Raw genomic sequence first — 177,807 nt, 5'->3', positions numbered from 1 at the left:
CCTCGTGCTGGGCTTCGCCCGGTCAGCCCTCGGCGGCGTCCTTGATGTCGGCGAGCACGGCGCCGGAGGTGACGGTCTCGCCGACGGCGGCCTTGAGCCCGGAGACGACGCCGGCCTTGTGGGCGGTGATCGGCTGCTCCATCTTCATCGCCTCCAGCACGATCACGAGATCGCCGGCCGCCACCGTGCCACCCTCCTCGACGGCGATCTTGACGATGGTGCCCTGCATCGGGGCCGTCAGCGAGTCACCGGAGGCCGCGCCGCCGGACTTGCCGCCACCCGAGCGCTTCGGGGCCTTCTTCTTCGCGGCTGAGTTGCCACCACCACCGAGCGAGAGGCCGCCGGGGAGCGACACCTCCAGGCGCTTACCACCCACCTCGACGACGACGGTCTGGCGCTCCTCGGCCTCGGCCCCGTCGGCCGCCCCTCCGGCATACGGCTCCACGGTGTTGTCCCACTCGGTCTCGATCCAGCGGGTGTGGATCGTGAACGGGGTGCCGTCGGCCGGCGCGAACGCCGGGTCGGAGACGACCGCGCGGTGGAACGGCACGACCGTGGGCATGCCGTCGATGACCAGCTCGGACAGCGCACGGCGGGAGCGTTCGATGGCCTGCTCGCGGGTGCGGCCGGTGACGATGAGCTTGGCGATCATCGAGTCGAACGCGCCGGCAACGGTGTCGCCCTCGACGATGCCGGCGTCCCAGCGCACGCCCGGGCCGTGCGGCACGACCATGCGGGTGACGGTGCCCGGCGCCGGCAGGAAGCCGCGGCCGGCGTCCTCGCCGTTGATGCGGAACTCGATGGAGTGGGCGTGCGGCTCCGGGTCGTCGTAGTCGAGCGACTCGCCGTTGGCGATGCGGAACTGCTCGCGGACGAGGTCGATGCCGGTCACCTCCTCGGAGACCGGGTGCTCCACCTGCAGGCGGGTGTTGACCTCGAGGAAGCTGATGTCGCCCTGGGGCCCGACGAGGAACTCGCAGGTGCCGGCGCCGACGTAGCCGGCCTCCTTGAGGATCGCCTTGCTCGCACGCAGCAGCTCGGTGTGCTGCTCCTCCGTGAGGAACGGGGCCGGCGCCTCCTCGACGAGCTTCTGGTTGCGGCGCTGGAGCGAGCAGTCGCGGGTCGAGACGACGACGACGTTGCCGTGCTGGTCGGCCAGGCACTGGGTCTCGACGTGGCGCGGGTGGTCGAGGAAGCGCTCGACGAAGCACTCGCCGCGGCCGAAGGCCGTCACGGCCTCGCGGACGGCCGACTCGTAGAGGTGCGGGATCTCCTCGATGTCGCGGGCGACCTTCAGCCCCCGGCCGCCGCCGCCGTATGCCGCCTTGATCGCCACCGGGAGGCCGTGCTCCTCGGCGAAGGCGACCACCTCGTCGGCGCCGGACACGGGGTCCTTGGTGCCCGGCACGAGCGGGGCCCCGGCCTTGGTGGCGATGTGTCGCGCCTTGACCTTGTCGCCGAGGGAGTCGATGGCCTCGGGGCCGGGGCCGATCCAGATCAGGCCCGCGTCGATGACGGCCTGGGCGAAGGAGGCGTTCTCGGCGAGGAAGCCGTAGCCGGGGTGGACCGCGTCGGCGCCGGCCTGCCGGGCGACCTCGAGGAGCTTCTCCTGCACGAGGTAGCTCTCACCCGGGGTGGACCCGCCGAGCGCGTACGCCTCGTCGGCGACCTTGACGTGCAGGGCATCGCGGTCCGGGTCGGCGTAGACCGCCACCGAGGCGATCCCGCTGTCCGTGCACGCCCGCGCGATGCGGACGGCGATCTCACCACGGTTTGCGATCAGGACCTTGCTGATGGATGCCATGGCTCGGACTCTATCGGGCTGACACGGCGTCGATTCCGCGTGATTCGTTGTATTCCCGCGCGTCTCGCAGTGAGGTCCGGCACATCGTGTCCGGGGCGGTCGATCTAGCGTGGTCGGCATGACGACACACGAGCCAGCCCCTGTCCTCGCCCTCGGTCACGCCTCCACCCCCGCCCTGGCCATCCCGCAGATCGGCTTCGGTGTGTGGGAGGTGCCGGACAACGAGGTCGACGGCGCGGTCGGTCGCGCCCTCGAGGTCGGCTACCGCCACGTCGACACGGCACGGATCTACGGCAACGAGGAGGGTGTCGGCCGCGTCCTCGCACGCGACACCGTCGACCGCGACGACGTATTCGTGACGACCAAGGTGTGGAACGACGACCACGAGAACGTGCCGGCTGCGTTCGAGGCCTCGATGAAGCGGCTCGGCCTCGACGTGCTGGACCTCTACCTCATCCACTGGCCGGCCCCCTCCCAGGACTCGTACGTCGAGGCGTGGAAGGCGATGCTCGAGCTGCAGCGCGAGGGCCGGGTCCGGTCGGTCGGCGTCTGCAACTTCCAGGTGCCGCACCTGCAGCGCCTCCTCGACGAGACCGGGGTGCTGCCCTCCATCAACCAGGTCGAGCTGAGCCCCTACCTGCAGCAGCAGGAGCTGCGCGCCTTCCACGCCGAGCACGACATCGTGACGGAGGCGTGGAGCCCGCTCGCGGTGCGAGCCGGGCTGCTGCAGGACCCGGTCGTCGTGGAGCTCGCCGGCAAGCACGACGTGACGCCCGCACAGCTGGTGCTGCGGTGGCACGTCGAGTTGGGCAACGTCGTCCTCACCCGATCGGTGACGCCGGCCCGCATCGCCGAGAACTTCGAGATCTTCGGCTTCTCGTTGGGCGACGACGAGCTGCAGTCGCTCGCCGGGCTGGACCGTGGAACCCGGACCGGGCCCGACCCGGACACCTTCGGCTGACCTGTCGGGGGTCGGGCGCAACCACTAGGTTGGCCGGCATGGGACTGTTCTCGCGCAAGGGCAGGGGCGGGGCCGGCCCCTCCGCCGAGGAGTACGAGGCCGACCACGCGCCCGAGCTGTCCGACACCGCGGAGGCGGACGGCCCCGCCGGAGACTTCACGGGACGACCGGTGGCCCAGCCGCTCGGGTCCGAGGAGCGCGACCGCCTCGCCCGTGCGCTGGAGCAGGCGGCCGCCGAGGGCGTGGACGTCGACGACCTCGAGTCGATCGGCACCCACTACGACGACGCCTACCGCCGCTGGTCTGCCGGGGGCGGCGCAGGCCGGGGGCCCGACGTCATCGTCGAGACGTATGCCGTGGCGATCGGGGAGCACCTCGCGCGTCACAGTGCCCGGGAGTGGGCGGTCGTCACCGACGTGTTCGGCACCGACCTCGGGCTCGTGGCGGCGCGCGCCGACACGGTCGTGGTGCCGCACAACCTCGTCGGCGCCCGGTGGATGCGCGGCGAGACCGGGTGGATCCCCGGGGTGGTCTCGCACCTGGTGCGGATCCGTCCGCGCGCCGGCTGACGGGCCGCCTAGGATCGCCGTCATGGACAGTGCCGCCCAGGGTGGGGTCGACCAGCGGAGCAAGCGCGACCTGGAGGAGGGAATCGCGCGCGACTTCGTGCGGAAGATGTCGTACGGCGACTACCTGCGCCTCGAGACGCTGCTCAGCGCGCAGCAGCCGCTGAGCGAGCCGCCCCAGCACGACGAGCTGCTGTTCATCATCCAGCACCAGACGTCCGAGCTGTGGCTGAAACTGATGATCCACGAACTGCGTTCTGCCAGAAACCTGCTGAGAGAGGACGAGCTGGCGCCCGCGCTCAAGCGCCTGGCCCGCGTCAAGCACATCCAGCACACCCTGACGGACCAGTGGTCGGTGCTGGCGACGCTGACGCCCAGCGAGTACGCGCAGATCCGGCCCTTCCTGGCGTCGAGCTCGGGCTTCCAGTCGGCGCAGTACCGGGAGGTCGAGTTCCTCCTCGGCAACAAGAACGCCGACATGGTTGCCGTGTTCTCCCATGACGAGGCGGCCCGCGCAGCGCTGGACGAGCTGCTGCACGAGCCGAGCCTCTACGACGAGTTCCTCGCCTACCTCTCCAGGCGGGGCTATGCCGTCCCGCCGGCGCTGCTCGACCGCGACTGGACCCAGCCATACTCTCTGAACGACGGCCTCGTCGACGTGTTCGCCGGGGTGTACGCCGAGCCACACGAGCACTGGGGTGTGTACGAGACCTGCGAGGAGCTCGTCGACCTCGAGGACAACTTCCAGCAGTGGCGCTTCCGGCACCTGCAGGTGGTCCAGCGCACCATCGGGCAGAAGACCGGCACCGGTGGCTCGACCGGCGTGAACTTCCTGCGGCGCGCGCTCGACCTCACCTTCTTCCCCGAGCTCTACGAGGTGCGCACCCGCATCGGAGGCTGACCATCAAGTCTCCGGGCTTTTCTGAGCTGGTCAGGGCTGGTCAGGGCTGGTCAGGGGTGGTCAGGGCTGGACAGAGTCGTCGCGTTCGAGCGTCCGGTTCAGAAGTCGGTGGCGCAGGCTGCCGACGCTGGCGGGTGGCTCGCACTGGCACGGGCAGTCCGGGACGCACAGCTCCTCGAAGCAGGCATCCAGGCACTCGCAGACGACCTCGGGGCGCGGGGGTGTGTCGACGCGTGGCTGGCGTCCACGCATGAGGCGGCGACGTGTGCTCAGCTCCGTGTCCGTCGGATGGTCCGTGGGCCGGGTGCGTCCCGCCGCCGCGTCAGCCAGCTCGTCCCGCGCAGGTCGCAGGTGGTACCAGCCCTGCGCGTCCAGCCGGTCGTAGCGCGGACGGCTCCACCGGTCGTAGGGCACCTCGTCCGGGGGCGCCACGTCGAGATGCGCCGGGAACCGGCGCCCCTGGTTGTCACGCACCGCGTCAGCCGGCACCGGCGGTACCTCCCGTCCTTCCGCGTCGACGACGGCGAGCCTCAGCCCTGCCAGGTGGAGGATGCGCTGGAACTGTGTGACCCCGGGGTCGAGGGCACCGGACTCCAGGCGACAGACGCGGCTGGCTGAGGTGCCGGTCTCGGCGGCGAGATCACGTTGACTGAGGTCGGCAAGGCGCCGGACGCGGACGACATACCGGCCCACCCAGTCATCGTCGCCGTGGGTTGTCGAGGTCATGCGCCCAGGCTGCCGAAGCCCGCCGACACTCCTGGCTCGGAAAGTCGACTTGTCCACAGCCGAGCGAGCGCCGATAACGCCAAGCGGCGCATGCCTGCGTCACTGGTGCACAGGACGAAACAGTGACGTAGCCGGCAGGCGCAGTCACCTCGGGCGCGGTGGGGGTTGCCCGGCTGCGTCACTGTTGCGGGAGGCGAAACAGTGACGCAGGGAGCGGTGGGTGCTGGCGTCAGCTCGCGGTCCTGACGCGGACCTGGCGCTTGATGCGGGCGAGCATGGCGACCATTCCTCGCATGCGTAGGGGCGACACCGCTTCCGCGAGGCCGAAGCGCATCGGGGCGTCGTCCGGCACGGCGAGGACCTCGGATGCGGAGAGGCCGTCGAGTCCCTCGTGCAGGATCCCGGCGAAGCCGCGAGTGGTCGGCGCCTCCGCCGGGGCATCGAAGAACAGGCTCACCGGGCGCTCGTCCATGGACGCGCCCTCGCCGACCTCGACGGTCAGGAACAACGGTGACTGGCACTCGTCGACGCGTTCGAGCTGTTCCAGGCGGCCGGCATACCGCTCGGGGAGGTCCGGCAGCTCATCGCTGAACTCAAGCAGCAGCTGAAGCTTCAGCTCGTTGTTGGCCGACCGGAAGTCCTCGGCGATCTCGGCGAGGGGCGCCGGCAGGGGAGTGTCGCTCACGTCAGGCTCCTCGATCGTCTCCGCGTCACTTCTCGATGGGGACGCGCACCGCGTTGCCCCACTCGGTCCACGAGCCGTCGTAGTTGCGCACCGACTCGAAGCCGAGCAGGTGCGTCAGCACGAACCAGGTGTGCGACGAGCGCTCGCCGATGCGGCAGTACGCGACGACGTCGTCGGAGGGCGCGAGCCCCTGCTCCTCGAGGTAGATCGCCTCGAGCTCCTCACGGGACTTGAACGACCCGTCCTCGTTGGCCGCGCGCGCCCACGGCACCGACTTCGCTCCGGGGATGTGGCCGCCGCGCATGGCGCCCTCCTGCGGGTAGTCCGGCATGTGGAGCAGCTCACCGGAGTACTCACCGGGGGAGCGGACGTCCACGAGCGGCTTGCCGAGGTGCGCGAGCACGTCGTCCTTGAAGGCACGGATGGGCGCGTCGTCCCGCTCGGCCACGGGGTAGTCCACCGTCTTGGCGACGGGCACCTCTCGAGTCAGCTCACGGCCCTCGGCGACCCACTTGGCGCGGCCGCCGTCGAGCAGGCGAACGTCCCGGTGGCCGAACAGGCTGAAGACCCACAGCGCATAGGCCGCCCACCAGTTGCTCTTGTCCCCGTAGATCACCACGGTCGTGTCGCGGCCGATGCCGCGTGCGCCCATCACCTCGGCGAAGCGGGAGCCGTCGACGTAGTCCCGCGTGACCGGGTCGTTGAGGTCGACGTGCCAGTCGACTTTGAGCGCTCCCGGGATGTGGCCGGTCTCGTAGAGCAGCACGTCCTCGTCGGACTCGAGCAGCGCGATGCCGTCCGGGCCGCCGACGTTGCCGGCAGCGACCTGCTCGGCCAGCCACTCGGTCGTCACGAGCCGCTCGGGGTGGGTGTACGCGGAGATCTTCGTGTCTTCAGCGCTCATGGCCCCATCGTGTCACGCGAGCCCTCTACGCTCACACGTGGTCGAGGCGCCCGAGGTCCTCGCGGCAGCGCCGCTCGAACTCGCCGAGCTCCGAGATGGCGTCCTGCACGTCCCGCAGGCGCTGCTCGAGATCCGTGCGCCGCTGGTCGATCTGTCCCAGCACGTACTCGAGCTGCGCGCGCCGCCCCCGCGGAGCATCGAAGAGGTCGATGATCGTGCGGATCTCATCCAGGGGGAAGCCCAGGCGCTTGCCCCTGAGGATGAGCGCCAGCCGGGTGCGGTCGCGGCGGTGGTAGACGCGTTGCGTGCCACGACGCTCGGGCGAGATGAGCCCGAGGTCCTCGTAGTGACGCACCGTCCGATGCGTGACGCCGAACTCCTCGGCGATCTGCGCGATGGTCCACGTCGGCGCGCTTGTCATGCCCTCGATCGTGCTTTACGTTTACGTAAGCGTCAAGCCATCCCACGAGGAGAACACCGATGTTCGAGCTCAGCCAGGACCACGAGGACTTCCGCATGGTCGTCCGCGACTTCGCCGAGAAGGAGGTCGCCCCGAACATCGCGAAGTGGGATGCCGCCGCGTACTTCCCGACCGACCTCGTGCCCAAGATGGGCGACCTGGGCCTCTTCGGGCTCGTCGTCCCCGAGGAGTACGGCGGCGCCGGCGACAGCGGGGACTTCACCAGCCTCTGCGTCGCCATCGAGGAGCTCGGCCGCGTCGACCAGTCCATCGGCATCACGCTCTCGGCCGGCGTCGGCCTCGGCATCAACCCGATCCTGACCTACGGCACGAACGAGCAGAAGCAGCGCTTCCTGCCCGACCTCGTCTCCGGGTGTGCGCTGGCCGGCTTCGGGCTCACCGAGCCCGAGGCCGGCTCCGACGCCGGGGCCACCCGCACCCGCGCCGTCCGGGACGGGGACGAGTGGGTCGTCAACGGCGCCAAGGCCTTCATCACCAACTCCGGCACCGACATCACCTCCGTCGTCACGGTCACCGCCCGCACCGGCACCAACGAGGACGGCTCCCCGCAGATCTCGGCGATCATGGTCCCCGCCGGCACGCCCCGGTTCGTCGTCGAGCCGGCGTACCACAAGCTCGGCTGGCACGTGTCCGACACCCACGGCCTCACCTTCGAGGACTGCCGGGTCCCGGCCGACCACCTCCTCGGTGCGGAGGGCGAGGGCTTCAAGCAGTTCCTCAAGACCCTCGACGACGGCCGCATCGCCATCTCGGCGCTCGCCGTCGGCTGCGCCCAGGCGTGCCTCGAGCTGGCCACGGACTACGCCAAGACGCGCACCGCGTTCGGCCGACCGATCGGGGTCAACCAGGGCGTGTCGTTCCAGCTCGCGGATCTGGCCGTCATGGTCGAGGGCGCCCGCCTGCTGACCTACAAGGCGGCCTGGCTCAAGGACGAGCTGCACGCCGGCAGGCGCTCGGTCAAGCAGGTGAAGCACGCGGCGGCCATCGCCAAGCTCTACTCCACCGAGGCCGCCGTCACGGCCACCCGCATCGCGACGCAGGTCTTCGGCGGCAACGGCTTCATGGAGGAGTACCCCGTGGCGCGCTTCTACCGCGACGCCAAGATCCTCGAGATCGGCGAGGGCACCTCCGAGGTGCAGCGGATGCTCATCGCCCGCGGGCTGGGACTGCCGGCATGAGCGGAGCCGCTGCCGGCCCGAGCTCCCAGGCCGACCCCCGCGTCGCCGACGTCCGCACCCGGCTCGCCGCGGCCCACGCGGCCTCGGCGACCGCGCCCGAGAAGGCCAAGGCCAAGCTCGACGCCCAGGGCAAGATCTACGTCCGCGACCGCATCGCCCTGCTCTTCGACGAGGGCAGCTTCGTCGAGGACGGCCGATACGCCAACGCCCTGCAGCCCGGCCTGCCCGCCGACGGCGTCGTCACCGGGCGCGGCACCGTCGACGGTCGAGCCGCGGTCGTCATCGCGAACGACCCGACCGTCAAGGCCGGCTCCTGGGGCTCGCGCACCGTCGAGAAGATCGTCAGGGCCACGGAGATGGCCTTGCGGGAGGAGCTGCCCATCTTCTGGTTCGTCGACTCGGCAGGCGCCCGCATCACCGACCAGGTCGAGATGTTCCCCGGTCGTCGCGGGGCCGGGCGGATCTTCCACAACCAGGTCGCCCTCTCGGGCAAGGTCCCGCAGATCTGCTGCCTCTTCGGGCCCAGCGCGGCCGGCGGGGCCTACATCCCGAGCTTCTGCGACCTCATCATCATGGTGGAGGGCAACGCCTCGATGTACCTCGGCAGCCCCCGCATGGCCGAGATGGTCGTGGGCGAGAAGGTCTCCCTGGAGGAGATGGGCGGGGCCCGGATGCACTGCACCGTCTCGGGCGTCGGTGACCTGCTCGCCCACGACGACGCCGAGGCGATCGAGCTGGCCAAGCTCTACTTCTCCTACGTCCCCGGCAGCTGGCGCGACCACCCGCCGACGTATGCCGCCGAGTCCCCGGCTGCCCCCCTGACCCGCGAGACGGTCCCCGAGCGCGAGTCCGTCCCCTTCGACATCCACGACGTCATCGAGGGCCTCGTCGACGACGACTCCTTCTTCGAGCTCAAGCCGCTGTGGGCTGCCGAGCTCGTCATCGGCTTCGGCCGCCTCGAGGGGCAGACCGTCGGCATCGTCGCCAACAACTCGATCGTCAAGGGAGGCGTGCTCTTCACCGACAGCGCCGACAAGGCCGCCCGCTTCATCTGGCTGTGCGACGCCTTCAACATCCCGCTCGTCTACCTCGCTGACGTGCCCGGCTTCATGATCGGCTCCGAGGTGGAGCGCGGCGGCATCATCCGGCACGGCGCCAAGATGGTCAGCGCCGTCTCCTCGGCGACGGTCCCGCAGTTCTGCGTCATCGTCCGCAAGGCGTACGGCGCGGGCCTCTACGCGATGGGAGGCCCCGGCTTCGGCCCCGACGCCACCATCGCGCTGCCGACGGCCCGGATCGCCGTGATGGGCCCCGAGGCCGCGGTCAACGCGGTCTACGCCAACAAGATCGCCGAGATCGAGCAGCAGCAGGGGCCCGAGGCGCGCGACCGGTTCGTGGCGGAGCGACGGCGCGAGTACGAGGAGGACGTCGACATCGAGCGGCTCGCCGCCGACCTGGTGCTCGACTCGGTCATCGAGGCCGACGAACTGCGGTCGGACCTCCTCCGGCGACTGGCCTATGCTTCCCGGCGTGACCGCCACTTCAGCGAGCGCCGACGCGCCGTCCCGCCCGTCTGAGGAAGGTCTGGGTCACCGGCTCGAGCACCCCGACCGGGGACTCGAGGCCAGGCAGCCCGTCTGGCGGCGCTTCCCGGTGTGGTTCCCGTTCGCCGTCTTCGCGGTGTCGCGCCTGTTCGTCTGGGTCTCGGCGACGTACCTGTCCCGCTACCAGATCCCGCTGCCCATCGGCACGGCCAACATCCGCATCTTCTACCCCTCCCCGGCGGACCCCGGCTACCTCGCGGTCATGACCGGCTGGGACGGGCAGTGGTACCGCGTCATCGCCGAGCACGGCTACCCCGCGGTGCTGCCCCGCACCGGCTGGGGCGGCATCGACATGAACCCGTGGGCCTTCTTCCCGGTCTTCCCGCTGACCGCGGGACTGATCATGAAGGTCACCGGACTGCCGTTCACCCTGGTCGCCCCGCTGCTCTCGACGGCGATCGGCTTCCTGGCCATGCACCTGCTCTTCAAGCTCGTCGACCAGGCGGTCGGGCGCTGGGAGGCGATGGTCACGGTTGTGGCCACCTGCTTCTTCATCGCCTCGCCGGCCTTCTCCGCCTCCTACACCGAGTCGACGGCGCTGCTCGGCGTGGTGGGTGTCCTGTTGCTGCTGCGCAAGCGGCAGTACTGGTGGGTGGCGCTCGTGCTGCTCGTGCTGTCCCTGAGCCGCAACGTCGTCATCGCGATGGTGCCGGTGATCATCGCGCACGGGTTCGTGCGCTGGCGCCAGGGCGACGAGGGCGACCACCCCTGGAGGTTGCGCGTGGGTCTGGGGGTGCTCGCGGCCTACGCAGGGGCACTCACGTTCCTGTGGCCGACCATCGTCACCATCGCGACGGACACGCCCAACGCCTACAACGACACGATGCTCGCCTGGAACATCGAGACCAAGATCAAGCTCTACCTCTGGTGGGACCTGCTCTACAACTACTGGGGCGTCCTGGGCCAGGTGGCAGGCGTGCTCGGCATCGCGGCCTTCGCGTGGTTCATGCTGAGCCGCAACTCGTGGCGCTGGGGGCCCGAGATCTGGGGCTGGGCCGGCGCCTACCCGGCCTACATCGTCCTCGTCACGAGCACCACGCCGAGCCGCGTGCGCTACGCCCTGCTGGCGTTCCCGATGGCGCTCATCATCGCCTGGTTCCTCCAGCTGCGCTGGTGGCGGCGCTACCGCTACTGGCTGCTCGGGCTCGTCGTCCTCGCGGGGGCGGGCCAGATGTGGTGGTGGACGGAGCACTACCTCGTCGTCGAGAACCTCACCGACGACCTCTACCCCTGACCTGCAGCATCACCCCGCCTCGGGACGCGAGCCGAGGCTGCCGACGACGTCGAACCAGCCGATGCCGGCGTCGGCGAGCAGCTCGCGCAGCAGGGGCAGGCTGAGGCCGACGACGTTGTGGTGGTCGCCCTCGACGGCGGTGACGAACGCGCCGCCGAGGCCGTCGATGGTGAACGCACCCGCGACGGTCAGCGGCTCGCCGGTCGCGACGTAGGCCTCGATCTCCTCGTCGGACAGGGCGGCGAAGTGCACCGTGGTGGAGGCGGTGGCGCCGAGGGTCGCGCCGCCGGGCGCGTGGTCGTCGATCAGCCAGTGGCCGGTGTGCAGCACGCCGGAGCGCCCGCGCATCCGGCGCCAGCGCGTCACGGCCTCGGCCGCGTCGCCGGGCTTGCCGTGCATCTCGCCGTCGAGCTCGAGCACCGAGTCGCAGCCGAGCACGACCATGCCGGCGTCCAGGCGGGCGGCGACGTCCTCGGACTTCGCGCGCGCCAGCAGCAGCGCGATGTCGGCCGGCTCGAGGGGCCCGTAGCGCTCGGTGGCCTCCGCCACGGCCAGGTCCTCGTCGACGTCGCTCACCACGACCAGCGGCTCGATCCCGGCCGCGCGCAGGGTGGCGCGCCGCGCGGGCGACGCCGAGGCGAGGACGAGCTGGACGGTCGGCACGTCGGGGAGGGGGCTCGGCGGCATGACGCCCATCGTAGGGGCGCGAAACGGACGGACGGCGCCGCTCCCCGGGGGAGGCGGCGCCGTCGCGTCGTGGTGACCCTGTCCTCAGAGCTCCTGCAGCACCGCGGCCCGCAGCGTGTCGAGCCCGACACCGCCGACGTCGAGCGCGTTGCGGTGGAAGGTCTTGAGGTCGAAGGCGTCCCCCTCACGCTGTTTGACCTCCTCGCGCAACTGGAGCCAGAGCCGCTCGCCGATCTTGTAGCTGGGCGCCTGGCCCGGCCACCCGAGGTAGCGGTTGAGCTCGAAGCGCAGGATCTTCTCGTCCATGAAGCCGTAGCGCGTGAGGTAGGTCCAGGCCTTGTCGTAGTCCCAGGCCCCGCCGCCGACCTCCTCCGGCGCGTCGAAACCGCAGTGCACGCCGATGTCGATGACGACACGTGCGGCTCGCAGGGACTGCCCCGCGAGCCAACCCATCCGGTTGCCGGGGTCGTCCATGTAGCCGAGCTCGGCCATCAACCGCTCGGCGTAGAGCGCCCAGCCCTCGCCGTGGCCCGACGTCCACGCCTCGAGGCGGCGCCAGCGGTTGAGCAGCTGCGAGCGGTATACGGTCTGCGCCACCTGGAGGTGGTGCCCGGGCACACCCTCGTGGTAGACGGTCGACAGCTCGTTCCAGGTGCGGAACTCGGTGTTGCCCTTGGGCACCGACCACCACATCCGGCCCGGCCGGCTGAAGTCGTCGGAGGGCCCGGTGTAGTAGATGCCGCCGGTCTGGGTCGGGGCGATCATGCACTCGATGCGCTGGACCGGCTCGGGGATGTCGAAGTGGACGTCCTTGAGGTTGTCGATGACCTCGTCGGCGCGCTCCTGCATCCACTCCTTGAGGGCGCCGGTCCCGTGCAGGTGGTACCTCTCGTCCGCGTCGAGGATCTCGACCCCCCGCTGCACCGACGCCCCCGGCTCGAGGCCCTCGGCGATCTCGGCCATCTGCGCGTGCAGGTCGGCGACCTCCTGCTGGCCCCAGCGGTAGGTCTCCTCGAGGTCCACCGTCGCGCCGAGGAAGTAGCGCGACTCCAGCCGGTAGCGCTCGATCCCGCAGGCGTCCCCCTCGGGGGCGTGCGGCAGCAGCTCGCGCTCGAGCCAGTCGGCCATCTGCGAGTATGCCGTCGCCGCAGCCTGCGCGCCCGCGGAGAGGGCGTCGCGCAGGTCGCCCTCGAGCGGCGCACCGTCGACGGTGGCGTCGGCGACGACCTTGGCGAAGTAGCCGTCGTCGGCGACGAGGTCGCGGATCTGCTCGGCGCAGGCGACGACCTGGCGCCTCGGGGAGACCTGGCCACGCTCACGGGCCAGCAGCAGCGACTCCTTGTACCCCTCCAGTGCAGCCGGGATCTTGCCGAGGCGCACCGCGAAGGTGCGCCAGTGCTCGGCCGAGGCCTGCGGCATGAGGTCGAACACGTCACGGACGCTCTGCAGCGGCGACGCGAGGACGTTGAGCGACATCTCGTCGAGCCCGGCGGCATACCGGTCCTCGGCGAGCTGCAGGCGCTCGGTCATCGCGGCGACCGTGACGGCGTCGACGTCGTCGGCGGGGGTCGCCGCCGCCAGCTCGGCGAGGGTGCGGCGGCGCAGGTCGGAGTGGGCGGCGTTGCCCGCGGGGGAGAGGTCGTCGAGGTCCTCCTCGCGGCCGGGCACACCGAGGTAGGTGGCGTTGATCGGGCTGAGGTCGACGGCGGCGTCGAAGTACGCCTCCGCGATGCGGTCGACGTCGGTCTGCGGCCGCGTGCTGTGGGTGTTGGTCGTCACGCGGCGAACGTAGCCGAGGGCCCGGTCGCATGCCAGCGCATTGCCCCGGGGCGAGGCCCGTGCTGAGTGGCCCGTGCTCAGTCGCCCTTCTTGCCCTTGTCGCCGGGCTTGCCGGGTTTCTTCGAATCGCTCGACGGGTTGGCGCCGGTGCTGCTCGTGTCGCCGGCAGCCACCACGAGCACCACGACGCCGTCGGTGGTCGGCTGCCCGGAGGCGGGCCACGTGGCGACCACCTGGCCGGCGCCGGCGGCAGCGGGGATCGTGACCTGCGTGACGCGTACGTCCTTGGCGTCGATGCGCGACATCGCGTCGTCCGCGTTCGTGCCGACGAGCCCGTCCGGGACGACGAAGCTCGAGTTGACCTGCGCGGGCGCGTTGGCGCGGCTGACGACGAGGGCGACGGTCTGCCCCTTCGTCAGCGGCTGCCCCGGCGCCGGGTAGCTGCCGAGGACGGCGTCGTTCGGCTGGGAGGAGCGCACGAGCACCCACCGCACGTTGACGCCGCGCGAGATGAGCGCGGACACGGCTGCCTCCCGGGACTGTCCGACGAGGTCGGCCGGGACCGTGTTCCCGTCGGCCGGCGGCGCGGTCGTCGTGGGGGCTGCCGAGGAAGGGCTGGGAGCGGTGGTGGCGGAGGCTGACGGGCGGGTGCCGGGAGACGCCGCCGACCGCGTCTGCGGCTGGCGCAGCAGCACGACGACGAGGGCCGCCACGAGCAGGACCACCAGTCCGGCGAGGCCCCACACGAGCGGGCTCGGCCCTCGTCCCCGTTGCGGCCGACCGGCAGAGCGTGACGTGGCCGTCGCCTCCGGGGCGTCGACCGACGGGTGGGCGGCGGCGTCGGCTGAGGGGTATCCGGGTGCGGCGCCGGCGGAGGCGGCGCCCGCCCCCGCGCCGAGGCCCACACCGGCACCCGCCAGCCCGGCGCCGAGCGCGGGCATCACGGCGGTGCCGCCGGCCGCACCGCCGGCGGCAGCATCGACGACCGTGCGGTCGTCGTCGCCTGCGGGGGTCGGGCGTCCGGCCGCGGCGGTCGCGGGCACTGCCTGGGTGGCCGCGGCTGGAGCGGGGCCGCGAGGGTCTCGTCGCAGGTCCTCGGCCACGTCGAAGGCCGCCGTGGCGTCGTCCACGGGCATCGCGCGGGTGGCGGCCTCGGCGCGCTGCTCGTGCGCGCGTAGGGCAGCGGCCATGGCGTCGGCGTCCGGGTAACGGTCGCGGGGCGACTTCGCGGTCGCCCGGGTGACGACCTCGTCGAGGTTCGCAGGCAGGCCGGCCACGCGGGAGCTGGGCAACGGCATCGGCTCGTCGAGGTGGCGCATCGCGATCGCGACGGGGGTGTCGCCGTCGAAGGGGACGGCGCCGGTCAGCATCTGGAACAGCAGGATGCCGAGCGAGTAGAGGTCGGTGGCCGAGCTCGTCGCGTGGCCGCGGGCCTGCTCCGGTGCGACGTAGGCAGCCGTCCCCATGACGGTGCCGGTCTCGGTGAGCGAGGCCTGCCCGAGGGCTTGGGCGATGCCGAAGTCGGTGACCTTGACGGTGCCGTCGGGGCGAACCATGACGTTGCCGGGCTTGATGTCCCGGTGGACGACGCCGGCCCGGTGGGCGGCGGCGAGCGCCGCACACACCTGCTCGGCCACGTGCACCGCGTCGGCGGGCGTCATCCGGCCGCCCTCGCGCAGCAGGCGCGAGAGGTCCGACCCCTCGACGTGCTCCATGACGATGAAGTGGGCCGACCCGTCGACGCCGTAGTCGTAGACCTGCGCGATGTTCGGGTGGGAGAGGGCCGCGGCCGTCAGGGCCTCGCGACGGAAGCGCTCGACGAAGTCCGGGGAGTCCGCGTACACGGGGGCGAGGACCTTGACGGCGACCCGGCGACCGAGCCGCTCGTCGGTCGCGAGGTGCACCTCACCCATGCCCCCGACGGCGATGCGCTCGAGCAGCTGGTAGCGCTGGGCGAGGCGGACGGAGGGGGAGGAGTCGACGGACATGGGCAACGAGCCTAAGGGACCCACCTGCGACTGGGCGAACCGAGCGGGCCCGCGCGGACCCGTGGCCGGGCCTCCGGCAAGGGCGACCACGGGCCTGTCGTCACGAGACGAGCGCGTACATGAAGTAGCGGTCGGCGGTGGACTTGATGGGGGCGGTGACCGTCGAGCGGTAGACGACGGTGGTGCTGCACGTGGGGGTCACGCGCTTCTTGGTGACGACGAACCGCTTGGAGGCCTTGTACTGCTGCAGGCGCTTGGTCTGGCCACTCGGGACGTTGAGCGTGCAGGTGAAGGACTGGGTGCCGCTGTAGCCCGCTCCGACCGTGATGCCGAGCGACGTGCTGGCCTTGGCGAAGACGACGCCCGCCTCGGCGGAGACCGTCGCCGTCATGGAGGCCTGGACGTTCCAGGTGCGGCCCTTGGTCAGCGACACGGAGCCGGCGCACCGGGCGCTCACCGCGGAAGGCCGGTGCTCCTCCAGCCGCCGTGCCGTGCCGACGGGCCGACCAGCTGCCAGGAGGGGTCGGCCCACGGGGAGCGGGTGGGCTCGGCGGCCGCCTCGTCGTCGCCGAGGGCCGAGAGCACCACGACGAGCGCGGCGAGCTCCTCCGGGGTCGGGCTCCCGGACACGTGGATGGCGGCCGTCGTGGCGCTCGCCGTGGGTGCCTGGGTCGGGTCGGCGCTCACAGCGGGATGTTCCCGTGCTTCTTGGGCGGCAGCGTCTCGCGCTTGTTCTGCAGCGCCCGCAGTGCGCGGGTCACGTTCATCCGGGTGTTCGAGGGGCTGATGACCGTGTCGATGTAGCCGCGCTCCGCCGCGATGTAGGGGTTGGCGAGCGTCTCCTCGTAGTGCGTCACGAGCTCCTGGCGCTGGGCCTCGACGTCGCCGCCGTCAGCAGCGGTCGCGGCCAGCTCCTTGCGGTAGAGGATGTTGACGGCGCCCTGGGCGCCCATGACGGCGATCTGCCCGGTCGGCCAGGCGAGGTTGATGTCGGCGCCGAGGTGCTTTGAGCCCATGACGTCGTAGGCGCCGCCGTAGGCCTTGCGGGTGATCACGGTGATCTTGGGGACGGTGGCCTCGGCGTACGCGTAGATGAGCTTGGCGCCGCGGCGGATGATGCCGTCCCACTCCTGGCTCGTGCCGGGCAGGAAGCCGGGCACGTCGACGAAGGTCAGCACCGGCACGTTGAAGCAGTCGCACGTGCGCACGAAGCGGGCCGCCTTCTCCGAGGCGTCGATGTCGAGACAGCCGGCGAACTGCAGCGGCTGGTTGGCCACGACCCCGACCGACATGCCGTCGATCCGGGCGAAGCCGGTGACGATGTTGGGCGCGAAGAGCGGCTGCACCTCGAGGAAGTCACCGTCGTCGACGACGTGCTCGATGACCTGCTTCATGTCGTACGGGACGTTGGGCGAGTCGGGGATGCACGTGTCGAGCCAGCGGTCCTCGTCGGTGACGGTGAGGTCGGCCTCGCCGACGCCGTAGGCCGGCGGGGTCTCCAGGTTGTTGCTCGGCAGGTAGGACAGCAGTGCCTTGACGTAGTCGATCGCGTCCTGCTCGTCGGTGCCCATGTAGTGCGCGACCCCGGACTTCGTGTTGTGGGTCTGGGCGCCACCGAGGTCCTCGAAGCCGACGTCCTCTCCGGTGACCGTCTTGATGACGTCAGGTCCGGTGATGAACATGTGCGAGGTCTGGTCGACCATGACGGTGAAGTCGGTGATGGCGGGCGAGTAGACGGCGCCGCCCGCGCACGGACCCATGACGAGGGAGATCTGCGGGATGACGCCGGACGCCCGGACGTTGCGGAAGAAGATGTCGCCGTAGAGGCCGAGGGAGACGACGCCCTCCTGGATGCGGGCCCCACCGGAGTCGTTGAGCCCGATGACCGGGCAGCCGATCTTCATGGCGAAGTCCATGACCTTGACGATCTTCTCGCCGAACACCTCGCCGAGGGAGCCGCCGAAGACGGTGAAGTCCTGCGCGAAGACGGCCACCTGCCGCCCGTCGACGGTGCCGTAGCCGGTGACGACGCCGTCGCCGTACGGCCGGTTCCTCTCCTGCCCGAACTGGGTGCTGCGGTGCCGGGCGTACTTGTCCATCTCGATGAACGTGCCCTCGTCGAGGAGCATCTCGATGCGCTCGCGGGCCGTCTTCTTCCCGCGCGCGTGCTGCTTCTCGACGGCCCGCTCGGACCCAGCGTTGGCGACCTCCTGGACGCGGCGCTTGAGGTCCGCGAGCTTGCCCGCAGTGGTGGTGAGGTCGGGACCGGTCGCCCCTGCCGGGTCGGAGGTGCTGCTCTGCTCGGGAGTGGTGGTCGGCTGCTCTGCCACGGCGTGCTCGAATGCCATGCTCGGCACTCTAGCCTTGTGCGCGTGCGCAACCCGCTCGACTCGGACTCTGTCAGTGCGGCCTTGGTCACGTCCGGGCGACCGTGGCGCGAGGTCGAGCTGCACCCCGCCCTCGGCTCCACCAACACGCGGCTCCGCGAGCTGCTCACCACGCCCTCCGGGCCGCCGAGGACGTATGCCGTCGGGCCGGCCGACGACGTGCCGGGGCTCTGGTGGGTCGTCCTCACCGACCACCAGACCGGGGGCCGCGGGCGGCTGGGCCGCGCCTGGACCGTCCCCGACCGTGCGTCCCTCGCCGTCAGCGTCGCGGTGCCGGTGCCGGACCCGTCGCAGGCCGGCTGGATGCCGCTGCTGGCCGGGCTGGCGCTGTCCCGTGCCGTGCGCGAGGTGACCGAGGCGGCCGGGCACCCGCTCATCCCGCGGCTGAAGTGGCCCAACGACGTGCTGCTCGCCGACGACGGCGACCGGAAGGTCAGCGGCATCCTCTGCGAGCTCGTCGCACACGGCTCGGGACGGGCGCACGCCGCAGGACAGGCGGTCGTAGTGGGGACCGGCGTCAACGTCGACCAGACCCGCGAGGAGCTGCCCGTCGACACGGCCACCTCCCTCGCGCTCGCGGGAGCGACGGTACGCCGTGAGGACCTGCTGGTCGCCTACCTCGACCACCTCGTCACGGTCCTGCCGGGTGCCGGTGGCTCCACGGGTCCGCAGGCGCCCACGGTGGCGGAGGCAGCCGCGGCGCGGACGGCATACCGGCAGGCCTGCTCGACCGTCGGCCTGCACGTGCGAGTGCACCTGCCGACCGGCGACGCGGTGGAGGGCACGGCCGTCGGCGTGGACGACGACGGGGGGCTGCTCGTGCGCACCGAGCAGGGCACCCGCGCCTTCGCCGCCGGGGACGTCGTGCACGTCCGGAAGGCCTCCGGAGGGCTGGCATGATCGGGGCATGACCGAGCCCGGCAGCCTTGGCGCAGAGCCGGCGAGGCGGCCGAGCGACGACTACACCGAGCAGCTGCTCGGGCGTCCGCTGGAGCTGCGCCGCCGCGACGTGAGCCGTGCCGCCGAGGTGTCGCTGCTCTCGGCGCGCAAGTTCTGGCACGCCCTCGGCTTCCCGGTGGTCGACACCGACGACGAGCTGTTCACCGAGGCCGACCAGAAGGCCCTGACCGCGGTCGCCGGCATCGTGCGCGACGGCCTCCTCGACGAGCAGACCGCCCTGGCCATGACGCGCGCCTTCGCCCGCTCGGCCGACCGCCTCGCCGGGTGGCAGTCGCAGCTGATCGCCGAGGCCGTCGAGGCACACATGACGGCCGCGCTCGGCGACGAGGGGGAGGCCGCCGAGGGGGAGACCCGGTCGGTGCCGAGCATCGAGACGGCGACCGAGACGGCCAAGCGCCTCTCGGTGCTGACCGACCGGCTCGAGCCGCTCCTCGTCTACGCCTGGCGCCGTCACCTGTCCGCGACCGTCTCGCGCATGCTCGCCGACGCCGACCCCGAGTCCTACGGCATGACGAAGATGCGCTCGGTCGGGTTCGCCGACCTCGTCAACTTCACGGCCCTGGTGCGGCGCATGTCCGAGCGCGACCTCGCCCGGCTCGTGTCCCGCTTCGAGGCGCTGTCGGCCGACGTCATCACCGCCCACGGCGGCCGGCTCATCAAGACCGTGGGCGACGAGGTGCTCTTCACGACCATGGGGGCCGCTCCCGCCGCCGCCATCGCGCTCGACCTCGTCGAGGCGATGGCGCAGGACGACGTGCTCCCCGACGTGCGCTGCGGCATGGCGCGCGGCCCGATCATCTCCCGCCTCGGCGACGTCTTCGGCACCACCGTCAACCGCGCCTCCCGGCTGACCGCCGTCGCGCAGGCCGGCACCGTGCTCGTCGACGCGACGATGGCGCGCGAGCTCGCGAGCCTCTCGGGCTTCGAGCTGACCGGCCAGCGCCGGCGGATCCTGCGCGGCGTCGGGCCGGTGACCCCCTCGCTGTTGCGACGCGCGACGTCCCCGGCGAGACGCTCCACCTCGCCCGTGGCGGCTCCCGAGGTCGCCGGCTCCTCACCCTCGACACCGTGGGCACCCTGGGCGCCCCAGCCGTCCCGTCCCGCGCGCTCCCACCCCGACTCGCGCACCGACACCTGACCCAGAAGGAGACCCGCCGTATGCCGTCAACGCCGACCGCGCCGGACGCCGCCGCGAGCGAAGGGGCCCAGCAGCCCGCCCTCGTGCGCCTCGAGCGCTTCGAGACGCCCGAGCTCGCGCACGTGGCCGAGATCGTGCTCGACCGCCCGGAGGCGATGAACGCCGTCTCGACGGCCATGGCCCGGGCCATCACGGCCGTGACGGCCGAGGTGGCCGCCGACGAGTCCGTGCGCTGCGTGGTGCTGACGTCGAGTCACGAGAAGGCCTTCTGCGTCGGCGCCGACCTCAAGGAGCGCAACTCCTTCACCGACGCGGACCTCATGGCGCAGCGCCCCGTGGCCCGCGCGGCATACGGCGGGGTGCTCGGCCTGCCGGTCCCGGCGATCGCCGCGGTGGACGGCTTCGCCCTGGGCGGCGGCTTCGAGCTGGCGCTCTCGTGCGACGTCGTCGTCGCGGGGGAGGGCGCGACCGTCGGGCTGCCCGAGGTGGGCGTCGGCGTGATCCCCGGCGGCGGCGGCACCCAGCTGCTCGTGCGCCGCATCGGCTGGTCGCGGGCCGCCAGGGCGATCTTCAGCGCCGCCCGGCTGCCGGCGCGTGAGGCGCTCGAGCTCGGAGCCGTCGACGAGGTCGTGCCGGCCGGGGCCGCTAGGGACCGGGCGCTCGAGCTGGCTGCCACCATCGCCGCCAACTCGCCGGTCGGGCTGCGCAGCGCCAAGCGCGCCATGCGCCTGGGCGCCGACGTCGACCTCGCCGCCGGGCTCGAGATCGAGGACGCGTGCTGGCGGGCCACCGCCTTCTCCGGCGACCGGCGCGAGGGTGTGGCCGCCTTCGCCGAGAAGCGTCGACCGGTGTGGCCGGGACGCTGAGCGCGACCGGCACCGTCGACCCGTCGGCTGCACGACGCGGGCGCACGATGTCGTGAGGCCGCCGAGGTGCAAATCGGGCCTTTGTCGATAGGCTCACGACGGTCGGCGCGCCCCTGAGCCGGCAGACCTTTTGAGGACGGTGACATGACCCGAGTGCTCCTGGCGGAGGACGACACAGCCATCTCCGAGCCGCTGGCGCGCGCGCTGCGGCGCGAGGGCTACGACGTCGACGTGCGCGAGGACGGCCTCGCGGCGCTGGACGGCGCCAAGGAGAACCCCGACCTCGTGCTGCTCGACCTCGGCCTGCCCAAGATCGACGGCCTGGAGGTGTGCCGCCGCATCCGCGCCGAGGGCCGGACCATCCCGGTCCTCATCCTCACCGCTCGCGCCGACGAGGTCGACACGGTGGTCGGGCTCGACGCCGGTGCCGACGACTACGTCACCAAGCCGTTCCGGCTCGCCGAGCTGCTCGCCCGCGTGCGAGCCCTGCTGCGCCGCACCCCCACCGAGCCGGTCGCGTCCGGCGAGCTCGTGCGCATCGATTCCGACGGTCGCCGCGCCTGGTTCAAGGGGGAGGAGCTGCAGCTGACGGCCAAGGAGTTCGACCTGCTGCGGGTCCTCGTGCGCGAGCAGGGCAAGGTCGTCTCCCGCGAGCAGCTGATGCGCGAGATCTGGGACACCGCGTGGTTCGGCTCCACCAAGACCCTCGACATGCACATCTCCGTCCTCCGGCGAAAGCTCGGGGACGACGCCACCTCCCCGCAGTACATCGCCACGGTCCGAGGTGTCGGCTTCCGCTTCGAGCGCCCCCCGGCGGAGTGACGATGCGCGGCGTGCTCGACCGGTTGGCCCTCGTCGTGGCCGCCGTCTGTGCTGGGCTGTCCGTGCTGTTGTCCACCGCCGTGGTCGCCTGGGCGCTCACGCAGCGCCCCGGCGCGGTGGGCCAGATGGTCTCCTCCGGGCCGTCGGTGGGCGTCGCCCGGTTCGCTGCCGCGATGCTGGTGGTGGGAGTCCTGAGCGGCGCGGTGGCCTACGTGCTCACCGCGCGGATCCGGGCGCACGTCGAGGGCTCGTCGCGTGACCTGGTGGAGCTCGCGACCCGCTTCGCCGCGGGGGAGGCCCGCCTCTCGCCCGTCCACTCCGACATCGAGGAGATCGACCTCGTCTCGGGCGTCATGACCCGGCGCGCACACGACATGACCAAGTCGCTCGCCGCCGAGCGCGACTTCGCCGCGGACGCCTCGCACCAGCTGCGCACGCCCCTGACCGCCCTGCTGATGCGCCTCGAGGAGATCTCCGAGACCGACGACGCCGAGGTGGTCAAGGAGGAGGCGACGATCGCGATCGCCCAGGTCGAGCGCCTCACCCGGGTCGTCGACGACCTGCTCGGGCGGACGCGCGGCGCGGGCGGCCCCGCCCCGGCCGTGTCGCTCGACTCCGTCATCGCGGCCCTCCAGCGCGAGTGGCAGCCCGCGTTCGAGCAGGCCCGCCGGTCGGTGCGCGTGCGCGGCGAGCGCGGCCTCTTCGTCCGCTCGACGCCGGTCGCGCTCTCACAGGTCCTCTCCACGCTGCTCGAGAACTCCCTCGTCCACGGCCGCGGCACCGTCGACGTCCACGCCCGGCGGTCCGGGCCGTCGGTGATCGTGGAGGTCAGCGACCAGGGCGACGGCGTGCCCGCCGCCATGGCGCCCCACATCTTCGAGCGCTCCGTCAGCAGCGGCGCCGGCGGCAGCACCGGCCTCGGGCTCGCGCTCGCCCGCGACCTCGCCGAGTCCAACGGCGGCCGCCTGGACCTCGTGCAGGCCCAGCCGGCGAGGTTCGCGCTGTTCCTCTCCGAGGCGGAGACCGACTGACGGCTCCGGGCGCCCCGTACGACCTTCGTCCGGGATGCCCGGGCCACCTGCGCCGCACCGGTCCGAAGCAGCCCGGAACTCCCCGCTCTGCGGGATAGGGTGCCCCGGTGAGGCGCCTGCATGAGTACCTGTTCGTGCGCCACCGGCACAACTGGCTGCTGCTGCTCCGGTTCGCGGTGGTGGGCGCCTCCGGCGTGCTCGTCAACCTGCTCACGCTCGTCGTCGTCAAGAAGCTCGGGCCGAGCTTCGACCAGGCGATCGTGGGTCTGCCCGGCACCGAGTTCAACGTCCGGTGGTACCACCTCTACTCGACCATCGCCTTCCTCGTGGCCAACCTCTGGAACTTCCAGCTCAACCGGTCGTGGACGTTCCGCACGAGCCGGCACGCCCGCTGGTGGCGCGAGTACTGGCCCTTCCTGGCCGTGGGCCTGCTCGGTCAAGTGGTCGGACTGGTGCTGCTGACGATGCTCATGCACCTGGACTCGCCGATCCACCTCTCGCCGGCCCTGCTCGACGACTCCACCGGCTTCCGGACGCGGCTCTACTGGGCGCAGCTCATCGTCATCGCCGTGGTCACGCCGGTCTCCTTCGTGCTCAACAAGGTCTGGACCTTCGCCGCCGTGCGCACCAGGCACCCCGAGCTCGCCGACCCGGCCCAGGTCGAGGTGGTGCTCACCGAGGACGACACGGCCGGTGCGGACCAGCCCGCCGGGGCCCTGCGGCAGTCGGGCCGGCACGACCCCGTCGGCTGACGCGCACTAGGCTTGGCGGTCGTGAGCCAGCCCAAGCGCGCCCCCGGAGGATTCCCCGTCGTCGGCGTGGTCGGCGGCGGACAGCTAGCCCGCATGATGCAGGGCCCGGCCGTCGAGCTGGGCATCCAGCTCTCGGTGCTCGCCGAGAGCGACACCGCTGCCGCTGCCCTCGTCGTGCCGAGCTCGCCCGTCGGCGAGCACACCGACTACGAGGCGATCCGTGCCTTCGCCGAGCACTGCGACGTCGTGACGTTCGACCACGAGCACGTGCCACCCCACGTCCTCGAGGCCCTGGAGGCCGACGGCGTGGCGCTGCACCCGTCGCGAGCCGCGCTGCACTTCGCGCAGGACAAGCTCGCCATGCGCGAACGACTCAGCGCACTCGGCATCGCCTGCCCCCGCTGGACCCGCGCCACGACCGCCGACGAGGTGACGAGCTTCGGCGACGCGGTCGGCTGGCCCGTCGTGGCCAAGACCCCGCGTGGCGGCTACGACGGCAAGGGTGTCGCGATCGCCTCGTCCGCCGACGACCTCGCCGACTGGATCGGCCGCATCGGCGAGCCGGGCCCCCTCGAGGGCGGGCTCCTGCTCGAGGAGAAGGTCGGCTTCGTGCGCGAGCTCGCCGTCCTCATCGCCCGCAGCCCCTCGGGCCAGGCGGCTGCGTGGCCGGTCGTCGAGACGGTCCAGACCGACGGCATCTGCACCGAGGTCCTGGCCCCCGCCCCCGCCCTCGACGCCGACCTCGCCTCCGTGGCCACCGAGGCCGCGCTGCGCATCGCCGGCGAGCTCGGGGTGACGGGGGTGCTCGCCGTCGAGATGTTCGAGGTCCCCGCCCCCGACGGTGGCTCCTCCTACGTCGTCAACGAGCTGGCCATGCGCCCGCACAACAGCGGGCACTGGTCGATGGACGGCGCCGTGACGGGCCAGTTCGAGCAGCACTTGAGGGCCGTGCTCGACCTGCCGCTCGGCGACCCGCGCCCGCGGGCGCCCTGGACCGTCATGGCCAACGTGCTCGGCGGAGACTACGAGCACCTCTACCCGGCATACCGGCACATCATGGCGCGCGACCCCGGCGCCAAGGTGCACGTCTACGGCAAGGGCGTGCGTCCCGGCCGGAAGATCGGGCACGTCAACGTCAGCGGCGCGGACCTGCAGGACGCACGCGAGCGCGCCGGCCACGCGGCCGACTACCTGCGAGGAGTGATCACCGAATGACCGCCGACACCGAGATGGTCGGGGCCCCGGCTCCCGTGGTCGGGATCGTCATGGGCAGCGACAGCGACTGGCCCGTGATGCGCGAGGCGGCCCGGGCGCTCGAGGAGTTCGACATCCCCTACGAGGCCGATGTCGTCTCGGCCCACCGCATGCCCGGCGAGATGATCGCCTACGGCCAGGGGGCCGCTGCCCGGGGCCTGCGCGTCCTCGTCGCCGGCGCCGGGGGAGCAGCGCACCTGCCGGGCATGCTCGCCTCCGTGACACCGCTGCCCGTGGTCGGGGTCCCCGTGCCCCTGAAGTACCTCGACGGCATGGACTCGCTGCTCTCGATCGTGCAGATGCCGGCCGGCGTGCCGGTCGCGACGGTCTCGATCGGCGGGGCGCGCAACGCCGGCCTGCTGGCCGCACGGATCGTCGGGACGGGCAGCGACGAGCTGGCCGGCGACGTGCGCGAGCAGATGGTCGCCTTCCAGGCGGAGCTGCGCGACCAGGCCCACGCCAAGGGCGTCAAGCTGCGCGACGAGGTCGCGCGCGGGCTGGACTGAGCCTCCGCCGCGCCACGGCTCAGTCGGGCAGCGCCAGGAAGCCGCGCACGACTGCGGTGAACACGGCGGGCTGGCTCGCGTGGACGAGGTGTCCTGCGTCGATGCGTACGAGCCGGCCGTCGACGACCGTCTCGGCCAGCTCCCTGACGTGCTCGCTCGGCATCGGGCTGCTCGGACCACCCCAGACGACGAGCGTCGGTGCCCGGATGCCCGCGACGACGTGGGGCCAGTCCGGGTCCGGGTGGTCGATCTGCGCTCGGACCTGCAGCACCGCCTCCCAGTCGAACGCCAGGTCGCCGTCGGGTCGGGTCGGGGGCCGCGGCTCGCGGGGGTGCGGCACCGGCACGTCCTCGAGGACGAGGCGGTGGACGAGCTCCGGTCGTCTGCTGGCCACGAGGCAGGCGACGAGCCCACCGAGCGAGTGGGCGACGAGGTCGAGGGGGCGACCGTGCTCGGCGGCGAGGGCGGCCGCGACGGCCTCGACGTCGTCCGCCAGCTCGGTCAGGGCGTAGCTGCCGGGCCACGGGCTCGAGCCGTGGCCGCGCAGGTCGACGGCGACGACGAGCCGGTCGCTCGCGAGCTCCTCCGCGACCTGCGTCCAGTCGGCCGAGGTGTCGCCCGTCGCGTGGACGAGGAGCGCGGGCGGCCGCGCACCGGGGCTGCCCCAGTGCTGTGAGTGCAGGCTGACCACGGCCACCGTCGGCTCAGTCGGTGACGGCGTTGGCGCCGTCGCCCGGCTGGATACGGGGGTACTCGATCTTCGGGCAGGTGTCCATGACGACGGCCAGGCCGGCGGCCTCGGCCCGAGCCGCGGCGTCCTCGTCGACGACGCCGAGCTGCAGCCACAGCGCCTCGATGCCGAGCCGCTCGCGCTCGGCGATCGCCTCGTCGACCACCTGACCCACCCGTTCGCTGTTGACGAAGCAGTCGACGACCTTGACCACGGTGCCGTCCGGGATGTCGGCGAGCGTCGCGTAGCCCTGCCGGCCGTGCACCTTCGCAGCGCTCGGGTGCACCGGAACCAGCCGCAGCCCGAGCTCACGCTGGAGCCACAGCGAGACCGCGTATGCCGTCCGGTCGGGGTTGGCGCCGAGGCCCACGACGGCCCAGGTGGCCGGCGTGTGGAGCAGGTCGCGGATGACGGCAGGGTCGTTGCGGTGCGCGCTCATGGCGCCATCCTCACACGCATGGGAGGTCCGGCCTGTCCGGCCCTCGCCCAGAAGGCCGTGGTTGGATGGGCGGATGCGATTTGGAATGTTTGTGCCCCAGGGCTGGAGGATGGACCTCGTCGGCATCGAGCCGGCCCAGCAGTGGGAGGCCATGGTCAACCTCGCCAAGCACGCCGACGACGGCGACGTCTTCGAGTCGATCTGGGTCTACGACCACTTCCACACGGTCCCGCAGCCGTCGGACGAGGCGACGCACGAGGCGTGGTCGCTGATGGCCGGCTTCGGCGCCGCCACGAGCCGCGTCCGTCTGGGCCAGATGTGCACGTGCATGGCCTACCGCAACCCTGCCTACCTCGCCAAGGTCGCCGCCACCGTCGACGTCATCTCCGGTGGTCGCACCGAGATGGGCATCGGCGGCGGCTGGTACGAGCACGAGTGGCGCGCCTACGGCTACGGCTTCCCGAAGGTCGGTGACCGTCTCGGCGCCCTCCGCGAGGGCGTGCAGATCTTCCGCGACATGTGGACCAAGGGGTCGGCCACGCTGGACGGGAAGTACTACCAGGTCGACGGCGCCATCTGCGCGCCCCGTCCCCTGCAGGGCACGAGCCACCCGGGCAGCGCGATCAACGGCATCCCGATGTGGATCGCCGGCGGCGGCGAGAAGGTGACGCTGAAGATCGCGGCGCAGTACGCCGACTACACCAACTTCGACGGCAGTGCCGACGGCTTCGACCACAAGAGCGAGATCCTGAGGGGCCACTGCGACGACCTCGGCCGCGACTTCGGCGAGATCGTCCGCTCGGCCAACTACAACGTCGTCATCGGCGAGACCGAGTCCGACGTCGAGGACCGCCTGAAGTTCAACGGCGAGCTGCTGCGCAGGGGCGGCGTGCCCGACGCGAAGGTCGAGGAGCACGTCGAGGGCCTGCGCCGCCAGCCGGCCGTCGGCACGTCCGAGCAGATCGTCGAGGTCCTCAAGGACATGCAGTCGCGCGGCATGACGTATGCGATCACCTACTTCGGTGAGGCCGCCTACGACCGCTCCGGCATCGAGCTGTTCGAGGAGAAGGTCGCCCCCGAGCTCAAGGGCTGATCCCCTCCCAGCCCTCGTCGGGTCGATGTGTTCTGCGGCCCTCCGTGACCGTGGAACACATCGACCCGTTCTGCTACCAGGCGGTCCAGCCGCCGTCGACCGCCACGACCTGCCCGGTGACGTATGCCGACGCGTCCGAGGCGAGCCACGTGACCACGCCGCGGAAGTCGTCCTCGGTGCCCATCCGGCCCAACGGCGTGAGCCGCTCGTAGCGCTCGACGAACGCATCGTCCTGGCCGCGCGCGATGCCGCCGGGGGCGAAGGCGTTGACCCGCACGTGCGGTGCCAGCACGGTCGAGAGATAGCGCGTCAGCTGCGCGAGGCCGCCCTTGCTGGCGGCGTAGGCGGCCGGGTTGCCCATCCGGGTGCCCTCGTAGAGACCCATGTTCGGCCCGACCAGCCCGTAGATGCTCGACACATTGACCACGCTGCCGTGACCGCCGGCACGCAGCAGGGGGGCGAGGCGACGGGTCAGCGAGAAGGGCGCGGTCAGGTTGAGGCCGAGCGCCATCGCGAAGGCCTCGTCGGTCTGCTCCTCGAACGGGACGGCATACCCGGGCACCCCCGAGGTGCCGGTGAAGGCGGCGTTGTTGACGAGCACGTCGCAGGCACCGAGGTCGGTGACGGCCTCGACGACGTGGGACAGCCCCTGCGGGTCGAGCAGGTTGGCGCCCAGGGCCAGGTGGCCCGAGCCGTGCAGGTCGTTCGCCGTTGCGGCACAAGCGGACTCGTCGAGGTCGACGACCACGACGCGCGCCCCGGCCGAGGCGAGGGCGTCGGACAGGACACGGCCGAGCGGGCCGGCTCCGCCGGTCACGACGGCGGTGCGTCCGCTGAGGTCGGTGGTCGGTTCACTCGTCATCGGGCGTCCTCCGGGGCAGTCTCGGTGTCGGTCTCGGTGCCGGTCTCGAGCCACGGCAGGGAGATGAGGCCGGCGTCCACGAGCGCCTCGATGAGCCGGAACTCGTAGTCGTCGTCGATCGAGAACGCCTGGGCCTCGGGGATCTCGAGACCTTCGTGGGTGCCCTCGTCGAACCACGAGGACTCGAGGCGGCGGACGAAGTCGGCCCGCCAGAGGTAGAAGTTGCCGTTGATCCTCAGGAAGCGCGTGACCTCCTGGCGGCGGGTCACGCCGGCGCCGGACTCGAAGAAGCGGGTCAGGGCGCCGTCACGTTCGTCGTCGGGGCGCACACCGACCCAGACCGGGTTGAAGGTCGGCTCGGAGACGCTGATCACTCCGTCGAGGGCCGGCTTCGCCACCAGGCGGCGCACCGCCTCGGCCAGCTGCGCGGGCGCCCGGGCCGGGCTCGTCGGGTCGAGCAGGAGGACGGCGTCGTATGCCGTGTCCTCCTCGCGCTCGACCCACTCGAGGGCGTGGCGGACCACCGGGGCCATCGGGGTGTCGTCGGCGGCGAGCTCCGCCGGGCGCAGGAAGGGCACGTCGCCGGCGTGGGTTCGGGCGACGTCGGCGATCTGGGCCGAGTCGGTCGTGACGACGCACCTGGTCACCTCGGGCGTCAGCGCGGCGGCGCGGATGCTGTGGGCGAGGAGCGGCAGGCCCCGGAGCGTCCGGATGTTCTTGCCAGGCAGACCCTTGGAGCCCCCTCGCGCGGGGATGACGGCGAGCACGCGCGGCCTCGGGTCGGTCACGAGTCGTCCTCCGTGTGGTCCTCGGCGTCGTGCTGGGTGTCGTGCGGGGGGTCGGTGGCGGGGGTGGTGCAGCGTCCGTCGAAGGCGCGGGCCTCGTCGCAGAGGCGGACCGCGGCGACGCCCTCGGCGAGGTTGGCGGGGGCTCCCCGCGGGATGCGCTGCTGTGCCGGCGCCCAGGCGCGCAGCTCGAGCGCGGCCCGTGCCTGCGTGCCCATGACGATGTCACGGTCGAGGTCGTGGTCGAAGACCTGCTCCGTCACGTCGCCGTCGGGGGTGGTGTGCCGGATGGTGGCCCGGACCACGTCCCACTCGAGGATGCCGGCGGGGGAGTGGACGACGACGCCGCGGGTCGTGGGACGGGTGGTGTAGTCGAGGCGCGCCGTGATGTCGAAACGACCGGCCGCCCACAGCAGGGTGGCCGCCTGGTCGGCCGCGATGTCCAGCGGACCGCTCGTCGCGACCCGAGCCCCGACCAGCGTGGGCGCACCGAAGAGCACTGTGGCGTAGTCGATCTCGTGGACGAGGTCGCGCAGGACCCCACCTTCGTCCGGGCGGGCGGAGTAGGACTCCCGGTAGTCGCGGGCGGGTCGCCAGTCGGGCAACCACGACTGCGACCAGACGTGGGCCGACCCACCTTCGTCGAGGCGGCCCACCAGGCGGTGCAGGTGCCGGAACGCCTCGTGGGCGCGCAGGGGAGCCGCGACCCACACGTCCCCAGACCGGGGGTGCTCCGTCAGGGCCGTCGCGTCATCCGCCGTCGTGGCGACGGGCTTCTCGACGAGGACGGCGGTCGCTCCGGAGTCCAGCGCCTGGAGCGCGTCGGCGACGTGGCGGGAGGTGTCGGTCGCGACGACGACGAGTGCATCCCGCAGCGCCGCGGGTCCGGTCGAGTCGTCGAGCAGGCGCGCTCCGGTCGCCTCGTCGACGGCGTCGACAGAGTCGGGGCCGAGGCCGCGGTCGCGGACCGGCCAGAGGGCCACGTCGGCACCCTCCTGGCGGAACACCCGCGCGTGGCGCTGACCGATGGAGCCGGCGCCGCGCACGACGACGCGCAGCGAGGACGGCGACAGGCTCGGCATCCCTGCAGGCTAGAGGACGGGGCCGCCCGCCGCCCACGTCCCGACAGCCGCACTCCGGCCGGACAGCCGCTCGCCGCCTCCGGCGCGCGCCCGGCTCCGAGGTGTGCGGGTGGCTGACGAGTGGCCCTGCACGGCACCGGTACCTTCGGGTCTGTGCCCCGCCCGCCCTCCAGTCCTGCGCCCACCGCCGGCCGTCCCGGCGCGTCGCTCGGCGGCCACGCGGTCATCTACCTCGTCGGCACCGCCCTGCAGGGTCTGGGCGTGCTCCTCGTGTTGCCCTTCGCAACACGGGTGCTGGGCGCCGCCGAGTTCGGCCGCGTGGCGACGGGACTCGTCCTCGTGCAGATGGTGGGCACCATCGCGGCGGCAGGCCTGCCGCAGGTGGTGCTGCGGGAGCATCACCGCGGCGAAGAGGGACCGCGCGTCGCCCGGGCCCTCGCCGGGACGATGGTCCTGCTCGCCGTCGGACTCGGCGTCGTGGGCCTTGCCCTGGCGCTCGTCCTCTCGGCAACGGGCCACGCCGACCTCGGGCAGTGGGTGCCGCTCGTGGTGGCCGCCGTGGCGCTGACCACCGTGGTCGCGGGCCAGACCCTGATGCGGGCACGCCTGCAGCCGTGGGGCTTCCTGGCCCTCGCCGTCCTCGCGACGGTCGGCGCCCAGCTCGCGGGACTGCTCGCGGCCCGCGGCGAGCCCACCTCGGGGAGGTACCTGACGGCATACGCGGTGGTCCTCGTCGTGGCGGCCGTCGTGTCTCTGGCCGTGGCCCGCCCGCTGCCGCCGACCGTCGAGCGGGAGCGCGTCAGGGCAGGGGTCCGCCTCGCTGCGCCGCTGCTGCCGCAGGCGGCCGCGATGCTCGGCCTGCTCTCCGGCGACGTCCTGCTCGCCCGTGCTCTGGTGGGCGAGGCCGGAGCCGGCACCTACCAGGTCGCCCTCCAGCTCGGGAACATGCCCTTCGTCCTCGCGGTCGCCCTCTTCAACGCGTGGGGCCCGCTCGTGCTGTCGCACCCGCTCGACCGCCGCTGGGCGTGGACGGCCCGGACGGGCACGGCCCTCACGACCGTGGTCGCGGCAGGAGCGGCCGGGGTGGCGCTGCTCGGCCCCTGGCTCGTCGCCGTCATGGCCGACCCCGGTTTCGACCACGTGGCGATGGTGGGGGCCCTCGGCGTCATCTGCACCGTGTCGATCTCGTACATGCTCTACCAGGGCTCCTCGTTGGCCGTCCTCGACGCGGAGCGCACCGGGCGACTCGCCTGGTCCGCGCTGGCGGCGCTGGCCGTCGTCGTCCTCGTCGCGCTGTGGCTCGCGCCCGGAGCGGGTGCCACGGGTGGCGTCGTCGGCATCGCCGTGGCCAAGGCGCTCGGCTACGTCGTGCTCATGGCCCTGACGACCCGCTTCGCCCGGACGCACTCGTCGCTGCGGTGGCCGCGCCGGGTGGCCGTCGTGGCCCTGGGCGGGGCGGCGCTGGCGCTCGCCGGAGCCGTCCTGCCCCTGAGCGGCCCGGGGGCCTGGCTGCGCCTCGCCCTCGCCGCGCTCGTGGCAGCGGGCGCGCTCGTCCTCGCGCCGCGGATCGTGCGGGTGCTGCGCGGATAGGATGAGGCGCTCGTGCGGCCCACCCCGGGCCGGCGGCACCGACACGCAGGAGAGACGCTTTCGTGGTGACACCGCTCGTCCACATGGGCCTGGGCTACGACGACCTGCTCGTCCCTGCGCTGGTGCACGCCGGTTTCGAGACGAAGGACCTGGTCCTGATCGCGCGCACCGACGCCAACCTCACCTGGGTGCGCCGGCACGCCCCGCGCGCCACCGTCGTCCGGCTGCCGTATGCCGCCGCGCGCAAGGCCAACGTCGTCAGTGGCCTCGCGCCCCACGCCGCTCTCAAGCGGGCCTGTGCGGGCGTCGGTCTCGACCCCCTGGACCTGCTCGTGTCGGAGCGGGCCCTGCGGCGCAACCGCGTGGACACCGCGATGAACTTCCTCAACCTCGCCGCCGAGGAGCTCGAGGCCGTCATCGCCGGGAGTGGCCCGGTGCTGGCGCTCGTCGAGTTCACCGTGACCTCCGAGCTGCTGACCGCGGGGCTCGTCACCCACCACGGCGGCCTCGCGACCTGGCCACGCGGCATACGGCTGCCCTCCGACCGCTTCGGGCTCATCGGCGCGCCCAAGGGCATCACGCTGTGGGAGCGGCAGGTCGAGGACCCCTCGGCCGTGGCTGCCGGTCAGGAGTTCATCGACACCTGGCGCGCCGAGCACGGCCGGCCGATGGGCTTCGCCCGCAACCTGCAGGTCGAGACCGGCCAGGAGATCTGGCGGCTCGCGAGCGACCGGATCAGGGAGTTCGCCCTCGACCGCGGTGCCAACCTCCAGCTGCCCAAGCCGTCGGACTACGCCCGCCTGCCGTGGCTCAACCCGGTCAAGGCCCGCCTCAACCTGCGCGAGTACCAGGGCCGGCGCTGGGACCCCGTGCCCGAGAAGTTCGTCTTCCTGCCGCTGCAGGTGCAGCCCGAGTCCAGCGCCGACGTCATGGGCCAGGAGTGGCGCGACCAGGCCTACACCGCCCGCGTCCTCGCCGAGGCGCTCGCGCCCCTCGACATCGGCGTCGCGGTCAAGGAGCACGCGCACTTCATGTGGCGCCGCGACCCCGACTACTGGCCGCAGTTCGACGCGCACCCCAACATCGCCACGATCGACCCGTTCGCCGACTCCCGTGAGCTGATGAAGCAAGCCGTCTTCACCGTCACGGCCACCGGCACGGTCGGCCTCGAGGCCGGGCTGCTCGGGCTGCCCGTCGTCACCGGCGCCGAGATGCCGTGGAGCGGCCTCGGCAACGTTGCCCGCCTCGACTCTCCGGAAGACCTCACCCAGTTCGTCGCGGACCGCGGGTGGGAGTCGCTGGGCGCCGACCAGGCGTCCATCGACGAGTGGTTCGTCCACGACTACGTGCGCAACTCGTGGGAGGGCCTCGTGCTCGACCCGCCGCGGGTGCCTGCGGTCCTCGAGCAGGACAACATCCGCAAGGTCGGCGGCGCCCTCGCCGAGGCGGCTGCCTCCCTCGGTCACCGGTCCGGCGTCACCGCCGGAGACGCAGGGGCGCCACCGTCCGCAGGGGCGCCACCGTCCGCAGCCGCGGGCGCCGGGCGCCCGTCGACCGGGACGGTCTGAGGTGACCGACGAGGTCGGCTGGATCGTCCTCGGCGCCGGCGGCCACGCCCGCTCGGTCGTCGACGTGCTGGAGCGCGCCGGCCAGCCGGTCGTCGCCGTCTCCGGCAGCGCCCCGGAGGGCCAGCCGTGGCACGTCGAGGTGCTGACCGACGACCGGGCAGCCGTGGAGCTCGCGACCGCCCGGGGCCTTCGTCTCGTCGTCGCCATCGGGGCAGGACCGGCCCGTACGCGCCTGGTCCGTGAGCTGCTGGCCCGCGGCCTGTCCGTGCCGCCTGTCGTGGCCACCACCGCCACCGTCTCTGAGCGAAGCGTCCTCGGACCCGGCTGCGTCGTGCTCGAGCACGCCCACGTCGGCCCGGCCAGCCGGCTCGGGGAGGCGGTGCTCGTCAACACCGCGGCCGTCGTCGAGCACGACTGCAGCGTGGGCGTGGGCGCCCACGTCGCCCCCGGCGCCGTCGTCCTCGGCGGCGCGTCGGTCGGTGACGGCGCGCTCGTCGGCAGCGGCGCCCGTGTGCTGCCGCTCGTCACGGTGGGGGCCGGCGTCACCGTCGGTGCCGGCGCCGTGGTGACCGCGCACGTCCCCGACGGCGAGACGGTCGTCGGCGTCCCGGCGAGCGTGCGCCCCCGAGCCGCCCCCGCCCCCCACCTGTCTGGAGATCCCGCATGATCGACCCGCTGAACGCCGTCACCCCGGTCGCGATCGGCCCGGCGCTCGTGCCGACGCCCGGTGACGTCTTCGTGATCGCCGAGGCGGGCGTGAACCACAACGGCGACATCGACCTCGCCCACCGGCTCGTCGACATCGCGGTGGCCTCGGGCGCCGACGCGGTGAAGTTCCAGACCTTCTCGCCCGACAAGCTCGTCTCGTCGGCGGCCGCCACGACGCCCTACCAGCGGGACCGCGGCGGCTCGACCGACCAGCGCAGCCTCCTCGAGGCACTCACCCTGCCCAAGGAGGCCTGGGTCGAGCTGCGCGACCATGCCACGGAGGCCGGCACGACGTTCCTGTCGACCCCCTTCGACCTCGACAGCGCCGAGATGCTCGTCGACCTCGGGCTGCCGGCGCTCAAGGTGAGCTCCGGCGAGCTGACCAACCTGCCCTACCTGCGCGAGATGTCGCGCCTGGGGATCGTCCTGCTCGTCTCGACCGGCATGGGCACCGAGGAGGAGGTCGAGGCCGCGGTCGAGGCCTGCGCCGACGCGCCCGGGCTCGTCCTCTTCCACTGCGTCTCGGCGTACCCCGCCCCCGTGGAGGAGTGCAACCTGCGGGTCATCCCGCGCCTCACCGAGCTGCACGGCATACCCGTGGGGTGGTCGGACCACACGCCGGGGCTGACGACGGCGCTGGGCGCCGTCGCGCTCGGGGCGCCGATCCTCGAGAAGCACTTCACGAGCGACCGCACCCTCCCGGGGCCCGACCACCTGGCCAGCCTCGAGCCGGCCGAGCTCACCGACTACGTCGCGACGACCAAGCAGCTGGCCCGGGCGCTCGGCGACGGCGTCAAGGTGCGGATGCCCTCGGAGGAGGAGAACGCCGTGCTCGTGCGGCGCTCCTGGCACGCCGCCCACGCGCTCGCACCGGGCACCGAGCTGACCGGCGACGACCTGCAGCTGCTGCGTCCCGAGGGCGGCATCAGTCCCGCCGTCGACATCCGCGGGCGCGTCGTCGCCCGCGGCGTCCAGGCCGGCGCGCCCGTCACCGACGCCGACCTCGAGCCCTGAGCCGCGTGGTGTCCGCCCCGCTCACCGTCGCCGCCTTCGTCGGGACCCGCGCCGACCTGGGCCCGCTCTCGCCGGTTTTGGAGGCGCTGCAGTCCGCGGACGACGTGACCCTGCGGGTGCTGACCGGCGTCATGTATGCCGCCGACGACCTCGTCGCGGCCCTGCCCACGAGCGCCCCCGAGGAGGCGTGGCGCGCCGCTGTGGTGCCGCTCGCCGACCCCATGACCGACGTCAGCGTGGACGCGCAGCTGGAGCAGGGCGCCGTCCTGTCACGGGCCACCGGGCTCGCGCTGCGTGAGCACTCGGTGGACGTGCTCGTCGTCCTCGGCGACCGGTGGGAGCTGCTCTACGTCGTTCCTCCGGCCGTGCTCCTCGGGGTGCCGGTCGTGCACCTGCACGGGGGAGAGGTGACCGAGGGGGCGCTCGACGAGCGGGTGCGGCACGCCGTCACCAAGCTGGCCGACCAGCACTGCGTCGCCTCCGAGGACGCAGCCGTGCGGGTGCGGCAGCTGGGGGAGCCGGCCGAACGCATCCACGTGACCGGAGCCCCGGGGCTCGACCGGCTCGCGGGCGCGCGGCCCCTCCCCGACGAGGAGCTGGCGGCGCTGGTGGGCACCGCCGTGGAGCGGCCCCTCGCGCTGTTCACCTACCACCCGCCGACCGCCCAGCCCGATGCTCCGATGGGCGAGTGGGCGCGCGCCGCGGTCGAGGCGGCCCTCGCCACGTGCGGCACCGTCGTCGCCACGCACCCCGGGATGGACGACGGCCGCGACGAGATCCTCGCCGCGCTCACCGCGGTGGCGGCCCGCGAACCGCGCCTGCGCCTCGTCGCGGCCCTCGGGCGTGACTACCCCCGCGTGCTGGCGAGCGCCGACGTCGTCGTCGGCAACTCCAGCTCCGGCGTCATCGAGGCGGCCACCGTGCACGTCCCGGCGGTCGACATCGGCGAGCGACAGCGGGGGCGGCTGCGCGGCGACAACGTCGTGCACGCGGCCGAGGGGCGCCTCCCGGTGGAGACCGCGCTGCGCACGGCCCTGGCGCCCCGCTGGCGGGAGCACTCGGCCCACGTTCCCAACCCCTACGGCACCGGTGGGGCCAGCGCCCGCATCCTCGATATCGTTCGGTCAGCGGCGCTCGCGCCGCGGGTCAAGCCGTTCCGCGACCTGCCGGCGTCGGAGGCGGCGACCGCGACAGCACTGCCGGCCCACGCCGAGCGGATCGACCACGGCGACCGCACCGGTCGCGCTGACCGGGAGGAGGAGGAGGAGTGACGGCTCGAGACCTGCGTGCGGCCTGCGCGCCGACGACGGCCACCATCCGCGAGGCCCTCGAGGTCGTCGACCGCAGCGCCACGCTCGTGTGCCTCCTCGTCGACGACGCCGGGCGGCTCACCGGCCTGCTCACCGACGGGGACCTGCGGAGAGCCGTTCTCAAGGGCTCGAGCCTGGAGGACCCCGCGCTCGAGCACGCCACCCGCTCGCCGCACGTCGTCCCGGCCGGCTCTCCCCGAGCCCTCGTGCTCGACCTCATGCAGGCACTGCGCATCTCCGCGGTGCCGGCGCTCGACGGGACTGGCGTCCTCGTCGGCCTCCACACGCTCTCGGACGTCGTGGGGTCCCCGCCGCTGCCCAACGTCGCCGTCGTCATGGCCGGCGGCCGCGGCACCCGCCTCGGCCACCTGACGAAGGACACCCCCAAGCCGCTGATGACCGTGGCCGGGCGCTCCATCCTCGAGTGGATCGTGCTCGGCCTCGTCGGCAACGGCATCCGCGACATCTACGTCAGCGTCAACTACCTCGCGCACCAGATCGAGGAGCACCTCGGCGACGGGTCCCGGCTGGGCTGCACGGTGCGCTACCTGCGCGAGGCCCCGGACCGGCCGCTCGGCACGGCCGGCTCGCTCACGCTGCTGCGCGAGGAGCGACCCGACCTCGCCGCCCCCGTGCTCGTGATGAACGGCGACCTCATGGTCGAGTTCGACGCGGGCGACCTGCTCGACGCCCACCGGCGCACCGGCGCGGTGCTCACCGTCGCCACCCGCACGTACCAGCACGAGGTCCCCTTCGGGGTCGTGGAGAGCACGGGCGGTCGGGTCACCGGCGTCTCCGAGAAGCCGACCCTGACCTTCGACATCAACGCGGCCGTGTATGCCGTCGAGCCACGCGCGCTCGCCTGGCTGCCGGAGGGCGAGCCGAGCACCATGCCGGGGCTGGTCGAGACGTGCCTCGAGCGCGAGGAGCCGGTCACGGCGTGGCCCATCCAGAGCGAGTGGATCGACGTCGGCACACCGAAGGACCTCGCCCGCGCCAAGGGCCACCCGTGAGCGACCACCAGACGACGACGAGAAGGCAGCTGTGACAACACATCCCGGCCCCACCACCTCCGCCGGCGACCCCCGAGCCGACGGTCTCGGAGCCGAGGCAGGAGCCGACCTCGTTGCCCGCCCGGTCGAGGGCTCGCTCGCGGGCAGGACCGTGCTCGTCACGGGTTCGGACGGCTTCATCGGCTCGCACGTCGTGGAGCGCCTCGTCGCCGAGGGGGCGCAGGTGCGCGCCTTCTGCCTCTACAACTCCAACGGCTCGACCGGCTGGCTCGACGAGTCCGAGACGTTCCGCACGGCGGTGCGCGACGGCCAGGCCGAGGTCGTCCTGGGCGACATCCGGGACCCGGAGCACGTCGCGGCGAGCACCGAGGGCGTCGACGTCGTGCTGCACCTCGCCGCGCTGATCGCGATCCCCTTCTCCTACGTGGCTCCCCGCTCCTACGTCGAGACGAACGTGATCGGCACCCTCAACGTGCTCGAGGCGGTCCGCCGGCACGGCACCCCCCGGATGGTCAACACGTCCACCTCCGAGGTCTACGGCACGCCGGAGGAGGTGCCGATCACCGAGGCGCACCCGCTGCGGGGCCAGTCGCCCTACTCCGCGACGAAGATCTCCGCCGACAAGATGTGCGAGTCGTACGCCCTGTCGTTCGAGACGCCCGTGACCACGCTGCGCCCGTTCAACACCTTCGGTCCGCGCCAGTCCACGCGTGCCGTCATCCCGACGGTGCTCTCGCAGCTGCTCGCCGGCGCCGGCCAGCTCAGGCTGGGCGACGTCTCGCCGAAGCGTGACTTCACCTTCGTCGCGGACACGGCCGACGGCTTCGTGCGCGCGGCCCTCACCGACGTCGCGCCCGGCACGACGATCCAGCTCGGCACCGGGCGCACCGTCTCGGTGGGCGACGTGGTCGAGCTGTGCCGCAAGGTGACCGGGAGCGACGCGGAGATCGTCACCGAGAGCGCCCGCATCCGCCCCGAGGGGTCCGAGGTCCAGATCCTGCTGTCCGACCCGTCGCGGGCCAACGAGGTGCTCGGCTGGGCGCCGACCGTCTCGCTCGAGGACGGGCTCGCTGCGACCGCCGAGTGGCTCCGACCGCGCGTCGACCCCGAGACGGCCGGGCGGTACCACCGGTGACCGCCACCGGCGGCGTTCCAGGAGCCGTCCCGACCGGTGAGGCGCACGCGCCCGGCGCCCGCGGGCCCAAGGGCACCATCCCGCTCGCCGTGCCCAACATCGGCGAGCTGGAGCGCCGCTACGTCCTCGAGGCCGTCGAGTCGGGGTTCGTCTCGTCCGTCGGACCGTTCGTGTCGGAGTTCGAGCGACGGTTCGCGGAGAAGGTGGGCTCGAAGCACGCCATCGCCTGCGCGACCGGCACCGCCGCCATCCACATCGGCCTGATCCTGCTCGGAGTCGGGCGCGGCGACGACGTGGTGTGCTCCGACTTCACCTTCGTCGGCTCGGTCAACCCCATCGCCTACTGCGGCGCCCGTCCCGTCCTCGTCGACGCCGAGACGACCACCTGGAACCTCGACCCCGTGCTGCTCGCTGCCGAGCTCGACCGCCGGGCCGCCGCGGGGGAGGCCCAGCCGAAGGTCGTCGAGATCGTCCACGTGCTCGGCCAGCCCGCCGACATGGAACCGCTCGTGGATGCCTGCGAGCGACACGGCATACCCGTGCTCGAGGACGCCGCGGAGTCGCTCGGTGCCACGTGGACGGCGGGGCGCTACGCCGGCCGGCACACCGGCACGGTCGGGCGCATCGGCTGCTTCTCCTTCAACGGCAACAAGATCGCGACGACCGGCGGCGGCGGGATGATCGTCACCGACGACGACGACCTGGCTGCCCGCGCGCGCCACCTCACGACCCAGGCCAAGGTGCCGGACGTCGGCTACCTCCACGACGAGGTCGGCTACAACTACCGCCTGACCAACCTGGCCGCGGGGCTCGGCCTGGCCCAGCTCGAGCGGCTCGACGAGTTCGTCGCCGCCAAGCACCGCATCGCCACCCGCTACGACGAGGCGTTCGCCGACCTGCCGCTCGTGCTGCCGCCCAGGGTCGACGGTCTGGCCGCCACGTACTGGCTGTACTCGGTCCTGATGCCGGCCGAGGACGGCCGGGGACGGGACGAGTTCCTGGGGCACCTGACCGGCCTCGGCGTCGGCGCCCGCGCCCTCTGGCGACCTCTCCACGCGCAGCCACCGTTCCTCACGGCGCCCGTGCTCGGGGGAGCGGTCGGCGACGGGTTGTTCGGCCGGGGCCTGTCACTGCCGTGCGCGACGGACCTGTCCGAGGCAGACCAGGAGCGCGTGGTCCTCTCGGTCCGTTCCTTCTTCTCGTAGGCGCCTCACTGGGAGCGACATCGCAGGCCCGGGACGCCCACGCCGGACGGCGGACGCGCCGGCGCACGGCGTGGGGCAGGATGTCGGGGTGGAGATCGCCATCGGCCTGCTCGCCATCGCGGCCACCGTCCTGGCCGGGTCGTGGCTCGCCGACCGGTTCGACCTCCCGGCGCCCCTCGTGCTCATCGTCGTCGGGATCCTCGGCTCGTACCTGCCGTTCGTGCCCGAGGTCGCCCTCAGCCCCGACGTCGTGCTGCTCGGCATCCTGCCGCCGCTGCTGTATGCCGCCGCGATCCAGACCTCGCTCGTCGACTTCCGCAACAACAAGGGCGTGATCCTCAGCCTCTCGGTCGGGCTCGTCCTGTTCACCGCCCTCGGCGTGGCGCTCTTCCTGCGGTGGGCGCTCGGCCTCGAGTTCGGCGTCGCGTTCGCCATCGGGGCGGTCGTCGCACCACCCGACGCGGTCGCGGCCACGGCCATCGGGCGACGGATCGGCCTGCCCCGCCGGCTCGTGGCGATCCTCGAGGGCGAGTCGCTCGTCAACGACGCGACCGCCCTCGTCTCCCTGCGCACCGCTCTGGCCGCGGCGGGCCTGGCCTCCGGCGTGGCGTCCGACGGGGTCACCGTCGGCCGGGTCGCGCTCGACTTCCTGTGGGCCTCCGTCGGCGGCATCGCCGTGGGGGTCGCGATCGCGTTCCTCGTCGGCGTGCTGCGCCGGCACTTCTCGACCGAGCCGGCGTTCGACACGATCCTGTCGTTCATGGTGCCCTTCGCGGCGTACGTCCCGGCCGAGGAGCTGCACGCGTCGGGCGTCATCGCCGTCGTGACGGCGGGCCTGGTCCTCGGTCACCGTTCGCCGCGCACCCAGTCGGGTGCCTCGCGCCTCAGCGAGCGGATCAACTGGGGGTCGATCCAGTTCCTCCTCGAGAACGCCGTCTTCCTGCTCATCGGCCTGCAGGTCTTCTACGTCGTCGCCGGGGTGCGCACCTCGCACCTCGCACCGAGCCAGATCGCCCTGGCCGCCGTCGGCACCCTCGTCGCGGTGCTCGTGCTGCGGCCGCTCTGGGTGGTGCCCTTCCGCTTCCTGCGCACGCGGGTGACGCACACGGATCCCGAGGCCCCGTGGTCGCACACCGTCGTGCTCTCCTGGGCGGGCATGCGCGGGGTGGTCACCCTCGCGGCGGCCCTGCTGCTGCCGCCCGACACCCCACAGCGCAACGTGCTCGTGCTCATCGCCGTCGTCGTCACCGTGGGCACGCTGCTCATCCAGGGCACGACGCTGCCGGCGCTGGCGCGGCGCCTCGGCGTCCGGGGGCCGGACCCGCGCGAGGACGCGCTGCAGGCGGCGACGGTGATGCAGGCGGCGACGCGCAGCGGGCTCGACGTCCTGGACCGCATGACCGATGTCGACGAGGCGACCTGCGCGCTGCTGCGCTCGCGCTGCGAGGACCGGCTCAACCAGCTGTGGGAGCGCCTCAGCCCGCGCAGCGGCGACGCGGACGAGACGCCGAGCGCGAAGTACCGCCGGGCGCGCATGCAGATGCTGCAGGCGGAGCGCTCGGAGGTGCTGCGGCTGCGCGACGAGGGCCGGGCCGACCACGCGGTGCTCCGCGTCGTGCTGGGCGCGCTCGACCTCGAGGAGACCATGCTCGACCGGATCGAGGACCAGGAGAGCCGGCTCGCCGAGAGCGAGATGCTTCCCGTGGACACCATCGAGGCGCCGTGCGAGCACCTCCAGCAGTCGGGAGCCTGCACGGAGCCGCACACTCCCAGCGGCTGCGCGGAGTGTCTGCGTGACGGCACGAGCTGGGTGCACCTGCGTCTCTGCCTCGAGTGCGGCCACGTCGGCTGCTGCGACTCCTCGGAGAACAGGCACGCGACGGCCCACTTCCACGAGACCCGGCACCCGGTGATGCGCTCGTTCGAGCCGGGTGAGGTCTGGCGCTGGTGCTACCTCGACGAGGTCGTGGGCTGAGCCGCACGCCGGTGGAGGGGCCGGCGCGTCAGTCGAGGCGCTGGGTGACGGTGTGGCGGTCGCCGTCGTGCACGGCGGTCGTCGACGCGCCCTGCACGAGCGCGAGCATCGGTTGCACGTGACCGCACTCGACGTCGGCGAGGATGGGCAGCCCGAGCATGCCGAGGGCGTCGACGACGGCGGCGTGCTGGGTGAAGCCGTCCGGCTCGGGCGCGTTCGTGCGCGAGACGAGGATGCCGTTGGCGGCGTCGAACCAGCCGCGCAGCCGCATCGCGTGCAGGGCGCGGCAGATGTCGTGGGAGCGCCACTCCGCGATGTCGAGGGCGATGAGCAGACCCTCGGGCGCGTGGTCGCGCGCGAAGGCGCCGATGTCGGCGAACCGGCCGCCGGCCAGGAAGCTGAGGGTCTCCACGCAGCCCGCGACGAGGCGTCCGCCGCAGGTGACGGGCTCGTCCTCGTGCCCGGGGTCGATGCGGCTCCAGGTGCCGCGGCCCTCGAGCGTCATCTGCGCCACGGTCGGGTTCGCGGCGTAGTCGTCCCAGCCGCCGGGGCGGTATCTGCCGGGGGAGCGCTGCGCGAGCTCGCCGCCGGTCTCCGTGCCGGCGACGTCGACCCAGTGGCGTATGCCGTCCGGTACGCCGTACGGGGTGTCCATGAGGTTCTGGCCGTGGACCGTCGCGATGCCGGTGCTGAGGGTCAGCGGCGTGATCCACGTCGAGGTGTCGGAGAAGCCGACGCACCACGTCGGCTCGGCGGCGGCCACGGCATCGAGGTCGAGCAGGTCGAGCAGGTCGATGCAGGTCTCCCCACCCCACGGCGGCACGACGGCCCGGATCGTCGGGTCGAGGAGCATGCCCATCAGCTCCGCCGCCCGGGCCTCACGCGGACCGCTGACGTGGCTGGGCGCGTGGTTGAGCTCGCCGACCTCGACCTCGAAGCCGCGGTCGCGGAGGCAGCCGACGGCATACGCGAACCGGGCCCACAGGGCGTCGGGGACGCCGGAGCTAGGCGACGTCACCCCGATCCGGTCGCCGGGGCGCAGCGGGGCGGGGTAGCGGATCGGCATGGCTGACATCGTGCCAGCCGTGCCGATCCGCTTCGCCCCGTTCTCGCCGGGGTGGGTCTCAGGCCTTGGCGGCGGCGAAGCCCTGCTCGAGGTCGGCGAGGATGTCGTCGATGTGCTCGATGCCGACCGACAGGCGCACGAGACCGGGCGTGACGCCGGCCGCGAGGCGGTCCGCGTCGGGGCCCTGCGAGTGCGTCGTCGAGGCCGGGTGGATGACGAGCGAGCGCACGTCGCCGATGTTGGCGACGTGGCTGTGCAGGGTCAGCGCCTCGACGAACCTCTTACCCGCCTCCAGGCCCCCGGCGATCTCGAAGGAGAGCACCGCGCCGGCGCCCCTAGGCGCGTACTTCTGCGCCGTCGCGTAGGACGGGCTCTCGGGCAGCGACGCCCAGACGACGCGCTCGACCTGCTCGTGGCCCTGCAGGAACGCGGCCACCTTCGCGGCGTTCTCGAGGTGCCGCTCGAGGCGCAGCGACAGGGTCTCGAGGCCCTGGGCGATGAGGAAGGCGTTGAACGGCGCGGCGGACGGGCCCAGGTCGCGCAGCAGCTGGACGCGCGCCTTGAGGATGTAGGCGAGGTTGGCCCCGAGGGGGCTGCCGACGCCGAGGTCCCGCGCGAAGACGAGACCGTGGTAGCTCTCCTCGGGGGTGTTGTAGTTGGGGAACCTCTCCGGGTCCTTGGCGTAGTCGAACCGGCCCGCGTCGACGATGACCCCGGCGATCGACGTGCCGTGGCCACCGAGGTACTTCGTGGCGGAGTGCACGACGACGTCGGCTCCCCACTCGATGGGCCGGATGACGAAGGGCGTCGCGATGGTGTTGTCGACGACGAGCGGAACGCCGTTCTCGTGGGCGAGCGCGGCGACCGCCTCGATGTCGAGCACCTCGGCCTTGGGGTTGGCGATGGTCTCGCCGAAGAAGGCCTTGGTGTTGGGACGCACGGCCGCGCGCCAGGAGTCGACGGACGTCGGGTCCTCGACGAAGCTCACGTCGATGCCGAGCTTGCGGAAGGTGAACTTCAGCAGGTTGACGGTGCCGCCGTAGAGACTGGGCGAAGCCACGATGTGGTCGCCGGCCTCGGCGATGTTGAGCAGCGCCAGGGTCGTGGCCGACTGTCCCGACGCGACGAGCAGGGCGCCGACGCCGCCCTCGAGCGCGGCGATGCGCTGCTCGACGACGTCGTTCGTCGGGTTCATGATCCGCGTGTAGATGTTGCCGAACTCCTTGAGCCCGAACAGGTTTGCGGCATGGTCCGTGTCGTCGAAGACGTAGCTCGTCGTCTGGTAGATCGGCAGCGCGCGCGCTCCGGTGCTGCCGTCGGCGGACTGTCCGGCGTGGATCTGCTTGGTCTCGAAGGACCAGTTGGGCTCGGTCATCTGTGGCTGCTCTTCCTCGGTCGTGTCGGTGACCGGGACTGCACGTTCGGCAGCCGGCGCACCGACGGGTCGGTGCGGGAGAGGTCCGTCGAGAGGCTCTCTCCGCGCTTGCCCGCGCGCCGGGAGGCGTCGACGGGCCAGGTCCTCACCCGGGGCACCCCACCGCGGTAGGAGGGTTGCCGGCCAGCGAGCCGGGGCTTGTCGCTGGCGCTCATGACCTAGCGGCGAGTGTACGTACGCCCCGTCACCCCACGTGAACCGGTGTCCTCATCGTGGACGCCGATCCGGCATACGTCAGCGTCGTGGCGTCGATCACTAGGACGTCCTAGTAATCCGAACCCGCGAGTAGGATCACCGAACGTGAGCACGAACGCCGACTTCGACCTGTTCCGGACCAGCGAGGACCACGAGGCCCTCCGAGAGGCCGTCCGCGCGGTCGCCGAGGACAAGATCGCCCCGTATGCCGCCGCCGTGGACCAGGAGGCGCGCTACCCCCAGGAGGCCCACGACGCCCTCGTCGCCTCCGACTTCTTCGCCCCGCACGTGCCCGAGGAGTACGACGGCGTCGGAGCCGACGCGCTCGCCACCTGCATCGTCATCGAGGAGGTCGCCCGCGTCGACGCGTCGGCGTCGCTCATCCCCGCCGTCAACAAGCTCGGCTCGCTGCCGCTCATCCTCGCCGCGAGCGACGACGTCAAGTCGCGGTACCTGCCGCCGCTCGCCAAGGGTGAGACGACCTTCTCCTACGGCCTCTCCGAGCGCGAGGCGGGCTCCGACACCGCGTCGATGCGCTGTCGGGCCCGCCAGGACGGCGACGGGTGGGTGCTCTCCGGGCAGAAGTCGTGGATCACCAACGCCGGCGTCTCCGAGTACTACACGGTGCTCGCGGTCACCGACCCCGACGGCCCGCGCGGCGGCAACGTCACGGCGTTCGTCGTCGAGAAGTCCGACGAGGGCTTCACCTTCGGCGAGAAGGAGCGCAAGCTCGGCATCAAGGGCAGCCCCACGCGCGAGCTGCACTTCGACAGGGTGCGGCTTCCCGGCGACCGCGTGGTCGGCCAGGTCGGCGACGGCCTCAAGATCGCGCTGCGCACGCTCGACCACACCCGCGTCACCATCGGCGCCCAGGCCGTCGGCATCGCGCAGGGCGCGCTCGACCAGGCCCTCGCCTACGTCAAGGAGCGCAAGCAGTTCGGCAAGCGCATCGCCGACTTCCAGGGCATCCAGTTCATGCTCGCCGACATGGCGATGGAGCTCGAGGCCGCGCGCCAGATGGTCTACGTCGCGGCCGCGAAGTCCGAGCGCGGCGACAAGGACCTCCCGTTCTTCGGCGCGGCCGCCAAGTGCTACGCCTCGGACGTCGCGATGAAGGTCACGACCGACGCCGTGCAGCTGCTCGGCGGCGCCGGCTACACCAGTGACTTCCCGCTCGAGCGGATGATGCGCGACGCGAAGATCACCCAGATCTACGAGGGCACCAACCAGGTCCAGCGCCTCGTCATGGCGCGTCAGCTCCTGAAGTAGCGAACGCCGGGCGCGCGACCTCGCGACCGTGTCGGTGTGTGCGCCCGCCGGGTGCCTCGGTCACGCGGTCGTTCACGGGGGTCGGCCACGGTTCTCCCAGCGAGTCCCCGTGATGGCAGGGGTAGTTTCGCGGGGCGGTAGGCTGGCTCGGCCCGGTGCGGGTCGCGAACGCCTGCTGCACCCCCATCGCCCCGAACGAGAAGGATCCGTACGCGTGGACCCAACACCTCCGGTCAGCGTCATCATGCCGCTGCTCAACGAGGAGCGGCACCTCGAGGACGCAGTGGCTGCGGTGGTGGCCCAGGACTACCCGGGAGAGATCCAGGTCGTGCTCGCGGTCGGCCCCGGCCACGACGACACCCTCGGGGTGGCCCGACGCCTCGCCGATCGCGATTCCCGCATCACCGTCGTCGAGAACCCCACGGGGCGCACCCCGGAGGCGCTGAACCTCGCGGTCGACGCGGCGAAGCACGACATCATCGTGCGGGTCGACGGCCACGGCTTCCTCAGCACGGGATACATCGAGCACGCCGTCCGCGTCCTGCACGAGACGAATGCCGCCAACGTCGGTGGCGTCATGCGCGCCGAAGGCGTCACCGACTTCGAGAAGGCGGTGGCCACGGCCATGACCTCGCCCTTGGGAGTCGGCGGAGCGCGATTCCACACCGGTGGTGAGCCGGGCCCGGCCGACACCGTCTACCTCGGCGTCTTCCGGCGCGAGTGGCTGACGGCGGCCGGCGGCTACGACCCCCGCTTCACCCGCGCCCAGGACTGGGAGCTGAACTACCGCATCCGTCAGGCCGGTGGGGTCGTCTGGTTCGACCCGGCCCTCACGGTCGAGTACCGCCCGCGGCCGACCCTGCGCGCCCTCAGCCGCCAGTACCGCGACTACGGCCGCTGGCGCCGGGTCGTGGCCGCGCGGCACAAGGGCTCCATCAACGCCCGCTACCTCGCCCCGCCCACGGCCCTCGCCGCCGTCGCGGCCGGTGTCGTCGGAGGGCTGCTGTGGCGGCCGCTCTGGGCGGTGCCCGCCGCGTATGCCGCCGGGGTCGGTGTCGGGGGAGTGGCCATCTCGCGCGGCCAGGGCGCCCGGGTCGCCGTGCGCGTCCCGGCGGTGCTCGCCACCATGCACATGAGCTGGGGTTGGGGCTTCCTCACCAGCAGGCCGGATCAGCTGGTCCCCGAAGGAGACGAGTCGTGATGCAGGAGCGCTTTGCCCGGATCTGGGCCTTCCGCAGCATCCTCGGGACCCTCGTCCAACGCGACCTGCGGGTGCGCTACGCCCGCAGCTGGCTCGGTTACCTCTGGACGATCATCGACCCGCTGGCGATGGCCCTGATCTACTTCCTCGTCTTCGCCGTGATCTTCCAGCGCGGCGACGCGGGCCACAAGCCCTACTTCCTTTTCCTGCTCCTCGGGCTCCTGCCGTGGCAGTGGTTCAACGCGTCCATCAACGAGACCGCTCGGTCCCTGGTGGCCGAGGCGAAGCTGGTCCGCTCGACGAACCTGCCTCGCGAGCTGTGGGTGGTCCGTGTGGTCATCGCCAAGGGGATCGAGTTCCTGCTGTCGCTGCCGGTGCTCTTCGCCTTCGTGCTCATCTACGTCCTGCTGGGAGAGACGAGGCTCAACTGGCGCCTCGTCTTCTTCCCCGTGGCCCTCGTCCTGCAGTTCATCCTCCAGACCGGCATCGGGCTGCTGCTCGCCCCGGCCACCGTGCTCGCGGACGACACGATCCGCGTCGTGCGCATCGCGCTGCGCATGCTCTTCTACGGAACGCCCATCATCTACACGCTCGACAAGGCGCCCGACTGGCTCCAGACGGCGCTGTGGTTCAACCCCATGAGCGGCATCCTCGAGCTCTACCGAGCAGGGTTCTTCAAGGAGCACGTGCAGGTGGCCCCGCTGGTCGTCGGCACGGTGATGTCGTTCGGGTTCCTGGCCTGGGGTGTCGTGACGTTCGCGCGCATGGAGCGCGCCGTGCTGAAGGAGATCTGAGATGGCCCCGCTGGCCAACCAGACGTCGACCACCACGAGCACCCGCGACGTCATCGCGGTCGACGGTCTGGGGATCGAGTTCTTCCGCTCCCGGCGCCGCAAGCTCTCGCTGCGCGAGATGGTGCTGCGTCGTGAGAACACCGCTCCCAAGGAGACCTTCTGGGCCCTGAAGGACGTGTCCTTCTCGGTCGGCCCGGGCGAGGCCGTGGGCCTGGTCGGCTCCAACGGCGGTGGCAAGAGCACCCTGCTCAAGACCATCGCGGGAGTGCTCCTCCCCGACGAGGGGAGCGTGCGCGTCAACGGCGGCGTCGCCCCGCTCATCGAGCTGACCGGCGGGTTCCTCGGCGAGCTGTCCGCCCGCGAGAACGTCATGCTGACCGCCGGCCTGCACGGCCTGAGCAAGCAGGAGATCGCCGAGCGCTTCGACGAGATCGTCGAGTTCGCCGGCCCTCAGGTCAGGGCGGGGCTCGACATGCCCTTTCGGCACTTCTCGTCGGGCATGCAGGTGCGCCTGGGGTTCGCGCTCATCACGACCCTGGACGAGCCCATCGTGCTGGTCGACGAGGTGCTGGCCGTCGGCGACAAGGACTTCCGCGAGAAGTGCTACGGCCGGATGGAGGACCTCCTCAGCGAGGGACGCACGCTGTTCCTGGTCTCCCACTCGGAGCCCGACCTGCGGCGCTTCTGCACCCGGGGCCTCTTCCTCAAGTCGGGGCGGCTGGTCGCGGACGGGCCCATGGACGACATCCTCGAGCAGTACAACGCGCCGGCCTGATCAGCGGCCTGGTCAGCGGGCCAGTCAGCGGGCAGGTCAGCGGTTGACGGCCGCCACGGCTGTGTCGAAGGCAGACGGCTCGAGGTCGGTGACCAGGACGGCGGTGGCCCACGCGGGCAGCCCGTCCGGGCCGCCGTCCGTCCCGTCGCCCGCGACGAGGGTGACGCCTCGAGCTGCCAGCTGCGCCAGCAGCTCGTCGGTCGTCGGGCTCGGCGTCAGGCGCACCTCGACGTAGCCGACGTCGGTCGTCGCCGCAGCCCACTCCAGGTCGGCCTGCGAGCGGGCGACGAGCCCGATGGACCGGGCCACACCGTCGCCGACGTAGCGCTGGGCCCGCGGCCAGCCACGTGCTGCCGTGACGGAGTCGTGGAAGACCAGCGCGTCGACGCTGCGACGACCGAGGTTGGCGAAGCTGCGCTCGGCCGAGGCCTCGACGGCGAGGTCGTATGCGTCCTGCGAGGACACGTCCTCCAGCGCCGGCGCCGACAGGCGCGAGATCAGACCGAATCGCTTGACGAGCGCGGGCTCGGCGCAGCTGCGCAGCAGCTCCTCGCTGCGACCGTCGTCGCGCCCCACGTCGACGTGCGTGACACCGCGCTCGATGGCGTCGGCGATCAGGGCCCTCAGCCGCTCGGCGCGCTCTGCGGGCTTGTCACCGCCGGCGTCGCCCGCGTCGAAGGCGCGGGCCGACAGGACCACGCGGGAGACCCGACCGGCGGCGGACGAGGTGGAGGGGACGCGGGCGCCGGCCGCGTCGACGCGGGCGGCGAGGTCTTCCATGAACGCCAGCCAGGGGCGACCGACCGGGTCCGTCACGTCGTCGAAGAGCGAGGAGACGCGTACGTAGTCGCCGAGGGTGTCGACGGTGGCACGGTAGGCGTGGACGTCACCGGGGCACCCCTGGGGCACGAAGAGCAGCTCGCCCAGCGTGCGCCGCAGCCACGGGGTGACGTGCTCCCGGTCGTAGGCTGCGGTCGCCTGTGCGTCCGCCTCACGCAGGTCAGCGACGCGAAACGCCTCGGCACCGAGCCCTTCCGGCACCTGGTCGATGTCGACGCGCCCGTAGGTGTGGTCGCTGGCGTCGAGGGCTGCCAGCAGCTCGTCGACGAGGTCGGCGTCGGCGACCGGGTTGTCGCCCGTCAGCCGCACGACGCGGTCCTCGGGTGCGAGGTCGGCGGTGGCCTGGACGAACCGGCCGAGCACGTCGTCGAGCGAACCGCGTACGACGGGGATCCTTGCCGCGGCGAGGTGCCCGGCGATGCGCTCGTCGTACTGCTCCTCGCTCGTCGCCACCACCACCTCGTGGCCGCTGCGGCTCGCGCGTCGTGCGACGAGCTCGATGAGCGGCATGCCGCCGATCGTGAGCATGGCCTTGCCCGGAAGGCGGGACGAGTTGAGTCGTGACTGGATCACGACGCGGGTGCGCGGCACGGTGAGGACCTCCAGGGTGGGATGGGAGACAGGCTAGCGACGTGCCGCGACGGCGCCGAGGAGCGCGTCGGCGACGCGGGCCCGGCCACGCCCGTCCACGAGCGACATGCCGGTCGCAGCGAGACTGCCCTGCCGGGCGGGGTCCGAGAGGATCCGCTCGAAGGTCGCCACGGCGAGCGCGCGGGCGTCGGCGTCGTCCCTGAGCCGGGAGAGGTGCCCGAAGGGCTCCGCCAGGCCCTGCCCCGTCACCGCCTCGTAGCCCGGGCCCTGGTTGTCGACGACGCAGACGAGCAGCGAGGGAAGGCCGAGGCACAGGAACTCCCAGACCGAGCTGCCCGCGGCGGTCACCGCGAGGTCGCACGTGGCCGCAAGGGCCGCCAGGTCGGGCGTGGGTGCCACCACGTCCACGAGCTGCCCCGACCCGGTCGGCAGCCCCTCGAGCGCCTCCGCGATCTCGGGCCGTGCGGCCACCGCCGTCAGGTGGAGAGGCCGGCCGGCCGCGAGCAGCAACGGCACGACGACGGTCGCGGCGGCATACGGGTCGGAGCCGCCGAAGACGGCGAGCACCCGCGGGGCACCCGCGGGTGCTGGTCGTGGCGCGGTCGGTCGGTGGCGCAGGACCTCGTCACGGAACAACGCGTAGTCGAGCCCCAGCAGCTGTCGCTCGGCGGGGATGCCGGGCGTGGGCTGCGCGCCGAAGTTCTGGTCCAGGTAGAGGTCGGCGTCCTGTCCCACCCCGAACCTGTCGTCCACGACGGAGAGGACGGCGACGCCCGCTGCGCGTAGTGCCCGGCCGCAGCCGAGGTCGAGGTGATAGCCGTCGAGCACGACTGCGTCGCAAGCGAGCTCGGTCGCTGCGGCCGCCAGCTCCCCGGGGCCCGCCGGGGCCGGGACCACAGCGAGCCCGCGCTGGTCGACCTGCTCCTCCAGCCAGGCCACGCCACTGATCTCGCCGAGGATGCTGACGCGTACGCCTCGGGCGGTCAGCTCGTCGCCGAGGGCGAGGCACCGGACGGCGTGGCCCGTGCCGATGTCGGGCCTGGCGTCGCAGCGCAGGGCGATGTGCACGGGCATGGGCCCAAGTCTGCCGCAGCGCCGTCCCGCGTCCTGCGAGGGTCCTGCGACGGTTCGGCGACGGTCCGGGGAGCGCCCGGCGACCGTCCGGCGAAAGGCGGGCGACCGCACGGAGGTGTTAATCTCGCCGTCGGCGCTGGTCGAGCGCCACCCTGCGCGATGCCCGCCGACGGGCCGCGCGGCGTGAGTTTCCAGTTCATGACCAGGAGGTCAAAGGGTGAGCATTCTCGAAGGGTCGTCGATCCTCGTCACAGGTGGGACCGGGTCCTTTGGCAAGGCGTTCATCCGTGAGGTGCTCGACAACCACAACCCCAAGCGCGTCATGATCTACAGCCGCGACGAGCTGAAGCAGTGGGAGGTGCGCCAGCTCTTCAACGACGACCCGCGCCTGCGCTGGTTCATCGGTGACGTCCGTGACCTCCCGCGCCTGCGTCGCGCGATGCACGGCACCGACTACGTCGTCCACGCCGCCGCCCTCAAGCAGGTCGACACCGGCGAGTACAACCCGCACGAGTTCGTCAAGACCAACGTCCTGGGCAGCCAGAACGTCATCGAGGCCTCCATCGACGCCGACGTCAAGAAGGTCGTCGCGCTCTCGACCGACAAGGCCAGCTCGCCGATCAACCTCTACGGCGCGACCAAGCTGACGGCCGACAAGCTCTTCATCCTCGGCAACCACTACGCCGCGCAGTACCCGACGCGGTTCGCGGTCGTGCGCTACGGCAACGTCACCGGCTCGCGCGGCTCGATCATCCCGAAGTTCCGTGCGCTGCACGCGGCGGGGGAGTCGCTGCCCATCACGGACCTGCGCTGCACCCGCTTCCTCATCACGCTGCCCCAGGCCGTGCAGATGGTGCTCGACACCTTCTCGCTCATGCAGGGCGGTGAGCTCGTCGTGCCGCACATCCCCTCGCACCTGGTCACCGACCTCGCCCAAGCGATCGCCCCCGGCGCCAAGATGCACGACATCGGCCTGCGCCCGGGCGAGAAGCTCCACGAGGAGATGATCAGCCCCGAGGAGGGTCGCCGCGCCATCACGATCATGGACGGCAAGTACTACGTGCTCGAGCCCGAGCTCGCGACGTGGGGCTACCAGCCGCGCACCGACGGCGAGCCCGTGCCGCAGGGCTTCCACTGCGCCTCCGACAAGAACGACATCTGGATCGGCGCCGACGAGATCCGCGACATGCTCGAGGCGGGTATCTGAGGTGATCCCCTACGGACGCCAGTCGGTCAACGAGGACGACGTGGCCGCCGTCGCCGAGGTGTTGCGGGGTGACTGGCTCACCACCGGCCCGACCGTCACGGCGTTCGAGGAGCAGCTCGCGGCGCTCAGCGGCGCAGCCCGCTGCGTCAGCGCGACGAGCGGCACCGCTGCCTTGCACATCGCGTATGCCGCAGCCGGCGTCGGCCCCGGCGACGAGGTCGTCACGACGCCGATGACCTTCGTCGCCACAGCCTCGTGCGCGGTCGCCCTCGGGGCCAGGATCCGCTTCGTCGACGTCGAGGAGGACACCGCCAACATCGACCCCGCAGCGGTCGACGCGGTCGTCACGGACGACACGAAGGTCATCGCCGGCGTGGACTATGCCGGACACCCCATCGAGATCGACGCCATCACCGAGACGGCCCGGCGCGTGGGTGCGCTCGTGGTCGAGGATGCCGCGCACTCGATCGGGTCGACCTACAAGGGCCGTCCGGTCGGGTCCCTCGCAGACCTCACGACGTTCTCGTTCTTCCCGACGAAGAACATGACGACGGCCGAGGGTGGCGCCGTCGCGACCCTCGACCCACAGCTCGGGCAGCGGGCGCACGAGTTCCACTTCATCGGGCTGGTGCGTGACCGCGACCGGATGCGCTACCCCGACGAGGGCCCCTGGCACCAGGAGGTCCACGAGTGGGGCCTCAACTACCGGCTGCCCGACGTCCTCGCGGCGCTCGGCCTGAGCCAGCTGAAGCGCCTCGACTCCTTCAAGGCCAGGCGCGCCGCGATCTTCGCGCGCTACCAGGAGGGCCTGGCCGGCGTCGACGGGATCCGGCTGCCGACCCGCCGTGAGCACGTCGACCCGATCTGGCACCTCTACCCGCTGCGCGTCCTGGGTGGTCGCCGACGGGAGGTCTTCGACGCCATGCGCGCCGACGGCATCGGCGTGCAGGTCAACTACATCCCGGTGTACTGGCACCCGATGTTCGAGGATCTCGGCTACCAGCGGGGGATGTGCCCCAACGCCGAGCAGTTCTACGCGGAGGAGCTGTCGCTGCCCATGCACGCCGAGCTGACCGACGCGCAGGTCGACCAGGTCATCGACGCCGTCCGCTCGGCCGTCGGAGGCTGAGCCCGTGCACCACGCCAACCACTTCTACGGGCACGCCCACATCATGGCCCGCTACGTCGGCCTCGAGCACCCGCCGCGCATCTGGGGCTACCTCCAGCACGGCTGGAACATGCACGACGGCTTCGCCGTCGGGACGGTGTTCACGCCGCAGTACCCCAAGTTCGTCTGGTCCGAGGCCTGCGCCCGGCGAGGCTGGGCCGCGGGCCTGCGCAACTACATGGTGGTCGCGGCCCCCTGGCTCTACCTCCTCGAGCTCGAGCGCCAGAACGAGTGGCTCGCCACCGCGCGTCCGCGGACCGGCACGATCGTCTACCCCTTCCACGGCTGGGAGGGGCAGCAGGTGCTCGGCAGCCACACCGAGTACGTCGAGGAGGTCAAGGAGGCCGAGGGCGACGTGCCCATCACGGTCTGCCTCCACTGGAACGAGTACGACAACCCGAAGGTGCGTCGCCAGTACGAGGACGCCGGCGTGCGGGTCGTCACCCACGGCCAGCGCGGCTACCTCTGGCAGGACACCGACGTCGCGTTCCTCTACCGCCAGCTGCACGAGATGCGCCAGCACAAGCGCGTCGTCAGCAACCGGATGAGCAGCGCCATCCTGTATGCCGCGTCGGCGGGTGTCGAGGTCGGCATCTACGGCGACCCGATGGCCCTGGAGTCCGACCACGCCGTCCTCGGCGGCGTCGGCAAGCCGCGCCGGATCTGGCCCGAGATGCACCAGTTCTCGGTACCCATGGACTACGCCGCGCAGGTGGCGAACCGGGAGCTCGGGGCCGAGGAGATGCTGTCGCCGGCCGAGGTCATCGACGCCTTCGGCTGGGCTCCCGAGATCGCTGCCCCGGGCACCCCGCCGCCGGCCCCGCCGTTGGACGAGGAGCCGTCGGCCTTGGCCCGGCGTCGCAGCCGGCGGCACCGGGCTGAGAGCCACCGTGCACCTGGTGCCGGTGAGCCGTCCGACATCGCCATCTCCATCGATGCGACGGTCGCCGAGGAGGACCAGGCCGTCGACGACGCGGGGCACGGCGCCGACCCGGCCGCCCGGGCGGCGTCCAGGACCGACCGCTCGGCCGAGCAGTCGCGGGCTTCCGACTCGGCCCCGACCGCGCCGCTGTCGGACGCCGCTCAGGACCCGGCTCTGGATCCTGCGCCGCAGGAGCAGGACTGACGGTCCCGGCAGTCGACTGACCACCGAAGAGGGCCCCGACCGCGTGGCGGTCGGGGCCCTCTTCTCTTCGGAGGCCGTGCGGCAGGGACGACTCAGACGAGGTCCCACGACATGGGGGTGCCGCGTTCGACGTCCCGGGTGAACCGCTTGGACTCGAGGAGGGAGAACGTGTCGGGCGACAGCCCGTTGGCCGGCCGGATGGACCGCACGTTGGCCGCCGTGACGGGGTCACCTGCCTTGACGTCCTCGACGACGAAGAGCGAACGGCGGAAGCGCAGCCCCTCGCGCTCGGCCTCGCGCGCCCCGATGCGCGGCTCACCGAGAGCCTGCCACGCGACCTTGGTCTCGCGCACGAGGGCGGCCAGCTCGTCGGGCTCGAGCGAGAAGGCCGAGTCGACGCCGCCCTCCTCACGCGACATCGTGACGTGCTTCTCGACGAGCACCGAGCCGAACGCGACGGAGGCGACGGCAGCGCCGATGCCCATGGTGTGGTCGGACAGCCCGACGGGCACGCCGAAGGCCTCGCGCATGACCGGGATGCCTCGCAGGTTCGACGAGGCGGGGTCGGCGGGGTAGCTCACGGTGCAGGAGAGCAGCATCACCTGGCGGTTGCCGGTCGAGTGCGCGGCCTCGACGGCTGCGGCGATCTCGCCCACGGACGCCATGCCCGTGGAGATGATCAGCGGCTTGCCGGTCTGGGCGGCCAGGCGGATGAGGGGAAGGTCGACGATCTCGGACGACGCGATCTTGTAGGCGGGGACCTCGAGGCCCTCGAGGAACTCGACCGCCGTCGGGTCGAAGGGGCTGGAGAAGGCGAGGATCCCGAGCTCACGGGCCAGGTCGAAGATGGGCTTGTGCCACTCCCACGGCGTGTGGGCCTCTTCGTACAGCTCGTAGAGGCGGCGCGAACCCCACAGCTGGTGGCCCTCCGACAGGCGGAACTCGGGCTTGTCGACGTCGATGGTGATCGTGTCGGCCGTGTAGGTCTGCAGCTTGATGGCGTGGGCGCCGGCCTTCGCCGCCATGCGGACGATCTCGAGGGCCTTCTCCAGGCTGCCGTCGTGGTTGCCCGACATCTCGGCGATGATGAACGGGGGGGCCTCGGGGCCGACGGGAATGCCGCCGATCGTCAGGGACGTGGTTGCCGGGGTCTCGACCGGTGTGCTCGTCATGGTTGTTCAGTCCTTCGTGGCTCGCACCCGCAGCACGGGTGTCGGGGTGCCGTCGATGTCTTGGGTGTAACGCTCGATCTCCTGGAATCCGTTGCGACGGTTGAACCGCCGGACGGCCTCGTTGCTCTCCAGGACCTCGCCCTCGAGGGCGCTCAGGCCGAGCTCGTCGAACGCGTAGCGCTTGGCCTGCCGCTGGATCTCGATCCAGGCCGGCAGCAGCTCGCCCCGCTCCTTGAGCCCCTCGTTGTCGAGGTAGTAGCCCCACCATGCACTGCCGGCCTCGCGGTCGATGTCGAAGTAGGTGACGACCCCCGACGGGACCTCGTGGCGCTCGTAGATGTAGATGGCGCGCGTGTCGCTGTCGCGGGTTGCCGCCCAGTACGCGGCGTGCTCCTCGTCGGTGATCTCGTGCTGGGTCAGCGAGACGGCACGAACCTCGGGGTGGTTGCGCCACCGGAGCACGTTTGCGCTGTCGGCATCGGTCGCGGGGCGGAGCATCTGGCCCTCCTCATGATGATGCCGCGGGCTCCGTGGGGCCGCGGCAGTCGGTGGGGGATTCGTTGTTAGACTACCCGACGCCCCAACCCCCAGCCCAAGGCGGAAACATGAGCGCACTGAGCCGTGATGCGATCCGGACGATGATGGCCGAGGTCCTTCAGGCCCAGGGCAAGTCGATGCCCGCGGACGACTCAGCGAACCTGGAGCAGATCGGCTTCCGTTCGCTCGACTTCTCCGAGCTGGCGCTGCGCGTCGAGGACGAGATCGGCGAGGAGCTGAACTTCGACGCCCCCGAGCTGCGACAGATCGCCACGGTCTCCGACGTGCTCGACTTCCTCGAGCAGCTCCAGGCCGCGTGAGCGCGGGAGTCGGCGGTCTCGCCGGCGCCGGCAACCGGATCATCACCCGCGGCTTCGACGGCCGCTGGGACCAGCTCGAGGGCATGGAGCTGCCCGACGCGGCAGCCGTCCTCGTCCGCGACAACCACGAGGCCGCAAGGGCGGTGTGGGCGGCCGCGACCGGCGACACCGAGGTCCTCGTCGCCTCGCGCACCCGGGTGACCCCCGACCTCGCCGACGACCTGCGCTCGGCCGGCCTGGCGATCGTCGACGGCGAGGAGGTCACGGCTCCCTCGACCGAGCGCGCGGCAACCGCCGGACGCGTCTGGCTGCTGACCAGTGGCAGCACGGGCCGACCCAAGCAGGTGGCCCACACCCTCGCGTCGCTGACGACCGTCGCCGGCGACCAGCCCCGTCGCACCTGGCTGTGCCCGTACGCGCAGGGCGCCTACGCATGGTGGCAGGTCGTGACGCTCAGCATCGCCCACCCCGGCCAGGACGTCCTGTTCATCGAACCCGACGAGCTGGACACGTGGCCCGCGCGCGCGCTCGAGGTCGGCGTGACCGCCGCCTCCGGCACCCCGACGTTCTGGCGCCAGGCGCTCTACCGCGACCCCGAGAGCGTCGCGGCGCTGCCGCTCGAGCAGGTGACCCTCGGCGGCGAGCCGGTCGACCAGGCCATCCTGACCCGCCTGACCGAGATGTTCCCGAAGGCCCGGGTCTCGTGGATCTACGCCTCGAGCGAGGCCGGCGCCACGATCGCCGTGCACGACGGCCGGGCCGGCTTCCCTGAGCAGTGGCTCGGACGCGAGGCCGAAGGCCGGGCGACCCTGACCATCGACGACGGTGAGCTGCTCATCGCCTCGCCGAAGCGTGGCGAGGGCATCGACCGGGTGCTGCGCACCGGCGACCGGGTCGAGGTGGTCGACGGCCGCGTCCTCATCACCGGCCGCATCGCCTCCGACGAGATCAACGTCGGGGGCGCCAAGGCGTCGGCCTCGGCGGTGAGGGACGTGCTGCAGGCCCACCCCGCCGTGGCGTGGGCCTCTGTGCGCGGGCGCAAGGCGCCCATCGTCGGCAGCATCGTCACCGCAGAGGTCGTGCTCTCGGGCGAGGCCACCGACGCCGAGCTCACCGCCTGGTGCGCCGCTCGACTGCCCGACTACTCCGTGCCCCGACGGGTGCGTTTCCTGGACCAGATCCCGATCAAGGAGACCCTGAAGAGCGATGTCTGACAAGACCGAACCCATCGGCCCCGCAACGGTGGTCGTCGTCTCGGGCGGCTCCCGGGGTCTCGGCCTGGCCATCGTCGAGGACATCCTCGCGCAGGGCGCCAAGGTCGCCGCCTTCGCCCGCACCGTGACTCCCGAGCTCGAGGCGGTCGCTGCAGCGCACCCCGACCGGGTCCTGGCCGCCTCGGTCGACGTCACCGACGTCAAGGCCATCAACGCCTTCCTCAAGGACGCCGAGAGCCGTCTCGGGCCGATCGACGCCCTGGTCAACAACGCCGCGGTGGGCCAGGACAGCCTCCACGTCCACACCTCACCCGAGCAGATCGCCACGATCATCGAGACCAACCTGACCGCGCCGCTGCTGCTGGCTCGAGCGGTGCTGCGTCGGATCATGGCCAAGGGCAACCGGGGCCGTATCGTCATGGTGACCTCCGTCTGCGCGCAGCGCGGCTACTCCGGCCTCGTCGCCTACTCCGCCACCAAGGGCGGCCTCGACAGCGCCATGCGCACCATGGCGCGCGAGATGCACGGGCGCGCACTCGTCAACAGCGTCGCGCCGGGCTTCTTCGCGTCGGAGATGAGCTCGGTGCTCGGCCAGACCCAGCTGGACACCATCACGCGACGCACGCCGTCCGGGCGGCTGGTCGAGCCCGACAACATCGTGCCGGTCGTCAACATGCTGCTGTTCAAGGACACCAACATCAACGGCCAGGTCCTGACCGTCGACGGCGGCAACAGCATCTGATGATGGGACGCGCGGACCGCCTGGCACGGGCGGTCCGCGACCACCCGCCGGTCATCGGGGTCCGCGCCGACCACCGGTGCCGATCGGGCGCACACTCCTACCTCGCCGACGGCCGGGTGGTGTGCTGGGTGCTGCCCGAGCAGGAGAGTCCGCACGACCGGCCGCTGGCCCACGCGGTCGACGCGGAGCTGTCCCGGCAGCCGGTGCCACCCGGCATCGACGCGCGTTGGCGGGTCGCGGGCATCCCGACCAGCGGTCGGTTCTGGGAGCTCTGGTGCGCGACGGAGATCCTCGCGAAGCTCGCCGACGTGCCCGTGGTCCTGCTGGCCCGTCGCGCCCCCGTCACCGGCAGCCCGGTGGTCGACGCCGGCCTCGAGATCCACCACGTCGTCACCCGGATGGACGAGGTGGTGGTGGCCCACGGCCTCGCCTGGGCCACCACGGCCGAGGCCGGTCCGGCTCAGGCCTGACCCGCCTCGGCCCGGGTCACTTCAACATGCGGGCGGCGAGCTGGCGCGCCTTGCTCAGGGCGCCGGGCGGCAGGGCGTCCTGTGCCGTCGTCTTGGCGACGGCGACGGCCTTCTCGGTGGCGATGCGGCGCGGAGCCCGCAGGGCCTCGACCGCGCGATAGGTGAGAGTGTCCTCGTAGCGCTCGATGACGCGCTCGAGGCTGCGGATGTAGCGGTCCCGGTGGCGCAGCGTGCCCTCGAGCCACTTGACCTGGCCGTGCTTCTCACGCAGCTCGCGGGAGATGACGCGGTCGTGCGTGAGCAGCTCACGGAAGCCGATCTCGTCGGGCGCGGGAAGGTCGCGGGAGAACTCACCCTGCTCGAGGTTGCGTGCGAGCAGCTCCTCGATGTCCTCCGGACGGCCGGCGACAGTGGCAGCCACCTCGGCCTCGATGCGAGCCACCCGGGCGATCATCACGGAGGTCACGGTCACCCCCGCCATGGCGCCCAGGGTGACGGTCAGCTCGTCCGGCGTGACCGTGACCCGCCACGGGTGTGCCGAGCCGGAGGCGAGGAGCCGGCGGGCGAAGTCGCGCAGTCCGCGGACGAGGGCGTCCTCGGCGGAGACCACACCGGTGCGTCGCCACGACCTGTCTGCGAGCCGCAGGTCGTCGCCGTCGACGAGGGTGTTGGCGGGCGTGGCGAAGAAGCGCTGCTCCGCCGTCTGCTTGGTCCACGTCTGGTTGTCGGAGAGCCAGGCGGCATACCGGCGCACGCGGGCGCGGATGGCGGCGTGGCGTCGGGTCGCGCACGCGCGGCGCAGGTCGAGCTCGAAGGAGCGGCCCTGGGCCAGCGGCGCCAGGCCGCGGGCGACGGTGCCCTCGCTGGTCTCGGTGTCGGCGCGCGAGGCGGCCCAGCTCACGGACTGCGCGGCGTCGGGAGCGACGACGGTCACCGTGCTCCAGGGGCTGTCCGACTCCGGCTCCGCCACGACGATCGCGGGGTAGCTCGCGGCAGCGACCCCGGCGCCCTTGGTGGCGACGACGAGCCAGGCGGGGGCGAGCTCGTCGAGCAGCCCGCCGTCGACGACGCGCTCCACGACGTTGCGGGGCTCGCGCAGCATGGGGGTGGCGGCGAAGTGCTCGTCCATGGCCAGCCCGGCCTGGAAGCCCACCTGGTCACGAAGTCGGTCGTCGCGAGGCGCCTCCTCGTGCACGAGCACCCGGTGCTCGTCCACGGTGGGCAGCGCTGCGAAGCACGCCTCGACGTGGAGGCCCTCGCCCTGCAGGAGGGTCGTCCGCTCGCGGGCGAAGAGGTGGCGGGACCCGAAGCCGTGGGCACCCACGTGCCACCCGGCGTCGGACTCGAGAGTCTCGTCGGGCACGGCGGACACGAGGTCGGTGAAGCCCAGCTCGTTGGCGAGGTCGAGGACCAGGCGGCCGCCGTCGTCGAGCATGGCCGAGAGCCGGGCCACCGTCTGCCCATCGGTGAGTCCCTCGGAGTCCGGGCCGAGGAGGCGCTCCGGACCGCCGAGCGCGACGACGAGGTCATACGTGTGGGCCGGCTCGAAGACGTCCAGGCCACCGCAGTAGAGGTCGGCGCTCCGGTGCAGCCCGGCGCGGTCACCCAGGGTGCGGGCGTCGGGGAGGGCGCGGACCAGCAGGTCCACGGGTACGTCGGCCGGGACGGTGTCGACGAGAAGCCCCGCCCGGGGGCCCGCCAGCAGCACTCGGCGCGGACGCTTCGCCGCGATGGCGGCCCGGACGATCTCCCGGGCGGCGAGCGGGACGTCGAGCGAGTCGAGGTCGGACCACATCAGCATGTCGCCGACCAGGATGCGTGCCCCCGAGATGGCGTCTCGCTGGATGTCTTGGTCGCTCAGGTGGGCGGTCACTCATGGTCCTCTCGTGGTGGGTCTCCGAGGCCCGCGGGGCCGTCCGGATGACGCGACTACAATAGCCATGCCGTCCGGGAGCGGGCGCGCCACCGACTCCCGCACCCGTGAGGTGCCTGACGCCTGCTAGGAGCGACGATGCCCCCGCTGACCAAGGTGGCCGCCGTGGTCCTGTCGATGGGCACCCGGCCCGACGAGCTCCGAAAGGCCCTCGAGACGCTGATGGCCCAGGAGGGCGTCGAGCTCGACGTCGTCCTCGTCGGCAACGGCTGGCGACCCGAGGGTGTCCTCGAAGGCGTGCGCACCGTCCACCTCGAGGAGAACGTCGGCATCCCCGAGGGTCGCAACATCGGGGCCCGCGAGGCACGCGGCGACATCCTCTTCTTCTACGACGACGACGCCTTCCTGCCGTCCACCGACGTGCTCGTGCGCCTCGCCGAGGAGTTCGCAGGCGACGACCGCGTCGCTGTCGTGCAGCCGCGCGGTGCCGACCCGACGGGCCTGCCCACGCCGCGGCGGTGGGTGCCGCGGCTGCAGACCGGCGGTGGCGGGGCGGGCGGCGACGTCGTCGTCTTCTGGGAGGGCGTGTGCGCCATCCGGCGCTCGGCGTTCGAGGAGGTCGGGGGGTGGCCGGGGCACTTCTGGTACGGCCACGAGGGCGTCGACCTCGCGTACCGCCTCCTGGACTCCGGCTGGCGCCTGCGCTACAAGCCCGACGTCGTGGTCAACCACCCCGCGACGCAGCCGACGCGCCATGCGGTCTACTACCGGATGAACGCCCGCAACCGCGTCTGGGTCGCCAGGCGCAACCTCCCGCACCCGGTCGCCGAGCTCTACGTCGCCGTCTGGTCGGCGATCACCGTGGCGCGGGTGCGCGACCGCGAGAAGCTCGCCGTCTGGTTCCGCGGGTTGCGCGAGGGTCTTCGCGAGGACGCCGGGGACCGACGGCCGATGACGTGGGGCACCGTGGCGCGGCTCTCCCGCGCCGGCCGACCCCCGATCGTCTGAGCGCCGTGCCGCACCAGGGGCCCGTCACCCGGGTCATCCTCTCGGGCGTCCGCAGCGTCACCCACCTCGTGTATGCCGCCTCCTGGCTGCGCCACCTCGTGGCGCAGGTCGAGGGCCCCGTGCAGGTGGTGGTCCTCGACGTCGGGTCGGGCTTCGGCCGGGCCAGGGTGGACGAGCGCCAGGTCCGGGCGTTCCTGCCCGACCATCCGCGGCTGCTGGTCGAGACGGAGGTGCATGAGGAGCACTGGCGCGTGCCGCACGACGTCGACCTCGTCCTGCTGTCCATCGGGCTGCCCGGCACCCGGGCGTGGACCCGCCTGGTCCTGGCCGGGCGTGGACGACGGCCACGGGTCGTCGTCGTCGACGAGGGCATCGGCTCCTTCGGCGACCTCCGCAGCCGGCGGGACGCATACCGGCGCCAAGGGAGCACTGCCCCGCGAAGCGTCGTCCGGGCGGGCGTGGTCAGTGCTGGGGGACGCCTGCTGACCGACCTCCACTGGTCCCTGTACGAGCGGACGACTGCCGGCTGGGTCGTGCGCGAGGAGGTGGCGCAGGAGTTCCGGACCCGCCTGTCCGGGCCGTCGCCGACGAGCCCACGCGCGGTGTACCTCACCCAGCCTTGGCCCGATCTCGGGGTGATGTCCGAGCCGAGCTACCTCCAGCACCTCGAGGCGGTGCGCGACCAGTGCGCGGCGGCAGGTCTCGACCTCGTCCTGCGACCACACCCCAGTGAGCACCTCGACCGCTACGCCGGCTTCCAGCTCGTCGGGGGCTCGGTGCCTGCGGAGCTCGCCCGTGAGGTGGTCGCTTCGCGTGTCGTGGTCGGTTCGAACAGCACGGCCCTGCTCAACCTCGCGGCCGTGCACGAGACGCCGGCCATCCGGGTCACCGCGCCGGAGCTGGCACCGCTCGAGACCGCCCTCACCTCGCGTCAGCGCAGCCTGCTGGACGCCTTCCTCCCGGCTGCGGTGCCCGTGCAGGCGCTCGCCCGCGAGCTCGAGGCGCGGCCGGGCCGTCGCTGAGCGCGAGCGTTCAGGGGGCGGCGGGCAGCTGGTAGATCACGATCGGGCCCTTGCGGTAGCGCTCCCGCGCGAACCGACCCAGGTCGGTCGAGGGCTTGGAGCCGGGGACCGTCTGCGCCACGAGCCAGGACACGCCGCGGTCGCGGAGCTGCTGGACGGTCTCCCGCGTCGGGTGCTCGAACGCCGCCTGGTTGAGCCGCAGCAGTGCCTGGTCGGGGAAGCCGGCGACCGCGGTCGGCAGGTAGCCCCAGCCCTCGACCAGGACCCTTCTGCCACCGAGCCCGGAGATCCACCAGAGGCGTGAGTCGCACGGCGTACCGGCGTTGCGGCAGTGGGCGTTCGTGGCCAGAACGGCGTCGTCCGGCACGTTGCGCTTCACCCAGAGGGCGGCGGTCGACTGCGCCAGCGGAAGGGCGTACTGCCGTGGTGGTGCCGGGGCTGGTTGTGCCGTCTCGCTCACGGCGACGTTGAGCGGACCGCTGGCCACGACGGCCGCGACGACTGCGGCGAGGACGGCCGGCACCCAGCGCGCGTTGCCGCGTCGACGCCGGAGGAGCCCGACCGCCACGACGGCAGCAAGGACGAGCGCCGTCACCGTGAGTCCGATGACGAACGACCGCAGGTCGTCGACCACGGCGGCGCGGGAGCCGCCCATCGGGGACCGGAGCCTGACCCACCCCACTACCAGGGTCGCGATCGCGGCGCAGGCCCCCACGACGGCGGTCACGCGGGCCCGCGGGTCGTTCTCCTCGACCAGGGTCGACAGGCTCCACATGGCGAGCACGCAGCCGAAGGGCACCGCGCCGAAGACGAAGTAGAACTCGCTGTAGCCGATGTGGCCCAACCCGAGGAAGGGCACCAGTGCGGCGAGGCAGATCCCCGACAGCAGCCACGCCGCGAGGTCGCCGCGCAGCGTCCGTTGGAACAACGGGAGGAAGGCGGCCAGCAGCCGCAGGACCATCAGCGCGCCGATGAGCAGCAGGCCGAGGAGCATGAGGGCCCCGACCCCGGGGGTGTCGGTGATCCCGGCCAGGATGCGCGTGGTGAAGTCGACGGTCTGGCCGTGCAGCACGCGGTAGGGCCGCGTGAGGGACAGGGCGGAGAAGAGCTGGAGCCCGGCGCCGAACGAGCCGCCTGCGACGAGCTCGTGGGCCGCGGCCGTGACCACGGTCAGGGAGGCCAGGAGGGCGAGCAGCATCCGTCGCCGCCGGCGCAGGAGCAGGGCGGCGACGGTGGCCAGGGCGACCCCGCCGAGCACGATGGGCAGTGCCGAGCTCTTGGTGCCCGACGTGCCGAGGGCGGCGAGGACGACAAGGACCACGGCTGCGCGCCGCGACCCCGCCCGCAGCAGGTCGACGAGCGAGTAGACGAGCAGCAGCGTGAACGGCGCGGAGTACACCTGCGACGGCGACAGCGGGTTGAGGTGGTTGCTCCCGGTCCACATGCTCGGCCAGAACGGCACGGTGACCGTCGTCGACATGAGCGCAGCGGCTCCGGCTGCGGCCCAGTCGCTCGCGCCGACACGGCGCGCGAGCACGGCGGTCAGCGCCACGCCGAGGACCAGGACCGGGAGGGCCCAGAGCCGCAGCAGCACCGTGGTGGTGTCGACGCCGGTGATGAGCGAGGCCGCGGCGATGTGGGCGTCGCTGAACCAGTGGTAGACGAGCAGCCCGCCGTCGACCACCTGCGGCGTGCCGAGCGGGAAGCTGCGGGTTGCCTCGTTCACCAGTCCCAGGTGCCACATCAGGTCGGGGTAGTAGACCCTGCCGGTCGGCGGCAGCGGCCATTCCTGCAGGTAGGTCCGGTAGACCTGCCAGACCACCTGGGCGCAGGCCGCGGTGACGAGCGTGAAGGCGGGGAGCGACCAGGGGCGCGTCGGCCGCTCGAGGACCCGGGAGCGCGTGCCTCGCGGAGCCAGCAGCACGAGCGTCAGGACCGGCCAGAAGCGCAGCTGCTCCTGCAGCCCCAGCGACTCGGCGGTCGCCCAGGCGGCCAGCTCGCACACGAGGCCGGTCGTCGCGCCGAGGGCGAGGTCGGCCAGCCACGAGCCCGCGGTTCCCCGGATCGCCTTGAGGACCAGGGTGCCCGGCACGACGAGGCAGAGCGCCCAGTAGAGGGCGTAGCCGCGCACGTCGGCCTGGGGGGTGCCGGTGTGCAGGAGGACGTATGCCGCGTAGACCGCCAGCGCGAGGGCGACGAGCAGCGCGGGGACGGTGCGGGTGACCCACGCGCTCGACGGCGGCGCGGCGGGGGGAGGAGCGGCCTGCGACTGCGGCGCCGGGTCCGAGCCGGTCCCCTCGGTTGCGGGCGCGACGGAGGGGGGACCGGGGCGCATGGTGCCGAGTGTACGAGACGCGGCTCACGCGCTGATTCCTCGAGCGCCGCGCGCCTCCGTTTGCCGATCCCGCACTCATTTGCGACATTTGTCACTCCAGTAACAAGGAGTGAGCTGTGCCCGACTTCAAACGCCTCCCGACCCTGCTGGCGGCGGTAGGCCTCGCCGGCGCCTTCATCGCACTGCCGACCGTCCCCGTCGCCGCCAAAGCTGTGCCGGTGGCGCCGAAGCTGCACCGGATCGCGGTGCCGTCCGTGCCCGTCGCCCAGCAGCGAACCGTCGCCGACTCTGCTCCCGGTGCCACGGCGAGCCCTGGCGCCGCTCCGAGGCGAGTGGTGGCCTCCCTCACCTCGGTCGGAACGTCCTTCGACGTCGCCGGCGTGACGTTCGCGGGAACCCTCCCCGCAGGGGCGACGGTCGAGGCCCGGACCCGCACGGCTGCCGGCTGGAGCCCGTGGCTCGAGCTCGAGGTGGAGGACGACGCCCCCGACGACGGCTCCGCAGACGCGCGGGGCGCCCGTCACGGCACGGAGCCGATCACCGCGGCCGGAGGGACGGGCCTGGAGGTGAGGGTGGCCTCGAGCGGCACGGCGGCGCCCTCGGGCCTGACGGCGACGCTGATCGATGCCGGATCCTCGCCGGCCGACGGCCAGCTCGGCACACCCGCCGGCTCCGCCGTGGCGGCTGTACGCACGCCGACGATCATCACCCGCGCCCAGTGGGGCGCCGACGAGAGCATGAAGCCCTGCACCCCGGAGAAGCTGTCGGGCTACAAGGGCGCGGTCGTGCACCACACAGTCAATGCCAACGACTACACGCAGGCCCAGGCGGCCTCCCTGGTCCGCGGCATCTACGCGTACCACACGCAGTCGCTGGCCTGGTGCGACATCGGCTACCAGTTCCTCGTCGACCGTTTCGGGAAGATCTACGAGGGCCGCTCGGGGAGCATCACCTCGTTCGTGCAGGGCGCCCAGACCGGCGGCTTCAACACCGAGACGGTCGGGGTCTCGGTCATCGGCGACCACCGCACCGTGCCGTTCTCCGCGGCGACCAGGTCCTCCGTCGCGGCCGTCATCGCGTGGCTCGCCGACCGTGCCAACTTCAACCCGGCCACGACGGCGACCTTCACCTCCTCCGGCAACTCCAAGTACCCGGCCGGGACCAAGGTCATCAAGAGCCGGATCAGCGGGCACCGCGACTACGGCGACACCGAGTGCCCCGGGAACGCCGGATACGCGCAGGTCCCGTCGATCCGCAGCTCCGCCGCGAGCACCTGGTCGATCGGACGCCAGCCCTTCACGGCGATGTCGCCGAGCCCGGTCCTCGAGACCTTCGGCCGTCCGGCCGGCACCTCGTTCACGCTCGCCGGTCGCGGCTCCGGCCACGGCCGCGGCATGTCGCAGTACGGCGCCTACGGCGCGGCACGTGCCGGCCTCACGGCCGCCCGGATCGCGGGCTTCTACTACCCGGGCACGACGCTCGCGGCCCAGGGGAACCCGCAGCTGCGCACCTACCTCTCCGAGCTCGGTGCAGGCGGCACGACGGTGACCAAGCAGGCCGGCCTGACCTTCGACGACGGGCGCAGCACCCGGGAGCTCGGTGGCTCGCCCAGCCAGTGGCGCATCGTGCCCGACGGCGGCGGCCTCACGCTGCAGTGGCGAAGCGGCACGACGTGGGTCTCCAGCGGCTACTGGAAGGCTTGGAAGTCAGCGCCGCTCGTGCTGTCGCGGCCCTCCACGGGGGTGCTTCGCGTGGTGCTGCCCTCCGGGCTGCAGCGCGACTACGCCGGCTCGATGACCACCCGCGTGTGGGGCACCGGTGCCCGCTCGGTCAACACCACCGACGCGGAGTCGCACACCCGTGCGGTGGTGCCCAACGAGATGCCGCCCTCGTGGCCCGCGGCCGCGCTGCAGGCGCAGGCGATCGCGGCTCGCAGCTACGCGGCATACGCCCGCTCGCACCCGCTCTCCGCGTACTACGACACGTGCGACTCCTCGAGCTGCCAGGTCTACCGGGGGATCGCGGACTACGACGCCGCGGGGACGCTGCGCACCGCACGCCTCGACTCGCGCTCGACCGCCGCCACGTCCGCGACCGCAGGATCGGTCGTGCGCTTCAACGGGTCGCCGGCGCTCACCGAGTTCGGAGCCTCGAACGGCGGACGCACCGTCGGGTCGTCCCTGCCCTACCAGGTGGCCAAGGTCGACCCCTACGACGGCGTCGCGGTGGCGGGCAACCCTAGCGCCTGGACGGGCTCGCTCGCGGTGGCGCGCATCGAGGCCGCCTACCCCTCGGTCGGCACCCTGTCCTCGCTCTCGGTGCTCGACCGCACGGGAGGCGGCGACTGGGGCGGCCGCATCACCTCCGTGCGCGTCACGGGCTCGGCCGGCTCCGTCACCGTCAGCGCTGACGCCTTCCGGAGCACGATGGGCCTGCGCAGCACGTGGTGGACGGTGACCTCCGCCCCCGCCACCTCGACTCGCGTGCTGCCCCGCGACCTGACCGCCGACTCGCTGGGCGACGCGCTGACACCGAGCGGGGGAGGCGTCGCGGCGCTCGCGTACTCCGGCAACCGGAGCTTCGCGTTGAAGACGCTCGCGTCGTCGGGCTTCTCCGGGACCACCCTGCTGACCGGGGTCGGTCCCTTCGACTCCGACAACATCGGTGACGTGGTGGCCCGGCGCAGCGACGGCACGCTGTGGATGTGGTCGGGGAGCGCGAACGGCGTGCTGAATCGCGCCCCGGTGCGGATCGGCAGCGGGTGGGGCGGCGCGAACCTCCTCGTCCCGGTCGGTGACCTCAGCGGCGACGGGCACACCGACTTCCTGGCGCGCAACACGTCGGGTGGGCTGGTGCTCTACCTGGGCAGCGGAGCGGGCACCATCACGGGCCTGCGGCAGGTCGGCAGTGGCTGGAACATCTTCTCCCACATCACCGCCGGCGACTTCGACGGCGACGGGCGCACCGACGTGGCAGCCGTCCGCTCCAGTGACGGCCGCCTGGTCTTCTACGCCGGCCTGGGCGGCGGCTCGCTCGCGGCCGGTCAGCTGATCGGCTCGACGGACTGGCGGCCCTACAGCGAGCTGAAGTGCGTCGGGGACCTCACGGGCGACGGTCGCCACGACCTCCTGGTGCGCCGCGCCAGTGACGGTGCGCTCTTCATCGAGCCGGTCACCGGCCGCTTCGTCGTGGGAACCGCCCTTCCCGCGGGCACTCACGCGTGGACGACCCGCCTCGGGCAGTGACGACGGCGGCGACGGCGGCGACAGCGAAGGGGCGCCGGTCCACGTGGACCGGCGCCCCTCGCGCTGTCGGCGTCCTCAGGAGGAGAGGTCGACGACCAGCTCGGGCTCGGTCTTGGCGCGCACCTCGTCCTCGCTGACCCCGGGCGCGAGCTCCCGGAGCACGAGGCCGGACTCGGTGACGTCGAGCACGGCGAGGTCGGTGATGATGCGCTGGACGACACCTCGGCCGGTGTACGGCAGCGAGCACTCCTTGACGATCTTGTAGGAGCCGTCCCGGGCCGTGTGCTCCATCAGGACGATGACCTTCTTGGCGCCGTGGACGAGGTCCATCGCGCCGCCCATGCCCTTGACCATCTTGCCGGGGATCATCCAGTTGGCGATGTCACCGCCCTGGCTGACCTGCATGGCGCCGAGGATGGCCGCGTCGACCTTGCCGCCGCGGATCATGCCGAAGCTCGTCGCCGAGTCGAAGAAGGCCGCGCCCTTGCGCAGGGTCACCGTCTCCTTGCCGGCGTTGATGAGATCGGGGTCCTCGTCGCCGTCGAAGGGGTAGGCGCCGACGCCGAGGATGCCGTTCTCGGACTGCAGGACGATCTCGACGTCGTCGGGGACGTAGTTGGGCACGAGGGTCGGCAGTCCGATGCCCAGGTTGACGTAGGCGCCGTCGGACAGCTCGGCGGCGGCGCGCGCGGCCATCTGCTCTCGGGTCAGGGCCATGGTCAGGACTCCTTGCTCTCGGTCACGGCGTCGTCCGCGGGGGTCTCGCTGCCGGCGCCGGCGCCGGCCGGGGCCGCGCCGTCGGTGCGGGGGCGAACGGTCCGGCGCTCGATGCGCTTCTCGGCGACCTGCTCGGGCGTCAGCGGGAGGACGCGTTGCACGAAGATGCCGGGCAGGTGGATCTCGTCGGGGTCCAGCTCGCCGGGCTCGACGAGCTCCTCGACCTCGGCCACGGTGATTCGCCCGGCCATCGCGCAGAGCGGGTTGAAGTTGCGCGCCGACTGGTTGAAGACCAGGTTGCCGTGCCGGTCACCCTTGGCGGCGCGGACGAGCCCGAAGTCGGTCGTGATGGCCTGCTCGAGCACGAAGGTCTTCGTCTCACCCATCCACTCGAAGTCCTGGGTCTGCTTGGGTGGCGAGGCGACGGCGATGTTGCCCGCGTCGTCGTAGCGCCAGGGCAGGCCGCCCTCGGCGATCTGGGTGCCGACGCCGGTCATCGTGAAGAACGCTGCGATGCCCGAGCCGCCGGCGCGAAGGCGCTCGGCGAGGGTGCCCTGTGGCGTCAGCTCGACCTCAAGCTCGCCCGAGAGGTACTGCCGCTCGAACTCCTTGTTCTCGCCGACGTAGGAGCTGACCATCCGGCGGAGCCGCTTGTCGCGCAGCAGGACTCCGAGCCCCCAGTCGTCGACTCCGCAGTTGTTGGAGACGGCCTCGAGGTCGGTGATGCCGGCGTCGTGGATCGCTGAGATGAGGGTCGAGGGGATGCCGCAGAGGCCGAAACCGCCGACGGACAGCGACATTCCGTCGCGGATCCCGGCGATGGCCTCCTGGGGTGTGGAGACGACTTTGTCCATGGGCCGGACTCTATCCGCGCCGCGCTGCCGCCGGGCCATGGGGGGACCCCACACGATCTCCCGGCCCTGTGGTCGCCGCCCACGTATGCCGTATCCCGTCCGCCGCCGATAAGTACAGGCGTGTAGTTCTGCTGAGGCGGTTGTGGTTGCTGTGACGACAGTGCATAAATGGTGCAGGAGGCGATCGCGGGCCGCGGTGCGCGCGTCGACCGCCACCTCGTCCCGCCACGACGCACCACGACGACTCCACGAATCAGGAAGGACCTCGCCATGACTGCCTGCGCCAGCATCCCGCCACGCGCCAGCGCCGGCGTCGCGAGGGTCGACGTCGCCACGAGCTACACGCCCTACAAGAGCCTGACCGTCGCGCCGGGCGCGCGTGGAGCCGCCGTCCGGGTGGTGCAGCGAGCGCTCGGTGGCCTGGCGGTCGACGGCGTCTTCGGGGCCATCACGCGCGACAAGGTCATCCTGCTGCAGCGGTCGCTCGCCCTGCCGCAGACGGGCATCGTCACACCGGAGCTGTGGGACGTGCTCGAGGCTCGCGACTTCCCCTTCGTCGCCGACCGCTCGACGGTGCTGCGGGCGGGCGACACCGGGCCGCAGGTCATGGCCGTGCAGCGCCTCCTGGGGGTGCCCCCGACCGGCGTGTTCGACCTCGCGACGCGCGAGGCGGTCAAGGCCGCGCAGGCCCGAGCGGGCCTGGCGAGCACCGGCGTGGTGGCCTCGCGCACGTGGTCGCTGTTCGACCGCCTGTCGGCGTGAAGCCTGGCGCCTCAGGCGCTCTGGCGTGAGTCGACGGTGACGCCCTCGGAGGCGAACCGGTCCTGCAGGTCGTCTCGGTCCCCGCGCACGAGGACGACGGAGCCGTCGGCCGCCCAGGCGGCCAGCGCAGCGCACAGCACCCGGTCGAGGCCGCCGGCGAGCGCGACCCGTGGCGCGGCTCCCCACTGCTCGACGGGGACGACGACATCGCCGTATGCCGTGTCGTGGCCCCCGGCGGCGAGCGCGACGTCGCCCGCCTCCGGGTCGGACATCGGCGAGAAGTGGTCCCCGTGCGTCGACAGCTCCCGGGCCTCGTCGACGGCTCCCGGTGCGGCGCCGGCGTCGAGGTGGCTGCGAGCGAGCGCCGGCAGCGAGACGAGCACGGCATCACCTCCGTGCCCTGCCGCGGCGGCGGGGGAGTCCGTGACCAGCAGGTCGGCGCCTGCAGCGGCGTCCCCGACCACGACCGTCGCGCCCACCGACCACGCCGCCAGGGCCCAGTAGAGGGAGCGCCAGTGCGCCGGCAGGTCCAGGCCCACGGTGGTGCCCGGCCCCGCGGCAGCGTCGTCCTGCAGGAGGTTCGCGGCCTTGGCCACCCAGTTGGCCAGCACGCGCGCGCTCAGCTCGATCCGCTCGCCGCACGTGGGCCCTGGCTCGTCGTCGTACCAGGTCAGGCGCGGCCGACCCGGATCGGAGGCGACCATGCGGGCGAGGACGTCCGCGGGCAACGGGGTCCCGGTCATCGGGTCGTGGCCGTCCGGGGGGCTGGCATCAGCTGTTCCCGCCCTCGCGGACCGTGGTCCCGGGAGGTGCCTGGGTCAGGGGCTCGTCGTTCTTCAGCGCCGTGAACAGCGCCTTGGCCCGCTCGGTGTCCCACTTGACGGCAAGGGCTCCGGTGCTCGTGCGGTAGGAGAGCGTCGAGGTGGGCACCGACAGCGAGAGGCCCTGGTCGTTGCTGACGGCCCGCATGGCCTGCAGCACCCGGACGGCGTCCATGATGCCGGTTCCCTCGCCGACGGCCAGCCCGGCGGCGGAGGCGTCGGCGAAGCTCCTGTAGCGCCAGGGGATCAGGACGGTGGACGGAGTGGCCGCCTTCTTCATCAGCGCCCCGAGGAACTGGCGTTGGCGGGCCCCGCGCCCGATGTCGCCCAGCGGGTCCTCGTAGCGCGACCGGACGTAGCCCAGGGCGTTGCCGCCGTCGAGGGTCTGGCACCCCTTCTTGAGGTCGATCCCGGCCTTCTTGTCCTTCATGTCGCGGGGCACGCAGAGGTCGACGCCGCCGACGCTGTCCACCACCGAGGCGAACCCGCCGAGGCCGATCTCGACGTAGCCGTCCACGTGGATGCCGGTGGCCTGCTCGACCGTCTCGGTGAGCAGCTTCGGGCCGCCGATCGAGTAGGAGGCGTTGATCTTGTCGTGGCCGTGTCCGGCGATCGGCACCCACGAGTCGCGCGGCAGCGAGACCATGACCGGCTTGCCGCCGCTCTCTGAGACGTGCACGAGCATGATCGTGTCGGTGCGTTGGCCGACCGCGTCGCCGGTGGCGTACTTCTTGCGCTGCGCGGTGGTGAGGCCCTCACGGCTGTCGGAGCCGACGAGCAGGTAGTTGTGGCCGGACGTGTCGGCGGGCCGGTCGCCGGCCGGGATGTTGTCGACCTTGTTCACCGCGCCCCACGCGTGCATCGGCACCCAGACCATGAACCCGACCCAGGCGAGGAGCAGCACGAGAAGTACGACCAGCACGACGCGTCCGTGGCGTCGCCGGCGTCTGGCCGGGACGGCCGCCCGGGGAGCGGCCGGGCGCTGCCCGGAACCGTCCGAGGACCCGCCTCGCCGGCGGGTGTCGACCACGACGGCGTCGTCAGGGCCAGGTCGGGTGTCGGAGCCGCTGCGCAAGGGCGCCGCGGTGCGGCCGTTCGACCTCTCGGGACGGCGCCTGGTGTCCACGACGTAGGCGTCGTCACCGTGGGGCTGCCCTGGGGTGCTCGGATCAGTCGGCATCTGCTGCCTTCACGCTGGGGGGCGGGGTCACATCGGCCGACAGTGTCTCACCGGTCCCTGTCTGCCGCACGTGCTCGGCCGCCGGGCGCGCCTCGTCGAGGGCGATGCGCCGCGCCAGCCGGGTGTAGCGGGTCTCCATGGCGCGGAACCGCTTGTAGGTCGTGACCACGAACCCGAAGAAGGCGACGGCGAGGCCGTAGAGGATCAGGTCGGCTCCACGACCCACCCCCAGGGCCCGAGCCAGGTTCGTCCAGGTCTTGCTGGGGTCGATGATGGAGTAGACGATGAGCCCGAGCAGGAGCAGCAGTCCGAGCCGCCGCACCGCCTGGGTGCGCTGCCCGGTCCCGACGAGCAGCCGCCAGGCGCTGGCAAGGACCGCTGCGATGAGCAGGATCTGGATGACGCTCTGTCTGCTCATCGCCAGATCAGCTCCGCGAGGATGTTGACCGCGTTCCAGAGCGACTGGCCCTTGGCCCTCGAGTAGTCGGTGTAGAGGATGTGCACGGGCTCCTCCGCGTAGGCGACCTTCGCCCCGTCGAGCCGCATCGAGCCGATCTGGGCCACGATCTCGGAGGCGTGGGCCATGCGGTTCTGGGTGATGTCGAGCTTCTCCACCACGTCGCGACGCAGCACCCGCAGGCCGTTGTGGGCATCGGTGAGCCGGGTCCCGGTCGTGGCGTTCGTGTAGGCGACGGCGGCCCGCAGGACCGCGCGCTTGGGCACCGACGCCTCGTTGCGCTCGTCGAGGAAGCGGGACCCGAAGACGACCTGCACGTCACCGCGCCGGATGCGCTGGACCATGGCGTCGACGTCCTGGATCTGGTGCTGGCCGTCCGCGTCGTAGGTGACGACGTAGCGCATCGACGGGTCGCCGAGCGCGTAGTCGAAGCCGGTCTGCAGGGCCGCGCCCTGCCCGAGGTTGACCGGGTGGCGCACGACGGCCGCACCCGCGAGCTCGGCCCGCTTCGCCGAGGCGTCGGTGGAGCCGTCGTCGATGCAGACGATGTTGGGGAAGACGGCGCGGGCCTCGTGCACGACGTCCGCGATGACGGCGGCCTCGTTGTAGAGCGGCACCACCAGCCACACGTCGTCGTTCTGCATGCGAACAGCGTAGAGCGGTCGGCACCGTGCTCCCGCCACGCTGGAGCGCATACCGGACCGACCGGCCACCGACCGAATCGCTGACCGGGCCGTAGGCCGAAACCCCGAGGCCGACACGCGAGGCCGACTGCGGCAGCCGCCACGTCCGTGGGTCGAACTAGAGTCGGCTCACCATGACGGATGCGTTGTCACACGACCCCCGACCGCCGCACCGCCCCTCCCGGGGCACCGGCCGTCGAACCCGCGGCGAAGCGGCATACGGGTCGACCTCCGACGCGGGGTCGGCAGCGCTCCGCGTCGCCATCGTCGGACCGGCGCACCTGGACGAGGAGACCGCGGTCGCGCACACGGCCATGCTCGCCCACCACCTCAGCGATGCCGGCCACGAGGTCACCCTCGTCACGTGGACAGCCCCTTCGCGATCGCGGAGCTCGGTCACGGCAGCGTCTGCCGAACACCCGCACGTCGCGCCGTTCCCGCGGACCATCCGGGCGCTGAGCCGCACACGGCCCGACACCTGGGTGCGGGTAGGGCGGCGCCTTCGCGACGTCGACGCCGTGCTCCTCGTCCACCCTGTGCCGACGTCGGTGCCCGCCCATCGGGCGCTGCTGCAGGCGGCCGGGGCGGTGCACACCGGCTCGCTGCCGCACGGGGCCGGCCCCCGGCCCCAGTCGGTGGTCGTCTGCCTCGACGCGCTCCCCGGCAGGAGCCGGCTGGTGGAAGGGCGGCTCGTCTCGTCGCTGCTGTCCCGGGTGGACTCCGTGCTGGTGCCCAGTGCCGGCCAGGTCTCGCTCGCCCGGGACCTCGGTGCCCACCACGTCTCCGTCGCCGCCCTGCCGCCGCTGCCCGCCGGCGGTGACGGCACGGCCCGAGGCTGGCGCCGAGGACCCACCCGGCTGCTCGCTCTCGAAGCCGCTGGTCGGCTGGACGGCCTCGAGCTCCTCCTGCGCGCCGTGCGCGCGGTTCCCGACGTGAGCCTGACCGTCGCCGGAGAGCTCCGCGGCGCGGACGCCGCGCGCATCGGACGTCTCGCGGCGGACCCGGCGCTCGGCGGCCGGGTCGAGGTCAGGGAAGGCCCGCTCCCGGCCGACGTGCTCGGGGCACTCCTCGGGATCCACGACGTGCTCGCGCTGCCGTACCTCTCGGCGCCGTCCACGCGAGAGGTGGCGCTCGGCCACCTCCACGGGCTGCCCGTGCTCGCCTTCGAGGTGCCGCCCTTCTCGTCGCAGGTGACCGACGGGCTCGACGGGCTGCTCGTGCCGTGCGGCGACGAGGACGCCCTCACCACGGCGCTCCGCCGGCTGGGCGACCCGAACGTGCGTCGGCGGCTCGCCGAGGGCGTGCAGACACCCGACCTCACGGCCTCGTGGGCCCACTACCTGGGCGCCATCGAGACGCTGTCCGCCCCGGACCGGCTGGCTGCTGCCGGCCCCCGCGACGGGGCAGGCAGCGAGCCCGCCGGGCACGCCGGGCGGGGGCTCGGTCCGACGCTGTCGCGGGCACGGCAGGTGGCCGCCCCCGGGGCGCGTCTCGTCGCCGACCGCCTGGTGCGCTCCGTCGCCGGCCAAGAGGTGACGGACGTCGCAGGGCGCGCCTCGGACACCGTCGCACGCCGCGTTCGTCAGGCGGCCTCGCGGGTCCTCGCCGGTCGTCGACCGTTGGTGACCCTCCAACCCGGCGACCTGCCGGACTGGGTTCGGGCCACCGACGTGCTCGGCGAACCGGAGCAGGCCGACGACGCCCGTCGCCTGTCCCGGATCCTCGGCCTGCCCCGCTCCCTCGACGACGTCGCCGCCTGGGCAGCGCTCGGCGCGCTCGCGGCGATCCTGCGGGTGCGCGACGACGGCCTGCGCAGCTCGGTCATCGTCGACGAGGGCGGCACCCGGTCCCTGCTGTCGCGGTGGGCCCGCGCCGTGGGCTTCGCACCGGTCGAGATCCACTTCACCGGGGAGCACCCCAGCGTCGCGGCACTCGACGTCGACACCGGCTCGCTGGACGTCATCGTCCGCATCCACCCGCACGGGTGTGACGGGGAGGACGTCGACCACGTGCTCGAGCAGGCGTCGTGGGCCCTGGGCTCCGGCGGCCTGCTCGTCGTCACGGTCCCCATCGGCCCCAGGGCGGCCGAGGGCGCCATCGGGCCGGCCGACGTGCGCGCCATCCTGGCCCGCGCGCACGGCTTGGGCTTCGTGCTCGTCGGTGACCTGGACGGCGACGTCACGGCGCGTATGCGCACGGCCGCCTCGCGCGCCCGCGCCGACGACGCGGCATACGGCCTCGTGCGGCTCACGCTGCGGCGTCGCTGAGCACCCCGCGAGCCTGCGATGATGGACCCGACATGACGCGCAAAAAACTACTCACCGTCCTCCGCCTGGGCATCGCGCTGATCACGCTCGCCGCCGTGGTCTACGCCGTCGCCCGCAACTGGGCAGACATGTCGGTGCAGCTCGGCAAGATCTCCTGGTCGACGTTCCTCTGGTCGACGCTCGCCGCCGCCGCCGGGACCTGGCTGACGATGGTCGGGTGGAAGACTCTGCTGCGAGACCTCGGCTCCGACCTGCACGTCGCACCTGCCTCGGGCGTCTACTTCGTCGGGCAGCTCGGCAAGTACCTCCCGGGCTCGCTGTGGTCGGTGCTGGTCCAGGCGGACATCGCGAGCCACCTGCGGGTGCCCCGCCGACGAACCGCCGTCACCGGCCTGCTCGCCCTCGGCCTGGCGCTGTTGACCGGACTGCTCGTGGGACTGCCCGCAGCCTCCTTCCTCCTCACCCGCACGTCGGGTGGTTTCGACTGGTGGCTCCTGCTCGGCATCCCGATCCTCGTGGTGCTGTGCGTGCCCCGGCTGCTCAACGCCATCATCGACCGGACCCTGCGCGTCCTCAAGCGGCAGCCGCTCGAGCAGGGCCTGTCGGCCGGCGCGGTGCTTCGCGCGGTCGTCGTCTTCGTCCTCGTGTGGGTCGCCTTCGGCGTCCACACGCTGCTGCTGGCGCGTGCCGTGGCGGGGAACGGGACGCCGCATCCCGACCTGACGACCGCCGCCATGACGGGCTACGCCCTGTCGGTCTCGCTCGGCATGCTGACCATCGTCCTGCCTGCCGGCCTGGGCGCCCGCGAGGGACTGCTGACGTTGATCCTGGCCACCGCCATACCGACACCGGCGGCTGCGGCCGTGGCGATCATGTCGCGCTTCATCGTCACGATCGTCGACGTCCTGGCGGCGCTCGGCGGCTGGCTCTACGCGCGCTCGCACCACCTCATCACCGAACGGCAGGCCGCTGCTGCCGGCGAGGCCGCCGCGAGGGAGGCCGACGTCAGCAGGTGAGGTCCGCGAATGAGGTCGGGCGGCGTCACGACGTCGTGCCGCGCCGCTCGAGGACGAAGACGGGGATGAGGCGGTCGGTCTTCGTCTGGTACTCCGCGTAGGAGGGGAAAGCAGCCACGCAGCGCTCCCACCACTGCTCACGCTCCTCGCCGCTCACCTCACGGGCGTGCACGGGGAAGGTCTCCGTCCCCGCCTGGAGCTCTATGTCAGGGTGGGCGAGGAGGTTGTGGTACCACTGCGGGTGCTGCGGGGCGCCGCCCTGGCTCGCGACCGCGGCGAACGAGCCGTCGTGCTCCACGCGCATCAGGGGCACCTTGCGAACGGCCCTGCTCCTGGCGCCGCGCATCGTCAGCATGACGACGGGCAGGCCCATGATGTCGACGGACTCCGTGGTGCCGGTGCGCTCGATCGTCTCTACCTGGTCGCGCACCCACTGGCTGGGGCTGGGGACGTACTCACCGGTGATCGCCATTTATGCACACTAACCCGACGGACGCGATCGGCCCCCGGTGGGTCACCGGGGGCCGACGGTCCGTATGCGTGGGACGGGCGCTGACCGACGGGCTCAGGCGGCGCCGGGCTCCGGCGCCGAGCTCCACGGGTGGTTCTTGACGAAGGTCTCGACCACGCTGGTGTTGAGACCGCCGCAGAGCTGGCGGTGTCCCATCTGCTGGCCGACCTTGCCCGTGCTCTGGTCGACGTCGGCCGACCAGTGTGACAGGGCGTACTTCTTGCCGGCAGGGAAGGAGCCGTAGGCAGGGTTCCACGGCACGATGAGGAACTTGTTGGCCGACTCCTTCATGGCGTTGACCTTGGTGGCGAGCGCCTGGAACGACGCGGCCTGCTCCTTCTCGACGGAGCGGTCGTACCAGAGGATGGTGTAGCCGTGCTCGAGGTTGTGCACGAGCGTCTCCACGGCCGGGACGTCGGCGACGGTGTAGACGCGGCGGGAGTCGACGGCCGGGACGGCGAAGTGCTTGCCGCTCGACGGGGGCACCGTGGAGTACTGGATCCTGGTGACGCCGGGCTGGTTGGTGCCCGGGCCGACGTGGTCGCTGGACCCGCTGGCAGGGTCGTTGGTCACGGGGTCACAGGAGGCGGCGGCGACGCCGCCGTTGATGCCGGCGAGGGCCTGGTCCTTCTTGTTCTGCTCCCCGATGACCGCCCAGGCGACGGCGGCGCCGATGATGGCGATGACGGCCACGCAGGCACCGATGACGACGAGCAGGCGACGGCGTTCGGACCTCTTCTGCGCGGCCTGCATCGCGGCGACGCGCTCGCGGCGGTCTCGGGTCGTCTCGCGGGCCATCGTTCCTCGTTCCTGTCCAGGTGCCGGGTGCGGCGCCAGTGGTGACGTCGGCGCCGCGCGGACCGGCTGTGCGTGTGAGTCGCGGTCGTCCCGGCGGCTGCTCTCCCGTTCAACGACCGAGCCGAGTGTAAGCGAGGATGATGTGGTGCCCGAACCCCTGACCCGACTGTGGCGCAGCGACCGTGAGATCGCGCTGCGAGCCCAGCTGCGCATCTTCGCCCGGGGCTCGGGCGACCCCACGTCGCGCTTCACCCACGAGGGCACGGTGACCCGCGCGGCACAGACGCCGGAGGGGGTCGGGACCCTGCACCTCGCGTGCCGGGCGGGGGAGTCGCTGGTGCACGCGCAGGCCTGGGGCCCGGGGGCGCAGTGGCTCCTCGAGTCGGTGCCCGCGCTGCTGGGCGACGAGGACGACCCGACTGGTTTCGTGGCGCACCACGACGTCGTGGCGCAGGCGTGGCGGCGGTTCCCGCACTGGCGCGTGCCGCGCTCAGGCCTGGTCCTCGACGCCCTCGTCCCGGCCGTCATCGAGCAGAAGGTGACCGGCCAGGAGGCGTTCGCCGGCTACCGGAGGCTGGTGCGCCGGTACGGCACGCCCGCGCCCGGGCCGTTCCCGGGGCTGATGGCGCCGCCCACCCCGTCCGGTTGGGCCGCGATCCCGTCGTGGGCGTGGCTCCAGGCGTCGGTCGACAACGCTCGCTCGCAGACCGTCGTCCGCGCCGCTGGGTATGCCGGCCGGCTGGAGGAGGGCGCCTCGGTGTCCCTCGCGGAGGCGCACCGTCGCCTGCGTGCGCTTCCCGGTGTCGGTGTGTGGACGGCGGCCGAGGTGGCGCAGCGCGCGCTCGGCGACCCGGACTCCGTGTCGTTCGGTGACTACCACGTCGCCAAGGACATCGGCTGGGCCCTGACCGGGACGCCGGTGGACGACGAGGGCCTCGCGGTACTGCTCGAGCCGTACCGCGGGCACCGCTACCGGGTGCAGCATCTGCTCGGCCTGGCCGGCCAGCGCCGGCCGCGCCGGGGTGCCCGCATGGCTCCGCGGACGCACCTGCCGACGCGTCCGCGATAGCGAGTTCGCGGGCTCGAAGAGGGCTCGTGACGCGGCGGCAACGTGCCAGCCTCGACTCATGAGCTCGCGGCTCTCGGCCGGACGGGAACTTCCGGCACCGGAACTGCCGGCACCGGAACTGCCGGCACCGGGAGAGCCGGCACGGGGAGAGCCGGGACGGGCAAGGGCGGGATCGGAAGCGGCGGCAGCGGTCGGTCGGGGTCGAGGCGGGCGACCTGCGTCGGCACGGTGCCGCCGTCGACGACGAGCTCGCCCCGCCCCGGCCGACGGACAGCAGGCACCTCGAGCCTGACGCCGAGCACGTCCCCGTCGCTCGGCGAGGTCGCGCCGAGGATGAGCCCGCAGCCGTTGCGCGCGACCTCGGGCACGAGCCCACGGAAGGCCCCGTTGGCCCTCGTCAGCTCGGCCGCGACCGCGATGAAGCCGTCGGTGTCGTCGACGAGGCGGACCAGCTCGACGAGGGCCACCTCGACGGGGCTGCCGTCGACGAGCTCGACGTCGTCGACCAGGACGCACAGATCTGGATCCGCACGGCGCACCTCGACGACCTCGGCGACGTCCTTGGTGGTGAACGTGCGCAGCCTGCGGGACCCCGCCCAGGACGACAGGGGAGAGCGTCGCGGGCACAGGACGACGACGTGGCGACCCTGCTGCGCCAGGCGCTCGCCGGTCGTGGTGAGCACGGTCGAACGTCCGGAGCGGTTCGGGCCGGCGACCAGGAACCGCCGCCGTCCGGGGCCAGGGGTCAGGCCCACCGGGCCGGCCTCGTCGCCGCCCAGGCCGAGGACCAGCTCCTCGCCACCCGGGCTCAAGCCCTCGAGGGGCACGTGGGCCGGCAGCGCGGTGATGCGCCATGGTGCCGACGACCGCGCGACGCGGCCCGCCCGACCAGGTCCCGGGCCTGCCGTGTGCTGCTGCCCAACAGTGTCCCCGGCGGCATCCGCGTCCCCGGCGTCCTCGCCGCCCTCACCTCCCTCGCCGGCCTGGCCGTCCTCGCTGGTCTCGCCGGCCTCGCCGGCGTGTGCGGCCGCACCCGACGCGGACTCGAGGGCCCCGGCGGCCGCATCCACCGCCGCCGCGGTGGCGGCTGCAGAGGCATCGGCGCCGGGGACGGCCAGCTGCAAGTAGTTCCCGGACCGCAGGTCGATCGCTCGCCCCGGCGGCAGGGTCGTCGACGTCTGGGCGGGTGGGAGACCGGCCAGAGTGAGGTCCAGCGGGTCGGGCATCGAGAGCACCAGACGTCGCTGGAGCAGGCCCGGCAGCCGGCCGGAGAGCAGGGCGCGGCCCCCGGCAACGGCGAACCACACCCCGGCGGACGGCCCGTCGCGCAGCAGTCGGTGGAGGTCGTCGACGTCGCTCCCGTGGTCTGACAACGACTCCTCGAGCGACTCCCAACCGTCCACGAGCACCACGACGCGGTCGGGCCCCGTCTCCTCACCGTCGACGAGCCCGAGCAGGCGCGAAACCAGCCGGCGGATGATTCCCGGGTCGGTGGCATCGGTCACGGTGCCCACGTGCGGGAGCCTGCCGAGTGCCGCGGCCGGGCCGGACACGCCCTGGAGCACGTGCAGGTGCAGCCGTTGGGGCGAGTGCCGTCGCACGAGGCCGAGGGCGAGGTTGACCAGGCTCGTGGACCGCCCGGACCTCGGGCCGCCGGCGATGCCCAGATGGCCGTCGTGCTCCGGTCGCCAGTGCAGCGACTCCTGTCGTTGCCGGTGTGGCAGGTCGACGAGGCCCAGAGGAACACTTGTCGCGTCGACGGAGATGTCCTCGTCGTCGGCCCACCGGGAGAGCTCGGCGGTCGTGAGCACGTCCTGCAGGGGTGGCAGCCACGGCTGCGACGCCGTACGGAGGTCCAGCTGTCGTGCAGCTGCGCGGGAGGCGGCGACGTAGGCGTCCAGCTCAGTGCCGCAGCCTCGGGAGAGGTCCTCGCTCGAGCTCGCCGGGGCGGCTGGGAGGGCTGTGAGCAGGTCGCGTGCGACGACGCGCACCGGCATGGCCTCGTCGGCCCGTCGAGCCAGACCACCGCCGATGTAGGCGGTCTGCACGGTGCGCAGGCCGTGGTCGCCGGCTCGGATGCACGCGCGGCCGGGCGTGCGCGGGTCCAGTGACGCCGCGTCGGCGCAGTCGACGACGTCCTCGCTGTCGCTCCGGTCGCGGACGCGGAGGGCGATCCGCAGGGCCACGTTGGCACGCATGTCGGCCGACACGATGCCCGCGGGCCGTTGTGTCGCCAGCACGAGGTGCAGGCCGAGCGACCGGCCGAGCGCGGCGACGCGTACGAGCCCGTCGATGAAGTCGGGGAACTCCTCCGCGAGCGCCTTGAACTCGTCGACCACGATGACCAAGCGCGCCAGCGGGGCAAGGTCAGGGCATACGCCAGCGGCTCGCCGGTATTCGTGGAGGTCGCGCGCGCCAGCCTGGGCGAGGAGGCGCTCGCGACGCTTCATCTCTGCGTCGAGCGAGACGAGGGCGCGAGCTGTCAGGTGGGCGTCCAGGTCGGTGACGAGTCCGACGGTGTGGGGCAGGCGAGCGCACTCGCTGAAGGCGGAACCGCCCTTGTAGTCGACGAGCACGAAGCTCAGCTCGTCCGGGGGACTGGTGACGGCGAGGCCTGCGACGAGGCTCTGGAGCAGCTCCGACTTGCCCGAGCCGGTCGTGCCGCCGACGAGGGCATGCGGGCCGTCCGCCGCGAGGTCGATCGAGACCTCCCCTTCGGCGTCGAGTCCCAGCAGCGCGACCGGTCGTCCACTGCTTCGGGACCAGGCCTGCGCGAGGCTGTCGGCGGACAGGGCGTCGGTGCCTGCGGCGCGGTGCAGGCCGACGAAGGAGACTCGCGCGGGAAGGGTGCCCGCTCCCATCTCGGGAGTGGCATCGACGTAGGGCGACATGGTTCGGCTGACGGTCTCGAGCCAGCCCGGTGACGGAAGGTCCGGCACGACGCCCTCGATCGTGTTGCCCTCCTGCCTGATGGTGCCGCCGAGTCCGGAGCCCTCGATCTCCAGCGTCGCGCTCGCCTCGACGGGGAGCGAGGCGACATCCCGGTCGAGGCAGACGAGAGCCACGCCCGCGTCGGGTCCCCCGCGGAGCAGCTCGGAGAAGCCGGGCACCGCTCTCAGAGCGCTGGCTCCGTCGGCCAGGACGAGCGTGTCCACCGGGGGGCTCGCGCCGGGCGGCGGCCGGTGGCCGTACGACGTGCCGCGGCGGCTCTCGACGAGCGCCCGCAGCGCTGCTGCGTGGCTGGCCACGGCTGCAGCCCCTCCGGAGATCCGCGCCGCCTCCTCCTCGCCTCCCCGAGCGTGAGGCAGGTGGGCGGCCCACTCCCACTGGCGTGCCCGCTCCTCGGTGTCCGCCAGGATGTGGAGGGTGACCGCGCGCGGGGTGTGCCAGGCCGCCACCTGCACCAGCAGGGCGCCCGCCAGCGAGGAAGCGTGCCCGTGCGGCCCGGCCACGCCCACGACCCCCTGCAGGTCCAGCAGGGCGGGAAGGTCCTCGATCTGCGGCCGCTCGCCTGCGGGACCGGAGGTGTGCACCTCGGCGGGCTGGGTCGCGGTACCGACGCGGACGCGCAGGTAATCGCCGTCCGCGGGACGGCGCTCCCACAGCCGGGTGCCTCGCCGCCGCACCACGGCCTCGACGTACGCCAGATCGGGCTGCTCGCCGCGACGCCGCAGGGCATCCCTGCGCGCCGAGTCCAGCAGGTCCTTCCGTGCCCGCTCGAGCTGCGAAGCGTGCTCCCGCAGCTGGCGACGGTACGAGGTGCGGCCCGCCCGGCGGTCGCTCCACCACTGGCCGAGGAGCAGCACCGGGGACATCAGCGCGAAGAGCAACAGGGCGGGGGACGAGAGGACCACTGCGAGGATCCCGGAGAGCGCCAGCGGTGCCAGCGAGGCGAGCAGCGGGACACGGCCGTGCTCCGGGCGACGTGGTGCCTCCGGGAAGACCACGGGTGGTGTAGTCGCTGCCTCACGGATGCGGGGCTGCCGGTGGATGCGCACCTCGCCGCCGACGATCTCGTGGTGACCGGCGCGAACGTCTGCCTGACCGACGACGACCGTCGTGGAGCCGATCCGCAGGTGCTGTCCCGTCGTGACGCGGGCGCCCGCCACGGGAAGGGCCACGCCATCGAGGCGCGACGGGTTCGTGGGTTGCAGGTCTCGCAGGTACAGGCCGTCGGTCGAGACACTCAGCACCGCGTGCGCGCGGGAGACCCCCGGGTCGTCGAGTCGGACACCCGCGGAGGCGGCGCGGCCGATGACGTGCTGCCCTCGTCCGAGCACGACGAGCCGGCCCGCGCCGGAGCCGCTCACCAGGCGCAGCTCGACGGCGCCCATCCCGCCAGTGGGTCCACCGGCGCGGTCGGCGGGTCCAGCGACGAGGAGGGCGCCACGCAACAGCGGCGGGTGCCCCAGAAGGTCGTCGTCGGCCACGAGCCGGTCTCCGACGCGGAGCTGGGCGGCCGACAGACCCGTCACTGCGCCGACGCGAGCGCGCACCGCCCCGAAGCTCGTGCCGGCGGACGCCTCGATGGTCACGTGACGATGCGGCTGACCGGTGGTGCGCCGGTCCAGCACGGTGAGAGTCACAAGCACTCGTTCCTCCTGTCGTGAGCCACCATCACAGCGGCTCGCCGGGGCGGGTCCCCGTACGCGTGCACAGCTGTGGACGGCCTCAACCGCTCTGCCATCCGCGGCGCTACCGTGCGCGTCGCCCACGCTCGGGAAAGCCAGGACGTTGCCCGGCGGACCGAAGGGCTGTGGCGGGGCTGTGGATGACGGGCACGGGCGGGTTTGGTTCCGGCCTAGCTTGGACGCGCCAGAACCGGATGACCCGGGCAGGATGTCCCACAAGCAGCTCACAGGGGTTCAGGGGAACGTATGTCGACGCAGGAAGCGGTCCGCCATGTCGAGGGCGAGGTGCGCGAGCTCATCCGGCGGTCCGGGCTCGACCCGTCCAGCGACACCAAGGCGGTTCGAAGGCTCGTCCAGGACGCCGTGCAGGACTACGACCAGCGGTCGCTCCACGGCGGGCTTCCCTCACTCGGCGACCAGCGTCTGGCCGTCCACTCGATCCTGTCGGTCGTGGCCGGTTACGGGCCCCTGCAGCAGTACTTCGACGACCCGGCCGTCGAGGAGATCTGGATCAACAAGCACGATCGAGGGTTAGGCCTGAGCTGGCGCGAGCTTCTGCTGCGGACCGGTTTGGACTGTGGCGGATTCGGCCGGACGGGGTTGGACCACCGTGGGTCGTGTGCCAGTTTGTGTGCCGATCCTGAGTACCCCTGCCAGGGGCCGGTTCGCTCCTGGCGGCGCAGGCGGCAGGAGCGAACGCTCACGGCCACCAAGCGCGTGATCGTCATGGCTGGTGGGTAACGCGAACCCATGCAGTCAAGTGTAGACCTCTACACGCCGGTACGAGCCGTGCGCTTTCCAGGACGACGGGTTCCACGACGTCGCGCCGCTCGCAGGCCGGGGGGGGGCGCGCAGGGCGAGGGCTAGTGCGGCACGCCTGGCTTCGACGACGCCGATGATCACCATGTCGCCCAGGGTGGCCATGGCGAGCACAGTGGGGGTGTGCGGGCCGTCCGGTCAGCACGAGGCGGAAGAGACGACGGGGCGAGCCGGGGCGGTGCCGGACGACTCGGGCGGTGCCGATGAACAGGCCGGTTCCGGTGACGGCATTGTCGATGTCTGTCAGGAGTCCGTCACCCCGTCCATCCTCGCCTCGGTCGGGTGCGGTCAGCTCGAACGCGAGCGAGAGCGGCAGGGCTGAGGTCAGTCCAAGAAGCTTTGCAGGTCCTTCATCGCGTCGAAGTTCAGCTGGAACCAAGCCCAGCTGCCGCGACGTTCACGGCTCAGGATCCCGGCTTCGACGAGCGTCTTGAGGTGGTGGCTGACGGTGGGCTGCGACACCTGGACGGCGTCGGTCATGTCGCACACGCAGGCCTCATGGTCGGGGGAGGCGCTGATGATGCTGAGCAGCTGAAGGCGCACGGGGTCGGCCAGGGCCTTGAGCAGGGTGGCCCGGCGCTCGGCCTCGGCGCGGTCGAGCACGGTGACGGAGGGCGAGCCGCAGTCGGAGACGTAGGGCACCTGCTGAGGTGTCGTGATCAGTGCCGTGATGCTCACGTGTTCACCTTTCGTTCGCCGTCATTGACCTCGGTCAATGTTGACACAGGTCAATGCGACTGCCAACGTTGGAGTATCGACCAGTGTCGATCCTGCTTCAGTCCAGGCCCACGTTTCGAAGGACATCGGTGAACAACGCGCCCAGCCCCAGCACCTCCACCGAGGCCACGCCGGCCGCCCACGACCCGGTGGTGGCGAGGCTCTCGACTCTCGACCGCTTCCTGCCGGTCTGGATCGGCCTGGCCATGGTGGCCGGCCTGCTGTTGGGGCGGGTCGTCCCCGGCCTCGGCAACGGGCTGGCGAAGGTGGAGGTCGACGGGGTCTCCCTCCCGATCGCCCTCGGACTGCTCGTCATGATGTATCCCGTCCTGGCCAAGGTCCGCTACGACCGGCTCGACTCGGTCACGGGCGACAAGAGGCTGCTGGTCAGCTCCCTGTTCCTCAACTGGGCGCTAGGGCCGGCGTTGATGTTTGCGCTCGCTTGGATCTTCCTGCCCGACTTGCCGGCCTACCGCACGGGCCTGATCATCGTCGGACTCGCCCGGTGCATCGCCATGGTCATCATCTGGAACGACCTCGCCTGCGGTGACCGCGAGGCCGCGGCCGTGCTCGTCGCGCTCAACTCGGTCTTCCAGGTCGTCGCCTTCGCCGGCCTCGGCTGGTTCTACCTCTCCGTGCTGCCCGGCTGGCTCGGTCTCTCACAGACCGGCATCGACGCGTCCACCTGGGACATCGCCCGCTCGGTCCTCATCTTCCTCGGCATCCCGCTGCTCGCGGGGTTCCTCTCCCGACGTATCGGGGAACGCCGACGTGGGCGGACCTGGTACGAGGGGACGTTCATCCCCCGCATCGGACCCTGGGCGCTCTACGGCCTGCTCTTCACCATCGTCATCCTCTTCGCCCTGCAGGGCGACGCGATCACCTCACGACCCCTCGACGTCGTGCGCATCGCGCTGCCACTCCTCGTCTACTTCGCCGTGATGTGGGGCGGCGGGTTCGGACTCGGCGCAAGCCTCCGGCTGGGCTACGAGCGCACCACGACGCTCGCCTTCACCGCAGCGGGCAACAACTTCGAGCTCGCCATCGCGGTCGCCATCGCCACCTTCGGCGCCGCCTCCGGACAGGCCCTCGCCGGCGTCGTCGGGCCCCTCATCGAGGTCCCGGCCCTGGTCGCCCTCGTCTACGTGAGCCTCGCCCTGCGCAAGCGGTTTCACCCCGCCATCGGCAGCCCGGACGCGCCCCTCCCCTCGCGAGCAACCGCCAACGCCGACAAGGAGTCCCGCAATGCCTGAGATCCACGTCTACGAGCCCGCGCTCTGCTGCAACACCGGGGTCTGCGGACCCGAGCTCGACGAACGCCTCGTCGTGTTCACCGCCGACCTGGCGCACGTCAACGAGGCGGGCGGCCAGGTGCAGCGCCACAACCTGGCCAACGACCCGCAGGCCTTCGTCACGAACGACGCCGTCCGGGACTTCCTCCACCTCGCAGGATCCGAGGGCCTCCCGCTGACGACGGTCGACGGTGTAACCGTGCTGACCGGCGCCTACCCGACCCGTGAGCAGCTGACCCGGTACTCAGCCCTCGCCGACTCTGCGCAGGACGCATCCTCGGATCGTCCTCTGTTGGCCCTGGCCCCGACAGCCTCTGACGCCGGCTGTTGCGCGCCCGAGGCTTCCACGGGTTCGCCCACCCCTTCGACCGGCTGCTGCTGATGCTCTCCCTGCCCTTCCTCGACGCTCCGCCCCGGTTCCTGTTCTTCACCGGCAAGGGCGGCGTCGGCAAGACCTCGCTGGCCTGCGCCACGGCCGTGCACTTGGTAGGGCAGGGCAAGCGGGTACTGCTGACGAGCACCGACCCGGCGTCGAACGTCGGACAGGTGTTCAACGCCACCGTGGGCAACGTGGTCACTCCGGTACCGGGTATCCCGGGTCTGGACGCTCTGGAGATCGACCCGCAGCAGGCAGCCGACGCCTACCGAGCCGCGATCATCGACCCGGTGCGCGACCTCCTGCCGGCCGCCGAGATCTCCGCGATGACCGAGCAGCTCTCCGGAGCCTGCACGACCGAGATCGCCTCCTTCAACGAGTTCACCTCCCTGCTCGACGACGAGACCGCCACGGCCGCCTACGACCACATCCTCTTCGACACCGCACCCACCGGGCACACCGTCCGACTGCTCCAACTCCCGGGAGAGTGGACCACCTACCTGTCCGACGGCAAGGGCGACGTGTCATGCCTGGGACCCGTTGCGGGCCTCGACCGGCTGCGGCACGACTACGCCGGCGCACTGGCAGCGCTGACCGACCCGACACGCACGCGCCTTGTCCTGGTGACGCGCCCACAACGCTCCTCCATCCGGGAGGCCGCACGCACCTTCGATGAGCTGCGCGAGCTGGGTATGACGAACGCCCACCTCGTCGTCAACGGCGTCATGCCCCAGTACGCGGCCGCCGACGCCGCGGACGACGTCCTCGTAGACGCGGTGACCGGGCGCGAGAGGGAGGCCCTGGACGCCATCCCCGCCGATCTTGCCGTGCTGCCCCGGACGACGATTCCGTTGCTCGCGTTCAACACGGTCGGCGTCCCCTCGCTCCGCGCTCTGCTTGACCCCGACGCGACACCGGCCGCTCCAGCCAGCGACGAAATCGCCTCTCTGCCAGACGGTTTGACCAGCCTTCGTGACCTCGTCGACGACCTCGAAGCGGACGGCCACGGCCTGGTCATGTGCATGGGCAAGGGCGGGGTCGGCAAGACCACGGTCGCTGCCGCAGTCGCCCTCGAGCTCGCCTCCCGCGGACATGAGGTGCTGCTGACGACCACCGATCCGGCCGCCCACCTGAGCGAGACGCTCCAGGCGGAGGTGGAGCACCTCACCGTCGAGCGGATCGACCCCGAACAGGCCATCATCGAGTACCGCGAACGGGTCATGGCCGGCAAGGGCAACGCGCTCGACGACGCCGGCCGGGCCGTCCTCGCCGAGGACCTGAAGTCGCCGTGCACCGACGAGGTCGCCGTCTTCCAGCAGTTCTCCCACGTGGTCTTCCGGGCCCGCAAGCAGTTCGTCGTGCTCGACACGGCCCCGACCGGCCACACCCTCCTGCTGCTCGACGCGACCGGCTCCTACCACCGCGAGATCACCCGCCAGATGAGCGAGGGCGCCCGCTTCGTCACCCCGCTGATGCGCCTGCAGGACCAGAGCCAGACCAAGGTCGTCATCGTCACCCTGCCGGAGACCACGCCAGTGCTCGAGGCCCAGGAGCTCCAGGACGACCTCGCCCGCGCCGGCATCACCCCGTGGGCCTGGGTCGTCAATGCCAGCCTCACCGCCTCGGCGCCCACTTCATCGTTCCTGCGGGCCCGAGCCCACGCCGAAGCCGACCCGCTCGCTCGCGTGAACGAGCTCTGCCGACGCGTGGCCGTGATGCCGCTGCTGGCCCGCGAACCGGTCGGCACCGCCGCCCTTTCAGAGCTGACCCGACCTGCCATGGAAGGAACCCTGACCGATGCGCACTGACAGGGATGCGGGCTCGCCCGACTACGACCGGATCGTGGAGGACCTGACGTACAAGTACGACGGCGTCTTCTCCAAGGAGTCCGTCGCGCAGGCCGTAGCCGACGCACGCGCCGCCCTCGAGCCCGTCTCCAAGATCCCCACCTACCTGCCGATCCTCACCGCGCGGTACGCCACCCAGCAGCTGACCGCCGCCGCGCAGGCCGAGGGCCGGATCACCAAACAGGTGCCCGAGCTGCTCTTCGTCTGCGTCCACAACGCCGGCCGGTCCCAGATCGCCGCAGCGCTGGCCCAGCACCTCTCCGGCGGCCGGGTCCACGTCCGCTCCGCCGGCTCCGCCCCGATCGACGAGGTCAACGCCACCGCCATCGCCGTCCTCAAGGAACGCGGCATAGACCTCTCCGAGGCCTACCCCAAGCCGCTGACCAACGACGTCGTGCGCGCCGCCGACGTCGTCATCACGATGGGCTGCGGCGACGCCTGCCCGATCCTGCCCGGAAAACGCTACGAGGACTGGGACGTCGCCGACCCCGCCGGTCAGCCCCTCGAGACCGTCCGCGACATACGCGACGACATCCAGGGCCGCGTCACCCGACTGCTCCGCGACCTCGGCATCTGACCTAGCGACACCGCCCACCCGCGCCCGCCCCACTCGCGACCTGCGTCAACGACACCGCATCCACCACCCCCCCAGGCCACAAGCAAGGAGCAACCCACATGAGCAACCAGGCCGACAAGCCGTCCGTCCTGTTCGTCTGCATCCACAACGCGGGCCGGTCCCAGATGGCTGCCGCCTACCTCGCCCACCTCTCCGGGGGTGCCGTCGAGGTGCGCTCGGCGGGATCCGAGCCCGCCGACCAGGTCAACCCCTCAGCCGTCGCCGCCATGGCCGAGGAAGGCATCGACATCACCGCCGAGACCCCCAAGATCCTCACCACCGAGGCGGTCAAGGAGTCCGACGTCGTCATCACCATGGGGTGCGGCGACACGTGCCCCATCTTCCCCGGGAAGCGCTACGAGGACTGGGAGCTCGCCGACCCCGCCGGCAAGGGCGTCGAGGCGGTGCGACCGATCCGCGACGAGATCCGGCAGCGCATCCTGGGGCTGCTCGCGTCGCTCGACGTCACCCCCGTCAACGCCTGACGCCTCCCGCGTCGGCCGAGCGACCGACCCCGGGGCCCACTGGGGCGCAGGACGATCCGGACTTCAGAACAAGGGAATCCAGTACATGAGCGAGACCGCACCCGTCCGCAACGTCATCATCATCGGTTCCGGCCCCGCGGGCTACACCGCAGCCGTCTACGCCGCTCGCGCCAACCTGGCGCCGCTGGTGTTCGAGGGCGCTGTGACCGCCGGTGGCGCGCTGATGAACACGACCGAGGTCGAGAACTTCCCCGGCTTCACCGACGGCATCATGGGCCCGGACCTGATGGACGGCATGCGCGCCCAGGCCGAGCGCTTCGGCGCCGAGCTGGTCACCGACGACGTCACCGCCCTCGACCTCACGGGTGAGGTCAAGACCGTCACCGACGGCGAGGGCCGCGTCCACCACGCCCGCTCGGTCATCCTCGCGATGGGCTCGGCCTACCGCGAGCTGGGCCTGCCCCGCGAGAAGGAGCTCTCCGGGCACGGGGTGTCGTGGTGCGCGACCTGCGACGGGTTCTTCTTCCGCGACCAGGACATCGCCGTCGTCGGCGGCGGCGACTCCGCCATCGAGGAGGCGACCTTCCTGACCAAGTTCGCCCGCACCGTGACGATCATCCACCGCCGCGACGCCCTGCGCGCCAGCAAGATCATGGCCGAGCGCGCCCAGTCCAACGACAAGATCCGCTTCGCCTGGAACTCCGAGGTCGCGCAGATCCACGGCGAGGACAAGCTCACCGGCCTGACCCTGCGTGACACCGTCACCGGCGCCACCCGCGAGCTCGCGGTGACCGGGCTGTTCGTGGCGATCGGGCACGACCCGCGCAACGAGCTGGTCACCGGCGTCGTGGACACCGACGAGGCCGGCTACGTCCTGGTCGACGGCCGCTCCACCCGCACCAACGTCCCGGGCGTCTTCGCCTGCGGCGACCTGGTCGATCACACCTACCGCCAGGCGATCACCGCCGCCGGCTCCGGCTGCGCCGCCGCCCTGGACGCCGAGCACTACCTCGCCGCCCTCGCCGACACCACCACCCCCGAGCAGGCCGCCGTCGAGGCCGCCGTCATCGACGAGACGGACTCGGGCGAGATCCCCGACCCCCGTCCCACCGTCGGCGCCCAGGCCGTCTCCCCGTCCTTGGCCGCCATCTTCGCTAGAGGGTCGCATGAGTGAGGTCCCGCGGGTGGGACCAGCGGGCGCCGGCGACCCCCGTCCGTCGGTGCTGTTCGTGTGCGTCAAGAACGGCGGGAAGTACCAGATGGCGGCCGCCCTCATGCGGTCCCTGGCGCGCGCTGACGTCGAGGTCCACTCCGCCGGGACGCGGCCGGGCGATGCGGTGAACGCGTTGGCCGCCGAGGTCGTCGCCGAAGTCGGGGCGAGCATGGACGGGGAGGTGCCCACAGCGATCGAACCGGACCTGTTCCGGCGCGTCGACCGTGTCGTCGTGCTCGGCTCCGAGGCGGTTGTCGCAGCCGTCCCGGGCATGCGAGGTTCCATCGAGACCTGGGAGACCGACGAACCCTCCTCACGCGGTATCGAGGGAATCGAGCGCATGCGGCTGATCCGTGACGACATCTAGGCCCGCTGCGAAAGCCTGCTGGAAGCACTCCAAGCCCGCTGCCTGGTCGGTCTGGTCGAGACGACGCCGGTCCGCCCGTCCGGTCTGTCGTCTTACTGCAGGGATTCGCTGGGCCACCGTCCGCGGCCGCGACATCCCGACGGCGGCGGACTCATGCACTGCACGGGCTTGAGGCGATGATGGGAGCCATGAGCGTGGACGTGACGGTGCTGTACTTCGACGGATGCCCGAGCTGGCGGACGGCCCTTGAAAGGGTTGACGCCGCCTCCGCCCGCACCGGTGTGCCTGTTCGCGTCAGCACCTTGGCCGTGACTTCGAACGCCGACGCAGACCGGCTCGGGTTCACCGGATCCCCGACCATTCTGCTGGACGGGGCCGACCCATTCGCGCAACCCGGCGCAATCCCAGCCGTGGCCTGCCGGCTCTACGCCACCCCGGACGGTATGGCTGGCTCGCCCACGGTTGACCAGCTCGCCAAGGCGCTGGCCCAGCACGCACACTGAACCGGTCTCCGACCTCTGGCCACCGGCGCAGCCGAAGGCGAGGATGGGTCCATGGCAGCCATTGCGCAGGAGCACGGGCAGGTGCAGATCCCGAGCTGCTGGTGTTGCGGGAACACGTTCGACGGGAGGGACCTGACCCGGCTCGGGTCCCAGCCGGAGGTAGGCGTGTGCGCGGGGTGCGCCTTGTGGCTGTCGCGGCGCGCCAGATCCGAAGCCGATTCGGGCCACCGCACCCCGGGTGCCAGGCTGCGCCGGTGGGTCGTTTCCACGCGAGATGCGGTCACACGCGCTGGGCTACAGGACTGGCCGGCCCTTGGCCCGCTGCTGCGACGGCTCGACCGACACCTTCCCTGAAGCCCCCTGAAGCCAACTGACATGGTTACCTCCGCACCCATCGACCGGCAACGCCTCCATGATGATCTGGAGAGAGTCCGCGCCGATCTTCACCAGATCGTCGCTGTTGCGAGCCCCAGCGAGCTCCGTCGGCGCAGCAACGGAACCCGCTGGAGCAATGGGCAGCTGTTGTGGCATATGGCCTTTGGCTTCCTCATCGTGTCTCGACTGCTCCCGCTGGTCAGGATGTTCGGGCGGCTCCCGGACGGCTCCAGTCGGGCCTTCGCAGCGGTACTCAACGCGGGGACCCGACCGTTCCACTCCATCAACTACCTCGGGCCTGTCGGTGGCGCGCTCGTCTTCCATGACCCACGGCTGACCCATCAGCTCGACCACACCATCGCGCGGCTGCACCGCCGGCTCGACGCCGAGTCGCCGGAAGCGCTCGCCAGGCGGATGCACTTCCCGGTCGGGTGGGACCCCTTCTTCCGGGACACGATGACGCTGGCCGACGTGTACGCGTACGGCATGCAGCACTACGACTTCCACCGGGAGCAGCTCACGATCGAGGTGTAGCAGTGGCCCCTCCGGGCGGTGGCGTCCGGCAAGGACGGAGGTCGTGGTCTGCTGCTGCGAGCCGGGATCAGGTGCCGCTGACCCCGCTGACCTTGCACCCCGATCTGGACACCACCACGAGTGGGGTGTCCGGCGAGGCGCCAGGCAGCTGCGTCCGGTGCGTCAGGAGTTCCCCGAGGTCCTTGCTGTCGAACGCGGCATTCTCCAGCCCACTTGATCGAACCGATCGCCAGGATCTGCTTCGCGGTCGGCCCCTGGCCCCGGAGCCACGGCCTCAAAAGCGCCGGAAGTGCATCCGCTACCAACACTAGAAGCCGAACAGGCACGCCGGCGGCCCTGTTCGGCTTCTAGTGTTGGTAGCGGGTGCACAGACGCCGGTTCTCCATAGCCTTGACCTGATGGTCGGGCGTGGAGAACCGGCGCTTGGGTCATGTGTGGGAGGGGGGTCGTGCACCGGGCATGACAGCAACCGTGTACGCACATGACGACGACAACTATCCCGACGAGAGCCGATGGGTCCCGGGGGAAGCGGGTACGCCGAGCGAGGTCTTCGCCGGCAGCTACCTGCACATCCAGCTCGAGCGGGCGCGGGCCTACCCGAACGGGGTCATCGTGACGCTCACCGTGCGCGCCGGTGCGCTCGCGGGCCGCGAAGCGCAGCGCGCGTTCGCCGGCGAGGTGCTCTCGTTCCGCAGCGGTGACCTCGCTGGCCCGCGCCTCGAGCGCGTCATTGGATCGGGCGAGGTGCACTCCGTGGACCCGTGGGGTCACGGGGGCAGCGGAGGCATCTACTCCCTGCCCTACTGGATTCCGTTCCGAGACGAGACCGGAGCACCCCTGTCCCTGCGGTTCTCGTGGGCGGGGCGAGGCGTAGAGCACGAGTTCGAGTACTCGGCCGGGGAGTTGCAGCGCGCCCATGCGGCGAGCCGCCAGGTGATCAGCTAGCCCAGCCCCAGTCGTTGGACACCGCGCCACCGGCTCCGAGCGCGCCCCCAAGTCCGGCTACGGGCGCCCGCCGGTCAGTGTGACCAGGCGGGCGCTCGCGACGCGTCGCTCAGGCAGGTGTAACCGCTGCCGCCGCTGCCGTGCCCAACCGTGCCACGCACCGTTCGCACCGCGGACTCGATACACCGGAAAATGCGCCGGCTAGCAACACTAAAAGCCGAACGGGGCCGGCGGGGTGGACCTTTGACCGTGAGCACCGGTGCCAGCCGTGACCAGGTGCACATCGTCATGCCGACACCTGCGAGGGGCTGAGCGCCGAGCAACTGCCACACGCGTTGGAACGCGTTCTACCGGGCCGATGCGGCCCGCACCCGCGACGAGCGCGGCAGCGGGATCGGGCTGACCATGGCGCAGGCCATCGTGTCTGCGCACAACGGGACGGTTCAGGCCGACAGCGCCGGGCTGGGGCAGGGCGCGAGGTTCACCATCAAGCTTCCCATCACACCGCCGACGACGGAGACGACCGCGCGCCGTGGCGAGCCAAGGAAGACCAGTCACGACACTGCGCTGGCCGCCGCCGCACGCTCGGCGCATTCCTATGGTCCTGGCTTCACGCAAGGGACGAGCCTCCTCAGGAGGGCAGTTAACCCGCATGGCCGTATGGGTATGCGGATGGCGTGGCTGAAGACCGCGGAGCCCGCAGCGAGGCACGTGCCGTGGACCCGCGCGCAGTGGTCTCTGCGAGGGCCCGGGTCCCCAGCCCGGAGGACTGCGACCGACTCGGCGCCGTCCTGTCGCTGATCGCCGGCCCCACCAGAATCCGCCTGCTCCATGCCCTCGACACGGCGGAGGAGCTGTGTGTCGGAGACCTGGCGCTGGCCCTCTGTGCCTCGGAGGACTCCGTCGGATACGGCCTCAAGATGCTGCGGACGGCAGGGCTCGTCACGCGCCGCAAGGAGGGGCGCACGGTCTACTACCGACTGGTCGACGGATTCCCGGAGCTGTTGCGCTCGGACTGCCTGCGCCAGCTGGTGCACCTCACCCGCGCAGGCGCATACGGAGGAGCCTGAGTGGGAGCTCGACCGCGGAGCCGGCCGACAGAGAAGCGGGAGGCGACGTGTACCTCGGGATAGCACTGCTGCTGCTGGTGACAGCAGCAGGTCTGGCACTGCTCCTGCTCGTCGCCCGCGCAGTCGCGGTGAGTTCGGAAGCCTTGCCGGTGCTGCCTTTCCAGTCCGGCCACGCGCCCACGGAGCATGCCCTCTCGCGCTACCACGTGCGGTGGTATCCCGCGACTCTGGTGTTCCTCGCCTTCGACGTCGAGATGCTGTTCATGTATCCTTGGGCCGTTGTCGTGGCCGAGCTCGGGGCCGGGGCGGTCGTGGAGATGTTCGTGTTCCTGGCCGCGCTCATGGTTGCGGTGCTGTGGGCCTGGCGTGAGGGTGCGCTCCGATGGGTCTGACGCAATGGCTGGCCCGTCAGGCCGTGCGCCGGTGCTCTGTCCTGCTCGTGGAGATGCCGGGCGGATGGCGTGCCCGGGTCTACGCGGAGCGCTTCGTCCTGGGACGTGGCTGGCAGCTTGCCGACTCACCCGCCGGCGCCGACATGTTGGTGGTGTGCGGACAGCTACCGCCCGACCTCGAGGACAGCGTCGAAGCGGTGTGGGAGCAGCTCCCCGGCCCGCGCGTGCGGATCTCCCTCGCACCGGGCGAGACCGAGCAGGGCGTCGAGGCGGCGGTCGAGGCCGCCCTGCCGCACCTGCGTGACACCGCCGCCCAGCGCGAGGACGCCGCGGGCCGCTCGCTACCCGGCGGCATGGACCCCGGCGACATGGACCCCGGCGACATGGACCACGGCGACATGGACCACGGCGACATGGACCACGGCGACATGGACCACGGCGACATGGACCACGGCGACATGGACCACGGCGACATGGACCACGGCGACATGGACCACGGCGACATGGACATGGCTCCGGACGGCATCGCGCTGGCCGAGGGCGCCGACGACCGAGACGGTCTCGAGATGGACGAGCTGCACCTGAGGCTGGGGCCGGTCCTGCGCCACTGGCCTGCGGGGCTGGAGATGACGTGGACGCTGCACGGCGACCTGGTCACGGAAGCCGAGGGCCGGTGGATCGGCTCTGCCACAGGGGAATCGGCAACCCAGGGTCTCCCGTCCACCGCCCTGCTCGCCGACGCGGTCCGCGATGTCCTGCAGCTCGCGGGGTGGACGGAGGGGGCCGAGCGCGCGATGCGTGTGCGAGACCTTGCCGTGGGCTCCCTCGCCGGGCGCGGCGATGCGGACCTGGCTCGCGAGGCGGCCGCGCTGGTCCGTCGCGTTCGACGTTCGCGCACGCTGCGCTGGTCCCTCCGGGGTCTGGGGCGTGTCGAGCGCGGATGGCTGGACGACCACCAGCTCCCGTCATGGTGGGCCGGGGACGCCAACGACCGTCTCCTGGCGCTGCTCGACGCCGTGCACGTGTCGACGGACGCGGGCCCGGGACCCGACGTGCTGCTCGAGCGACCTGACGCCGCGCACCTGACGCGGCTGTGCACCGGTGTCGAGGTCGCCGCGGCGCGACTCGTCGTCGCGAGCCTGGCGCCGCACCTCGGGTCCCTCGAGGCCATGAGGGCGGGCGCCCATGCCTGAGGCAGCCGTTCTCATCGCGCTCCCAACGGGAAGCGCCTCGGTCTCGACCAGCGACCTGGCAACCGCCGCCTCACTGGCGTTCGGTTCGCTGGTGCTGCTGACGGTCGGGGCCGCGGTGCTCTCCAGCGTCCTGCACGCTCGCTCGGTGGGCGCCGTGTCCTCGGGCCTGTCGGGCCCGGTCTCCGACGTCGCCCGGCTGCTCCGCCAGCGCCGGCGCGTGCCGGTCTCGGCGGACCGGCTGCTGTGGGCCGTCGGCACCTGGGGCCTGGTCGTCGCGGCGGTGCTGATGGTCGCGGTGGTGCCGTGGGGCGACGCCGTGGCCCTACCCACCGACGTGGGGATCGTGTGGTTCAACATGGTCGACGTCGCGGTGTGGGCCCTGGTCTGGCTCGCCGGGTGGGGGGCCAACTCGGCCTACGGCATCATCGGCGGCCACCGCTTCCTCGCCCAGGCACTCGGCTACGAGCTGCCGCTGATGTTCGCTCTCGTCGCGCCGGCCATCGCCGCCCACAGCCTCGACCCCCTCGTCGTCGCCGAGGCACAGCACGGGCTCTGGTATGCCGTGTGGATGCCCGTGGCGTTCCTCGTCTACCTCGTGGGGGTGCTCGGTTTCTCCGTGTCGGGTCCGTTCGCCGCCGCGCTCGGTTCCGACGTCGCGGGCGGCGTCGCCGCGGAGGTGTCGGGACTGGACCGGTTGCTCCTGCTCGCCGGGCGCCACGCACTGCTTGCCGCGGGTGCAGCCTTCGCCGTCCCCCTGTTCCTCGGCGGCGGCTCAGGGCCGCTCCTGCCGGGGTGGGCGTGGAGCCTGCTCAAGTCGGCCGCGGTGCTGGCCGTGCTCGTCTGGGCCCGCCGCCGCCTACCGGTCCTGCGACCCGACCTGTTCATGGAGCTGGGCTGGATCGTGCTGCTGCCGCTCGCGCTCGTGCAGGACCTCGTCGTCGCCGTCCTCGTCGTCTGGAGGAGCTGACCGTGGTCACCGACGTGCTCTTCATCGTCCTCGGCATCGTCGCCGTGCTCGCCGGGGCGGCCGTGTTCCGGGTCGACTCGATGGCCCGGGCGACCTATGCCCTGGCCGCCTCCTTCGTGGCCGTCGGGCTCCAGGTCCTGATGCTCTCGCAGAGCTACGTCGGGCTCATCGTCGTCCTCATGATGGTCATGGAGATGGCCGTCATGGCCGTCTACATGGTCATGTTCATGGGGATGAACCCCGCGCTGATGCCGATGAGCATGGTGCACGGCAAGAAGACCGCGCTCGGCGTGTCCGTCGGGGTCTTCGTCGTGCTCGTCGCCGGCATCCTGCTCACCGACTGGCCCGCCCGGCGGGGCTCGCCCCCGGCGGACCTGACTGCAGCCCTCGGGCGGACGCTGATGGAGTCCAAGATGCTCGTCATGGCCGTGGTGAGCCCGGTCATGGTCGCCACGATCGTCGCCGGGGTGTCGCTGGCTCACGCACGCACGCGCTACGACCGCCTGGGCGACGACCTCGAGGGCCCGGCCGAGGACCCGCAGCCCGGGGGAGTGGGCCGATGACGCTGCAGATCGCCCTCCTGCTCGCCGCGGCCCTCTTCAGCGTGGGCCTCTACGGCGCCATCTCCCAGCAGGTCGTCGTGATGGTGATGATGGGCCTCGAGCTCATGGTCAACGCAGTCATCCTCGCCGCCGCAGCCCTCTGGTGGTTCCTCGCGCCGAACCCGTCGGGCCAGGTCCTGCTCCTGGTGGTGCTGGCCGCGATGACCGTGGAGATGGCGATGGGCTTCGCCGTCGCCACACTCCTGCACCGTGAGCGCGGCTCCGACATGACCGACTCGGCCACGGACCTGGCGCAGTGACGACGGACGAGGAGGTGACGAGGTGAGCGACGCGTCCTGGATGCCGTGGGTGCTGGTGGGCCTGCCGGCAGCGGCCGGTGCCATCCTCGCGGCAGGCGCCGGCGGCAGGCGTCCCGGCAGACCCCCCGAGACGGAGCCGGCGGCCCGACTGGGAGCGGAGGCGGCAGCCGACCGGTCCGCCGCTGTCCGACCGGTGGATCGTCTTGCCGCTCCGGTCGCAGTGCTGGTGGCGTCGGCGGTGGTCGTGCTGGCGTTCGTCAGCGCCGTGTCGCGTCCGCGGGCGTCGGCCCCCTTCCTCGGAAGCGTCGACGGGGGCGGGTTCGGTCTCGAGGTCGACGGCCTCGCAGCAGCCATGGTCCCGACCATCGCCGTCGTGACGCTGCTGGTGCTCGTCTTCTCGCTGGGCACCGCGGACGGGGAGCTGACGGGCGCCGTCGGTGCGGGCCGGGCGCGCTTCCACGGGCTGATGCTGCTCTTCGCGGCGGCCGCTCTCGTCACGGCGACCGCGACGACCCTGCCGACCCTGCTTCTCGCCTGGGAGGTCATGGGTGCGATGTCCTGGGCCCTCATCGGCTTCCGGTGGAGCGAGGAGCGCCGCGTCTCGGCCGGGCTCACGGCGTTCCTCACGACGCGCACGGCCGACCTGGGCCTCTACGTGGCCGCCGGGGCGGCGGTGGCCGGTGGCGGGGGACTGGCCCTCGACCGGCTGGCCGCGGTGGCCCCCGGCTGGCGTGACGTCGTGGCGGCGGGCATCGTCGTCGCGGCGCTCGGCAAGGCCGCTCAGCTGCCCTTCTCGTTCTGGCTCTCGCGCGCCATGGAGGGCCCCAGCCCGGTCAGCGCCCTGCTGCACTCGGCGACGATGGTCGCCTTGGGCGGCTTCCTGCTGCTGCGCGTCCAGCCACTGCTCACCGCCACCGGCTGGGCCGGCCCCTTCGTGGCCTGGCTCGGCGCGATCAGCGCAGTGGCGCTCGGCGTCGTCGCCCTCGCCCAGCGCGACCTCAAGCAGCTGCTGGCGGCCTCGACCGCCGCCCAGCTCGCCTTCGTCGTGCTCGCAGCCGGCACCGGCTCCCTCGTCGGCGGCAGCGCGCAGCTGGTGGCCCACGCGTCCACCAAGGCCCTGCTCTTCCTCGCCGCCGGCGTGTGGCTGGCCCTGCTCGGAACCCGCAGCCTCGACCAGCTCGCCGGCGTGGCCCGGCGATGGCGCGTCGTCGGATGGAGCGCGACCCTGGGTGCCCTGTCCCTCGCCGGGATCGCGCCGCTGTCGCTGTGGGCGACCAAGGACGCCGTCCTCGCGTCACTGCTCGACCCGGCCGGGCCGCGAGTACCGGCAGCCGGACTGCTCTACGCGGTGGCGCTCGTCGGGGCGGCCCTCTCGGCGGCGTACTCCGGCAAGATCCTCGCCACGCTGTGGTCCGCCCGGCTTCCCGGAGGCGCTGACCCAGTCCGTCCCGGGGGCGACGAGCGGCCCGGCGCGGCCCGGACCGTTCCGCTGGTGGTCCTCGCCACCGGCTCGGTGGTCCTCGGCGCCCTCGCCCTGCCACCGGTGGTGTCGTGGTTCGCCGGGACGGTGGGAGCGAGCGTTCCTGCGGTGGTGTGGCCCTCGCTCATCGGGGCTGCCGTCCTTTCGCTCGCCGTCGCGGGGGTGACCGTATGGGTCGTCCGCGCGGGTAGGCTCCCCGAGCCCGGCTGGGCGCGGCACTGGCTGGGACTGGAGGAGGCCGCGCACCGCCTTGCGGTACGACCCGCGTTCGCCCTCGCCCGAGCTCTCGATGCAGCCGACCGGAGAGCCGTCGAGCCCGTGCCCCTGGCTGCCGCCACCCTCGCCCGTCGGGCGGCGCAGGCCCTGGCCGGCTTCGACCTCCACGTCCTCGCGGGCGCGGTGTCACTGGCAGCGAGCGGCGTTCGGTCGCTGGCCGAGCGGGCCCGACGCCCGCAGACCGGGCAGCTGCACCAGTACTACGTCCAGGCGGTCCTCGTCGCCACGGCCGCCATCGCCCTGCTCGTCACGTCCGCTCTCGTGAGGTGAGTGTGCTCAGTCTCATCGTCTTCCTGCCCCTGCTGTCGGCTCTCGTGCTGGCGGCGGTCCCGCTGTCCCCGAGGGCCGTGGCCTGGGCCTGGGTCGGCGTAGGCGCGGTCGACCTGCTCCTGGTCGCCTTGGCCTGGTCGAGGTACACGGCCCCGGCGGCCGGGCAGCTCGCCTTCGACGAGCGCCTCGACTGGATGCCGCGCATCGGCAGCAGCTACCACGTCGGTGTCGACGGGCTCTCGCTTCCCCTCGTCGGCATGACCGCCCTGGTCTTCCTCGCCTGCGCCGTCTACAGCCTGCGCGACGCCGAGCGCCCGAGGTCGCGCGCGGCCCTCATGCTGTTCCTGCAGTCGGTCAGCCTCGGGCTGTTCGTGTCGGCCGACCTGATCCTCTTCTTCGTCTTCTTCGACCTGTCGATCGTCGGGATGTACTTCCTCATCGCCGGGTGGGGGAGCGGGACAGCGGCCCGATCGGCCCTGCTGTTCTTCCTCTACACCTTCCTCGGGTCACTGGCGCTGCTGCTCGGCTTCATCGGCCTCTATGTCGCCTCGGACCCGCACACCTTCGACATCCCGACGCTCGTGGCCGCGATGCCGCTCCACTCGTCGGGACCCGTCGCCGGACTCGTGCTCGGAGCGATCCTGCTGGGGCTCTTCGTCAAGACGCCGACCGTGCCCTTCCACACCTGGCTGCCTCCGGCCCACACCGACGCGCCGGCCGTGGGATCGGCCGTCCTGGCGGGCGTCCTGCTCAAGATGGGAACCTACGGCTTCGTCCGCATCGCCATGCCGATGCTGCCCCAGAGCTGGCAGGCCTGGTCGTGGGTGATCATCGCCTTCGGCGTCGTCTCGGTGCTGCACGGCGCCTTCGTCGCCCTGGCCCAGACCAACCTCAAACGGATGATCGCCTACACCTCCGTCAACCACATGGGCTACGTCGTGCTCGCCGTCGGTGTCGCCGGCCTGACCGCGGCGAGCACCTCCTCCCGTCAGCTCGCCGTCACCGGAGCCGTCACGCAGATGGTCAGCCACGGCGTCGTCACCGGCGCCCTGTTCCTCGTCGTCGGTGTGCTCCACCGCCGCGGTCGCGACTACGACCTGGACGGCTACGGGGGCCTTGCCGGGCCCGCGCCGCGGCTCGCGGCGGTCTTCGCCGTCGGCGCCTTCGCCTCGCTCGGCCTGCCCGCCCTCTCGGGGTTCATCGCCGAGTTCCAGATCTTCACCGGCAGCATCGGGGCAGCCCCGGTGACCGCCGTGGCGCTCACCGGGATCCTCGTGACCGCCGGACTGTTCCTGCGCGCCTACCAGCGGGTGTTCACCGGGGGCCTTCGCGGGCAGTCCGCCGGCTTCGAGGACCTCACGACGCCGGAGGTGCTCGCGGTCGGCGCCCTGCTGCTGGCCTCGCTGGTCATCGGCATCTTCCCGCGGGTCGTGCTCGACGTCATCGAGCCGGCGTCGTCGGTCCTCGTCGGCCTCGTGTCCCGATAAGGCGGCGATCGAGAAGATGCGACCGCTGGTTCTCGCACCCGAAATGGCCCTGTTCGCAGGGTCGCTCACTGTGTTGCTGTCCGGGTCCTTCCTGCCGCGCCGGCGTCTGTGGGCCACCCGTGCCATCGCGGCGGTCGCGCTCCTGGTGGCCGCTGCCCCGTCCATAGGGGCCCTTCTCCGCGGCAGCGAGATCGCGTTCAGCGGCAGCTTCGTCGCCGACCGGGCCACCGGAGTGGTACGCGTGGTCGTCGTCGTGGCGGTCGCACTCATGCTCCTGGTCGCGGCCGACGACGTGAGCGGCTCGGCCCGCGAGGCGGAGACGTACGCCCTGCTGCTCCTCGCGTCCACCGGGGTCCTCGTGATGAGCGGCGCCCGGGACCTGCAGGTGCTTCTCGTCGGGTTCCTGCTGGCCAGCATCCCGGCATACGGCCTCGTCGGCCTCGAACGCACGCGCGGCGCCGCGGAGGCGGCGATGAAGACCTACCTGCTCGGCGCCCTGGCCGGCATCTCCCTCATGCTCGGCACGGCGCTCCTGTACGGCGTGTCCGGCGAGACGAGCTACGCGGCGCTCACCCGCGAGCTGGGAGCCTCGCCGTCCGGGGTGCTCTCGGCCGGTGCGGTCCTCGTCGTCACCGCCCTGCTCTTCGAGGCCGGGGCGGTCCCGGCGCACTTCTGGGTACCCGACGCCGCGCAGGCGGCGGGGGTCACGGCCGCCACCTTCCTCACCACCGTCCCCAAGCTCGGCGCCGTCCTGGCGCTCTACCGGTTCGTCGGCGTCCTGCCCGGCACCGTGGCCTGGCCGCTGCTCGTCGGCGCGCTCGCCGTGCTCACGATGACGCTCGGCAACCTCGCCGCCTACGGGCAGACGGACGTGCGCCGGCTGCTCGGCTGGTCGACCGTCAGCCAGGCCGGCTACCTGCTGGTCCCCGTGGCCGTCGCCGGGCGCAGCCCCCTGGCCCAGTCTTCGCTGCTCTTCTACCTCGGGGCGTATGCCGTCACGAACGTCGGCGCCTTCGCCGTCGCCGCCTCGCTGCCCGAGCATCGCGGCCTCTCCGACTACCGCGGCCTGGCGCGACAACGCCCGTGGCTCGCCGGGGCGCTCCTCGTGTGTCTCCTCGGTCTGGTGGGCACGCCCCCGACGGCGGTCTTCGTCGGCAAGCTGACCACGGCGACCGCCGCCTGGGACGGAGACCAGTGGTGGCTCACCGCCGCGGTCGTGCTCAACTCCCTGCTCAGCCTCTACTACTACCTGCGCTGGATCGTCCCCACCTTCGCGATCGTCCCGCGCTCGGGGCGGGACCTCGCCGGTGTCGTGCGCACGGGCAGGGGCCCCGTCGTGGCCGCGCTGGTGGCGGGCGCCGCCAGCGTCGTCGTCGGCGTCGCGACGGGCTGGGTATGGCCGACGTGAGTCGACGCCCCGGGCCGGCTTTCGGGCGTGCAACCCGCTGGGCGAGGGTGCGAGGGCGGGTGCAGCTGAACTGCTTCCGTGCTCGGCACCCGTGCTCGGGTCCCGCTTGGGACGATCACATGAAGGGCCCCCTGAGCGCACCCGCGGCCCCGGCAACCCCGCGCGATCGGGACCGCCTGGTGGCGGGGTTTGGCTGGGGCGGCCTGGCTGTGACCGCGTTGGCGGGCCTGGCTCGCACCTACGACGCCTAACCAGGTTCCAGTTCGCTGCCCACGAACTCAGGGTGAGGCGGGCGACCTCCGCGGAGCGGCCTCGAGCCGCACCACCGCCGTCGCCGCGTCCGCATCTGCGTGCCCTTGGCAGAGGGGCTGGCAGCTCGGTCTCATTCGCTGTCGCCCACGCCGTATGGGCTGCAACACTCAGGTGGTGACCCATGCGCTGGTGGTCGACGTCGATGGGGTGGTCTCACCGGTCGGCGGCCACACGGATTGGGGTGACGACGTCCTCGCGGGCGACGTGTTCGGTCCGGTCTACACCTCCCCGGCCATGTGCGCGCGGCTGGACCGGCTCGCGGATCAGCCCGGCGTGACGTGCTGGTGGTTGACGAGCTGGTCAGAGCAGATGCGGACCGCGGTCGCGCCCTTCCCCGGGCGGTCATGGGTGGACATCGGCGCCGAGAAGGAGCCCCTGCCCTCATCCGGGTGGTGGAAACTGCAGGCGCTGCGGCAGTGGCTGGGGAGCCACGACGAGGTCACGTCGCTTGCGTGGTGCGAAGACCACCTGAGCCCGTCGCGGACCGAGGTGGCGAAACGCTGGCTCACGCACCTTGGTGTCGACTCCTTGCTCATCGCTCCGGACACGAGGGTCGGCTTGACCCCGCATGACCTCGCCGAGCTCGAAACCTGGGGTGACCGAGCCCGCACCACGTAGCCGGGGACTGGTGGACGCGAGAGTCGCGTCTGGCGACAGGTTTCGCGACCGCCGTCGACGAGGAGCTGAGCGTAACCCGGGCCGTCGAACTGGTGCAGGCCGTGCGGTCGACGTGTCCGCAGGTGTTCAGGGTCTGGAGCGCGAGGCAAGCATCGGCCTGTTCTCGCGTTCCACCCGTCGGATGTCCCTGACACAGGCCGGACGGCAGATGCTCCCGTTGGCACTGGCTGCGCGGGCTTGACGCGACGCCTGAACGGGCCGGGATGTACGAGGTGTGCGGGGTTCCGTGTCTGCCCGGGCTGTCCGGGCTTGGGCACGGACGTGCCCTGATACGGTCACGTCCAAGCGGAATCGCCAGACCCCGATCGTCCGGCGTACGTCAGCAGCCAGTGGCGAGGAGGTCTGATGGGCGCGATTGCGATGCCCGCGCCGCCGCTCACGGTCAAGGGCATGTGTGGTGACACCGGTCCTGCCCTCCGTCTGTCCGACGCCTTCGTGGCAGAAGCCGACCTCGCCGCGCCCGTGCGACGGTGGCTCATGGGTCAGCCCGGGGTGGCGTCCGTCGGTGAAGAGATCGACGCCGGGTCTGGGGTGGCGGACTTGGTAGCTGGGGTCGATGCGCTGCTCGCACGCCCACGGGCCGCGTTCGGCGACGCGTTGGCGACATGGGTCCTCGGTCGTGCCGAGCAGGGTGTTTCTGAGGAGGACCTGCGCGGGTGGGCGCCCTACGGTTGGCGCTCTCTGCAGCGTCGCACCGTGGCGCCGCTGCTGGCTGAAGGCCTTCTGAGCCGGTCGCTGATTGACGGGGTCGTAACTTACCGGGCCATGGTCGACACGAGCGACCCCTACGGCGGGCTGGTCGCCGTCGAGCTGAAGCTGTCGGCGTGGCGCCGCGCGATCGCGCAGGCGGGCCGGTACCGCCTGTTCGCGGAGCAGTGCTTCGTTGCGCTGCCAGATTCGCGGGTGGCATCGGCCGTCATCGGAGAGGCCGCCCGGAACAGGGTCGGAGTTCTGGCAGTGGAGAACGACGGTTCGGTCCGGGTGGTGCATACAGTAGCGCCGGCGGCGGCCGTCCAGCCGCACCGCCGACGGTGGGCCGCCGAGCAGGTGCTGCGGTCGGTGACCACACCGGGCGCGCGTCGGGCCGGGTCCCCGATCGTCTGAGTCAGCCGAGCAGATCCGACCAGACCTGCAGGAACCCGCTGCCCTCGCCGGGGCCTGCAGGGGCCGGGAGCAGCCGCATGAGCCGCTGCGCGTCGTCGACCCAGCCCCGCATGAGCGTGCGCCGTTCCGCCGGGGTGACACCTGACAGGCTGCTCACCTGGGAGCGCATCGCGGTCACGTTGTGTCGGAGCAGGTCGATGCCGTCTTCGGTGCTGAGGCGCTCAAGGGCCGGGTTGCGCCGAAGCAGGTTCTGGCCGGGTGCCGTGGTGACAGTGACGAGGGTGGGGTCGGTCGCTGCCCAGAGGACGAATGTCTGGGTGGTTACGTGGGTGAGCAGCTGCGGGATGTAGATGCGGGGGCTGCCCGGTCCGCCGGTAGCAGCCGCCTCTGGGTGTGGCGCCATGTTCATCTGGACCCCGGACACCCCGGTCGTCCATCCGGCGGCCCCGAACGCGAGGCCGAGCAGCCCTTCCGAGGCTCGCCGCCCGAGCGTGACGGGAACCCCGGCATCCCGCATCACAGTGAGGACCTCGACGATGCCGTCGAGGATGGCGCGGTCACCGAGCGGGGCAAAGGTCTGCTGTGTCGTGTGGACGAGCAGGTGGAGCATCTGCATCGGCTGGGAGGTGAGCAGGGTCAACAGCTGGTCGCGCGCGTCGACGTTACCGAGCCAGTGCTGCGAGACGGCGACGGTCGTCCAGACCGGCTCGAGGTGTCCGCCGCGGGTCGCGGCGCGTGATTCCAACAGCTCGGTCGTGGCCGTCGCGCATCGGAGGCTCTCCTCGACCCACACCGTCTCTCCGGGTCCGGCGAAGAAGTACGGGGCCAGCACCACCTCACTCCCGCCCTCGAGGATGAAGTCTGTGACGGCCTGGCAGAACGCGAGACGGTCTGCTGGGGTGGAGAACCCCGTCAGGGTGGCGTCCGCCCCGAAGGGGAGCTCCTTGAAGTAGACCGGACGATGCTGGAGGGGAGAACGGGCGAGGTGGGTGCGTGGGTCGATGATGCGCGTGACGGGCATGGCGCGGGTCAGGTCCATGAACTCCGCGACGCGGCCCCGGGCCCGCGGCTCGATGAGCAGCGCGTCCGGCGACACGGACGTCAGGAACGCCGACGAGGCGGCGAACGACTTTTTGTCACCGATGGTGAGCAGGAACTGGGGCTGGACCTGCAGGGTCGTCTCGGTCACCGTCAACGCCGCCGCGGCCCGGTCGAGGTCGGCGAGCAGGGACGCCGGCTGCAAGTAGCGTCGGTGCGGCGCCCTCGCGAGCATCTTGACGATGACGTCCGAGAGGGCGGTCGGGATGTTCGGGTCGAGCTCGCGCGGGCTGCGCGGGCTCTGCTGTGCCGGGGCGAGCCACGCCTCGTACCGGCTGCGGTAGGTCAGCGGCAGCGTCTGCGTGATGAGCCAGTAGCCGATCAGACCGAGGACGTACTGGTCGGACCGCCAGTCACCATGCGTGGGCGAGGCCCCGACCTGTTCGGGCGACATCCAGCCTGGCGTCCCCGGGGTCGGCAGGACGGTGATGGTCTCGTCGTCGAGGGCGCGGGCGAGCCCGAGGTCGACGATGACGAGCTCGTCCGCGGGAGTGACCAGCAGGTTGTTCGGGCTGAGGTCCCTATGCGCGGTCTGCTGTGCCCAGATGGCACTGGCTCCGGCGACCGCGTGCCGCAGAAGAGCGACCGCGGACGGCAGGTCCCAACGCCGCCCGGACGCCCACAACTGGGCGAGGGTCGAGCCCTCCACGAAGGTCATGGACAGCCAGCGGTAGTCGACACCATCGAGACCGACCGTGCCGGTACCGCGATACCCGACGACGTTCGGGTGGACCACCTTGCGCAGGGCGGACAGCTCCCGCTCGGTCCGTTCGGCCCCCGACTGCTGGGCGTCGACCACCTTGAGCGCGTAGACCTGCCCGCCTGGCTCGGTCATCTTGAACGTGCTCGCGAAGCCACCCGTCCCCAGGTGAGTGACTTGCGCGGTGGGCGCGACGAGTTGAGCTGCGCGAGCAAGCACGGCTGTGTTGGCGGCCATGGACGTCCCCTGTGGTTGTGGGTGCGCCCGCCGGGCAACGGCAGCCGCATCGATCCGGGCGCCACCGTCCGCGGGACCGTCGCGCGTTCCACTGTGACGCGCGCGGTGATCCTCCCGGTTCCGCCACGCCGGCAACGACCCGGACAGGGCCGGTTGGAGACCGCGGCGAAGCGAGGGCGTCCACCCGATCCCGGACGAGATCTCCGGCGCCCAGCGTCCACGCCGGTCGCTGAGGAGGCGGCCGTCCGCGATGGTGATGTGAGCGGAACCGGCTTCGACCCCGTCGGTGTGCAGAGGTCTACACTCGGTGTCATGGGAGCCCCAGCCGGCGGCGAGTGGCCGAGCAGCGGTCCCGGCGCAACAGAGGCGGCGACGGTCGAGACCGTCGAGCGCCTCGACGAGGACGGCGGGCTCTACCTCGCCCGGAGCCGAAGTTCCCTGCACGTGTTCGACCTCGACAACCGCGCCTATCTGCGTTTGCCGGGGGAGCGCTCGAACGCGTTCCCGCACGACGTGTCCGTGCTCAGATTGACCGGTGTGGAGCGCTGGCCGCATGTCGGTGACACGTTCTTCATCTGGGTCGATCAGCCGTCAGAGTTCGCGGTTTGGGACTACTGGCGTCAGTCGTCCGCCATCGCGGCGCTGTACCGGGTGTGGAGCGCCGGCGAGCGTCGTGGTCGAGGTGACGTGGGTGACACGCGGGGGAGTTCCGGGACCACGCCGAGCTCTGCCACGTCGACGGGGCCGGGCTCCATGGCCGGTCCAGCCGGCCCAGACGGCCCAGACGGCCCGGGCTCTCCAGCCGGTCCAGACGGCCCAGACAGCCCGGATGTCTCTCGGTCCGGTGGGGAGGCCGGGGGCGCAGCGCGGCGGGGGCCAGGACCAGCTGAGGTTCTACCGGGACTGGAGGTTGTCGTTGACGGTGTGTGGCATGTGTTCCGGTCATCGGCTGGTCCGCTCGAAGTTCGCGGATCACGCCTCAAGCCGGATCCCGTGCTCGAGTGGCCGCTGACGTGCGACGAGGAGTGGCTGACGCTGCTCGTCGTCTACCAGCTCGAGATCGGGATGGAGATGCGCGCGCACCTTGAGGTCCGGCCCTCTGCGGGGGGGTCAGGATTGCGGTCGACGAGCCAGCTCACCTCGATGCGCTTGATCGTTCCGGAGCAGCCGCCATGGCCGGTGCGCCGGCTGGAGACCTGACCCAAAGGGGGGAGGGGGCTGCGATGTGGGTGAGCGCAGCGCGACGGGTCTTCCAGGCAGCCGCGCCGCAGCGCCCAGGGGTCGCGGTTACAGCGAGGGTTTCAGCCATGTTCCGACACAGACCCGGCGAGTCGGACTGGGAAGGGCGCGGGACCGGAGGTCGTGAGCGATCTGCTCAGGCGCCGGCGGCAGCCGTGCGCTGCTGGGTCATCATCCCGACGGCACGGGCGGCCATGTCCTTCATCGGCTCGAAGTAGCGGGCGTGCGTGGTGCGCAGCGCCTCCTTCGACCGGGCGCCGAGCACCACGATCTCGATCTCGGGATCGCTCCGGTGCAGCGACTCAGCTCTGAAGCGGGCCTTCATGGCCTCTCGGGATGAGGCGCACTCCTCGAGGGAGAGAAGCCGGGACTCGGAGCGGTCGAACACGATGAGGTAGTGGTTCACGCTGCTCACCCTCCTTCGAGTTTCCTGACCAGGCCCATGATGGCTTCCATCGTCCTGCGCAGAGTATCTTCTGTCTCGTCCAACGGAGGCGCTACGCCTGTTTGTTCCGTCACCTTGATGACGATCTCGTCCTGCTCCTGGTATCGCCGCACCTGCGCCTGTTCCACGCGGTCGATTTCCTCGGACGTAGCAAGGAGCATATCGACGAAGTTCTCACGGGTGAAAACCGGTGGAGGCATCCCGGGCACGACAGGCTGGTTGGCCGGATCGAGAGGCTGCCCGTAGCGCAGCTCCCGCCCCCAGATGTCGCCGAGGCGTTCGGTGATCTGCGCCCAGAGGTCCTGCAGCGGGGTGCGGACCTGGACCTCGAGCGGCAGCCCCTGGTGGGTGACGATGAGATGGACCGCACGGTACCCGTGATTCGGGGACGTGCGACGGTCCAGGACCTTGACCGCGGAGCCGGCCGCGGTGAAGACCCTCGCGATGCGCGCGACGGCGCGGTCCTGGTCGACGCGGCCGCCGTTGACGACGACGCGCGCGCCGGCGACGTCCTGGACGGACTTGAACGAGGTGCCCCGGGACAGCTTCTCCACCAGCGTCCCGGTGGACTTGACCCTGGTTGTCGGTTCGAAACCCGCCGCCTCGAGGATGCTCTGCGCGTCATCGAGCGTGGCCTGGTACGCGTCCAGGACGGTCTCGAACGTGCCCCAGTCGGCTGCAGAGACCGCCTCGGCGCACAAGCGTTTGCCGAGCCTGTCCAGCGCGCTGCGCGAGATGGGAAGGGGCATGCGGGCAGGCTACCGGCGGGTCGACGTCAAGAGCCTGCCCGCCCGAGCCACGACTCCGCCCGGTCCAGACGCAGCTGTGCTTGAACATGGGGATACTGACCATCGCCCGCGAGTCCGGGGTCACGGGTAGGAGCCGACGCCGCGGTCACGACGTCCTACTCGCGCGGTGTTCTCGAACCGGTCCACCTCTCTCGCTGGCGGCGCAGTGGGGCTGGTCCGACTGGTCGGCGCCCACCCGGGGCCCTCGACCGGCCGGGGCCTCCCGGTGGGCGTCCTCAAGGCTCCAAGGCCGGGCTCCGGCGGTCTGTGCGTGTCGAACGGTCGACGTCGGGGGTTGCCGGGAGGCCGGGATGCGGACCGAGTCCGGTTAGGCGCTCGTCCACGACCACCTGCGTAACTCGTGTCCGGAAGCGCTCAGGTCGCGTCGACGCGTATCGGCACCCGGCTGCGCCGCTGCGCGCGTGCACCGCCATCACCGATCGAGTTTCCCGCGCCGATGGCATCGAACCGGCCACCGAACCGGCCACCGAACCGGCCACCGAATGCCCTCGTCGTCGCGACCGGGCCCCTCGGGGCGGCGAGCCGCTCGGCCTCGGACGTAACGCGGCCCGCACTCGCCGGGAGAGGGGCCCACGCCGAGCGCGGAAGCCGCGCCTGGCGGCACGTCGATTCGGCGTGGTGTAGAGGTCTACACTCAATGAGGAGGCCTGGTGTCGTGTTTCGCGTTCTCAGCGACGTTCGTACGAAGTGGTCTCGCGGAATGAACGTCGGGCCGTGGTCGGCCCGGAGAAGGGAGCGGGCATGGGGGACTCTCTCGCCGCTGGAGATGGACCCGGTGGGTGTGCCCCTGACGCCAGTGGACGCCCTTTCGCTTCACCCGAGGCCGACGCGGACGCCATTGCAGTGGCGGTCACGGGCGGGACGGACGCGCCGGCGGATGCGTCGTGGGAGGTGATCACCGAGAACTCCGAGTACCTGCTCGATCTGGCTGCCGGCCGGGTGCGGCGCATCCCGGTTGCTGCGGAGGGTCTGCGCGGGGATGGCGCCTGGCTGCGCCTACGCGGCGTTTCGAACCTGAGGGCCGGCCAGCCGATGGTGCTGGTGCTCCAGATCAGGGACGACGGCATCGCGACGATCCGGTGCACCTCACCGGTCCTGCGGATCCGAAGGCTCGCGCCGCCAACCGGAATGCCATGACCCTTCGAGGGACCGGTCAACGTGCGCCGTCCAGCTTCGGCTGGAAGGCGCACTCGCTCCTGTGCAGGCTGGACCAAACTGGGCGACACACTTCCCGCTCCGCCGCTCCGCCGCTCCGCCGCTCCGGTCGGATGTGATCCATGCGCGGGCGGTCCCTGACGTCCCCGCTCGGCCGGGGGCCGGACGGCCCGAGCGAGGAGACCGACCCGGCAAGGCCTCCGAAGCGGGCTGCCCGTCTTCTCGTTTGACGAGAGACCTTTCTCGTTGAACTAGAAGGTGGGATCGGCGGAGACTGCTTGCCAGGTGTTCGCGGGCCCTTGGGGTCTGGGTGCCACGGCCGATCCCCAGTGCGGAGTCCGGTCACGATGCGCAGGTGGGGGAGCGGACGACGGGCGCCCGGCTCCGCCCCTTCCGCACGTGGCACGGCTTCCGATCCCGCCTGGACACTGGCAGTGGACCAGAGGTCGGTGGCCCCGGCAAGGCCCTGCTCATGTGGTCGCCGGGCGGGGCAGCCCCCTCCCGGAAATGAGCAGCGCAGGTGTGCCAAGGCTGCGAGCTCGGCTCGAGAAAGCCGCCGGCACCCGCTTCTATGGGGCTGCCTGCCGGCGGGAGGGCTGGCGGACATCCTTGACGAGCTGAGCAACCCGTCCCTTCGACAGGCCCGTGGCCTCGGCGATGCGGTCGTAGGACCATCCGGAGCGACGCAGTTGTCGCACGGCTTTCAGCCTCACGACAGCGACCCGGTCGAGCTCGCGATCGAGGGCCGCGTACAGGTCGCCGACGGCTCGCGCGGCCTCGACCGGGTCGTCCAAGCTGCTCAGGCGTGCCGCCTCGGCCCTCAGCGCGTCGCGGAGCTCAGGCGAGAGAGACCCACGTCGGGCGCCGGCGCGGCGATGACGAGGGGGCATGCGTAACATGTGACAGCGTGTAGAGGTCTACACTCACGGAGGTCGTCGGCGCGCCGCTTCATGGGTGCGGTCGACAGTCCCGCACATGCCGGCAACTCCGGCCTCGGGTTGGCTCGACGAGGATCTGCCGAGGTTCGTCGCCCATCCCGGAGCCCGCCGGCCGAGATGCCCTCCTCTCGCGAGTGCCCTCACGCAAGCAGGCTCGCACCCGGTCGTGGTGTGTCCGGAGCTCGTCCCTGGGACGCTGCCACCGGGGCTTGCTCGGGCGGTGGCTTGGGCGGTGGCTCGGGCGATCCGAGCCGAGCGCTCCCGCGAAGGGCTGTGAATCCTGCGCCATGCCGACGAGCCCCGCCGCGGTGAGTCCGGAGCGGGGTGTCCAGTACGGAACGCCGTGCCGGGTGGGCGCCGCCGGGACCCGTGGGGCTGCTACCGGCGCCCGTCCGGCACGTGCGGCGTCGCGGGGCCGTCCGTCACCAGGCGTTCCGTGGTGCGCAACAGCGTCTCCCACACAAGCGACTCGAGAGGTTCAGAAAGGTCCAGTTGTCGGCCGGCGACCCACACGGTGCCCGCCTGCTGAGCCTCGACCAGCAACGCCTGACGCAGTTTGGGGTCGACCAGGGCGGCGGCGACCTCTGCATGCTCGTCGACCGACCGTAGCCTCGGTGGACCATTCTGCACTCCAACAGTGTAGACCTCTACACGGTGCGTGACCGTCCGGCTCGGGCGCGGCGCGCATGGCCCAGTCCGGTGCCGCGGTTACCGGTCCACGCCGCGCCGTGGCGCATGACGGGTGGCGCACACGCTGGGCGGCTGTGGCAGGCGCCCTGCCTCTGCAGCCACTTCGGCCGCGCTCGGCTTGTGGTCCCTGCATCGCCAATAGGCGGATTCGGTACCGGACCGGGTCGCCCGGATCCGGATCCGGGCGGAGGGCACGACTTCATTCAATCAATCCGTGGAGTGTTGTAGTGTTGGGTTTGTTCGTTCTGCCGTGCATCTGGAAGGGCTGGCCGCCATGGGCGACATCGCTGTGATCCCCCTCGTGGACGAAGGGCTGGGCAACTCCGCATACCTGCTCGACTTGGCTGATGGTCGCGCCTTGGCCGTTGACGTCAGCCGTGACCTGCGGCAGGTACGAGAGGTCGCCCGCCGGCGCGGTCTGCGCGTGGCTTTCGCGGCGGACACCCATCTGCACGCTGACTTCCTCTCCGGGGCCGTTCAGCTCGCCGCCACGGACGGGGCGCGGGTGCTGGCGTCGGCTGACGGCGACCGCGAGTACCCGCACCTGGGTCTCCGGGACAACGACGAGGTCGACCTCGGGGGCCTGACACTACGCACCCTCGCCACTCCGGGGCACACCCACGAACACATCTCGTTCGAGCTGCGCGACGGCTCGCGCACGCTGGGGGTGTTCACCGGTGGGTCTTTGATCGTAAGGTCTGCCGCGCGCACCGACCTGGTGTCCCCGGAGCGCACGGAGGAGCTTGCACGCGCCCAGTACCGGTCGCTGCAGCGGCTGGCGCTCATGGACGATGACGTCGCCGTCTGGCCCACCCACGGAGCCGGCTCGTTCTGTGCTGCACCACCTGGCGCCGAGCGCACCTCGAGCATCGGCACCGAGCGGGTCACGAACCCGCTGCTTCGAGCCGACAGCGAGGACGCCTTCGTCACCCAGTTGCTCTCCTCCCTGGGCAGCTTCCCGCCCTACTTCCTTCGCCTGGGCGAGATCAACCGCCGCGGTCCCGCCCTGGTGCACGGTGACACCCTGACGGGCCTCACGCTCGATGAGGTGGAACATCTACAAGGTTCAGGCGCCGAGGTCGTCGATGTGCGGCCGGTCCCGGACTTTGCCGCGGCGCACATCCCCGGCTCGGTGTCGATCCCGCTGCGCCCGGTGTTCGCGACGTGGCTCGGCTGGCTACTGAGTGACGACACGCCGCTGATCGTGATGCGCAACGAGGACCAGGATCCCGCGGAGATCCTGTGGCAGGCGCGGAAGGTCGGTTACGACAACATCGCCGGCGAGCTGGACGGCGGACTCGAGGCCTGGTTGCACGGCCAGAGGGGTGTCCGGGCCACGCCCCTGACGGCCCCGGGCGCTGTCGCCGATCCGGCCCGTGTGCTCGACGTCCGGCAGGACAGCGAGTACGCCGGCGGACATCTCCCTTCGGCCGGACACATCGAGCTCGGTTCGCTGGTCACCGACACCGGTCACGTTCCTGACGGCCGCCTCGTCCTGATGTGCGGGCACGCCGAACGGGCGATGGGTGCAGCCAGCGTGCTCGAACGCGCCGGGCACACCCAGGTCAGCGTGTTGGACGGTGGACCGCAGGACTGGGCCGACGCCACGGGACGCTCTTTGGTGACCGGGCCCAAGGGAGCGCCGGACCGGGCCGGCGGGCAAGACCTGCACGGACAGGCACGCTCGTGAGCGTCAACCCCGGCACCGATCCCAATCACCGGCCGCAGCCGAACGCGGGGCGGGGCCCCGACGTCAGCTCCGCTCATCCCGATCCTGATGGCGCCACAGGCCCCGGACTGGTACTCGGTCTGCGGCAGAACCTCCCGCAGTTCGTGCTCCTCGTCGCGGTCAACGCCCTGGTCGGCGGGATGCTCGGCCAGGAACGCACCGTCGTGCCGCTGCTGGGCAAGGACGTCTTCGGCCTGACCGGCTACACCGCCGGCTTGGCGTTCATCCTCGTCTTCGGCCTCGCCAAGGCCGCGACCAACTACGTCGCCGGCACCTGGATGGACCGGTTCGGCCGCAAGCCGGTGCTCGTGGCCGGCTGGCTCGTCGCGATCCCGGTGCCGCTGCTGCTGATCTGGGCCCCCACCTGGGGGTGGGTCATCGCGGCGAACGTGCTCCTGGGCATCAGCCAGGGCATGACGTGGTCGACCACCGTGGTCATGAAGATCGACCTCGTCGGCCCCGCGCGTCGGGGTCTGGCGATGGGCTTCAACGAAGCCGCCGGGTATGCCGCCGTCGCCGTCACCGCGCTGGCGACCGGCTTCATCGCGCAGGCCCACGGCCTGCGCCCGGCCCCGTTCTTCCTCGGCATCGCCTACGCCGCGCTCGGCGTCGGGCTCTCGACCCTGGCCGTGAAGGAGACCCGCGGTCACGCCCGCCTCGAGGCAGCCGGTCACGTCGCCCGCGCGGACGGCCGGCACGACCACCTGCACGGGGGGCTGACCAACTGGCAGGTGTTCACCCAGACCAGCTTCCGCGAGCCCGCCCTGTCCGCGGCGAGCCAGGCCGGGCTGGTCAACAACCTCAACGACGGCCTGGCCTGGGGCGTGTTCCCGATCCTCTTCGCCGGCGCCGGCCTCTCGGTGTCCAGCATCGGCATCCTCGCGGCGATCTACCCGGCCGTGTGGGGCCTGGGGCAGCTCGTCACGGGCGGCCTGTCGGACCGGGTCGGGCGCAAGTGGATGATCGCCTCCGGCATGATCCTGCAGGCCGTGGCTCTCGCGGTCATTGCCGTCGTCGACTCCTTCGCCCTCTGGGCCCTGGCCGCGGCCCTGCTCGGCGCCGGTACCGCCATGGTCTACCCCACCCTGCTGGCCGCCATCGGCGACGTCGCCCACCCGGCCTGGCGCGCCCGGGCGGTCGGTGCCTACCGACTGTGGCGCGACGCCGGGTTCGCCGCCGGCGCCCTGCTCGCCGGCATCGTCGCCGACGCACTCGGGGTCCGCGCCGCCGTCTGGGTCGTCGCCGCCCTGACCGCTCTCTCCGGGATCGTGGTGGCCGTGAGGATGTACGAGACACATCACCGGCCCACAGCCGGTTCGACACCAGCCGTTTCGAGAACAGGAGGATCCAATGGGTGACCGGGAGGCCAAGGACGCGCTCTTCGCCGAGTTCGCCGCCGTCGGCAAGGTGCTCGGCAACCCCAAGCGCCTGGAACTGCTGGACCTGCTCGCCCAGGGCCCCCGCAGCGTCGAGGACCTCGCCCAGGCTGCCGACATCGGCGTCAGCACCTGCTCGGCACACCTGCAGACGCTGCGCGAGGCAGGACTGCTCACCTCCCGCCGCGACGGCAAACGCATCTACTACTCGCTCAGCGGCGACGACGTGGCCGGGCTCTGGGACTACCTGCACCGGGTGACCCAGCGCCATCGGCCACAGACCGAAGTGGCCCGCCGCGCCTACATCGGCCCCGACGACACCGCCGCGGTCGACACCGACGAGCTGCTCCGCCGCCTCCACGCCGGCGACGTCACCCTCCTGGACGTGCGGTCCGCGCCGGAGTACACCGCCGGCCACCTTCCCGGGGCCGTGCACATCCCCCTGGAGGACCTCGATCAGAGGCTCGCCGAGCTGCCGCCCGGGCGTGAGGTCGTCGCCTACTGCCGCGGGCAGTACTGCGTCCTGGCCCACGACGCCGTCCGGCTGCTCACCGCCCAGGGCGTCGACGCCCGCCGAGCGTCCGAGGGCGTTCTCGAGTGGCGCGTCGCCGGGGTCTTCCCCCACAGCGGCGCAGCCTGACCCTCCGTCCACTGAAGACCCGCACCAAGACGGGCGCGCCTCAGGGCGGCAGCGTCTGGTCCATCACAACCGGCCCGAACCTCGCAGTGCCGACCCAGCGGCGTGCAAGCTTCGAACCAACCTGAGGCCGCTTCGGGAGTGCCCCGACGAGTGACCCCGACATCCTTGATCAGGAAGGGTCGGACGGTGAAGCAGCTCCTGCTGATCCTCAACGGCCCCGCTTACGGGGTCGACGAGACGTTCAACGCCATGAGGCTGGCAGTCGCGCTCTCGCACCGCGATGACGCGCACGTCAAGGTCTTCCTCATGGGAGACGCCGTGACGTGCGCCATCGCCGGGCAGAAGACGCCCAATGGCCACTACGCGCTCGACCGCATGCTTCGCAGCTTCATCCGTCATGGAGGCCAGGTAGCAGCCTGCGGCACCTGTCTCGACGCGCGCGGTCTTACCGAGGACCACCTCATCGAGGGCGTCCCTCGTCCACCATCGACGAGCTGGCAGCCTGGAGCGTCGAGGCCCACGACGTGCTGACGTTCTGACGCCTCGACCCACTCCCGCGCACCGAGACCGGCCGGGGCCTGGCTCGCGAGGCCTCACCAAGAGCGCTCCTCCCAATACAGCGTCGCCACGAGCAGCCACGAGCAGCCACGAGCACCTGCGCCGCCAAGGCTGCGGCGGTGGACCCGCACGGGCCCGGGCCGCTAGCATGCGCGAATGACGATGATAAGCGCAGGGACCGATGACACGGTGGTGGGTGAAGCGGCCGCTGTTGAGGCTGCCGCGTGCCTCTTCCACGGGTTCAGTGACCGCTCACGCCTGACGATAGTCCAGCACCTGGCCCTCGGTGAGCACCGCGTGGTCGACCTGACCGGGCACCTCGGCTTGGCCCAGTCGACGGTGAGCCGTCACCTGTCATGTCTGTTGGACTGCGGGATCGTCACGGTCCGGGCGCAAGGCCGTGCGTCGGTGTATGCGCTCGCGCACCCGGAGGCGATTCTGGAGCTGCTGGCCGCGGCGGAACGGCTGCTCGGCCTGACCGGCGACGCGGTCGTGCTGTGCCCCCGCTACGGGAAGACCGTGCGGCCATGACGGTCGAGCACTCCAACAGCACTGACATCGAGACTCCGCCGTCGGAAGGTTTGACGCCGGACCGACGCCGGCAGCTCGGGCGCCGGGCGCAACTGTTGGCCGGCGCCTCGGTGGGCTACAACCTCCTCGAGGCTGCCGTTTCGGTGGCAGCCGGAGCCGCCGCATCCTCGGCGGCCCTGGTCGGCTTCGGCCTCGACTCGCTGGTGGAGGTCGGCAGCGGCCTGGTGATCCTGTGGCAGTTCCGTCACCCCATCCCGGAGACCCGCGAGAAGCAGGCCCTGCGACTGATCGCGGTCTCCTTTCTCGCTCTCGCCGCCTACGTCACGATCGACTCCGTCCGGACGTTGACCGGCGCTGGGGAAGCCACGCCGTCCACGGTGGGGATCGTGATCGGCGCCGCGTCGCTGCTGATCATGCCGTTCCTGTCATGGGCGCAGCGTCGCACTGGCCGGCAGCTCGGCTCCGGCAGTGTCGTCGCGGACTCGAAGCAGACGCTGCTGTGCACCTACCTCTCCGCAGTGCTGCTGCTGGGGCTGCTCGCAAACGCCCTCTTCGGATGGTCCTGGGCCGATCCCGTCGCGGCGCTGGTCATCGCCGGCGTCGCGGTCCGCGAGGGCCTGGAGGCCTGGCGCGGCGAGACATGCGAGTGCGGCCCGACGCCACTGGTTGCCGTAGGGGCGAGTGATGACGCGCCCAGCTGCCACGAGGAGTGCTGCAGTACCTCGGACATCGCTGAGACCTTGTCGCCCACCGACATCGGGCGCCCCCGCCCTGAGCGCGCCAGTTGATGCCGACGGGCAGTCCGGATTCACCCGGACGGCATGTGCCCCGACGAACTGCGATCGGAGATGCCCTGTCGGGCCTCGGGCTGACCGAATGACCGAATGACCGCACATGCAGACCGAGGGAGCTGGCGTGTGGAGGCAGAGCGTCTCAGGCTCGCGCCCCTGCTCACGGTGCGGTGGCGCGCTTGGGTACGTGGACGAGCGAGCATGCGACCCGTGGCGACGGCTCAGGCCCGGTCGGCAGCGGGCATCCGGTGCTGGTGATCCGTCTCGGCGCCGAGGTCGCGGTCGGTGTGGTCGGCGTGGAAGAGCCCCTCGGCGAGCAGGGCGTGCACATGAGTGTCGGCCGCGGTGTAGTAGATGTAGGTGCCCTCGCGGCGACCACGGACGAGGCCCGCAAGGCGGAGCTTGGCCAGGTGCTGGCTCACCGACGTCGGGCTGACACCTGCGAGTTCCGCCAAGCACGTCACCGACGACTCACCCTGCAGCAGCGCCCAGAGAAGCTTGATGCGGGTGGGGTCGGCGAGCATCCGGAAGGTCTCGGCGGCCAGGTGCGCCTGCTCGTCGTCAGGCATCGACAGATCCGACAGGGCTTCGTGCATGCAAGCAAGCCTACGTGAGTTCGTACCTTCACACATGTGCAGGTAGTGTATTTCGCATGGATTCCGCTTCGCCAGAGTCGTCAGTGCATGCCCACGACCACGACGACCAGGACGGCAACCTTCACGGCGACGAGCATGACCACGCGCATGACCACGGGCCTGACCACGACCACGGGCATGACCATGACCACGACCACGGGCATGACCATGACCACGACCACGGGCATGACCATGACCACGACCACGGGCATGACCACGAGCACGGTTCTGGGCTTTGGGCGCGGCTAAGTCACGCCGTCACGCCGCACTCGCACGACGTCGCTGACTCGATCGACGAAGCACTCGAATCCAGTGCCCGCGGCATCCGCGCCGTCCGCCTCAGCCTCATCGGGCTCGGCATCACGGCCGTGCTGCAGTTGCTCGTCGTCCTCATCTCCGGGTCAGTGGCCCTGCTAGCCGACACCATTCACAACTTCTCCGACGCTCTGACGGCCATCCCGCTGTGGATTGCCTTCGTGCTCGGCCGGCGTGCCGCGACCCGCCGCTACACCCATGGCTTCGGACGCGCCGAGGACCTAGCCGGCCTCTTCGTCGTTGCCATGATCGCGCTGTCCGCGGTCGTCGCAGGCTGGGAAGCGATCGACCGGCTCCTGAACCCCGCCCCGGTGCACAACCTCGGCTGGGTCGCCGCCGCCGGCTTGGTCGGCTTCCTCGGCAACGAAGCCGTCGCGGTCTTCCGCATCCGCGAAGGCCAGGCCATCGGCTCAGCCGCCCTGGTCGCCGACGGTCACCACGCCCGCACCGACGGGCTTACCTCCCTGGCCGTCCTCGTCGGCGCAGGCGGGGTCGCCCTCGGCTGGAACTGGGCCGACCCGGTTATCGGTCTGCTGATCACCGTCGCGATCCTCCTGGTCCTGCGCACGGCAACTCGAGACGTCTTCCGCCGGCTCCTGGACGGCATCGAGCCCGCACTGGTCCGCTCCGCTGAGGAAGCCGTCGCAGACGTGCCCGGGGTCCTGGCAGTCGACGACGTCCGGATGCGGTGGGTCGGCCACGAGGTGCACGCCGAGGCGGTGGTCGACCTCGCCTCCGACCTCACATTCGAGGCCGCTCACGCCATCACCCGAGACGCGGAGCAGCGACTGCGCGCCGACATTCCCCGGCTGACACGCGCCGTGGTCCGACCGCGTCCGCAGACTGGCGACACAGTCGCGGGAGGGGTCGCCGCGGGAGAGGGGAAAGCCTCCCCAATGCGCGCGGACGACGGGGCGTGGCGCGATGCTTCAGGAGCGGCCGCGCCCTCGTTGCCCACCGGCACTCGCCCCGGTTCCGGGCAGGCTCACTGATGGGCGACGGGCACGCACACCAGCACGGCGGCCCCGGTCTGGCCGACCACCGGGGCCGGCTGGCAGCCGTCCTCGGGGTCACGGTCGCCGTCCTCGTCGTCGAGGTCATCGGCGCACTCATCTCCGGCAGCCTCGCCCTGCTCGCAGACGCCGGGCACATGCTGACCGATGTAGCCGGTCTGACCTTGGGCCTGATCGCGGCAGTCCTGGCCCGCCGGCCCGCGACGGCTGCCCGGACCTGGGGATACCGGCGCGCTGAGGTCCTCGGCGCGGCAGCGCAGGCTGCGGTCCTGCTCGCGGTCGGGATCTTCGTGCTCGTCGAGGGGGTGCGGCGGCTGCTGGAGCCTCCGGAGGTGACGAGCGGGGTCATGCTCGTCTTCGGTGTCGTCGGACTGGTGGGCAACCTCATCGGGCTTGCGATCCTGGCCGGAGGGCGCGGCGACAACCTCAACATGCGGGCCGCGTTCCTCGAGGTCGCCAACGACGCCCTCGGCTCGGTCGCGGTGCTCCTTGCCGCCGCGGTCATCGCCACGACGGGCTGGCTCCGAGCCGACGCCGTCGCGTCGTTGCTGATCGGCGTGCTGATCATCCCGCGAACGCTGCGGATGCTGCGCGAGACCGTCGACGTGCTGCTCGAGTCGACCCCGAAGGGCCTGGACCTCGAGGAGGTGCGCGGGCGCATCCTGCGGCTGGAGCATGTGCACGACGTTCACGACCTCCACGCCAGCCTGGTTGCGACCGGCCTGCCGGTGCTCACCGCACACGTGGTCGTGGACGAGTCCTGCTTCCACGACGGCCACCTCGGCCCGATGCTGGACGAGCTCCAGGCGAGCATTGCCACCGACTTCGACGTCACCCACTCGACCATCCAGTTCGAGGCCGCCGAGCACGCGGGCCACGAGCACGAAACCCACGCCTAAGGGCCGCCTCTGTCAGCCGCGTCGCCACTGGGTTCGTCGCACGACGCGAACGGCCTGCCTCGGCATGACATGTGGGCGCCGTGTGTCCCGGGAGCGCACTCTGGCTCGCCTGACGCGTCCGGTGGATGCCGGCGAGCCCATGGTGTCGCCGAAGATACGTGGGCTTCGGTTGCGTTCGTCGTCTCGTCGGTGGGTCAACGCAGCGGCAGTGAGATCGTGAAGGTCGCGCCCAGGCCGGGGCCATGGCTTGCGGCCGTGAGGGTGCCGCCGTGGCCGTGGACGATGGCGCGGGCGATGGTCAGGCCGAGCCCGCTGCCGCCGTCGTGCCCGGCGCGGGCGGTGTCGGCGCGGTGGAAGCGTTCGAAGACCGCTTCCACCTGGTCGGCTGGCAGTCCTTCGCCGTCGTCGGTCACGGCCAGGGTGAGCCGGGATCCGGCCTGGGCGAGCTGGAGCTGGACGTGGCCGCCGGAGGGGGTGTGCCGCAGGGCGTTGTCGAGGAGGTTGGCGAGGACCTGGCTGAGTCGGTCCGGGTCCCCGGTGACGGGCGTGGTCCTGGCCGGGCCCTGGTAGCGCAGGTCGACGTGCTTGGCGGTGTAGCGGGGGGCGGCCGCGGCGACGGCATCGTGGGCCAGGCGCACGGGGTCCAGGCTGCGCAGGTTCAGGTCGAGGCCCTCCTGGGCGTCGGTGACCTGGCGCATGTCGGTGGCCAGGCGTCGCAGCCGGTCCACCTGGCTGCGCATGGTCGACCATGCGGCCTCGTCCGCGGCGATGACGCCGTCCTCGACGCCGTCGATGTATGCCGTGAGCGTCGCGAGTGGCGTGCGCAGCTCATGGGTGAGGTCGGCCAGCATCCGGGTGCGGGCCGCGTCGGTGTCGGCGAGTCGGTGGGCCATGTGGCCGAATGCTCGGGACAGCTGCTCCAGCTCACGGCCGAAGGCCATCGTGGGGACGCTGACGTCGTACCGCCCGACGGCCACGGCATCAGCTGCGGCGGCGAGCTGTCGCACCGGGGCTGCGATGCGTCGCACGAGCAGCCACGACAGGATGCCTGCGGCCAGCAGCGCCGCCAGGGTAGCCACGGCCAGGGACAGCAGGACGGAGGAGACGAACGCCTCCTCGACGTGCCGGCGCACCGTGGGCTCGACGTGACCTGCCTCGGCCAGGTGGGTGCGGAACAGGCCGGGGGCGACGAGCGCACCCGTCACCGCCAACGTGACCGAGCCGGCGGCGATCACGAGTACCTGGGCGACGGTCAACCGGGTCACCAGGCTGGCGGTGCTTCGGTTCGGAGTCACGGGCTGACCAGCCCGTAGCCGATGCCTCGGACGGTGCGGATGTAGCGGGGCGTGGTGGCGTCGTCGCCGAGCTTGTCTCGGACATGGGCGATGTGGACGTCGACGACGTGTTCGTCGCCGTACCAGCCCTCGCCCCAGGCGGAGTCGAGAAGCTGGCGACGGGTGAACGCTGCTCGTGGACGTTCGGCCAAGGTGGCGAGAAGGTCGAACTCGGTGCGGGTCAGGGGCACGGCCTCCTCCGCGCGCGTGACCTGGCGCGACTCGAGGTCAACGACGACGTCGGCGAACCGGAGCACGGGTGCGCCCGGATGCGTCGCGGCTCGCCCTGTGCGGGGTCGACGGAGCATGGCCTTCACTCGGGCGATGAGCTCGCGCGGGGAGAACGGTTTGACGAGGTAGTCGTCTGCGCCGACGGAGAGGCCGATGACCTTGTCGACCTCCTCGTCCTTGGCGGTGAGCATGATGACGTAGGCGTCGCTGAAGCCGCGCAGCTGACGGCACACCTCGATGCCGTCGAAGCCGGGGAGCATGATGTCGAGCACGACGAGGTCGGGCGCATGGAGGCGCGCTTGGGCCACGGCGCCCGGCCCGTCATGGGCCAGGTCCACGGAGAACCCCTCGCGGCGCAGGTAGCCGGCCACCACGTCGGCCAGGTCGGTCTCGTCGTCCACGACGAGCACGTGCAGGGCCTCGGCCATCAGCGCTCCTTCATGGGTGGGCTGCGCGTGAGCCTACCCGCGGGCCTATTCGTGGGGTGTGTGGTCCACGCTGCGTCCCTCGAGCGCTCGACGGGCGGCCGCGTACTGCTCTTCGTCGATCTCGCCTGATGCGAAGCGGCGGTCCAGGATCTGGCGCGGGGACTCGACCGGCGCTGGTGCCGTGCCCTCGCGGGGTCGTTGTGTCAGGCGCATGACGCCCCACAGGATGACGCCGATGAGCACCGCCCAGAACAGCACCATGAGCACCATGCCCATCCATCCCCATCCTGCGTCGTACCAACCCATCATGGCGACCTCCTTCGGTCGTGGTCCGAGCGGTCCTGATGATCTCCCGGCTCATCTCAAGCGTCCGCCGGGCAGGTATGGGTTGAGCAGTGCACGCATGAAGGTTTCGTCAAGCTCTCGGTCGGTCCGCACCTGCTGGCAGGCTCGGGGAGCTTCTTGATGGAACCTTCATGGAGGGTTCACGGTCCGTGCCGGGCGGCTGCCAGAGGGTGAGGGCATGACGCCGACACCCGTGACTCGCCGAGCCCTGCTCGCCGCAACCCTCGGCCTGGGGAGCGCGGCCGCCCTGGCCGCGTGCGGAAGCGGCAGCCAGCCCGTCGGAGCGACCGCCATCGCCTCCGCCGACGCACAGCGCCCCCGCAGCGGACGCACGCGCGCCTACCGGCTCGTCGCGCAGCCGGCCCAGGTGGACCTCGGCGGCCGCACGGTCGACACCTGGACCTACGGCGGCGCGCTGCCAGGCGCGATGCTGCGCGCCACCGCCGGGGACCGGGTGCGGGTGGACTTCGACAACCGGCTGCCCGAGGAGACCAGCGTCCACTGGCACGGCCTGGCCATCCGCAACGACATGGACGGCGTGCCGCACCTGACCAACCCCCCGGTAGCCCCGGGAGGCCGGTTCGGGTTCGACTTCGTCGTACCCGAACCCGGCACGTACTGGTTCCACCCCCACACAGGGCTGCAGCTGGACCGGGGGCTCTACGCCCCGTTCATCATCGACGACCCCCACGAGCCAGGCGGCTACGACGCCGAGTGGGTGCTGGTCCTCGACGACTGGACCGACGGGGTGGGCCGCTCGCCCGAACAGGTCTACGCCGAGCTCAAACGCAGCGGCGGCTCCATGGGAATGGGGTCAACGGGGATGGGGTCGGGGATGGGGTCGGGGATGGGGTCGGGGATGGGGTCGATGGGCGGCGGCGCGTCGGACGATGGCGCGACAGGGATGGGGGGCGACGGCGGGGACGTGGCCTACCCGCTCTACCTCGTCAACGGCCGGGCCACCACGGACCCGGATGTGCTGCGGGCCAAGCCCCGTCAACGGGTGCGCCTGCGGATCATCAACGCCGCCGCCGACACGATCTTCGACGTGGCCCTCGCCGGACACCGGCTGCGCGTGACCGACACCGACGGCCACCGGATCAGGCCCACTGACACCGCCTCGCTGCGCCTCGGGATGGGCGAGCGGTACGACGCCGTCGCCACCCTGCAGGACGGCGTGTTCCCCTTCGTCGCACGCCCCTACGGAAAGCACGGGCTCGCTCGGGCCCTGGTGCGCACCGGGGCGGGCACGGTCCCCACACCAGGCGTCGTCCCGACCGAGCTGGCCTCCAAACCCCTCACCGTCGTCGACGTGCAAGCCGCCCCCGGATCGGCGCTGCCCCCGGCTGAGCCCGCAAGCACCCAGGACCTCACCCTCTCGGGCAGCATGAACGGCTACGTCTGGACCATCAACGGGCGCACCTACGACGACACCCAGCCGCTCACCGTGCACCCGGGAGAGACCACCCGACTACGGATCCGGAACGCCTCGATGATGAGCCACCCGCTGCACGTGCACGGACACACCTTCCAGCTCGGCCCGGCCGGGGGCATCGGCCCACGCAAGGACACCATCCTCGTCCCGCCCATGCTCGGCTTCGAGGTGGACCTGCGCGCCGACAACCCCGGCCGGTGGATGGTCCACTGCCACAACGCCTACCACGCCGAAGCGGGCATGATGACGCGCTTGGACTACCTGACCTGAAAGCGCCAAGACCAGCCGTCATCGCGGGCCCCGGTAGAGCGGACCCGTTGCTTCCTGTCGTGGCGTCGCTCACGCTGTCGGGCTCAACCTGTTGCGACATGCCCCACCTCCTCGCTGTCAGGCCAGGCTCAGGAAGAGCGTCTCGAGGGTGGCTTGGTCCTCGTCCAGCAGGCCCTCGGGTGAGGCGACGCATTCGCGCAGGTTGGTCGAGATGATGGCGAAGCCGGCCCGGTCCAGGGCCTTGTTGACGGCAGCGAGCTGGGTGATGATGTCCCGGCAGTCACGGCCCTCCTCGATGAGACGGATGACGCCGCCGATCTGGCCCTGGGCTCGCTTGAGCCGGTTGATTACCGGCGTCATCTCCTCTGCGGGGGGTGTGACCATGAGTGGACCTCTTCTGCGTTGGTGGGCGCCCCTTCAGGGGAGCTCCGGATGTGGTGGGGCTCGGCGGCGATCCCAGCCTGTGCCGTCCGTCAGGCCGGACGGGGGCTGAGCGCCTCGAGAGCACGGTTCAGGCGCTCACGTGCGTCGACAGCGACATCGGTGAGCTGGTCGTTGCCGGTGAGCTTGACCATGGTGGCCGGGTCCATTGCCTCGACGAGGGTGCGCCCGGTCCCGAGCGCGCGGACGACGACGTTGCACGGCAGCAGGACCCCGATGGAGGGCTCAGCCTCGAGTGCGGCATAGGCCAGTGGTGGCCGGCACGCGCCGAGGATCACCTGGGGCGCGATGTCCACGTCGAGCTTCGTCCTGAGGGTCGCCGCCATGTCGATCTCGGTGAGGACCCCGAAGCCGACCTCGGCCAGCTGGGCACGGGTCGCGGTGAGCGTCGCGTCGAAGTCAGCGTCGACCATGGTCGTGAGCGTGTAGTCCATGTTCTCTCCTGGTGTGGGTGCGGAGGGCCTGACGGGAAGAGCGCGGCACGGGTGGCGGCTGAGTCCGAACTCAGACGTCGGCGGGCTGCGCCGCGGCGACCTTGGCCCGCACGTCGTCCATGTCGAGGTCGCGAACGGCGGTGATGACCTGCTCCAGGGCGGCGGCGGGCAGGGCGCCGGGCTGGCTGAAGACGAGAATGCCGTCCCGGAAGGCCATGAGTGTCGGGATCGAGGTGATCCCGGCCGCAGTGCTCAGCTGCTGCTCGGCCTCGGTGTCGATCTTGCCGAAGACGATGTCGGGGTGCTTCACGGACGAGGCCTCGTAGACGGGCGCGAACATCCGGCACGGTCCGCACCACGACGCCCAGAAGTCGACGAGGGTGATCCCTTCGCGGGTGATCGTCGACTCGAAGTCGGCGGCGGTCAGGTTCTGCGTGGACATGGGGATCTCCTTGCGTGAGAACGGTTCGACTGGGTAAGTGTATACCCACCGGGGTATCCGTTCCGCAGGCGTGAAGAGGCAGCGCCGCCCGACCGGCGCATACGGGCTGGGGTATATGGGTGACACGCTGCCCGGTTCGACGGAATGCCCCATCCGGGGTTACGGTTCTGCCTGTCAGATACCCCGGTGGGTATCAACTCTCTACCTCAGGAGTGTCAATGACCACCCTTGCCAGCATCGACGAGCTCGCTGCCGCAGCTGCTGACGGCGCCGCCGTCGTCGACGTGCGCGAGCCCGGTGAGTACGTCGGCGGGCACGTGCCCGGCGCCGTGCTGATGCCGATGGGTCAGCTGCCGTCACGCGTCGGCGAGCTCGACCGCCAGCGACCCGTCTACGTCATCTGCGCCAGCGGCAACCGCAGCCGAGCTATGAGCGACTACCTCGCCCGCGCCGGCTTCGACGCCCGGTCCGTGGACGGTGGCACGGCGGCCTGGGCCGCCGCAGGCCGCCCGGTGGTGGCCGGAGCCAAGCCCTCCGCCTAACCCGGCTCCCCACCCTGCCGCGCCGACCTGACCCCGCACCTGACCGCGTCCCGGTCCGTCCCCGAAAGGACCCGCCCATGGCGACCATCATCCCCATCGACACCCCGACCCTCGGTGACCGCAGCTACCTCGCCCATGACGGGCAGGTCGCGATCGTCATCGATCCCCAGCGCGACATCGACCGCGTCCTCGACCTCGCGAACGACGCCGGCGTCTCCATCACCCACGTCTTCGAGACCCACATCCACAACGACTACGTGACCGGCGGCTACGCCCTGGCCCAGGCCACCGGCGCCGCGTACCACGTCAACGCCGCCGACGAGGTCTCCTTCGACCGCGTCCCGGTCAGCGACGGCGACGTCCTCGAGGTGTCACCGGCACTGCGGGTCCGGGTCATCGCCACCCCCGGGCACACCTACACCCACCTCTCGTACGCCCTCGACGCCGCGAACGACGAGACGGGGACGCTCGAGCCCGTCGGCGTCTTCACCGGAGGCTCGCTGCTTTTCGGCGCCACCGGTCGACCCGACCTCCTCGGGCACGAGCACACCCACGACCTCGTCCACCACCAGTACGCCTCGGCCCACCGACTGGCCGACGAGCTGCCGGAGCACACCCACGTGCTGCCCACCCACGGCTTCGGCAGCTTCTGCTCCGCTGGCTCCACCGGCGACGCGACCGCCTCCACGATCGGCCGGGAGAAGAAGGCCAACCCGGCCCTCACCCAGGACGAGGAGCACTGGGTCGCCGACACGCTCGCCGGGCTCGACGCGTACCCGGCGTACTACGCCCACATGGGCGCCGCGAACAGCGCCGGCCCGCAGGCGGCCGACCTGTCGGCCCCGGAGCGTGCCGACAAGTCGGTGCTGGCCCGACGGATCACCGACGGCGAGTGGGTCGTCGACCTGCGCAACCGGACCGCGTATGCCGCTGGGCACGTCACCGGGACGCTGAACTTCGGCGTTGACGGCCAGTTCGCCACCTACCTCGGCTGGCTCATCCCGTGGGGTACGCCCCTGACGCTGCTGGGGGAGAGCCCCGAGCAGGTCGCCGAGGCCCAGCGCGAGCTCGTCCGGATCGGCATCGACCACCTCGAGGGCGCTGCCACCGGCACCCCGGCGGACTGGACCGACTCCCCGCTCGGCTCCTTCGAGCGCGCCACCTTCGCCGACCTCGCCCAGGTGCGTCACCACCGCCGCGTCGCCGTCCTCGACGTCCGCCGCGCCTCGGAGTTCACCGAGTCGCACATCGACGACGCCGTCAACATCCCTCTGCATGAGCTCCTCGAGCGCCTCGCCGAGGCTCCCGCAGGAGAGGTTTGGGTGCACTGCGCCGGCGGCTATCGCGCCTCGATCGCCGCGTCCGTCCTCGCTGCACACGGACACCCCGTCGTCGCGGTCGACGACAGCTACGGGGAGAACGCAGCAGCGGCCGGCCTGCCACTGACCGCTGCTGCCTGACCCACCGCCGAAACGCCACCACCCTCTCAAGACAACCAACCCCCACCGCCGAACATCGACGGTAGACAAGGAGATCCACCATGTGTCGTCCCGCCACCTGCAAGACCTGCGGCAAGACCACCTGGGCCGGCTGCGGCCAGCACGTCGACCAGGTCATGCGCAACGTCCCCGCCGGCCAGCGCTGCCCCGGCCACGTCTCCGCCTCCACGGGTGGCACCGGGGGCGGCTTCCTCAGCCGCATCTTCGGCCGCTGAGCCCCCGGCGCCGGTGGCGGGCGTGCCCGCCACCGGCCCATCGACGCCCACCCGGTCTGTGACCCGGGTGGGTTCCGCCCGGGAGTCCGCCCCCCCATGGGACGTCCCGGATCCGGTGCCGAGCCTGGCGCGCCCTGTCCGCCGAGCCGTCGCCGTCTCACCTTCCCCCAGGAGAGGCCGACGCGCTCGAGACCGGGCTTCAGTTTGAGCTCGGACGGCGCCGTCGGGGGCCGGGACCACCGTCGTCCCGGCCCTCGATGCAGCGCCGAGCTTGGTACATCCGACGCCACCACCAGTAGCTTCGAAGGAGCTCCACCCCATGCCCTTGCTGGCCATACCACTCGGCGTGCTGATCGGCCTCGCCCTCGGGGCCCTGGGCGGAGGCGGCTCCATCCTCACCGTCCCCGCCCTGGTCTACGTCCTCGGCCAAGACCCGCGCGCAGCCACCACCAGCTCGCTGATCATCGTCGGGGTCACTTCCCTCATCGCGCTCGTACCGCACGCCCGCGCTGGCCGTGTCAGGTTCGGGCAAGGGCTCCTCTTCGGTGCACTCGGCACCGCAGGCTCGTTCGCGGGGACCGCCCTGTCTCGGTCCGTGGCCCCCAACACCCTGCTGCTCGCGTTCGCAGCCCTGATGCTCGTCGTCGCGGCGCTCATGCTGCGCCGCGTGCTCAGCCCTGCCGAGCGTTCGACACTCATCGACCCGACGGTCGAGCCGATGATCACACTGCGCCCGTTCAGCTGTGCCTCGCCACGCGTGGCCAAGGTCGTCGTGACCGCCACCCTCGTCGGTCTGCTGACCGGGTTCTTCGGCGTCGGAGGGGGGTTCGCCCTCGTGCCAGCCCTCGTCCTCGCCCTCGGGTTCCCGATGCCCACCGCGGTCGGCACGTCCCTGCTCGTCATCGCCGTCAACAGCGCCACGGCACTGACCGCGCGCGTCACCCACGCGAGCAGCTCCCTCGACTGGTCCCTCATCGCGACCTTCACTGTCGCCGCTGTCGGCGGCAGCCTCATCGGTGGACGCATCGCGTCCCGGGCCAACCCACGACACCTCACCATCGCCTTCGCCGTCCTGCTCGTCGGCGTCGCCCTCTACACGGCCGCGCGCAGCCTCTCCCTCCTCGGCTGACGAGCGAGAACCCGGCCCTTGGCGCGGCGGCCGATCCGCCGCGCCCTCCCTCGGAACCCGCACGCCTCCCGGGCGCGCGGAACGTGAAAGGAACCATGAGCAACAACCCCTCCGTCCACCCAGACCCGACCACCACCGGCACCACGCCGCGCAGGCCCGCGGCGCTCGACCCACAAGCGCTGCAGGAGTGGATGGCCGCCGACGACCGGCCCCGCCTGCTCGACGTGCGGACCTCGGCCGAGTTCACGACCGCCCACATCCCTGGTTCCTACAACGTGCCGCTGCCGCTGCTGCGCGATCACCGCGACGAGCTGCGGACCCACCTGGACGAGGACGTCGTCCTCGTTTGCCGCTCCGGGGCCCGGGCCGCCCAGGCCGAGGCGCTGCTCGGCTCGACCGGCCTGGCCAACCTGCACGTCCTCACCGGCGGCGTTGCCGCCTGGGAGGTCGCAGGCGGCCCGCTCAACCGCGGCGCGCAGACGTGGGAGCTCGAGCGCCAGGTGCGGCTCGTCGCCGGCGGCATTGTCCTGACCGGCGTGCTGGCCAGCACCAAGGTGCCCGCCCTCAAGTGGGTGTCGGCGGCAATCGGCGCTGGCCTGGCGGGAGCGGCAGTGACCAACAGCTGCGCGATGGGCAAGGCCCTGTCGATGCTGCCCTACAACCGACGGACCGGACCCAGCCTGAACTCCGTCCTGCGTGAGCTGGGCGGGACCGCAACCTGATTCGAGCGGCGGAAGCAGGCCCTGGACAGCGTAGATGTGGTGTTCAGGGCCTGCGCTGCGAGGTGGGGCTGAGCGACCGCCTGCCGAAGCCCCACTCGTTTTGCCTGACCGGTGTCAGTCCAGCCGCCTACCCCCACAGCCGCTGGGGCGGAGCCGGAGGGCGCTGCTGATGACGCTGACCATGACATCCGGGGCGGCGAAGTCCCGTTGCCGGCGGTGCCCGGTGTGTGGTGGGTCCTCAGGGCGCGTGGTGTTGGCGCGACGGTCGCGGCCGTAGCAGCCCTTGAGCCCGCAGCAGGTCGGCCAGTGCGTAGCGGCTCACAGCGTGCACGGCGGCGACGTGTCTGATTGACTGCGGTGCTTGATAGTCGCGCAGCAACGCGTTCCACTCCTCGGGAGTGAGCGTGGACGGGTTTCGCAGTCCTGACCCAAGAGCGGCGGGGAGGGCGGCCGTGAGGGTCGCGGACTGCTCCGGAACGCTGTGCGCCGGGGGCTTCATCATGGGTTGCCGCCCGGGGCGTTCCCGACGAGAGGCGTAGTGCTCGTCGGTGGCCACAGGCAGGTTGTGCCCGAGCGCGTTCCACAGCTCGGGCTCCCGCACGTACGCACCAAAAGTCTCCAGCGGCCACGTGACACCTTCGCCGTCGGTGTGGCAGTCCAGGCAGAGGTACCCGGCGACCTCGCGGAAGGCCATCACGGCCCGGCGGTAGCCGCCACAGTGGTGGCACCCCCGCAGGCGGTACTCATGCGCGTTGACCTTGGTCCACTGCTCGTCCCGGGACCAGGCCCCACTCGTGAAGAGCCCCGCGAACGAGTTGAAACCCCTCGCGTGGGGAAAGTCGGTGCGACGCACGAGGCCGCCGTTCTGTGCGGCGACGGTCAGGCCGACCGCTTCCCAGTTGCTTGTCTTGTGCAGCCAGCCGCCGCGAACCGGGTTCACTGCGTCGTAGAGGGTCTGCAACCGGTCGACGAGCCTGTCGGGGTGCCTGAAGGTGCGCACGAGTTCCTCGTCGGCAAGCATCGCCGCCTTGATGGTCTCGAGGTCCCGCGACGGGTCCATCGGGAACAGGGCGGTCATTCCGAGATGCAGCAGGACTGGAACACGACACTGCAGGAACGCCAGGCGTCCGCCCGCGTCGGCCAACATGTGCTCGCGCAGCAGTCGAAGCGCCCGCCGCTGGACGCTGGTGTTTGCGTTCTTCGTCCAGTCCAGGGGAACGCCGGCTCGCAGAGCGTGAAGCAGAGCCTCGGCGCGCGCGGGCAGTGCTCCCAAGCTGTGCAGGTCATGAGTACCAGCCGCAGGCAACAGGACCGTGGTGTCCCCGTCGGTGACGACGAGGTTGAACGAGAACGTGACCTGCGTACCGGTCGTGCCGCTGCGTCGGATGTCGCGCACGGACACCTTCATGTCTCGTATCGCGGCGCGCCACATGGGCCGAAACCTGACGTCGGTGGGGTCCAGGAGCGAGGCCAGCAGGTCGCCGATGGCTCCGCACTCGAGGCCACGTCTGGTCGTCTCGAGTTTCATGCGGTGGTCCGCCGCGGCCTGCGCGGCATCCCGTTCGTGAGCCTGCAAGGCCGGCAGCTTGCTCTTGAGGTCTCCAATCCTGTCCCACGCATTGGCTCGCGCCTCAGCTGGCATGACGTGGCGGGAACCGTCCGGCACCATCTCTGCGATGTCGGCTTCGAGACGTGCGATGTCCGTGAGGCTGGCGTGAACGTGGTCTGCGGCGGCGGTCACGGCGGCGCTCAGCTGCGCAAGATGGGAGTCCTCCAGCTCAAGCACCTGCTGCGGTGCGGGCACCACCTGAGCCTGGTGCATCGCGCGCAGGACGGCCTCGGCCATCCAGTCGTGCTCAAGGTAGACACGCAACCGCCGACGGCGCTCCTCTGCGCCATCCAGGGCTGGGCCGGCGCCCTTCCCCGGGGGCGTCGCCAGCGCGTAGCGGACCTTGATGCTGCCGGGTCGTGCCGGGTCGGCGACCTTGTCGGGCCTGAGGTGCACGACCTGCCCGTTGAACTCGGCGGTCAGGTTCACGAACGTGTGCCCAGCCTGGTTGGACCGGCGAGCCACGCCTGTGCGGCGCCAGTGACGAATCCGTTCGAAGTCCTCGGGGGTGGCCCACGGCTCGCCATCGGGAGGAAAGACGTCGTCGATGACGACATCCTTCGAGTGGATGGTGCGCCGGTAGGTACCACTCTCGTACATGTCGAGGTTCGTCCAAATGCTCTCCTGCAGTCCGTACGCGTCCTTCTCGTCGTAGACGGCAGCTGGCCCGCCCCGGCCGCGGATGCCATCGCTCGCGAAACCGCGCCGCACCATCTCTCGACCCAAGTCGCTCACCGACCAGGCCGGGGAGCCGGCATGTGCGAAGTACCAGCGGAGGTTGGCGACTTGGTCAGCGGGGCGACCCTCCATGTCCTTCGCGGCCGGGCGCGTTCGCAGGCACTGGCTCGCATTCGGGTAGTTCGATGGAGAATCTATGTAGAGACGCTTCACTGCTCCGGTCGCGTGATGCCCGACCAAGTGCAGGCGCGTCAGGCCTGGCGGTGGCAGGCTCGGCAAGTAGTAGTCGACATAGCCGTCCCGCATACTCAGTTGCAGGCCGGTATATGACAGCATCGACGTTCGGGTCGATTCGACAATGGTGCTCGCGTGCTCCCGGTCCTCCGTCCCCTTCACCAGGCGCTCAGCTTGCCCGAGTTTCCCATCATCCCAGATGCCGTTGAAGCCGTCGCCCACAAACACAGGGCCGACGCTTCTCAGCAAATCGTACTCGGCCCAAAGGGGCGCTTGCCCCCACCCTTGGCGAAAGAAGCGGTCCTGTCGCTTCGCGAAAAGGAGGCTGGGGCAGGCGCTTGCGAAATCATCAGCGACATTGACCGCAACTGGCGATTGACGGTCTGCTGCGTTCAGTTTCGTGCTCGCGCCTGCACTGAGTGTGATGAATAGGCCAATCCCACGGGGACGCAGGTCGACCGAGGCGAAAGTGCACTGGAATGTTTCCGACTCGTTTCCATGGACGCGGTACTGCTGGACACGCCTACTGCTGGAAAGTCGTAACGACAGGTCTGCGGTCGAGGGAAGCAGATGCATGACATAGATGTCGAGTTTGGTGAAGAGCGCCTCGGCTGCCTCGTAGAGGTCGCGAGCGACCGCGTCACTAACACGCGCAGTTTGCTCCGGACTTTGCCTGGCTGCTAGCTGAATGGGCCTATCGAGACTGATGGTTTCCGCAAGCACAAAGGGGCATCGCGGTCCAATCAGGACTCCGGCTGATTCACGGTACCCTCGTGCTCGAAGTTCATTGGCCGTCTTCTCGAATGTCACGGCAGTCACGCTTTCGCCGCTCGGAGCGCATCACTGCCGGCAGCCACTCCGGCACCGGTGTACGCAGATTCACCACGGTACTCCGAACTTGGTGCCAACTCTTCATGGTCATGGTTACAGAGCATGGTCAGTCCTCTTCGCTATCGGGCGATGTATGGGGTGCGAGGGTCTTGCTGTCTGGCGGACGAACTCTGTTGCCCTAGAAGGGCAATCGGATGTTCCTTGTCTTCACGATGCTGTTGGGTCGGCCCCAGGGGGTCTTCGGTGGTGTTGCGTGGACCGGCGCTACGAAAGCGGCTCCGCGGACCCGGCCGGGCGCCGACAGGAACACGCCACCACCAACCGCAGCTCGCCTGACGCGGCCGGCTGCCGGTCGACCCGGAGCTCTTCCAGGGAGCGGGGAAGGGGGCTACCGACCAGCAATGCCGGACATTTGCACGTAGCGTCAGAACGCGAGCCGGACTTTTCATTGCGGTTAGTCATTGGCCGCCACCTCCTCGCCGGGAAGAGCGGGCCTGTCGTTGGGCGAGGTGACATAGCCCGAGAATGGCGCGGGGCTATCCGGTCGATGAGGGCCGACCTCAACGAGTCGCCGTTGTGTGGCTTCCCGCTGCTTTCTTGCGGCGGTGACGCTCGCGTCCTTCGCGACACCGACGTAGTGTTTCCAGACGAACTCCGGCGAGGCCCACCCGCCGTTGACGCAGACTTCGGAACTGCTCCATCCCCACACCTCGAGCGCGGTCGTCGCGTACCGGTGGCGCAAGGCGTGAATGGGGTGCTGCCACAGCCGCCCGGGTGTCTGGGTTATGACGAGAGCGTCCTTGGCCCTGAATCGGGCCTCCCATGTGGTCTTCGTGTACGGCCAGCCAGCCGCCTCGGCTGCCGGGACAAACTGGCGCGCGCGTAGGTTGCGCAGTCGCCAGTAGGTGCGGCCGCGGCTACTCGGGAATATGAGCGCATCCGGGTTGAGTCCGTCCCTCTGCTCGCGTCGTGCGGCACGGGCGCGCTCCCACAGCCACGCCGCGAGGGGAAAGTCCGTCGGGGTGATGTCGATGACCAGCGCCGAACGCGCTTTGCCATTCTTCGGTGGCGTCAAGCGGATACCGCCGCCGGTTAGCTCGACCAGCTGTTTGTTGACCCGAAGGACCGTCGTATCTTGCGGTCCGTGTAGTACGTCGTCGGCGGTCAGGCTCAGCGCCTCGTGGACGCGGAGGCCAGCATATGCAAGGACGTGGACGAGGCCGCTCCATAGCCGGTACGTCACCTTTGCCTCGGCGAGCGCGGCAATCATCGCGTCGGTCGGAATCATCTCCGACGAGACGAAGTCGGGGCTTTCCCCTTGCACGGGGATTTGCCGTTGACGACGCGAAGAGCTCGGCAGGTCGGGCAGGTCGACATCGCAGGCGCGCGCCTGGTCATCTCGCAGGAAGCCCTTGGCCACTCCATAGCCGACTGCAGCGCTCAGAATGCTGCGCAGGGAGTTGGCTTCCGCCAACGAGGCGCACCGGGCCAACTGGCCGCGCACCTGATGCTTGCTGAGTTTGCGGAGCGGGACGCTGCCGAGCGTTGCGTAGACGTCCTTGCTCAAAAGGCGGCCTACCCGCGTGCTGTACCCATCCGACCATGGCGCTCGCGAGGTCGTGCGCTTGCCGCGAGCCGGTTCCATCCCCGCCTTCTTGTAGGCGTCAAGCAAGTCACGGGTGAAACGCGCGTTTGCCGCCACCTCGGAGGCCGCCAGCAGACGCCGCTCGACCTCGGCGGCCTTCCGGAGTGCGTCCTCGGACGACCGGCCGACATGGGTCTGACGGCGCCGGCCAAAGGCGTCACGCCATTCAGCACGCCAGTACGGGTTTCCCGGCGTCGGGGGGAAGACATGGACCAGACCGCTGGGGGACACCAAGTGCGCCTTGCGCGACATGTCTTTCATCGCAGGTTCTCCAGGTTCCCGACCATCGTCCAACCCGGCGGTGGGACAGGCAGCGGCGGCGAACTGTCGCCTGAAGACGCAGGGCACTGCCCACACGCGCCGCGAGAGCTGTGGGTGCGAGTCGCCGGCTTTGCCGAGCGGTGCGGCTGCGGCGGCTGGACCGCCGCCTGGGCGGCGTCGCCGAGTTCGTCCTCGGGGGGATGGGCACGCCGGTCTCGGTCGGGCTCATCGCCCGCGTCGGGGACGGGTCTGCGGGGGGACGCGGCAACCCACACCAGGATGTCGCGCCGGAGCCACACCGGACGGTGCGTCAGGCCACCCAGCAGGTATGGCGCCGGGAAGGTGTCGGTCTTGAGCACGGCGAAGAGGCGCGACCGGCGCCATGGCAGGAACCGGACAAGGTGCTCGACCGTCCAGAGATTGTCGGCGAGGTCCACCCCGTCGCGGACCGGGCCGGGGTCGAACCACGAGATGTCAGGCGTCGCCGTTGCGCCAACGCCGTCGGCTGGCATCGAATGCATGTCCGGCGCGGATGAGACGGACGGGTCCGGGGTCGCCGGTTTCGGCGTCGATGGCTTGGGTGCCGCTTGCGAGGGAGTCGAAGTGGTGTCCACGGGGGATATCGGTGCCGGTGCGAAGGCTCGCGACAGTGGGGCACTTTTCGTCGCCCCGACCGACCTGAGGCAAGACCGCCCCGGAGTGACGGGTCCCGCTCGGCCCGGTCCAGCGGCAGCGGGTTCATGTAGCCACGGTGTCGTCGTTCTTGCGGGCACGCATGGCTGCCACGGCCAGCATGAGCTTGTTGAGGTGTCCACATTCGGTGACGGTGCCGGTGTGTGGCGCCGCGTATGTGGGCTCAGTTTCGTCACGACAAACGCGGATCCCGAAGGTCGACCAACGCATCGCCTCCTGTCGACGTGAGCGCCTACGGCGGCTGCGGGATCCGGGCACGTGGCGCGAGGCTCGCCGGGCTGGTGACGAGGCGAGATGGCGCTTCTCCGTCTGGGCGGTCGGTGGCGTGGTTCTACCGAGGCGGGTAGCGGTGTGCCAAACTCTGTGCCAATCTCATCCCACGGATTGCGCGGCACGCCTCTGACCTGCAGCGATGCCTCTTGCGGTTCAGCCGATCTGGAACTCGAGGAGATCTGGATCAACGAGCCGTCCAAGGTCTTCGTGGCGCGCGGTGGCATCGCCGAGCTGACCCCGACGATCCTCTCCGCCGACGACGTGCGCGACCTCGTCGAGCGGATGCTGCGCACGAGTGGACGCCGCGTCGACCTCAGCAGCCCGTTCGTCGACGCGACCCTCGCCGACGGTTCACGGCTCCACGTCGTGATCCCGGACATCAGCCGGGCGCACTGGCAGGTCAACATCCGCAAGTTCGTCGTCAAGGCCGACCACCTCGACGATCTCGTGCGGTTGGGGACCATCCCGCGCCGGGCGGCGACGTTCCTCGAGGCCGCCGTGGCCAGTGGTCTCAACGTCCTGGTCGCCGGGGGCACCCAGGCCGGCAAGACGACCCTGCTCAACTGCCTCGCCGCCGCGATCCCGCCGCGCGAGCGGATCGTCACCTGCGAGGAGGTCTTCGAGCTGAAGATCCCGCAACGCGACGTCGCCGCCATGCAGTGTCGCCAGCCGAGCCTCGAAGGCACGGGCGAGGTGCCGCTGCGCCGGCTCGTCAAGGAGGCCCTGCGGATGCGACCGTCGCGGATCATCGTCGGTGAGGTTCGGCAGGAGGAGAGCCTCGACCTGCTCATCGCCCTCAACAGCGGCGTGCCGGGCATGTGCACGGTCCATGCCAACAGTGCGAGGGAAGCCGTGACGAAGATGTGCACGCTGCCGCTGCTGGCGGGCGAGAACGTGTCGAGTCGCTTCGTCGTCCCCACGGTGGCAGCGGCGGTCGACATCGTCGTGCACGTGGCGCTGGAGCGGGACGGTTCCCGGCGGGTCCGCGAGATCGTCGCCGTCCCGGGACGCGCCGAGGGGGACGTCGTCGAGGTCGCCGACCTCTTCGTGACACGTGAGGGTGCGCTTCGACGAGCCGACGGCTTCCCTCCGCACCGAGAGGCGTTCGAGCGCGCGGGCTACGACGTGGCCGCCCTTCTCGCGCAGGGGGAGTCGTGATCTCCCCGCTCCTGGTCGGACTGGTCTTCGGGGTCGGGGTCTTCTTCGTCTACTGGTCGTTCTGGCCGCAGCAGCCCGCACGGGAGCGGAGGGCCCGTGCCGGCTTCATGCTCAACCTTCGCGATCACCTGACCCAGGCCGGCTACTCGTCGCTCACGCCGGCCAACGTCATCCTCGGCTCGGTCGTACTCTTCGTCGTGGCACTCGTCCTGGTGTTCGCACTGACCCGCGTCCTGCCGATCGCCGTGTGCTTCGCCTCGATGGCCGGAGCCGTGCCGCTGTCGCTGGTTCGGATGCGGGCCCGCAAGCGTCGCAACAAGCTCCGTGACCTGTGGCCCGACGTCGTGGACAACATCACCTCCGGCGTGCGCGCGGGGCTCGCGCTGCCGGAGGCGCTCGCCCAGCTCGCCGTGCGTGGCCCCCTCGAGCTGCGGCCCGCGTTCGAGGCCTTCAGGGAGGACTACCGCACGACGGGTCGGTTCCACGACTGCCTCGACCGCCTCAAGGAGCGGCTCAGCGACCCGGTCGGCGACCGCATCGTCGAGTCGCTGCGCATCGCGCGGGAGGTCGGCGGCAGCGACCTGGGCAAGCTGCTCCGCACCCTGTCCTCGTTCCTGCGCGAGGACGCCCGCACCCGCTCGGAGCTGGAGACCCGGCAGAGCTGGACGGTCAACGCAGCTCGGCTCGCCGCGGGTGCCCCCTGGGTCATCCTCGGACTCCTGGCGCTCAACGGCAGCTCGCTCGAGGCCTACTCCTCGCCCACCGGCTGGGTGGTGCTTGCCGTCGGCGCCGCGCTGTGCGCGGTCGCCTACCGCGCCATGGTGTGGATCGGGCGCCTGCCGGAGGAAGAGCGGGTGCTGCGGTGAACGCCGTGGGCGGCGTCCTGGCCGGTGTCGTGCGCGACGGATGGTCGTGGGCGGGAGCCAGCGCCGGCATCCTCCTGCTCGCCGGCCTCGCGCTCGTCGTGGCGGGGCTCCCCGTCAACCGCCGGCCGACGCTGGACGACCGTCTCGAGCCGTACCTCAGGGACACCCCGAGGCCGTCGACCCTCCTGGCCCGCCCCGCGCCACCGAGAGGCCCGTTCGGCTTCGGTGAGCTCTTCGCCCCGTACATCGCCCGCCTCGGTGTGACCGTCGGCGCTGTCTTCGGTGGCGGCCCCTCGGTGGCGCGCCGACAGCTGAGGGCCGGCCGGCAGGCCGACATCGAGGGCTTCCGCGCGGAGCAGGTGATGTCTGGCGCTCTCGGCGGGCTGGCGGGGCTGGCCTTCACTGCGCTCGTCGCGGTGGCGCAGCGGCGCTTCCCCCTGCCCGTCCTGGTCGTCATGGTGATGGTCGGCGTCCTCGGCGGGATCGCTGCGCGCGACTACGCCCTCAGCCGCGCCGCCACACGACGGGAGGCCCGGATGCTGACCGAGTTCCCAACGGTGGCAGAGCTGCTCGCGCTGGCGGTCAGCGCGGGGGAGGGAGCGGTCGGAGCGCTCGAGCGGGTCTGCCGGCTCTCGCAGGGTGAGCTGTCGGACGAGCTGCGCCGGTGCCTCGCCGACGCCCGTGCCGGCGCGAACCTGCCCGCGGCACTGCAGGGCCTGGCCGACCGCACGGGCTTGATGAGCCTCACCCGCTTCGTCGACGGGATCGTCGTCGCGGTCGAGCGAGGCACGCCGCTCGCCGAGGTCCTCCGTGCCCAGGCGCAGGACGTCCGCGAGGACGGTCGCCGCGCCCTCATGGAGGAGGGCGGCAAGAAGGAGATCTACATGATGGTTCCGATCGTCTTCCTGACGCTGCCGGTGACCGTCCTCTTCGCCCTCTTCCCGGGCCTCAGCTTCCTCCACCTCAAGCTCTGACCGCAGGGGTCCAGGACCAGTGCACGACCAAGACAGGGAGACAGACATGAACCGCATCATCACCGTCGAGACACGGGCGCGTGCAGCCCTCGCCGACGCCGTCGCACGACACATCGGCGGCCCACGTGACCGTGGGGACGTGCCCGGCTGGGTCCTCATCACGATCATGACGGCCGGGCTCGTCACGGCACTGTGGGCGCTCGCCGGCCCGCAGCTCGGGCAGCTCTTCAGCGACGCCATCTCGGACGTCAAGGGCCCGTGAGGATTCCGGGCCTCGACCCGGCGGCCCCGTGTGCCCGGTCGCTGTTCTCGCGCGTGGCGCGGCGACCGCGGAACCGGCTCCGCAGCGCCGGTCGTCCGGGTAGGGCGCACGTCCTTGCGGGCGCCCGCCAAGGCCTTCGGCCCCACTCCGACACCGCCGAAAGCGGCTCTGCCGTCGCGGAGTTCGTGATGGTCGCGGCGCTGCTGCTCGTCGTGGCAATGGGGGTCTTCCAGCTCGGGCTCGCCCTCTACGTGCGGAACACGTTGATCTCGGCGGCCTCGGAGGGCGCCCGCTACGGTGCCCGCGCCGACGTCGAGCCGACCGACGGAGCCGAGCGCACCCGAGCGCTCGTCACCTCGGCGCTGAGCGCCTCCTTCGCCGGGGACGTCAAGGCCGCCCGCTCAATCACGGCCTCCGGGGTGCGGGTGGTCGAGGTGCGGGTCTCGGCGCCGCTGCCGCTGATCGGTCCCGTCGGGCCGTCCGGTGGGCTCACCGTGTCCGGGAGGGCCTTCAGCGAGGAGCAGGTTTTGGCAGGAGGTGCGGAGTGAGCCGTGCGCCTCGGGTCCTCGCGCTCGCAGCCCGCCGTGGCTCCGCCCACCGGCCTGCCGCCGCGGACGAGGGGCGAGCGATCCTCGAGTTCATCTTCCTCGGGATCCTGCTCCTGATCCCGCTCACCTACCTCGTCCTCACCGCGGCTCGGCTGCAGGCAGCGTCCTTCTCGGCCTCGCTCGCCGGGCGTGAGGCGGGGCGGGCCTTCGTGACGGCCCAGTCGGACGACGAGGGGTATGCCCGCGCCCGAGTGGCTGCGTCGCTGGCCTTCGGCGACTTCGCCTTCGACCGAGGTGCCGGTGTCACCGTCTCGTGCGACGGCTCACCGTGCCTGCGTCCAGAGGGTGCCGTGACGGCGACCGCGACCATCGCCGTCGCACTTCCGCTCGTGCCCGACTTCATCGCCGCGCACCTTCCTGCGTCGGTGACCATCTCGTCGACGCACGTCGCGTCCGTCGACCGGTTCGTGGCGCGGTGAGATCCCCGTGAAGACCAGGTATGCCGGCAGCCTCCGCAGGCGGTGCCGTCCAGCTGGTGCCCGCCTGGCCGACAAGAGGGCCCGCGACGAGGGGCAGATCGGTGTCCTCGCGCTGGGTCTGTTCGTCCTCGCGACGCTGCTCGTGCTCGGCACGATCGACGTGACGGCGGCCCAGCTGGCCCGCATGCGACTGCTCGACACGGCGGACTCGGCGGCTCTCGATGCCGCCGACTCCCTCGACGAGCGCGCCGCCTACGAGAAGGGCGTCCTCGAGAAGCTGGCCCTCACCGACCAGTCGGTGGCGAGCGCGGCGTCGGCACACCTGGCACGCACGCCGATGCCTCCCGGCATCACGGGGTGGTCGGTGGTTCCCGAGACCGGCGCAGACGGCGCCACCGCGGTGGTGACGCTTCGGGGCACGGCGACCCTGCCGATGAGCGGTTGGGTGCTCGAGTCGCTCGGCGGCAGCGTCACCATCACCGTGACCTCGCGGGCGCGCGCGCCGCTGGACTGAACCACCGCGCAAATTGCCCAAAACGGTCACCCTGTCCGCGCCCGGACGCTAGCGTCCGTCCTCGGCGCCCACGCCACCACAGCACGTCCAAGCGCGGTGGCGTGGTCGTCCTCAGGGGAGACGGCGCCGCCCGACGGGCGGCGCCATCCGGACGTGTCGCGACCGGGCGGTCGCGACGACAGACAGGGAGAAGATGCGCACCTTCGTCACCAAGGCCTCCGTCACCAAGGCCCTCGTCGCCACGGCGGCACTCGGGCTCGCCGTGGTCGCGCCCGTCGCGACGGCCGGCTCCGCCTCGGCGCTGCCGGCGATCATGATCTACAAGGTGCAGTACGACTCACCCGGGGCCGACCGCGGAGGCAACACGAGTCTCAACGCCGAGTACGTCGTCATCAAGAACACCACCCGGAGCAACCGGGTGCTGACCGGCTGGACGCTGCGGGACAGGACCGGCTACACCTTCCGCTTCCCGTCCTTCACCCTCAAGGCGGGTGCCACGGTCACCGTGCACACCGGTCGCGGCACCGCCTCCGCCACCAACCGCTACTACAACCGGTCCTGGTACGTCTGGAACAACACCGGCGACACGGCATACCTCCGGAGCGCCTCGGGCGCGACCGTGGACACGTGCAGCTGGAAGGGCGGCGGCACCGCGACCTCCTGCTGACTCACCGGCCCCGAGGAGGCCCGATCCTCCTCGGGCCCCGGGCTGTCGGCGTGCACGACGCGGTGGTCCGCTGCCGTAGGCTGTTCGATCGTGGCTGTTGACTTCACGCAAGAGATCAAGGACCTGCGCGCGACGATGGACTCCGTGCGTCAGGTCACCGACCTCGACGAGCTCGCCCGCACCATCAAGGAGCTCGAGGAGCAGGCCTCCGCCCCCGACCTGTGGGACGACCCCGACGCCGCGCAGCAGGTCACGAGTGCGCTCAGCCGTGCCAACTCCGAGCGCGACCGCGTCCTCGGCATGGACGCCCGTATCGAGGACCTCGAGACCCTCGTCGAGATGGGCCAGGAGGAGCACGACGCCGCCACCCTCGAGGAGGCCGAGCGGGACCTCGCCAAGCTCAGGAAGGACGTCGGTGAGCTCGAGGTCCGCACGCTGCTCTCCGGCGAGTACGACGAGCGCGAGGCGGTCGTCACGATCCGCTCCGGCGCCGGTGGCGTCGACGCCGCAGACTTCGCCGAGATGCTGATGCGGATGTACCTGCGCTGGGCCGAGCGCCACGGCTACCCGACGAAGGTCATGGACACCTCCTACGCCGAGGAGGCGGGCCTGAAGTCGGCCACCTTCGAGGTCAACGTGCCGTACGCGTACGGCCACCTCTCCGTGGAGGGCGGCACGCACCGCCTCGTCCGGATCAGCCCGTTCGACAACCAGGGCCGCCGCCAGACGAGCTTCGCGGCCGTCGAGGTCATCCCTCTCATCGAGTCCGACGACTCCATCGACATCCCCGAGAACGAGCTGAAGATCGACGTCTTCCGCTCGAGCGGCCCGGGTGGGCAGAGCGTCAACACGACCGACTCGGCCGTGCGCATGACGCACCTCCCCACCGGCATCGTCGTGTCGATGCAGAACGAGAAGAGCCAGATCCAGAACCGCGCCGCCGCCCTGCGCGTCCTGCAGTCGCGACTGCTCCTTCAGCGCAAGGCCGAGGAGGCTGCGGTCAAGAAGGAGATGGCGGGCGACGTCAAGGCCAGCTGGGGCGACCAGATGCGCTCCTACGTGCTCAACCCGTACCAGATGGTCAAGGACCTGCGCACCGAGTTCGAGACCGGCAACCCGAGCGCGGTCTTCGACGGTGACATCGACGGCTTCATCGAGGCCGGCATCCGCTGGCAGATCGCCCAGAACCGCTCGCAGGACTGACCGCCCGCCACGCCGGGTTCGGCCGCTTTCCGGGGGATCCCTCCGGGTCCACGTAGCCTCGTAGCGCTCGCGTGGACGCGGCCTGCGTATGCCGTCACGTGCCCACGCAGCGCACCCGCGGTCCCACGCACGGTCCGCACACCGCAGTCCGGCAGCAGTTCCCAGCCGCAGTCCAAGCAGCAGTTCCCAGCACGAGTCGAGGCCCGACGCATGATCCTCTTCGAGAACGTCACGAAGACCTACCCTCGGACGACTCGTCCGGCGCTCGAGGACGTGAGCCTCGAGATCCCGCGCGGTGAGTTCGCCTTCGTCGTCGGCACGTCCGGTTCCGGCAAGTCGACGATGATGCAGCTGGTCATGAAGGAGCAGGACGTGACGAGCGGCCGCGTCCTGGTGGCCGGTCGCGACTTCGACCGCCTGCCGGAGCGCAAGGTCCCGGCCCTGCGCCGCGAGATCGGCTGCGTCTTCCAGGACTTCCGGCTGCTGCCCAACAAGACGGTCTTCCAGAACGTCGCCTACGCCCTGCAGGTGCTCGGGAGCAGTCGCGCCCGGATCCGTCAGACCGTGCCGGAGACCCTCGAGCTCGTCGGTCTCGCCGGCATGGAGAAGCGCCTGCCGCACCAGCTATCCGGTGGCGAGCAGCAGCGCGTCGCGATCGCCCGCGCCTTCGTCAACCGCCCGCCGATCCTGCTCGCCGACGAGCCCACCGGCAACCTCGACCCCGACACGAGCCTCGGCATCGTGCAGCTGCTCGACCGCATCAACCGCACGGGCACGACCGTCGTCATGGCGACGCACGACACGGTGACCGTCAACGCCATGCGCAAGCGCGTCATCCGCCTCGACCGGGGCGTGCTCGTCAGCGACATGGAGGCCGGCGACTACACGACGGGCTCGCTCCCGCGCATCCGCCTCGATGAGACCGGCGCCCCGCGCCGTGCGGACGAGCCCGAGGTGCCCGACGGCTACGACGACGGGGACCCGACGGCATACGACGGGAGGAGCGATCACGACGATCACGACGACCGCGACGACCGCGACGACCGCGACGACACCGACGACACCGACGGCCCGGACGCGCTGCCGCCCATCGGCCGGGACGCCGACGAGCCCCGCGGCAGGGGCGGGCTCTTCCGCCGCTCCAAGGCCACCCAGACGAGCAGCCACTGAGCGCGAGACGGAGCGAGACACCCCATGCGATTTCAGTTCCTACTCGGCGAGATCGGCAACGGCCTGCGCCGCAACCTCTCGATGGCCGTCTCGGTCGTCATCGTCACGATGATCTCGATGTACCTGCTGGGCCTGGGCCTGATGGGCCAGCGGCAGGTCGACACCATGAAGGACTACTGGTACGACCGCGTCCAGGTCACGGTCCTGCTCTGCGCCGAGAAGACCCGCTTCACCAACTGTGCCGGCGAGCCGACCACCGACGCGCAGCGCGCGGCGATCAAGGCCGAGCTCGACTCGCTCCGGCCCACCGTCAAGGACGTCTTCTACGAGTCGCGCGACGAGGCGTACGACCGCTTCAAGCAGACCTACAAGAACTCGCCGCTCGCGCGGGCGGGGGAGTCGTACTTCGCCGACTCCTACCGGGTCAACTTGGGCGACCCGAGCAAGTTCGACGTGGTCGCGAGCTCGATCAAGGGCATGCCCGGGGTCGCAGACGTGCAGGACCAGAAGAAGCTGCTCGAGAAGTTCTTCACCTTCATGAACACCGTCTCGTGGGCGGCGATCGCCCTCTCCTCGCTGATGGTGCTGGCCGCCGTCATGCTCATCTCCACGACGATCCGCCAGACGGCCTTCAGCCGCCGGCGGGAGACCGGGATCATGCGCCTGGTCGGCGCCTCGAACTTCACGATCCGCTTCCCGTTCGTCATGGAGACGGTGCTGTCGAGCGTGCTCGGGGCGGCGCTGGCGATGGGGATGCTCTGGGCCACGGTCCGCTACGGCGTCGTCGGCTTCCTCAGCCAGACCCTGACCGACACTGCGTTCATCGGGGTCTCCGACGTCTTCCACGTGGCGCCGTTCGTCATCATCGGCGTCGTCGTGCTGTCGAGCCTGACCTCGTGGGTGACCCTGCGCCGCTACCTCCGCGTCTGAGGCGCCGCGCACGAATTCGGCCATTCCGCCTTCCGGGCGGGGCCGATGGCTGCATGCTGTCCGAGGCCAAACGGCACGAAACCTCCCAGACCTCTGTGGCCTGTGGTACCAATGGAGCCTATGTGGCACATGAGGCGCTTCAGCGGCAGCGGTACCGCGACCAGGTTGACGGCCGCCGGGCTGGCCGTCGCGTGCACCGTCTCACTCGGTTCCACCCTCTCCGCCCGCGCCGACTCGGTCTCGGACCAGAAGAAGCGCAACGACCGCAGGATCGCCGCGCTCGGGCAGCAGCTCGAGGGCACGAACGCCTCGCTGGCCCGCGCCTACGTCAACCTCGAGCGCACCAAGGCCGCCCTGCCGCTCGCCCAGCAGCGCGTCGCCGCGGCCCAGGCCGCGCAGAGCCGCGCCCAGGCCGCGCAGGTGGCCGCCGAGGCGACCGAGGCCCGCGCCATCGCCGCGGAGGCCAAGGCCCGCGCGCACAACGAGGACGTCGCCCAGAAGCTCGCGGTCGCGCAGGCCAACGAGCAGCGTGCCAAGGAGCAGCTCGCCAAGAGCTCCACCGACCTCGTCAGCAGCCAGGACGCCCTCGACTCGTATGCCGCCGAGGTGTTCCAGGGCTCGGGCCAGGAGTCGCAGCTGGGCATGGTCTTCGGGTCGACCTCGCCGGAGGACTTCGCCAACCGGCTCGTCATGGCCGACACGGCCAGCGCGGTGGCGAGCGACACCATCGACAAGCTCGCCGCGATGACGGTCGACAACACCTCGACCCGCTCGTACCTCACGTCGGTGCGCGGCGAGATCGCCGAGCTGAAGCGCCAGGCCGAGATCGCCCTGCGAAGCGCCCAGTCCGCCGCCGCCGCCGCGACCCAGGCCAAGAACCAGGCGATCGTCGCCAAGAACAACGCGGTCACCGCTGCGCAGAACGCCGCCGCGGCCAAGACCGAGCTCGACCAGCTGAAGGCCAGGCAGTCCGCCGCCGCGGCCGACCTGGCGGTGCAGAAGAAGAGCGAGGCTGCCGACCTGGCCACGGCGCGCGCCGAGTCCGCGCGTCTGCAGGGCATCCTGGTCGAGCGGGCACGCCAGGCACGCATCGCCGAGCAGAAGCGCATCGCCGCCCTCAGGGCCAAGCTCGAGGCGCAGCGCCAGGCGAAGATCCGCGCTGAGCGGGCCAAGGCGGCGGCTGCGGCCAAACGCGGTCACAGGTACACCCCGAAGCCCCCGCCGCCCGTCGTCGTGCCGGTCGAGTCGACGCCGTCGAACTACCTGACCTACCCGGCCCACGGCCCGACGACGTCGGGCTTCGGCATGCGCTGGCACCCCGTGCTGCAGAAGTGGATGCTGCACGACGGCCTCGACTGGGGCATCCCGTGCGGGACGCCCGTGTATGCCGCCGCGCCGGGTGACATCGTCCGCGCCGGCTGGCGCGCCAGCGGCTGGGGCAACCAGGTCGTCATCGACCACGGGATGCACCGTGGCGTCGACCTGGTGACGACCTACAACCACCTCACGAGCATCGTGGACTTCGGCGGGCACGTGGACCGTGGTCAGCTCATCGGCTACTCCGGCACGACCGGCTACTCCACGGGCTGCCACCTGCACTTCGGTGTCTACGAGGACGGCACGCCGGTCGACCCGCGCAACTGGCTCTGAGCCTGAGCCCGAGCCAGCCGCACCCCGCTCGGGAAACCCGCTCCGTGCCGCGAACGGCTTCGGGGTAGCGTTGGGAGGCCGACCGCGCCGTGCGGTCGCACCTGGAGCGGTCCGCGCCCTGCGCGCGCTGCAGACCCGAGTCGGAAGGATGGTCCGGTGCCCAAGGAGAAGGGGCGGTCGCTCATCGCGAGCAACCGCAAGGCCCGACACGACTACCTCATCGGCGACACCTTCGAGGCGGGCATCGTCCTGTCGGGCACCGAGGTCAAGGCCCTTCGCATGGGGCGAGCCTCCCTCGTGGACGGGTTCGCCATGTTCACCGGCGACGAGCTCTACCTCGAGAACGTCCACATCCCGGAGTACCTCAACGGCACCTGGAACAACCACGCCCCGCGCCGCAAGCGCAAGCTGCTCCTGCACCGCGCCGAGCTCGAGAAGATCGCGCACAAGACACGCGAGAGCGGGCGGACGATCGTGCCGCTGGCGCTGTACTTCAAGGACGGCCGGGCGAAGGTCGAGATCGCGATCGCGACCGGGAAGAAGGAGTACGACAAGCGTCACGCCCTCCGCGAGCGCCAGGACACCCGCGAGGCGCAGCGGGCCATGGCCGCGGCCAACCGCCGCCACTGAGGGAGGCGGGCCGGTGTCGGGAGGCACAGGCCCTGCGGCCGGAACCCCACACCCCGGTACAGCGTCCGGTGTCAGGATGCAAGGGAGCGATGACGTGGAGGGACTCCGATGACCGGACGTGGCGGATCCATCCGACCGAGCCGAGTGGGCCGAACCGGCCGACCGACTCGACCCGAGCGGCCGGCGCCCCGGACGGGTGGCGTGCTCGGCGCCCTCGTCGCCGTGGTGCTGCTGCTGGTCGCGCCCGCCGGTGCCGCGCAGGCGGCGGGCGGGGAGGCGATGCAGTCGTTCGCCGCCGTCTACGACGTGCAGGCCGACGGCAGCATGAAGGTCGCCGAGACGATCACCTGGCGGTTTCCCTCGGGGGAGCAGCGCCACGGCATCTTCCGCAACATCGTCGTGCGGATGGGCTACAACAACGAGGAGAACCGCTACCGCTACTACGACCTGACCGACGTCGCCGTGAGCAGTCCCAGCGGTGCGCCGGACGCCTTCTCGGTCAGCGACTACGGGGCTGCGAAGCAGATCCGCATCGGCTCGGCGACCGAGTACACGAGCGGCACGCAGGTCTACAAGGTCTCCTATACGCTCCACAACGTGCTCAACCCGATCACCGCCGACGGCAGGCCGGCGACCGGGACAGCGCCCGCAGACACGGTGGAGCTCAACTACAACGTCTTCGGGGCCAACGAGCTGACCGAGCGCGACCGGGTGTCCGTGACGGTCAACGCGCCGGCGGCAGCCACCAAGGTGCTCTGCTACTCGGGGCCGTCGGGGTCGACGACCCAGTGCTCGGGCAGTGCCGGCGACCCGTCCCGCTTCTCGGCCGGGCCCCTCGCCTCCGGCGACGCCATGACAGTCATCGCGTCCTTTCCCGCGTCCGCGTTCGGTGACGTGCACGCCGACGTGCGAACCGGGGGTGCCGGCTCCTCGGTCGGTTCCGAGGCAGCTCCCGCGGTCAACGCGGCGGCTTGGATCGGTGGCATCGGCGCGCCGGTGCTCGCCCTCGCGGTCATGGGCATGCTGGTGTGGACGCGCGGTCGCGACGAGCGCTACGCCGACCTGACCCCCGGTCTCTCGCCGGTGCCCAGCCCCGCCGGCGGCCCGACCGGCGGGACCGGCCCGACCCGCACGGCCGGCGGGACCGGCACGGCCGGCACCCCGGCCACTGTGCGTGGCGGCTCGCCGACCGTCGCGGTGCAGTTCCAGCCGCCCAAGGGCGTCCAGCCCGGGATGGTCGGCACGATCATCGACGAGACGGCCAATCCCATCGACGTGTCGGCCACGGTCATCGACCTGGCGGTGCGCGGCTTCCTGCGCATCGAGGAGAACGAGGGCGGCGGCATGTTCAGCCGCACCGACTGGACGCTCACGCGGCTCGAGCCGCCGGCCGGCGAGCGGCTCCTGCCCTACGAGCGCAGCCTGCTCGACGGGATCTTCAGCACCCGCGGCGACGTCGTGCAGCTCTCGGAGCTGAAGAACACCTTCGCAACCACGCTGAAGTCCATCCAGCGCCAGATGTACCAGGAAGTCGTGACGCGCGGCTGGTTCCGCTCCTCGCCGCAGACCCAGCGCGGCGTGTGGCAGGGCCTCGGCGTCGTGATCGCCGTGCTCGGCGGCCTGCTCCTGTTCTACGGCCGCCCGGCGATCAGTGCCATCCTGGGTGGCGGGTTCAGCGGGGGAGTGGCCCTTGGCATCGGGCTCGTGCTCGCGGGCGTCATCGTGTGGGTCCTGGGCGGGCGCATGGCCGCCAAGACGGCCGAGGGCTCGGCGGTGCTCGCCCAGTCGCTGGGCTTCAAGGAGTACCTCACGACGGCGGAGGCGGGACAGATCGCCTTCGAGGAGGCGTCCAACGTCTTCAGCCGCTACCTGCCGTACGCCGTCGTCTTCGGTGTCGCGGACCGCTGGGCCCGCACGTTCGCCGAGGTCGCGCGGGCGGCGGAGGCCGCGAACCAGCCGCTGCTCATGCCAACCTGGTACGTCTGGAGCGGCAACGCCTTCCCCGACTTCACGGGCATCGCGGCCGGCGTCGAGTCCTTCTCGACCACCTCGACCGGCACGTTCACCTCGACGCCCGGCTCGTCCGGCTCCTCGGGCTTCGGTGGCGGCGGGTTCTCCGGCGGTGGTGGCGGCGGGTCGTCCTCCGGCTCCTGGTGAGGCGCTGAGGGCCTGTCCCCGCCGCAGTGGGTAAGCAGCGTGCATGGCCAGGGCCACCGCTGCCGACCTGCTCGAGCCGTACCGGCGCAAGCGCGACTTCTCGCGCACGGCCGAGCCGGCCGGGGCCGTGGCAGCCCCGGCCCCCGACGGTCGCCGCCGGTTCGTGGTCCAGCGTCATCGCGCCCGACGCCTGCACTACGACTTCCGGCTGGAGATCGACGGCGTCCTCGTCAGCTGGGCCGTGCCCCGTGGCCCGACCCTCGACCCCGGCGTGCGGCGTCTCGCCGTGCACGTGGAGGACCACCCGCTCGAGTACGAGACCTTCGAGGGCGTCATCCCCGCCGGCGAGTACGGCGGGGGCGACGTCATCGTCTGGGACGCCGGCCTGTGGGAGCCGCACGGCACCGACGACCCCGGCCAGGCCGTCCGGGACGGTGAGCTGCACCTCGACATGGCCGGTGAGCGGTTGCGCGGGCGCTTCGTCCTCGTCCGCAGCGACCGCAACGACCGGGACGGCGGGCGGTCCGGCTCCGAGAAGGAGCAGTGGCTGCTCCTGCACAAGCACGACCGTTGGGCGCAGGCCGGCTGGGACGCCGAGGACCACACCACCTCGGTCCTGAGCGGCCGCACGAACGACGAGGTCAGGGCCCGGCCGCAGCAGGTGTGGCACTCCGACCTGCCGGCCGACCGTGCCGCCGTCCCCGTCGCCGGGCATGCCGTCCCTGGCCCCTCCGAGGCCGAGCTGGCCGCCCTGGAGGAGCTGGCGCACCTCGGGAACGAGGGCCGGTGGACGGTGCACGGGCGCACCCTGCGGGTGACCAACCTCGACAAGGTGCTCTTCCCCGGCCGGGACGGCGAGCTGCCGGTCACCAAGCGCGAGTTGCTGGCGTATGCCGCCCGCATCGCCCCCGTGCTCGTGCCCTATCTGCGTGGCCGGGCCGTCAACCTGCACCGGTACCCCGACGGTGCGCAGGAGAAGGGTTTCTGGCACAAGGAGGTCCCGCCGCGGGCGCCGGCCTGGCTGCCCCGCTGGGACAACCCGGACGCCGACCCCGGGGAGACGAAGACCTACCTCGTCGTCGACGAGCCTGCCGCCCTCGTGTGGGCGGCCGGGTTCGGGGCGCTCGAGTGGCACCCGTGGACCTCGCCCACCGCGGCGCCTGACCGGCCCGACTACGCGCTCTTCGACATCGACCCGGGTGAGCACACCTCGTGGGAGGAGGTGGTGGAGCTGGCCAGGCTGCACCGGACGGCGTTCGAGCACCTGCAGGTGCGCGCCTACCCGAAGGTGACCGGGCGCCGCGGCATCCAGGTGTGGGTGCCGATCGCTCGCGGCCCCGGCTTCGACGAGACGCGGGAGTGGGTCGAGCGCGTGTCCCGGACCGTCGGTGCGGTGCTCCCCGACCTCGTGAGCTGGAAGTGGCAGAAGCGCGACCGCTCGGGCCTGGCACGGCTGGACTACACCCAGAACGCCGTGAACAAGACGCTCGTCGCCCCCTACAGCCCGCGTCCCGGACCTGCGGCCCCGGTGTCGACGCCGATCACCTGGGACGAGCTCGAGGATCCGGAGCTGCGGCCCGACCGCTGGACGATGCGCACCGTGCTTGACCGGATCGCGCAGCGGGGAGACCTCTTCGCCGGTGTCCTCGACCACTCCCAGACACTCCCCACCATCACATGAGCTCGTCGGTGGAGACGAGGGCCAGCACGGCGCCCAGGCCCGCCACGACGCCACAGAGCGACCAGAGCGCGCCGGGCGCGCCGGCATACACCATTCCCCAGAGCGGGGCGGACAGCATCGTGCCGCTCGGGCGGCGCGCTGGGTCGGTCGAGGAGTCGCCGCGCCTCGTGCGCGGGCTGGCCGGCTGAGCTCGGGCCGGGCAACCGGTCGCTCAGCAGATCTCCACGAGCACGTCGCCGCCCTCGACCTGATGTGGCGCACCGACGGCGATGCTCGAGACGGTCCCGCCGGCGGGAGCGGTGATGCCGGCCTCGAGCTTCATGGCCTCGATGGTCGCGACGACGGCGCCGGCCTCGACCGTGTCGCCCGGCACGACGGTGAGCGTCACGAAACCGGCGAAGGGGGCGGTCACCCGCACGTCCCCGGTGGGCGGGGCGATCGTCGCGGAAGGGGCAGGAGCCTTGCGGGGCATCAGTCCTCCAGGTCACGACGTCGGGGTGGTCCGCGACGACCACGGTCGCCAGCCTAGCGGCGCATCACGGCCCGCGACATGCTGTGCGCTCGTGGTCGCAGTGCGACCCGGCCGGGAATGGCTTGGACCCCTCGCGCGTTCCTCCTGCATACTGTTCACTCCACCCGGTCGCGAGCCGGGGGACAGCAGGGCAGCTTGACAAGTCAACAGCGTGACGTGGACACCCCCATGGGGGTGATCGGTTTCGACGGTGGTCGACACATCAGGGGAAGCGGGTCGAGGATGCAGGGTTATCTCGTTAACGCTCCTTGCAAAACAATAGGTGCCAATTCCAAGCGCACCGACTTCGCCCTCGCCGCCTGAGCGAGCCTCGAAGTCTGTCAGCCTGAGCTAGTTTCCGACTCAGTGCCTGGCATCAGCTAGGAAACTTGCTGCGCAGTCATGTTGGGGGGCTGTGCGGGACTCTTACTCAACTGGGCCTGTCAGGGGACGCGTGCGTGCGAGCCCTGGGGCCGAGAAAAGCCGCAGCGCACTGCACCCGGAGAAGCCCTGGTTTCTCGTCATCGGACGCGGGTTCAATTCCCGCCACCTCCACCACTTCGTGGTGGCCACGTCACGCTGTTGCTGGTCAGCCGCAGGAGGGCGTCCCGTTCGCGGGGCGCCCTCCTTGCGTATGCCGTCCCAGACCGGCACCGCCTGTCCCGGGCGCCACGACCCCGGCACCACGACGACGAACGCGGTGGACCACCGGCACGAGGTGCCGGGGATCCACCGCGTTCGCAGTGAGGGGAGACCGGGCCGGGCCCGGCGGGCGCTCAGGCCTGCTCGGAGGGAGCCTGGGCGGGCGCACCGCCGGCGGCCTCGGCAGCCATCTGCTCCTTGATCGGGGCCATGTCGAGGTTCTTCACCTGCTCGATGACGTCCTGCAGGGCCGTCTGGGGCAGCGCACCGGGCTGTGCGAAGACGAGCACGCCCCCCTTGAAGGCCATCAGCGTGGGGATCGAGGTGATGTTGGCCGCCGAGGCGAGCGCCTGCTCGGCCTCGGTGTCGACCTTGCCGAAGACGATGCCCTCGTTGTCGCCGCTCTGCGAGGCGGCGTCGTAGACGGGCGCGAACTGGCGACACGGGCCGCACCAGGAGGCCCAGAAGTCGACCAGCACGATGTCGTTGTCGAGGACGGTCTTCTCGAAGGACTGCGCGGTCAGTTCAGTGGTAGCCATGCCTTGACCAACGGCGTCGGAGTGGCGCCTATTCCGCCGCCTCGAGCTCCCACGTGACCGTGACGCCGGCCGTTACGTCGAGGTCCCCGCCCTCGACGGGCATGCCACCGAACGCCTGTCGGGAAGCTGCGACGGACGTGTACGCAGCCATCGGGACCGCCCCGGACTCGGCCACCTCGCGGACGGCGCCGAGCCGGGCGCCGGAGAGGGCGGCATACTGCTCGGCCTTGTCCCGGGCGTCGGCGAAGGCGGCGTCGCGGGCCCGTCGCAGGCCGGCGGTGCGGTCGGCGACGTCGAGGCGCACCTGGTCGACGAGGAGGGCGTTGCCGATCGAGGCGGCGACCGCCTCCAGGATGTCGCCGACGGACTGGAGCCGGCGCACCGTGACGGTCAGTCGCTGCTGCGCCGTGAAGCCGACCGCCGTGCCGGCGTTGTCCCAGCGCTGGCCGACCGTCGCGTCGAGCGTGCGGAGGTCGGCGTCCGCGACGCCGTGGTCGCGCACGACCGCTCCGACCTTCGTCAGCCCCTCGGAGGCCCCCGCCAAGGCGGCTGCCACGTCGTCGGCGTCGTGCCCCACTCGCAGGTCCAGTCGCACGACGTCGGGGGAGACGGGCACCCGCCCACTGCCGTTCACGGTGACCGTTCGCCTGGCCATGGCGGCTCCTGTCTGTGACGTTCCCGAGTCGGCCTGAGCCTGGTGCCGAACCTACCTAGACTGCCGTTCCATGACGAGCATCCCGCGGCGCTCCGCCCCCGTGACGTGGCTCGCCACGTCAGCGGCGGTGGTCGCCGTCGTCGCCCAGCTGCTCGCCCTCTACTGGCCGGTCGTGACCGTCGAGGGCCCCGTCACGTGGACCGACAAGGTCGTGCACGTGCTCGTCTTCGCGGTGCCGACGTATGCCGTCGGGCGGGCCGTCGGATCCGTGCGGACCGCGGTGCTCGTCTTTGCGCTGCACGCCCCGGTGAGCGAGCTCGTGCAGCACTTCGCGCTCCCCGGACGCACGGGCGATGTGTGGGACGCCGTCGTCGACCTCGTCGGTGTGGCGCTCGCCGCCGCGCTGCTCGTGGTCAGGCGGCCGTCGCCGCGCTGGTAGACTGGGCGATATCCGACTCCGAGGTCTCCTCGGATCACGACGGGAGAGATGGCGCCGGTGATGCCCGGCGGGCAGGCTCATCCGACGAGGTGACACCCCCCACCGGAAGATCGCGCCAGACGGCGCGGCCCGGCACTGACGCGGAGCGGATCCGAACACCGGACGGCACAGATGCCGGGCACCGGTACACGTGGGCGCAGAACGTTGCTGCGCCTGAGGCTCGTCTGCATGGTCGTGGTGTGACTCACGGCTCGAGGCGAAGTCTGCTCGAGTCAAGAGAGTTGAATACGCAATGCCCAAGCACACCTCCTCCGGCGCGCCCAAGAAGGCCCGCTGGTCCACCGAGAAGAAGTCCGCGGCCGCCAAGAAGCCGCACCGCGGTCAAGGCTCCGCCGGTTCCTTCTCGGGTCCCAAGAGCTCCCGCCCCGCCTCCTCGGGATCCGCGCACGTCGGTGGCCGCGAGTGGCGCGCCCCGCGCGACGAGCACCGTTCGTTCGACCGCCGCGACGACCGTGGCGAGCGTGGCTTCCAGCGTCGTGACGACCGTGGCGAGCGTGGCTTCCAGCGCCACGAGGACCGTCCCTCCTTCGACCGCCGCGACGACCGTGGGGACCGTGGGTTCCAGCGCCGCGAGGACCGGCCTTCGTTCGACCGTCGTGACGACCGTGGCGAGCGTGGGTTCCAGCGTCGTGACGACCGCGGTGACCGTGGGTTCCAGCGCCGCGAGGACCGTCCCTCCTTCGACCGTCGTGACGACCGTGGGGACCGTGGGTTCCAGCGTCGTGACGACCGCGGTGACCGTGGCTTCCAGCGCCGCGAGGACCGTCCCTCCTTCGACCGTCGTGACGACCGTGGGGACCGTGGGTTCCAGCGTCGTGACGACCGGCCCTCGTTCGACCGTCGTGACGACCGTGGCGAGCGTGGGTTCCAGCGTCGTGACGACCGCGGTGACCGTGGCTTCCAGCGCCGCGACGACCGCCCCTCCTTCGACCGTCGCAGCAACGGCGACCGGTTCGTCGAGACGGCTCCAGTGAGCTTCGAGGACGCCGAGGCCGAGCGCATGGACGCCGACAACTGGACCAAGGCGACGCGCGCCGACGTGTCCGACGGACCCGTCGAGGTCGCGGCCGACAACGGCTTCGCCGCCCTCGGCCTGCCCGAGCGCATCGTCGAGCGCCTGGCCCGTGAGGGCATCACGTCGCCGTTCCCGATCCAGACGGCAACGATCCCCGACGCGCTCGCGGGTCGTGACGTCCTCGGCCGTGGCCAGACCGGCTCGGGCAAGACGCTGGCCTTCGGTCTTCCGCTCATCACGCGACTGCTCGAGGCGCAGACCCCGCGCCGCCCGCGCCGGCCGCACGCCCTGATCCTCACGCCGACGCGAGAGCTGGCGATGCAGATCTCCGACGCGCTCGAGCCCCTGGTGCACGTGGCCGGCCTGCGCCACAAGCTCGTCGCCGGTGGCCTCAGCTACACGACGCAGATCAACGCGCTCAACAAGGGCATCGACATCCTCATCGCGACGCCGGGCCGGCTCAACGACCTGCTCGAGCGCGGTGCGGTCGAGATGGACGACATCGCGATCACCGTGCTCGACGAGGCCGACCACATGGCCGAGATGGGCTTCATGGCCGAGATCACGACGAGCCTGGACAAGATCCCGGCCGACGGCCAGCGCCTGCTGTTCTCGGCGACGCTCGACCGTGGCATCGACGCCCTCGTGGAGAAGTACCTCACCGACCCTGTGACCCACTCGACCAACGACGCCACCGCATCGGTCGAGGGCATGGACCACCACGTCCTGCTCATCGACCCGCAGCACAAGAAGGTCATCACGGCCGAGGTCGCCAACCGCGAGGGTCGCACCGTCGTGTTCTGCCGCACCAAGCTCGGCGCCGACCGCATCGCGCTCCAGCTGCGCGAGCAGGGCGTCATGGCGGCGGCGCTGCACGGTGGCCTCAACCAGGGCCAGCGCAACCGCGTGCTGGGGGCGTTCCGTGACGGCACCCTGCCGGTGCTCGTCGCCACCGACGTCGCCGCCCGCGGCATCCACGTCGACGACGTCTCCGTCGTCCTGCAGGTCGACCCGCCGGCCGACCACAAGGACTACCTGCACCGCTCCGGCCGCACCGCCCGTGCGGGGGACAAGGGCACGGTCGTGACCCTCGCCCTGCCGCACCAGCGCCGCACGATGGAGCGCCAGCTCAAGGACGCCGGCCTCGACATCTCGCCGGTCCCGGCCACCCCCGGCGACGCGATCATCGCGGCCACCGGCGCGACGACGCCCAGTGGTGTCGCCATCGCCGAGGAGGACTTCCAGCGCCTCATCGCCGGCCCGAAGCAGCACCGACGTGGTCCTGCCGGCCCGCGCGGCCCGCGCCAGGGGCAGCGTGGCGGCTTCCGTCCGCACCACGGCGGGCGCGACGACCGCAGGGACGACCGACGCGGCCGGCGCGGCGAGCGCGCTGACGGCCTCGTCACCCGCTGGGGCGACGACGAGCGTGGCGGTCGCCGCGGCGCACGCTTCTGAGCAGTTGCCGGTGTGGAAGGCTGTGCCCGTGAGCTCGACCTTCCACACCGGCCGCCTCCTGGTCGCGACGCCGTCCGTCGGAGGTGACGTCTTCCACCGGTCGGTCATCCTCGTGCTGCACCACGACGACGGGGGAGCGCAGGGAGTCGTGCTCAACAAGCCGCTGTCGGCCGAGGTGGACTCCGTGCTCCCGGGTTGGCAGCGCGTCGTCACCGCCCCGCACGTGATCTTCCAGGGCGGACCCGTCTCTACGTCCTCCGCGCTGGGCCTGGTCACCGTGCCGGGCGATGCGCCGGAGCCGCTCGGGATCAAGCGCCTCTTCGGCTCCATCGGCCTTGTCGACCTCGACGCGCCGACGCCGGTCGTCGCGGCCGAGCTCGCGGGCCTGCGGATCTTCGCCGGCTACTCCGGGTGGGAGTCGGGACAGCTCGAGGGCGAGATCCTCAGAGGCGACTGGTACGTCGTGGACGCGGAGGTGCGCGACGCCTTCACGCCGCTGCCGGACGGGCTGTGGCGCGAGGTGCTGCGTCGCCAGCGCGACAGCCTCGCCTACGTCGCGAGCTTCCCCGACGACCCGTCGATGAACTGAGCGCCGTGCCGAGCGAGAGACCGAGCACCGAGCCGAGCACAGGGCTGAGCGTCCGGGCATGGAGCGCACCCGGCGGCGTGACCGAGACGCCCGACTCCCACCGGTCGACCAGGCGAGTTGCCTTCGTCGACAGCGGGCTCGGGCTCCTCGGGTATGCGGACGCCCTCCACACGCTGCGGCCGGACCTCGGGCTCGTGCTGGCGCTCGACCCCGACAACATGCCCTACGGGCCCCGCGCCCCCGAGGACGTCCAGCGACTCATCGTGGCGTCGGCCCGAGCGACGCTCCCGTACGCGCCCGACGCCATCGTCGTGGCCTGCAACACCGCATCGGTGCACGGCCTCGAGGCGCTGCGGGCCGAGCTCGAGCCCGCCGTGCCCGTCGTCGGCACCGTGCCCGCCATCCGTCCAGCCGCCGTGGCGGGCGGCCCGGTCGCAGTGTGGGCCACGGCGGCGACGACGTCCAGCGACTACCTCCGCGGTCTCGTCGACGCCTTCGCCGCCGACGTCGAGACCCATCCCGTCGCCGCTCTGGGCCTGGCCGAGGCGATCGAGTCCGGCGACCAGGACGCCATCGACGCGTGCATCGCCTACGCCGCGCAGCAGACGCCCGCGGGGGTACGGTCGCTCGTGCTCGGCTGCACGCACTACGGCCTGGTCGCGGACCGCATCGTCGCTGCCCTGGGTGACGGCGTGACCGTCTTCGACTCACCCGTCGCCGTGGCCCGGCAGACGTTGCGGCGCATCGGTCTGGCGCCCGACGCCTCGGTGCCCCAGGCGGGCGTCGACGGCGTCCTCCTGAGCGGGCGCCCCGGCGAGCTCCCGGCGTCGTGGGGGGCCTTCCCGGCGGGCCGGCGCCTCCTTCGCTCAGGGGCGGGGCGGCATACACTCTCGTCATGAGCACGATGCCTCCGGACCCCTTCGAGCCCGAGCCCCAGCCGCTGCGCGGCACGAGCACGGCCACGATCGAGCGCGAGGAGGTCCGCGAGGAGCTGCAGGAGCCCGGCGACCACGAGCGTTTCTCGCACTACGTGCGCAAGGAGAAGATCCTCGAGAGCGCCCTGTCCGGCGAGCCCGTGGTGGCGCTCTGCGGCAAGATCTGGGTGCCGGGGCGCGACCCGCAGAAGTTCCCGGTGTGCCCGGTCTGCAAGGAGATCTACGACGGCCTGCGCGACCCGCAGGACGGCGGCGACGGCGACAACGGCGGCGGCGGGTCCTGACCGGTTCGTCCCGCCGCGCGGCCTTTCCCCTTCTTTCCTGACCGACTCTTTAAACTGCCCGGGCTGCGCCCTGACGCACGGGTACCTACAGTCGCTGGATCGGCGCCTGTCCGGGGGTCGAGTCGCACAGGAAGGCCTTCCATGAAGCTCCGCTCGCTGATGCTCGCCGCTCCGCTCGCGCTCGCCGCCGTGTCCCTGGGCGCACCCGCTCATGCCTCGCCCGCGATCGACGGCCACGGCAGTCCCTCGTGCCTCGACCCGGCAGCCGTCGGGGCGGTCGGCGCCCGCGGCACCCACGGCTCGGCGAAGGACACGAACGAGCTGTCCTCGGCGCAGGTGCAGGCCAGCGAGGCCGCGCTCACCCGGGCCCTGGCCGCCAAGGGGCTGACCCGAGACTCGTCCGGGCGGGTCGTCAGGAGCGCCCCCGCGGCCGGGGCTGCGCAGCAGGGCAAGGTTGGCAGCGGGAGCGCCGCGTTCGCGTCCGCGACGGTCAAGGTCTACTGGCACACCATCACCAACGGCTCGCAGGGCGCGGTGGGCGCCAGCGCGATCAGCAGCCAGGTAAGCGTGCTCAACAAGGCGTACTCCGGGACCGGCCTCAGCTTCGCGCTCGCCGGATCCGACTCCACGAGCAACGCCTCCTGGTACACCGTGACCCCCGGCTCGTCCGCCGAGAAGAGCATGAAGAGGGCCCTGCGCAAGGGCACGATGGCCGACCTCAACCTCTACTCCGCCAACATCGGGCAGGGCCTGCTGGGCTGGGCCACCTTCCCCAAGAGCAGCTACGACGTGATGGACGGCGTGGTCATCCTCACCGACTCGCTCCCCGGCGGCAGCGCCACTCACTACAACGAGGGCGACACGGCGACGCACGAGGTGGGTCACTGGGTGGGGCTCTACCACACGTTCCAGGGCGGCTGCCGCGGCAACGGAGACTACGTCGACGACACGCCGGCCGAGGCGAGCGCCGCCTACCAGTGCCCCACCGGGCGCGACACGTGCACGAGCCCTGGTCTCGACCCGATCAAGAACTACATGGACTACACCTACGACTCGTGCATGAACACCTTCACGAGCGGACAGGTGGCGCGCATGCAGGCCCAGTGGACGGCCTACCGCGTCGGGCGCTGAGCGACCCGACCCGGCCGGACCCGGCCGACCCGGCCACCCACGACAGGCCGGGCCGACGCGCAGGGCACCGGGCGGCATACCACCTCACCGAGGCCCCGTCAGCAGGCGGGGCCTCGGCATGTCGCCGGCGAGGATTCGTTACCGTTGTCGCTCTATGAGTTCCGGCGCCGCTTTCCACCTCCCACCCGCCTTCCCGGAGCGGGCTGCGTGGGGTACCGCCAGCAAGCTGCGCGCCTGGCAGCAGGAGGCCCTCGACCGCTACCTCGAGAAGGGGCCCCGCGACTTCCTGGCCGTCGCGACCCCGGGGGCCGGCAAGACGACGTACGCCCTGCGCGTCGCCACCGAGCTGCTGAGCGCCGGCATGGTGCACCGGGTCACCGTCGTGGCCCCCACCGAGCACCTCAAGACCCAGTGGGCCGACGCCGCGGCCCGCGTCGGCATCAGCCTCGACCCGAAGTTCAGCAACAGCATCGGTCGGCACAGCGACGACTACCACGGTGTCGCCGTGACGTACGCCCAGGTCGCCTCGCGTCCCTCGCTGCACAAGGAGCTGACGACGTCGCGACCGACGCTCGTCATCCTCGACGAGATCCACCACGGCGGTGACAGCAAGAGCTGGGGCGACGGCATCCGCGAGGCCTTCGAGCCGGCCACGCGCCGCCTGTCGCTGACCGGCACGCCGTTCCGCTCCGACACCTCACCGATCCCGTTCGTCACCTACGAGCTCGACGCCGAGGGCACCCTCGTCAGCTCGAGCGACTACACCTACGGCTACGCCGAGGCCCTGCGCGACGGCGTCGTGCGCCCGGTCCTCTTCATGGCCTACGGCGGCAGCATGCGCTGGCGCACCAAGGCCGGCGACGAGCTCGAGGCCCGGCTCGGCGAGCCGATGACCAAGGACTTCGTCGCCCACGCGTGGCGCACCGCGCTCGACCCGAAGGGTGAATGGATCCCCGCCGTCCTGGCCGCCGCCGACCGACGGCTCACCGAGGTGCGCCGGCACGTCGAGGACGCCGGTGGCCTGGTCATCGCGTCCAACCAGACCCAGGCGAGGGCGTATGCCGCCATCCTCCGCACGCTGACCGGCGAGGCCCCGACGGTCGTCCTCTCCGACGACCTCGGCGCCAGCAAGCGCATCGAGGACTTCGGGGCCAGTGACGAGCGGTGGATGGTCGCCGTGCGCATGGTCTCCGAGGGCGTCGACGTCCCGCGGCTCGCCGTCGGCGTGTACGCGACGTCGACCTCGACCCCGCTCTTCTTCGCGCAGGCCGTCGGCCGCTTCGTGCGCGCCCGTCGGCGCGGCGAGACCGCGTCGGTCTTCCTGCCGTCGGTGCCGGTGGTTCTCGACCACGCCTCGCGCCTCGAGGAGCAGCGCGACCACGCGCTCGACCGCAAGCCCAACCCTGACGACATCGGGCAGATGTGGGCGGAGGAGCAGACCCTCCTCGACGAGGCCAACCGCGCCGACAAGGCCAGCGGGGCCCTCGACGAGGGACGGTTCGAGGCCCTCGAGTCCGACGCCCACTTCGACCACGTGCTGTTCGACAAGCAGCAGTGGGGCATGCACGCCCAGGTCGGCTCAGAGGACGAGGAGGAGTACCTCGGCCTCCCGGGGCTGCTCGAGCCCGACCAGGTGTCCGCGCTGCTCCGCGAGAGGCAGAGCCGCCAGGTCAGGAAGGCACCCAAGGGTGCCGAGGCACCCATGCCGGTCGCCGCGCACCGTGCCCTCGCGGCCCAGCGCAAGGAGCTGAACAAGCTGGTGTCGACCTACGCCCGGCAGAAGGGCCTGCCGCACGCCAACGTCCACATGGACCTGCGCCGGGTGTGTGGCGGTCCCGACCTGGCGGCCGCCTCGTCGGAGCAGGTCGCCGAGCGCATCGACAAGATCCGGCTCTGGCTCGTCGGCCGTCGCTGACGCCTGCCCGACGAGGTCCGCGGCGCACGCGCCTCTTCGTCGGGCCGTTCACGACATGGTCGATCTGCGGCCTTCGTCCTGTCGCCGCCCGCCGCTATCGTCGTGCCTTGCGCCTCGGGGGCGAGCTGCGCACCTGCCGACCGGCACCGAGCCGGCACTGCTCCGATCGAGCACCTGACCGACGAAGGATGACATGAGCACCACCTCGAGCAACTCCACCACTCCCGCGACCACCCCCTCGAGCCCGTCCGCCGAGAGCTCCGGCCTGCCCGACTTCCTGTCGTCCCCGACGACGCGCCGCCAGCTGCTGGCGATGGCCGCCGTCGGCGGCGCGGGCATCGCCACGGTCGCCGCGGCCTCGCCCTCGGCGGCTGCCGGCGCGGTCGGCAAGGGCGCCGGCACCGACGGTGAGGTCGTGACCCTCACCGTGCTCGGCACCACCGACCTGCACGGCAACGTCTTCAACTGGGACTACTTCAACAACGTCGAGTACGACGACAAGGCGCACAACGACATCGGCATCGCCAAGGCGTCCTCGATCATCAAGATGCGCCGCGCCGACCTCGGCGCCGCCTCGACGCTGACGCTCGACGCCGGCGACACCATCCAGGGCACGCCGCTCGCGTACTACTACGCCAAGATCGACCCGATCACGGGCGGTGCCACCCACCCCATGGCCGCTGCGATGAACCAGGTCGGCTACGACGCCGCAGCCCTCGGCAACCACGAGTTCAACTACGGCATCGACACCCTGCGGGCCTTCGAGAAGCAGCTGGACTTCCCGCTGCTCTCGGCCAACACCGTCGACTGGAACACCGGGGCCCCGGCGTTCAAGCCGTGGATCATCAAGACCGTCAAGCTCGAGGACCGCAAGCCGATCAAGGTCGGCATCCTGGGACTCGTCACCCCCGGCGTGGCCATCTGGGACAAGGCCAACGTCGACGGCAAGCTGAAGTTCCCCGGCATCATCGAGCAGGCCAAGGTCTTCGTCCCGCGCCTCAAGGCCGCCGGCGCCGATGTCGTCATCGTCTCGTGCCACTCCGGCACCAACGGCAAGTCCTCGTGGGGTGGCGCCCTGCCCTACGTCGAGAACGCCAGCAAGCTCATGGCCGAGCAGGTCCCGGGCATCGACGCAGTGCTCGTCGGCCACTCGCACGTCGAGGTGGTCACCAAGGCCACCAACGCCGACACGGGCAAGCAGGTCCTGCTCGTCGAGCCGTACTACTGGGGCATGCGCGTGGCCGAGATGACGCTGAAGCTGCAGAAGGTCCGCGGCCAGTGGCAGGTGGTCGACTCGGCGGGCGCGCTGTGGAACGCCAACGCGGTGCCCGAGGACCCGGCCGTCACCGGTGCCGTCCGGTCGGCGCACGAGAAGGTCCTCGCCTACGTCAACGGTGTCGTCGGCACGTCCACGCAGGCCATGTCGGCCGCGACCTCGCGCTACGAGGACACGCCGGCGATGGACTTCATCAACTTCGTCCAGGCCGACGCCGTGAAGAAGGCGCTCGCCGGCACGGTCGAGGGTGCGCTCCCGATGCTCTCCATCGCAGCGCCCTTCAACAAGCTGGCCTCGATCCCGAAGGGCGATGTCACGGTCCGCGACGTCGCCGGGCTCTACATCTACGACAACACCCTGCTCGGCATCGTCCTCACCGGCGCCCAGGTCAAGGACTACCTCGAGAAGAGCGCCTCGTACTTCACGGGCTACTCGGGCACCGGCCCGGTCGCGGCCGACACGATCACCAACGCCGACGGCACGCCCGACTACAACTACGACATCATGGGCGGTCTCGACGCGCCCCTCAGCTACGACATCGACCTCGCCCAGCCGGTCGGCTCGCGCATCGTGGGCCTGGCCTACGGCGGCACGCCGGTCCCGGCCGACGCGCGGTTCGTCGTGGCCATCAACAACTATCGGCAGTCCGGCGGCGGCGGGTTCCCCGGCGTCACGACCGCCCCGGTCGTCTACAACCGGCAGATCGAGATCCGCCAGCTGCTCATCGACTGGGCCACCGCGAACAAGGTGATCGACCCGGCCAGGTTCTCCAGCATCGACTGGCGCCTCGTCAGCAACGGCAGCCCGGTCACCGTCACCGCCTGACCGGCCTGACCGGCAGCGAAGTGCCCACTCGACGTCCACGTCGAGTGGGCACTTCCGCACGTCGAGTGGGCCGTTTCGCACCCACGACGAGCGCTTCGTATGCGTGGAGGGCGTCCCGCCGTCTGGGACACGGCGGGACGCCCGAGCTCTCGGGCCGACCAGGCGGTGGGACGCCGGCGCACGAAAGGCGTACCCGCCGGGACAGGGGAGCACCGACGGGTACGCACCTCTCATCCTGTCGGATCGAGGCGGCGCGTGTGGTCGCTTTCGCGTGGTTCCTCAGGGACTTTCGCGGCGCTCAGACCCCGACCAGAACCTGGTGTCCCCACGCGGGCAGGGTGTACTCCTGCCCCTGCTCCAGCTCGACCGTCTCGCCGGTGAAGGCGTCCTGCCAGGTGCCTGCCTGCGGGCCGTCGCCCAGCTTCACCGTCTGCTCCTCGGCGCTGAGGTTGAAGGCGCCGAAGACCCGGTCGCCGTCCACGGCCCGGACGAAGCTGAGCACCGCCGACTCCGACGAGTTGGGCACGCGGACCATGCGGCCGCCGGCCGCGCCGTTCCACAGGGCCGGGTGCTGCTTCTTCAGGGCGAAGAGCGTCCGGTAGAGCTCCCCCTGCTCGTCCTCGCGCCACTCGATCTCGTCCTTGTCGAAGAAGACGAGCCGCCGGTCGCTGCCGGCCTCCTGCCCGTTGTAGACCAGCGGCATGCCCTCGCTGATCACCGACAGCACGATGGACGGCACGAGCGCGTCGCCGAACTGCTCGTACTCGGTGCCCTCCCACGCGTTCTTGTCGTGGTTGCTGACGAAGAGCATGCGGTAGGCGTCGCGCTGGTAGAAGCGGTCGTTCCAGGCGTAGTAGACCTTGAGCGCCTCGACGTCGGCCTTGCCGTGCGCGATCTTGTGCAGCGTCTCGTTCCAGCTCCAGCCGTAGGTCATGTCGAAGGCGCGCACGTGCAGGTCGCGCGACTCCCACTCGGCGAGCAGGAAGACCGGCCTGATCTCGTCGAGCTCGCGGCGGGCGTTGTCCCAGAAGTCCACGGGCACGAAGCCGGCCACGTCGCAGCGGTAGCCGTCGACCCCGACCTCGCGCACCCAGTACTTCATCGCCTCGGTCATGTAGCGGCGCAGCCCGGGGTTGTCGTAGTCGAGGTCGATGATGTCGTCCCAGTCCCACCACGGCGTGGGCCGGAAGTCACCCTTCCAGTCGCGGGCGTACCACTCCGGGTGCTCCTCGACGAGGACGTTGTCCCAGGCGGTGTGGTTGGCGACCCAGTCGAGGATGACGTGCAGCCCGAGCTCGTGGGCGGTGCCGACGAAGTGGCGCAGGTCCTCGAGCGTGCCGAACTCCGGGTTGACGGCGAGGTAGTCCTTGACGGCGTACGGGCTGCCGAGGACGCCCTTGCGGTTGCGCTCGCCGATCGGGTGCACCGGCATGAGCCAGACGATGTCGATGCCGAGGTCGCGCAGGCGCGGCAGGTGCGCCTCGGCGGCCTTGAACGTCCCCTCGGGGGTGAAGTGGCGCTGGTTGATCTGGTAGATCGTCGCGCTCCGGCTCCACTCGGGGTGGGTCAGCTCGACGGCGGGCCGCGGGGCGTACGGGTCTGCGGTCACGGGTGCTCCTGGTCCAGGGGGTTGGCGCGGGATGGGCGGCGTTGTTGCGGTCTTACCCCGTCACGACGATGCCTCGAGCAGGTGCTCGACAAGCGGGACGGTGCGGTGGTCGAGACGCGTGGCGAGGGAGATGACGGTCGAGGCGCGGGTGACGTGGGCGTCGTCGACGACCTGGTCGATGACCCGCTGCAGGTCGGCGTTGTCGCGTCCGACGATGCGGATCAGGAGGTCGCCGGACCCGGTGATGGTGTGCGCCTCGAGCACCTCGGGGATGGCGGCGAGGTGCTCGACGACGGGGGAGTGGCCGCCACGGCCCTGGCGGATCTCGAGCGTGCAGAACGCCGTCACGGGGTAGCCGAGGGCGGCGGGGTCCACGTCGGGGGCCATCGAGCGCAGCACGCCGGTGCGTTGGAGCCGCTCCAGGCGGGCCTGCACCGTGCCCCGCGCCACGCCCAGCCGGCGGGAGGCGCCGAGGACGCCGATGCCAGGCTCGGTCAGCAACAGCAGGAGGATCCGGCAGTCGAGGGCGTCGACCGGGGTGCGGGAGGAGGGTCCCCCTGGGGAGGTCATGGTCAGAGTGTCCAGCACGACCCGGCATACGGGCAACAGTTTGTGCACTGTGCCCAGCGAAGACGTTCGCTCTTGCACACCCAACCGCTCTCCGTCACCCTCGCTCCATGACCGACACCATGCCGCCTGCGGCCACCGACCTCACCGACGACCGCACCCAGCAGGAGCGCGAGGCCGACCTCGACCTCGAGCAGCTCAAGCAGCTCGTCGGTCTCGTCGAGTACGACGAGAACACCGACGTCTTCCCCGTCACCGGATGGGACGCCATCGTCTTCGTCGCGGGCAACGCCACCCAGAGCGCGCACTACTACCAGAGCGCCTGGGGCATGGAGCTCGTCGCCTACTCGGGCCCTGAGAACGGCAACCGCGACCACAAGGCGTTCGTCCTCAAGAGCGGCTCGATCCGCTTCGTCGTCAAGGGCGCCGTCGACCCCGACAGCCCGCTCGCCGACCACCACCGCCGCCACGGCGACGGTGTCGTCGACATCGCCCTCGAGGTGCCCGACGTCGACAAGTGCATCGCGCAGGCCAAGAAGGCCGGCGCCACGGTCCTCGAGGAGCCAACGAACCACACCGACGAGCACGGCACCGTGCGCACCGGCGCCATCGCCGCCTACGGCGAGACCCGGCACACCCTCGTGCAGCGCACCGTCGACGGGCAGACGTATGCCGGCCCCTACCTCCCGGGCTACGTCCCCACGGGCTCGTCGTACGAGAAGCGCGACGGCCAGCCCAAGCGCCTCTTCCAGGCTCTCGACCACATCGTCGGCAACGTCGAGCTCGGCCACATGGACGAGTGGGTCGCCTTCTACAACCGGGTCATGGGCTTCGTGAACATGGCCGAGTTCATCGGCGACGACATCGCCACCGATTACTCCGCCCTGATGAGCAAGGTGGTCGCCAACGGCAACCACCGGGTGAAGTTCCCGCTCAACGAGCCGGCGATCGCCAAGAAGAAGAGCCAGATCGACGAGTACCTCGAGTTCTACCGCGGCGCAGGCGCCCAGCACCTCGCCGTCGCGACGAACGACATCCTCGCGTCGGTCGACGCCCTGCGCGCCAACGGCGTCGAGTTCCTCGACACCCCGGACAGCTACTACGAGGACGCCGAGCTGCGCGAGCGCATCGGCAACGTCCGGGTGCCGATCGAGGAGCTGCAGAAGCGCAAGATCCTCGTCGACCGCGACGAGGACGGCTACCTCCTGCAGATCTTCACCAAGCCGCTCGGCGACCGTCCCACGGTCTTCTTCGAGCTCATCGAGCGGCACGGCTCCCTCGGCTTCGGCAAGGGAAACTTCAAGGCGCTCTTCGAGGCGATCGAGCGCGAGCAGGACAAGCGCGGCAACCTCTGAGCCGCTCGAGCCGCCGGTGCCCCGCGTGACGCACCTGCGCCACGCGGGGCGCTGGCGGTCCCACACCGCATACGGCATGGGAGAGTTGGGCCATGAGCCAGCATCCCTCCGGGTGGTACGACGACCCGAGCAACCCCGACCTGCTCCGCTACTGGGACGGCGTGTCGTGGACCAACCACACGGCGCCGAAGAAGTCCCCCACCGCGTCGCAGAGCACGATCGGGCTGCCGCAGCAGGGACAGGTGCCAGCCGACCGCACCGGGGCGTCTGCGCCCGTGCCGCAGGGCAGCGGCTGGCAGGGCCGGTCGCAGGCTCCGCAGCAGCAGGGACAGGGCTACGTCCAGCAGGCGCCGCCCGAGGCGCAGTGGATGCAGACCATCCGCACGACGGCCGACGGGGTGCCGCTCGCCTCCTGGGGCAAGCGGGTGGCCGCGTGGCTCATCGACGGCGTCATCGTGGCGATCATCGGCGGCATCATCGCCTGGGCGGTGACCCCCCGGCTGTCCGAGCTCTTCTCGGCGCTCGTGTCGGCTGCCGAGGCAGGCGACCAGACCAAGGTGGTCGACATCCAGAACCAGCTCACCGGTCCGGTCGTGCAGTTCTCCATCGTCCTGTGGCTCGTCATGACGGCCTACTGCCTCGTCTTCTGGACCACCACGGCGCAGACGCCCGGGAAGATGGCGCTGGGCATCAGCGTGCGACGGGCCGCGCAGCCGGGGCCGTTGCCCGTCGGCACCGCACTCATGCGCCGCCTCGTCCCCCTCGCCGGGCAGTTCGTGCCCTTCCTCTCCCTGCTCGACGGCCTGTGGCCGTTGTGGGACGACAAGCGCCAGGCCCTGCACGACAAGGCTGCCGGCACCCAGGTGGTCGAGGGCAAGCAGCCGCGCAAGCAGTCCTGACGCGTGTGACCGGTCTAGCCGATCTTGCCCCTCCGAGCGCGCAAGGGCCCTCGGCCAATGGCGTAACTCGCTTGCGCGAGCGTCGGTGGTCGGCGCGACAATGGAGCCGCCCGGTCAGTCCAGCGGCGAGGTCGTCGTCGCTCCTCCACGCACCACCGTCCGAACCGGAGTCCACGTGTCCACTCCAGCCGCTCCCGCCCTGCCCGCCTATCCCGACAAGATCGACGGGCCGGTGCTCAAGATCGCCGGCGTCGTGGTTCTCGGGGCCATCATGTCGATCCTCGACATCACGGTGGTCAACATCGCGCTTCCGACCTTCCAGACGGTGTTCGCCGAGAGCCCGGGCCAGGCCCTGGCCTACTCGACGGTCGCATGGACGGTCACGGCCTACACCCTTGCACTCGCGACCGTCATCCCGCTGACGGGCTGGGCAGCCGACCGGTTCGGGACGAAGCGGCTCTACATCCTGGCCGTCGTCCTCTTCACGTGTGGTTCGGCGCTCTGCGCCACCGCCGGGTCGATCGGGATGCTCATCGCCTTCCGGGTCCTGCAGGGGCTCGGCGGCGGGATGCTGATGCCTCTCGGCATGACGATCATGACTCGGGCCGCCGGCCCGGCCCGGATGGGTCGGCTGATGGCGATCCTCGGCGTACCGATGCTGCTCGGCCCCATCTTCGGGCCCATCCTCGGCGGCTGGCTGATCCAGGTGGCGTCCTGGCACTGGATCTTCCTGATCAACGTGCCGATCGGCGTGGCCGCGGCGCTGTATGCGTGGTGGGCGCTGCCCTCGGACGCACCCGAGCCGTCCGAGTCGTTGGATGTCGTCGGCATGCTCCTGATGTCGCCCGGCCTCGCGCTCTTCCTCTACGGCATCAGCTCGATCCCGGGCGAGGGGACGGTTCTGTCCAAGAAGGTCCTCATCCCGCTCGGCATCGGCGTCGTCATGATCGTCGGCTTCGTCTTCTACAGCTTCCGTCCGAAGCACCCGCTCCTGGACCTGCGGCTCTTCCGCAACCGTCGCCTCAGCACGGCGACGATCACCATGTTCCTGTTCGCTGCCGCCTTCTTCGGCGGCCTGCTCCTCGTGCCGACCTACTACCAGCAGGTCCGCGGGCTCGACACGCTCCAGGCGGCCTTCCTCATGGTGCCGCAAGGCCTGGGGGCGATGGTCACCATGCCGATCGCGGGTGCCCTGTCCGACCGGATCCCCGTGGGACGGATCGTCCCGTTCGGGCTGGTGCTCATGACCGGCGGCATGTTCGCCCTCACGCAGGTGGGCACCGACACCCCCTACTGGGGTTTCATGATCCCGGTGCTCTTCGTCATGGGCCTCGGCATGGGCGGCACGATGATGCCGCTCATGACGTCGGCCCTGAAGACTCTGCGGAGCCACCAGGTGGCCCGCGGTTCGACGCTGCTCAACATCAGCCAGCAGATCGCGAGCTCGGTCGGCGTGGCTGTCATCTCGGTGGTCTTCACCAACTACCTCAGCGCCTCGGCACTGGCGGGTCCGGCCATCGCGGCGCTGCACAACCCGTCGCTCGTCAACTCCGTCGGTGGGCAGGTTGCCGTCCAGAAGGGTCTCACCGAGGCCGCCGACGCCTTCGGCAGCACCTTCCTCGTGGCCGCTGTCCTGCTGGCTTTCGCACTGATTCCTGCGGCTTTCCTGCCGCGCAGGCACGAGGAGTCGCACTTCCTCGACGACCAGTCCCAGACGGCGCCGGCGATCATCCACTGAGACCCGCGCGGACGGTCGCGCCCCGGGAAGGCGTCGACCTCACGACCCCGGCGCCCTCACGCTCGCAGGAGCGTCCCGGTAGTGGCGCCGGGCGTAGGGCACCGGCCGTCAGTGGGCGGCGGTGATGGTCCCGGTCGCCTCGCCGAGGCCGATGCGTGAGCCTTCGGGGCCCGGTGCCCATGCCGTCATGGTGACGGTGTCGCCGTCCTCGAGGAAGCCGCGCGTTGAGCCGTCCTCGAGCGTCACGGGGTCCGTGCCGTTCCAGGTCAGCTCGAGGAGGCTGCCTCGGGTGTCGCGATCCGGGCCGCTGACCGTGCCGGAGCCGAACAGGTCGCCGTCCCGGATCGAGGCCCCGTTGACGGTGAGGTGGGCCAGCATCTGGGCGGGCGACCAGTACATCCCGGCGTGCTCCGGGCGCGAGACCACCGTCCCGTTGAGGCTCACCTCGAGGTGCACGTCGAGACCGAAGGCGTCACCCTGCAGGTAGGGCAGCACCCGCGGGTCGGACTGCCCCGGCAGCGGGACCCTGGCAGAGGTCAGCGCGTCCAGGGGCGTGACCCACGCGGAGATCGTCGTCGCGAAGGACTTGCCGAGGAAGGGGCCGAGGGGGACGTACTCCCAGGCCTGGATGTCCCGGGCGCTCCAGTCGTCGAGGACGACCACGCCGAAGAGGTGGTCGGCGGCGTCGTCGACCGAGACGCGCGACCCGAGCTCGGTGGCTCCGCCCACGACGTAGCCGAGCTCGGCCTCGATGTCGAGGCGGATGCTGGGGCCGAAGACCGGCGCCGGGTCGCTGGGGGCCTTGCGCTGGCCGGTGGGGCGGACCACCTCGGTGCCGGAGACCACGACGGTGCCGGAGCGACCGTGGTAGCCGATCGGCAGGTGCTTCCAGTTCGGCGGCAGGGCGGCGTTGTCCGGACGGAAGATCTTGCCGACGTTGCTGGCGTGGTCCTCGCTCGCGTAGAAGTCGACGTAGTCGGCCACCTCGATCGGCAGGTGCAGCTGGACACCCTCGAGCGCGTGGAGGTGCGGCGAGACGCCGTCGCGGTACCCCTCGTCGGTGAGGATCTCGGTCAGCCACTGCCGTGCCAACGTCCACGCCGGTCGGCCGAGCGCCAAGAAGGCGTTGAGGCTCCGGGTCCGCCAGGCCGAGGCGAGGTCGGGCCCCTCAGCGACGAGACCGGCGTCGCGACCGATGGCGGCGACTGCTCCCGCGTCGAGCACGAGGTCGCCGATGCGCACCCCCACGCGCGGACTCCGGTCCGAGGTCGTGCTGAACACCCCGTAGGGCAGGTTGTGGATGCCGAAGAGATGGTCCGGCGGGACGTCCACCCAGGTGGTCGACGTGGTCGACGTGGCCGTGGTGCTCGGCGTGGTCACTGCTGGGACTCCTTCGCGCTGATGAGGCCGACGGCCTCGAGCTCGTGCAGGGGATCGAGCACGCCGCAGCAGCCGAAGGCGGTGAAGCTGCCCCGGACCCGCCTGGCGTCCTCCGCCGTCAGGCTCGAGATCGCGGTGACGAGGACCTCGGTGTCCTCGCGGGCGAGCTCGCCGGCCAGCTCGCGTGCCTCGGCTCCGTGGAGGGCCTCGTGCGTGGCGAGCAGGACGTTGAGCAGTCCGTGCATCGGCTCGTTTCCGGGCCGGCCCCGGACGACGTGGTGCAACCCGCCGGTCAGCTTGAACGAGAGCCCGTGCAGCACGACGGCGTCGAGGAAGCCGGCGAGCACCTGCTCGCCCGGCCACGGCCAGGTGGGGGCGGCGCCGGTGCGGAACTTCGCTGTCACGTCGTGCTCGTCGTCGACCGCAGCCGCGATGTCGTCGAGGGCCCGCTCCTGCTCCTCGCCCAGTCCGACCTCGACGACGACGGGCACCTCGGCGGCGAGCAGCTCGCGCCACTGCGGCGACCAGCCGAGCTCGGCCGCCGTCACCACGACACGCTCGTCGTCCCGCAGGGTCTCGAGGGCCTCGACGAGGGGCTTCAGGGCGGTGCCGGGTCGGACCACGAGACCGACGGCGAGCGGCTCGTCGGCTGTCCGCGCGTCGGCCGACGCGAGGCTGGAGAGCGCCTCGGCGGAGGTGGCGGGGACGAGCAGCGGCCCCAGCTGGGCGGCATACGGTCCGGTGCGTCGGTCGAGGTGCTCGCGCACAGCCACGTCGAGGGGCGCAAGCCCCGGCGGGAAGACCGCGGCATCGTCGACGAGTCGGTCGAAGAGGGGCGCGAAGGGCGTCCTTGACATGACCGGGAGCGTACTCCACTGTGGCGATAGCGATACACCAGCGTCCGGTCAGCGGACGCGGTCGAGGAGAGGTTCCCGCCCATGGCGCATTACCAGGCCGTCGGAGACATCCCGCCCAAGCGGCACACCCAGCACCGGCGCCCCGGTCCCGACGGGCAGCCCGGCGAGCTCTACCACGAGGAGCTCATGGGCGAGGAGGGCTTCAGCTCGGACAGCTCCCTGCTCTACCACCGCAACATCCCTTCGACGACGGTCGGTGCCGCGGCCTGGGACCTGACCGACCAGTCCACGACCCCGAACCACCCGTTGACTCCCCGGCACCTGAGGCTCCACGACCTCTTCGAGGCCGACGCGGTGGCGCGGACCGACGTCGTCACGGGCCGTCGGCTCGTCCTCGGCAACGGCGACGTGCGGATCTCGTATGCCGTTGCCGCACAAGCGAGCCCGTGGTACCGCAACGGCATCGGCGACGAGTGCGTCTACGTGGAGCGAGGGACCGCGCGGGTGGAGACGGTGTTCGGCGCCTTCGAGGTGGGGGAGGGCGACTACGTCATCGTCCCGCGCGCCACGACCCACCGGTGGCTTCCCGTCGCCGACGCCGACGAGCCGCTGCGGACCTACTGCATCGAGGCCAACAGCCACATCGCGCCGCCGAAGCGCTACCTGAGCAAGTACGGCCAGCTGCTCGAGCACGCGCCCTACTGCGAGCGGGACCTGCGCCAGCCCCAGGGGCCCCTCCTCGCCGAGGACGTCGGCGAGAGCCCCGATGCGCACACCGACGTCTACATCAAGCACCGTGGCAACGGGCCCGGCGGTGTCGTCGGCACCATCCACACGCTGCCCTTCCACCCGCTCGACGTCGTCGGCTGGGACGGCTGCCTCTACCCCTACGTCTTCAACGTCCGCGACTTCGAGCCGATCACCGGTCGCATCCACCAGCCGCCGCCCGTGCACCAGGTCTTCGAGGGCTGGAACTTCGTCATCTGCAACTTCGTGCCGCGCAAGGTCGACTACCACCCGCTCGCCATCCCGGTGCCCTACTACCACTCGAACGTCGACAGCGACGAGATCATGTTCTACGTCGACGGCGACTACGAGGCGCGCAAGGGATCCGGCATCGGCAAGGGCTCGATCTCGGTGCACCCGGGCGGCCACCCGCACGGGCCCCAGCCGGGCGCGACGGAGGGATCCCTCGGGATCGAGCGGTTCGACGAGCTCGCCGTCATGGTCGACACCTTCCGCCCGCTCGAGCTGGGTGAGGGCGGCACTGCCGTCGACGACGGGGCGTATGCCATGTCGTGGTCCAAGGGGATCGCCCGGGCGGCCGGCGGTGCGACCGACGGCAGCACGACGGGGGGAGCCTCGGCCTCCGGCGGCGCCCACTCGGAGGGCTGAGGGCGTCGTGCCGGGCGCAGAGGCGGTGCCGCGCGCGGAGACCTCCCAGGCGCTCGACCGCGGCATCCGGGTCCTCGAGACGCTCGCCGAGGCGTCCGAGTCGGCGGGCCTGACCATCACCGAGCTGGCTGGTCGTCTCGGGGTCGGTCGGCCGGTGGTCTACCGCCTGGTCGCCACCCTCGAGGACCACCACCTCGTCTCGCGGTCGTCAGACGGCCGCGTGCGCCTGGCCCTGGGCGTGAGCAGGCTGGCATCGGCCGTCACACCGATCGTGCGCAGCGAGGCGCGGCCCGTGCTGCGCCAGCTCGCCGACGAGGTGGGTGCCACCGCCCACCTCACGATCGCCGAGGGGGACGAGGCCCTCGCGCTGGTCGTCGTCGAGCCCTCGTGGACCGACTTCCACGTCGCCTACCGCTCCGGCGCCAGGCACCGGCTGGACCAGGGGGCGGCCGGGCGTGCGATCCTCGCCGGCCGTGCCGGTCGGACGGGTGTCGTCCGCACCGACGGTGAGCTGCAGGCGGGCGCCCACGGCCTGGCCGTGCCGCTGTCGGTGGGCGTCGACGCGCCTGTCGCCGTAGAGGCGTCGGTCGGGGTGGTGTCGCTCCAACCGCTCGACGCGGGGTCCGTCGGCCCGCGGCTCGAGCGGGCGGCCGAGGCGCTGCGCGCCGTGCTGCGGTGACAGTGGCTCGGCTCCTCTCACCTCTCGCTCATTCAAAGCGGACAAGTCCGGCTCGACGGTAAAGAGTTGGTCTGCATACCGCAGACTCGGCACCCTGCAGGGCACGGTGGACGCTCTAGTTGCGTGAGGCGCTCAACGGAGAGCGCCTCCCAGCGACAGGGGACCCTCATGAGAGCAACACGCCTATTCGTCTCGCTCGTGTCGCCCGCCGTGCTCGCCCCAGTCGGTGCATCGGCGGCGGTCGCCGCACCAGGCAACGACTCACCGAGCGGCGCAACCGTCATCGGCACATTGCCGACCAGCATCACGCAGAGCACAGCCGATGCGACCACCGATGCACTCGACGCCAGCCTCAATGCCGGCTGCGGCGCGCCCGCCACGAACGGGAGCGTCTGGTTCTCCTACACCGACACGACAGGCAGTGGCCTGGTCGCGGACGTCTCAGCCTCCGACTACTCCGCGGGAGTCATGATCGTCGCCGGCGATCCCGCCGCCGGGGGTCAGGTCGTCGCGTGTGGGCCCGGGGTGTCTGCGGCTCGCGGGGACGCTGGGACCACCTACTACGTGATGGCGTTCTCGGACACTCCCGGAGTGACAGGGGGCACCCTCAAGGCCACGTTCGACGCGGCACCGCCGGCCCCGGAGATCACCGCGACGGTCGACCCGCGCGCGACGGCATACAAGGACGGCAGCCTCCGGCTGACGGGCACGTACGCCTGCTCGAACGCGGACGGCTACGCCAGTGACATCGAGGGCCAGGTGGTCCAGACGGTCGGTCGCACAAAGATCACGGGCCAGTTCTTCGCCTACCCCCTCGAGTGTGACGGTGGCGTCCACACCTGGTCGGCCGTGACGTCGAGCGAGAACGGTCTGTTCGCGGGCGGCAAGGCCGCCAACGTCACCTTTGCCATCGCCTGCGGCGTGCTCGACTGTGCCTTCACGCCTGTCGAGCAGCGCCTCCAGGTCAGCCGCAACGGCAAGTGACCCTCGCCCGTGCGGCGCGTCGCGATGTCAGGGGGGTCGCGACGCGCCGTGCATCGAGCGGGGCGCCGTTGGGGCCCAAGACCGGCGTCGCGTATGCCGTCAGCCGGCGACGCGGGGCGTCCCCAGCAGGCGGACGCCCGCCTCACGGAGCTGGCCCAGCGCGGAGTCGGTCGTCGACCGGGCCACCCCGGCCGTCAGGTCGAGCAGCACGGTGGTGCGGAAGCCCTCGCGCTGCGCGTCGGCGGCAGTCGCGCGCACGCAGTGGTCGGTGGCGATGCCCACCACGTCGACGTGGGTGACGCCGCGCTGCTCGAGCCAGTCGGCCAGGGAGGTGCGTCCGTCGACGTCGGCCCGGCCCTCGAATCCGCTGTAGGCAGCGGCGTGCTCACCCTTGCGGAAGACGGCCTCCACGTGACCGAGTGCACCGGCGAGCCGCGGGTGGAACTCTGCGCCCTCGCTGCCGGCGACGCAGTGGACGGGCCAGGAGTCGACGTAGTCAGGGGTCTGCGAGAAGTGGGGTCCCGGGTCGATGTGCCAGTCGGCCGTCGCGACGACGTGGTCGTAGTCGGCGGCGTGCCGGCTCACGTGCTCGCTGACCTCCCGGGCGACCTCGGCGCCGCCCGCCACGGCGAGCGAGCCGCCCTCGCAGAAGTCGTTCTGCACGTCGACGATGACGAGGGCGCGCGCGCCGCCGGTCGGGGCGGACTCGACCATGGCTCAGTCCTCCTCGTAGAGGGTCGGGATCACCGGCTCGCCGCGGGAGAGCTGGCCGGCCGCTCGCGGGAGCTCCGCGCGCGAGGCCTCGTGCCGGGCGCGCGCCGCGTGGATGTCCTGGCTGCCGACGACCTCGCCGGCCCTGACGAGGTCGACCATCAGGGGCCGGTCGTCGCCGTCGTCGCGGGGCTGCTCGCCGATCCCGATGACCTCGGCCTGTGCGACGCCCGACTCGCCGAGCCGGCGCAGCGCCCACTTACGGCCGCCGACCGACGCCTTGTCCTTGCTCTTCTTCGCCACACCCTGCATCTGCCCGGACGAGTCCTCGCGGGAGACGAGCTTGTAGACCATCGATGCTGTGGGCGAGCCGGAGCCGGTGACGAGCGCGGTGCCCACGCCGTAGCCGCTGACCGGTCCGGCGGCGAGGGCCGCGATGGCGTACTCGTCGAGGTCGCTGGTGACGATGATCTTGGTGTCGGTGTTGCCGGCGGCGTCGAGCTGGGCCCGCACCTCGGTGGCCTGGATGAGCAGGTCTCCCGAGTCGAGCCGAACGGCGCCGAGCTCGGGTCCGGCGATCTCCATCGCGAGCTGCACCGCGGTGCGCACGTCATAGGTGTCGACGAGGAGGGTGGTGCCCTTGCCGAGCGAATCGACCTGAGCCGTGAAGGCCTCCTTCTCCGAGTCGTAGAGGAGGGTGAAGGCGTGGGCCGCCGTGCCAGTCGTCGGGACGCCGTAGCGACGGCCCGCCTCGAGGTTGCTGGTGGCGTGGAACCCGGCGATGTACGCGGCCCGCGCGGCGGCGACGGCACCCTCCTCGTGCGTGCGCCGCGATCCCATCTCGATGCAGGGCCTCCCGATCGCCGCCGTGGTCATGCGCGAGGCGGCGGAGGCGATCGCCGTGTCGTGGTTGAGGATCGAGAGCACGAGGGTCTCGAGGATGACGCCCTCGGCGAAGGACGACTCGACGACGAGTACGGGGGACTGCGGGAAGTAGCACTCGCCCTCGGCGTAGCCGCTGACGTCGCCGGTGAAGCGGTAGCCGGCCAGCCAGTCGACGGTCGCCCGGTCGACGACCCTCCGGTCGCGCAGGAAGCGCAGCTCGTCGTCCCCGAACCGGAACTGCTCGAGCGCCTCGAGCACCCGGCCCGTGCCGCCGACGACGCCGTAGCGGCGGCCGTCGGGCAGCCGCCGCGCGAACGCCTCGAAGACGCAGCGGCGGTGCGCC

The 177,807-nt window shown here is 71.5% G+C and carries 169 protein-coding genes, 1 other RNA gene, 1 pseudogene and 1 riboswitch (1 of these 172 cut by a window edge); of the genes and pseudogenes, 112 read left to right on the top strand and 59 right to left on the bottom strand.

Annotation, left to right across the window (positions count from 1 at the left end):
- Positions 1 to 22: 22 nt before the first annotated feature.
- Complete coding sequence (locus tag ABD194_RS07545) at positions 23 to 1,804, bottom strand: acetyl/propionyl/methylcrotonyl-CoA carboxylase subunit alpha (RefSeq protein ID WP_343989599.1); 1,782 nt, start codon at positions 1,802 to 1,804, stop codon at positions 23 to 25.
- A 118-nt stretch (positions 1,805 to 1,922) separates the two neighbouring features.
- Between ABD194_RS07545 and ABD194_RS07540 the strand changes: the two genes are divergently transcribed.
- From ABD194_RS07540 to kynA, 3 genes are read left to right on the top strand one after another with little or no spacing between them, the layout of a single operon-like run.
- A complete protein-coding gene (locus ABD194_RS07540; protein ID WP_343989597.1) occupies positions 1,923 to 2,765 on the top strand; it encodes an aldo/keto reductase in 843 nt (280 codons plus the stop codon).
- Between the two features lie 38 nt (positions 2,766 to 2,803).
- Positions 2,804 to 3,334 (top strand): DUF3806 domain-containing protein, encoded by a 531-nt coding sequence (locus tag ABD194_RS07535; protein ID WP_343989595.1) that lies wholly within the window; start codon positions 2,804 to 2,806, stop codon positions 3,332 to 3,334.
- Positions 3,335 to 3,356: 22 nt separating this feature from the next.
- Complete coding sequence (gene kynA / locus ABD194_RS07530; RefSeq protein ID WP_343989593.1) at positions 3,357 to 4,232, top strand: tryptophan 2,3-dioxygenase; 876 nt, start codon at positions 3,357 to 3,359, stop codon at positions 4,230 to 4,232.
- Between the two features lie 60 nt (positions 4,233 to 4,292).
- Here kynA and ABD194_RS07525 read toward each other — a convergent pair whose 3' ends face one another.
- The 4 genes from ABD194_RS07525 to ABD194_RS07510 form a co-directional block, all read right to left on the bottom strand.
- Positions 4,293 to 4,958 (bottom strand): helix-turn-helix domain-containing protein, encoded by a 666-nt coding sequence (locus ABD194_RS07525; protein ID WP_343989591.1) that lies wholly within the window; start codon positions 4,956 to 4,958, stop codon positions 4,293 to 4,295.
- Positions 4,959 to 5,187: 229 nt separating this feature from the next.
- A complete protein-coding gene (locus tag ABD194_RS07520; RefSeq protein ID WP_343989589.1) occupies positions 5,188 to 5,643 on the bottom strand; it encodes a SufE family protein in 456 nt (151 codons plus the stop codon).
- A gap of 25 nt (positions 5,644 to 5,668) precedes the next feature.
- Positions 5,669 to 6,547, bottom strand: coding sequence for a sulfurtransferase (locus ABD194_RS07515; protein WP_343989588.1), 879 nt, complete (start codon positions 6,545 to 6,547; stop codon positions 5,669 to 5,671).
- Between the two features lie 31 nt (positions 6,548 to 6,578).
- Positions 6,579 to 6,968: a MerR family transcriptional regulator gene (locus tag ABD194_RS07510; protein ID WP_343989586.1), complete on the bottom strand. Its 390-nt coding sequence runs from the start codon at positions 6,966 to 6,968 to the stop codon at positions 6,579 to 6,581.
- Between the two features lie 59 nt (positions 6,969 to 7,027).
- Between ABD194_RS07510 and ABD194_RS07505 the strand changes: the two genes are divergently transcribed.
- The 3 genes from ABD194_RS07505 to ABD194_RS07495 are packed head-to-tail and all read left to right on the top strand — an operon-like array spanning position 7,028 to position 11,044.
- On the top strand, positions 7,028 to 8,206 hold the full coding sequence (locus ABD194_RS07505) for an acyl-CoA dehydrogenase family protein (protein ID WP_343989584.1): 1,179 nt from the start codon (positions 7,028 to 7,030) through the stop codon (positions 8,204 to 8,206).
- Positions 8,203 to 9,783 carry an acyl-CoA carboxylase subunit beta gene (locus ABD194_RS07500; RefSeq protein ID WP_343989582.1) on the top strand — a complete coding sequence of 527 codons (1,581 nt, stop codon included), beginning with the start codon at positions 8,203 to 8,205 and terminating at the stop codon, positions 9,781 to 9,783. The genes ABD194_RS07505 and ABD194_RS07500 overlap by 4 nt, the downstream gene beginning before the upstream one ends.
- A complete protein-coding gene (locus ABD194_RS07495) occupies positions 9,737 to 11,044 on the top strand; it encodes a hypothetical protein (RefSeq protein ID WP_343989580.1) in 1,308 nt (435 codons plus the stop codon). The genes ABD194_RS07500 and ABD194_RS07495 overlap by 47 nt, the downstream gene beginning before the upstream one ends.
- A 9-nt stretch (positions 11,045 to 11,053) precedes the next feature.
- On the opposite strand, the gene ABD194_RS07490 is transcribed toward ABD194_RS07495, so the two are convergent.
- The 6 genes from ABD194_RS07490 to ABD194_RS07465 all read right to left on the bottom strand — a co-directional run bounded on the left by ABD194_RS07490 (position 11,054) and on the right by ABD194_RS07465 (position 17,846).
- Positions 11,054 to 11,731, bottom strand: coding sequence for a Maf family protein (locus tag ABD194_RS07490; RefSeq protein WP_343989578.1), 678 nt, complete (start codon positions 11,729 to 11,731; stop codon positions 11,054 to 11,056).
- 84 nt (positions 11,732 to 11,815) lie between these two features.
- Positions 11,816 to 13,510 (bottom strand): DUF885 domain-containing protein, encoded by a 1,695-nt coding sequence (locus tag ABD194_RS07485; RefSeq protein ID WP_343989576.1) that lies wholly within the window; start codon positions 13,508 to 13,510, stop codon positions 11,816 to 11,818.
- Positions 13,511 to 13,587: 77 nt separating this feature from the next.
- Complete coding sequence (locus ABD194_RS07480) at positions 13,588 to 15,498, bottom strand: protein kinase domain-containing protein (RefSeq protein ID WP_343989574.1); 1,911 nt, start codon at positions 15,496 to 15,498, stop codon at positions 13,588 to 13,590.
- A gap of 100 nt (positions 15,499 to 15,598) precedes the next feature.
- Positions 15,599 to 15,955 (bottom strand): hypothetical protein, encoded by a 357-nt coding sequence (locus tag ABD194_RS07475; protein ID WP_343989572.1) that lies wholly within the window; start codon positions 15,953 to 15,955, stop codon positions 15,599 to 15,601.
- Positions 15,952 to 16,185: an acyl-CoA carboxylase subunit epsilon gene (locus tag ABD194_RS07470; RefSeq protein WP_343989570.1), complete on the bottom strand. Its 234-nt coding sequence runs from the start codon at positions 16,183 to 16,185 to the stop codon at positions 15,952 to 15,954. Before ABD194_RS07470 ends, ABD194_RS07475 begins: the two co-directional genes overlap by 4 nt.
- The gene (locus ABD194_RS07465) at positions 16,182 to 17,846 is read right to left on the bottom strand and encodes an acyl-CoA carboxylase subunit beta (protein WP_343989568.1); all 1,665 of its coding nucleotides are present in this window, start codon (positions 17,844 to 17,846) and stop codon (positions 16,182 to 16,184) included. The genes ABD194_RS07470 and ABD194_RS07465 overlap by 4 nt, the downstream gene beginning before the upstream one ends.
- A 24-nt stretch (positions 17,847 to 17,870) precedes the next feature.
- Between ABD194_RS07465 and ABD194_RS07460 the strand changes: the two genes are divergently transcribed.
- The 8 genes from ABD194_RS07460 (at position 17,871) to purE (ending at position 25,214) form a co-directional block, all read left to right on the top strand.
- The gene (locus tag ABD194_RS07460) at positions 17,871 to 18,785 is read left to right on the top strand and encodes a biotin--[acetyl-CoA-carboxylase] ligase (RefSeq protein WP_343989566.1); all 915 of its coding nucleotides are present in this window, start codon (positions 17,871 to 17,873) and stop codon (positions 18,783 to 18,785) included.
- A 7-nt stretch (positions 18,786 to 18,792) separates the two neighbouring features.
- A complete protein-coding gene (locus tag ABD194_RS07455; protein WP_343989564.1) occupies positions 18,793 to 19,983 on the top strand; it encodes an adenylate/guanylate cyclase domain-containing protein in 1,191 nt (396 codons plus the stop codon).
- A 20-nt stretch (positions 19,984 to 20,003) separates the two neighbouring features.
- A complete protein-coding gene (locus tag ABD194_RS07450) occupies positions 20,004 to 20,849 on the top strand; it encodes an enoyl-CoA hydratase/isomerase family protein (RefSeq protein ID WP_343989562.1) in 846 nt (281 codons plus the stop codon).
- A gap of 144 nt (positions 20,850 to 20,993) precedes the next feature.
- Positions 20,994 to 21,671, top strand: coding sequence for a response regulator transcription factor (locus ABD194_RS07445; RefSeq protein WP_343989561.1), 678 nt, complete (start codon positions 20,994 to 20,996; stop codon positions 21,669 to 21,671).
- A 2-nt stretch (positions 21,672 to 21,673) separates the two neighbouring features.
- Positions 21,674 to 22,702: a sensor histidine kinase gene (locus ABD194_RS07440; RefSeq protein WP_343989560.1), complete on the top strand. Its 1,029-nt coding sequence runs from the start codon at positions 21,674 to 21,676 to the stop codon at positions 22,700 to 22,702.
- A 107-nt stretch (positions 22,703 to 22,809) separates the two neighbouring features.
- Positions 22,810 to 23,454, top strand: coding sequence for a GtrA family protein (locus tag ABD194_RS07435; RefSeq protein WP_343989558.1), 645 nt, complete (start codon positions 22,810 to 22,812; stop codon positions 23,452 to 23,454).
- A 21-nt stretch (positions 23,455 to 23,475) separates the two neighbouring features.
- Positions 23,476 to 24,669 carry a 5-(carboxyamino)imidazole ribonucleotide synthase gene (locus ABD194_RS07430; protein ID WP_343989556.1) on the top strand — a complete coding sequence of 398 codons (1,194 nt, stop codon included), beginning with the start codon at positions 23,476 to 23,478 and terminating at the stop codon, positions 24,667 to 24,669.
- Complete coding sequence (purE, locus tag ABD194_RS07425) at positions 24,666 to 25,214, top strand: 5-(carboxyamino)imidazole ribonucleotide mutase (protein WP_343989554.1); 549 nt, start codon at positions 24,666 to 24,668, stop codon at positions 25,212 to 25,214. The genes ABD194_RS07430 and purE overlap by 4 nt, the downstream gene beginning before the upstream one ends.
- Positions 25,215 to 25,233: 19 nt before the next feature.
- Here the strand turns inward: purE and ABD194_RS07420 are convergent, their stop codons facing one another.
- Complete coding sequence (locus ABD194_RS07420; protein WP_343989552.1) at positions 25,234 to 25,911, bottom strand: alpha/beta fold hydrolase; 678 nt, start codon at positions 25,909 to 25,911, stop codon at positions 25,234 to 25,236.
- Positions 25,912 to 25,918: 7 nt separating this feature from the next.
- Complete coding sequence (locus ABD194_RS07415; RefSeq protein WP_343989549.1) at positions 25,919 to 26,383, bottom strand: CoA-binding protein; 465 nt, start codon at positions 26,381 to 26,383, stop codon at positions 25,919 to 25,921.
- A 73-nt stretch (positions 26,384 to 26,456) separates the two neighbouring features.
- Between ABD194_RS07415 and ABD194_RS07410 the strand changes: the two genes are divergently transcribed.
- Positions 26,457 to 27,476 (top strand): LLM class F420-dependent oxidoreductase, encoded by a 1,020-nt coding sequence (locus ABD194_RS07410; protein WP_343989547.1) that lies wholly within the window; start codon positions 26,457 to 26,459, stop codon positions 27,474 to 27,476.
- Between the two features lie 73 nt (positions 27,477 to 27,549).
- Here the strand turns inward: ABD194_RS07410 and ABD194_RS07405 are convergent, their stop codons facing one another.
- From ABD194_RS07405 to ABD194_RS07395, 3 genes are read right to left on the bottom strand one after another with little or no spacing between them, the layout of a single operon-like run.
- The gene (locus tag ABD194_RS07405; RefSeq protein WP_343989545.1) at positions 27,550 to 28,338 is read right to left on the bottom strand and encodes an SDR family oxidoreductase; all 789 of its coding nucleotides are present in this window, start codon (positions 28,336 to 28,338) and stop codon (positions 27,550 to 27,552) included.
- Positions 28,335 to 29,126, bottom strand: coding sequence for an acylneuraminate cytidylyltransferase family protein (locus ABD194_RS07400; protein WP_343989543.1), 792 nt, complete (start codon positions 29,124 to 29,126; stop codon positions 28,335 to 28,337). Before ABD194_RS07400 ends, ABD194_RS07405 begins: the two co-directional genes overlap by 4 nt.
- Positions 29,123 to 30,205 carry a Gfo/Idh/MocA family protein gene (locus tag ABD194_RS07395; RefSeq protein ID WP_343989541.1) on the bottom strand — a complete coding sequence of 361 codons (1,083 nt, stop codon included), beginning with the start codon at positions 30,203 to 30,205 and terminating at the stop codon, positions 29,123 to 29,125. Before ABD194_RS07395 ends, ABD194_RS07400 begins: the two co-directional genes overlap by 4 nt.
- Before the next feature lie 153 nt (positions 30,206 to 30,358).
- On the opposite strand from ABD194_RS07395, the gene ABD194_RS07390 reads away from it, so the two are divergent.
- From ABD194_RS07390 to ABD194_RS07350, 9 genes are all read left to right on the top strand, one after another.
- Positions 30,359 to 31,795: a lipopolysaccharide biosynthesis protein gene (locus ABD194_RS07390; protein WP_343989539.1), complete on the top strand. Its 1,437-nt coding sequence runs from the start codon at positions 30,359 to 30,361 to the stop codon at positions 31,793 to 31,795.
- Positions 31,796 to 31,857: 62 nt separating this feature from the next.
- A complete protein-coding gene (locus tag ABD194_RS07385) occupies positions 31,858 to 33,363 on the top strand; it encodes a hypothetical protein (RefSeq protein ID WP_343989537.1) in 1,506 nt (501 codons plus the stop codon).
- Between the two features lies 1 nt (position 33,364).
- A complete protein-coding gene (locus ABD194_RS07380) occupies positions 33,365 to 34,030 on the top strand; it encodes an acetyltransferase (RefSeq protein ID WP_343989535.1) in 666 nt (221 codons plus the stop codon).
- Positions 34,027 to 35,085, top strand: a complete 1,059-nt coding sequence (locus tag ABD194_RS07375) for an N-acetylneuraminate synthase family protein (protein WP_343989533.1) — start codon at positions 34,027 to 34,029, stop codon at positions 35,083 to 35,085. Before ABD194_RS07380 ends, ABD194_RS07375 begins: the two co-directional genes overlap by 4 nt.
- 5 nt (positions 35,086 to 35,090) lie before the next feature.
- On the top strand, positions 35,091 to 36,356 hold the full coding sequence (gene neuC / locus ABD194_RS07370) for a UDP-N-acetylglucosamine 2-epimerase (RefSeq protein ID WP_343989531.1): 1,266 nt from the start codon (positions 35,091 to 35,093) through the stop codon (positions 36,354 to 36,356).
- Positions 36,353 to 37,408, top strand: coding sequence for a nucleotidyltransferase family protein (locus ABD194_RS07365; RefSeq protein ID WP_343989529.1), 1,056 nt, complete (start codon positions 36,353 to 36,355; stop codon positions 37,406 to 37,408). The genes neuC and ABD194_RS07365 overlap by 4 nt, the downstream gene beginning before the upstream one ends.
- Before the next feature lie 31 nt (positions 37,409 to 37,439).
- A complete protein-coding gene (locus ABD194_RS07360; protein WP_343989527.1) occupies positions 37,440 to 38,543 on the top strand; it encodes an SDR family NAD(P)-dependent oxidoreductase in 1,104 nt (367 codons plus the stop codon).
- Positions 38,540 to 39,748: an aminotransferase class I/II-fold pyridoxal phosphate-dependent enzyme gene (locus ABD194_RS07355; RefSeq protein WP_343989526.1), complete on the top strand. Its 1,209-nt coding sequence runs from the start codon at positions 38,540 to 38,542 to the stop codon at positions 39,746 to 39,748. The genes ABD194_RS07360 and ABD194_RS07355 overlap by 4 nt, the downstream gene beginning before the upstream one ends.
- Positions 39,749 to 39,836: 88 nt before the next feature.
- Positions 39,837 to 41,723 carry a Na+/H+ antiporter gene (locus tag ABD194_RS07350; protein ID WP_343989524.1) on the top strand — a complete coding sequence of 629 codons (1,887 nt, stop codon included), beginning with the start codon at positions 39,837 to 39,839 and terminating at the stop codon, positions 41,721 to 41,723.
- A 28-nt stretch (positions 41,724 to 41,751) separates the two neighbouring features.
- Here ABD194_RS07350 and ABD194_RS07345 read toward each other — a convergent pair whose 3' ends face one another.
- Entirely contained in the window at positions 41,752 to 42,789 is a 1,038-nt protein-coding gene (locus tag ABD194_RS07345; RefSeq protein ID WP_343989522.1) for an LD-carboxypeptidase, read from the bottom strand.
- 58 nt (positions 42,790 to 42,847) lie between these two features.
- Positions 42,848 to 44,305 carry a bifunctional o-acetylhomoserine/o-acetylserine sulfhydrylase gene (locus ABD194_RS07340; RefSeq protein ID WP_343989661.1) on the bottom strand — a complete coding sequence of 486 codons (1,458 nt, stop codon included), beginning with the start codon at positions 44,303 to 44,305 and terminating at the stop codon, positions 42,848 to 42,850.
- Positions 44,264 to 44,383, bottom strand: a riboswitch (SAM riboswitch). (Overlaps the previous gene by 42 nt.)
- A 141-nt stretch (positions 44,384 to 44,524) precedes the next feature.
- Here ABD194_RS07340 and ABD194_RS07335 point away from each other — a divergent pair.
- From ABD194_RS07335 to ABD194_RS07320, 4 genes are all read left to right on the top strand, one after another.
- Positions 44,525 to 45,688: an acyl-CoA dehydrogenase family protein gene (locus tag ABD194_RS07335; protein WP_343989520.1), complete on the top strand. Its 1,164-nt coding sequence runs from the start codon at positions 44,525 to 44,527 to the stop codon at positions 45,686 to 45,688.
- A 214-nt stretch (positions 45,689 to 45,902) separates the two neighbouring features.
- Positions 45,903 to 46,889 (top strand): glycosyltransferase family 2 protein, encoded by a 987-nt coding sequence (locus ABD194_RS07330; protein WP_343989518.1) that lies wholly within the window; start codon positions 45,903 to 45,905, stop codon positions 46,887 to 46,889.
- Positions 46,889 to 47,683 (top strand): ABC transporter permease, encoded by a 795-nt coding sequence (locus ABD194_RS07325; RefSeq protein ID WP_343989659.1) that lies wholly within the window; start codon positions 46,889 to 46,891, stop codon positions 47,681 to 47,683. The genes ABD194_RS07330 and ABD194_RS07325 overlap by 1 nt, the downstream gene beginning before the upstream one ends.
- Before the next feature lies 1 nt (position 47,684).
- Complete coding sequence (locus ABD194_RS07320; protein ID WP_343989516.1) at positions 47,685 to 48,458, top strand: ABC transporter ATP-binding protein; 774 nt, start codon at positions 47,685 to 47,687, stop codon at positions 48,456 to 48,458.
- Positions 48,459 to 48,494: 36 nt separating this feature from the next.
- Here the strand turns inward: ABD194_RS07320 and ABD194_RS07315 are convergent, their stop codons facing one another.
- Both ABD194_RS07315 and ABD194_RS07310 read right to left on the bottom strand, forming a co-directional pair.
- The gene (locus ABD194_RS07315) at positions 48,495 to 49,889 is read right to left on the bottom strand and encodes an aldo/keto reductase (RefSeq protein WP_343989514.1); all 1,395 of its coding nucleotides are present in this window, start codon (positions 49,887 to 49,889) and stop codon (positions 48,495 to 48,497) included.
- Positions 49,890 to 49,922: 33 nt separating this feature from the next.
- Positions 49,923 to 50,963: a PseG/SpsG family protein gene (locus ABD194_RS07310; RefSeq protein ID WP_343989512.1), complete on the bottom strand. Its 1,041-nt coding sequence runs from the start codon at positions 50,961 to 50,963 to the stop codon at positions 49,923 to 49,925.
- A 217-nt stretch (positions 50,964 to 51,180) separates the two neighbouring features.
- Here ABD194_RS07310 and pseB point away from each other — a divergent pair, with 217 nt between their 5' ends.
- Genes pseB through ABD194_RS07295 form a run of 3 tightly spaced genes read left to right on the top strand, consistent with a single transcriptional unit; the run spans position 51,181 to position 54,464 of the window.
- The gene (pseB, locus tag ABD194_RS07305; RefSeq protein WP_343989510.1) at positions 51,181 to 52,170 is read left to right on the top strand and encodes a UDP-N-acetylglucosamine 4,6-dehydratase (inverting); all 990 of its coding nucleotides are present in this window, start codon (positions 51,181 to 51,183) and stop codon (positions 52,168 to 52,170) included.
- A 1-nt stretch (position 52,171) separates the two neighbouring features.
- On the top strand, positions 52,172 to 53,299 hold the full coding sequence (gene pseC, locus ABD194_RS07300; RefSeq protein ID WP_343989508.1) for a UDP-4-amino-4,6-dideoxy-N-acetyl-beta-L-altrosamine transaminase: 1,128 nt from the start codon (positions 52,172 to 52,174) through the stop codon (positions 53,297 to 53,299).
- A gap of 4 nt (positions 53,300 to 53,303) precedes the next feature.
- A complete protein-coding gene (locus ABD194_RS07295; RefSeq protein ID WP_343989506.1) occupies positions 53,304 to 54,464 on the top strand; it encodes a hypothetical protein in 1,161 nt (386 codons plus the stop codon).
- A 92-nt stretch (positions 54,465 to 54,556) separates the two neighbouring features.
- Here ABD194_RS07295 and pseI read toward each other — a convergent pair whose 3' ends face one another.
- Complete coding sequence (pseI, locus tag ABD194_RS07290; RefSeq protein ID WP_343989504.1) at positions 54,557 to 55,636, bottom strand: pseudaminic acid synthase; 1,080 nt, start codon at positions 55,634 to 55,636, stop codon at positions 54,557 to 54,559.
- Between the two features lie 6 nt (positions 55,637 to 55,642).
- A complete protein-coding gene (gene pseH / locus ABD194_RS07285; protein WP_343989502.1) occupies positions 55,643 to 56,134 on the bottom strand; it encodes a UDP-4-amino-4,6-dideoxy-N-acetyl-beta-L-altrosamine N-acetyltransferase in 492 nt (163 codons plus the stop codon).
- Positions 56,135 to 56,241: 107 nt separating this feature from the next.
- On the opposite strand from pseH, the gene ABD194_RS07280 reads away from it, so the two are divergent.
- Genes ABD194_RS07280 through ABD194_RS07265 form a run of 4 tightly spaced genes read left to right on the top strand, consistent with a single transcriptional unit; the run spans position 56,242 to position 58,919 of the window.
- The gene (locus ABD194_RS07280; RefSeq protein WP_343989500.1) at positions 56,242 to 56,493 is read left to right on the top strand and encodes a phosphopantetheine-binding protein; all 252 of its coding nucleotides are present in this window, start codon (positions 56,242 to 56,244) and stop codon (positions 56,491 to 56,493) included.
- Positions 56,490 to 57,707 (top strand): AMP-binding protein, encoded by a 1,218-nt coding sequence (locus tag ABD194_RS07275; protein WP_343989498.1) that lies wholly within the window; start codon positions 56,490 to 56,492, stop codon positions 57,705 to 57,707. Before ABD194_RS07280 ends, ABD194_RS07275 begins: the two co-directional genes overlap by 4 nt.
- Positions 57,700 to 58,449 (top strand): SDR family NAD(P)-dependent oxidoreductase, encoded by a 750-nt coding sequence (locus tag ABD194_RS07270; RefSeq protein WP_343989496.1) that lies wholly within the window; start codon positions 57,700 to 57,702, stop codon positions 58,447 to 58,449. The genes ABD194_RS07275 and ABD194_RS07270 overlap by 8 nt, the downstream gene beginning before the upstream one ends.
- Positions 58,450 to 58,451: 2 nt before the next feature.
- Entirely contained in the window at positions 58,452 to 58,919 is a 468-nt protein-coding gene (locus ABD194_RS07265; protein ID WP_343989494.1) for a hypothetical protein, read from the top strand.
- Between the two features lie 16 nt (positions 58,920 to 58,935).
- Here ABD194_RS07265 and ABD194_RS07260 read toward each other — a convergent pair whose 3' ends face one another.
- Complete coding sequence (locus ABD194_RS07260) at positions 58,936 to 60,792, bottom strand: hypothetical protein (protein ID WP_343989492.1); 1,857 nt, start codon at positions 60,790 to 60,792, stop codon at positions 58,936 to 58,938.
- A gap of 138 nt (positions 60,793 to 60,930) precedes the next feature.
- Here ABD194_RS07260 and ABD194_RS07255 point away from each other — a divergent pair, with 138 nt between their 5' ends.
- A complete protein-coding gene (locus ABD194_RS07255; RefSeq protein WP_343989490.1) occupies positions 60,931 to 61,800 on the top strand; it encodes a glycosyltransferase family 2 protein in 870 nt (289 codons plus the stop codon).
- A 5-nt stretch (positions 61,801 to 61,805) separates the two neighbouring features.
- Entirely contained in the window at positions 61,806 to 62,822 is a 1,017-nt protein-coding gene (locus tag ABD194_RS07250) for a polysialyltransferase family glycosyltransferase (RefSeq protein WP_343989489.1), read from the top strand.
- 10 nt (positions 62,823 to 62,832) lie between these two features.
- Here the strand turns inward: ABD194_RS07250 and ABD194_RS07245 are convergent, their stop codons facing one another.
- Complete coding sequence (locus tag ABD194_RS07245) at positions 62,833 to 65,157, bottom strand: hypothetical protein (RefSeq protein WP_343989487.1); 2,325 nt, start codon at positions 65,155 to 65,157, stop codon at positions 62,833 to 62,835.
- A gap of 116 nt (positions 65,158 to 65,273) precedes the next feature.
- Here ABD194_RS07245 and ABD194_RS07240 point away from each other — a divergent pair, with 116 nt between their 5' ends.
- Positions 65,274 to 68,402, top strand: coding sequence for a SpoIID/LytB domain-containing protein (locus ABD194_RS07240; RefSeq protein ID WP_343989485.1), 3,129 nt, complete (start codon positions 65,274 to 65,276; stop codon positions 68,400 to 68,402).
- A gap of 75 nt (positions 68,403 to 68,477) precedes the next feature.
- On the opposite strand, the gene ABD194_RS07235 is transcribed toward ABD194_RS07240, so the two are convergent.
- Together ABD194_RS07235 and ABD194_RS07230 are read right to left on the bottom strand one after the other, a co-directional pair.
- Complete coding sequence (locus ABD194_RS07235) at positions 68,478 to 69,119, bottom strand: CoA transferase subunit B (RefSeq protein WP_343989483.1); 642 nt, start codon at positions 69,117 to 69,119, stop codon at positions 68,478 to 68,480.
- A 2-nt stretch (positions 69,120 to 69,121) separates the two neighbouring features.
- Positions 69,122 to 69,973 (bottom strand): CoA transferase subunit A, encoded by an 852-nt coding sequence (locus tag ABD194_RS07230; protein WP_343989481.1) that lies wholly within the window; start codon positions 69,971 to 69,973, stop codon positions 69,122 to 69,124.
- 270 nt (positions 69,974 to 70,243) lie between these two features.
- Between ABD194_RS07230 and ABD194_RS07225 the strand changes: the two genes are divergently transcribed.
- The gene (locus tag ABD194_RS07225) at positions 70,244 to 70,735 is read left to right on the top strand and encodes a peptidoglycan-binding domain-containing protein (protein WP_343989479.1); all 492 of its coding nucleotides are present in this window, start codon (positions 70,244 to 70,246) and stop codon (positions 70,733 to 70,735) included.
- Positions 70,736 to 70,746: 11 nt separating this feature from the next.
- On the opposite strand, the gene ABD194_RS07220 is transcribed toward ABD194_RS07225, so the two are convergent.
- The 4 genes from ABD194_RS07220 to ABD194_RS07205 all read right to left on the bottom strand — a co-directional run bounded on the left by ABD194_RS07220 (position 70,747) and on the right by ABD194_RS07205 (position 73,837).
- A complete protein-coding gene (locus ABD194_RS07220) occupies positions 70,747 to 71,478 on the bottom strand; it encodes a TIGR03089 family protein (protein ID WP_343989477.1) in 732 nt (243 codons plus the stop codon).
- 28 nt (positions 71,479 to 71,506) lie between these two features.
- A complete protein-coding gene (locus tag ABD194_RS07215) occupies positions 71,507 to 72,478 on the bottom strand; it encodes an LCP family protein (protein WP_343989475.1) in 972 nt (323 codons plus the stop codon).
- Between the two features lie 247 nt (positions 72,479 to 72,725).
- Entirely contained in the window at positions 72,726 to 73,154 is a 429-nt protein-coding gene (locus tag ABD194_RS07210; RefSeq protein WP_343989473.1) for a DUF2304 domain-containing protein, read from the bottom strand.
- The gene (locus ABD194_RS07205; protein ID WP_343989471.1) at positions 73,151 to 73,837 is read right to left on the bottom strand and encodes a glycosyltransferase family 2 protein; all 687 of its coding nucleotides are present in this window, start codon (positions 73,835 to 73,837) and stop codon (positions 73,151 to 73,153) included. The genes ABD194_RS07210 and ABD194_RS07205 overlap by 4 nt, the downstream gene beginning before the upstream one ends.
- Positions 73,838 to 74,010: 173 nt before the next feature.
- On the opposite strand from ABD194_RS07205, the gene ABD194_RS07200 reads away from it, so the two are divergent.
- A complete protein-coding gene (locus ABD194_RS07200) occupies positions 74,011 to 76,143 on the top strand; it encodes a glycosyltransferase (RefSeq protein WP_343989469.1) in 2,133 nt (710 codons plus the stop codon).
- A gap of 32 nt (positions 76,144 to 76,175) precedes the next feature.
- Positions 76,176 to 77,159, top strand: coding sequence for a lysylphosphatidylglycerol synthase domain-containing protein (locus tag ABD194_RS07195; protein WP_343989467.1), 984 nt, complete (start codon positions 76,176 to 76,178; stop codon positions 77,157 to 77,159).
- Between the two features lie 25 nt (positions 77,160 to 77,184).
- Here ABD194_RS07195 and ABD194_RS07190 read toward each other — a convergent pair whose 3' ends face one another.
- Positions 77,185 to 77,631: a nitroreductase family deazaflavin-dependent oxidoreductase gene (locus ABD194_RS07190; protein ID WP_343989465.1), complete on the bottom strand. Its 447-nt coding sequence runs from the start codon at positions 77,629 to 77,631 to the stop codon at positions 77,185 to 77,187.
- Between the two features lie 93 nt (positions 77,632 to 77,724).
- Positions 77,725 to 78,468, bottom strand: coding sequence for a DUF3105 domain-containing protein (locus ABD194_RS07185; protein WP_343989463.1), 744 nt, complete (start codon positions 78,466 to 78,468; stop codon positions 77,725 to 77,727).
- Between the two features lie 142 nt (positions 78,469 to 78,610).
- Between ABD194_RS07185 and ABD194_RS07180 the strand changes: the two genes are divergently transcribed.
- Positions 78,611 to 79,537: a DNA-3-methyladenine glycosylase family protein gene (locus ABD194_RS07180; RefSeq protein ID WP_343989462.1), complete on the top strand. Its 927-nt coding sequence runs from the start codon at positions 78,611 to 78,613 to the stop codon at positions 79,535 to 79,537.
- Between the two features lie 56 nt (positions 79,538 to 79,593).
- Here the strand turns inward: ABD194_RS07180 and ABD194_RS07175 are convergent, their stop codons facing one another.
- Entirely contained in the window at positions 79,594 to 84,129 is a 4,536-nt protein-coding gene (locus ABD194_RS07175; protein ID WP_343989460.1) for an FtsK/SpoIIIE domain-containing protein, read from the bottom strand.
- 285 nt (positions 84,130 to 84,414) lie between these two features.
- On the opposite strand from ABD194_RS07175, the gene ABD194_RS07170 reads away from it, so the two are divergent.
- The gene (locus ABD194_RS07170) at positions 84,415 to 84,909 is read left to right on the top strand and encodes a hypothetical protein (protein ID WP_343989458.1); all 495 of its coding nucleotides are present in this window, start codon (positions 84,415 to 84,417) and stop codon (positions 84,907 to 84,909) included.
- Between the two features lie 154 nt (positions 84,910 to 85,063).
- On the top strand, positions 85,064 to 85,309 hold the full coding sequence (locus tag ABD194_RS07165) for a hypothetical protein (protein WP_343989456.1): 246 nt from the start codon (positions 85,064 to 85,066) through the stop codon (positions 85,307 to 85,309).
- A 2-nt stretch (positions 85,310 to 85,311) separates the two neighbouring features.
- On the opposite strand, the gene ABD194_RS07160 is transcribed toward ABD194_RS07165, so the two are convergent.
- Positions 85,312 to 85,665 carry an ArsR/SmtB family transcription factor gene (locus tag ABD194_RS07160; protein ID WP_343989454.1) on the bottom strand — a complete coding sequence of 118 codons (354 nt, stop codon included), beginning with the start codon at positions 85,663 to 85,665 and terminating at the stop codon, positions 85,312 to 85,314.
- Positions 85,666 to 85,853: 188 nt separating this feature from the next.
- Between ABD194_RS07160 and arsB the strand changes: the two genes are divergently transcribed.
- From arsB to ABD194_RS07050, 22 genes and pseudogenes are all read left to right on the top strand, one after another.
- Positions 85,854 to 86,957 carry an ACR3 family arsenite efflux transporter gene (gene arsB, locus ABD194_RS07155; protein ID WP_343989657.1) on the top strand — a complete coding sequence of 368 codons (1,104 nt, stop codon included), beginning with the start codon at positions 85,854 to 85,856 and terminating at the stop codon, positions 86,955 to 86,957.
- Entirely contained in the window at positions 86,950 to 87,378 is a 429-nt protein-coding gene (gene arsD, locus ABD194_RS07150) for an arsenite efflux transporter metallochaperone ArsD (RefSeq protein ID WP_343989452.1), read from the top strand. Before arsB ends, arsD begins: the two co-directional genes overlap by 8 nt.
- Entirely contained in the window at positions 87,324 to 89,180 is a 1,857-nt protein-coding gene (gene arsA / locus ABD194_RS07145; protein WP_343989450.1) for an arsenical pump-driving ATPase, read from the top strand. The genes arsD and arsA overlap by 55 nt, the downstream gene beginning before the upstream one ends.
- Entirely contained in the window at positions 89,170 to 89,796 is a 627-nt protein-coding gene (locus ABD194_RS07140) for an arsenate reductase ArsC (protein ID WP_343989448.1), read from the top strand. The genes arsA and ABD194_RS07140 overlap by 11 nt, the downstream gene beginning before the upstream one ends.
- 98 nt (positions 89,797 to 89,894) lie before the next feature.
- Positions 89,895 to 90,320, top strand: a complete 426-nt coding sequence (locus ABD194_RS07135; protein WP_343989446.1) for an arsenate reductase ArsC — start codon at positions 89,895 to 89,897, stop codon at positions 90,318 to 90,320.
- Between the two features lie 85 nt (positions 90,321 to 90,405).
- Positions 90,406 to 91,494, top strand: a complete 1,089-nt coding sequence (gene trxB, locus ABD194_RS07130) for a thioredoxin-disulfide reductase (protein ID WP_343989444.1) — start codon at positions 90,406 to 90,408, stop codon at positions 91,492 to 91,494.
- Positions 91,487 to 91,900: an arsenate-mycothiol transferase ArsC gene (locus ABD194_RS07125; RefSeq protein WP_343989442.1), complete on the top strand. Its 414-nt coding sequence runs from the start codon at positions 91,487 to 91,489 to the stop codon at positions 91,898 to 91,900. The genes trxB and ABD194_RS07125 overlap by 8 nt, the downstream gene beginning before the upstream one ends.
- A 188-nt stretch (positions 91,901 to 92,088) precedes the next feature.
- Complete coding sequence (locus tag ABD194_RS07120; RefSeq protein WP_343989440.1) at positions 92,089 to 92,403, top strand: DF family (seleno)protein; 315 nt, start codon at positions 92,089 to 92,091, stop codon at positions 92,401 to 92,403.
- A 375-nt stretch (positions 92,404 to 92,778) separates the two neighbouring features.
- Complete coding sequence (locus ABD194_RS07115; RefSeq protein ID WP_343989438.1) at positions 92,779 to 93,312, top strand: DinB family protein; 534 nt, start codon at positions 92,779 to 92,781, stop codon at positions 93,310 to 93,312.
- A gap of 471 nt (positions 93,313 to 93,783) precedes the next feature.
- Positions 93,784 to 94,257, top strand: a complete 474-nt coding sequence (locus ABD194_RS07110; RefSeq protein WP_343989436.1) for a hypothetical protein — start codon at positions 93,784 to 93,786, stop codon at positions 94,255 to 94,257.
- 354 nt (positions 94,258 to 94,611) lie between these two features.
- A pseudogene (locus ABD194_RS07105) lies at positions 94,612 to 94,749 on the top strand (ATP-binding protein); the annotation flags it as partial.
- Positions 94,750 to 94,934: 185 nt separating this feature from the next.
- Complete coding sequence (locus ABD194_RS07100) at positions 94,935 to 95,327, top strand: ArsR/SmtB family transcription factor (protein WP_343989434.1); 393 nt, start codon at positions 94,935 to 94,937, stop codon at positions 95,325 to 95,327.
- 47 nt (positions 95,328 to 95,374) lie between these two features.
- Positions 95,375 to 95,719: an NADH-quinone oxidoreductase subunit A gene (locus ABD194_RS07095; RefSeq protein ID WP_343989432.1), complete on the top strand. Its 345-nt coding sequence runs from the start codon at positions 95,375 to 95,377 to the stop codon at positions 95,717 to 95,719.
- On the top strand, positions 95,710 to 96,912 hold the full coding sequence (locus tag ABD194_RS07090; RefSeq protein ID WP_343989430.1) for a hypothetical protein: 1,203 nt from the start codon (positions 95,710 to 95,712) through the stop codon (positions 96,910 to 96,912). Before ABD194_RS07095 ends, ABD194_RS07090 begins: the two co-directional genes overlap by 10 nt.
- On the top strand, positions 96,905 to 97,879 hold the full coding sequence (locus ABD194_RS07085) for an NADH-quinone oxidoreductase subunit H (protein ID WP_343989428.1): 975 nt from the start codon (positions 96,905 to 96,907) through the stop codon (positions 97,877 to 97,879). The genes ABD194_RS07090 and ABD194_RS07085 overlap by 8 nt, the downstream gene beginning before the upstream one ends.
- 2 nt (positions 97,880 to 97,881) lie before the next feature.
- On the top strand, positions 97,882 to 98,442 hold the full coding sequence (locus ABD194_RS07080) for an NADH-quinone oxidoreductase subunit J (protein WP_343989426.1): 561 nt from the start codon (positions 97,882 to 97,884) through the stop codon (positions 98,440 to 98,442).
- The gene (locus tag ABD194_RS07075) at positions 98,439 to 98,741 is read left to right on the top strand and encodes an NADH-quinone oxidoreductase subunit NuoK (protein ID WP_343989424.1); all 303 of its coding nucleotides are present in this window, start codon (positions 98,439 to 98,441) and stop codon (positions 98,739 to 98,741) included. The genes ABD194_RS07080 and ABD194_RS07075 overlap by 4 nt, the downstream gene beginning before the upstream one ends.
- Positions 98,742 to 98,763: 22 nt before the next feature.
- Positions 98,764 to 100,767 (top strand): NADH-quinone oxidoreductase subunit 5 family protein, encoded by a 2,004-nt coding sequence (locus ABD194_RS07070; protein ID WP_343989422.1) that lies wholly within the window; start codon positions 98,764 to 98,766, stop codon positions 100,765 to 100,767.
- The gene (locus ABD194_RS07065; RefSeq protein ID WP_343989420.1) at positions 100,764 to 102,254 is read left to right on the top strand and encodes a complex I subunit 4 family protein; all 1,491 of its coding nucleotides are present in this window, start codon (positions 100,764 to 100,766) and stop codon (positions 102,252 to 102,254) included. The genes ABD194_RS07070 and ABD194_RS07065 overlap by 4 nt, the downstream gene beginning before the upstream one ends.
- Positions 102,255 to 102,297: 43 nt before the next feature.
- Positions 102,298 to 103,662 carry an NADH-quinone oxidoreductase subunit N gene (locus tag ABD194_RS07060; protein ID WP_343989417.1) on the top strand — a complete coding sequence of 455 codons (1,365 nt, stop codon included), beginning with the start codon at positions 102,298 to 102,300 and terminating at the stop codon, positions 103,660 to 103,662.
- A 426-nt stretch (positions 103,663 to 104,088) separates the two neighbouring features.
- Complete coding sequence (locus ABD194_RS07055) at positions 104,089 to 104,592, top strand: HAD domain-containing protein (protein ID WP_343989415.1); 504 nt, start codon at positions 104,089 to 104,091, stop codon at positions 104,590 to 104,592.
- A 756-nt stretch (positions 104,593 to 105,348) separates the two neighbouring features.
- Positions 105,349 to 105,756 carry a hypothetical protein gene (locus tag ABD194_RS07050; protein ID WP_343989413.1) on the top strand — a complete coding sequence of 136 codons (408 nt, stop codon included), beginning with the start codon at positions 105,349 to 105,351 and terminating at the stop codon, positions 105,754 to 105,756.
- 1 nt (position 105,757) lies between these two features.
- Here the strand turns inward: ABD194_RS07050 and ABD194_RS07045 are convergent, their stop codons facing one another.
- Positions 105,758 to 107,791, bottom strand: a complete 2,034-nt coding sequence (locus ABD194_RS07045; RefSeq protein ID WP_343989411.1) for a serine/threonine protein kinase — start codon at positions 107,789 to 107,791, stop codon at positions 105,758 to 105,760.
- A gap of 312 nt (positions 107,792 to 108,103) precedes the next feature.
- Between ABD194_RS07045 and ABD194_RS07040 the strand changes: the two genes are divergently transcribed.
- A complete protein-coding gene (locus ABD194_RS07040) occupies positions 108,104 to 108,991 on the top strand; it encodes a hypothetical protein (protein WP_343989409.1) in 888 nt (295 codons plus the stop codon).
- Positions 108,992 to 109,166: 175 nt separating this feature from the next.
- Here the strand turns inward: ABD194_RS07040 and ABD194_RS07035 are convergent, their stop codons facing one another.
- Together ABD194_RS07035 and ABD194_RS07030 are read right to left on the bottom strand one after the other, a co-directional pair.
- The gene (locus tag ABD194_RS07035) at positions 109,167 to 109,436 is read right to left on the bottom strand and encodes a hypothetical protein (RefSeq protein WP_343989408.1); all 270 of its coding nucleotides are present in this window, start codon (positions 109,434 to 109,436) and stop codon (positions 109,167 to 109,169) included.
- Positions 109,437 to 109,441: 5 nt separating this feature from the next.
- A complete protein-coding gene (locus tag ABD194_RS07030; RefSeq protein WP_343989407.1) occupies positions 109,442 to 110,224 on the bottom strand; it encodes a RelA/SpoT domain-containing protein in 783 nt (260 codons plus the stop codon).
- A 903-nt stretch (positions 110,225 to 111,127) separates the two neighbouring features.
- Here ABD194_RS07030 and ABD194_RS07025 point away from each other — a divergent pair.
- Positions 111,128 to 111,421: a hypothetical protein gene (locus ABD194_RS07025; RefSeq protein WP_343989406.1), complete on the top strand. Its 294-nt coding sequence runs from the start codon at positions 111,128 to 111,130 to the stop codon at positions 111,419 to 111,421.
- 587 nt (positions 111,422 to 112,008) lie between these two features.
- Here ABD194_RS07025 and ABD194_RS07020 read toward each other — a convergent pair.
- Positions 112,009 to 112,233 carry a helix-turn-helix domain-containing protein gene (locus tag ABD194_RS07020; RefSeq protein ID WP_343989405.1) on the bottom strand — a complete coding sequence of 75 codons (225 nt, stop codon included), beginning with the start codon at positions 112,231 to 112,233 and terminating at the stop codon, positions 112,009 to 112,011.
- Positions 112,234 to 112,755: 522 nt separating this feature from the next.
- Positions 112,756 to 113,007 (bottom strand): hypothetical protein, encoded by a 252-nt coding sequence (locus ABD194_RS07015; RefSeq protein ID WP_343989404.1) that lies wholly within the window; start codon positions 113,005 to 113,007, stop codon positions 112,756 to 112,758.
- 334 nt (positions 113,008 to 113,341) lie between these two features.
- Between ABD194_RS07015 and ABD194_RS07010 the strand changes: the two genes are divergently transcribed.
- The 6 genes from ABD194_RS07010 to ABD194_RS06985 all read left to right on the top strand — a co-directional run bounded on the left by ABD194_RS07010 (position 113,342) and on the right by ABD194_RS06985 (position 118,689).
- Entirely contained in the window at positions 113,342 to 114,757 is a 1,416-nt protein-coding gene (locus ABD194_RS07010) for a rhodanese-like domain-containing protein (protein ID WP_343989403.1), read from the top strand.
- 107 nt (positions 114,758 to 114,864) lie between these two features.
- Positions 114,865 to 116,154, top strand: coding sequence for an MFS transporter (locus ABD194_RS07005; protein WP_343989655.1), 1,290 nt, complete (start codon positions 114,865 to 114,867; stop codon positions 116,152 to 116,154).
- The gene (locus ABD194_RS07000; RefSeq protein ID WP_343989401.1) at positions 116,147 to 116,812 is read left to right on the top strand and encodes an ArsR/SmtB family transcription factor; all 666 of its coding nucleotides are present in this window, start codon (positions 116,147 to 116,149) and stop codon (positions 116,810 to 116,812) included. The genes ABD194_RS07005 and ABD194_RS07000 overlap by 8 nt, the downstream gene beginning before the upstream one ends.
- A gap of 186 nt (positions 116,813 to 116,998) precedes the next feature.
- Complete coding sequence (locus tag ABD194_RS06995) at positions 116,999 to 117,343, top strand: DsrE/DsrF/TusD sulfur relay family protein (protein WP_343989399.1); 345 nt, start codon at positions 116,999 to 117,001, stop codon at positions 117,341 to 117,343.
- 183 nt (positions 117,344 to 117,526) lie between these two features.
- A complete protein-coding gene (locus ABD194_RS06990; protein WP_343989397.1) occupies positions 117,527 to 117,901 on the top strand; it encodes an ArsR/SmtB family transcription factor in 375 nt (124 codons plus the stop codon).
- Positions 117,898 to 118,689 (top strand): cation efflux transmembrane domain-containing protein, encoded by a 792-nt coding sequence (locus ABD194_RS06985; protein WP_343989395.1) that lies wholly within the window; start codon positions 117,898 to 117,900, stop codon positions 118,687 to 118,689. Before ABD194_RS06990 ends, ABD194_RS06985 begins: the two co-directional genes overlap by 4 nt.
- Before the next feature lie 224 nt (positions 118,690 to 118,913).
- On the opposite strand, the gene ABD194_RS06980 is transcribed toward ABD194_RS06985, so the two are convergent.
- On the bottom strand, positions 118,914 to 119,288 hold the full coding sequence (locus tag ABD194_RS06980) for an ArsR/SmtB family transcription factor (protein ID WP_343989393.1): 375 nt from the start codon (positions 119,286 to 119,288) through the stop codon (positions 118,914 to 118,916).
- A gap of 56 nt (positions 119,289 to 119,344) precedes the next feature.
- On the opposite strand from ABD194_RS06980, the gene ABD194_RS06975 reads away from it, so the two are divergent.
- Complete coding sequence (locus tag ABD194_RS06975; RefSeq protein ID WP_343989391.1) at positions 119,345 to 120,634, top strand: cation diffusion facilitator family transporter; 1,290 nt, start codon at positions 119,345 to 119,347, stop codon at positions 120,632 to 120,634.
- Positions 120,634 to 121,554: a cation diffusion facilitator family transporter gene (locus ABD194_RS06970; protein ID WP_343989389.1), complete on the top strand. Its 921-nt coding sequence runs from the start codon at positions 120,634 to 120,636 to the stop codon at positions 121,552 to 121,554. Before ABD194_RS06975 ends, ABD194_RS06970 begins: the two co-directional genes overlap by 1 nt.
- 194 nt (positions 121,555 to 121,748) lie before the next feature.
- Here the strand turns inward: ABD194_RS06970 and ABD194_RS06965 are convergent, their stop codons facing one another.
- The 3 genes from ABD194_RS06965 to ABD194_RS06955 are packed head-to-tail and all read right to left on the bottom strand — an operon-like array spanning position 121,749 to position 123,856.
- Positions 121,749 to 122,819, bottom strand: a complete 1,071-nt coding sequence (locus ABD194_RS06965) for a sensor histidine kinase (protein WP_343989387.1) — start codon at positions 122,817 to 122,819, stop codon at positions 121,749 to 121,751.
- A gap of 26 nt (positions 122,820 to 122,845) precedes the next feature.
- On the bottom strand, positions 122,846 to 123,547 hold the full coding sequence (locus ABD194_RS06960; protein WP_343989386.1) for a response regulator: 702 nt from the start codon (positions 123,545 to 123,547) through the stop codon (positions 122,846 to 122,848).
- Between the two features lie 45 nt (positions 123,548 to 123,592).
- Positions 123,593 to 123,856: an SHOCT domain-containing protein gene (locus ABD194_RS06955; protein ID WP_343989384.1), complete on the bottom strand. Its 264-nt coding sequence runs from the start codon at positions 123,854 to 123,856 to the stop codon at positions 123,593 to 123,595.
- Between the two features lie 214 nt (positions 123,857 to 124,070).
- Here ABD194_RS06955 and ABD194_RS06950 point away from each other — a divergent pair, with 214 nt between their 5' ends.
- Positions 124,071 to 125,597, top strand: coding sequence for a multicopper oxidase family protein (locus ABD194_RS06950; protein ID WP_343989382.1), 1,527 nt, complete (start codon positions 124,071 to 124,073; stop codon positions 125,595 to 125,597).
- Positions 125,598 to 125,714: 117 nt separating this feature from the next.
- Here the strand turns inward: ABD194_RS06950 and ABD194_RS06945 are convergent, their stop codons facing one another.
- The 3 genes from ABD194_RS06945 to trxA (ABD194_RS06935) form a co-directional block, all read right to left on the bottom strand.
- The gene (locus tag ABD194_RS06945) at positions 125,715 to 125,981 is read right to left on the bottom strand and encodes a metal-sensitive transcriptional regulator (RefSeq protein ID WP_343989380.1); all 267 of its coding nucleotides are present in this window, start codon (positions 125,979 to 125,981) and stop codon (positions 125,715 to 125,717) included.
- Between the two features lie 89 nt (positions 125,982 to 126,070).
- A complete protein-coding gene (locus ABD194_RS06940; RefSeq protein WP_343989378.1) occupies positions 126,071 to 126,472 on the bottom strand; it encodes a DUF302 domain-containing protein in 402 nt (133 codons plus the stop codon).
- A gap of 70 nt (positions 126,473 to 126,542) precedes the next feature.
- On the bottom strand, positions 126,543 to 126,914 hold the full coding sequence (trxA, locus tag ABD194_RS06935) for a thioredoxin (RefSeq protein ID WP_343989376.1): 372 nt from the start codon (positions 126,912 to 126,914) through the stop codon (positions 126,543 to 126,545).
- Positions 126,915 to 127,132: 218 nt separating this feature from the next.
- On the opposite strand from trxA (ABD194_RS06935), the gene ABD194_RS06930 reads away from it, so the two are divergent.
- The 5 genes from ABD194_RS06930 to ABD194_RS06910 all read left to right on the top strand — a co-directional run bounded on the left by ABD194_RS06930 (position 127,133) and on the right by ABD194_RS06910 (position 131,021).
- Positions 127,133 to 127,456: a rhodanese-like domain-containing protein gene (locus ABD194_RS06930; protein WP_343989374.1), complete on the top strand. Its 324-nt coding sequence runs from the start codon at positions 127,133 to 127,135 to the stop codon at positions 127,454 to 127,456.
- Between the two features lie 77 nt (positions 127,457 to 127,533).
- On the top strand, positions 127,534 to 128,916 hold the full coding sequence (locus tag ABD194_RS06925; protein ID WP_343989372.1) for a rhodanese-like domain-containing protein: 1,383 nt from the start codon (positions 127,534 to 127,536) through the stop codon (positions 128,914 to 128,916).
- Between the two features lie 80 nt (positions 128,917 to 128,996).
- Complete coding sequence (locus ABD194_RS06920; RefSeq protein ID WP_343989370.1) at positions 128,997 to 129,170, top strand: hypothetical protein; 174 nt, start codon at positions 128,997 to 128,999, stop codon at positions 129,168 to 129,170.
- Positions 129,171 to 129,489: 319 nt separating this feature from the next.
- Positions 129,490 to 130,299 (top strand): sulfite exporter TauE/SafE family protein, encoded by an 810-nt coding sequence (locus ABD194_RS06915; RefSeq protein WP_343989368.1) that lies wholly within the window; start codon positions 129,490 to 129,492, stop codon positions 130,297 to 130,299.
- A 95-nt stretch (positions 130,300 to 130,394) separates the two neighbouring features.
- Positions 130,395 to 131,021 carry a rhodanese-like domain-containing protein gene (locus tag ABD194_RS06910; RefSeq protein ID WP_343989366.1) on the top strand — a complete coding sequence of 209 codons (627 nt, stop codon included), beginning with the start codon at positions 130,395 to 130,397 and terminating at the stop codon, positions 131,019 to 131,021.
- A gap of 238 nt (positions 131,022 to 131,259) precedes the next feature.
- Here ABD194_RS06910 and ABD194_RS06905 read toward each other — a convergent pair whose 3' ends face one another.
- The 3 genes from ABD194_RS06905 to ABD194_RS06895 form a co-directional block, all read right to left on the bottom strand.
- Complete coding sequence (locus tag ABD194_RS06905; protein ID WP_343989364.1) at positions 131,260 to 134,352, bottom strand: hypothetical protein; 3,093 nt, start codon at positions 134,350 to 134,352, stop codon at positions 131,260 to 131,262.
- A 475-nt stretch (positions 134,353 to 134,827) separates the two neighbouring features.
- On the bottom strand, positions 134,828 to 136,270 hold the full coding sequence (locus ABD194_RS06900) for a hypothetical protein (RefSeq protein WP_343989362.1): 1,443 nt from the start codon (positions 136,268 to 136,270) through the stop codon (positions 134,828 to 134,830).
- A gap of 5 nt (positions 136,271 to 136,275) precedes the next feature.
- Positions 136,276 to 136,893 (bottom strand): hypothetical protein, encoded by a 618-nt coding sequence (locus ABD194_RS06895; RefSeq protein WP_343989360.1) that lies wholly within the window; start codon positions 136,891 to 136,893, stop codon positions 136,276 to 136,278.
- Between the two features lie 463 nt (positions 136,894 to 137,356).
- Here ABD194_RS06895 and ABD194_RS06890 point away from each other — a divergent pair, with 463 nt between their 5' ends.
- The 15 genes from ABD194_RS06890 to ABD194_RS06820 all read left to right on the top strand — a co-directional run bounded on the left by ABD194_RS06890 (position 137,357) and on the right by ABD194_RS06820 (position 152,134).
- Positions 137,357 to 138,403, top strand: coding sequence for a TadA family conjugal transfer-associated ATPase (locus ABD194_RS06890; protein ID WP_343989358.1), 1,047 nt, complete (start codon positions 137,357 to 137,359; stop codon positions 138,401 to 138,403).
- A complete protein-coding gene (locus tag ABD194_RS06885; protein ID WP_343989653.1) occupies positions 138,403 to 139,269 on the top strand; it encodes a type II secretion system F family protein in 867 nt (288 codons plus the stop codon). The genes ABD194_RS06890 and ABD194_RS06885 overlap by 1 nt, the downstream gene beginning before the upstream one ends.
- Entirely contained in the window at positions 139,266 to 140,243 is a 978-nt protein-coding gene (locus ABD194_RS06880; RefSeq protein WP_343989356.1) for a type II secretion system F family protein, read from the top strand. Before ABD194_RS06885 ends, ABD194_RS06880 begins: the two co-directional genes overlap by 4 nt.
- Positions 140,244 to 140,289: 46 nt before the next feature.
- Positions 140,290 to 140,505 carry a hypothetical protein gene (locus tag ABD194_RS06875; RefSeq protein ID WP_343989354.1) on the top strand — a complete coding sequence of 72 codons (216 nt, stop codon included), beginning with the start codon at positions 140,290 to 140,292 and terminating at the stop codon, positions 140,503 to 140,505.
- Positions 140,436 to 141,053, top strand: a complete 618-nt coding sequence (locus tag ABD194_RS21595; protein WP_425579958.1) for a TadE/TadG family type IV pilus assembly protein — start codon at positions 140,436 to 140,438, stop codon at positions 141,051 to 141,053. Before ABD194_RS06875 ends, ABD194_RS21595 begins: the two co-directional genes overlap by 70 nt.
- Positions 141,050 to 141,532, top strand: a complete 483-nt coding sequence (locus tag ABD194_RS06865; protein ID WP_343989352.1) for a pilus assembly protein — start codon at positions 141,050 to 141,052, stop codon at positions 141,530 to 141,532. The genes ABD194_RS21595 and ABD194_RS06865 overlap by 4 nt, the downstream gene beginning before the upstream one ends.
- 7 nt (positions 141,533 to 141,539) lie before the next feature.
- Complete coding sequence (locus ABD194_RS06860) at positions 141,540 to 142,046, top strand: pilus assembly protein TadG-related protein (RefSeq protein WP_343989350.1); 507 nt, start codon at positions 141,540 to 141,542, stop codon at positions 142,044 to 142,046.
- A 193-nt stretch (positions 142,047 to 142,239) separates the two neighbouring features.
- Entirely contained in the window at positions 142,240 to 142,713 is a 474-nt protein-coding gene (locus ABD194_RS06855) for a lamin tail domain-containing protein (RefSeq protein ID WP_343989348.1), read from the top strand.
- Positions 142,714 to 142,803: 90 nt separating this feature from the next.
- Complete coding sequence (gene prfB / locus ABD194_RS06850; RefSeq protein WP_343989346.1) at positions 142,804 to 143,916, top strand: peptide chain release factor 2; 1,113 nt, start codon at positions 142,804 to 142,806, stop codon at positions 143,914 to 143,916.
- 210 nt (positions 143,917 to 144,126) lie between these two features.
- Complete coding sequence (ftsE, locus tag ABD194_RS06845; RefSeq protein ID WP_343989344.1) at positions 144,127 to 145,086, top strand: cell division ATP-binding protein FtsE; 960 nt, start codon at positions 144,127 to 144,129, stop codon at positions 145,084 to 145,086.
- A 24-nt stretch (positions 145,087 to 145,110) separates the two neighbouring features.
- A complete protein-coding gene (gene ftsX, locus ABD194_RS06840; RefSeq protein ID WP_343989342.1) occupies positions 145,111 to 146,016 on the top strand; it encodes a permease-like cell division protein FtsX in 906 nt (301 codons plus the stop codon).
- A gap of 129 nt (positions 146,017 to 146,145) precedes the next feature.
- Complete coding sequence (locus tag ABD194_RS06835) at positions 146,146 to 147,666, top strand: peptidoglycan DD-metalloendopeptidase family protein (protein ID WP_343989340.1); 1,521 nt, start codon at positions 146,146 to 146,148, stop codon at positions 147,664 to 147,666.
- Positions 147,667 to 147,822: 156 nt separating this feature from the next.
- Positions 147,823 to 148,296: an SsrA-binding protein SmpB gene (smpB, locus tag ABD194_RS06830; RefSeq protein ID WP_343989338.1), complete on the top strand. Its 474-nt coding sequence runs from the start codon at positions 147,823 to 147,825 to the stop codon at positions 148,294 to 148,296.
- 201 nt (positions 148,297 to 148,497) lie between these two features.
- A complete protein-coding gene (locus ABD194_RS06825) occupies positions 148,498 to 150,453 on the top strand; it encodes a DUF2207 domain-containing protein (RefSeq protein WP_343989336.1) in 1,956 nt (651 codons plus the stop codon).
- 43 nt (positions 150,454 to 150,496) lie between these two features.
- The gene (locus ABD194_RS06820) at positions 150,497 to 152,134 is read left to right on the top strand and encodes a non-homologous end-joining DNA ligase LigD (protein WP_343989334.1); all 1,638 of its coding nucleotides are present in this window, start codon (positions 150,497 to 150,499) and stop codon (positions 152,132 to 152,134) included.
- Here ABD194_RS06820 and ABD194_RS06815 read toward each other — a convergent pair.
- Positions 152,127 to 152,252 (bottom strand): hypothetical protein, encoded by a 126-nt coding sequence (locus ABD194_RS06815; RefSeq protein ID WP_343989333.1) that lies wholly within the window; start codon positions 152,250 to 152,252, stop codon positions 152,127 to 152,129. The two genes, ABD194_RS06820 and ABD194_RS06815, sit on opposite strands and share 8 nt — an antisense overlap.
- Positions 152,253 to 152,345: 93 nt before the next feature.
- The gene (locus tag ABD194_RS06810) at positions 152,346 to 152,606 is read right to left on the bottom strand and encodes a biotin/lipoyl-containing protein (protein ID WP_425579957.1); all 261 of its coding nucleotides are present in this window, start codon (positions 152,604 to 152,606) and stop codon (positions 152,346 to 152,348) included.
- A 230-nt stretch (positions 152,607 to 152,836) separates the two neighbouring features.
- On the opposite strand from ABD194_RS06810, the gene ssrA reads away from it, so the two are divergent.
- Positions 152,837 to 153,203: a transfer-messenger RNA gene (gene ssrA / locus ABD194_RS06805) on the top strand.
- Between the two features lie 218 nt (positions 153,204 to 153,421).
- Here ssrA and trxA (ABD194_RS06800) read toward each other — a convergent pair.
- Both trxA (ABD194_RS06800) and ABD194_RS06795 read right to left on the bottom strand, forming a co-directional pair.
- Positions 153,422 to 153,826, bottom strand: coding sequence for a thioredoxin (gene trxA, locus ABD194_RS06800; protein ID WP_343989331.1), 405 nt, complete (start codon positions 153,824 to 153,826; stop codon positions 153,422 to 153,424).
- A gap of 28 nt (positions 153,827 to 153,854) precedes the next feature.
- Positions 153,855 to 154,481 carry an SIMPL domain-containing protein gene (locus ABD194_RS06795; protein WP_343989329.1) on the bottom strand — a complete coding sequence of 209 codons (627 nt, stop codon included), beginning with the start codon at positions 154,479 to 154,481 and terminating at the stop codon, positions 153,855 to 153,857.
- A 70-nt stretch (positions 154,482 to 154,551) separates the two neighbouring features.
- On the opposite strand from ABD194_RS06795, the gene ABD194_RS06790 reads away from it, so the two are divergent.
- The 8 genes from ABD194_RS06790 (at position 154,552) to ABD194_RS06755 (ending at position 164,405) form a co-directional block, all read left to right on the top strand.
- Entirely contained in the window at positions 154,552 to 154,920 is a 369-nt protein-coding gene (locus tag ABD194_RS06790; RefSeq protein WP_343989327.1) for a VanZ family protein, read from the top strand.
- A 292-nt stretch (positions 154,921 to 155,212) separates the two neighbouring features.
- On the top strand, positions 155,213 to 157,450 hold the full coding sequence (locus tag ABD194_RS06785) for a DEAD/DEAH box helicase (RefSeq protein ID WP_343989325.1): 2,238 nt from the start codon (positions 155,213 to 155,215) through the stop codon (positions 157,448 to 157,450).
- A 28-nt stretch (positions 157,451 to 157,478) separates the two neighbouring features.
- Entirely contained in the window at positions 157,479 to 158,039 is a 561-nt protein-coding gene (locus tag ABD194_RS06780) for a YqgE/AlgH family protein (RefSeq protein ID WP_343989323.1), read from the top strand.
- A gap of 77 nt (positions 158,040 to 158,116) precedes the next feature.
- Positions 158,117 to 158,938 carry a glutamate racemase gene (locus ABD194_RS06775; RefSeq protein ID WP_343989321.1) on the top strand — a complete coding sequence of 274 codons (822 nt, stop codon included), beginning with the start codon at positions 158,117 to 158,119 and terminating at the stop codon, positions 158,936 to 158,938.
- Positions 158,935 to 159,258, top strand: a complete 324-nt coding sequence (locus ABD194_RS06770) for a DUF3039 domain-containing protein (protein ID WP_343989319.1) — start codon at positions 158,935 to 158,937, stop codon at positions 159,256 to 159,258. The genes ABD194_RS06775 and ABD194_RS06770 overlap by 4 nt, the downstream gene beginning before the upstream one ends.
- A gap of 141 nt (positions 159,259 to 159,399) precedes the next feature.
- On the top strand, positions 159,400 to 160,389 hold the full coding sequence (locus ABD194_RS06765) for a zinc metalloprotease (protein ID WP_343989317.1): 990 nt from the start codon (positions 159,400 to 159,402) through the stop codon (positions 160,387 to 160,389).
- A 154-nt stretch (positions 160,390 to 160,543) separates the two neighbouring features.
- On the top strand, positions 160,544 to 162,304 hold the full coding sequence (locus ABD194_RS06760) for a DEAD/DEAH box helicase (RefSeq protein WP_343989314.1): 1,761 nt from the start codon (positions 160,544 to 160,546) through the stop codon (positions 162,302 to 162,304).
- 313 nt (positions 162,305 to 162,617) lie between these two features.
- On the top strand, positions 162,618 to 164,405 hold the full coding sequence (locus tag ABD194_RS06755; RefSeq protein WP_486388607.1) for a bifunctional metallophosphatase/5'-nucleotidase: 1,788 nt from the start codon (positions 162,618 to 162,620) through the stop codon (positions 164,403 to 164,405).
- A gap of 298 nt (positions 164,406 to 164,703) precedes the next feature.
- On the opposite strand, the gene ABD194_RS06750 is transcribed toward ABD194_RS06755, so the two are convergent.
- Positions 164,704 to 166,014: an alpha-amylase family glycosyl hydrolase gene (locus tag ABD194_RS06750; protein ID WP_343989311.1), complete on the bottom strand. Its 1,311-nt coding sequence runs from the start codon at positions 166,012 to 166,014 to the stop codon at positions 164,704 to 164,706.
- Between the two features lie 60 nt (positions 166,015 to 166,074).
- Positions 166,075 to 166,584: an Lrp/AsnC family transcriptional regulator gene (locus ABD194_RS06745; RefSeq protein WP_343989309.1), complete on the bottom strand. Its 510-nt coding sequence runs from the start codon at positions 166,582 to 166,584 to the stop codon at positions 166,075 to 166,077.
- Positions 166,585 to 166,691: 107 nt separating this feature from the next.
- Here ABD194_RS06745 and hppD point away from each other — a divergent pair, with 107 nt between their 5' ends.
- The 3 genes from hppD to ABD194_RS06730 all read left to right on the top strand — a co-directional run bounded on the left by hppD (position 166,692) and on the right by ABD194_RS06730 (position 170,573).
- Positions 166,692 to 167,936: a 4-hydroxyphenylpyruvate dioxygenase gene (hppD, locus tag ABD194_RS06740; RefSeq protein WP_343989307.1), complete on the top strand. Its 1,245-nt coding sequence runs from the start codon at positions 166,692 to 166,694 to the stop codon at positions 167,934 to 167,936.
- Between the two features lie 92 nt (positions 167,937 to 168,028).
- On the top strand, positions 168,029 to 168,835 hold the full coding sequence (locus ABD194_RS06735; protein ID WP_343989306.1) for an RDD family protein: 807 nt from the start codon (positions 168,029 to 168,031) through the stop codon (positions 168,833 to 168,835).
- Positions 168,836 to 169,010: 175 nt separating this feature from the next.
- Complete coding sequence (locus ABD194_RS06730; protein WP_343989304.1) at positions 169,011 to 170,573, top strand: DHA2 family efflux MFS transporter permease subunit; 1,563 nt, start codon at positions 169,011 to 169,013, stop codon at positions 170,571 to 170,573.
- Positions 170,574 to 170,681: 108 nt separating this feature from the next.
- Here ABD194_RS06730 and fahA read toward each other — a convergent pair whose 3' ends face one another.
- Together fahA and ABD194_RS06720 are read right to left on the bottom strand one after the other, a co-directional pair.
- A complete protein-coding gene (gene fahA / locus ABD194_RS06725) occupies positions 170,682 to 171,953 on the bottom strand; it encodes a fumarylacetoacetase (RefSeq protein ID WP_343989302.1) in 1,272 nt (423 codons plus the stop codon).
- Positions 171,950 to 172,810: a hypothetical protein gene (locus ABD194_RS06720; protein ID WP_343989300.1), complete on the bottom strand. Its 861-nt coding sequence runs from the start codon at positions 172,808 to 172,810 to the stop codon at positions 171,950 to 171,952. The genes fahA and ABD194_RS06720 overlap by 4 nt, the downstream gene beginning before the upstream one ends.
- Positions 172,811 to 172,891: 81 nt before the next feature.
- Here ABD194_RS06720 and ABD194_RS06715 point away from each other — a divergent pair, with 81 nt between their 5' ends.
- From ABD194_RS06715 to ABD194_RS06705, 3 genes are all read left to right on the top strand, one after another.
- Positions 172,892 to 174,205: a homogentisate 1,2-dioxygenase gene (locus ABD194_RS06715; RefSeq protein WP_343989298.1), complete on the top strand. Its 1,314-nt coding sequence runs from the start codon at positions 172,892 to 172,894 to the stop codon at positions 174,203 to 174,205.
- 7 nt (positions 174,206 to 174,212) lie between these two features.
- Complete coding sequence (locus ABD194_RS06710) at positions 174,213 to 174,884, top strand: IclR family transcriptional regulator (RefSeq protein WP_343989296.1); 672 nt, start codon at positions 174,213 to 174,215, stop codon at positions 174,882 to 174,884.
- 168 nt (positions 174,885 to 175,052) lie between these two features.
- Entirely contained in the window at positions 175,053 to 175,868 is an 816-nt protein-coding gene (locus ABD194_RS06705) for a DUF6299 family protein (protein WP_343989294.1), read from the top strand.
- Between the two features lie 99 nt (positions 175,869 to 175,967).
- Here ABD194_RS06705 and ABD194_RS06700 read toward each other — a convergent pair whose 3' ends face one another.
- Together ABD194_RS06700 and ABD194_RS06695 are read right to left on the bottom strand one after the other, a co-directional pair.
- Positions 175,968 to 176,582 (bottom strand): isochorismatase family protein, encoded by a 615-nt coding sequence (locus ABD194_RS06700; RefSeq protein ID WP_343989292.1) that lies wholly within the window; start codon positions 176,580 to 176,582, stop codon positions 175,968 to 175,970.
- A 3-nt stretch (positions 176,583 to 176,585) separates the two neighbouring features.
- Positions 176,586 to 177,807 carry the 3' portion of a nicotinate phosphoribosyltransferase gene (locus ABD194_RS06695; protein ID WP_425579961.1) on the bottom strand. It continues 29 nt past the right edge of the window, so only the last 1,222 of its 1,251 coding nucleotides appear in the window; the start codon falls outside the window, past its right edge — the gene reads right to left on this strand; it ends in the stop codon at positions 176,586 to 176,588.

The sequence above is a fragment of the Terrabacter terrae genome, from assembly GCF_039529575.1.
GTDB classification, from domain to species: Bacteria; Actinomycetota; Actinomycetes; order Actinomycetales; family Dermatophilaceae; genus Terrabacter; species Terrabacter terrae.
The sequence above is the reverse complement of the archived record's forward strand: the minus strand, read 5'-3'. Positions and strand labels throughout refer to the sequence as shown.

Bases quoted from the DNA above. Each gene is read 5' to 3' on its own strand.
- ABD194_RS07545 (WP_343989599.1), bottom strand. From the start codon at position 1,804: ATGGCATCCATCAGCAAGGTCCTGATCGCAAACCGTGGTGAGATCGCC.
- ABD194_RS07540 (WP_343989597.1), top strand. From the start codon at position 1,923: ATGACGACACACGAGCCAGCCCCTGTCCTCGCCCTCGGTCACGCCTCC.
- ABD194_RS07535 (WP_343989595.1), top strand. From the start codon at position 2,804: ATGGGACTGTTCTCGCGCAAGGGCAGGGGCGGGGCCGGCCCCTCCGCC.
- kynA (WP_343989593.1), top strand. From the start codon at position 3,357: ATGGACAGTGCCGCCCAGGGTGGGGTCGACCAGCGGAGCAAGCGCGAC.
- ABD194_RS07525 (WP_343989591.1), bottom strand. From the start codon at position 4,958: ATGACCTCGACAACCCACGGCGACGATGACTGGGTGGGCCGGTATGTC.
- ABD194_RS07515 (WP_343989588.1), bottom strand. From the start codon at position 6,547: ATGAGCGCTGAAGACACGAAGATCTCCGCGTACACCCACCCCGAGCGG.
- ABD194_RS07510 (WP_343989586.1), bottom strand. From the start codon at position 6,968: ATGACAAGCGCGCCGACGTGGACCATCGCGCAGATCGCCGAGGAGTTC.
- ABD194_RS07505 (WP_343989584.1), top strand. From the start codon at position 7,028: ATGTTCGAGCTCAGCCAGGACCACGAGGACTTCCGCATGGTCGTCCGC.
- ABD194_RS07500 (WP_343989582.1), top strand. From the start codon at position 8,203: ATGAGCGGAGCCGCTGCCGGCCCGAGCTCCCAGGCCGACCCCCGCGTC.
- ABD194_RS07490 (WP_343989578.1), bottom strand. From the start codon at position 11,731: ATGCCGCCGAGCCCCCTCCCCGACGTGCCGACCGTCCAGCTCGTCCTC.
- ABD194_RS07480 (WP_343989574.1), bottom strand. From the start codon at position 15,498: ATGTCCGTCGACTCCTCCCCCTCCGTCCGCCTCGCCCAGCGCTACCAG.
- ABD194_RS07465 (WP_343989568.1), bottom strand. From the start codon at position 17,846: ATGGCATTCGAGCACGCCGTGGCAGAGCAGCCGACCACCACTCCCGAG.
- ABD194_RS07455 (WP_343989564.1), top strand. From the start codon at position 18,793: ATGACCGAGCCCGGCAGCCTTGGCGCAGAGCCGGCGAGGCGGCCGAGC.
- ABD194_RS07450 (WP_343989562.1), top strand. From the start codon at position 20,004: ATGCCGTCAACGCCGACCGCGCCGGACGCCGCCGCGAGCGAAGGGGCC.
- ABD194_RS07445 (WP_343989561.1), top strand. From the start codon at position 20,994: ATGACCCGAGTGCTCCTGGCGGAGGACGACACAGCCATCTCCGAGCCG.
- ABD194_RS07440 (WP_343989560.1), top strand. From the start codon at position 21,674: ATGCGCGGCGTGCTCGACCGGTTGGCCCTCGTCGTGGCCGCCGTCTGT.
- purE (WP_343989554.1), top strand. From the start codon at position 24,666: ATGACCGCCGACACCGAGATGGTCGGGGCCCCGGCTCCCGTGGTCGGG.
- ABD194_RS07415 (WP_343989549.1), bottom strand. From the start codon at position 26,383: ATGAGCGCGCACCGCAACGACCCTGCCGTCATCCGCGACCTGCTCCAC.
- ABD194_RS07410 (WP_343989547.1), top strand. From the start codon at position 26,457: ATGCGATTTGGAATGTTTGTGCCCCAGGGCTGGAGGATGGACCTCGTC.
- ABD194_RS07405 (WP_343989545.1), bottom strand. From the start codon at position 28,338: ATGACGAGTGAACCGACCACCGACCTCAGCGGACGCACCGCCGTCGTG.
- ABD194_RS07395 (WP_343989541.1), bottom strand. From the start codon at position 30,205: ATGCCGAGCCTGTCGCCGTCCTCGCTGCGCGTCGTCGTGCGCGGCGCC.
- ABD194_RS07375 (WP_343989533.1), top strand. From the start codon at position 34,027: ATGATCGACCCGCTGAACGCCGTCACCCCGGTCGCGATCGGCCCGGCG.
- ABD194_RS07345 (WP_343989522.1), bottom strand. From the start codon at position 42,789: ATGCCGATCCGCTACCCCGCCCCGCTGCGCCCCGGCGACCGGATCGGG.
- ABD194_RS07325 (WP_343989659.1), top strand. From the start codon at position 46,889: ATGCAGGAGCGCTTTGCCCGGATCTGGGCCTTCCGCAGCATCCTCGGG.
- ABD194_RS07320 (WP_343989516.1), top strand. From the start codon at position 47,685: ATGGCCCCGCTGGCCAACCAGACGTCGACCACCACGAGCACCCGCGAC.
- ABD194_RS07310 (WP_343989512.1), bottom strand. From the start codon at position 50,963: ATGCCCGTGCACATCGCCCTGCGCTGCGACGCCAGGCCCGACATCGGC.
- pseI (WP_343989504.1), bottom strand. From the start codon at position 55,636: ATGACGAGCACACCGGTCGAGACCCCGGCAACCACGTCCCTGACGATC.
- pseH (WP_343989502.1), bottom strand. From the start codon at position 56,134: ATGCTCCGCCCCGCGACCGATGCCGACAGCGCAAACGTGCTCCGGTGG.
- ABD194_RS07280 (WP_343989500.1), top strand. From the start codon at position 56,242: ATGAGCGCACTGAGCCGTGATGCGATCCGGACGATGATGGCCGAGGTC.
- ABD194_RS07270 (WP_343989496.1), top strand. From the start codon at position 57,700: ATGTCTGACAAGACCGAACCCATCGGCCCCGCAACGGTGGTCGTCGTC.
- ABD194_RS07265 (WP_343989494.1), top strand. From the start codon at position 58,452: ATGGGACGCGCGGACCGCCTGGCACGGGCGGTCCGCGACCACCCGCCG.
- ABD194_RS07255 (WP_343989490.1), top strand. From the start codon at position 60,931: ATGCCCCCGCTGACCAAGGTGGCCGCCGTGGTCCTGTCGATGGGCACC.
- ABD194_RS07245 (WP_343989487.1), bottom strand. From the start codon at position 65,157: ATGCGCCCCGGTCCCCCCTCCGTCGCGCCCGCAACCGAGGGGACCGGC.
- ABD194_RS07235 (WP_343989483.1), bottom strand. From the start codon at position 69,119: ATGGCCCTGACCCGAGAGCAGATGGCCGCGCGCGCCGCCGCCGAGCTG.
- ABD194_RS07230 (WP_343989481.1), bottom strand. From the start codon at position 69,973: ATGGACAAAGTCGTCTCCACACCCCAGGAGGCCATCGCCGGGATCCGC.
- ABD194_RS07225 (WP_343989479.1), top strand. From the start codon at position 70,244: ATGACTGCCTGCGCCAGCATCCCGCCACGCGCCAGCGCCGGCGTCGCG.
- ABD194_RS07220 (WP_343989477.1), bottom strand. From the start codon at position 71,478: ATGACCGGGACCCCGTTGCCCGCGGACGTCCTCGCCCGCATGGTCGCC.
- ABD194_RS07210 (WP_343989473.1), bottom strand. From the start codon at position 73,154: ATGAGCAGACAGAGCGTCATCCAGATCCTGCTCATCGCAGCGGTCCTT.
- ABD194_RS07205 (WP_343989471.1), bottom strand. From the start codon at position 73,837: ATGCAGAACGACGACGTGTGGCTGGTGGTGCCGCTCTACAACGAGGCC.
- ABD194_RS07200 (WP_343989469.1), top strand. From the start codon at position 74,011: ATGACGGATGCGTTGTCACACGACCCCCGACCGCCGCACCGCCCCTCC.
- ABD194_RS07195 (WP_343989467.1), top strand. From the start codon at position 76,176: ATGACGCGCAAAAAACTACTCACCGTCCTCCGCCTGGGCATCGCGCTG.
- ABD194_RS07190 (WP_343989465.1), bottom strand. From the start codon at position 77,631: ATGGCGATCACCGGTGAGTACGTCCCCAGCCCCAGCCAGTGGGTGCGC.
- ABD194_RS07185 (WP_343989463.1), bottom strand. From the start codon at position 78,468: ATGGCCCGCGAGACGACCCGAGACCGCCGCGAGCGCGTCGCCGCGATG.
- ABD194_RS07170 (WP_343989458.1), top strand. From the start codon at position 84,415: ATGTCGACGCAGGAAGCGGTCCGCCATGTCGAGGGCGAGGTGCGCGAG.
- ABD194_RS07165 (WP_343989456.1), top strand. From the start codon at position 85,064: ATGATCACCATGTCGCCCAGGGTGGCCATGGCGAGCACAGTGGGGGTG.
- arsD (WP_343989452.1), top strand. From the start codon at position 86,950: ATGCCTGAGATCCACGTCTACGAGCCCGCGCTCTGCTGCAACACCGGG.
- ABD194_RS07140 (WP_343989448.1), top strand. From the start codon at position 89,170: ATGCGCACTGACAGGGATGCGGGCTCGCCCGACTACGACCGGATCGTG.
- ABD194_RS07135 (WP_343989446.1), top strand. From the start codon at position 89,895: ATGAGCAACCAGGCCGACAAGCCGTCCGTCCTGTTCGTCTGCATCCAC.
- trxB (WP_343989444.1), top strand. From the start codon at position 90,406: ATGAGCGAGACCGCACCCGTCCGCAACGTCATCATCATCGGTTCCGGC.
- ABD194_RS07125 (WP_343989442.1), top strand. From the start codon at position 91,487: ATGAGTGAGGTCCCGCGGGTGGGACCAGCGGGCGCCGGCGACCCCCGT.
- ABD194_RS07120 (WP_343989440.1), top strand. From the start codon at position 92,089: ATGAGCGTGGACGTGACGGTGCTGTACTTCGACGGATGCCCGAGCTGG.
- ABD194_RS07115 (WP_343989438.1), top strand. From the start codon at position 92,779: ATGGTTACCTCCGCACCCATCGACCGGCAACGCCTCCATGATGATCTG.
- ABD194_RS07090 (WP_343989430.1), top strand. From the start codon at position 95,710: ATGGGTCTGACGCAATGGCTGGCCCGTCAGGCCGTGCGCCGGTGCTCT.
- ABD194_RS07085 (WP_343989428.1), top strand. From the start codon at position 96,905: ATGCCTGAGGCAGCCGTTCTCATCGCGCTCCCAACGGGAAGCGCCTCG.
- ABD194_RS07075 (WP_343989424.1), top strand. From the start codon at position 98,439: ATGACGCTGCAGATCGCCCTCCTGCTCGCCGCGGCCCTCTTCAGCGTG.
- ABD194_RS07060 (WP_343989417.1), top strand. From the start codon at position 102,298: ATGGCCCTGTTCGCAGGGTCGCTCACTGTGTTGCTGTCCGGGTCCTTC.
- ABD194_RS07045 (WP_343989411.1), bottom strand. From the start codon at position 107,791: ATGGCCGCCAACACAGCCGTGCTTGCTCGCGCAGCTCAACTCGTCGCG.
- ABD194_RS07040 (WP_343989409.1), top strand. From the start codon at position 108,104: ATGGGAGCCCCAGCCGGCGGCGAGTGGCCGAGCAGCGGTCCCGGCGCA.
- ABD194_RS07030 (WP_343989407.1), bottom strand. From the start codon at position 110,224: ATGCCCCTTCCCATCTCGCGCAGCGCGCTGGACAGGCTCGGCAAACGC.
- ABD194_RS07010 (WP_343989403.1), top strand. From the start codon at position 113,342: ATGGGCGACATCGCTGTGATCCCCCTCGTGGACGAAGGGCTGGGCAAC.
- ABD194_RS07000 (WP_343989401.1), top strand. From the start codon at position 116,147: ATGGGTGACCGGGAGGCCAAGGACGCGCTCTTCGCCGAGTTCGCCGCC.
- ABD194_RS06990 (WP_343989397.1), top strand. From the start codon at position 117,527: ATGACGATGATAAGCGCAGGGACCGATGACACGGTGGTGGGTGAAGCG.
- ABD194_RS06985 (WP_343989395.1), top strand. From the start codon at position 117,898: ATGACGGTCGAGCACTCCAACAGCACTGACATCGAGACTCCGCCGTCG.
- ABD194_RS06980 (WP_343989393.1), bottom strand. From the start codon at position 119,288: ATGCACGAAGCCCTGTCGGATCTGTCGATGCCTGACGACGAGCAGGCG.
- ABD194_RS06975 (WP_343989391.1), top strand. From the start codon at position 119,345: ATGGATTCCGCTTCGCCAGAGTCGTCAGTGCATGCCCACGACCACGAC.
- ABD194_RS06970 (WP_343989389.1), top strand. From the start codon at position 120,634: ATGGGCGACGGGCACGCACACCAGCACGGCGGCCCCGGTCTGGCCGAC.
- ABD194_RS06960 (WP_343989386.1), bottom strand. From the start codon at position 123,547: ATGGCCGAGGCCCTGCACGTGCTCGTCGTGGACGACGAGACCGACCTG.
- ABD194_RS06955 (WP_343989384.1), bottom strand. From the start codon at position 123,856: ATGATGGGTTGGTACGACGCAGGATGGGGATGGATGGGCATGGTGCTC.
- ABD194_RS06950 (WP_343989382.1), top strand. From the start codon at position 124,071: ATGACGCCGACACCCGTGACTCGCCGAGCCCTGCTCGCCGCAACCCTC.
- ABD194_RS06945 (WP_343989380.1), bottom strand. From the start codon at position 125,981: ATGGTCACACCCCCCGCAGAGGAGATGACGCCGGTAATCAACCGGCTC.
- ABD194_RS06940 (WP_343989378.1), bottom strand. From the start codon at position 126,472: ATGGACTACACGCTCACGACCATGGTCGACGCTGACTTCGACGCGACG.
- trxA (WP_343989376.1), bottom strand. From the start codon at position 126,914: ATGTCCACGCAGAACCTGACCGCCGCCGACTTCGAGTCGACGATCACC.
- ABD194_RS06930 (WP_343989374.1), top strand. From the start codon at position 127,133: ATGACCACCCTTGCCAGCATCGACGAGCTCGCTGCCGCAGCTGCTGAC.
- ABD194_RS06925 (WP_343989372.1), top strand. From the start codon at position 127,534: ATGGCGACCATCATCCCCATCGACACCCCGACCCTCGGTGACCGCAGC.
- ABD194_RS06920 (WP_343989370.1), top strand. From the start codon at position 128,997: ATGTGTCGTCCCGCCACCTGCAAGACCTGCGGCAAGACCACCTGGGCC.
- ABD194_RS06915 (WP_343989368.1), top strand. From the start codon at position 129,490: ATGCCCTTGCTGGCCATACCACTCGGCGTGCTGATCGGCCTCGCCCTC.
- ABD194_RS06910 (WP_343989366.1), top strand. From the start codon at position 130,395: ATGAGCAACAACCCCTCCGTCCACCCAGACCCGACCACCACCGGCACC.
- ABD194_RS06900 (WP_343989362.1), bottom strand. From the start codon at position 136,270: ATGTCGCGCAAGGCGCACTTGGTGTCCCCCAGCGGTCTGGTCCATGTC.
- ABD194_RS06875 (WP_343989354.1), top strand. From the start codon at position 140,290: ATGAACCGCATCATCACCGTCGAGACACGGGCGCGTGCAGCCCTCGCC.
- ABD194_RS06855 (WP_343989348.1), top strand. From the start codon at position 142,240: ATGCGCACCTTCGTCACCAAGGCCTCCGTCACCAAGGCCCTCGTCGCC.
- ftsE (WP_343989344.1), top strand. From the start codon at position 144,127: ATGATCCTCTTCGAGAACGTCACGAAGACCTACCCTCGGACGACTCGT.
- ftsX (WP_343989342.1), top strand. From the start codon at position 145,111: ATGCGATTTCAGTTCCTACTCGGCGAGATCGGCAACGGCCTGCGCCGC.
- ABD194_RS06835 (WP_343989340.1), top strand. From the start codon at position 146,146: ATGAGGCGCTTCAGCGGCAGCGGTACCGCGACCAGGTTGACGGCCGCC.
- ABD194_RS06820 (WP_343989334.1), top strand. From the start codon at position 150,497: ATGGCCAGGGCCACCGCTGCCGACCTGCTCGAGCCGTACCGGCGCAAG.
- ABD194_RS06815 (WP_343989333.1), bottom strand. From the start codon at position 152,252: ATGCTGTCCGCCCCGCTCTGGGGAATGGTGTATGCCGGCGCGCCCGGC.
- ABD194_RS06810 (WP_425579957.1), bottom strand. From the start codon at position 152,606: ATGCCCCGCAAGGCTCCTGCCCCTTCCGCGACGATCGCCCCGCCCACC.
- trxA (WP_343989331.1), bottom strand. From the start codon at position 153,826: ATGGCTACCACTGAACTGACCGCGCAGTCCTTCGAGAAGACCGTCCTC.
- ABD194_RS06795 (WP_343989329.1), bottom strand. From the start codon at position 154,481: ATGGCCAGGCGAACGGTCACCGTGAACGGCAGTGGGCGGGTGCCCGTC.
- ABD194_RS06790 (WP_343989327.1), top strand. From the start codon at position 154,552: ATGACGAGCATCCCGCGGCGCTCCGCCCCCGTGACGTGGCTCGCCACG.
- ABD194_RS06785 (WP_343989325.1), top strand. From the start codon at position 155,213: ATGCCCAAGCACACCTCCTCCGGCGCGCCCAAGAAGGCCCGCTGGTCC.
- ABD194_RS06770 (WP_343989319.1), top strand. From the start codon at position 158,935: ATGAGCACGATGCCTCCGGACCCCTTCGAGCCCGAGCCCCAGCCGCTG.
- ABD194_RS06765 (WP_343989317.1), top strand. From the start codon at position 159,400: ATGAAGCTCCGCTCGCTGATGCTCGCCGCTCCGCTCGCGCTCGCCGCC.
- ABD194_RS06760 (WP_343989314.1), top strand. From the start codon at position 160,544: ATGAGTTCCGGCGCCGCTTTCCACCTCCCACCCGCCTTCCCGGAGCGG.
- ABD194_RS06755 (WP_486388607.1), top strand. From the start codon at position 162,618: ATGGCCGCCGTCGGCGGCGCGGGCATCGCCACGGTCGCCGCGGCCTCG.
- ABD194_RS06745 (WP_343989309.1), bottom strand. From the start codon at position 166,584: ATGACCTCCCCAGGGGGACCCTCCTCCCGCACCCCGGTCGACGCCCTC.
- hppD (WP_343989307.1), top strand. From the start codon at position 166,692: ATGACCGACACCATGCCGCCTGCGGCCACCGACCTCACCGACGACCGC.
- ABD194_RS06735 (WP_343989306.1), top strand. From the start codon at position 168,029: ATGAGCCAGCATCCCTCCGGGTGGTACGACGACCCGAGCAACCCCGAC.
- ABD194_RS06720 (WP_343989300.1), bottom strand. From the start codon at position 172,810: ATGTCAAGGACGCCCTTCGCGCCCCTCTTCGACCGACTCGTCGACGAT.
- ABD194_RS06715 (WP_343989298.1), top strand. From the start codon at position 172,892: ATGGCGCATTACCAGGCCGTCGGAGACATCCCGCCCAAGCGGCACACC.
- ABD194_RS06705 (WP_343989294.1), top strand. From the start codon at position 175,053: ATGAGAGCAACACGCCTATTCGTCTCGCTCGTGTCGCCCGCCGTGCTC.
- ABD194_RS06700 (WP_343989292.1), bottom strand. From the start codon at position 176,582: ATGGTCGAGTCCGCCCCGACCGGCGGCGCGCGCGCCCTCGTCATCGTC.